The organism is Enterocloster aldenensis, from assembly GCF_003434055.1.
Taxonomy (GTDB): domain Bacteria; phylum Bacillota; class Clostridia; order Lachnospirales; family Lachnospiraceae; genus Enterocloster; species Enterocloster aldenensis.
In genome coordinates this window covers 57,672-275,262 of record NZ_QVEX01000007.1, presented here as the reverse complement: position 1 = coordinate 275,262, position 217,591 = coordinate 57,672, and the positions used below count along the sequence as shown (strand labels likewise).

General features: G+C 50.0%; 185 protein-coding genes, 2 pseudogenes and 1 riboswitch (1 of these 188 running past the window's edge). Of the genes and pseudogenes, 43 read left to right on the top strand and 144 right to left on the bottom strand.

The genetic code is table 11. From position 1 onward, the window contains the following. Positions 1-69: 69 nt before the first annotated feature. The 9 genes from DWX59_RS16385 to DWX59_RS16350 all read right to left on the bottom strand — a co-directional run bounded on the left by DWX59_RS16385 (position 70) and on the right by DWX59_RS16350 (position 9,997). On the bottom strand, positions 70-1,740 hold the full coding sequence (locus DWX59_RS16385; protein ID WP_117560275.1) for a Na/Pi cotransporter family protein: 1,671 nt from the start codon (positions 1,738-1,740) through the stop codon (positions 70-72). Between the two features lie 387 nt (positions 1,741-2,127). Further along, positions 2,128-3,327, bottom strand: coding sequence for an MFS transporter (locus DWX59_RS16380; protein ID WP_117560274.1), 1,200 nt, complete (start codon positions 3,325-3,327; stop codon positions 2,128-2,130). 50 nt (positions 3,328-3,377) lie between these two features. Then, a complete protein-coding gene (locus DWX59_RS28755; protein ID WP_165642132.1) occupies positions 3,378-3,527 on the bottom strand; it encodes a hypothetical protein in 150 nt (49 codons plus the stop codon). A gap of 56 nt (positions 3,528-3,583) precedes the next feature. Beyond that, positions 3,584-4,558 carry an ABC transporter permease gene (locus DWX59_RS16375; protein ID WP_008721570.1) on the bottom strand — a complete coding sequence of 325 codons (975 nt, stop codon included), beginning with the start codon at positions 4,556-4,558 and terminating at the stop codon, positions 3,584-3,586. 16 nt (positions 4,559-4,574) lie between these two features. Then, positions 4,575-6,083: a sugar ABC transporter ATP-binding protein gene (locus DWX59_RS16370; RefSeq protein WP_117560273.1), complete on the bottom strand. Its 1,509-nt coding sequence runs from the start codon at positions 6,081-6,083 to the stop codon at positions 4,575-4,577. 72 nt (positions 6,084-6,155) lie between these two features. Further along, entirely contained in the window at positions 6,156-7,292 is a 1,137-nt protein-coding gene (locus DWX59_RS16365; RefSeq protein ID WP_117560272.1) for a substrate-binding domain-containing protein, read from the bottom strand. A 55-nt stretch (positions 7,293-7,347) separates the two neighbouring features. After that, positions 7,348-7,791: an RbsD/FucU family protein gene (locus DWX59_RS16360; protein ID WP_117560271.1), complete on the bottom strand. Its 444-nt coding sequence runs from the start codon at positions 7,789-7,791 to the stop codon at positions 7,348-7,350. Positions 7,792-8,031: 240 nt separating this feature from the next. Beyond that, positions 8,032-8,952, bottom strand: a complete 921-nt coding sequence (gene rbsK / locus DWX59_RS16355) for a ribokinase (protein ID WP_117560270.1) — start codon at positions 8,950-8,952, stop codon at positions 8,032-8,034. Beyond that, the gene (locus DWX59_RS16350; RefSeq protein ID WP_117560269.1) at positions 8,945-9,997 is read right to left on the bottom strand and encodes a LacI family DNA-binding transcriptional regulator; all 1,053 of its coding nucleotides are present in this window, start codon (positions 9,995-9,997) and stop codon (positions 8,945-8,947) included. Before DWX59_RS16350 ends, rbsK begins: the two co-directional genes overlap by 8 nt. Before the next feature lie 281 nt (positions 9,998-10,278). Between DWX59_RS16350 and deoC the strand changes: the two genes are divergently transcribed. From deoC to DWX59_RS30025, 3 genes are all read left to right on the top strand, one after another. Next, entirely contained in the window at positions 10,279-10,914 is a 636-nt protein-coding gene (gene deoC, locus DWX59_RS16345; RefSeq protein ID WP_117560268.1) for a deoxyribose-phosphate aldolase, read from the top strand. Between the two features lie 273 nt (positions 10,915-11,187). Beyond that, entirely contained in the window at positions 11,188-12,291 is a 1,104-nt protein-coding gene (locus DWX59_RS16340) for a KamA family radical SAM protein (RefSeq protein WP_117560267.1), read from the top strand. A gap of 35 nt (positions 12,292-12,326) precedes the next feature. Then, on the top strand, positions 12,327-12,782 hold the full coding sequence (locus DWX59_RS30025; RefSeq protein WP_353626640.1) for a DUF6783 domain-containing protein: 456 nt from the start codon (positions 12,327-12,329) through the stop codon (positions 12,780-12,782). A 197-nt stretch (positions 12,783-12,979) separates the two neighbouring features. Here the strand turns inward: DWX59_RS30025 and DWX59_RS16335 are convergent, their stop codons facing one another. The 6 genes from DWX59_RS16335 to DWX59_RS16310 form a co-directional block, all read right to left on the bottom strand. After that, positions 12,980-13,780: a DUF7402 domain-containing protein gene (locus DWX59_RS16335; protein ID WP_117560266.1), complete on the bottom strand. Its 801-nt coding sequence runs from the start codon at positions 13,778-13,780 to the stop codon at positions 12,980-12,982. A gap of 267 nt (positions 13,781-14,047) precedes the next feature. After that, positions 14,048-15,196: a lactaldehyde reductase gene (gene fucO / locus DWX59_RS16330; RefSeq protein ID WP_117560265.1), complete on the bottom strand. Its 1,149-nt coding sequence runs from the start codon at positions 15,194-15,196 to the stop codon at positions 14,048-14,050. A gap of 229 nt (positions 15,197-15,425) precedes the next feature. After that, positions 15,426-15,941 carry a TetR/AcrR family transcriptional regulator C-terminal domain-containing protein gene (locus DWX59_RS16325; RefSeq protein ID WP_177316466.1) on the bottom strand — a complete coding sequence of 172 codons (516 nt, stop codon included), beginning with the start codon at positions 15,939-15,941 and terminating at the stop codon, positions 15,426-15,428. 103 nt (positions 15,942-16,044) lie between these two features. Next, complete coding sequence (locus DWX59_RS16320) at positions 16,045-18,855, bottom strand: dermokine domain-containing protein (RefSeq protein ID WP_117560263.1); 2,811 nt, start codon at positions 18,853-18,855, stop codon at positions 16,045-16,047. Continuing rightward, positions 18,845-21,115 carry an efflux RND transporter permease subunit gene (locus DWX59_RS16315; RefSeq protein ID WP_117560262.1) on the bottom strand — a complete coding sequence of 757 codons (2,271 nt, stop codon included), beginning with the start codon at positions 21,113-21,115 and terminating at the stop codon, positions 18,845-18,847. Before DWX59_RS16315 ends, DWX59_RS16320 begins: the two co-directional genes overlap by 11 nt. A gap of 17 nt (positions 21,116-21,132) precedes the next feature. After that, positions 21,133-22,143, bottom strand: coding sequence for a hypothetical protein (locus tag DWX59_RS16310; protein ID WP_235845082.1), 1,011 nt, complete (start codon positions 22,141-22,143; stop codon positions 21,133-21,135). Positions 22,144-22,452: 309 nt separating this feature from the next. Between DWX59_RS16310 and DWX59_RS16305 the strand changes: the two genes are divergently transcribed. Continuing rightward, the gene (locus DWX59_RS16305; protein ID WP_117560261.1) at positions 22,453-23,043 is read left to right on the top strand and encodes a TetR/AcrR family transcriptional regulator; all 591 of its coding nucleotides are present in this window, start codon (positions 22,453-22,455) and stop codon (positions 23,041-23,043) included. Positions 23,044-23,258: 215 nt separating this feature from the next. Continuing rightward, positions 23,259-24,491, top strand: a complete 1,233-nt coding sequence (locus DWX59_RS16300) for a class I SAM-dependent rRNA methyltransferase (RefSeq protein WP_117560260.1) — start codon at positions 23,259-23,261, stop codon at positions 24,489-24,491. 293 nt (positions 24,492-24,784) lie between these two features. On the opposite strand, the gene DWX59_RS16295 is transcribed toward DWX59_RS16300, so the two are convergent. Then, positions 24,785-26,119, bottom strand: coding sequence for a hypothetical protein (locus tag DWX59_RS16295; protein WP_147325825.1), 1,335 nt, complete (start codon positions 26,117-26,119; stop codon positions 24,785-24,787). Continuing rightward, a complete protein-coding gene (locus DWX59_RS16290) occupies positions 26,094-26,834 on the bottom strand; it encodes a hypothetical protein (RefSeq protein ID WP_117560258.1) in 741 nt (246 codons plus the stop codon). Before DWX59_RS16290 ends, DWX59_RS16295 begins: the two co-directional genes overlap by 26 nt. A gap of 107 nt (positions 26,835-26,941) precedes the next feature. On the opposite strand from DWX59_RS16290, the gene DWX59_RS16285 reads away from it, so the two are divergent. The 7 genes from DWX59_RS16285 (at position 26,942) to DWX59_RS16255 (ending at position 31,471) form a co-directional block, all read left to right on the top strand. Next, complete coding sequence (locus tag DWX59_RS16285) at positions 26,942-27,178, top strand: helix-turn-helix domain-containing protein (protein ID WP_117560257.1); 237 nt, start codon at positions 26,942-26,944, stop codon at positions 27,176-27,178. 195 nt (positions 27,179-27,373) lie between these two features. Further along, entirely contained in the window at positions 27,374-27,715 is a 342-nt protein-coding gene (locus DWX59_RS16280; protein ID WP_117560256.1) for a hypothetical protein, read from the top strand. After that, entirely contained in the window at positions 27,705-28,070 is a 366-nt protein-coding gene (locus tag DWX59_RS16275; protein ID WP_117560255.1) for a hypothetical protein, read from the top strand. Before DWX59_RS16280 ends, DWX59_RS16275 begins: the two co-directional genes overlap by 11 nt. Beyond that, the gene (locus DWX59_RS16270; protein ID WP_117560254.1) at positions 28,071-29,309 is read left to right on the top strand and encodes a helicase HerA domain-containing protein; all 1,239 of its coding nucleotides are present in this window, start codon (positions 28,071-28,073) and stop codon (positions 29,307-29,309) included. A 121-nt stretch (positions 29,310-29,430) separates the two neighbouring features. Then, a complete protein-coding gene (locus DWX59_RS16265; RefSeq protein ID WP_117560253.1) occupies positions 29,431-30,042 on the top strand; it encodes a replication protein in 612 nt (203 codons plus the stop codon). Next, entirely contained in the window at positions 30,008-30,235 is a 228-nt protein-coding gene (locus DWX59_RS16260) for a helix-turn-helix domain-containing protein (protein ID WP_235845080.1), read from the top strand. Before DWX59_RS16265 ends, DWX59_RS16260 begins: the two co-directional genes overlap by 35 nt. Positions 30,236-30,328: 93 nt before the next feature. After that, the gene (locus tag DWX59_RS16255; RefSeq protein ID WP_117560251.1) at positions 30,329-31,471 is read left to right on the top strand and encodes a site-specific integrase; all 1,143 of its coding nucleotides are present in this window, start codon (positions 30,329-30,331) and stop codon (positions 31,469-31,471) included. Positions 31,472-32,233: 762 nt separating this feature from the next. Here the strand turns inward: DWX59_RS16255 and DWX59_RS16245 are convergent. Further along, positions 32,234-32,728 (bottom strand): VanZ family protein, encoded by a 495-nt coding sequence (locus DWX59_RS16245; RefSeq protein WP_117560249.1) that lies wholly within the window; start codon positions 32,726-32,728, stop codon positions 32,234-32,236. 307 nt (positions 32,729-33,035) lie between these two features. Between DWX59_RS16245 and DWX59_RS16240 the strand changes: the two genes are divergently transcribed. Further along, complete coding sequence (locus tag DWX59_RS16240) at positions 33,036-34,415, top strand: P-loop NTPase (protein ID WP_117560248.1); 1,380 nt, start codon at positions 33,036-33,038, stop codon at positions 34,413-34,415. 505 nt (positions 34,416-34,920) lie between these two features. Here the strand turns inward: DWX59_RS16240 and DWX59_RS16235 are convergent. Beyond that, positions 34,921-35,577: pseudogene (locus DWX59_RS16235) on the bottom strand (IS256 family transposase); the annotation flags it as partial. 50 nt (positions 35,578-35,627) lie between these two features. Between DWX59_RS16235 and DWX59_RS29380 the strand changes: the two are divergent. Both DWX59_RS29380 and DWX59_RS16225 read left to right on the top strand, forming a co-directional pair. After that, positions 35,628-35,924: pseudogene (locus DWX59_RS29380) on the top strand (Mu transposase domain-containing protein); the annotation flags it as partial. Between the two features lie 117 nt (positions 35,925-36,041). Next, positions 36,042-36,287: a hypothetical protein gene (locus tag DWX59_RS16225; RefSeq protein WP_330665946.1), complete on the top strand. Its 246-nt coding sequence runs from the start codon at positions 36,042-36,044 to the stop codon at positions 36,285-36,287. Between the two features lie 199 nt (positions 36,288-36,486). Here DWX59_RS16225 and DWX59_RS16220 read toward each other — a convergent pair whose 3' ends face one another. From DWX59_RS16220 to DWX59_RS16100, 25 genes are all read right to left on the bottom strand, one after another. Next, complete coding sequence (locus DWX59_RS16220) at positions 36,487-37,863, bottom strand: MATE family efflux transporter (RefSeq protein ID WP_117560247.1); 1,377 nt, start codon at positions 37,861-37,863, stop codon at positions 36,487-36,489. An 11-nt stretch (positions 37,864-37,874) separates the two neighbouring features. Further along, positions 37,875-39,128 carry an O-antigen polymerase gene (locus DWX59_RS16215; RefSeq protein WP_166460243.1) on the bottom strand — a complete coding sequence of 418 codons (1,254 nt, stop codon included), beginning with the start codon at positions 39,126-39,128 and terminating at the stop codon, positions 37,875-37,877. A gap of 50 nt (positions 39,129-39,178) precedes the next feature. Further along, the gene (locus DWX59_RS16210; protein WP_207660436.1) at positions 39,179-40,150 is read right to left on the bottom strand and encodes a glycosyltransferase family 2 protein; all 972 of its coding nucleotides are present in this window, start codon (positions 40,148-40,150) and stop codon (positions 39,179-39,181) included. Between the two features lie 78 nt (positions 40,151-40,228). After that, the gene (locus tag DWX59_RS16205) at positions 40,229-41,383 is read right to left on the bottom strand and encodes a CDP-glycerol glycerophosphotransferase family protein (protein WP_166460242.1); all 1,155 of its coding nucleotides are present in this window, start codon (positions 41,381-41,383) and stop codon (positions 40,229-40,231) included. Then, on the bottom strand, positions 41,383-42,483 hold the full coding sequence (wecB, locus tag DWX59_RS16200; RefSeq protein WP_117560243.1) for a non-hydrolyzing UDP-N-acetylglucosamine 2-epimerase: 1,101 nt from the start codon (positions 42,481-42,483) through the stop codon (positions 41,383-41,385). The genes DWX59_RS16205 and wecB overlap by 1 nt, the downstream gene beginning before the upstream one ends. Beyond that, positions 42,480-43,280, bottom strand: a complete 801-nt coding sequence (locus tag DWX59_RS16195; RefSeq protein ID WP_235845079.1) for a WecB/TagA/CpsF family glycosyltransferase — start codon at positions 43,278-43,280, stop codon at positions 42,480-42,482. Before DWX59_RS16195 ends, wecB begins: the two co-directional genes overlap by 4 nt. Positions 43,281-43,370: 90 nt before the next feature. Beyond that, a complete protein-coding gene (locus tag DWX59_RS16190; RefSeq protein ID WP_117560242.1) occupies positions 43,371-44,801 on the bottom strand; it encodes a sugar transferase in 1,431 nt (476 codons plus the stop codon). A gap of 120 nt (positions 44,802-44,921) precedes the next feature. Continuing rightward, positions 44,922-45,617 (bottom strand): hypothetical protein, encoded by a 696-nt coding sequence (locus DWX59_RS16185; protein ID WP_117560241.1) that lies wholly within the window; start codon positions 45,615-45,617, stop codon positions 44,922-44,924. Positions 45,618-45,695: 78 nt separating this feature from the next. Then, positions 45,696-46,748 carry an LCP family protein gene (locus DWX59_RS16180; protein ID WP_117560240.1) on the bottom strand — a complete coding sequence of 351 codons (1,053 nt, stop codon included), beginning with the start codon at positions 46,746-46,748 and terminating at the stop codon, positions 45,696-45,698. Further along, positions 46,745-47,494, bottom strand: a complete 750-nt coding sequence (locus DWX59_RS16175) for a CpsD/CapB family tyrosine-protein kinase (RefSeq protein ID WP_117560239.1) — start codon at positions 47,492-47,494, stop codon at positions 46,745-46,747. Before DWX59_RS16175 ends, DWX59_RS16180 begins: the two co-directional genes overlap by 4 nt. Next, entirely contained in the window at positions 47,491-48,273 is a 783-nt protein-coding gene (locus tag DWX59_RS16170) for a YveK family protein (protein WP_117560238.1), read from the bottom strand. Before DWX59_RS16170 ends, DWX59_RS16175 begins: the two co-directional genes overlap by 4 nt. 8 nt (positions 48,274-48,281) lie before the next feature. Next, a complete protein-coding gene (locus tag DWX59_RS16165) occupies positions 48,282-49,004 on the bottom strand; it encodes a CpsB/CapC family capsule biosynthesis tyrosine phosphatase (RefSeq protein WP_117560237.1) in 723 nt (240 codons plus the stop codon). 1 nt (position 49,005) lies between these two features. After that, positions 49,006-49,482, bottom strand: coding sequence for an AfsR/SARP family transcriptional regulator (locus tag DWX59_RS16160; RefSeq protein WP_409337940.1), 477 nt, complete (start codon positions 49,480-49,482; stop codon positions 49,006-49,008). A gap of 248 nt (positions 49,483-49,730) precedes the next feature. Further along, entirely contained in the window at positions 49,731-50,183 is a 453-nt protein-coding gene (locus DWX59_RS16155) for a hypothetical protein (RefSeq protein WP_117560236.1), read from the bottom strand. 506 nt (positions 50,184-50,689) lie between these two features. Next, complete coding sequence (locus tag DWX59_RS16150; protein WP_117560235.1) at positions 50,690-51,526, bottom strand: tyrosine-type recombinase/integrase; 837 nt, start codon at positions 51,524-51,526, stop codon at positions 50,690-50,692. Positions 51,527-51,847: 321 nt separating this feature from the next. Further along, positions 51,848-52,333, bottom strand: coding sequence for a xanthine dehydrogenase subunit XdhC (gene xdhC / locus DWX59_RS16145; protein WP_117560234.1), 486 nt, complete (start codon positions 52,331-52,333; stop codon positions 51,848-51,850). Then, positions 52,326-53,213 carry a xanthine dehydrogenase subunit XdhB gene (gene xdhB / locus DWX59_RS16140; RefSeq protein ID WP_117560233.1) on the bottom strand — a complete coding sequence of 296 codons (888 nt, stop codon included), beginning with the start codon at positions 53,211-53,213 and terminating at the stop codon, positions 52,326-52,328. The genes xdhC and xdhB overlap by 8 nt, the downstream gene beginning before the upstream one ends. A 16-nt stretch (positions 53,214-53,229) precedes the next feature. Then, positions 53,230-55,518, bottom strand: a complete 2,289-nt coding sequence (gene xdhA / locus DWX59_RS16135) for a xanthine dehydrogenase subunit XdhA (protein WP_117560232.1) — start codon at positions 55,516-55,518, stop codon at positions 53,230-53,232. A gap of 79 nt (positions 55,519-55,597) precedes the next feature. After that, positions 55,598-56,992 (bottom strand): NCS2 family permease, encoded by a 1,395-nt coding sequence (locus DWX59_RS16130; protein ID WP_117560231.1) that lies wholly within the window; start codon positions 56,990-56,992, stop codon positions 55,598-55,600. Positions 56,993-57,099: 107 nt separating this feature from the next. Then, a complete protein-coding gene (locus tag DWX59_RS16125) occupies positions 57,100-58,374 on the bottom strand; it encodes an amidohydrolase family protein (protein WP_117560230.1) in 1,275 nt (424 codons plus the stop codon). A 107-nt stretch (positions 58,375-58,481) separates the two neighbouring features. Next, a riboswitch (purine riboswitch) is annotated at positions 58,482-58,577 on the bottom strand. 321 nt (positions 58,578-58,898) lie between these two features. Continuing rightward, positions 58,899-61,982: a beta-ketoacyl synthase N-terminal-like domain-containing protein gene (locus DWX59_RS16120; RefSeq protein WP_117560229.1), complete on the bottom strand. Its 3,084-nt coding sequence runs from the start codon at positions 61,980-61,982 to the stop codon at positions 58,899-58,901. Then, complete coding sequence (locus tag DWX59_RS29650) at positions 61,969-65,016, bottom strand: pentapeptide repeat-containing protein (protein WP_117560228.1); 3,048 nt, start codon at positions 65,014-65,016, stop codon at positions 61,969-61,971. Before DWX59_RS29650 ends, DWX59_RS16120 begins: the two co-directional genes overlap by 14 nt. Positions 65,017-65,031: 15 nt before the next feature. Next, complete coding sequence (locus DWX59_RS16110; protein WP_117560227.1) at positions 65,032-66,339, bottom strand: hypothetical protein; 1,308 nt, start codon at positions 66,337-66,339, stop codon at positions 65,032-65,034. 4 nt (positions 66,340-66,343) lie between these two features. Further along, the gene (locus DWX59_RS16105) at positions 66,344-66,523 is read right to left on the bottom strand and encodes a hypothetical protein (protein WP_117560226.1); all 180 of its coding nucleotides are present in this window, start codon (positions 66,521-66,523) and stop codon (positions 66,344-66,346) included. Then, positions 66,505-70,464, bottom strand: a complete 3,960-nt coding sequence (locus tag DWX59_RS16100) for an NHL repeat-containing protein (RefSeq protein ID WP_117560225.1) — start codon at positions 70,462-70,464, stop codon at positions 66,505-66,507. Before DWX59_RS16100 ends, DWX59_RS16105 begins: the two co-directional genes overlap by 19 nt. 205 nt (positions 70,465-70,669) lie before the next feature. Between DWX59_RS16100 and DWX59_RS16095 the strand changes: the two genes are divergently transcribed. Next, positions 70,670-71,095 (top strand): helix-turn-helix domain-containing protein, encoded by a 426-nt coding sequence (locus tag DWX59_RS16095; protein WP_117560224.1) that lies wholly within the window; start codon positions 70,670-70,672, stop codon positions 71,093-71,095. Positions 71,096-71,163: 68 nt separating this feature from the next. Next, positions 71,164-71,673, top strand: coding sequence for an ImmA/IrrE family metallo-endopeptidase (locus DWX59_RS16090; RefSeq protein ID WP_117560297.1), 510 nt, complete (start codon positions 71,164-71,166; stop codon positions 71,671-71,673). Here the strand turns inward: DWX59_RS16090 and DWX59_RS16085 are convergent. Together DWX59_RS16085 and DWX59_RS16080 are read right to left on the bottom strand one after the other, a co-directional pair. After that, a complete protein-coding gene (locus DWX59_RS16085) occupies positions 71,648-72,316 on the bottom strand; it encodes a potassium channel family protein (RefSeq protein ID WP_117560223.1) in 669 nt (222 codons plus the stop codon). The genes DWX59_RS16090 and DWX59_RS16085 overlap by 26 nt on opposite strands. Before the next feature lie 79 nt (positions 72,317-72,395). Continuing rightward, positions 72,396-73,688, bottom strand: a complete 1,293-nt coding sequence (locus DWX59_RS16080; RefSeq protein WP_117560296.1) for a TrkH family potassium uptake protein — start codon at positions 73,686-73,688, stop codon at positions 72,396-72,398. A gap of 200 nt (positions 73,689-73,888) precedes the next feature. Between DWX59_RS16080 and DWX59_RS16075 the strand changes: the two genes are divergently transcribed. The 5 genes from DWX59_RS16075 to DWX59_RS16055 all read left to right on the top strand — a co-directional run bounded on the left by DWX59_RS16075 (position 73,889) and on the right by DWX59_RS16055 (position 77,339). Continuing rightward, positions 73,889-75,421 carry an ATP-binding protein gene (locus tag DWX59_RS16075; RefSeq protein ID WP_117560222.1) on the top strand — a complete coding sequence of 511 codons (1,533 nt, stop codon included), beginning with the start codon at positions 73,889-73,891 and terminating at the stop codon, positions 75,419-75,421. Beyond that, on the top strand, positions 75,414-76,112 hold the full coding sequence (locus tag DWX59_RS16070; RefSeq protein ID WP_117560221.1) for a response regulator: 699 nt from the start codon (positions 75,414-75,416) through the stop codon (positions 76,110-76,112). The genes DWX59_RS16075 and DWX59_RS16070 overlap by 8 nt, the downstream gene beginning before the upstream one ends. 423 nt (positions 76,113-76,535) lie before the next feature. Continuing rightward, entirely contained in the window at positions 76,536-76,844 is a 309-nt protein-coding gene (locus tag DWX59_RS16065) for a DUF2178 domain-containing protein (RefSeq protein WP_117560220.1), read from the top strand. Positions 76,845-76,846: 2 nt separating this feature from the next. Next, positions 76,847-77,050: a helix-turn-helix transcriptional regulator gene (locus DWX59_RS16060; RefSeq protein ID WP_117560219.1), complete on the top strand. Its 204-nt coding sequence runs from the start codon at positions 76,847-76,849 to the stop codon at positions 77,048-77,050. After that, positions 77,016-77,339 carry an NUDIX hydrolase gene (locus tag DWX59_RS16055; RefSeq protein ID WP_207660435.1) on the top strand — a complete coding sequence of 108 codons (324 nt, stop codon included), beginning with the start codon at positions 77,016-77,018 and terminating at the stop codon, positions 77,337-77,339. Before DWX59_RS16060 ends, DWX59_RS16055 begins: the two co-directional genes overlap by 35 nt. 160 nt (positions 77,340-77,499) lie before the next feature. Here DWX59_RS16055 and DWX59_RS16050 read toward each other — a convergent pair whose 3' ends face one another. Then, a complete protein-coding gene (locus DWX59_RS16050; protein WP_117560218.1) occupies positions 77,500-78,024 on the bottom strand; it encodes a nitroreductase family protein in 525 nt (174 codons plus the stop codon). Positions 78,025-78,181: 157 nt separating this feature from the next. Here DWX59_RS16050 and DWX59_RS16045 point away from each other — a divergent pair, with 157 nt between their 5' ends. Beyond that, the gene (locus DWX59_RS16045) at positions 78,182-78,778 is read left to right on the top strand and encodes a TetR/AcrR family transcriptional regulator (protein WP_117560217.1); all 597 of its coding nucleotides are present in this window, start codon (positions 78,182-78,184) and stop codon (positions 78,776-78,778) included. 289 nt (positions 78,779-79,067) lie between these two features. Here DWX59_RS16045 and DWX59_RS16040 read toward each other — a convergent pair whose 3' ends face one another. From DWX59_RS16040 to argC, 10 genes are all read right to left on the bottom strand, one after another. After that, positions 79,068-80,330 (bottom strand): hypothetical protein, encoded by a 1,263-nt coding sequence (locus DWX59_RS16040; RefSeq protein WP_235845078.1) that lies wholly within the window; start codon positions 80,328-80,330, stop codon positions 79,068-79,070. Positions 80,331-80,334: 4 nt separating this feature from the next. Next, complete coding sequence (locus DWX59_RS16035) at positions 80,335-81,498, bottom strand: TolC family protein (protein WP_319638820.1); 1,164 nt, start codon at positions 81,496-81,498, stop codon at positions 80,335-80,337. A gap of 305 nt (positions 81,499-81,803) precedes the next feature. Next, the gene (locus DWX59_RS16030; RefSeq protein WP_117560216.1) at positions 81,804-83,018 is read right to left on the bottom strand and encodes an ABC transporter permease; all 1,215 of its coding nucleotides are present in this window, start codon (positions 83,016-83,018) and stop codon (positions 81,804-81,806) included. After that, positions 83,008-83,805, bottom strand: coding sequence for an ABC transporter ATP-binding protein (locus DWX59_RS16025; protein WP_117560293.1), 798 nt, complete (start codon positions 83,803-83,805; stop codon positions 83,008-83,010). The genes DWX59_RS16030 and DWX59_RS16025 overlap by 11 nt, the downstream gene beginning before the upstream one ends. A gap of 88 nt (positions 83,806-83,893) precedes the next feature. Continuing rightward, positions 83,894-85,306 carry an efflux RND transporter periplasmic adaptor subunit gene (locus DWX59_RS16020; protein WP_117560292.1) on the bottom strand — a complete coding sequence of 471 codons (1,413 nt, stop codon included), beginning with the start codon at positions 85,304-85,306 and terminating at the stop codon, positions 83,894-83,896. A gap of 532 nt (positions 85,307-85,838) precedes the next feature. Continuing rightward, positions 85,839-87,083: an aspartate aminotransferase family protein gene (locus DWX59_RS16015; RefSeq protein ID WP_117560215.1), complete on the bottom strand. Its 1,245-nt coding sequence runs from the start codon at positions 87,081-87,083 to the stop codon at positions 85,839-85,841. Then, complete coding sequence (gene argB, locus DWX59_RS16010) at positions 87,076-87,966, bottom strand: acetylglutamate kinase (RefSeq protein ID WP_117560214.1); 891 nt, start codon at positions 87,964-87,966, stop codon at positions 87,076-87,078. Before argB ends, DWX59_RS16015 begins: the two co-directional genes overlap by 8 nt. A 44-nt stretch (positions 87,967-88,010) precedes the next feature. Further along, on the bottom strand, positions 88,011-89,252 hold the full coding sequence (argJ, locus tag DWX59_RS16005) for a bifunctional glutamate N-acetyltransferase/amino-acid acetyltransferase ArgJ (protein WP_330668631.1): 1,242 nt from the start codon (positions 89,250-89,252) through the stop codon (positions 88,011-88,013). 107 nt (positions 89,253-89,359) lie between these two features. After that, complete coding sequence (locus DWX59_RS16000) at positions 89,360-89,824, bottom strand: GNAT family N-acetyltransferase (protein ID WP_117560212.1); 465 nt, start codon at positions 89,822-89,824, stop codon at positions 89,360-89,362. 29 nt (positions 89,825-89,853) lie between these two features. Further along, a complete protein-coding gene (gene argC, locus DWX59_RS15995; protein ID WP_117560211.1) occupies positions 89,854-90,894 on the bottom strand; it encodes an N-acetyl-gamma-glutamyl-phosphate reductase in 1,041 nt (346 codons plus the stop codon). A 273-nt stretch (positions 90,895-91,167) separates the two neighbouring features. Here argC and DWX59_RS15990 point away from each other — a divergent pair, with 273 nt between their 5' ends. After that, positions 91,168-92,400 (top strand): argininosuccinate synthase, encoded by a 1,233-nt coding sequence (locus tag DWX59_RS15990; RefSeq protein ID WP_008721409.1) that lies wholly within the window; start codon positions 91,168-91,170, stop codon positions 92,398-92,400. A gap of 128 nt (positions 92,401-92,528) precedes the next feature. Here DWX59_RS15990 and DWX59_RS15985 read toward each other — a convergent pair whose 3' ends face one another. The 4 genes from DWX59_RS15985 to tkt form a co-directional block, all read right to left on the bottom strand. After that, complete coding sequence (locus DWX59_RS15985) at positions 92,529-92,972, bottom strand: WapI family immunity protein (RefSeq protein WP_117560210.1); 444 nt, start codon at positions 92,970-92,972, stop codon at positions 92,529-92,531. A gap of 167 nt (positions 92,973-93,139) precedes the next feature. Further along, complete coding sequence (locus tag DWX59_RS15980) at positions 93,140-93,631, bottom strand: GNAT family N-acetyltransferase (protein ID WP_117560209.1); 492 nt, start codon at positions 93,629-93,631, stop codon at positions 93,140-93,142. A gap of 135 nt (positions 93,632-93,766) precedes the next feature. Further along, complete coding sequence (locus DWX59_RS15975) at positions 93,767-98,062, bottom strand: DEAD/DEAH box helicase (protein ID WP_117560208.1); 4,296 nt, start codon at positions 98,060-98,062, stop codon at positions 93,767-93,769. 241 nt (positions 98,063-98,303) lie between these two features. After that, positions 98,304-100,286, bottom strand: a complete 1,983-nt coding sequence (gene tkt, locus DWX59_RS15970; RefSeq protein WP_117560291.1) for a transketolase — start codon at positions 100,284-100,286, stop codon at positions 98,304-98,306. Between the two features lie 272 nt (positions 100,287-100,558). On the opposite strand from tkt, the gene DWX59_RS15965 reads away from it, so the two are divergent. From DWX59_RS15965 to DWX59_RS15950, 4 genes are all read left to right on the top strand, one after another. Continuing rightward, positions 100,559-101,689, top strand: a complete 1,131-nt coding sequence (locus DWX59_RS15965; RefSeq protein WP_117560207.1) for an ABC transporter ATP-binding protein — start codon at positions 100,559-100,561, stop codon at positions 101,687-101,689. Beyond that, positions 101,673-102,539 carry an ABC transporter permease subunit gene (locus DWX59_RS15960; protein WP_117560206.1) on the top strand — a complete coding sequence of 289 codons (867 nt, stop codon included), beginning with the start codon at positions 101,673-101,675 and terminating at the stop codon, positions 102,537-102,539. Before DWX59_RS15965 ends, DWX59_RS15960 begins: the two co-directional genes overlap by 17 nt. Positions 102,540-102,621: 82 nt before the next feature. Then, positions 102,622-104,013 carry a GldG family protein gene (locus tag DWX59_RS15955; protein WP_117560205.1) on the top strand — a complete coding sequence of 464 codons (1,392 nt, stop codon included), beginning with the start codon at positions 102,622-102,624 and terminating at the stop codon, positions 104,011-104,013. A gap of 13 nt (positions 104,014-104,026) precedes the next feature. Then, positions 104,027-105,040: a DUF4340 domain-containing protein gene (locus tag DWX59_RS15950; protein ID WP_117560204.1), complete on the top strand. Its 1,014-nt coding sequence runs from the start codon at positions 104,027-104,029 to the stop codon at positions 105,038-105,040. A gap of 61 nt (positions 105,041-105,101) precedes the next feature. On the opposite strand, the gene DWX59_RS15945 is transcribed toward DWX59_RS15950, so the two are convergent. The 8 genes from DWX59_RS15945 to DWX59_RS15905 form a co-directional block, all read right to left on the bottom strand. Continuing rightward, a complete protein-coding gene (locus tag DWX59_RS15945) occupies positions 105,102-105,287 on the bottom strand; it encodes a hypothetical protein (RefSeq protein WP_117560203.1) in 186 nt (61 codons plus the stop codon). An 80-nt stretch (positions 105,288-105,367) separates the two neighbouring features. After that, entirely contained in the window at positions 105,368-106,060 is a 693-nt protein-coding gene (locus DWX59_RS15940) for a Crp/Fnr family transcriptional regulator (protein WP_117560202.1), read from the bottom strand. 270 nt (positions 106,061-106,330) lie between these two features. Beyond that, positions 106,331-107,710 carry an argininosuccinate lyase gene (gene argH, locus DWX59_RS15930; RefSeq protein ID WP_117560200.1) on the bottom strand — a complete coding sequence of 460 codons (1,380 nt, stop codon included), beginning with the start codon at positions 107,708-107,710 and terminating at the stop codon, positions 106,331-106,333. A 5-nt stretch (positions 107,711-107,715) separates the two neighbouring features. Then, positions 107,716-110,865, bottom strand: coding sequence for a YfhO family protein (locus tag DWX59_RS15925; RefSeq protein ID WP_117560199.1), 3,150 nt, complete (start codon positions 110,863-110,865; stop codon positions 107,716-107,718). 15 nt (positions 110,866-110,880) lie between these two features. Next, positions 110,881-111,309 (bottom strand): GtrA family protein, encoded by a 429-nt coding sequence (locus DWX59_RS15920; protein WP_117560290.1) that lies wholly within the window; start codon positions 111,307-111,309, stop codon positions 110,881-110,883. Between the two features lie 174 nt (positions 111,310-111,483). Then, positions 111,484-112,509, bottom strand: a complete 1,026-nt coding sequence (locus DWX59_RS15915; RefSeq protein ID WP_180215661.1) for an FAD:protein FMN transferase — start codon at positions 112,507-112,509, stop codon at positions 111,484-111,486. A 115-nt stretch (positions 112,510-112,624) separates the two neighbouring features. Then, positions 112,625-113,473: a D-amino acid aminotransferase gene (locus DWX59_RS15910; RefSeq protein ID WP_117560198.1), complete on the bottom strand. Its 849-nt coding sequence runs from the start codon at positions 113,471-113,473 to the stop codon at positions 112,625-112,627. 28 nt (positions 113,474-113,501) lie between these two features. Next, a complete protein-coding gene (locus DWX59_RS15905; RefSeq protein WP_117560197.1) occupies positions 113,502-113,966 on the bottom strand; it encodes an Lrp/AsnC family transcriptional regulator in 465 nt (154 codons plus the stop codon). Between the two features lie 85 nt (positions 113,967-114,051). Between DWX59_RS15905 and DWX59_RS15900 the strand changes: the two genes are divergently transcribed. After that, the gene (locus DWX59_RS15900; RefSeq protein ID WP_117560196.1) at positions 114,052-114,981 is read left to right on the top strand and encodes a LysR family transcriptional regulator; all 930 of its coding nucleotides are present in this window, start codon (positions 114,052-114,054) and stop codon (positions 114,979-114,981) included. 8 nt (positions 114,982-114,989) lie between these two features. Here DWX59_RS15900 and DWX59_RS15895 read toward each other — a convergent pair whose 3' ends face one another. The 6 genes from DWX59_RS15895 to DWX59_RS15870 all read right to left on the bottom strand — a co-directional run bounded on the left by DWX59_RS15895 (position 114,990) and on the right by DWX59_RS15870 (position 121,442). After that, positions 114,990-115,526 (bottom strand): hypothetical protein, encoded by a 537-nt coding sequence (locus DWX59_RS15895; RefSeq protein ID WP_117560195.1) that lies wholly within the window; start codon positions 115,524-115,526, stop codon positions 114,990-114,992. A gap of 4 nt (positions 115,527-115,530) precedes the next feature. Then, positions 115,531-117,153: a medium-chain fatty-acid--CoA ligase gene (gene fadK, locus DWX59_RS15890; protein ID WP_180215662.1), complete on the bottom strand. Its 1,623-nt coding sequence runs from the start codon at positions 117,151-117,153 to the stop codon at positions 115,531-115,533. 8 nt (positions 117,154-117,161) lie between these two features. Further along, positions 117,162-118,163 carry an electron transfer flavoprotein subunit alpha/FixB family protein gene (locus DWX59_RS15885; protein WP_117560193.1) on the bottom strand — a complete coding sequence of 334 codons (1,002 nt, stop codon included), beginning with the start codon at positions 118,161-118,163 and terminating at the stop codon, positions 117,162-117,164. A gap of 15 nt (positions 118,164-118,178) precedes the next feature. Further along, the gene (locus DWX59_RS15880) at positions 118,179-118,967 is read right to left on the bottom strand and encodes an electron transfer flavoprotein subunit beta/FixA family protein (RefSeq protein ID WP_117560192.1); all 789 of its coding nucleotides are present in this window, start codon (positions 118,965-118,967) and stop codon (positions 118,179-118,181) included. A gap of 13 nt (positions 118,968-118,980) precedes the next feature. Next, on the bottom strand, positions 118,981-120,123 hold the full coding sequence (locus DWX59_RS15875) for an acyl-CoA dehydrogenase family protein (protein WP_117560191.1): 1,143 nt from the start codon (positions 120,121-120,123) through the stop codon (positions 118,981-118,983). Positions 120,124-120,257: 134 nt separating this feature from the next. Next, positions 120,258-121,442, bottom strand: coding sequence for an acyl-CoA dehydrogenase family protein (locus tag DWX59_RS15870; protein WP_117560190.1), 1,185 nt, complete (start codon positions 121,440-121,442; stop codon positions 120,258-120,260). 223 nt (positions 121,443-121,665) lie between these two features. Between DWX59_RS15870 and DWX59_RS29365 the strand changes: the two genes are divergently transcribed. Both DWX59_RS29365 and DWX59_RS29360 read left to right on the top strand, forming a co-directional pair. Beyond that, positions 121,666-121,824, top strand: a complete 159-nt coding sequence (locus DWX59_RS29365) for a hypothetical protein (RefSeq protein ID WP_235845077.1) — start codon at positions 121,666-121,668, stop codon at positions 121,822-121,824. Next, positions 121,821-122,063 (top strand): PaaI family thioesterase, encoded by a 243-nt coding sequence (locus DWX59_RS29360; protein ID WP_235845076.1) that lies wholly within the window; start codon positions 121,821-121,823, stop codon positions 122,061-122,063. The genes DWX59_RS29365 and DWX59_RS29360 overlap by 4 nt, the downstream gene beginning before the upstream one ends. Positions 122,064-122,110: 47 nt before the next feature. On the opposite strand, the gene DWX59_RS15860 is transcribed toward DWX59_RS29360, so the two are convergent. The 9 genes from DWX59_RS15860 to hflK all read right to left on the bottom strand — a co-directional run bounded on the left by DWX59_RS15860 (position 122,111) and on the right by hflK (position 132,570). After that, positions 122,111-123,013 (bottom strand): LysR family transcriptional regulator, encoded by a 903-nt coding sequence (locus DWX59_RS15860; protein ID WP_117560189.1) that lies wholly within the window; start codon positions 123,011-123,013, stop codon positions 122,111-122,113. 77 nt (positions 123,014-123,090) lie between these two features. Then, positions 123,091-124,380, bottom strand: coding sequence for a CaiB/BaiF CoA transferase family protein (locus DWX59_RS15855; protein WP_117560188.1), 1,290 nt, complete (start codon positions 124,378-124,380; stop codon positions 123,091-123,093). Further along, positions 124,377-125,765: a hypothetical protein gene (locus tag DWX59_RS15850; RefSeq protein ID WP_117560187.1), complete on the bottom strand. Its 1,389-nt coding sequence runs from the start codon at positions 125,763-125,765 to the stop codon at positions 124,377-124,379. Before DWX59_RS15850 ends, DWX59_RS15855 begins: the two co-directional genes overlap by 4 nt. A gap of 28 nt (positions 125,766-125,793) precedes the next feature. Then, the gene (locus DWX59_RS15845) at positions 125,794-126,846 is read right to left on the bottom strand and encodes a zinc-dependent alcohol dehydrogenase (protein ID WP_117560186.1); all 1,053 of its coding nucleotides are present in this window, start codon (positions 126,844-126,846) and stop codon (positions 125,794-125,796) included. 102 nt (positions 126,847-126,948) lie between these two features. Next, positions 126,949-127,734, bottom strand: a complete 786-nt coding sequence (locus DWX59_RS15840; protein ID WP_117560185.1) for an SDR family NAD(P)-dependent oxidoreductase — start codon at positions 127,732-127,734, stop codon at positions 126,949-126,951. Positions 127,735-127,739: 5 nt separating this feature from the next. Then, positions 127,740-128,933 carry a CaiB/BaiF CoA transferase family protein gene (locus DWX59_RS15835; protein ID WP_117560184.1) on the bottom strand — a complete coding sequence of 398 codons (1,194 nt, stop codon included), beginning with the start codon at positions 128,931-128,933 and terminating at the stop codon, positions 127,740-127,742. A gap of 12 nt (positions 128,934-128,945) precedes the next feature. Then, entirely contained in the window at positions 128,946-130,205 is a 1,260-nt protein-coding gene (locus DWX59_RS15830; RefSeq protein WP_117560183.1) for an MFS transporter, read from the bottom strand. 371 nt (positions 130,206-130,576) lie between these two features. Then, complete coding sequence (gene hflC, locus DWX59_RS15825) at positions 130,577-131,455, bottom strand: protease modulator HflC (protein ID WP_117560182.1); 879 nt, start codon at positions 131,453-131,455, stop codon at positions 130,577-130,579. Beyond that, complete coding sequence (hflK, locus tag DWX59_RS15820; protein ID WP_117560181.1) at positions 131,452-132,570, bottom strand: FtsH protease activity modulator HflK; 1,119 nt, start codon at positions 132,568-132,570, stop codon at positions 131,452-131,454. Before hflK ends, hflC begins: the two co-directional genes overlap by 4 nt. 223 nt (positions 132,571-132,793) lie before the next feature. Between hflK and DWX59_RS15815 the strand changes: the two genes are divergently transcribed. Further along, on the top strand, positions 132,794-133,981 hold the full coding sequence (locus DWX59_RS15815) for an iron-containing alcohol dehydrogenase (protein ID WP_117560180.1): 1,188 nt from the start codon (positions 132,794-132,796) through the stop codon (positions 133,979-133,981). 119 nt (positions 133,982-134,100) lie between these two features. On the opposite strand, the gene treC is transcribed toward DWX59_RS15815, so the two are convergent. From treC to aspS, 8 genes are all read right to left on the bottom strand, one after another. Then, positions 134,101-135,753: an alpha,alpha-phosphotrehalase gene (gene treC / locus DWX59_RS15810; protein ID WP_117560179.1), complete on the bottom strand. Its 1,653-nt coding sequence runs from the start codon at positions 135,751-135,753 to the stop codon at positions 134,101-134,103. A 74-nt stretch (positions 135,754-135,827) separates the two neighbouring features. Then, positions 135,828-137,819 (bottom strand): PTS system trehalose-specific EIIBC component, encoded by a 1,992-nt coding sequence (treP, locus tag DWX59_RS15805; protein ID WP_117560178.1) that lies wholly within the window; start codon positions 137,817-137,819, stop codon positions 135,828-135,830. Between the two features lie 398 nt (positions 137,820-138,217). Continuing rightward, positions 138,218-138,793: a hypothetical protein gene (locus tag DWX59_RS15800; protein WP_117560177.1), complete on the bottom strand. Its 576-nt coding sequence runs from the start codon at positions 138,791-138,793 to the stop codon at positions 138,218-138,220. 192 nt (positions 138,794-138,985) lie between these two features. Then, the gene (locus DWX59_RS15795; RefSeq protein WP_117560176.1) at positions 138,986-140,275 is read right to left on the bottom strand and encodes an aspartate aminotransferase type Ic; all 1,290 of its coding nucleotides are present in this window, start codon (positions 140,273-140,275) and stop codon (positions 138,986-138,988) included. Between the two features lie 231 nt (positions 140,276-140,506). Beyond that, the gene (gene gatB, locus DWX59_RS15790; RefSeq protein WP_117560175.1) at positions 140,507-141,946 is read right to left on the bottom strand and encodes an Asp-tRNA(Asn)/Glu-tRNA(Gln) amidotransferase subunit GatB; all 1,440 of its coding nucleotides are present in this window, start codon (positions 141,944-141,946) and stop codon (positions 140,507-140,509) included. After that, on the bottom strand, positions 141,943-143,439 hold the full coding sequence (gatA, locus tag DWX59_RS15785) for an Asp-tRNA(Asn)/Glu-tRNA(Gln) amidotransferase subunit GatA (protein WP_117560174.1): 1,497 nt from the start codon (positions 143,437-143,439) through the stop codon (positions 141,943-141,945). Before gatA ends, gatB begins: the two co-directional genes overlap by 4 nt. A gap of 26 nt (positions 143,440-143,465) precedes the next feature. Next, positions 143,466-143,756, bottom strand: coding sequence for an Asp-tRNA(Asn)/Glu-tRNA(Gln) amidotransferase subunit GatC (gene gatC / locus DWX59_RS15780; RefSeq protein ID WP_117560173.1), 291 nt, complete (start codon positions 143,754-143,756; stop codon positions 143,466-143,468). Between the two features lie 72 nt (positions 143,757-143,828). Further along, positions 143,829-145,160 carry an aspartate--tRNA(Asn) ligase gene (gene aspS / locus DWX59_RS15775; protein ID WP_117560172.1) on the bottom strand — a complete coding sequence of 444 codons (1,332 nt, stop codon included), beginning with the start codon at positions 145,158-145,160 and terminating at the stop codon, positions 143,829-143,831. A 653-nt stretch (positions 145,161-145,813) separates the two neighbouring features. On the opposite strand from aspS, the gene DWX59_RS15770 reads away from it, so the two are divergent. Continuing rightward, positions 145,814-146,326: a ferritin-like domain-containing protein gene (locus DWX59_RS15770; RefSeq protein ID WP_117560171.1), complete on the top strand. Its 513-nt coding sequence runs from the start codon at positions 145,814-145,816 to the stop codon at positions 146,324-146,326. 26 nt (positions 146,327-146,352) lie between these two features. On the opposite strand, the gene DWX59_RS15765 is transcribed toward DWX59_RS15770, so the two are convergent. Next, entirely contained in the window at positions 146,353-147,930 is a 1,578-nt protein-coding gene (locus DWX59_RS15765; protein ID WP_117560170.1) for a glutamate synthase-related protein, read from the bottom strand. A gap of 225 nt (positions 147,931-148,155) precedes the next feature. On the opposite strand from DWX59_RS15765, the gene DWX59_RS15760 reads away from it, so the two are divergent. Then, positions 148,156-149,508, top strand: a complete 1,353-nt coding sequence (locus DWX59_RS15760; RefSeq protein WP_117560169.1) for an MATE family efflux transporter — start codon at positions 148,156-148,158, stop codon at positions 149,506-149,508. A gap of 167 nt (positions 149,509-149,675) precedes the next feature. Here DWX59_RS15760 and DWX59_RS15755 read toward each other — a convergent pair whose 3' ends face one another. Further along, positions 149,676-150,425 (bottom strand): SIMPL domain-containing protein, encoded by a 750-nt coding sequence (locus tag DWX59_RS15755; protein WP_117560168.1) that lies wholly within the window; start codon positions 150,423-150,425, stop codon positions 149,676-149,678. A 182-nt stretch (positions 150,426-150,607) separates the two neighbouring features. On the opposite strand from DWX59_RS15755, the gene DWX59_RS15750 reads away from it, so the two are divergent. Continuing rightward, complete coding sequence (locus DWX59_RS15750; protein ID WP_117560167.1) at positions 150,608-153,448, top strand: ATP-binding protein; 2,841 nt, start codon at positions 150,608-150,610, stop codon at positions 153,446-153,448. A 22-nt stretch (positions 153,449-153,470) separates the two neighbouring features. Here the strand turns inward: DWX59_RS15750 and DWX59_RS15745 are convergent, their stop codons facing one another. Then, the gene (locus DWX59_RS15745; protein ID WP_117560288.1) at positions 153,471-154,787 is read right to left on the bottom strand and encodes a replication-associated recombination protein A; all 1,317 of its coding nucleotides are present in this window, start codon (positions 154,785-154,787) and stop codon (positions 153,471-153,473) included. 255 nt (positions 154,788-155,042) lie between these two features. Between DWX59_RS15745 and DWX59_RS15740 the strand changes: the two genes are divergently transcribed. The 3 genes from DWX59_RS15740 to DWX59_RS30015 are packed head-to-tail and all read left to right on the top strand — an operon-like array spanning position 155,043 to position 156,465. After that, the gene (locus DWX59_RS15740; RefSeq protein WP_117560166.1) at positions 155,043-155,888 is read left to right on the top strand and encodes an RNA polymerase sigma factor; all 846 of its coding nucleotides are present in this window, start codon (positions 155,043-155,045) and stop codon (positions 155,886-155,888) included. An 11-nt stretch (positions 155,889-155,899) separates the two neighbouring features. Continuing rightward, positions 155,900-156,256, top strand: coding sequence for a DUF2461 family protein (locus DWX59_RS30020; protein ID WP_353626769.1), 357 nt, complete (start codon positions 155,900-155,902; stop codon positions 156,254-156,256). Then, a complete protein-coding gene (locus DWX59_RS30015) occupies positions 156,148-156,465 on the top strand; it encodes a DUF2461 family protein (protein WP_330665918.1) in 318 nt (105 codons plus the stop codon). Before DWX59_RS30020 ends, DWX59_RS30015 begins: the two co-directional genes overlap by 109 nt. A 76-nt stretch (positions 156,466-156,541) precedes the next feature. Here the strand turns inward: DWX59_RS30015 and DWX59_RS15730 are convergent, their stop codons facing one another. From DWX59_RS15730 to DWX59_RS15710, 5 genes are all read right to left on the bottom strand, one after another. Next, positions 156,542-157,462 (bottom strand): patatin-like phospholipase family protein, encoded by a 921-nt coding sequence (locus DWX59_RS15730; RefSeq protein ID WP_117560165.1) that lies wholly within the window; start codon positions 157,460-157,462, stop codon positions 156,542-156,544. A gap of 80 nt (positions 157,463-157,542) precedes the next feature. Further along, positions 157,543-157,836, bottom strand: a complete 294-nt coding sequence (locus DWX59_RS15725; RefSeq protein ID WP_117560164.1) for a YciI family protein — start codon at positions 157,834-157,836, stop codon at positions 157,543-157,545. Positions 157,837-157,916: 80 nt separating this feature from the next. After that, positions 157,917-158,360, bottom strand: coding sequence for a prenylated flavin chaperone LpdD (gene lpdD / locus DWX59_RS15720; protein WP_227116720.1), 444 nt, complete (start codon positions 158,358-158,360; stop codon positions 157,917-157,919). Positions 158,361-158,365: 5 nt separating this feature from the next. Next, positions 158,366-158,926, bottom strand: coding sequence for a UbiX family flavin prenyltransferase (locus DWX59_RS15715; RefSeq protein ID WP_117560286.1), 561 nt, complete (start codon positions 158,924-158,926; stop codon positions 158,366-158,368). Then, on the bottom strand, positions 158,905-160,377 hold the full coding sequence (locus DWX59_RS15710; RefSeq protein WP_117560163.1) for a UbiD family decarboxylase: 1,473 nt from the start codon (positions 160,375-160,377) through the stop codon (positions 158,905-158,907). The genes DWX59_RS15715 and DWX59_RS15710 overlap by 22 nt, the downstream gene beginning before the upstream one ends. Before the next feature lie 127 nt (positions 160,378-160,504). Here DWX59_RS15710 and DWX59_RS15705 point away from each other — a divergent pair, with 127 nt between their 5' ends. Then, positions 160,505-161,383, top strand: a complete 879-nt coding sequence (locus tag DWX59_RS15705; RefSeq protein ID WP_117560162.1) for a LysR family transcriptional regulator — start codon at positions 160,505-160,507, stop codon at positions 161,381-161,383. Positions 161,384-161,497: 114 nt separating this feature from the next. Here DWX59_RS15705 and DWX59_RS15700 read toward each other — a convergent pair whose 3' ends face one another. The 4 genes from DWX59_RS15700 to DWX59_RS15685 form a co-directional block, all read right to left on the bottom strand. Beyond that, a complete protein-coding gene (locus tag DWX59_RS15700) occupies positions 161,498-162,865 on the bottom strand; it encodes a homoserine dehydrogenase (protein ID WP_117560161.1) in 1,368 nt (455 codons plus the stop codon). Positions 162,866-162,953: 88 nt separating this feature from the next. Further along, the gene (locus DWX59_RS15695) at positions 162,954-163,943 is read right to left on the bottom strand and encodes a zinc-dependent alcohol dehydrogenase (RefSeq protein ID WP_117560160.1); all 990 of its coding nucleotides are present in this window, start codon (positions 163,941-163,943) and stop codon (positions 162,954-162,956) included. A 76-nt stretch (positions 163,944-164,019) separates the two neighbouring features. Beyond that, positions 164,020-165,345 carry a GntP family permease gene (locus DWX59_RS15690; protein ID WP_117560159.1) on the bottom strand — a complete coding sequence of 442 codons (1,326 nt, stop codon included), beginning with the start codon at positions 165,343-165,345 and terminating at the stop codon, positions 164,020-164,022. A 359-nt stretch (positions 165,346-165,704) separates the two neighbouring features. Beyond that, entirely contained in the window at positions 165,705-167,627 is a 1,923-nt protein-coding gene (locus DWX59_RS15685; protein WP_117560158.1) for a sigma 54-interacting transcriptional regulator, read from the bottom strand. 229 nt (positions 167,628-167,856) lie between these two features. Between DWX59_RS15685 and otnK the strand changes: the two genes are divergently transcribed. Then, positions 167,857-169,173, top strand: coding sequence for a 3-oxo-tetronate kinase (otnK, locus tag DWX59_RS15680; RefSeq protein WP_235845075.1), 1,317 nt, complete (start codon positions 167,857-167,859; stop codon positions 169,171-169,173). A gap of 15 nt (positions 169,174-169,188) precedes the next feature. Continuing rightward, positions 169,189-169,788: a class II aldolase/adducin family protein gene (locus DWX59_RS29355; protein WP_235845074.1), complete on the top strand. Its 600-nt coding sequence runs from the start codon at positions 169,189-169,191 to the stop codon at positions 169,786-169,788. 257 nt (positions 169,789-170,045) lie between these two features. Here DWX59_RS29355 and DWX59_RS15675 read toward each other — a convergent pair whose 3' ends face one another. From DWX59_RS15675 to glpK, 34 genes are all read right to left on the bottom strand, one after another. Beyond that, positions 170,046-170,840, bottom strand: coding sequence for a hypothetical protein (locus DWX59_RS15675; RefSeq protein ID WP_117560157.1), 795 nt, complete (start codon positions 170,838-170,840; stop codon positions 170,046-170,048). Positions 170,841-170,924: 84 nt separating this feature from the next. Then, entirely contained in the window at positions 170,925-171,863 is a 939-nt protein-coding gene (locus DWX59_RS15670; RefSeq protein WP_117560156.1) for a transketolase family protein, read from the bottom strand. Next, positions 171,851-172,687, bottom strand: coding sequence for a transketolase (locus DWX59_RS15665; RefSeq protein ID WP_117560155.1), 837 nt, complete (start codon positions 172,685-172,687; stop codon positions 171,851-171,853). The genes DWX59_RS15670 and DWX59_RS15665 overlap by 13 nt, the downstream gene beginning before the upstream one ends. Positions 172,688-172,767: 80 nt before the next feature. After that, a complete protein-coding gene (locus DWX59_RS15660) occupies positions 172,768-174,261 on the bottom strand; it encodes a glycoside hydrolase family 32 protein (RefSeq protein WP_117560154.1) in 1,494 nt (497 codons plus the stop codon). An 8-nt stretch (positions 174,262-174,269) separates the two neighbouring features. Continuing rightward, complete coding sequence (locus DWX59_RS15655) at positions 174,270-175,103, bottom strand: carbohydrate ABC transporter permease (RefSeq protein ID WP_117560153.1); 834 nt, start codon at positions 175,101-175,103, stop codon at positions 174,270-174,272. A 10-nt stretch (positions 175,104-175,113) separates the two neighbouring features. Continuing rightward, the gene (locus tag DWX59_RS15650; protein WP_117560152.1) at positions 175,114-175,998 is read right to left on the bottom strand and encodes a carbohydrate ABC transporter permease; all 885 of its coding nucleotides are present in this window, start codon (positions 175,996-175,998) and stop codon (positions 175,114-175,116) included. Positions 175,999-176,045: 47 nt separating this feature from the next. After that, the gene (locus tag DWX59_RS15645) at positions 176,046-177,449 is read right to left on the bottom strand and encodes an ABC transporter substrate-binding protein (RefSeq protein WP_166460240.1); all 1,404 of its coding nucleotides are present in this window, start codon (positions 177,447-177,449) and stop codon (positions 176,046-176,048) included. Positions 177,450-177,508: 59 nt separating this feature from the next. Continuing rightward, positions 177,509-178,630, bottom strand: a complete 1,122-nt coding sequence (locus DWX59_RS15640) for an ROK family protein (RefSeq protein WP_166460239.1) — start codon at positions 178,628-178,630, stop codon at positions 177,509-177,511. A gap of 156 nt (positions 178,631-178,786) precedes the next feature. After that, a complete protein-coding gene (locus DWX59_RS15635; protein ID WP_117560149.1) occupies positions 178,787-180,451 on the bottom strand; it encodes a ribulokinase in 1,665 nt (554 codons plus the stop codon). Between the two features lie 308 nt (positions 180,452-180,759). Next, on the bottom strand, positions 180,760-181,887 hold the full coding sequence (locus tag DWX59_RS15630; RefSeq protein ID WP_117560148.1) for a glucuronyl esterase domain-containing protein: 1,128 nt from the start codon (positions 181,885-181,887) through the stop codon (positions 180,760-180,762). Continuing rightward, positions 181,865-182,674: a response regulator transcription factor gene (locus DWX59_RS15625; protein ID WP_117560147.1), complete on the bottom strand. Its 810-nt coding sequence runs from the start codon at positions 182,672-182,674 to the stop codon at positions 181,865-181,867. Before DWX59_RS15625 ends, DWX59_RS15630 begins: the two co-directional genes overlap by 23 nt. A 50-nt stretch (positions 182,675-182,724) precedes the next feature. Continuing rightward, positions 182,725-184,536, bottom strand: coding sequence for a cache domain-containing sensor histidine kinase (locus DWX59_RS15620; RefSeq protein ID WP_235845073.1), 1,812 nt, complete (start codon positions 184,534-184,536; stop codon positions 182,725-182,727). Between the two features lie 79 nt (positions 184,537-184,615). After that, positions 184,616-185,440, bottom strand: a complete 825-nt coding sequence (locus tag DWX59_RS15615) for a carbohydrate ABC transporter permease (protein ID WP_117560146.1) — start codon at positions 185,438-185,440, stop codon at positions 184,616-184,618. Beyond that, positions 185,440-186,294, bottom strand: a complete 855-nt coding sequence (locus DWX59_RS15610) for a carbohydrate ABC transporter permease (protein ID WP_235845072.1) — start codon at positions 186,292-186,294, stop codon at positions 185,440-185,442. Before DWX59_RS15610 ends, DWX59_RS15615 begins: the two co-directional genes overlap by 1 nt. 176 nt (positions 186,295-186,470) lie before the next feature. Further along, the gene (locus DWX59_RS15605; protein WP_227116715.1) at positions 186,471-187,844 is read right to left on the bottom strand and encodes an ABC transporter substrate-binding protein; all 1,374 of its coding nucleotides are present in this window, start codon (positions 187,842-187,844) and stop codon (positions 186,471-186,473) included. A gap of 315 nt (positions 187,845-188,159) precedes the next feature. Next, positions 188,160-189,245 (bottom strand): C45 family autoproteolytic acyltransferase/hydrolase, encoded by a 1,086-nt coding sequence (locus DWX59_RS15600; RefSeq protein WP_117560144.1) that lies wholly within the window; start codon positions 189,243-189,245, stop codon positions 188,160-188,162. Positions 189,246-189,292: 47 nt separating this feature from the next. Beyond that, positions 189,293-189,766: a hypothetical protein gene (locus DWX59_RS15595; protein ID WP_117560143.1), complete on the bottom strand. Its 474-nt coding sequence runs from the start codon at positions 189,764-189,766 to the stop codon at positions 189,293-189,295. A gap of 11 nt (positions 189,767-189,777) precedes the next feature. Continuing rightward, positions 189,778-190,566: a DUF3100 domain-containing protein gene (locus DWX59_RS15590; RefSeq protein WP_227116714.1), complete on the bottom strand. Its 789-nt coding sequence runs from the start codon at positions 190,564-190,566 to the stop codon at positions 189,778-189,780. Between the two features lie 28 nt (positions 190,567-190,594). Then, a complete protein-coding gene (locus DWX59_RS15585) occupies positions 190,595-191,659 on the bottom strand; it encodes a tartrate dehydrogenase (protein WP_117560141.1) in 1,065 nt (354 codons plus the stop codon). A 176-nt stretch (positions 191,660-191,835) separates the two neighbouring features. Continuing rightward, entirely contained in the window at positions 191,836-193,170 is a 1,335-nt protein-coding gene (locus DWX59_RS15580) for a sulfatase family protein (protein WP_117560140.1), read from the bottom strand. Positions 193,171-193,214: 44 nt separating this feature from the next. After that, positions 193,215-194,048, bottom strand: coding sequence for a carbohydrate ABC transporter permease (locus DWX59_RS15575; protein ID WP_117560139.1), 834 nt, complete (start codon positions 194,046-194,048; stop codon positions 193,215-193,217). A 12-nt stretch (positions 194,049-194,060) separates the two neighbouring features. Beyond that, positions 194,061-194,936: a carbohydrate ABC transporter permease gene (locus DWX59_RS15570; RefSeq protein WP_117560138.1), complete on the bottom strand. Its 876-nt coding sequence runs from the start codon at positions 194,934-194,936 to the stop codon at positions 194,061-194,063. Between the two features lie 124 nt (positions 194,937-195,060). Beyond that, a complete protein-coding gene (locus tag DWX59_RS15565) occupies positions 195,061-196,437 on the bottom strand; it encodes an ABC transporter substrate-binding protein (protein ID WP_117560137.1) in 1,377 nt (458 codons plus the stop codon). A gap of 170 nt (positions 196,438-196,607) precedes the next feature. Then, positions 196,608-197,330 (bottom strand): response regulator transcription factor, encoded by a 723-nt coding sequence (locus DWX59_RS15560; RefSeq protein WP_117560136.1) that lies wholly within the window; start codon positions 197,328-197,330, stop codon positions 196,608-196,610. Further along, positions 197,308-199,026, bottom strand: a complete 1,719-nt coding sequence (locus DWX59_RS15555) for a sensor histidine kinase (RefSeq protein ID WP_117560135.1) — start codon at positions 199,024-199,026, stop codon at positions 197,308-197,310. Before DWX59_RS15555 ends, DWX59_RS15560 begins: the two co-directional genes overlap by 23 nt. 52 nt (positions 199,027-199,078) lie before the next feature. After that, positions 199,079-199,960 (bottom strand): LysR family transcriptional regulator, encoded by an 882-nt coding sequence (locus tag DWX59_RS15550; protein WP_165640945.1) that lies wholly within the window; start codon positions 199,958-199,960, stop codon positions 199,079-199,081. A 16-nt stretch (positions 199,961-199,976) separates the two neighbouring features. Beyond that, positions 199,977-201,512, bottom strand: coding sequence for a diguanylate cyclase domain-containing protein (locus tag DWX59_RS15545; protein ID WP_235845071.1), 1,536 nt, complete (start codon positions 201,510-201,512; stop codon positions 199,977-199,979). A 430-nt stretch (positions 201,513-201,942) separates the two neighbouring features. Next, positions 201,943-202,098: a hypothetical protein gene (locus DWX59_RS28745; RefSeq protein WP_165640943.1), complete on the bottom strand. Its 156-nt coding sequence runs from the start codon at positions 202,096-202,098 to the stop codon at positions 201,943-201,945. Between the two features lie 172 nt (positions 202,099-202,270). Beyond that, positions 202,271-204,679: a DNA helicase RecQ gene (gene recQ / locus DWX59_RS15540; protein ID WP_117560132.1), complete on the bottom strand. Its 2,409-nt coding sequence runs from the start codon at positions 204,677-204,679 to the stop codon at positions 202,271-202,273. Between the two features lie 316 nt (positions 204,680-204,995). Further along, on the bottom strand, positions 204,996-206,102 hold the full coding sequence (locus tag DWX59_RS15535) for an ethanolamine utilization protein EutH (protein WP_117560131.1): 1,107 nt from the start codon (positions 206,100-206,102) through the stop codon (positions 204,996-204,998). A gap of 43 nt (positions 206,103-206,145) precedes the next feature. Continuing rightward, on the bottom strand, positions 206,146-206,550 hold the full coding sequence (locus DWX59_RS15530; protein WP_117560130.1) for a DUF1667 domain-containing protein: 405 nt from the start codon (positions 206,548-206,550) through the stop codon (positions 206,146-206,148). Positions 206,551-206,552: 2 nt separating this feature from the next. After that, complete coding sequence (locus tag DWX59_RS15525; protein WP_117560129.1) at positions 206,553-207,812, bottom strand: NAD(P)/FAD-dependent oxidoreductase; 1,260 nt, start codon at positions 207,810-207,812, stop codon at positions 206,553-206,555. Further along, a complete protein-coding gene (locus DWX59_RS15520; protein WP_235845070.1) occupies positions 207,805-209,274 on the bottom strand; it encodes an NAD(P)/FAD-dependent oxidoreductase in 1,470 nt (489 codons plus the stop codon). Before DWX59_RS15520 ends, DWX59_RS15525 begins: the two co-directional genes overlap by 8 nt. A 4-nt stretch (positions 209,275-209,278) precedes the next feature. Further along, the gene (glpK, locus tag DWX59_RS15515; protein ID WP_117560128.1) at positions 209,279-210,781 is read right to left on the bottom strand and encodes a glycerol kinase GlpK; all 1,503 of its coding nucleotides are present in this window, start codon (positions 210,779-210,781) and stop codon (positions 209,279-209,281) included. A gap of 286 nt (positions 210,782-211,067) precedes the next feature. Here glpK and DWX59_RS15510 point away from each other — a divergent pair, with 286 nt between their 5' ends. Next, the gene (locus DWX59_RS15510) at positions 211,068-211,835 is read left to right on the top strand and encodes a DeoR/GlpR family DNA-binding transcription regulator (protein ID WP_117560127.1); all 768 of its coding nucleotides are present in this window, start codon (positions 211,068-211,070) and stop codon (positions 211,833-211,835) included. A 76-nt stretch (positions 211,836-211,911) separates the two neighbouring features. On the opposite strand, the gene DWX59_RS15505 is transcribed toward DWX59_RS15510, so the two are convergent. The 6 genes from DWX59_RS15505 to DWX59_RS15480 all read right to left on the bottom strand — a co-directional run bounded on the left by DWX59_RS15505 (position 211,912) and on the right by DWX59_RS15480 (position 217,154). Continuing rightward, positions 211,912-212,214 (bottom strand): TIGR04076 family protein, encoded by a 303-nt coding sequence (locus DWX59_RS15505; protein WP_117560126.1) that lies wholly within the window; start codon positions 212,212-212,214, stop codon positions 211,912-211,914. 18 nt (positions 212,215-212,232) lie between these two features. Then, positions 212,233-212,583, bottom strand: coding sequence for a DUF1667 domain-containing protein (locus DWX59_RS15500; RefSeq protein ID WP_117560125.1), 351 nt, complete (start codon positions 212,581-212,583; stop codon positions 212,233-212,235). Positions 212,584-212,585: 2 nt separating this feature from the next. Next, positions 212,586-213,839, bottom strand: coding sequence for an NAD(P)/FAD-dependent oxidoreductase (locus DWX59_RS15495; protein WP_117560124.1), 1,254 nt, complete (start codon positions 213,837-213,839; stop codon positions 212,586-212,588). Positions 213,840-213,854: 15 nt separating this feature from the next. Beyond that, positions 213,855-215,309: an NAD(P)/FAD-dependent oxidoreductase gene (locus tag DWX59_RS15490; RefSeq protein ID WP_235845069.1), complete on the bottom strand. Its 1,455-nt coding sequence runs from the start codon at positions 215,307-215,309 to the stop codon at positions 213,855-213,857. Between the two features lie 254 nt (positions 215,310-215,563). Beyond that, entirely contained in the window at positions 215,564-216,328 is a 765-nt protein-coding gene (locus tag DWX59_RS15485; RefSeq protein WP_117560123.1) for a DeoR/GlpR family DNA-binding transcription regulator, read from the bottom strand. 49 nt (positions 216,329-216,377) lie between these two features. Beyond that, positions 216,378-217,154 carry a DeoR/GlpR family DNA-binding transcription regulator gene (locus DWX59_RS15480; RefSeq protein ID WP_117560122.1) on the bottom strand — a complete coding sequence of 259 codons (777 nt, stop codon included), beginning with the start codon at positions 217,152-217,154 and terminating at the stop codon, positions 216,378-216,380. Between the two features lie 260 nt (positions 217,155-217,414). Between DWX59_RS15480 and DWX59_RS15475 the strand changes: the two genes are divergently transcribed. Beyond that, a protein-coding gene (locus DWX59_RS15475; protein ID WP_117560121.1) for an MFS transporter crosses the window boundary here: on the top strand, positions 217,415-217,591 show its start. Its footprint extends 1,044 nt past the window's final position; the window shows 177 of its 1,221 coding nt (coding positions 1-177); the start codon lies at positions 217,415-217,417; its stop codon lies beyond the right edge, outside the window.

Genomic DNA, 217,591 nt, shown 5'->3' with positions numbered 1-217,591 from the left:
TGCTTTTCAGTACACCCCAACATTCAGTATAGAACCCTTTTATATTTCAGATATGCAGCCGCCATGTGCTTAAGCAATGGCGGCTGCGGCTGTCTGTCCCCTGTCCCCGGACCAGTCAATGGCAGCATAGGCCTGGGCAATGTTCAGCATATGGTCCCCAATCCTTTCATAATCCGTCAGCATTTCCGAATACAGGATGGAGGATTCCACATTACAGTTCCCATCCCTCATACGGTCAATCTGGTTCTGACGGAACTTCAGGGTGATATCGTCAATGCGCTGCTCAATCTCCTCAGCCATTGACAGTTTAAATTCCGGATTCCCCTCTGCGGCCTTGCGCAAAAGTTCCATGCCCTCCCTGCAGGTTTCCTCCATGACCTGGAACTCCTTCTTAGCATAACCGGAAAATGTCAGGTTCTTCTGTTCTATGGTCTCCGCGTACTCAGCCAGGTTCATGGCATGGTCCCCAATCCGTTCGATATTGCCCAGGATGGAATACATACGGTTTAATGTATCCACGTCCTTCGGCGTCTGGTCCAGTACCAGGATTTTAGATATTTTCTTGGAAATCCTTACATTGCTAAGGTCAATCTCTTCTTCCCTCTCCTCAATCCCCTGGATTCCCTCCTTGCCGGTACCATTGGCAACCGCCATGAAGCTTTCCGACACATTGGTGGCAGCCACATCCATCATTAGGGTAATCTCATCATGAATCTGGTTAATTGCAATGGTAGACACGCCCAGATGATGCTTGGAAGCCATAAGGTCCTCGAACCACCGGTCCGCATCCTTCACAGGAACCTGCCTGTCAGGCAGTATCGCAATGGCAATCCGCTCCAGCACGGTGCCAAAGGGCAGCAGGATTAATGTGGTGCTTACGTTGAAGATTGTATGGACATTGGCAATCTGCGCCACCGGGTTGCCCGGGGTCAGGCCTGCCACGAAATCCGTAAACGGAGTAAGGATACACAGGATTACAAACAGCGTGGTTCCAATCACATTGAACATCAGATGGATGACCGTTGTCCTCTTGGCATTCCTGCTTGTTCCCACACTTGCCAGAAGCGCCGTGATACAGGTACCGATGTTCTGTCCGAAGAGCACGAACACCGCGCTGTGGATATTAATCACCCCGCCCATGGCCAGCGCCTGGAGGATGCCCACGGACGCTGAGGAAGACTGGATCACGGCCGTAAATACAGCGCCTACCAGGATTCCAAGGATGGGATTGGAGAACTTGGTTACCATATGGATGAATGTCTGGGAATCGCGGAGCGGGACCATGGCATCGCTCATCATCCCCATTCCGATGAACAGCACGCCGATACCCGCAATGATGCCTCCCACATGCTGGATTTTTTTATTCTTCACAAAAATCAGAAGCATGACGCCCACAAATGCAATCAGCGGCGCAAGGGCCCCGATGTCCAGGGCAATCAGCTGGCCGGTAATGGTGGTACCCACGTTGGCGCCCATGATAATCCACACAGCCTGCTTCAATGTCATCAGACCGGAATTAACAAATCCCACCGTCATGACCGTGGTTGCCGATGAAGACTGGATTAAGGCCGTTATACCTGCCCCCACCAGCACACCCAAAAAGCGGTTGGCCGTGAGACGTTCCAATATCTGTTTCATCCGGTTGCCGGCAACCGCCTCCAGATTACTGCTCATCATCTGCATGCCGTACATAAACAGCGCCAGACCTCCAAGCAGGCTTAATACCAATTCTACTCCCATGTGTTTTCTCCTTTTGTCTGAGAGGATAGGAAAGCCCCTTTATTATCATTATATGGATAATGTCGAAGTGCCCACGGAAAAATGGCGTAAAAATAAGGCAGGGCCCGCCATCTTCGGTTAAAAGATCGCAGGTCATGCCTTCTATATCGCACTGTTGCAGCGTCCATTCAGGTGGGCGGATTTCATGATAATCTGTAGCCTCTTTTCCTGTTGTTTATCAAATCTTTACTTATTTTTAACACATACTCATTATACGGGATATTTCATATATCGTCAATATGGCTTCCCGCCTCCAATGTAAAGTCTATGTAAAGTATGTGTAAAATCTTAAGGAAGCATACAGTTATTTACAAATCGCCTCAAAAACCCCGCCATTATATTATCCATTTATTGATTATATCCTGTTTTACGCTCCCTGTACATGACCCAGCACAGCCCAAATACCAGTACAGCCGGAATCCAGGCAGCCGCAGCCAGTCCGGCTTTCATGCCGCCCTCTGCCGCCCTTGACACCAGGCCCACCAGGGCGGGACCGGCAGCGCACCCCAGGTCACCTGCCAGGGCCAGAAGTGCGAACATGGCAGTACCTCCCCTGGGACAGCCCGCAGATGCAAGGGAAAATGCACCCGGCCACAGGATTCCCACGGAAAGCCCGCACAGGCCGCAGCCCAAAAGCGCCAGCACCGGGTCAGGGCCATAGGCAGCCATCAGATAGCTGAACACGCACAGCAGGGCGCTGATTGTCATGAACACAGGAAGCCGGATTTTCTCACTGTACCTGGCATACAGCGCCCTGGATAAACCCATGAGCAAGGAAAACATACACGGCCCGGCCAAATCCCCCATTGTTTTGGAAACCTTAAGCCCTGACTCCGCAAAAGCGGACGCCCACTGGCTCATGGCCTGTTCCGAAGCCCCTGCGCAGACAAATATGAATGCAAACAGCCAGAACACACGGTTTCCTGCCAGTTCCCCGATGCTCATCCCACCCCCGTCCTCAACCAGGGAAAGAATGGGCACCCTGGCAAAAACCAGCGCATTGACAGCAGGGACAGCCGCCCACAAAAGCGCCAGTATCCGCCAGTTCCCCACTCCTGCAACGGTAAAGAACAGGGTGGATCCAAGAACCACCGAGGCCGCGCCCCAGCAGTAAAAGGAATGCAGAAGGCTCATGGCCGCGTCCTTCTTACTGGTGGGGCATGCCTCCACAATGGGGCTGATCAGCACTTCGATGATACCTCCCCCAACCGCATACAGGCACACGCATACCACAAGGCCCGCAAAATGCCCGGGCATCAGATCCGGGATAAAGGCCAGTCCCGCCAGTCCCGCTGCCGTAAAGACATGGGCCGCCACAATACAGGTGCGGTAACCAATCCGGTCCACGAACCTGGCTGACAGAAAATCCACCAGCAGCTGGATCCCAAAATTCACGGTCACCAGCATGGTAATCATACCCAGGGATATCCCGAATGTGTCCTGGAACGTAAGAAATAGCAGGGGCGCAAAATTATTTACAATGGCCTGCACCACATAACCGGCATAGCTGGCTTTCAGGGTACAGTTGTAGCTGCTGCTTAAAGACATATACGTCCTCCTCCAAATATCTCCTACTATACTTTGCCCGGAGTCGGACGTCAATGCTTTTTCATCTCTTTTTTCCATAAAAAGGTGCGGCCAAGTCCGGGAACCCCGCCAGACCATAACCGCACCAATATCATACGGGGATTGATTTCCTCACTGCCCCGCTCCCTGCCCAGGTGTGTTTGAAAATCCGTTCCCGCCATCTGCACGCCCTAAGCTTTCTGCTTTCCTACGCTTTCCTACGCTTTCCTACGCTTTCCTACGCCTTCTTCCGGTTCTTCACCATATCCATGGTAACCGCGAACACAATCAGCACACCGCTGGTAATCTCCAGCACATGGGTGTTCAGCCCGAACTGCACGCCGGCATTGTTAATCAGCACCATCAGGATGGTTCCAAGAAGGGTTCCGCTGACAGCACCACGCCCGCCTGAAAGGGATGCGCCTCCGATTACGGCTGCAGCGATGGCGTTCATGTCATATCCCTCGCCGCCGGTGGGAAGGGCGCTCTGTACGCGCGCGGCCAGCATGATACCGGCTATGCCGTAGAGCAGTCCTGCAAACGCGTACACGGAATAGAACATTTTCCTGACCTTGATACCGCTCAGCTTGGCAACCTCCACGCCGCTTCCGATTACATACAGGTTCCTTCCGAATACCGTGTAGCGCAGAATCAGGAACACTACCAGGGCCACCACTGCCCAGATAATGGCCAGGGCCGGCAACAGTCCGAAGAAACTGTTGTTGCCCATGTTGAGGATCCTCTCGTCCAGGCCGCTGACCGTCAGGGCTTTGCTTATAATCTTGATGATACCCCTGATGATGGTGGACATGCCCAGGGTTGCAATCATAGGGGGCACCTTGAAATCATAGACAATGATGCCGTTGGCAAAACCTGCCGCAATGGCAAACATGACAGCTATCAGCAGTGTCAGGTAGAAGTTCATGCCCGTGTCGCGCTGGAGCAATGCCAGGACCATACAGGACAGGCCCGTGATGGCGCCGCCGCTGATATCAATACCGCCGGTAGTGATGATCATGGTCTGGGCCACTGCCAGGACGCCGATGATGGCACACTGCTTCATCAGGTTTGTTATATTGTAAACACTAAAGAAATTATCCGTACAGACAGACGTTATCACAAATAAAGCCACAATAATGACTCCCAGCGTAAACTCCGTCTGCTGGAATACACTGGTAAGCGAACTGCCCTTTCCAACCTTTGACTTGCCCATACTATTCCTCCTATGACTAACCTTCCACCGATGCCCTGCGCAGGACATCCTCTTCTCTCAATGTCAACAATTCTTCTTTATTAAACTCCCCGGTAATCCTTCCCTGGGCCATGACAATCAGGCGGTCCGCCAGTCCCATGACCTCGGGCAGGTAGGAAGAGATAAGGATGATGCTCCTGCCCTGTCCGGTCAGTTTTTCCATCAGCTTATAGATTTCTTCCTTGGCTCCCACGTCCACGCCCACGGTAGGCTCATCGAAGATCAGCACATCCGGGTCGCGGCAGAGCAGCTTGGCGATTACCACTTTCTGCTGGTTTCCGCCGGAAAGGTTGCCCACCAGCTGCATGACATTGGGTGTCTTCACATTGACCCGTTTGGAGAAATCCTCTGCCCGTTCCTGCTCCTTTTTAAGGGAAATAATCCCGCGGGTGCTGATCATATCATAAGAGTTCATGTTTATGTTGGTCTTGATTGACAGCTGGAGGGCCAGCCCGTCCGCGCGCCTGTCCTCGGTCAAAAAGCAGATTCCATGCTGCATGGCATCGCTGGGATTCTTGATGTTCACCTTCTGTCCCTTGACATACACATTGCCGGTAAGCCTGCGCTCCACGCCGCACAAGGCCCGCATGATCTCACTGCGCCCTGCTCCCACCAGGCCCACAAAGCCCAGTATCTCGCCTTTATGCACGGAAAAATTAATGTCCTTAAAATGGCTGCTGTCGCTGAAATCCTCCACCCTCAGGACCTCTTCCCCCGGCTCCTGGCGTTTGATATTATAGATATCGGACATTTCCCGTCCAACCATCATCCGTATGAGGGAATCCTTGGTGACTTCGCCAATGGGTTTTGTATCCACATAGGTGCCATCCTTGAGCACGGTCACGCTGTCGCAGATATCCATGATTTCCTCCAGACGATGGGAAATATAGATGATACTGACGCCATTTTCCTTTAACTCCTTGATGAAGCGGAACAGCACCTCCACTTTTTCATTCTCAAGCAATGCCGTGGGCTCGTCAAATATCACGATCCGTATGTCATCATTGACTGAAATCTTGCTGATGGTCACCATGGCCTGCATGGCAATGGGCAGCTTCCTGATTTTGTCCTTGGGGTCCACGTTCATCTCAAATTTATCAATAATCTTCTTGCTGTCATCCGCCATTTTCCTCCAGTCAACAGCCCCCAGCTTTGTGCGCGGCTGCCGGCCCAGGTAATAGTTCTCAGCAATACTCAGGTCAGGTGCGATATTGACATGCTGGTAATTGGCGTAAACGCCATGGCTCTGGGCTTCCAGAGCATTTGTATTCACAATCCACCGGTCATCGTAGCGCATGGATATCTGTCCCTCATCCGGCCTCTCCACCCCCATGATACATTTAATCAGGGTGGACTTGCCGGCTCCGTTCTCGCCTACCAGCGCACGGACCTCGCCTTTTTTTATCTCGAAGCTGACATCATTTAGCGCCGTCACGCCGGGATAAAACTTACTGATATGTTCAATCTTTAAAATCGTATCCTGCATTGACTTATCCCCTTTTATAAAAAGGAGGCAGTCCTAAAACAGCCTCCTTTTAACAGTAACTCAACTCATCGATTACTTTTTGAGACGTGTTGGATCAAGGAGATCCTGCATATCCTTATCATTCATGTTGGCACTTGTGATAACAACAGGAGGACAGTTCACCTGTTTGGTGGATTCAGGATTTGACCCGTTAATTAACGTCTGAATGGCATTTTCCATGCACTTGTAGCCCTGTGCGTATGCATCCTGGACAATGATTGCATCCAGGGAACCATTTCCAAGCGCAGCAATCTCAGTGTCGTCTGAGTCAACCGCAACAGAAACAATCTTGTCGCCAATCCCGGCTGCCTGTACTGCCAGGCACACGCCGTCGCCGGTGATGTTGTTGCCGGAGTACATACCGATCAGCTCTGAACCAAAGGTGGAAATGATATTTTCAGCATTGGCCTGTGATGTCTCGACCACATTGCCGTTATAATATGTATCGGTGAGGGTAAGGTCAGGCGCATTGGCCGCCATGTAGTCGCGGAAGCTCTGGATACGGTGGTTTAATGCCTCGTTCTCAACGTTCATGTTAATGCCGATGGTTCCCTTTGTCTTGTCCATTCCCTTGGCATCCATTGCATCCAGGAACGCCTGGGCAGCCATCTCCCCGATAGTGTCATTGGAGCAGTAGTAGAACTGGTTGTAATCCTCCTCATGGGCCCCGTCGTCACCCACCCCAAGGCCGCAGTTGACGAAATTCAGCACGATGCCGTTCTGGGTTGCTTCTTTTGCCTTTGGAACCGTTGCGTCGATTGCAAGGGTAGCTGTCACGATTGCGTCCGGTTTCTTTGCAATACACTGTTCAAATGCAGTTACATAGTCTTCTGTCTGGCTTTCCTCAGCCGGTCCCACGGTAGAGAATTCAATCTTAACCCCTTCCTTCTCCTCCATGTCCTTCATGGCGTTCTCAATCCCAATGCCCACATAAGTCCAGAACTGGGACGCCGTGGACGGGGTCAGGTAGATGATACTGTAGGTCTTGCCCTCTGCTGCTTCCGGGGCCTTGGCATCATCCGCCTTAGCCTCTGCCTTGGTATCCTGGGCAGCCGGCGCAGCGGTGGATGCCGGCGCGTCCGCCTTCTTGCTTCCACACGCAGCCAATGAAAATACCATGGCCGATGCCAGCAGGACTGATGTTACTTTTTTTGCTAAACCTTTCTTCATAAGTTAATCCTCCTTCTCTAAATAAACGATTGTTCCCCAACAACCATTGGTTACATTACATGACACCCTTCTGTAAAATAAAGCATCCGTAAGGCTGGCGTTCGCTGGTGCACACGGTCACATAAGCCCTGCCCGCCTTCTCATAAAACTTACTGCGCTCAATCTCCCCGACGATTTTCGGCGCATACCCGTTCCTGACCACTGCTTCAATTGCGTCATCCCACACCTTGGGCCTGTCCATGGAAATGCCCGAATCCTTGTCAGGAACCATATATTCCACCGGATATTCGCAGTAGTCCACATCCAAAGGCATCAGCTTTAAGATGTCCTCAATCATATCAGCGGCGCTGTTGCCCTTGGCCTGTATGCTGACCCCGCCCGGTGTCTTGGTGATGGGCGGATAAAAATCATCGGCAATGATGAGCAGGTCCCCATGGCCCATGTCGGCCAGTGCCTTTAACAGGTCTGAACTGATTCTTGTCGGTATACCTTTTAACATAATCCTTACCTCCTACATTATGATTGAACGTCTGTGCTCCAGACGCCTAGTATGACCCATATTAAATGCCTTGCTGGTTCGGTGAGGATGATTTTTTGAGAGTGCAGGTGCAAAAACGGAGGCGTAGCGGGCCCTACGCTGAGTATTTTGCACCTGTGCTATCGAAAAATCAGACCAGCGAAACAGTAAGGTATTTAGTGTGGGGCATACTAGTTACCCAAAGGCCATGACCCCGGCCCCTTAGTGACTGCCTAAAAATGCATCGATATCCTCACGCACAGGCATGGACGGGGTGGTCCCCAGCTTCTGGACCGACAATGCGGCCAGCCCGTTTGCAAACCGCACTGCTTCCCATATATCCCTGCCTTCTGCAAGGGCTGCCAGGAGGCCTCCGTTAAAAGCGTCCCCGGCCCCGGTGGTGTCAATGGCATCCACCTTAAATGCAGGCACAATCTCTTCCCTGCCGTCCGATGAAACAAATACGCCCCTTGAGCCAAGGGTAATGATGACCTTCTTCACACCCTTGTCATAGAAAAACCCTGCCGCCTTCTTTGCGGACTCCAGATCCGATACCGGTATGCCGGTCAGTTCTTCTGCCTCCACCTCGTTGGGCGTCACCATATAAACCTTGGACAGGAACTCATCGGTTATGGCGGAATAGGGAGCCGTGTTCACAATCACCTTGCATCCATACCGGTTAGCCATGTCCACCACCATCTCATTGGCATCCTGGTTCACCTCCAGCTGAAGGAGGACATACTCGGATTCCTTGATGACGGATTCAATGCTCTCAATCTCCTCCTTGGTAATGGTATTGCAGGCGCCCGGCACAATTATAATCTCGTTCTGGCTGGTGTTTTCGTCTACCAGGATCAGGGCGATACCGGTTTCCTTGTCGTCCGAGAAAAAGATGTGGTCCTTGTCCATGCCCAGTTCCGTCATGGTATCCAGCGCAACATTGGCAAAGCTGTCCCTTCCAAGCTTTGTCATCATGATCACATCCGCGCCGGCCTTGTGGGCTGCAACGCACTGGTTAAATCCCTTTCCTCCCGGCCCCATCTTAAACATGGAACCTTTCACCGTCTCCCCCGGTACCGGAAGGTGGGGGCTCCTCGCCATCAAGTCAACTACAAAACTGCCAAATACAGCTACCTTACTCATCCTGTTTCTCCTCCTGAAATTCTTTATGTTTTTCCGAGCCGCGCTTAATCAGGCTCGTTTTTACCAGATTCCTCTGTATGATCAGCTTTTCCCCCATCATCTCCTCCCCGTCCTGGAACCGCCTCTCCAAAATCCGCATGGCCTCGCATCCCATCTCGTAGACCGGCCTGGTCACGGCAGTCAGATGTGTGTCCGTGTATTCCAGTTCCTTGATGTCGTCAAATCCCACCACCGATATATCCCTGCCCAGCTTCAGACGGCGCTCCTTCAGGCATCTTAAGCATCCCAGGGTAGTCATGTTATTAGATGAAAATACTGCTGTGGGCGGGTCATCCATGTCCAGAAGCTTCATCATGGCCTTATAAGAATCCTCTTCCATGAAATTCCCGCATATAATATAATCCTTGCTGACAGGTATCCCGTTATTCTCCAGCGCCTTCTTATATCCCTTCAGGCGCTCATGGCCCGGCCTTGAGGTGCTTGGGCCTGTGATGATGGCTATCTTCCTGTGGCCTTCCTGTATCAGGCACTCCACTGCCCCGGCAGCGCCCTCCGCGTCCTCGGAAAATACCCCGTCAAACCTTCCGTTCCTGATATCCCGGTCAATCAGCACCACCGGAACCCCCTGGGCCTCGAACTCCTCCAGCCTGGCCGCAGTCTCCTGGTCGCACTCAGACACGGGAATTATGATCAGACCTTTTATCATCTCAATCTTCAGGGAATCCAGTATCTTGTGTTCCCGCTGCGTATTCTCAGCCGTGCCGAACATGAATACGTTGTAATCATTGTCCATGGCCTTGTCGGATATCCCATGAAGTATCTTACTGAAAAACGGATTCTCAATATCCGGGACCATGAACGCTATGTTCCTGGATATGCCCACGCTCAGATTGCGCGCCACCATGTTGGGGGAATAATTCTTACCCTTGATGACTTCCAATATCTTATTCCTTGTCTCCTCTTTCACGTTCTTGTGGTTGTTCAGAACCCTGGAAACGGTGGCCGGAGAAACGCCAGCCTCTTTGGCAATATCATATATGTTCATACACTTTTCCCATACATCCTACATTTTTTGAAACCGCTTTCATCATTACATTTTTAAAATAGCATATTTTCTCCCCCTTGTCAACCTTAATTTACATTTTTATTGTGCAAATTACATCATTTTTTACAATTATTTATACTATTTTGTGCAATTATCACATCATATAAGATGGTTTTTCATTTCATAATTCGTGTAACCGATTTCACTTGAAAATATTTATGGTTTGTGCTATGCTTTTATTATCAAAAATCGGCTCTGCTGTAAAAAAAGGAGAGAAAATAATGGAAATTGCAAAAATGATTGACCACACCATGCTGAAGGCTGATGCCACGGCCGAAACCATCACACGCTACTGCGGGGAAGCCCGGGAACACGGATTTGCCTCCGTATGCGTCAACAGCTGTCACGTTCCCTTGGTTTCATCCCTGTTAAAGGGTTCTGAGGTCAAAACCTGCTGCGTGGTAGGTTTCCCGCTGGGAGCCATGCTCACCGGGGCCAAAGCATACGAGGCCAACCTGTCCGTGAAGGCAGGAGCCCAGGAAGTTGATATGGTCATCAATATCGGCGCTGTCAAAGACAAAAACTGGGATTTGGTAAGGGATGACATCAAGGCAGTGGTCGACGCTTCCAAGCCGGCCATTGTAAAAGTAATCATTGAGACATGCCTTCTGACAGACGAGGAAAAGGTAAAGGCCTGCCAGCTGTCCGAGGAAGCAGGGGCTGCCTTTGTAAAGACCTCCACCGGATTTTCCACCGGAGGAGCCACAATCCAGGACATTAAGCTCATGCGCAGGACCGTTGGGGACAGGCTCCAGGTAAAGGCCAGCGGCGGTATCCGCACACCTGAGTTCGCAAAGGAACTGGTGGAAGCCGGCGCAGACCGTATTGGTGCCGGGAACGGTATTGTCCTGTTATAAAGCCATTTATAAAGCCATATATGGCCCCATCCGTCCGCGGCTGCGCTGACAGCGCTGTTTCCGGCCGGATGGGGCATATATCCCCTTTTTAAGTGCCGCATGCAGCCATCCAGGCTGTGTGGGGCGCTTTTTATTGCCATCAATGGAACTACCATGCGGGCTACTTTATACTTTTTTATAAAAGTTTATACTTTGTTTATATTTTATTCATAGGTCCGTGTTTCTCCGTCTGTTATAATTTTATGTGAACTAAATAATGAAGGGGATGATTACATGAATTGGAAAGAAGAAGTGAGAACCAATATTACAAAAGCCAGCGGACTGAGGGAGTACATGAATCTGACGGATTCCCAGATTGAACATCTCGACAAAATACTCAGCCAGTTCCCCATGACCGTCACACGGTATTACCTTTCCCTGATTGACTGGGACAATCCATTCTGCGACCCGGTATTCAGGATGTGCATACCGTCCATTGAGGAAACGGATTTAAGCGGGGATTTTGATACCAGCGGGGAAGCAAACAACACAGTCATATCCGGCTTACAGCACAAATACGGCCAGACAGCGCTCATACTTTCCACCCACCGATGCGCAATGTACTGCAGGCATTGCTTCCGCAAGCGGCTGGTGGGTATCTCCGATGATGAAACTGCCGATAATATAGAAGAAATGGCTGCCTATGTAAGCCAGCACAGCGAAATCAGCAACATACTCATTTCCGGAGGCGATGCATTCCTAAACAGCAATCAGGTAATCAAACGGTACCTGGAACAATTCAGTTCCATTCCCCACCTGGACCTGATACGGTTCGGAACCCGCATCCCAGTGGTCCTTCCCATGAGAATCTATGATGACCCTGAACTTCTGGCCCTTCTTAAAACCTATACGCAGAAAAAGCAGATCTATGTGGTTACCCAGTTTAACCATCCAAATGAATTGACCGATGAAGCCAGAAAAGCCGTGAAGGCCCTGCTGGATTCAGGTATTGTTGTCAAAAACCAGACCGTCCTCCTAAAAGGGGTAAATGACAGTATTAAGACACTGGAATCTTTGTTAAAAGACCTGACACAATCCGGGGTCATTCCCTACTACATATTCCAGTGCCGCCCTGTATCCGGGGTCAAGAACCAGTTCCAGCTTCCCCTGAAGCAGGGATACGAAATCGTGGAAGGCGCCAAACATCTGCAGAACGGCCAGGGCAAATGCATCCGTTACGCCATGTCCCATGTGTCAGGAAAAATCGAAATACTAGGCCCCCTGCCGGACGGCCGTATGCTGTTCAAATACCATCAGGCCAAATACGACAGGGACAAAGGACGGATATTCGCAAAAGACCTGGCCCCAGACCAGGCCTGGTTAGACGGCGATATCTGAAGCCTGCCATACCAAACCCAGCCAGAACTTAAAGAATGGCAAAACCAATGCCATCACCTAATTTTTCCCCCGCCCCCACAACCACAAAAAAACCGCAGCCAAAGCCACTACCACCACAAAAAACCGGCGCCAGAACCCCATTTTTCCTACCCGGATACGTAAACGACACATATCACGTCCAGAATTCCCAGTCTGTGGAGCGGGCCAGGACAGGCCTTGTACCGGGGGCTGGCCGGCCGGGGACGGGGGCTGGCGGACCGGGGACGGGCGGGTTCCTCCGGGCGGCCCCGGATGGAATGCATCCGTGCAGGAGGGAGCAGCTTCTTAGGGTGTGTTTGAAAATTGCTTCCCGTCAGCTGTGCGTTCCACTTTGCGGGAGATTTGATTCCGATGAGGGAGACGCAGCGGGCTACATTGACCGAATTTGGTCCAAATATGCCGCGAAGTGGGGCGGGCTTTGCCCTAAGGGGTACCTATGGTGGATTCCTTAGGGCAGATGGCCGGATGGAGCACTAGGTTCTGGCAAGCAAAAAGACGGGGGATTCCTGCATCAAAGCAGGAATCCAAGGTGCCCTGAGCTGAGAAAGTCCTTCAGGATTTCTCAGCGAACAGCACCGATTCCCCGTCTTTTTGCTTGTCAGGGCCTTAGAAGCTGCCGCTCCGCGGACACAGCCCACCGCCCCATCCGTCAACCGCGCATCTGCATCTCCACCCCGTACACCTCAATCTGAGTCAGCGCCGGAAACGGTGACGGATCATCCGCCTTTATGAGCTTACCAAAGCTAAGCCAGGTAATCCCCTGCCGTTTCATAGGAATCACATGCGGCTCCACGCTCTTTTCCAAGCTGACCGTCTCTTCTGTCCCGTCAGAGAATGTGAATGTGACGCTTTCCCACCAGTTATCATGAGGGAAATCCGCCCTTGTATAAAGTACGATCTTATCAATGTCCACCGGGCGGCCAAAGTCCAGTGTCATCTGTGCATCATCCTGCTGGTTGATTCCCCATGACTCATAAGGCCATTTTCCATGGGACAGGTTAGCTGTCACACCGTCAATGGCGTTGCGGGCAGCGAATACGGCTTCCCCCCTGGTCTCCACATTGGCATAGGCATGGGGATAATATCCATGCTCCCCGTGCTGGTCCATCACATTCTTTGCCAGGTTTTTGTAAGATTTGATCTCATAGTCAGCAGCATACCGGATGGTCAGGTAATGGCGTTCCCCTGTAAAGGATTTTGGATTATAGGACGTCTTTTTTTCTGCAAATGGTATGTCATAGGTCAATACATCCTCGGTTGCATAGATAAAGGACTCGTCCATTGTATCGTCTACACGCACAATATAAAAGCGGTTCTTCCCAGGCAGGCCAAACTCAATCCTGTCCCCTTCCTCATACTCACCTTTCCAGGCCAGGACCGCCTGTGAAGCCCCCTCCATGGACGCCTTTATCTCATTATTTTTGTTTAGGACCGTGATTTTAAATTCCATATTTGCCTCCAGATATTTAGATTGTTTTATAGATTGTATCACATGGCCGGAGAAGTTGCCATGTACATTTTTCATTGATATATATAATATCTGTCTGTTTTAGGCAGGCAGATCCCCAAATCATGGATTCCAAAATAAAGCGGATACAGCGCCCTGTGATATGATACCCTCCGGCGATATATCCGCTTTATCATTATCTTGTTTTATCTGCTATCCTGATGCCTGTCCTGATACGGAACCTTCAGACCCTTGTTCCCTGTCCAGGTATTAGATCAGTGACAGATACAGGTTCTTGATGTCCTCCAGGGTCGGGTCTTTTGGATTGCCAGGACGGCATGCGTCGTCCATGGCTGACTGGGACAGGAAGTCCACGTCCTCCGGCTTAAGGATTTCCTTTAAGTCAGCAGGAATGCCAACATCTGCGGACAGTTTCTTCACCGCGTCCACAGCTGCCTTGCGGTACTCATCCTGGCTCATGTCCTCCACGCCAGTAACGCCCATTGCAATGGCAATGTCCCTGAACTTGGTCCCTGTACACGGCGCATTGTACTCCATGACAGTGGGAAGGATGATTGCATTGGCAACGCCATGAGGCGTATCATAAAGGGCGCCCAGTCCGTGGGCCATGGAATGGACGATTCCCAGGCCGCAGTTGGAAAATCCCATGCCGGTAAGGTACTGCCCAAGGGCCATGCCTTCCCTGCCCTCCGGCTTGTTCTCTACCGCGTCGCGCAGGCTGCGGGCAATGACCTCGATTGCCTTTAAGTTGAACATATCCGTCATTTCCCATGCGCCCTTGGTGGTGTAGCCTTCGATTGCGTGGGTCAGGGCATCCATTCCGGTTGCCGCGGTCAGGCCCTTTGGCATGGAGGACATCATTTCCGGGTCCACCACTGCAACAACAGGGATATCGTGTGTGTCCACACATACAAATTTGCGCTTTTTCTCAACATCCGTGATTACATAGTTGATGGTAACCTCTGCCGCGGTTCCGGCTGTGGTTGGAACTGCGATAATCGGGACACATGGGTTCTTGGTAGGTGCAACGCCCTCCAGGCTTCTCACATCCTCGAATTCAGGGTTGGTAATGATGACGCCGATGGCCTTGGATGTATCCATGGAAGAACCGCCGCCGATGGCAATGATATAGTCTGCTCCGGATGCCTTAAATGCAGCAACACCTGTCTGTACATTCTCAATGGTTGGATTGGGTTTAATGTTGGAATAAATCTCATATGCAAGACCAGCGTCCTCCAGCACTTTTGTCACCTTGCCGGTCACGTTGAACTTAATCAGGTCCGGGTCGGAACACACAAATGCTTTCTTGAATCCCCTTGCCTTTGCCTCATTGGCAATCTCCGCGATTGCGCCTGCGCCATGATAGGATGTCTCATTTAATACGATTCTGTTTGCCATGATTTACCTCTCCTTTTCTTATAAAATGCGTCCGGAAGTTTCCGCCGCAATGGCTTGTTTCCTTTGTTAATATTATAACAACGGCGGCATGAAAATAAAAGTGACAAACATCTCTGTCTGTCACTTTTTCTCTGTTTTTGTGCAGCTTTACTATTTTTATTGTGTACTATTACCAGTATGCTTCATTGACCGGTTTACGCTTTTTCCATGATTCCGGCACGCACCAAAATCACAGCAGTTTTAAACGTTCAAACACATTGGCCAGCTTGGGCGGCATGGCATCCACCAGTTTGGCGGACATGGCCTGGGGGGAATCCTTCATGCCTCCCAGGACCCATTTAACCGTCATGTAGACCGAACCCTGGCAGTACATTTCCAAAAGGAAATGCAGCTCCTGGTCCAGCGCCCGGCTGTCCTTCCTTGCCAGAAGGTCCGTATAAAACTGAAGGATCAGTTCAAAGTCATGCTCCTTCAGGGAGTTCCGGTCATCCGAGCGGAACGCTTCCGTGAAGAACACCTTTTCATTGACTATAAATTCAAACTTCTGGGTCAGGCTTTCCCCCACCGTGTGTCCCATTCCTATCTGTTCAAAGGATTGAAGCACCAGCTTATCAAAATACCAGTTTATCAGGTCGTATTTATCCAGGAAATTCCGGTAGAATGTCTGCCGGGTAACGCCGCAGCCCTCCACAATCTCCTTGACCGTAATCTTATCCACGGGAGCCGACTTCATGCATTCCTTCATGGAGGCTGCCAGCTTATATCTGGTTTTTTCCTGTTTATTCCTCTCATCCACGGTATCCCCTACCCCCTTTGGATACCATTATACTAGAAATCCCCTGTGCCTGCTACCTGTTTTTGAAAATGCTTACCATTGCCTTCCACATCTGGACCAGCACATTCCACATCCTGCGCAGCGGGCTTTCTTTTGCCTTTGCCACCTCTGCGTCCACTGTCTTGGCATCATCGTCATCCACGCTGATTTCATCGGTCCGCAGGACTATCTGCAGCGTCTTTGGCGGTCTGTTCTTATCTGATGTAAATGAAACCTTTTCCGCAGACGGGTCCATGAACAGGAACCGGTTATCCGTGTCAAATTTATCCAGCTCATTGTCAATGGTGTCCTTCATGGTGCGTCCGGCCTGGCGCATGGCAGTGGTACTGTCAAATATGCTCAGACTCTTGTCTAAAAGCTCCATGCTGCCCCGCAGGCTTTCACGTGCAGCCGCGTCAAAGTCATCGCTGCTGTCCTTTAAGGTGTTCTGGACAATGGTCATGGTGCTGATGCCGTTGTTGAGTGCTTCCGTTGTCCTGGCCACCAGTTCTTTGGAATCGTCCAGGGCATCCTGTAAATCCGGATAATAGGTGTCCAGCGAATCATGGAGCGCGGTCAGGTCCTCAATGAGGATATCCAGGTTATCCACGATTTCCGCACTGTATTTGGCGGAGTCTGAAGTGTCGTCCATAAGGTTGGACATGAGGCTGGATAAATCACTGCTCTTCTTGGATATATCCATCAGCATGGACTGTCTGCCTGCCAACAGTTCCATCAGCGTCTGCATATCCACCGGGACCTCTGGGGCGCTTACAAGAGGTACATTGTGCCTTTCAATGGACGCCGGTCTTCCTGGCTTTGATGTGCCGGAAAGCCCTGCTCTTGCAATGGAACCGGAGTCCGCACCGGCAGCTGCACTGACGGTTGCTGTAAGACTGACGCCCTGGCTGGCTTTTGCGGTTACACTGCCGCCCTGATTGGCTTTTGCCGTAACGCTGCCGCCCTGGCTGGCTTTTGCCGTAACGCTGCTGCCCTGGCTGGCATTGCCGTCCGCACTTCCGCTTCCCTGGCTGGCATTGCTATCCGCACTTCCACTTACCTGGCTGGTATTCCCATCCGCACTTCCGTTTCCCTGGTTGGCATTGCCGCCCGCACTTCCGCTTCCCTGGTTATCTTTCCCGTCTGTGCTTCCGCTTCCCTGGTTGTCTTTCCCGTCTGTGCTTCCGCTTCCCTGATTGTCTTTTCCGCCCGCACTTCCGCTTCCCTGGCTGGTATTCCCGTCCGCACTTCCGCTTCCCTGGTTGTCTTTTCCGTCTGTGCTTCCGCTTCCCTGGTTGTCTTTTCCATCTGTGCTTCCGCTTCCCTGGTTGTCTTTTCCGTCTGTGCTTCCACTTCCCTGGTTATCTTTCCCGTCCGTACTTCCGCTTCCCTGGTTATCCTTCCCGTCTGTTCCTGCGCTTCCCTGGCTGTTCCCATGGTCGGTCTTATTGTCTGTATTCCCGGCCCCATTTGAGCCCTGGCTGCCTTGATTGCCCTTGTCATTGGCGCTGTCTGCGCTGCCGGTATCCGCCCCACCTGAAGCAGTCTGGCCAGATCCGCTGCTCCCAGCCTTGTTCCCATGGGAGCGGTTTGCCTGTTCCTCCAGTTCTTCCTCATCCAGAAGGCTGATTCCTGAACCAGCGGTTGCAATTCCTGTTACATAAACCTGTTCACTTGCCTGCAGCTGGGCATCAAGGGCAATAATCTGCTGCATCAGGTCCATGAGTTCCGGGATATTTCCGGAAATCCCTTCCGCACTGCTCTTGATGTTATTCAGCCGGGTGTGCAGCTTCCTTAATGGGTCCTGCATCTCCCCCATGGTATTTACGATATCGCCCATGCTCTTGTGGATTACTTCCGCAGATTCCTTGGCTGTCTGAAGATGGGGTATCATGGTTTCCAGCTGCTGTGACACAGAGGTCAGGGAAGCCAGGGTCTGGTCATTCCCCGCCAGGATGCTGTCCTTGGAATTGCTCCATTTCTGCCTTGCGATTTCTGCTGAGTCCAGGCCTGTGCGCACCTGGCCCACGCCCTGGCGCATGTCTTCCACAGACCTGGCCATCTGTTCCAGGCTGTCATAAAGCTCATCCCCGGCATCCTGCCATGTATCCTTTGCTTCCTTTAAATCCTTGATATGCTCCAAGTCCTCCACCGTGCCCGGCATCATTGCCATGATGACCCCGGTGGTCTCAAAACTGTCCGTGCCGATACGCACCGTGTAGTCCCCATCCTCACCGGGCAGGGCCGTGAACACAACGGCGGTTGTCTCCCCCAGATTCTGGGTCTGGGAGCCTTCTGCTTCCACACTGTAGCATTTCCCCATGTCCACGGGCACAGCTACCATGAGCATCATGTTGTTGCGGTAATATTCCCCTGCATTGTCATTGGGCTCCGCCTTAATGTTAATCTCCACCAGGCCGGACGCTCCCGCCAGCTTATCGCCGTCCGTGGGGACGCCGTTCAGCTTATAGGACACATCAAAATCCCATGGCAGGGTTATCTGGCTTTTATCAAGGGCGCATTTGTAATAGAAACGCTCCTTCTGGGCCTGCGGGAAATTCCAGGTCACGGTCCCGTCCCCCAAATCAGGGACTGTCTGGTTGGACATATTGGTTACGTCCAGATAGGTGCCGTAGTCCGTAAATTCCGTCCTGCCATTAAGGTTTAAGCCTTTTACCACATTAATCTTATCCGGCCTTCCGTAATAGTCCAGGTTAATATACATGGTCTCATCCACATCCACAGCCGCCTCCGCGCCATATGCCGGCACGGCTCCGCCTGCATTGGTGCAAAGCAGGACCGCGGCCAGGCCTGCTGTCATGATTCTTTTATATCTATACCTCATCACTATCCACCTCCGCTGGTATATTCTTACTTCTGTTCCCCATGGACATCCTATTGGCAATGGTTCCCAGTCCTGCCTTTAACAGGGCCTTGCGCTTCTCATGCCGTTTCTTCAAATGCTTCTGCAGACGGTCCCACTCATTGCTGGTAATGATACGGTCAAAGAGCACTAGCAGGGCCGGCAGGACGGTCAGCACCAGAATCACGCTGAACAGACCGCCCCGTCCGATTAAATGGCCCAAATCCCCGATTGCAGCCGTGGTGGATATAAAATGTATGATATATCCGGCCAGGATGATGATGGTGCCCGATGTAAATATGGACGGGCAGGACAGCATCAGGGCTTCAATACACGCCTCCTTCTTGGGAAGGCTCTTGCGGGCAGACACATAGTTGTTGGTCAGCAGGATGGAATAATCCACCGTGGCTCCCAGCTGTATGCTGCTGACTATGATATATCCCATAAACACCATGGTGTCCCCCTGAAGATACGGCATTGCCATATTCAGGAAAATAGCAACCTCAATGGGTATCATGACTACCACCGGTATGATAAATGAACGGAAGCTGAACATGACGACCAGGAACACGCCCAACAGCGACAGCATATTTACCCTTGAATTATCCGAGGTAATGGTGGTCTTGATATCCTGTGTTGAGGGCGTCTCACCCACCAGATAGGAATCTTCCGGATAATAGCGCTTTATGATATCCTCGATTTCCCGGGTGCACCTGAACGCCTGGTCGCTTTCTGTCTTTGTCCTTATGTACACCAGCATCCTGCACGAATTCCCGGTATGAAGTTCGCTTGTGATGGAATAGGGCAGGAATTCCTCCGGTATTCCCTGGGGCAGTGTATTAGCCATGGACATCACGCTCTTTACATAAGGCAGATCCTCGATTTCATCGGACATTTCCTTTTCCAGCACCGGCGATGTGTTGGGGTACAGGGCCAGGAGCATGTTGCTCCGACCAAACATCCGGGATATTTCCTGATCATCCGCGTACACCTGCGTCCCTTCGCTGGCGCCAACCGCGCTGTTGCCATACAGGAAATCATTCATTCCCTGGGCCACGTATGCCGGAGGCGTAAGGAGCACCATGATGATAAGGGCGGCATACCGCATGCGGTACACCCATTCGCTGAACTTGCGGAAGCTTGGAAGGAAGGGGCGGTGCCTGGTCCTGTCATTCCACTGCGTAAACTTAAGTATCATGGCCGGCATGAAGAATACCACGGTAATCAGGCTGAAAATAATTCCCTTTGCCAATACCAGGCCCATGTCAAATCCAATGGTAAACTTCATGGACACCAGGGCCAGGAAGCCCACCACAGTTGTCAGGCTGCTGGCAAAAATGGAATTAATGGCAGCCTCGATGGCATTGACCATGGCTGTTTCTTCCGGCAGCCCTTTCTGCCTTTCCCTGGAAAATGCATCCAGCAGGAAAATGGAGTAGTCCATGGACGTTGCCAGCTGCAGCACCATTGCCACGTTATTGGTCAGGAATGACACGGTGCCTATGAAAATATTGGTGCCCCGGTTGAGAAGGATAGCCACGCCCATGACCAAAAGGAACAGGAAAGGCTCCGACCAGGCCGATGTGGTAAGGCACAGCACTGCGAAAATCATGATGACCGCCACCGTGAGGATCAGGTTCATCTCGCTTTCCACATTTTCCGTCAGGGACTTATTCTGGACCGCCATGCCCACATAATATCCCTTGCCGCCGGTGATGGCCTTCATCTCATCAATGGCCTGCGAAGTCTTCTTGGCCGTATCCCCTTCATCAAAGGTTATATCCATGACAGCGCATCCATCCTTATAGTAATCCTCGATATCCTTCTGGTTGATGAAGTCCTCTCCCGCATAGACATTAACCGTGCTGTCACACCACAGGATCTGGTCCACACCGTCCACGGCCTCCAGCTTATCCTTATACTGCTTTGCCTCGTACAGGCTTACATCCTTAATCATCAGCCGCGCCGTGCCGGGATATCCGAACTCCGCCTCCATCTGGTCCAGCCCGATGCAGGACTGGGCGGTTGCCGGGAGATACTCCGTCAAATCATAATTCACGTTCACAAAAAGCATGGCTATGAGGGAGAAAATGCACCCGGCCACAAATACGCTTTCAATCCATCCCTTTTTATGTATGATGAAACCGGCCAGACGGGCTGCCGGCGATACTGTCCCGGCTGCCTCCTGTCCCTTTACCCTGTGTAATCTGTTCTTAATCCTGTCAAACAGTCTCTGTCCCATGTTCCATGCTCCTTACATCACCGCATCAGTATTATCATGAAATAATGTGCCCCGTCCTTTTCCGCGTGTGCCATGCCCAGGCTGCGGTAATACTCCAGGGCGTATTTCCTGTCGCCCTTCCCGTCATACCGGTCCCCTGTCTTTGCCATCACCTTGGAAAATGCCTCCGCCCCGTCCTTACAGTTCCTAATATAAAGCTCCAGGCACGTGGCGTTCTTGCGGTAGGGAACCGTGGCCAGATAATCATTTACCGTTCCCTCGCCAGGTATCCTGTCATCCATATAACCGCCTGCCATGGCCGCGTGAAGCCGGTGGTCCGCTGCCTTGTTCAGGTTCATATCCATCTTAAAGCCCGCATAGCGGTCATACACCCGGTGCATATCCCCGTCGTATTCCTCTTCCCTGTAAGGATGTTCGTCAAAATAACGTTCCCTTTTCTCCTCATTCAGGTCGTCAAAAAGCGACTGGGTTTCCTCGTCATAACAACCTGCATCATATGCTCCGCCGCCCGAATTCTCCACCCACTGCGCAGATTCCAGGGCCCCGCCCTTAGAGAATCCATAAACCCCGTTGTCCAGGACCAGCTCCCCCAGGTTCATGCCTCCGTCCTCATGGAAGTAGTACCATTCCCCGTCCACTTCCCGCCATCCCCGGACCATTGCCCCGTTTTCATCCAGGTAGTAGGTCCGTCCGTCTGTCTGCAGCCATCCTTTCTGTAATGTGTGGTCGGCATCCATCCAGTACCAGTCTTCCCCTGATTGGTTCCATCCGGGAACCATGGAATAGGGCAGATTGGGCTGGGCTGCGGATGTGCTCTGGCCCGCGGATGTGTCCTGGCCTGCAGATATGCCCTGGCCCGCGGATTTGCCCTGGCCTGCAGATATGCCCTGGCCCGCGGATATGCCCTGGCCTGCGGATACACGTTCCTCTGCCTCGGCACAAACCGCTCCCAACCCAGGATATATTGCGAGTACCGTGACCGACAGCAGAAGCAAAAAGCATTTTCCAACATATTTATTGTAGTACATCCTGTCATTCCTCCCTCAATCCGGAATCTGAACAAGCTAGAATCTGGCAAAATCCGTATGTATCTATATAAATCTATTATACGTCTTTTGTTCCAATAAGCAACTTCCATTTTATTAATTGACATTTGTTTATTAATTGACTATAATGGATTATACTAAGTTATGGCAAAAATACAATGATTAATTTCAAGGTTTTTGACCATTAATAAACACTATTTCATTTTTTGTCCAGGAAAAATTTGTTAAAAATATGTAAACTCCAGGGAGCCAAGTGCTCCCTATCCCTGTACACCAAAGGAGGATAAAATCATGAGTACAGAATCCATGGACCGAAGGGTCCGGAAAACCAGAAGACAGCTGCGTGAATGTCTCATTTCATTATTAAAGGAAAAGAAGGTCCAGGATATAACGGTCCGGGAACTGACGGACATGGCTGATTTGAACCGGGGCACTTTTTATCTTCATTACAAGGATGTGTTCGACCTTCTGGAAAAGACCGAAACCGAACTTCAGGACGAATTTAACCAGCTGGTATTAAAGCACGATGCCGTGGATCTGAAGCAGAGGCCAGCCGTGATTTTCAATGAAATCTACACCCTTGTATATGAAAATGCCGACCTGATAGAAATCCTGCTGGGTGAAAACGGCGATTTGAACTTTGTGAACCGGCTGAAGCAGCTGATCCGTGAAAAATGCCTGAAGGACTGGATGGAAGTATTCCGCTCCGGCAACGCGGCTGCTTTCGACGCATTCTTTTCCTTTATCGTGTCCGGCTGCGTGGGCATTGTCCAGTACTGGCTGCAGACAGGGCTTAAGGAAACGCCCATGCAGATGGCCAGGCTGACGGAACAGATCATCACCCAGGGGATTGGGGTCCTGGAGATTGACCCTTATGCCTGACATATATCTATCAGACGGGTACCGGAGGATGACAGACAGTAATGCCGGAGCATTTTCAGCGCCAGGTAATACCAGACAGTAATGTCAGGGGAAGTTCAGACGAAAAATTGTCAAAGCAAGTTCAAGCAAGGCCAGATGAAAAATCCGGATGAATTTTCTTCCATGTTATGATATGATGGTAAACGTGTAAAATTCATTTATGACAGGAGTATTTCATGGAATCTAAGAATCTATATACAATAACAGCCACGGTCCGCATCAAAAAAGGCCAGGGACGCACGTTAAAGGCTGGCGGGGCGTGGATTTACGACAATGAGATTGATGCCATTACAGGGGAATTCCAGAACGGGGAACTTGTGTCCGTGGAAGACTTTGACGGTTTCTTCCTTGGACAGGGTTTCATTAATACCAACTCCAAGCTGACGGTGCGTATGCTGTCCAGGAAAAAGGGCACGGTCATAGACGATGCCTTTATTGAAATGCGGGTAAGGAATGCATGGGAATACAGGAAAGCCACCGTGGACACATCCAGCTGCCGGGTCATATTTGGCGAAGCCGACTTCCTTCCCGGCATTGTCATTGATAAATTCTCCGATGTGCTGGTTGTGGAATCACTGGCGCTGGGTATTGACAGGCTGAAACCCGTGATAGTGGACATGCTCAGGAAGGTCCTGTCCGAGGACGGCATAACCATCCGCGGCGTATATGAAAGAAGTGATGCCAAGGTACGGCTCCAGGAAGGCATGGAGCGGTACAAAGGATTTATCGGCGAACCATTTGACACCAAGGTGGAGATTGCGGAAAACGGCGTCCGCTACATGGTGGATGTGGAGGACGGCCAGAAGACAGGTTTCTTCCTGGACCAGAAGTATAACCGTCTGGCCGTGCAGAACCTGTGCAGGCGCATCCTGCCGGACAGGGTATTGGACTGCTTCACCCACACGGGTTCCTTTGCGCTGAACGCCGGACTGGCCGGTTCTAAGGAAGTACTCGGCGTGGACGCTTCCCAGCTGGCCGTGGACCAGGCCAGTGAGAACGCACGGCTCAACGGGATTGGGGACAGGGTGCATTTTGAATGTGCGGATGTGTTCGACCTGCTGCCCAAGCTGGAACAGGAAGGCCAGAAGTTCGATGTGGTAATCCTGGATCCCCCTGCATTCACAAAGTCCAGAAATTCCATTAAGAACGCGGTAAAGGGATACCGTGAAATCAACCTCCGCGGCATGAAGCTGGTAAAGGACGGCGGCTACCTGGCCACCTGCTCCTGCTCCCATTTCATGGACCCGGAACTGTTTACAAAGACCATCCGGGAAGCCGCGGGAAACGTCCATAAACGGCTGCGTCAGGTGGAATACCGGACCCAGGCCAGCGACCACCCAATCCTTTGGGCAGCAGATGAGAGTTATTATCTGAAATTCTATATTTTCCAGGTGTGTGAGGAAAAGTAGAGGGCAGGAATACCAAAAGTACTATATTTCATGCCGAAAAGCTCAAATCAGTCTTATAAGCAAAGTTATCGTAATTTATTGAAAAATGGTGTATTTTTATAGGCAAATGGTGTAGTAAATGGTGTATAAATCATAGGGAAAAAGTGATGTAGATATATTGGAAATAGCCTGTCAATCCCTTTACCGTAGGCACTCGTAGAGTGGGGATTTACAGGCGCAAGCAGAATTACCCATACCCCCCACAATAGAACAAGGGATATTCCAATTCACTATTTTGGAATATCCCTTGATTACTACTTGTTATCTGCTTTACTGTATCTGAATCTGTGATTATCGATAAATCCATTATCAAAGGCTATATTATAACTTATTAAAAGTTCTCCACCTGAAATGTTACTCAAATCAAAATTATACCAGACAAGCCGCACGTCATCACTCCAGTTAGAGCCCTCGCCTCCGTAACTGCCTCTTTTATAGGTATATACATCATAATCAAATTCATCAATGGAGGCTAAATCGTAAAAGAACACATTCTTAGTATAACTATTATCACCATGATATTCTCTACTCAAGCAAGGAACATTATCAACATATCGCAACGTTAACGTATGGTCAGTCAACTTCGCGTTTTCTCCCCTATATATATATTCTTCAAACTTCCATTCTCCTTTCAACATTGACCAAAGTTCATCAATCGATGCCGCGGTGTTGGAGCCAGAAGATTTAGAGGATTCAGGCGACACACTTGTATCTTCATCTGAAGCATACCCATCACTAAAACTGGCTATAATAGCTATCACCTCTTTTTCTTCCTGTTCTGTAAATTTCCCATTTGGAGAATCTGCAATTAAAGAGATATGACCAGCATACCAAAACGAAAACGTAGGCAATCCAACAATCATAGATTCGTATTGTTCACCCACCTCACTTTCCGGTAAAAGGGCATACCGCACAGGTCCGTTTTCGATATCAATAGATTCGCCGCCACTAAGCATATCGCACTCACTGGTGATTTTTAACTTGGCAACCATAAACTTGCCTAAATCAGAGTAGTCTGTTGCCTGTACGTAATTAGGAATAAAGCTTGCGTCTGCCACTCGTGTTACATCGACACCTCTGATATTACGTATCGCACCAGTCAAATCACGCATTTTACCAAAATGCCAATAAGTTATGCTGACACCTCTGCTGTTCGTCAATACTACTTGTTCTGAATATGGTGTAACTTCCTCACTTGTAACTGTCCAGCCATCAGGATAGTCAAAAGAAAACGCAGGATATGTGACAAGGTTCACTTCCTCAAACCGAGTAATATATGTGTGCTTGAGTTCTACACCTGATTCTTTAAGCGTGGTTATATCCGGTGTGTGTGCAACATTTTCGATATTTTCAGTGGCTTTTATAGCTTCTGTAGTTTCAATCGTTTGATTGGTTTCGTTGGTAATTGCTCGCTCTTGTTTTTTGTATGTACTTTTGCCACCACAACCAACTAATAATACGGTTAAAAGCACAAGAATAAGGAAAGAACTATAAGTATTTTTCATGTTTTTATAACTCCTTTTATTTGGCAAGATTTTCTTGTGATTATTAAAAAATATGGCGCTACCACCTCCCCATTCTTTTTTCACGTTCTATTTCAATTGAAAGCAGTCTTTCCGCAGCTTCTCTGGCTCTGCGCTGTTCTTCAAGACGCTCTTTTTCGGCTTTCTGCCGTTCTGTTTCCAGTCGCAACATATCCTGATTGTGTACTTCCTGCTGTCTGCGGAGAAGCACCAGCTCTCTATGCGTTGTATCAAGGGACAGCAAATACAAATTATCAATCGCGTCATAATAATCAATGGACGTTCTAATAAAACCATTTCCTAAGTTATTTAGCTTATTTGAAACTAATTCTATATAGCGTTTGTAACGTATACCATAACCATGTTTAATAATTTTAGTAATGATAAAAAATATTGGTACAACAAATACAGTTAGAAATGCTACCATCACCTCAAGCAGACCGACAAATAATGAAGTACGGAACCCTATCGGGAGATATTTAAAAGTAAGCATCTCGGCTACACAAACAGCTATAAGAAATATCTCGGCATATTTATATTTCTTCTCTATCTTTGCCCATTTTTCATACTGGCGATATTTTGATTCTTCGTTTTTTCGCTCTGGATTTACAATACTGGCTACATTTTCAAAATAGCGGTTCTTCTCTAATTCCAAACCTTGTAATTGTTCTTTTACTCCACTAATGCCAGCATTTGTATTCCCATATGTAACGGTTTTATTGTATTCGTTCATAAAATAAACTTTGTCTAAATCGTACCTTTCATACTTAGATTTTTTCATCTTGCGTCCTCTCTGAAAACTATTTGTTTATATGAGGAATATTCCTCATATCGATATGCCATAATTGTATGAGATAATCAAAAAAAAGTCAAGAGGGGCTTTTCCATATGATATCCTTTCAGCCATTTAGAGAGTTAATGAAATCAAAACAAGTCAGCACCTATTTTTTACGAAATAAATGTGAACCATATAACCTTGATAACAAGACAATTGAGCGTTTAATGCGTGATGAATCAGTTTCGACTAATACCATTGATGCTTTATGCCAGATATTCAAATGTAAGTTAGAGGATATTATGGAAGTCTTGCCAGACCAAACGGATACGGATAAAAACGATGCCTAAGATACACTACGGAAGTGATATCTTAGGCATTTTGATTTTTCTAAAATATAAATAGATAAGCTGACAAAAAATTACCAGGACAGGGAAAATTACAAAAAAGCAATTGACAACAAACGAACATTGCTATATACTTTTGTTGTTGGTATGTTGGTATGTTGGCATGTTGGTATAGTTTGAGAGGATAGGGAGGCTAATATGGAACAAGAAAAAATTATAATGATTACAATTAGACTTAAAAAGGAGGTGGCAATCGCTTATAAACAATATCTAATTGATAAGCATAAGTCCGTAACCGAAGATTTGACCGCCCATATTGAAAGACAATCTCAACATTACCAAGTCATTGACGACTATGAGCCAATGAAAACAACGTCTAAAGAATATACTAAGTTAGGCTTCCGTATAAATTCTAATACTTATTTGACTTATAAAAAGAAGCTTGTGGAAAAATCCACAAACACGACCGCAGATTGTACAAGGTATATTCTAAAAACTATTTATGATGAAAAAGGAAAGGAGAAATTTCATGAGTATTAAACTATCAGATTTAATCATCAACATTCCCGAAACCATCGGAGAGACAGTTTTACTGGTAGAAGAACCTCGTCCCTATTTTAACTATGTCGAGGGGGTCAAAGGTGCCGTTGCCGGAACCGTTTACACGGTACTCTCGCCATGCCTGAATTACGAAAAACAAACCATCAAGGTTCCTAACGAAATCACTCCCTCTGTGGAATACAAAGGAACCCCTGCTGATGTATCGTTCAGAGGCTTAACCGGAAAAGCCTATCAAGATTTTAACCATGGCGGTGCTATCAAGCTTTCTGTTACTGCGGACAGCATTTCTCTGGTTGAACAACCAAAGCTTAAATTGAAAGGAAGTGAAAGCTAAGTGAAATGGAAAAGAATGAAAGCAAATCAATATACGTGGCAAAAATGGCTGTACATCGCGAATCTTTGCCTTGTACATATTTGCATAATACTTAGAAAATTTAGATTTGATAACAGATTTCTTGTTATGGGGGTTACAATCACCAGTATTGGCGTACTCGCAGCGATTGCAACCACCCTGCTAACATTTAAGGCAAAACAAAAATCTAGCCTCATAGAAGATTTTATCAGAAAGAACAATTTATTTCAATCTCATTCTGTTCTCAAATATGGATTTCTGGGAGAAAAAGAAGTGGAAATAATAGACTATTATCCGCAAATAGATTATGCGGAAAATTCTAGTGATAACGTATTTTGCATTCGCTTTCGCTTAGACGGCAGTGCTATTGCTCAAAAATTCAGAAATTTAGAGCAGCCACTTGCAGACAAATTCTTCACCATATGTACTGACATCAAAGAGGAAAGAGGATATATTACATACTGCTTTGAACTGAATGAGCAGAAACAAACAAAAGTAGAATCCCCAAAGGATATTTTACCTGTTGGAGAAAATGAAATTGCTTTTTCTCATGATATCGTGTGGAATTGGAAAAAAACTCCCCATTTACTTCTCACCGGAAATACAGGGAGTGGAAAATCCCAACTAGCACAATATATTATCTCTTGCCTGCTTGAACAGGGTGTACGGGTGATTTACTGTGACCCGAAAAATGACGATGATATGAGAATGTTTTTGCAGAACAAATCTGTAGTATATGCTACTAAAGAAAATGATATCGCCAAAGTTATCCGTGAAACCGAAGAACAGGTACGTTTACGTGAAAAAGACTTGCAGAGTATTGGTTTTGACGAACTTGATTTCAACCCTATCTTTCTTCTATTTGATGAATTGATAGCATTTTCAAAAATTGCAGAAAAAAAGACGTTTACTGAAACCGCCCAACGATTAGGAGCGCTGATTGTCACCGGAAGAAGTAAACGTGTGTATGCTGGCTTGATTCTGCAACGACCTGATACAACCTTTGTAGAGGGAGCCATAAGAGACAACCTTTCATGTAAAATATGTATGGGGCAAATGAGCGAAGCCGCATATAAAATGTCATTCGGAACCGATTTCGCACATATAAGGAATTGCAGACATTCGATTGGTTCCGGATTGATTTACAGACAGGGGATTGACACCAAACCACGGGAATTTATTGCACCCTTTATTTGTAAAGGCGCATTGAATACGGCTTAATGGTTTGTGCAGGTGGCGGCATTTCGGAGAAATGGAGCGGAGCGTTGCCACCTGCTAAATCCACTAGGGTGCCACTACGACACACCCTAGTGTTAATTGTTCAATGTTCAAAAGGAGATAAATGGATAAGAAAAGGACTCGTAATTGGGCTACCGTAGTATATCCAGAGTCAGCACCCGAAAATTGGGAATCAGCTTTGCAAGAACTGTGCATACCTGCTTTTATTTCTCCGCTTCATGATAACGACCTAAATACAAATGGAGAACTTAAAAAAGGGCATTTCCACATAATGTTACTATTTGATGGCGTAAAGACACAAGAGCAGGTGCAGGAAATATTCACCCTTATTGGCGGTGTAGGCATAGAACCTGTAAATTGTGTAAGAGCCTATGCACGCTATCTATGCCACCTCGATAACCCTGAAAAGGCGCAATATGATATTAAAGATGTACTCTCCTATTCAGGAGCGGATTACAGCACCATAATAAGCCTTGCAAGCGATAAATACAGCGCAATAGGAGAAATGATAGAGTTCTGTATTCAAAACGGTATAGACAGCTATGCAGAGCTTCTCATGTACTCAAAAAACAATCGCTTTGACTGGTTCAAGGTACTATGTGACAATGGAACTGTTACAATCGTGCAATTTTTGAAATCAAGGTACTGGGAAGTCCACAAATATTTTAAGGAGAAATGGCATGAAGAACGAGATTCCAACATTGAGGAGAAATAATCTGACAATGAGGGAATCCAATGCAAATAAAAAACTTCTGACACTCAAAGAGGTCTGTGACTATTTGGGAATAGGTCAGACTAAAGCAAGAGAACTAGTCAGAGGGCATAATGGATTCGGAGTTCAGATAGGCAACCGCTGGTATGCTGACAAAAACAAATTAGACAGGTGGATTGATACGATGGCACTATAAATTGAAATAATGGGGTTTTAATGGTATACTATCAAAAAATATATCTATTACACAAATTCCCTGTGATTTACCGAAGAAAGGAAGAAGAAAATAATGGGTAAATCATTAAATGGGAAAGAATTAGGGCGCGGAATCACCCAGCGTAAAGACGGACTGTATCAGGCAAGATTTATCAATAGATTTGGCAAAAGACAGACCATTTACGCTAAAACATATAATGAAATCACAAAGAAATTAAGAGACGAGCAATATGAGGACGAAAAGCAACTAAATGTTGTTGATAGCAATATGACGCTGGACGAATGGTATGAGGTGTGGCTTGAAACCTGCAAGAAAAATTGCAGAAATACAACTAAGAGAACTTACTCAATCCAATATAACCGGCTTCGCAAAGATTTAGGTTGGCGAAAACTGACAAATCTTAACTTGGTTATTGTACAGAACGCATTTAATGATATGAAAAGCGATTCCTCTAGGAGAGACAGCAAAGCACTTTTAGTTGATATTCTTAATCGTGCTATGGAATCAGATTTAATAAACAAAAATATTGCATTGACTGTGAATACCAAAATTGAAAACAAAGAAAAGGTTGAAAAAAGGGTATTAACAGAAAAAGAGATTCAAGTCCTATATCACGCTTCAAGAGATGGTCGGTTATATCCGTTCTTTGTCGTGGCGCTAAATACGGGTATGAGAATGGGAGAAATCATTGGTCTAACATGGGATTGCATTGATTTTGAAAATGGCATTATTCGGGTAGAAAAAACATTATGTTATATGCCTAATAACGGGAATGCACTTTACGAGTTCCACCCACCAAAGAGTAAAGCAGGAAAGAGAAACATTCCCATGTCTAAGCTGGTAAAAGAAACACTACAGGAACAGAAAGCATGGCACGATGATGTAAACACCCGATTTGCTCCCCAAAAAGGCTTTGAGGACTTGGTATTTACCAGTAAAACAAATCGTCCGTTAAACGCTACCAACATAAAAGATTCTATCAATTATTTAGTTGCAAGAATTAACGCTGAACGTCCAAAAGAAAGATTTGAACATTTTACACCACATTGTCTTAGGCACACTTTTGCAACGAATTGTATCGCAAAAGGTATGCGTCCTAAAACATTACAGAAATTGCTGGGACACAATTCCTTGCAAATGACTATGGACTTATACTGTCATGTACTCGATGAAACACTGAAAGAGGAAATGTCAGCGATTGCCGAAATGGTGTAAAAGTGGTGTAGTAAAGGACTTAGAACCTGCTGGAAGCCTTGAAACAAGCGGTTCCTAGCACTAAGCCTTAAAATTTTATATTTTCCAGGTTTGTGATGAGAAGTGATCGGAAATGATAGAATCTGCATAATTCCACTGGGATATGCATAGTTTTATGGAATGTGGATAGATTATAGTAAGGGTATCAGGTCAGCGGGTTGTCTGCCGGCCTGGTACTTTTTTGGTGTATTTGATACTTTTTTTTTTAGGTTTTATTGTTTATAGATTCTAAAAGCCCTTTTTTGGGGGGACTTGTGGTGTATCGCAGGTGTATTTATGTTGCTCCATGCAGCATTTATACTGACCTATGAGGCATTTATATTGGCTTTTGCCGCATTTTATATTGCCCTTGGCCCCACTTATATTGCTATCATAATAGTCGCTTAACAGCTATATTCCTGAAATGGAGGTTATATGTTCTGGCTGATTATCATTATACTGTTTCTTATTCTTGTTGCATTTGCCCTATATTGCTGCGCCTGTAATACAACTCCATATGACCGTGAAGTGGACGATGAACAGCAAATGGAATATCTGCGCCAGTACAAAGAAAGTCATGGGACCCTTCGTAACAGAAAGGATAAACAGGTTTTTTGAATGGATGTTTTCATTCATTCGTTTTCCCGTCTCCATGGCGGATTCTCTTTAATCCGGCCAGTATTGTCATATGTTCAAAACCCATTAGTCATTTGCAAAATAATAATCCAGGCAGTATTTTAAACATTATCCATATTCATTTGATTTCCGGAACCGGAATAAACCAAACAAGGCCCCAACTCCTGCGCCTATGGTATTCATCAGAATATCATCCACCTGAAAATGCCCGCGCTGGGTCAGAAGCTGGGTTATCTCTATGGTAAGGCTGAGACAAAAACCAGCAAATACGCAGACCGGTATGCGTCTCAAACATTTCCACATCTTGGGAACCAGAAAACCAAAGGGGATGAACAGAAGGATATTCTCAATAACATAGGCATTGTCATGAGGTCCACCCAGGGTCTCAAACAGCGTCAGGCTGATTCCTGTCCTGGAGCCCGGTTCGCGCTCAAATATGGTTATGATGAATATCATGACAAAGTAGATGATGCAGAGAATGCTTAAAAAGGTCCTTCTCCTGTTCCGTGAAAAAACCAGCAGGACGCCGCCTATTAAAATACCTGCTGCAAGTGCAATGGGTAAATACTTTAATTCTATTAATATGTCTTTCAGGATGTACATCCAAGTCCGTTGAGATAAAAGGTTCAATCGTAACTCCTAACGAAAAAATCATATCATGAAAATGCATCCGCCCACGCTTCGTTTTCCTGTCAACATCATTGCAGGCCAATGCCTTTTACTTACTATAGTTCCTGGTACCAGATATGTCAAGAAAGTCCTGAGTTAAAACCTGGAATCCGGAACTAAAACCGTGACAAAAGACCATGATTAAAACTTACGTTAAACTTGATGTTTCCATGGTTTTTGGTAAAATGACAGGAGGGGGGACTTATTGTCCCATACAAATGATAGAGAGCGAGGTACCTCAATGCAGGATACAAATGATGAAATAGAAATCTATATACCTGACCTTCTCCATTCAATCTGGGACCTTCGCTGGATTATCTTATTCCTTATGGTGCTGGGAGCCCTGGCCGGCACTGCCCTTTCCCTGGACGGAGGGACTACTTATGAAACCAGGGCTTCCATGATTGTAAATGCCCGGAATACCAATGATGTCTATCAGAACGGGACCCCTGTCCCCAAAAATGAGGATATACAGCTTGCCAGGAACCTTGTGAAAACCGTACAGCTTCTGGCAACCAGCAACCGGGTGCTGGAATTAGTCCTGGACACGGATGAATATAGGGATATATCCCTGGAACAGTTAAAATCAGGCATTAACGTGACCATAGAGGATGACACGTCTTTTATGCAGCTTACCCTGCACTGGGAAAATCCACATGAGGCAGTGGACTTACTGAACCGTCTGATGAAGGTGCTTCCAGATGTCATGCTGGAGGTAATGGGTATCGGCTCTGTCAGCGTCATCGATACCCCGGGGCAGGCCACAGGCGTCCCATCCGCCTCATTCCGGAATACAGCAATCGGAACAGCTTCCGGGCTGCTTTTTGGCTGTGTACTGGGCACTGTTTACTACCTGTTCATCCCCAAAATCCGCAACAACAGTTCCCTGGAGGCCCTGGGCCTTGATATAATCGGGGAAATACCTTACATCGACTCCAAAAAGGAAACCGCCGATGGATATCTTGACAGCAAAAACCTGCCGCAGGAATATCAGGTGGCTTACGGACGCATGGCAGCAGTATTCCGCTATCTCACTGAAAAAGAAAACCAGCAGGTCATTGCCGTTACCTCCAGTGTCCCGGGAGAAGGCAAATCAACCGTTGCCTACAATCTGTCCCTGCGTCTGACCGAACTTGGATGTAAGGTGCTGCTTCTGGATTTTGATTTCAAAAAAGGCGTGCTTTACCAACTGGCCAGAAACCACAAACCCAAGGATGGTGACAAACGCACCCAGCCCCGGACAGGCGAAAACTTAAGGCAGCAGGTGGAGCGGATGTATAATGGGATTTATACCATACAGGGATTCAATCAGGAAAACATTTTCCATGCCGACAACCAGGTCTTCCCCACCATCCGCGCCATAAAGGATACCTATAATTATATCATCATCGATACCCCTCCGGTGGGTACCCTTTCTGACGTACAGCAGATGCGCGGTCTCATGGACTGCGTGCTTCTGGTGGTGCGGCAGGACTGTGTGTTGCGCAGCTCCGTGGAAGAATCCCTGGAATTTTTGAAGAAATCAGGGATTGCTGTGGCGGGTGGGATATTGAATTGTAAAACGGGGATTATGGGGGGTGGGTTGAAGCGCAGGAGGGGGAGAAATGGGCCGCCGCTTTAAATGGGGGATGGCTTTTTGGTTTTTCTTATAAAAGCAAAAACGGGAATTTTTTTGGTTGCGGGTAGGTGGGGGTGGATTTCTTAATGTCCATTGGGGTTAGCATAATTATGAAAATTATGATTATCTGGTGACTTATTTTTATAACAGTATTTATGAGTAATACATTTGGTTTTTATAATATGAAACATTTATTATTGGATAAAACCCGGAAAAAATATTTATATTCCAAATATTAGTTTCATTTTTTAATGTTTTTAATGTTTTTTAATCTTGGATGTTTTTGCGATAGAATTAATCGAATTTAATTCTTTACCTCGTAACTCCCCGGCCGAGACCGTTTCAAAGTTTGTGTAAACTCAAAAAACTGAAATAGGATAAGTTGATAGTTGCGAAGGGCAAAGCCATCTTTCTGGGTCTTTCCCTTTGTTTGTATTATAATACGGATTCTTGGTATGTCAAGCAGGGCGGCTCAGGCAACCCGTCAGCCGGCCCACACCGCTTATAATCAGGACAACCGTTCTTCAAAAAATATCTCCGGCTGCGAATGGATTTGCCCCCAATCCTATAAGGTACCCCGTCCATTTCTTCATAATATCCATCTTGTGAGATATAGCATTTTTAAAAGGCTGTCATCGGATGGGAATACCGTCTTGGATTTCGTCACCTTTCGCAGCTGACGGTTAAATCCTTCAATGGTATTTGTCGTATGGATTAGGCATCTGATTGTCTCTGGATACATAAAATAGGTGGATAGATATGTCCAGTTATCACGCCAGGACTAGGCGATTTTGGGATATTTCCCACTCCATTTTTCATCAAAACTGTCCCATTCCGATAAGGTGGTTTCCTCGGTCGGTGCCGCATACATTTTCTTCAAATCGGCCATCCGGGGTTTGATTTCTTTGTAGGAGACAAAACGGGTGGTATTGCGGATTTGATGGATGATGCACTGCTGGATTTCTGTCTGGGGATAAACGGCTTCTATCGCCTGTGGGAAACCAGAAAGCCCATCGATGCACGCAATCAGGATATCCTCTACACCCTGGTTCTTTAATCCGTTCAGAATAGAAAGCCAGAATTTGGCGCTTTCATTCTGCCCAATATACATACCAAGGACATCCTTCCTCCCGGACATATCAATCCCTATGGCGATATACACGGCCTACTTTACGATAGGCAGGAGAGGGTACCCGATATGGGATTTTCCGCGACAGGGAACTGCCATTACTGGCCAAGCTACCGGCTACCCCTCATGAACTGGCGGAATGGAAACAAGCCACCGTTCATTTCAATTATCACATATCCGTTGACGGGATGCCATACTCCGTCCCTTACGGATTCATCAAACGCAAGGTGGATGTCCGGATAACCGATACCGTTATTGGGATTTTTCACAATCACAACCGCATTGCCTCTCATTGCCGCTTATTTGGACGAAAGGGGCAGTACATCACCGTTACGGAACACATGCCGGACAATCATCAGGAATACCTGGAGTGGAACAGTGACTGATCCATAAATAGGCTGGGCAGGATAAAACGGAATGGAGACACAGGTCTCCGATGCTGTAGCAACTCATAACAAGTACGCCATCACCCACGCTGACTATTACAGGAGGTAAGAACCATGACCAACCAGGGCACGATTGACAAACTTATTGGAATGCGCCTGACTTCCATGTCAGATGGCTTTGTCACACAGATGAATGACATGAAGATGAAGAACGTCCCGTTCGAGGGCCGTTTTGGACCTCTAGTCGACATCGAATACAACAACCGCAAGAGCAACAGCCTGAAGCGCCTCATCAAAGGTGCCAGTTTTGACCAGCCAGAGGTACGATTCAGCACTGAGCGAATAAATGTAACCTATTAATTGGCGTCCCCATCCTGGAGATTCGCTTTTCCAGGATGGCGGCTCCGCCGCACATATATCGGTTTCCTTTTGCCCGGACTGACGGTTTCCAGTCCTCCGGACAGGCGGTTTCACCGCACTGGTATATCCACCGGGCTGGTGGTAAAAAACTGCCCGAAATACTCACATATCTCGATTTAAAGAAAAACACTCATAAACTTCATGTCTTTATCACACTTAATAGTCCAGATAACACATTATATTCATAGTTCCTATATGTAATAAATACTGATATTGTAATAATACATAAGTATGCCAATCCACCAATTACTGCATTTGGTATTAATAATCCACAGAACAAATAAGTTCCAACAGAAAAAAATATTAACAGATTCTCGGCAAGCTTACTTTTAATATCTTGATTCCTAAAAAAGCATATTATATACCATACCATTGCTGTACACAAAGTTGCAATCGCGAAAATCTCTATTGTTTTGGAGATAAAATAATAAGCTAACAAATCTGTAATTACTGCTATGCCTAGAATAAATAACATTTGATAAAAATAATATTTTTGTTCATGATTTGCTTTATATAAATTAACATATATGGCTTTTATTACAAAATAGAAGGCATGAGCAGCGATTAAGAAGAATAAGCTCACTATAGAATTTTCGTATTTGTTCAGCCATATTTGAATTATTAATTTTACAGGAAACGATATAGAAATTATATATATACTAATAATTATACAACTGGTTTTCATTTTTTTTATATTTAGTACATTCTTCTCTTTACATAAATAACTGTAGAAAGCTATTGTTATTGCAGAAACACAAATATTAAAAAGATTTTCAATACTCACAGCAAAGGAATAATATGAAAAATCTTTCAGTGTTAAAAATATTTGAATACACCATCGATCTATACTCACAATTAAAACTGATGCTAAATTACCTAGTAATAAAGAGATGCCCGTTTTTATATTTAACACTAAATTTTTAATATCTAAAATAGATAATTTTATACCACCAAATACCTTAATGCAATATATTTCCAGTGTCATAAATACCAATAAATTGGAAATTACTGTGACAAATATATAATAAACATAATTATCTGTCATAATAATTTTTAGTAATATAAAATCACCAATAAAGTTTAGCATAGGAAGCACCGATATAATATATCCATACTTTTTAAATTCTCCAGTAGCCTGAAAAATGTTTTTATAATATGCAATCATATTAATAGGCATTAAAGAACAAGCAAGAAGAATAATAATATAGTTTTTTACATAAATACCACCGGCTAAAATAATTGCAGAGATTATCAATTGCATATTTCTTAAAGTACATGAGTTAGTAAGAATATTCTCTTTCGTTATTTGATTGATTGTCATACCACCATAACGTAAAAAAATACCATCGGCATATCCCAGATGAAGTAACCCCGCATAGTTTATATAAAATTGAAATAATTTGTAATATCCGTAACTTTCTAATGTTAAATATTTAGGCAGTATAAAACCTATTGCAACACTCACAAGCATATTAATCATGTTAGAGCATAAAACCATTGTTATATTTTTTATCATACGATACTATCCTAATCTATTCTTTCAACATAATTTTTCTTAATAAAAATTCTATAAAGCAATAGAAGAAAAAACAAGTCATAAATTGTATTTATTCCTAGTAAATTACTTAAAAATAAATCGTCGATTATCATCATTGGAATTGGATAAATCCACATTGCATATAAAAAACAGTGTAAAGATAAATAAGTTTTTTTAGAAATCAAACCATAAAAAAATTCATATATGAAGCCTATACAGGAGACTATAATCATAGAAGCTATAATTCCATAATCATGAATATATCTACGCATGGCAGTATATACATTTCCCCAATTATCGCCAAACTGGACAAAGGGTAGGTGGCGGGTTAGAGGAACATCAATAATTCCTATCTTTCTTAATACCTGATAAATTCCAATTAGTGTCTCCTCACCCATGTAATCTGGTTTAGAAAAATTAAAGCTATTTACAAATTTGTTAAAAGAAATTAGAGGTCCCCCAATATAAACCGATAGTTGCACAAATATTGAGTGTGATGTATTTCTTCCTACCATATTTGCTAATACAGCAAATAATATAAAAAAGAAAAATAAAAAAATAGATATATATATTATAAACTTAATTATTTTCCGCAAAGAGAATCGCACATTCTTTTTGATTAATAAAAAAAATAACGTATAAACAAAAATAGCATAATAGATAAAATAAATGCGTCCAGACGTTAATAATGAAACTATTATATATATAGTTGGTACTAATAAATATACATATTTTTTTTCTTTAAAAGTAATTAAATTCCATATATATATGTATGAAAAAATATATGCCAATATTTTACTAATATTTAAAAGCTGCAAAGAAATGAAACTTATGGATATTTCATTATTTTTTAGCATAGGCCTTATGAGGGTCATATAACTGATAAATCCAGTATATGAAAGACCACTTTTTTGTAATAAATTAAAAAAGTAAATTATGCCAGAGAAAATAACAAAAATAAAAGATAAAGCAATAATATTCTTATTTATGATAATAGGATGATAATTGTAATAAAGTTTTCTTTTACGTTTTGGAAGTGAAGCAAACAGAAATTTTGCAGATATACTGCCTATCAAGAAAAATATTTCGGCTCCAAAAAACAACGTTACTGTTTTTAAGGAAAAGTCCTCTAATACATTCCAATTGTGATAATTCATAATGACAAATAAAGCGGAAATTATTGTTGATACAACTAATAAAAAAACTGGTTCGCAAAAATTAATTCCTTTTCTATTTGTTAACATATAAATTAGTAGTAAACAGATATTTAATCCCAATAGTAACCAAATCATCTTTATTGCCCTTTCAATAGGTTTTTCAATATCCGATACATCTTTAGTTTTAATAAAACCACTTTTAAAACATCTTTTTGATATAAATTGAAATTTAAAATTAATTCTTTTAAAGACAAACTAATGTTGATTTTTTCACGAAACTGGTTTATTAGCATTTTTGTGTTTTTTTCAGTAATATTTAAATTGCCAGTATTTACTGCAACAAAGAAACTCCTTATGTATTTACCCATCAATTGAATAGCTACTGAGGCATCTAGTTCATTTCCCAAAAAATCCCTTTCCAACTCAATTGATTTGTAAATAGAAAAAATTTTATTAATATCATATTTACGTGAAGTACTCTGCCCATAACGAATATAATGAGTGTATAAAACATCTTGAATCATAATAATCTTTTGATTTCTAACGATATAATTCAAGTTATAGATTACATCTTCCATTCCGTATCTAACACTTTCATCAAATGAAATACGCGCTTTTTTAATCGTTTCTAACTTATAAGCTCCATTCCATACGGTATAAACAAACTGATTAAATGCCTTATAGTCTTTTTTTAAATCTATAGAACTTAGTTCAAGATTATCACACTTAATTGTATACTCTTTTTGTACTTTATTCTTATAAATCACTTCGTTTTTATAAGAGTATTTCAATGCATCAAACAGACCATTTTTCAATTTGTCGTATAATATTTCTATTGCTTTTGGATGTAAAATATCATCATGATCACAAAAAACCACATATGTTCCTAAAGCATAACTTAAAGCAGTGTTTCTTGCATTGCAAATTCCTTTATTATCTTGTTTTATATATATAATATTATCATGTTCTGTCGAATATCTTTTACATATTTCCCCACTTCCATCGGTCGATCCATCATCAATAATAATAAGTTCAAAATTATTACAGCTTTGTAATATAATACTTTCCAGTGTCTTTTCAATATATTTAATAGCATTATATACAGGCAAAATTATTGTAAAAAAATATATTCTTTCCATAACAAATTAGATATATACAATTGTTGTACATATCGTTTCCCCCACTAATTATATTTCTTTGATTTTAAGAAAGGTTCTTTCGCAATTTTTCAAATCATGAAAAGTAAAAAAATCACTTTCTCTATTGGTATACTTTAATATTTCACATCGCTCCCCTTTAGCAAGGTAGTTAATTATCTCATCACTTCTTTTAAAAACAGGTCCGAACCCATCCGCCTGGAAATCAAAATACCCCTCTTGAAAATGTTTTTCTCGAAACTCTGTAGAATCAAATTGAAAATATATAACTTCTTTTTGCAAATATGCGAAATCAAAGGCGACACTTGAATAATCTGTTATAAATAGGTAACTGCTATTTATTAATTTAGAAAAAGAATAATCAGAAGTATCTACAACTTCAATATTAGTTTTGTCAAACCTAAAAAGACTTTCAAAGTCTCGCATACCTGGATGAAAACATATTAAAAACTTATAATGAGATAATCTTGTATCTAAACTAATCATTAATAAAAGATTGTATAGTTCTTTATAATATGTAGTATTAACAAATTGAGTTTTATCATGTTTTTTTAAATACTTTCTCCATGTCAGCATAATAAATATTTGATTTTTGTCAATATTCTCTTTGCTAAGTAAATCATATCGACAAAAGCCAGTTATATTTACAGCTTTTTTACTATAGCCTAATTTTTGCATGAAATCAGATTCCCTTTCAGAAACACAACTTAAAAAGGAAACTCTTGATGCGGGTTGCTCTAAATATAAAGAGCGATTTTGGGTTACGCCATGTTGTAAAAAACAAAACTTAACTTTACACCAACCTAATAACCAGGCATAATATAAAATACGATTAGGCATACCATTTGAATACTGAGAACTAATATATTTATTAGCAGCCCATGTATATACACAATGTTTAAAACCTCCAAATTCAATGATATTATTGCTTATTGCTTGTATTTTTTTATAGTCGTTACTTTTTTTATTAATAGCATAGTATATATTTTGATTATTTTCCCGTTTTATCACATAATCAAAAAAACAGAAACCATTATCTCTTGCTTCATCTTCTCGCTCTGTTACAATCCATATTTCTGATTTTAGCTTTTTTAACATCATACCTGGTATATAAGAAAAAATGGTATAGAACCCCCCTCTGATATCCGCACCTGATATTTTTTGGATAATTTTTAATAATTCCATCAATACCATATCCTTTCAATGATGTCTGCAATTCGTTGAGAAGCACAACCATCTCCATATGGATTGCTTGCCATACTCATTTTTTTGTATTCTGTATTATCTGATAGTAATAAGTTAAAAGCAGTATATATACTTTCCTCTTTTGTTCCCACAAGTTTTAAAGTTCCGGCTTTAATTCCTTCTGGCCGCTCGGTGGTATCTCTCATAACTAATACGGGTTTACCTAATGAGGGGGCTTCTTCCTGGATTCCTCCAGAATCAGTTAAAATCATGTAACTCCTATTTAGAAAATTATGAAAATCAATTACTTCTAAAGGATTAATTATATGAATCCGATTGTTCTCTTTAAAAAATTGTGAAGCTAATTCATGTATTAAAGGATTCATATGAATAGGATAGATTACTTTAACATCAGAATGTACTTCCACAACCCTGCGTATTGCTCTAAACATCTGCTCCATAGGTTTACCAAGGTTTTCACGACGGTGAGCAGTAATCATTATCAAACGACTTCCCTTTGCCCATTCCAATTCAGGATGCGTATAGTCATTTCGTACCGTTGTCTTTAATGCATCAATTGCCGTGTTACCTGTTACAAATATTGTTTCTTCTTTCTTTCCTTCGTAAATCAAGTTTTGTTTTGCTAAAGTTGTTGGTGCAAAATTATACTGACTTATTATACTCACAGCTTGCCTATTAAATTCTTCTGGGAAAGGAGAAAACACATTATATGTTCTTAGACCTGCCTCTACATGGCCAACGGGAATTTGTAGGTAAAAACACGCCAATGCTGTTACGAAAGTAGTAGATGTGTCTCCATGCACTAATACAAGATTAGGTTGTGCAGTTTCCAAAACTAATTTAATTTTTTCGAGAATTCTTACAGTCACATCAAAAAGTGTCTGTTTATCTTTCATGACAGATAAGTCATAATCAGGTATTACGTCAAACACTCTCAAAACTTGATCTAGCATTTGACGATGCTGTCCTGTAACACAAACTTTGGTATTAATATATTTCCTTTTTTTTAATTCTTTGACTAAAGGGCACATTTTAATAGCTTCTGGCCGTGTTCCAAATATAAGCATTACCGTTTTCACGATTTTTTCTCCCTATTAGATATTTTTTCCAATATAATGTCCTTTATAAATATTACATTACCAATAAAATATCGTTTAAATAATCGTCTAGGTTCTTGTATAACTCTGAAAAACCATTCTAAATTCATCTTTTGCATCCATAAAGGTGCCCTTGGAATTTTTCCTGAAATTACATCAAAACTTCCTCCGACCCCCATAAAGACACAGTTATTTCCAAATTCCTGAAAATACTTGACTAAATATTCCTTTAATGGCGAAGTTATTCCTACAAACACAAAATCAGGATTCTTTTCTTTTATTTCTGAAGCTATTCCATCCCAATCTTCTTTGGAAAAATAACCATTATGAATTCCTGAAATAATTAATCCTGGATAGATTCCTTTTAAAATTTTTTCTGTTTGTTCGACAATTTCCTGCTTAGCTCCTAATAGGTATATGCTATACTTTTTTTGAAAACTTAACTCAATCAGTTTTAACATTAAGTCAATCCCAGCTACTCGTTCTGGTAATGGCGTTCCTAAGAATTTGCTAGCAATGACTGTTGAAGCACCATCAGCATTAATGACACCACAGCTATTAACAATTTGTTTTAATCTTTCATTTCTATTTAGTTCATTAATTTTATCTGCATTAACACCAATTAAATGCAATGGTTCTTTGTTAATAACATATTTTTCCACTAAATTTATGGTATCTGTCATATTCAGTACATCAATTTGGGTATTTAGAATTGTTATCCTTGAATTATTACCTAATATTTTTTCTTGATGAACATGAAAAGAGGTATCCTCTACCATTTTTACTCCTTTAATTAAAATTTCTCTCAAATAATTGTTATTATTTGCACCAAACAAAAACCAAAAATACCAAGCGCATACTTCCTCTACCTACATCGCGCCACCCTTCCCCAACACCACCTGCACCGTCTTCATCAATATCCTCATATCCAACGCAGGCTTCCACTCCGTTATATACTCCCTATCCAACTTCACGACTTCCTCAAAATCCGTAATCTCACTTCTCCCGCTCACCTGCCACATACCGGTAATACCCGGCTTTATGCTCAGCCTGGCGCGGTGGTGCAGGTCGTACTTCTCCCACTCATCCACCGTAGGCGGCCTGGTGCCTACCAGGCTCATGTCACCCTTCAGCACATTCCAAAACTGCGGGAATTCATCAATGGAGTATTTCCGGATAAAGTTCCCAATTCCATTTGCGCCCCCAATAATCCGGGGGTCATTCTCTATCTTGAACATCATACCGCCCTGTACGCGGTTCTGACTCATTAATTCCTTTTTCCGTTCTTCCGCATCCATATACATGCTGCGGAATTTATATAATTTAAACCGTCTTCCATTCCTTCCGATACGGACCTGGGAAAAGAAGATTGGTCCTGGTGACTGTATGTAAATACAAGGGGCGACAATCATATACAGAAGCCCGGTCAATATGCAGCCCACGATTCCTCCGGCAATGTCCATGGCGCGTTTGAAGAACGCCTGGCGCCAGGAGGCCATGTTGATGCTGCTGGTCAGGACTGTATAGGTACCCATACGTTCCACATGCTGCACCTGGCCCTTCAGCCTTCCCATCTCAATCAGCTTCACATGTACGGTTACGCCCATATCAATGAAACTATCCATCAGTTCCTGCGGCAAAGGCATCTTCTTGGGAAGATTGATGAATACCTCGTCCACCCATTCCCGGCACACGTATTCTGCCACGGTGCCTTTGTCTGCCACGATATCTATCCCGTTTATATTCTGTCCAATCCGGTCATCATCCAGCAGAGCCACGCCCACAATCCTGAAACACTCATAATTATTATTGCGGATGTTTTCTATTGCTTCTTCCACCATATCCGATGAAGTCAGGATAAGGAGGGACCGGTTTCCCTTTCCGCCTTCTCCCCTGTTAAGAATGTATTTCTTCCAGAAAATCCTGCACACATAGGTAATTACCGCATATATGATACCGGTCATGACCAGGGTGAATCTTGAGTACTCTTCTCCCTGCTGGATTGCGAACAGGTAAAATGCCGCAATCAATATCACAAGGCTTACATGTTTTACGGTTGAAGTGAATTCTTTTAAATATCCTCGTTTCAGCACATTCTTGAAACTCTCCCCAAAGAATGTAACGAATACCTGTATCAGCACATATATCAATGCCATATTGCGGTATAAACGGCTTCCATACGGCCAGTGGACCCCATGGCGAACAAAGTAAGCTGCAATATAAGCTAATTGCAGGCACATTGCATCGATTAATGTGAAATCCAGATGCTTCATCCATCCTTTATCTGCTTTTCGATACATTTTTCCCCACCAGACTTTTTTTCATGATCTCCCGGGACAATTCCCCTGTAAAACCGGGGGCACGACACTTGTGCCACATGCCCCCGGCCGGCATTTTTCAATGCTGTCACTGCAATGTCATTAGTTCTTGTACACTACGGATAATGTACCTGATCCAGGAACATTGACAGCTACGGTCTTGGTAACCGGATCCACCTTAACGGCTGGAATCAGCTGCCACTGGCCGGTAGCGTTGTCGTAGAACAGTACCTGTACGTTAGCCAGGTTTTCAACCAGGTTAGGTACATACAGGGATACTTCTACAGCGCCTGTCTTCACAGCGCCTGTGTTGGCATCCATGGTAATGATTGCATGGGTACCGGTCAGGGCGTTGTAGCCAGTCAGGTCCAGGGTCTGAACAGCCTCAGTCAGTGGCTTTCCTGCGTTGATCTCATTGATTGCAGATACTACGTTCTCAGGAAGACCTGCTGTTGCTGCTACGCTTGGAGCAAATCCAACTGCTGTATCACCGATAACAGCCTGGCCTTTTGAGTTGGTTGTTACCTGCTGACCTGTGGTTGTCACAGTGTCTACAGCAACCCCGATTGTGCTTCCGCTTGGGCTTGCACTGGTTGTTGCGCCTGTGGTCTTTACACCGGTAGACGATACAGTTACTGTGGTGTTGGAGTTTGCACTTGTGTTGGTTGTGGTTGAGGAAGTGATTGAACCGCTTCCGTCACTGCCGCTGCTGGATGAGCTGCTGCTTGCAAACGCCCACATTGGCTGTACTGCCAGGGCTGCTGCCAACACTAAAGCTGCTGCGCATTTCTTTTTCATATCCTTCACCTCTCCTTTCTTTTCTCCTAAGAGTTTTATATTCAATAAACAGCATGTTTCCACGCCGGTTATTGCACCTTATTGAAGTTCCCGGTAAAACAGTTCCAGTATGACAGGCGTCAGGGCCTCCTGGTCCGCGTAGAACTCATCATATCTGGGAGTTACTACTCCCTCTCCGGGAACCGTGTAGAAATCCTCATTGCTGAGTTTTCCGCTTCCCACGGCATCCATGGCAATCTTAAGGTACTGGTCCTTGGCCATATTGGTCACCATGTATTCCTGGACCTTGTCGAACAGCCGCACCACCAGGCCGCTGTCATGGGCAGACCCCTTTTGTACTGCCTCAAAAAATGCCTTGATGTATTGCTGCTGCTGGTCCATCCGGAACAGGGCCGAATGCCCAATCTTTATATCCCTGAATCTGACAAATGTCTCTGCCTGTTTCCCCTTAAGTGTTACTGTTTCCCCTTTTACCAGAGCCGGGTCCCTCTGTTCCATGCCTTCTGTTTCAATGGTTACGGTCACGCCGCCCACCTCGTCGTTCAGCATGGGGATTGCGCTCATATCTGCCGCCAGATACCATTCTATCTTCAGTCCGCCTAACAGGCCGGACACCGCCTCCACCATGTATTCGCAGCTTTTCTCCCTGCCGTCGCCGTAGGCATAGGCCAGGTTCAGATGCTGCATGTCTTTTCCTAATACATTGCCGCTTAAATCTGTCAGCGTTATGTCCGTCATGGTGTCCCGGGGTATCATCAGTATTTTTATGGTATTGCGGACCGTATCCTGGGCAATGAGGAATATTCCGTCGGACTGTCCCCCAAAACCGGACGTGGTCTTTTCTGTCATTTCCCCTGCGCGGTCCACGCCCATGCACAGGATGGCTTTTACATAGCTATTGCGCCTGTATTTTTTTCCGTTGTACTCAACGATGTCCCCGCTGAACAGGTATGTATCGTTCTGCTGTCCGCCGGATTCTGCGGTGTAGTTCCTGGCCGCGATTTCTGCCTCGATGGCTTTTCTCTGCCTGTACAGGCCCGCGCCTGTCCATATGAAGCCAATCAGGGAAACAGCCGCTATTCCAATGCCGGCCCGGTATACTGTGTTTTTATGATTGCGCAGCCAGCTCATGCATTTGCCTTCTCGTATTTCTCATATTTTCCGTATTTGCCATACTTGCCGTATTTGGAGTATTTGCCGTATTTCCCGTAACGGCCATAGTACTTGCTGTAGTATCCGCTGCGTTCCATGCTCACCTTGTTGAGCACCACGCCCAGGATACGGCAGCCGCTCTTATCCAGCTGGCTTTTTACCCGCTGTTCCAGGCGGTAGCTTATGCATCCGCTTTCCACCACCATCACGGCGCCGTCACACTGTCTTGCCACAATGGCTCCGTCTATAAGGTTAGCCATGGGCGGCGTGTCTATAATCACATAGTCGTATTCATTCTTAAGCGTTTCAATCATTTTGCCGAACAGGTCCTCTTCCAGAAGTTCAGCTGGATTGGGGGAGTATGGACCGGCAAATACCATGCTCAGGTTCTCCACATTTGTATCATAGAGGACTTCCTCCAGGGTCTTTTGTCCGCTCAGGTACTGGGACAGGCCGTATACTTCCGTCTCCAGCTGATACCTGGACACCAGTACGGATTTACGTATGTCGGCGTCTATCATTACCACCTTTTTCCCAATCTGGGCCAGGGATGATGCCATGGCAAATGTAATGTCACTTTTTCCTTCATCGGGAAGGGAACTGGTCAGCATGATGGTCCGGATGCCGCTTCCGCAAAACTGTATGTTGGTCCTCAGGGTCTTGATGGCTTCGTTATAGTGGTAGTCATCCTTCATTTCCCTGTTTAGTGTGATTATCTGCTTCATGATGCACGGCCGCCTTTCTTTTTCCTGGATTTACCGGGCGCTGTCTTGGTTTTGGATTTGGAGGATATCATGGCTTCCTTGTCCTCCGGCTTTTCTCCCTCCCTGATTGGCACGGATGCCAGTACGGACAGTCCCAGGTATTTGGTAACGTCTTCTTCGGTACGGATTGTATCGTTCATCACAACCTGGACCGTGATTAAGCCGCATACTATCACCGCGCCCAGCAGCGCGCCGATAAGTGCGTTCTTCACATTGCTGGGGCTGGATTTCTGTATAGGGATCTCGCCTTCCTCAATCAGTTTGGGCGGCACCATTTCCATGATGTCCCCGATATAATCGGAAGAAACAGTGGCAATCTTGTCTGCAATCAGCTTTGCCATGTCCGGGGCCGGGTCTTCCACTGATATGGACAGGATTCGCGTATCCTGGGGATTGTCAATGGTAACCTTTTCCAATAGCTCTTTGTATGTAAGATTCAGCTTCATATCATCGATTACCTGGTTTAACACCCTTCTGCTGGTAACAATGATTTTATAGTCCTTTGTCAGCTGGCTTCCTATCTGCAGGTCTGCCAGTGAGGTCAGCGTGGTTTCCTTGGAGAGGATATAAACCATGGCAGTGGATTTGTACTGGGGCGTGAGGACAAATTTGCTGAATGCCCCGGCCACTCCGCCGAACAGGACGATTACTCCCAATATGATCCATATCTTGCGCCGGAACTCCCCCAGCAGTTCCAAGAGGTCTATCTCAATCTCGTCATCTTCAAATGTCTTTTCCATACGTCTCCCTATTCTCCTGTTTTTCCTTTTTGTAATATTTTGTCTGCATTGCTGCTAACCAGGGCTTTTAATGCCTGTTCCCCCACATGTTTTTCCAGCCATCCAAGGCTTGCCCGGACATCCGGCTTCCTGTAATCCATCCTGTGCATGTCCGTGCCCAGTATATGAATCCTTCCTTCCAGGACCTGCCTGCGGCACCACCGCACCTCCCGGTTCCATATACCATTCCCCTCCAGGCTGCTGTAGTTCATCTGAAGCCTGCAGCCGCATTGGACCAGTTCTTCCAGGTTCTTTCCTTCCCTCAGGCAGAAATACCGTTCCACATGGGCAATGACCGGTATGTACCTGGCCATGGTCATTTTCCTTACCGCCTGATACAGGCTGTGGTACGCCTCCTGGGGGTCGAACTCCACCAGCACGCAGCGTGTTCCTTCCAGGGTCAGGGCCTGTCCCTGCTTCAGGTTTTCCACCAGCCCTTCATGGTAATACGTTTCCTGCCCAAGACCGGTCTTAAAATCGGGCGCAATCTTTTTGGCCTCCTCGGTCAGTCTGGCAGACAGTTCGTATATCTCAGGACGGAGCCCTCTTCTGGAATAATGGGGCGTGGCCACAATATGGCGTATTCCCTGGCTGTAGGCCGTCTCCAGCATCCTCCTGCTTTCATCCCAATCCCTTGCCCCGTCGTCAATACCCGGAAGGATATGGGTGTGTACATCAATTATTCCTGTCATGTCATTTCAGCACTCCATTGTATTTTCGGTATAAATTCTTCAGATACGGCAATGTATCCTCTGCCCAGGAATATTCCGGCATATAACTCCCGGAAAACAAGGTTATATAATCAGGACTGCCCTCTATGAACTCATAGAAGTCACATAGGAACAGCTCCGTGTCCACGGCATAACTGCCCCGTTTTTTTATTAATATGTGCTCAATCCCATATTCCTCAAGATTTCTGCGTAAGCGGTAATAAATTACCCTCAGGTTGTTTTTTGCGGTTTTTTCTTCTATACTTTCATATAATAAATATGTCATCTGGGATAACGATACGCTGCTTCCTCGTTTTTCAACCAAAACCGCCAGCATCTCCTTAGCCTTGCTGCTGGGAAAATAAATTAACCTGCCATTCACATAGACATCAAAACCATCAAAGGTCTTTACGAATATCTTCGCATTTTTCACTACCGACATCAGCGTTGTTACTCCCATTAATTCCAGCCGCATAGTACTGTTCTTTGTAAGGATATACCACCCTATTGCTTTCAGATTCGTTACAAAACCGTTTCATTTCCATGCTGCAAGTAATTTTTTGTAGTTTTCTGGAAATATTGGTTACAATTTGTTATTTTTATACATATTAAAAAAGAAGCTATCTTATCAGATTGCTTCTTTTTCATTTACGGAAAACCTAATATATTGTCATTATTTGCTTTCCTAAGTATTTAATTCAGAATTTTCTAAAACTTTTCTTCAAAATAATCCCTCATGAGACTTGACAATGTTACCTCCGCCCAGCTGTATTCAGGCATGTATTCACCTGCAAAATAATTAGATGCGCCTTCTACCTGACGCACCATATCATAACTATCGCAGACAATCTGCTCCTTATTAATGGCGTATGTACCTCTTCCCTTAATGACGATTTTCTCAATTCCGTACTTTTTAAGAGTCTGCTTCAGCCTGTGCCATGCCAGGTGGACAGCCTGCTTGGCTGCCGCCTCATCCCGCTCTCCCTCTGATAAGATACTTGCCAGATGGGACAGCGTGACCGCCTTACCTCTCCAATCCACAAGAACTGCCAGTAATTCCTTGGCCTTACTGCTGGAAAAGTATATCAGCTCGCCTCTATAATACAGATCAAAGCCGCCAAAGGTTTTTACATATACTTTGTCCATATTAATATCAAACATGTTGCATACTCACCTTTATCCCGCATTTTCGGAACCCGCAGTTCCTTTCGTTCTCCGCCGGGGCTCATTGCCCCCTACCTATATGTTAACATAAACGGCCTTCTAATTCCAGTAATATAACCCCATTTCCCTCTAAATCCCCCTCCATATTTTACACAAAATTGTACTTTTTCATCAGTTTTGTGATGTTTGCCAAAAAATCCTTGAATCCCTGTCCCTTATGTCCGGCAGAAGGGATGCAACATAATAGCAATTATGTTGTCACACTTTTTCTGTATTGGGAAGAAACGTAACCGTATCTGTCCCGAAACCAGCAAAATGGTATGCAAAATAAACCGGTGAAAAAGAATCGCTTTCCCCGGTCTGTTCCTCATGCTGTTTTACTTCGGTTTTACTTTGTTTTTACAGCAATTCTTGCTTTTTTCCATGTGCCATGTTAAACTGTTTATGTACCATATTGATTTAAATCGCTCCTGGCGACAACATAATTGCTATTATGTTGCCGTTTATTTTTTTGCAAGGACAAGGCCGATGCGCTCTAATTGCCGGATATGGGATTTGCCGCTTTCCATTGTGTATATCCGCGTGGTGGTGACACTGGAATGTCCCAGCAGGTCGGCAAGCCTTGACAGGTCCTTTTCCAGCTTATAATAGGTCCGGGCAAACAAATGGCGCAGATTGTGGGGGAATACCTTTCCCGGTTCCACGCCAGCCCTGTTACAGAGCGCTTTCATATCCCTCCATATATTTGTCCGGTCAAGGGGCTTCCCGCCAGCGGTTTTAAAGACCGGCCCGCTGTCAATCCCATGCTTCCTGCAATACCTCTGCAGTGCCCGGCATAGTACTTTTGGCAGGAATACCACACGGTTCTTCCCTTTGCAGTCCACATTGGCCTGTCCAATCCCCACGGCTTCCACGGTTATGTGGCGCACCTCGGACACCCGGATACCGGTGGCGCAGATTGTCTGAAGCAGCATTGCAAGACGGTGGTTGTCTTTTTCCTCCGCTGCTTTTATCAGCCGCCAGTATTCCTCCTGGGTCAGTTCTTTTTCCGGCTTTGCAAAAAGACATTTTTGGATTTTCAGCGGCTTGACTTTCATCTGTGGCATGCCGGACCATTCCAAAAAGCCATTGACTGCGGCCAGCATGGAATTGACACTGGCCGGGGCATAGGATTCGGTCAGATATCCCTTAAAGCTGACTACTGCTTCCTTGCAAAGAGATTCATTTCCCATGAACGTGAAGAATACCCTTAAACCCCGGAGATACTTTGCTATGGTATTGGCGCTGCGTTCCTCGCTGCGCAGGTAGGTTTCATATCTGCTTAAATCCGTATCAATCATGATTTCAGCCCTCGCTTTTTCTCTAATGTCTTTTATTGTGCCACTTTTATGTTGTGCCAATCCGCTATTTTATAATGGATTGGTTTTCTTTACACTAGATTTTTTCAAACAAAAGCAGCGAGGCGCTTCCTGCAGGCACTCATCTCCCTATTCCCATGAGGCGCTTAGCCAGGCTTTTAATCATACCTGTAAATGAATTGGGCGCCGCATGACTGCAGCGCCCTCTCTTTTCACTATGGGTTATCCCAAACCCTTATATTTTAAGATGCCGGCCAGGACTTCCTCAGGGTCCTGGCCATACACCGCATCTCCCATGGTGTGTTATTTCCCGACCACCTTATATGTTTCCTCCACAATCCGTTCCATTGCATTGAGGATGTTCTCATATCCGGTGCACCTGCACAGATGGCCGGAAATCAGTTTGCGCAGTTCCTCCCGGTTGTACCGCTTTCCTGTGCCTACAATCTCCACCGCTGACATGATTAGTCCTGGTGTACAGAAACCGCACTGCACGGCAGCTTCCTCGATGAATGCTGTCTGAATGGGACTCAGCTCGCCATTTGGGCCCTTAAGGCCCTCCACCGTCATGATGCGGCGTCCCTCGGCCCACATGGTCAGATAAATGCAGCTGTCAATGGCCTCTCCGTCAACCAGTACGGTACATGCGCCGCACTCCCCAACCTCACAGCCCTTTTTCACGCTGGTCAGTCCAAGGCGGTTCCTCAGGGTGTCCAACAGGGATTCCCTTGGGTCCACGGCCAATTCCACATCTTTTCCATTGACCGTCATATGAACGATATTAAGCATCCCACTCACCTCCTGCGTTGATTGCTGCCTGTCTCACCGCCCTCTTGCCAAGTTCTTCCACCAGCTGCAGGCGGAACTCCTTTGACGCCCTCCAGCTGGAACGCGGATTCACTTCCAAGAGCGCTCCCCTTCCAACCTTCTCAGCCAGGGCCTCCCCAAGCTCCATGCCGATGACCGACTGTTCTGTCTCATGGCAGCGGATGGGCGTGGGCGCTGCCACTCCATATGCAAGGCGCAGGTCAGCTATATGCTTTTTGTCTTCGGACAGTTTTACGGTTACGGCACAGCCCAGGGTTGCTATCTCCATGGCTCCCCTTTTTCCATATTTAATGTAATGGCCGCTGTATCCTTCATAATCCTCTTTTTTAATCCGGATGGAAACCAGCACTTCCTCATGCTTCCTCACGGTCCTGCCAGGCCCGGTGTACCACTGGCTGATCGGCACTTCCCGTATGCCCTCTGGTCCTTTTAATACCAGGACGGCATTCAGACAGCAGAAACTGCTGGCGCTGTCCGCACTGGTAACGCCGTTGCATACATTACCGCCTACCGTGCCGATATTGCGAAGCTGGGGGCCGCCTGCCATGTCCACCGCATCCCCCAGGATTGGAATCAGGTCCTGTATTATCTGATTGTTTGTAATATGGGAAAATGTGGTGGCAGGGCCGATTGCAATGGTGCCGTCCTCCTCCACACGGATGCCTTCCAGTTCCTTAATCCCATGTATGCTTACCAGGGAACAGCCTGCCAGCTTTCCTTCCCTGATTTTAATCAGTACGTCGCTTCCCCCGGATATCACCACTGCCTCCGGGTCCTTTGAGAGGGCGCGCACCGCATCGTCTACATCAACTGCCTGGTAGTATTTGTCAATATCATACATGCTAACACCGCCCTTCCTATATAAGTCCTGCTGCTTTAAAATGTTCCACCAGTTTCTGCGGGTCCAGGGGCAGGGAATCCACCGCCACTCCTGTGGCATGCAGTACCGCGTTGCGCACGGCCGGCGCCACCGGAATGGCCGGCGGCTCTCCCAGGGCCTTGTTGCCAAACGGTCCTGTCGGGTCATCCAGTTCCACAAACAGCGCGTTAAGGTCCGGCGTGTCCATGGATGTGGGAAGCTTGTAATCCAGCAGGTTGTCATTTAACGGCCTTCCCTTTGCATCAAAGAGCAGCTGTTCGCTGAGCCCGTATCCAAGCCCCATGCTCATGCCGCCGTGTACCTGGGCAGCCGCCAGTTTGGGGTTAATCAGGTTCCCGCTGTCATGGACGTTTACAATATTGGTTACCTTTACCTTGCCCAGAGGCATATCTACCTCTACCTCGGCAAAACATACGCCGGTTGCAAAGGTGTTTGTCTTGCAGTGGCTGGTTGCCTCTGCCGTGATATGGACGGAACGGTCCAGGCTGTAAAATGCCGTGGTAGCCAGTTCTTCCATGGCAAGAAGCGGTTTCCTTGTGTCCTTATCCACCACGAAATTGTTCTCTATATCCAGTGTGTCCTGGCCGCGCTTAAGCATATAAGCGCCGTACTCCAGTATCTTTTCCTTAAATATGGCTCCGGTCTTCTTGACTGCCATGCCGCTTACATATGTCTGCCTGGATGCATAGGCCCCTGTGTCAAAGGGCGTTATATCCGTATCCTGCGTGGACAGGACATTGACCTTGTCTGCTGTTATCCCCGTCACCTCTGCCGCCATCTGGGTAAACACCGTGTCGGCACCCTGTCCGATTTCGGTTGCGCCCATGGAAAGCTGCATGGAGCCGTCCTGGTTCAGTACCATCCTGCAGGCCGCTGTTTCCAGGGAAATGGGATATACGCCTGTCTTGTAACAGAAAATGGCCATTCCGATTCCCTTTCTTATGGGACCTGTCTGGTTCTCATATTCCCTGCGCTTCTCGTCCCAGTGAATGAACCGGCGGCCCTTTTCCATACATTCCATAAGGCCGTAAGTGTTGCATTTCACATGGGTGTGGGGGTCCTCATATCCCGGCCGCATACAGTTCTTCCTGCGGAACTCCAGAGGATCCATATGAAGGGCCAGGGCCAGGTCATCCGCCATACACTCCGCTGCAAAGGCTGCCTGGGGGATCCCGTATCCTCTCATGGCGCCGCCTGTGGCAATATTGGTGTATACCGTATAGGCATCGGACTCCAGAACCTTTTCATCATGATATATCTGCTTGAACTCATTGGATGAGTTGGCTACAATGGCATGTGCATGGGACGCATAACCTCCCTGGTTAGAGTATGCCTCCAGCTTCCTGGCCACCAGGGTGCCGTCCTTTCTGGCAGCTGCCTTTACCTTAAGTTCAATGGCATGGCGCACGCGGGTACATCCAAGGGTTTCCTCCCTGGATATCTCCATCCTCACGCCGCGCCCGCCCACCTGGGTGGTAAGGAATGCATTCAGCGGTTCATAGAGCACATCCTGCTTGTTGCCAAAGCCGCCTCCGATATACGGCTTGATAACACGGATCCTGCCCATGGGCAGCCCCAAGGCCTGGCTGATGACGCGACGCACAATATGGGGAATCTGGGTGGATGTGGTGACAATGATGCGGTCCTTTTCCATATAGGCAAAGGATATCGGTGTCTCAATATGGCAGTGCTGCACGCTCTGGGTCCTGTAATCCCTGTCGATTACCACCAGCCCTTCCTCTTTCACCGCCTCCTCAAAGGTACCCTCTCCCACGGTAAAGGAAGAGTGTGCAATCACATTGCCTGGTTTTTCCTCATGAAGCCGTGTTGCCCCTTCTGCCATGGCTGCTTCCACGGTCAGCAAAGGTTCATACTCCTCATACTCCACCTTGACCAGGCGGGCCGCCCTGGCAGCGGCAATCTCATCCTCTGCAATCACGGCAGCGATGTCATCGCCGTATACCCTGACCCTGGTATTGAGCAGCTTCCTGTCAGCAATGTCCTGGTGGGCTGTCTCCACCGACCATGGATGGCCTGGAGTGGGGAATTGGATATCCGGCACATCAAAACATGTGACAATCTTCACAACCCCCGGGACAGCCAGTGCCTCGCTTAAATCAAAGCTTTTTACCACGCCGTTGGCAATGGTGCTGCGCACCACCTTGGCCGTCAGAAGGCCCTTCGGCTCTAAATCAGCCGTGTACCTGGCTTCTCCGGTCACTTTATCCTTTGCATCAACGCGGGTCATGTTTTTACCAATTCCCATTCTATCTCCCTCCTGCATTGAGCACTTAGCGCCTGTCTTTTAGGCGCTTAGTGCGAAAGCACTTCGTGTGCGAAAATAGCTAGATTAATACATATTTCAAAACAAACAGCACAGCCAGGATATACATTAACAGGCTGATTTTCTTATCCTTCGCATGGCCGGTCACAACATTGATTACCACGTAAGAGATGACGCCCATTGCAATACCTTCGGAAATACTGTACATAAAGGGCATTGCGATAATAGCGATGTAGCTTGGGATGGCTTCTGTAAAATCATTAAAGTCAATCTTCAGGACAGAGGATATCATCAGGAAACCAACGATGATCAGGGCCGGAGCCGTTGCAAAGGAAGGGATGGCCAGGAAAATCGGTGACAGGAACAGGGACAGTCCGAAGAAAATAGCTGCTACTACGGATGTAAGGCCTGTTCTTCCGCCTTCTGCAACACCGGATGCACTCTCTACAAACGTGGTGGTGGTGGATGTACCAAATACAGCGCCAAGGGAGGTACCGATAGCATCAGACAGCAGCGCGCCCCTGATTTTAGGAAGCTTTCCGTCCTTATCCAGCATATCGGCCTTGGATGCAACGCCAATCAGTGTTCCCAGCGTATCAAACATATCCACAAACAGGAATGCGAACATGATGGTCACGAAGTTCAGTGACAGGATACCGGAGAAGTCCATCTTGAAAAAGGTGGACGCCATGCTCGGGATACCCAAACCGCTTGAAAAATCCGGTAACACGCTGAACATGCCAAGCTCTGCATTGGGCTGGTACAATCCGGTTACTTCACAGATGATTCCTAAAACCCAGGTAATCAGGATTCCCCAGAGGATATTGCCCTTTACATTCCTCACAACCAGGATACCGGTAATCAGGACGCCTAACAGGGCCAGAAGCACCGTAATTCCAACGGAGTTAAAGGTACCTGCCTCCAAAGATCCCTTAAAGGAAAACACGGATACAAGGGTGGCGCTGTCCACTACAATCTTGGCATTCTGTAAACCGATGAATGCAATGAAAAGTCCGATACCGGCAGACACTGCATGTTTCAGGTTCATTGGTATGGCATTGAAGATGGCCTCACGTACATTGGTCAGTGACAGCAGGATGAAGATAACGCCTTCCACGAAAACGGCTGCCAATGCCATCTGCCATGTGTAACCCATCTGCAGTACAACGGTGTAAGCAAAGTAGGCGTTCAGTCCCATGCCGGGAGCCAGTACGAAGGGATAGTTTGCAAATGCCGCCATGAGCAGGGTTGCCACCAATGACGCAAGGGCGGTGGCTGTAAAAACAGCTCCCCGGTCCATGCCTGTGGCGCTTAGGATATTCGGGTTAACTGCAAGTATGTATGCCATGGTCATGAATGTTGTGATTCCCGCAATGATTTCTGTCTTCACGTCTGTGTGATGTTCTGATAAGTGAAATACTTTTTCAAAAAACCCCTGATTTGCTTTGTTTTCCATACTTCATACCTCCTTGGTTTTAAGTACATGTGGTTTTACTTCTATCATGAAAGAACGTTTACCCCATACCGCTCTTTCTCACATATTCAGTTTTTATTCCGGCCGTTTCAGAATACCTGCCTGCCGGCCACATACTTGGCATCTATATGACGTTCATCCGAAATATAGATGAAGCGCTCCAGCCTGTCTTTTACATCCAGCGGCTGGGGATGTCTGAGGCTTTCATCATTCAATACCACGGCATCCAGTTCATATCCTGTTTCAAAGCTTCCCACCTTCCCAAAGAAGGCTCCGCCGCCCTTGGTTCCCAGGTAAAATGCTTCTTCCACGGTCAGCGGCTTTTGCTCCTCATCCACCAGCCTCCAGCGCATCTTTGACATCTGGATGGCATCTGCCATGGCCCGGAATATGGATTCCCCAACGCCTCCTGCCACATCGGTTCCAAGTCCCACATGGATGCCCTCATCCAGATAGGTCCTCACCGGCGCGATTCCGGATGACAGGTTGGTGTTGGACTGGGGACAGTGGGCAACAAATACGCCGTTCTCCCGCATCCTGTGCACTTCCTCCTCAGGCGGCCATACGCAATGGGCCATGATGGTCCTCACGTCTTTGCCGAACAGTCCGAAATGGTCGTATGCATCCCCATAAAATCCGGCCCACGGACAAAGCTCCTTTACCCATGCAATCTCTCCCCGGTTCTCCGACAGATGGGACTGCATGGCCAGACCGTACCTGACCTGTATCTCCTTCAGCCGTTCCATCAGTCCGTCGGAACAGGTGGGGATGAACCGCGGTGTGAGGATCGGTTCCGTGTTCCTGTACCTGCCGCTTATCTCCTCCAGCCATCTCACTGTCTCTTTTGCAGACGCCTCTGCGCTGTCCTCAATCAGGAAATCGGGACAGTTCCTATCCATGTTCACCTTGCCGATCATGGTCTTTAATCCGCTTTCCTCCATCAGGTCCATCAGTACTTCGGTGGCTTCCCTGTGAAGGGTGGCAAATATACATGCTCTTGTGGTAGCGCTGCGTTTCATGTTATCCGCAAATATGGAATATGCCTTTTTCGCATACTCCGCGTCCCTGTATTTGGCTTCCTCCGGGAATGTCCGTGTATTCAGCCATTCCAGCAGCTCTAAGTCCATACCTAGTCCCCTGAATGAATACTGCGGCGCATGGATATGCAGATCCACAAGCCCCGGAACAATCATCCGGTCGCCATAATCCTTCAGTGGAAATGCTGCATACTCTTGAGGAAGTTCTCTGTACACTCCGGCCGACCTGCCCTCCAGGCATACCAGATAACCCTGTTCTACGGTTACAAGGGTCTGGGCATCCTGGCTGTAGCAGATGTTGCCTTTTAATACAAAATTCTCTGCCATATGCTCCTCCTGTCCGTATCCACCTGGACAGCGGCTGGCCCGGGCAAATAAAAAAACCACCGCTGTTCCTAAGGTTCCACAACTGTCTGTCCCCGGTGCCCCGGGCAGTACAGATTGTGAAAACTTATAGTCAACTATTACGGTAGTTGGTAGAAACGCTCAACCTATTTTGAGCATATATAAGTTTTGAATACTTATACTTTTATTTAGTTACGTCATCTACTGACAACTTGAGTCTATCACAATAGACAACTGTATGTCAATACATCACATATTTTTTGTGCATTTTCTACATTTTGAATAAATTTTCTGTTATTAATCAGAAGAAATCTAAAATTATTTGTAAGAAATCGATATTCTTTATTGAGCATAACGCATTGGGCATAACGTTTTTTGTCAGTATGGCACAGGGCAATCTGCTGACAATCCATGTGCGCTTTCCATACCTGTAAAACGGAAGTACCGCCTGGCGACATGGCATGGCACCCGTACTGTGTTCCATGTCGGGAGCGGCACTTCTGCTGTTAATCCCTGCTGTATCTATAATCCTTTAGAATCATATCCATCCATTCCCCCAAGGGTTGATTCCCCTGAAGTTCATCCAGGGACACATGTATTTTCAACATGTCTTCCAAATCAGCCTTGATTGCGTATATGGATAAGGAATCCGGCTCCATATCCCCAAGGGACTGTCCCTCATCCAGGGAATCCGCATCCAGGCTTAAGGCATCTGCAATTATATCCCGTATTTTATTTCTGACAGGAAGGATATCCACGGCCTGTCCGGGCATACATCCACCGGAGGACCGGAATCCGTCAGCTGATCCGGTCCCTCCGGCTGCACGGTCCTGTCCAACAACCGCGCCGGTCCTGACATATGGGCCAATCCCGCCAGCTGTGCCAACCTTTCCGCCAGCCGCGCCAATCCCGCCTGTTCCTTCCAAATCCGTTTCATTCCCAAGGTTTTCCTCTTTTCCAACCGGGATGTTGCCCTTATCCGGCGATTCCTTCCTAAAGCCTTCTATCCGGCCCAGACACTCCCCTGAGGCGGAATAGATAAAGGCATTGCCAACCGTAGAGATTCCGGTCCTGGATTCCAGTACGGCATAAACATAAATATACGGCCCCTTTTTCCGGCCCATGGCGCATCTGCGGATTCCCGACGGGATCTGGAAACCGGAACCCCCGTCTAAATCAGTTTCAAACTCCGCTGCCAGCAAAGCCTGGAAACAGCAGTCAATCTCCCAGGTACTCCATTCCCCGCTGTCTGCCACGGATATCCTGGCAAGGCAGGTGTCCGTGCCGCACCATGCTTCCTCAATGCCTTTAAAGTGCCCTTCATAGAGAAAGCCCCGTTCTTTCAGTTTTCCATAAACCTCCTCCTGGCCCATATGGACCAAAAGCCCGGATTTCAGATACTCCGGATTGCCGGGCAGCCAGCTGTCTGATTCAAAGTCCCCCCTGTATCCGGAGGCAAGGAGCAGGAAGCCTTCCTTACGGTGCCGGCCATATATCCTGCTGTTACCTGTCAGTTCATCTGTGAATACCTGAATCCGTGACCTTTCATTTCCCATGTACAGCGGGTACTGAAAACAGATATCATTTAGGCACCAGACGTTTTCCGATTGTGCCGGATACTGCCGGATTTTCTTATCCCGTTCCAGAATCCTGCCCGCATCTGCCATCGCGCATATATATCCTGCCCCTGGATAAAGCAGCCGTCCCTTCACTTTGTGACCGGACAGATACCGATGGCTTTCCAAGGATATCTCCTGTTCCCAGCCGTATCCCGCCACAGTCAGACGCCGTCCTAGCAACGGGCTGTCTGTCGGCCAAAGTCTGTAGGACCGGCTTTCCCTGCTCTCATTCCAGTAAGACTTTTTCTGAAAACAGCTGCCCGGCAATGCAGCCAGCTTCCCATCCGGATAGATGCGCTCCCATTCAAATTCCTCCCCGTCCAGATACGGCCGTACATACTGATATATTTCTTCCTGACCTGGTTTTCCCAGCTGCTGTTTAAGCCTGCCGGACATGATGAGCTGTCCCTGTGTTAAAGACCGTCCCCCACCTGTCTTTGTCCGTACCTCTGCCAGTATATCGTCCAGGTCTTCCCTGCCGGCAAATGCCAGTATGGCCCGGAAGGGATAGTGGCTCCTTCTTACCGCTGCCGTGTAACATATATCCCATAATGCATCCTGGCCAGACAATGCCCCTTCGTACCTGGCTGCCAGACCGTCAAGGGCAGCCTCGCTGGTTCCGGAAAGGGGCAGGAGGTAAATTTCCCTTGTATGTACCGTGCCGGTTTCAAGGGGTTCCTCCTTTTGCACAATCATATGGACATTCGTACCCCCATATCCAAAGGAGTTGACTGCCCCTGTCCTTTTTCCATGTTCCGGCACCCACTCCCTGTTTTCTGTCACCACCTCAACCCCTTTTTCTTTAAGGGACAATTCCATCCTTGGATGACTGCAGTGAAGGGTGGCCGGTATCTCCCCATGCTCCATGGCCAGAAGAAGTTTTATAAGCCCGGCTATCCCGGCAGCGGATTCGCCATGTCCGATATTTGTTTTGACGGAGCCGATATAGAGCGGATGCTCCTTTTCCCTTCCATATATCCTGGAAATGGACGCCGCCTCCACCTGGTCGCCTATTTTGGTGCCGGTTCCATGGGCTTCCACGTACTGTACATCTTCCGGCCGGATTCCCGCGCGGCTGCAGACAGTATCCATGAGACGTGCCTGTGCCTGTTCATCTGGCGCATATATGCCGCTGGTTTTCCCATCCTGGTTCATTCCGCTGGACAGGATGATTCCCCATATCCGGTCATGGTCACGGACAGCATCTTCCAGGCGTTTAAGCAATACCATCCCCGCCCCCTCGCCTCTTACATATCCATCTGCCTCCTCTGCAAATGCCCTGCACCTGCCGGTTGGGGAAAGAAAGCCGCTCTTGCTCTCCACAATAAAGGAATCCGGTGTCAGAAGGAGCTGCACCCCTGCCGCCAGGGCCATGTCACAATCCCCCTCCTCCAGGCTTAAGCATGCCTGATGGACGGCTGCCAGGGAAGAGGAGCATGCCGTGTCAATGGACATGGACGGACCCTTGAAATCATATAGGTAGGATATGCGGTTGGACAGCATGGTGGCTGAACTGCCGGCCGCGGAAAAACTGTTGACATCCCTTCCTCCCTGCTCCCTTCGCTGCATGATTAGGTAATCAGAACCAAAATTCCCTACAAATACCCCGGTGCGGCTTCCTCTCAGTTTCCGGGGTACATAACCGCCGTTCTCAAGGGTTTCCCAGGTCAGCTCCAGAAGGATCCGCTGCTGCGGATCCATATATTTTGCCTCTGTCTCAGATATGCCGAAAAAACCTGGGTCAAATAAATCCACACCTTCAATAAATCCTCCCCACTTGGAAATGCTTTTTCCAGGAGCCTCCCTGTCCTTGTCATAAAAATGTGTGATATCCCACCTGTCCTGCGGAATCTGGCTTATGGCATCTGTCCGGTTTTTAAGCATGGCCCAGAACTGCTCCGGCGTATCGGCTTTTCCCGGAAACCTGCAGCCCATTGCCACCACCGCTATCCTACGGTCATCTTTCTGCATATACACTTATATTACATCCCCTTTCCCGCGAACACCATGTCATGGGGCCGGGTATGCACTCCGGTTCCTTTGGCAGGCTCGCGGCCTTTAAAACCTGTTCCCAAGTCATGCGCACAGAGGGCCTTTTATCGGTAACCACTGATATGTTCTGTCCGTTAGGGCAGATGCTTTCACCCTTTAATAAGTCAGGTATCCATTTGGTGGCCGCCATCACATTCCGCTGCTGTTCATAGACATGTCCAGGCCCGATCCTCACGGTTCCAAATACTGTACCGTATACATCCAGGCTTACTCCCGGCTTACGTACAACATAAAATTCCAGGTAACCCTTTTTCAGTTTTGTCTGTTGGAGGGTTCCATTGTCAATGCTCCAGCACAATCCGGCTTTCACCGCATACACTGCCGCATCCTTGTCCAGCCCATATCCGCTGTCCTTGAAAATGCCCTGCAGCCCGGGCGGTATGACGCAGCGGTCCAGCTGGCGGACAAAATCCTCCCTGTCGCCCATAGACATAAGCGGGACACCGTCAATCCCTCCCCTTACCTGAAGCAGGCCGAATTCCATTATAATCTGGTAAACAGGCTCCCCTGTCCCAGACATAATCCTCCATTTATAATTATCTTCATCAACCTTTACATAGGCATTCTTTGCAAGATTGATTCCATGGGAAGAAAAAACCTCCCGCAATTCCTCAAACACCGGTTCGTTATCATGGTTGAGCATGTTCCGGTAATCTGCGGACGTTTTCCCGTCCAGGGAAAAATACCATTCCACGGGAACCGCTGCCGCGGCATTGGTGAATATGGCGTCTTCAATTTCACTGGCAAAGAAGTCTGCTCCCTGGACGGATGCGTCAGCAAATGAAACCCTCCTGCCGCCATCCCCGGGGCGCAGCACGGCTCCCCTGAAGTTTGTGCCTATCAGCACGGCCCGGTCAAATATGCAGCCTTTTAAATCAGCCTGGGCAAAATTCATGGTCCCCAGGTTGGCCCCTGTAAAATTAACATGATGCATATATGCTCCCGTGGCGCCTGCATGGGAGCCGTACCAGTTAACCCCGCTCATATTTACCCCGTTTAAGTCAGCCCGGTTAAACACTGCATCCGGCATATAGGCGTCTGTCAGGTCCGCTGCAAGGGAACTTGAATCCATGCTGCTTCCAAGGACAGCCCCTGTAAAGTCTGATTCCTGCAGGCAGGCATTGGCAAGACAGGCATTGACCAGACAGGCTCCCTGTGTAAAATGCGCCTTTTTCAGATTTGCATAGCTCAGGTCCGCTCCTGTCAGATCCGCCCCGTCAAAGTACGCCTCTTCCAGATCCGTACCCTTCATATGCAGCCCTTTCAGGCTCATCCTGCGGAAATTACACCGTGTCATCCTGGCTCCTTTAAACACAGTGGTGCAATCCAGGTGCGATTCTGTAAAGTCCGCCTCCCGGCAGGAAGTATCTGAAAAATCCACCCCCTGCAGAACAGCCCCGCGCAGGCTGGCCCGGTCCAGGCAGCTACCCCTGAGCACTGCCTGGGTGAATGTCCCTTTGGCCCCATTAAGGTCTTTAGCCTTACACTGTATGAGGGAAGCCTTTATGAAGCTGGCTCCCCTGCAGTCCATGTTCCCGAAATCACATTGGTTCATAAACGCCCGGTCAAAGATGGCACCGCAGGCATCCGCACATGCCAGTGTGGTTTTTATCATGGTACATTCCGTCATATCCACATTCCGCAGGACCGCATATCTTAAATCCGCCCATTCCAGGTCTGCCCCCCTGGCCCCGCCAAGCACCAGCCGGCTAAGGCTGCCGGTAACCGTCTCAACATGGAAGCAGGCTGTATCCGGCAATTCTTCCCCTTGACTGACGGATATCTCTGACAGATGACCGTCCTCCACATTCATGTAATATCTGTTTTTTTCTTTATCTTCCCGGTAAAAGGCCCACAGTTCCTCTGTTTTTTTAATCATCCGCAATACTTCTGCCGTTCCCTGATCCTGCTGGTCTGCCTGATAGCCGGACCCGGGTGTCCATGAAATGTACATCCCGTTCATTGCCTGGATTACTGCTTCATTTTTATGTATCCCATAAAGATTAAACCTGTCATCCGGATTGCTTTCGGATATTGGATTCCCTATGTCTTTATCTGACATAACATCAAGGCTTCCGTCTGCTTTTATTATCATCCTGCTTTTATCCCACGCAGCAAATCTGTACTTGCCCTGGAATACCATTCGCAGTCCTGCCATTCCTTCTTCCCCGTCTTTCGTTACCTGTTCCACTGATATCTGGCCCGGGCTTCCCGGATTTCCCGGTTCTCCCGGACTTCCGCACACACCGGGACAGCCGCCCTGGGCCCTGGATGATTTCCTGGGTCTGGCAATATAGCGTTTTTTCCGGAACAGCCCCGCCATTCCATGTTTCACGGCATTCCTGCCTATTCCTGCATCCTTTCCATTCATTCCGCCCGGACCTCCCGGGCCGCCGCAGCCGCCCGAACCAGGTTTCCCTCCCTTCCCGCCGTCGGCCCGGACTGTTATGGGTTCCGGAATCCGGGAGGTGCCAAAACGCACGGTTACATTGCCGCCGTTTCCGCCATTTCCTCCGGAACCGCCATTGCCCCCGCTGCCGCCGCGGCCTCCTATGCCGCCTTTCCGTGGCCCATATCGGCTGATGTATACTGCCAGCTGTTCACCTGCATCACCGCCCGCGCCTCCGCGTCCGCCTCTTCCGCCCTTCCCTCCGTTTCCTCCGGCTCCGCCGCCAGCCCATATGGATATGGGGCGGTCAACCGTGAATACCCGGCATTCCAGGAGCAGGCCGGGACAGTCCTGTCCCGCCGCTCCCCTCTCTCCGTTGAATCCATCCTGCATCTTTCCTGCGTCCCGGCCATTCCTGCCTGGCGTGGCCTGTATATAGCGCTTGTGCAGGAAGCCTTTTACCCGGCCCGGCTCCCCATTCCCGGCTTTCTCCAAAAGATCCGGACCGTCCCGGCCATCCTTTCCCCATGTGCCGGGCGCTGCCTCAATATAAATGTCTGCCATATATCCACCTCCTGGCTAACCAATGTATAAGCCGTTTACATAAACCTCCCCAGGAATACCTGGGGTACCTGGCGCCCCGTTTCCTCCTTCTCCCCCGTCGGGGCCGTCATACTTGGCTTCACTGGGCACGTAGTTTCCCTTATCATCTATGGTTTTCCCCCCTTTTCCCCCATGTCCTGCCTTACCGCCTTTTCCTGGCAGTCCTCCCCTTCCGCTGACACCTTTTAATTTCTCAGCCTCATCCGGGGAAAGAAGCTGAATCCGCGCATCCGGAGACTCTTCCTGGCTGAAGTAAATGACGACCTTTCCACCATTGCCTCCATTGCCGCCGGCTCCTCCATTGCCTCCGGCCCCGCCTTTCCCTCCGTATCCCGGATTGCCTTTTGCGCAATGGCCGGTGGGCTTGGCTGCGTCTCCTCCTTCCCCGCCGTTGCCGCCGTCCTTTCCATTTCCTCCGTTACCTCCGTTGCCCCCATAGCTGAATACATAGTGGGTGCCAATCATCTGCTTAACCTTGTACTCCACTCCTGCGCCATTTGTACCGGATGTTCCGTTCTGACCATTTTTTCCATTATCACCATTGGCTCCCCGGTCCGCATCCCGGGCTTTCACATCGCAGCCGTCCTTTGAATCCCGTCCCTGGCCTCCGTCATTTCCCTTGCTGCCATCCGCAGCCCTTCCAGTCTCATCCTCTGCGTTGGTTCCGTTCCTGCCAATACTGAAGGTGGCTCCGCTTTCAGACTCAAGCTTATCCGCAGTCACCTGGCATTCACCATGTGCAATAATCTCGGCCCCTTCCTCTACAATCAGCTCATTACAGTCCAGCACCGTACAGCTTGTCCCTTCATCTCCCAGAATCAGGGGATGGCCCTTTTTTACAACCACTTTTCCTGCACTGTACACAGGAATCATCATCGGCTCCTGAAAATACAGGCGGTTCAGTATATCCCTATAAGACTCAGCAAGCCTGGAATCCCCATATATGTACTGCTGAAACGCATGGCAGATATCCGCCCTTTCCAGCGGGCTAAGCTGCTGCTCCGTATATTCCCCGGACTTTTCCTTCCAGCCCTTGAGGCCCCAGTTCAGATCACCGCCGTTGTTCATGACGGCCAGCTGGTCCGGTACGCACATCTGCTTCAGCTCATCAATGTTCCTGAATAAAAGATAGGATGGCTGTATCCCGCTTTTTCCCTTTGGGTTCAGATGGAGCCCCTCCGGATAGTCCGATGTGAGGATGGGGGATTCCACCCTGTAATCCCCATCCCTGTGACACTTGAAATATTCCCTTTGCTCTTCAATTACCTGACTGATTATATCCATTATCTTATTCTCCTTTTTTTATGATTTCCCTTACCTGGATTACGGTCCTTTTAACATTCCCCGGTCTTGCCTGTATGCGTATCCGGCCTCCCGGCATCAGGGTGATGGTATCAAAGCCATATGTCCCTCCTGCGGCCAGTATGAGCGGGTTCCCTTCTGTGACCACTACCTGTTTCTTCTCCATGTATCCACCTCTTTCCTGAGAAGCATGTAGACATAGTACTCATCCACACAATAAATGATATCAAATACCACGGGTCTTACAGTTCCCTCCACTTCCTGGTCATCCTCAATCACATACCTGTCATCCTGCTTTACCAGTCTGGCCGAAGCCGTAAGCGTAATACCGTGGGGCTTAAAGCGCTCCCTGAGTTTTCCAAGGTTTCCGCCCTCCAGTTCCTGCTGCGCATCCTTTTCCAGGGTAAACAGGGGGGACGTAGGCACCCATCTGCTGACAGACGGTTCCGTCTTTCCATTACTGCCTGTAATTTTCTCAAAGTTCAGCGTGTACAGGTTCCTGAATTCATCTGATTCCAGCCTGCCTGCATTGATATATTGAGGCGCTTCCGGCTGCAGTCTGGAATCCGGCGTCCTCACCAGGAAGCTTCCGTCCGGATTATAAATATCTACATGGTAATCGGAAACCTGATTCCCGCTGCCATGGTAAGACAGTACGAACAGATACCCTTTCTCATCCGTACAGAAGTCCAGATACGTATCATCCTCCAGGCCGTTCCAAAGATTCATGTAGGACAGGTTCTCATAAAACACCGCCTTTTCCCTGTCAGTCCCATCCTGCTCAGCCACATAGGACCTGCCGCCCTGCAGGTCATCCAATATCCAGCGTCTGCCCTTATGGGCAACCGATACCGTCATCTGGGCCAGGCCGTCCCATACCAGCAGGCTTTCACCTGATTTCGTGACCACATATGATATATCCCTCTGTATCTCGCATATCTTCCACACGTTCCCAGGTTCCACTGTCCGGAGCCGGATGTTATCTTCATCACGGTAGATATAGACGCCTGCGTCTGAAAGCTCCTGTAAAAATGCATCCGACACAATACCTTCATCCAATTCACCTGAAAATTCCTGGTCTGTTATCCCACACAATCCGGTAAGGCCGGCATTGCGGTATGCCTCCTCCATCACATCCGTGAACCGTTCCCCATCCAGGTCATTCTTCACTGCCTGCAACGGCATCTCAAACAGACACCTTCCCAGGAAACCTGCCACCGGGTTCCCGTTCTCATCAAAGCCCTGTATACGCCTGTTGCCGGATTCCAGGATCAGGATCCTGCCGTCCGCCGCTATCTTCACAGCCCTTGGCCCATTAATCAGCCCTTCCCTGAACCCTTCTCCTGAGAGTATCTGCGACTGGGGCGCATCCGCGTCATGGCATCCCTCCTTTGGCAGCTTCAGGACCTCAATCTTATTGGTCTCCCAGTTAATGCCGACCACGGTTCCGCTGGGGTGGATTACCAGGTCATCCAGATGGGGCTGCATGAACCTGCCATAGCTGTAGGCTGGTTCTGACAGCCTGAATCCCTGCTGCCCGTCCATCAGATCCACCTTTCTTAAATGGCACTGGCTGTTTCTGGTATCCAGGATGAAGTTATCCTCCCCTGTCCCAAATTTGTCATAGACAATACAGGGTTCCTCCGTAAAACCGACTTCTGATTCCTTGAGACGTTTGTTGACTTCCTCATCCGACAGTGTGGAGATGTTCTGTATCATGAACGATATCCCGCCTGCCCGGTCCTTTGGCATCCCAGGCGCCTCACCGCCAGACTGAACCGGATGGGTCACGCCGGTCCCTGCACCGGTTACGGCGGCGCTCCATACATAGCCCGCCTGCTTATAAGCACTGTTGTATGTAATGCCGCCCAGGCGGTACAGGCATCCGCCTTCTGACGCGTGTCCCAGGTCAGCCACGGTTCCCGTTGGCAGACGGCCGGATTCCCACTTGTATGCGCCGTTTTCATAGGCCAGCTTTTCCTTGTGCTCATACTGTACATCCATTGTGAGGGGAATCAGGAACTCTTCAATGGCACCCTTTACTTCCATGCAGTCCTCACCCTCATCCGGCATCGCATCCTTCCAGCCGCTGTCCCATCTCCCGCAAATCCAGTCATTTTTTGTGAATACAGACAGGACCAGGCGCAGCGAACCTCCGGCAGGCACGTTGGTGAACGCCGCAGAAACCGGCTTCTTGGTACTTGTCTGCCCAAAAACGCCTGTTACGGTTTTGGTGGTTCCTCCCTTGTAGGACAGCATCAGCTGCCATTTGCAGGCTGTGGCGGGCCAGACCGCTGTATCCGGATGTCCTTTTTCACCATGTCTTGGATCGGGGCTTATCTCTGCCTTTAAATCCATGGATCTTGTAATCTGGGTGGTCATGACGGCTGGGGACGCACACACTTCAATGGTTGTCTCTAAAATCATGGCCGCATCAATGGCGACGTTGGCAATCCTCATGATCCATCCCGCAACCGGAATGCAGGCAGCAGCCTCCTGAAGCGTAATCTGTCCGATGATCCATACCAGGATTTTCTCAAACAGTTCCTTGACCAGGATGCCGCCAATGGTTTTGGCAGCCAGCTTAAGCCATCCGTAAACCATCTCTTCTGCGCTCTGGCTGCTGATGGGAGGCTGTATGATGGATATTATCAGCTTGGCCACGTCTTCCACAAACACACGGTCCTTAAGCGCATCGGTCAGTACCTTTGTATTTAAAAGGCCGGCATCCGCTGCCAGGAAAAAGGAGGGGATACCCAGCTGGAATATAGCTGTAAGTGCGATTCCCGTGGCACACAGTTCAGGATCATATGCCGAGGTCCCCAATCCTGCAAAGTACAGGTTCAGCCCTGACGCGTCCTTAGGAAGCGCTGTCTCAATGGTTGTTCCGCCAGCCGGGATCGGGATTCCCATAATGGTATCCACCGGACCTATGATACGGTTGTAAGACCTGCCTCCCATAGGCTTTCCTGTATCATCAAGATATTCCACATAGGCGGCCAGGGTACGCAGAAAACTGTTAAGCGCATCCACCTTCAGGGTATCGCCTGAAACCTTCAGGGTGTTATCCTTTATCTCCACCCCGCACATGGATGCTCCCTGACTGACGGTCCACTTTGCGCCTTTTCCCGCCTTCGGGGCAGCCATGGCCTTCTTCTGGTCCATCCACTGCCTTGTCTTAAACTCCTGGCACTGCGCGCCCTGTCCATGTTTCAGATGCCATGACTGGTTCTGCAGGCTTTTGTCCTGGCTTGCGGTTCTCAGCGCTCCCTTAAGGGGGTCCTTGGCATCCTTGAGCACGTCCTCGTTCAAATCGTAAATCTCTACCTTGTCCCCTGCCTTATGGCCCAACACATCGTACTCATATGTCATGGCTTCCTTTTTCTTTTCATCCCATGCATAGGTCCTGAAGGCCCAGCCCTCTTCACCCTTTGCCCCGATTGCCGTGGCAAAATCCAGAAGCTTCTGGTACTGTTCCCTGTCATAGGTAACCGGCGGCGCAATATGCCGGTTCATCACCACGGCTGCCGTGTATGGCTGCGCATTGGCCAGGTCCGGATGCTGGAACAGGAGTGACTTGGCAATATCCATGGGAGTCAGCACCAGGTCAATGTCCCTGTTAATCTGTGAAATCCGTTCCATTAGCTGTGGCTTCCCAAGCCCCTGCCCGCTTAACCTGGCGCATGCATCTGCATAATCCGCACCGTACATGCTCATCTTGGCATCCCAGAACACCCCATCCCCCGCCTGGTCAAGGGCCTCTTGTTCCAGGAAACGTTCCTTGTGGCAGGCTGGAATATAGAATGAGTGGTGATACATCTTCGGCAGGGTAAATCCATTCCCGTCCCTGCCGGCAGATACCACCTGAAGCCGGTGCAGCCTCCGGTCAAAACCATCCCCTCTCCCTAGCCCATCCTTCCTTACCTCTGCGTAGTACATCACATCCTTGAGCCTGTCCTGTGCCATGACCGCCAATGCAGCGTTTTTCTCCCTGGCCTTTTCCAAGGTTTCGGGGGTGTGCTTCATCACCTTGTGCCTTTGCCCATCCACCATAAGCACCAGTTCCTCCCCGTCCCTTACCCCGGGCAGCATTAATTGAAAATACATATATGTGTTCCTCCTTTTTTCTTTGTGTCTTTTTAAGACACTTTCAGGATACCACCCCTCTCACTGCCTGTCAAGCTTTTTATAATCTTTTTAAGACACTTTATGGGATTATTATTGATTTTGTATAAAGAATGTGATATTATTAAGACACTAATTACAGTTTTAGGGATACGACCCCTAAAACAAAAGGATAGGAGCACACATCATGGAGCTAGGTGAAAGAATACGCAGCCTCAGAAAACAAAAGGGCCTGACCCAGGAAGAGCTTGCGTCCAGGCTCGGCCTGCAGAAGTCAGCGGTTGCCAAATATGAGAATGGACGCGTGACAAACATCAAGCGTGCCACCCTCTTTAAGATGGCGGAAATCCTGGAAGTCAGTCCGGGTGAACTGATGTACGGCAAGGAGGATAAGGGCCAGGAAGACCACGGGTTCGCCGTGTTGTCCGGTTATTACGGGCTGCTGAACAAGGCCGGACGGACCAAGGTCCTGGAACATGTCCATGACCTTACACTGATTCCCGCATACCGTCTGGACCGCGGACTTTCCCTGATGCCCGTGGCTGCCCATAATGATAATGCCAAAGACGCGGAACAGCTGCGCCTGATGGAAGAGGACCTCGACAATATGTAGCCTGCAAAAGCATGTCCTGCACCATGCAGCAGGCGGTATTCTGGATTGCGTTTAAAGGAGGGAATGATTTGAATTCATTTGAACGGCTGCTGGAACATACAGATACGCAGCATATCCGAGTTCTGGAAAAACAGTTTAAATCCAATGCCAAAGGGCTGATAAAAGGAAATAAGATAGCAATACGGCAGGATATCCCCACTGTGGAAAAGGCATCCGTGCTGGCGGAGGAGCTGGGTCACTATTACACCACCGTGGGCAATATCCTGGACCAGGAGGATGCGGGCAACCGCAAGCAGGAGCACAAAGCCCGCACCTGGGCCTATAACAGGCTGATTGGCCTGTCAGGCCTGGTGCGGGCTTATGAAAAAGGATGTACTACTATTTATGAGATGGCGGAAGAGCTGGAGGTATGTGAGGATTTCCTCCGCTCCGCCCTGGATCATTATCATGACAAATACGGCTGCTGTACGGATTACAATGGCTACCGGATATCCTTTGAGCCTTCTTTTTCAATCACATCCCTGGAGGAGGAAGCACATCGTACCGTACCTCCTACAGGTCATCGGCCAGACGCTTGATTTTATCCCTATCCCCTATGACCACGATGGTATCATCCTGGTCCAGCACATACTCCGGCTTAATATCCGTGGTAAGCCATCCATTGCGGCTGATGGCTATGATGTTCACCCCGTAAAGGTTGCGCAGCTGCGCCTGGACAACGGTCTTGCCCGCTATCTTGGATGTCATCTTAAGCTCGGATATATCTATATTCTGCTCCAGTTCAAACAGGTTGAAAATCCGCTTTGATATCAGCCGTTTGGCCAGCCTGACAGCCATATCCTTTTCAGGATACACCACCTGGGCGCCTATCTTCTCCAGTATCTCCCCCTGCTCCGGGCTGTTGGCCTTGGCTATCACCTGGGGCACTCCCAGATTAATCACATTCAGGGTGGTAAGGATGCTGATATCCACCTTATCCCCTATGCACACCACCACGATGTCGCAGTTCTGGATTCCTGTTTCCCTCAGTGTCTCCTTCTGCAGATCCTTTACAACATATGCGTGTTCCGTGACCCCGCGTATCTGGCGGACCTTTTCTTCCGTGCAGTCCAGCACCATGATTTCCTTCCCGGCCTCTGCCAGGGTATATGCCAGGGCGCTTCCAAAACGTCCCAGTCCAATGATTCCATATGACAGGTCTTCCGATTGTTTTCGTGCCATCTTATACTTCCTCCTGTTTCCTATATCTGCCGCCTTTATCTGTTACCTTTATATAGTCTTGGCCCTCGTGTCCATGCCTCTATCCGATTGAAATGCTCCCCTCAGGAAAGGATACGGATGTGTCCGGTTTAAATATCCAGATTGTGACAATGGTCAGCGGGCCAAGCCTTCCAATGTACATGATTAGAATCTCAAGCAGTTTGCTCCATGGGCTTAAGCCGGGTGTGATTCCGGTGGACAGGCCCACGGTCCCAAAGGCCGAGGTGATTTCCAGCATGATGTCCCCAAAGGGGATTCCCGGCTCCAGTATGCACATGGCAAAGATTCCGGTGAATACCACCAGGGCCGACAGAGCAGTCACGATTGCAGCCTTGTAAAATGCTTCCTGGGGTATCTTATAATGGAACGCGTGGGGCTGTGTGTTGGTGGCGGCGCCCTTGATGGTGTGGAACAATGTAAACAGGGTGCTGGTCTTGATTCCCCCTCCGGTGGAACCAGGGGATGCACCGATAAACATAAGGATGGACACGGTCAGCAGGCCTGCCGATGTAAAGTCTCCCAGTGGAAATGTGCTGAATCCCGCGGTCCTGGCTGACACACTTGTGAAAAATGCTCCCAGCCAGGTAATGTCCTCCGTAAGCCGGATAAGCAGCGTGCCTGCTGCCAGAAGTATCAGCGTGGTCACGATTACTGCCTTGGAGTGGAGGCACAGCTTTTTAAAGGAGCGTTTCCTGAAGATATCCATGATCACAAGGAAACCAAGCCCGCCAAAAATTATGAGCCCTGCCGTGGTCAGGTTCAGGAGCACATCATCTTTGTATCCGGTCAGGTTCTTAAGGCCGCCAAGGATATCAAAGCCGGAGTTGTTAAATGCTGCCACGGAATGGAACAGGCTGATTCCCAGCGCCCTTACGGGCGGATAATCCCTGGAGAACACCAGATAGCTTAAAACCACTCCCGCGCCCTCAAAACACAGTGTCACCTTAAGTACATTCTTAACCAGGCACACAAGGCCTTTCCCTGAATCCAGGTTCAGGGCCTCTTTAATCAGCAGGCGCTCCTTTAAGTTTACCCTGCGTCCCAGGGCCAGGATAACGCCCACCCCAACAGAGGTAACCCCCAGTCCGCCTATCTGGATCAGCAGGGCCACCACGGTCTGTCCTATGGCCGTGAAGGTATCCGCAGTATCCACTGCAATCAGGCCTGTAACGCATACCGCGCTGGTGGATGTAAAAAGCGCGTCCACATAGTGAAGGTCCACTCCCGGCTTCACACATGCCGGAAGCATTAAGATAAAAGATCCTGTCAGGATGACAGCCAGAAAACCAAGTGCAATGATCCTGGCAGGCGATTGTTTTTCAATGGATTTCATATCATCTGATCCTCCTGTTGAGTAAAGGTTATCATGGTTTGCATAAAACAGGTATAACGGAAACAGCCTTGGTATAAAGATTATATAAAGATACATTCAATTTACTGTTGAATATGGGTGGATTATGTTATAATGACGTCAGGCGTCACGCGGCAGCTCCCTGCTGGGACCGCTGCTGCCGCACAAGGAGGATATAAATCATGAAGCATACCAAGCTTGCCGATACCCTGAAAACAGCCGCCGTCCTGGCGCTGACCACGGCCATCGGCTTTCTTTTGGAGGCAATGGGGCTTTCCCAGACCAATGTCATAACCGTATACATACTGGGTGTTCTTGTGGTTGCGGCCGTCACTTCCAGCAGATGGTACAGCACGGCAGCATCCCTGGCCAGCGTCCTGCTGTTCAACTATATTTTCACAGAGCCCATGTTCGTACTCAAGGCAGAGGACGCAGGCACCCAGCTCACACTTTTAATCACCTTCCTGGCAGCTGTCTTTACCAGCACCTATACGGTGCAGATAAAGGAAAAGGCACGGCTTTCCCAACAGGACGCCTACCTATCCGGCGTCATCCTTGACACCAGCCAGATACTTCAGAAAGCCGGGGAACCGGCCGGCATTCTTTTTGCCGCCGCAACCCAGCTGAACAAACTCCTGAAACGGGACATTGCATGTTTCCAGACAGATGAAAACGGCCTTCTTCCGCCGGTGAGCTTTACGGACCATTCCCCGCACCCAGGCAGCCGCGGGCCTTCCCCAGACACCCTGGAGGAAATGTCCGCTGCCAGGAGATGTTATATGGAAGGCCAGGAAACAGGCGCAGCCACTTCCATCCTGTCCACGGCTGCATTCCATTATCTGCCGGTCCAGAGCGCCGGCACGGTTTATGGGGTAATTGGAATACGGATGGGTGAGGTGAAACCGGATGACTTTGAAAACAGCCTTGCAATCGCCATCCTGAACCAATGCGCAACCTCCATGGAAAAAGAATTCATTTCCAGAAAGAGGGAGGAGGAAACAGCCATGGCCAAGGCGGAACAGCTTCGCAGCAACCTGCTGCGCTCCATGTCCCACGACCTGCGCACCCCCCTTACCAGCATTTCCGGCAACGCCGGCGTCCTGTTAAATGACACGGGTACGCTGGATGAATCACACAAGCGGCGCATTTACAGTGATATCTACGATGATTCCATGTGGCTGATTTCCCTGGTTGAGAACCTGCTCTCCATCACCAGGATGGAGGGCGGCGCAGTACAGCTGCACATGGAAACCGAGCTCCTTGAGGAGGTCATTGACGAGGCCATGCGTCATGTGAACCGAAGACACGAAAACCACTCCATCCAGGTAACGCAGGAAGGGGATTACATACTGGCAAGTGTGGATGCACAGCTGATTATTCAGGTCATCACAAACCTGGTGGACAATGCCATCAAGTACACGCCTGATGGTTCCAGGATTACCATAAAAAGTTATAAGGACAATGGAAATGCCGTCATAGAAGTCAGTGATAACGGTCCGGGAATCCCGGATGAATCAAAAGACAGGATTTTTCAGATGTTTTATACCACGGGCCACAAATCCGCGGACGGGAAACGCGGCATGGGCCTTGGGCTGCCCCTGTGCAGGGCAATCCTGAATGCACATAAAGGAACCATTGAAGTGTTGGATAACACACCGTCCGGAAGCATTTTCCGGCTCATATTACCCGCAGAGGAGGTATCTTTCCATGAATAAGGCAGGAATTTTAATCATCGAGGATGATAAGGCCATAAAGAATCTGATTGCAACCACGCTGGAGATGCATGATTACCATTACGTATGGGCTGATAAAGGGGAACAGGGTATCCTGACCGCTGCTTCCCAGCGGCCGGACATTGTCCTTCTGGACCTGGGCCTGCCTGACATGGATGGGGTGGATGTGATACGTAAGATCCGTTCCTGGTCCAACATGCCCATCATTGTCATCAGCGCCAGAAGCGGGGATGATGATAAGATTGCCGCCCTGGACGCTGGAGCGGATGATTATCTGACAAAACCGTTTTCCGTGGATGAACTGTTGGCCAGGCTCCGTTCCACCCAGCGGCGCTTAAACTACATGCAGTCCCTGGAAGACGTACAGTCCTCTGTATTTACCAATGGCGGGCTGACCATTGATTATGCGGCCGGGTATGCATCCCTGGACGGGGAGGAACTTCATCTGACGCCATATGAATATAAGCTTCTCTGCCTCCTGGCCCACAACGTGGGAAAGGTGCTGACCCATTCCTATATAACCCGGGAAATCTGGGGCGCTGCCTGGGAAGGCGACGTGGCTTCCCTGCGGGTATTCATGGCTTCCCTGCGCAAAAAGATTGAGAAGGAACCTTCCCAGCCACAGTATATACAGACACATGTGGGGGTGGGATATAGGATGCTGAGGATTTAAGGAGCGCGGAGGGGAAGGTGCATCCGCCTCCCCCATCCCCATTCCCATTCCACTCATCCGCTGCGTATTGTTGGCTCTGCTGCTCTTGAATCCAGGATGAAAGGAAATATTGCAGGCTGCTTTTTTTGAGGGGTGGTATATTTCTTACCCTCGGTTGGCTAAAGGTTGGTTTTGGGAGGTTTTCGGGTTGGTGGGGGGCGTTCTCTGATATTGTCTTCTTGTATTTCTGTCTGATTTTATTTTTTTCTAAGTAATCTCTTGTTTTCCAGTTTTTTGTATGTATTGTCTGGTGTCCCGTCTTGTTAACAGAGGGCTGAAAATGTCAAAAACTCTTGACATTTTTTTGTAATTTCTGTATACTTTAAGTGTCAAAAGTTTTTGACATTTCGTGATGGATGACGCTTGGTTGATTGGAGGTATGTTATGGGGATTAATTTGGAATTGGTTTTGGCTGTTGTTATTTTAGCAGGTTTTCTTGCTGTTAATGTTGTTATGTTTATTTCCCTTGGCAAGCAGGGGGATGAGAGAAGACGGCTGATTATTGAAAAGGCCAGCGCCGGGACGTTTGCTGTCATGGTGGTGTATATCTTATTCTGTGTGATTGAGGGTATTTATCATTCTGTTGCAAGGGGTGTTCCGACAGAGGGGATGAATCCGTTTATTACCCTGACCGTCAGTTCCATCATCTATTCTGCACATATGCTGTATTACAGAAGGAAATTCGGTGACTGAGCATGGATAATACCATTAGGCAGAGGCGAAAGGAACGGGGTATTTCCCAGGAAGAACTGGCCGTGAAGTGCGGCGTTTCCCGCCAGACAGTAAACGCCATAGAGAATAATAAGTATGACCCTACTTTGACTCTGGCATTCCATCTGGCCCAGGAACTTGGTACTACGGTTGATGAACTTTTCAAACCAGGATGGGGAGGAAAATGAGGCTATCCGTCACACCGCTGAACGGGAATTGTTTGAGGAAACAGGGGCCGTGGAGTTCACGATGTCACCTGTATGTGTATATTCTGTTACCGGAAAAAACAAGGTGAACGCCACGGGACAGGAAACCTTCGGCATGCTGTTTTATGCGGAAATATCCCGTTTTGGTGAGAAACCGGAGTCAGAGATAGAAGGAGTCCGCCTGCTTCCCGGGCTTCCCTCTGAATGGACCTATCCTCTAATACAGCCAAAACTTATAGAAAAAGTCGTGGCTTCCGGGTTCACCGGGTGAGACACAACTACGGCATGGGCTGCGGGACCAGCCACATGCCTGGTCATGTGCCATCGGAAGGCGCCATGCAATGCATGGCAGGTCTTAACGGTATCTGTATTTCGGTCAGGAACTGGTCCGGATGATTTTTTTATACTACAAGACTTCATTTCTTCTTTATCTATTCTGTATATGCTTCATAAAATACTGTCTTTTCCAATTTTTTCCTTTCCGTTTCATGACGCCGTGGGCTGGAAAAGCCTTTTGACGGATATCCCAGGAACAACAGCGCAACCGGTTCTATGTATTCAGGAAGCATGAATCCGCTTCTTATGACCGCGGGGTCAAACAGGCCCACCATGACACTGCCGATATCCAATTCCCTGGCCGCCAGCATCATATGGTCGCAGATGATTCCTATATCCAGATCCCCTGAACATTTCATGTCGTATGGACGTATAAGCTCATTTCTCCTGTCACGGCAGACAATGAGGATGCATGAGGACCCAAATGTCTGATAGGCCTTTTGGACTTTTTCAATGTTTTCAGTGCGCTTCACAACAATAATCCTCTGTGGCTGCTTATTACAGGCCGTTGGCGCAACCCTGCCGGCCGATAATATCCGCTCAAGATCTGTGTCAGGTATCTTTTCTCCGGTAAATCCCCGGGTTGTACAGCGTTTCTCTGCTAATGTCAAGAAATCCATTTTCATTCCTTCTTTCAGATGGTATAATAAACATGAATAAATCTTCATATTTATGATAGCAGTTCTGGTGTGATATGTCAACATAACATGAATAATAATTCATATTTTGTTGACCTTTTATCTGCCTTCCGGTATAATGGACAGGGAGGTGGACAGGATGAATGATACGCGGATACCGGTCCAAAAACGTTCCATAGAAAAAAGGAAACGGATTCTGGAGGCGGGGTTTCAGCTTTTTTGTGAAAAGGGCTACTATAAAACAAATACCATTGAAATTGCCAGACATGCAAAGGTATCGACCGGCACTGTATACAGCTATTTTAAAGATAAAAAAGAAATTTATATGGGGGCTTATGAAGCTTATCTTGATTCCATTTCCACCCAGCTGTTTGAAAGGCTGGATAAAGTACAGCCTTTTTGTCTGGAATACTTTGTGAACCATTGGATTAGCGCTTATCTTGAACTTTACTCTGGCGCAGGCCACGCTTTGGTCCAGCTGCGGATGATGATCATGGATGACGCGGAAATCAGCCAGCATTTTTCCGGCCTTGAAAATAAGTACTTTCTTAAAATAGGGGAAATCCTGGGCAGGAACGGAAATACACAGAACAATCGGTCCGAAAAGGTTTATATCAGCTGTGTCCTGGTTGATTCCCTGCGTCAGGAAAAGTCAGCATTTACACACAGCGGACTGGACTTCGAAGCCCTGAAACAGCAGGTGGCCAAAACAGTGGTCCGGCTGTTGTCTGAATGAGACAGCGGATTGCCGGGATTTGTTTGTAACCCCCTGACTAACAAGGGTAAACAAAAAAAGGGGGGTGAACCGCAGCCTTGATGCCTGGTACGGTTTCCCCTTTTTATATTTTTCAAATCCCATTTTTCTTTTATCTTATACTTCTTTTATCTTATAATCCTTTTATCCTATAATCCTTTATCCTATAATCCTTTTATCCTTCTAGCCCTTCTATCCTTCCATACATTCCAATCCTTCTTATCTATCATACGTCACCGCTTTTCCCGGCAGTTTGTCAGCTGGACAGATATCAGATTCCGGTCAATCCCTTCACAGCCCAGTCGTATGTATCCATTGCCTGCTGGAAGTTAACATCGGCCTGGGCCTTTGCGGCTGCCCCGTCAAGATACGCTGCCTTGGCCTCCATATATTCCTGCCGGGACAGCATGCCCAGTTCCATCTTATGGGATGCCGCCTTCCACTCTGCTTCCCTGGCCGCCTGGGCCGTGCAGGCGCCTTGCCATGCGGTCCGGCTGGCCAGTGCGTCCTGATACAGGGTTTCAATCTGGGCGTACAGGTTTTCTTCCCCCTGGTTGATGGCTCTCTGGCGCGCGTGAAGTTCCTTGTTGGTTCCGCCGGAAGCGCCGCCTCTCTGCTGCCTGAGCTCATAGTTATTGCCCAACGCCCTCCATTTGTCCACTTCCAGGGTGATATTGTCCACCCGTCCCTGCTCCGGTACCGGCATGAAGTCAATTACAGCATCCGAATCCGCCGGATATCCAATGACCATGAGAAGATTCTTTCTGACACGTCCCATGTCATCTGCAAGGGCCTGGGCCGTGTTCACAGCTGCCTGGGCCGCCTTTCCCGCTTCATCTGCATCAGCCTGGGCAATGGTCCCAAGGGCTGCCTGCCTTACTGCCTTCTCATATTTGCCCTGCATAAGCTCAGCGTTGGCAGCAGCACTCTCCTGCTCTGCCCGCAGGCTGTGATAGGTACCCATAAGGCTCTGGGCTGTCCATATCATGGTATCTTCCATCTTCCGCAGCGACATGGTGCTGGAGCTGCCTTTGGCAGACCGTATCTGCTTATCAATGTCCTTGGCTGCATCTTCCAGGATCTTTGCCTGGGCGCGGTAGCTTTTGGCGCCCTCGGTGTCTCCGTTTTCCTCCATATCGTCCGCCTCTTCCCTTAAGAGACGCCTTGTCTCCATGATATCTTCCCTGGCAGACTCGTACCGTCCCAGCCTGCCCTCATATTGGATGCGTTCCATCTCAACCTGGGGCGAATATGCTTTTACCAGTTCAGGAAGGTCGCTGTATCGGATGACCCCGGACACATCAGACCCCGCCGGAATTTCATCCGCCCACACCACGCCGGTTCCATCCTTTGCCGGGACTGCGCCGGTTCCAGCCAGCATTGCACTGGAAAGCATCAGGACCAGGAACCGGGCTAAACGTCTGGTCAGGAACCGGGCGGAACGTCTGGTCAGCACTCCGGCTGTACCTGCGGCCCTGCGCCGCGCCGGGCGTCCAGTGGTCAGTATGTGTTCCCTCTTATATCTGAATCCCATCCTGTCACGTCCCTTCTGTCTGCGCCAGCCCGTTCACGGCCCACCGGTAGTCCTCCATGGCCTGCCTGAATTTCAGTCCCGCAACATCCCTGGCCGACTCTTTGGATGCCAGGCCGCCCTGCTGCTGCAGGTATTCATTTCTGGAAATGGCCCCTAACTGGTAGCGGCGTTCTGCTGCCTGGGCGTTTCTGGCTTCTACCTGGTACTCTCCTTCTGCCTGTATATAGTCTGACTGGGCCTGCTTCAGCTGATTGTATCTGGCTTCCACATCTGCCTCTATCTGCTGCAACCCGCTTTCCACCTTGCGGACCATCACATCAAACTGGTTTCCATTGCCCGTGTGTTTCAGGCGGCGTTCATTGGCAGCCTGGCTGTAGTTGGTCTCCTGGGCCTTTTCCTTATCCGCAGCCAGGTCAATCCTGTCCGCTTCCTCAATCCCCGGTATGCTGATTTCCCGTATCTCAGGTTCAGCGTCATAACTCCATCCAGTCATTACACATAGTTCACGGCGCAAATCGTCCCGTTCCTTTTCATTGGCTTCAATGGCTGCCCTGGCCGCCTCTGCTTTTTCCTGGGCCCCAAGAAGTTCTGCCTGGGTTGCCATGCCCTGGGCTGCCTTTACGCCCATGGATTCATACTGGCTTTGGGCTGTCCGGGCCGCTTCCTCCAGTGCAGGCGTCTGTTTGACTTTCTGCCAGTAAGAGTTCATTTTGGTCTGGGCCTCCTTTACAAGGGATGCCTCCTGTCTGTCGTACTCCAGTTTCTTGACATAACCGTCTTCATTCATGGCATCGGCCGTGTCCTGGTTCTGTTCCGCCTGAACCCGTGAAAGGGCTGCGTTTGCAGCAACGCTTCCATATCCTGGCTGGTCCTCGTCCGTGGTATCCATCATCTTATCACTGGCATCATAGAGATGGTCGGCCACGTCCTGATATGCGTTCTTCAGGTCATCGTTGCTTTTGCCCCTGTATTCATCATACTCAAGCCTGTTGTTGATAATAGTTGCATTGTATTCATGAATCAGGTCCGCCAGTTCCTCATATTCCATCACATTATCCCTGAGGGACGCCCATTTTTCCGTGGAATAGGCAAACTCCGGGCTGGCCCATGCCGTCATTGGTAAGGATACGCTTAAAGACGCCGTCAGGCACAGCATGCCCAGGCGCATGCCTGGCTTCCGACCCGCGCCTGCGTCCTGTTTCCTGCCGGCTCTTTTGCCGGACGCCATCTGGCCGGCCCTTTTGATGCCGCATCCAATGGCCGTGTTTTTACAGACACCGCCAAATCCCCTCAGCTTATCTTCTGCCTTCCTTCTGTTCTCTGTCATCCACTACCTCTTTTCCAATCACGCCGGAAGATGATGAACTTCTGTCTTCCGGCACATACAAACCCTTTGACTTTATACTGCCGGTATGGTCATGCCGCCCTTACTGCCGTGGCTTCCCATACCGCAACGCCATCCATACCGCAACACTACTCATACCGCAGCGCATCAATGGGATCTGACTTGGCTGCCTTGGACGCCGGGTAGAGTCCGAAAAAGATTCCGACCACGGCTGAAAAGGATACGGCCACCAATATGACCCCCGGCTTTATGACGACCGGCATCCCAAGGAGGGCGCCTCCCAGGGACACAAGCCCAACACCCATGATTACCCCTATGATGCCTCCGCACGCCGACAATATGGCGGACTCTGTCAGGAACTGGATCAGCACATCCCGGGTCCTGGCGCCCAGGGCTTTCCTGATACCGATTTCCCGGGTCCTCTCGGTCACGGACACCAGCATGATATTCATGATGCCGATACCGCCAACCAGAAGGGATATGGCTGCAATCCCTCCCACTGCCATGGACAGGCCCCCCATCATGGAATCCACGGAGGTCATCTCCTGCATGGCCGTGTACATATAGATATCCTCGGGCTGCCTGCCGTGCATTTTCGCTACGTAGGATTTGAACTGGCTGAAAAACAGGTCCAGGTTCACATCATCTTTGGCATACACGTGCAGCTGGTAAAAATTATCATTGGGCCATGTCAGCAGGGTATAGGGGATGAATGCCGACCCCTTGTCGCTGTTGCTGCCTCCCATCATAAGGGCCTGGAAGGCATTCATGTTTTTCCGGTACACGCCCACCACCGTAAAATCATCGGTGGAGCCGTACAGGGTGGTCCTGAAAGTCTTGCCCACTGCATTTTCCACCCCAAAAAGCATTCTGGCGCTGTCCGTGTCCATGACCACGTTTTTCTTCCTGCCCAGGATATCCCCCTCATTCAGATAACGGCCATACACCATATCCACCGGCTGTACATCCTGGTAATTGTAATCAATGCCCTGGTACTCGAACTTGATTTTTGTCCGCTTATAGGAGGCTTCATCGCTGGTAAAGGCGCTGCTGTCAATATACGCAATCTGGTCGCTGAAGGCCTCCCTGGCCCGCTCCATCTCATCCAGGTTAAAATAGTCGCTCTGCCTTACGTCATCCACCCAGTATCCAATGGAAAAATAGGCCTGGGTAATTCCCACATCCTTATACAGATCCGCAAACAACCCCCTCATGGTATCGCCGATGGATACAATGGATATAACAGAACCAATGCCGATGATGATTCCCAGCATGGTCAGGGCGGAACGCATTTTATTGGCGCGGATGGCTGAAAATGCCATCTTCATATTCTCAATCAGCATCTTCTGCCTCCTCTTCCAGGATATCCTCCATACCGTCAACCGGCCCTTCGCCCGGGTGATGGGTATTCAGCGTATCACTTTGTACCTGCCCGTCGCTGAACCGGATGACCCGGTCCGCAAATGCAGCAATATCTTCCTCATGGGTTACCACCACAACCGTGGCGCCTTCCTTATGAAGCTGCCGGAACAGTTCCATGATTTCAATGGAGGAAGCCGTGTCCAGGTTACCGGTGGGCTCATCTGCCAGGATTAAAGGCGGCTGGTTGGCCAGCGCCCTGGCAATGGCGACCCTCTGGCGCTGCCCGCCAGAAAGCTCATTGGGCATATGGTCCTGCCTTGCGCCAAGTCCCACCCGTTCCAACAGCATATGTGCGCGCTCCACGCGTTTTGCCTTGGGAACCCTGGCATAGGTCATGGGAAGCTCCACATTCTTAAGGGCAGAGGTCCTGGATATCAGGTTAAAGGACTGGAACACAAACCCGATCTTCCGGTTCCTGATATCAGACAGCTCATCCGGCGTCATCTCTGCCACATCCACGCCGTCCAGATAATAATGTCCCAGGGTGGGACGGTCCAGACATCCCAGTATGTTCATCAGGGTGGATTTACCGGAACCTGAGTGACCCATGATTGCCACGAATTCCCCCCTGTCCACGGTCAGGTTTATCTTCTTAAGGCCCAGCACCTTGATGGCGCCTGTATCATATATCTTGACCAGGTTCTCAAGTTTCAGGAGGGGCCCGCTTCCTTCTGTCTCATGGACCGGCCTTTTTCTGCGAAGGACCATGTTGATGATTTCTTCTTTGGAAATCCGGCCAGGACCGCCTCCCCTTGCATCCATGGTTTTCTTACTTTTTATCATAAGGCGCCTCCCGCTACTGAGGACGCACAATAACATCTGTGCCATCCATAAGGTGGGGTCCCGGGCTCATGACAACCTGCATTCCTTCTTCCAGGACCGTGCCGTCTGCCGGGATTACCTCCACGGACACATCACCGTCCACCCCAAGGGTTACCGGTATCCGCTTTATCTTCATATCCTGGACGATTACGATATATGTAGTGTCCCCATCATCCAAAAGCGCGGTGGTTGGAACCACGAAAGCATCTTCCGATTCACGGATCAGGAGTTCGGCCCTGGCAGTAATGCCCGCAATCAGCTTGGTGCCCTGTCCGTCCACGCGGATGGTTGTGGGTATGACACGCTCTGTTGAGCCGCCGCCCTTTTCCTCGCCTGTGGGCGAAATCTTAACGACCTCCCCGTCCACGGTCTCCCCGTCCAGTATGTCCGCGCTGATGACTGCTTCCTGCCCTACCTTAACCTTGCCAATGGAAAATTCGCTGACCTTGATCTCCAGTTCCAGCTGCTCCAGATTCTCTATGCTGAATATGGGCTTGTCGTCCTCCACCTTATCGGCAAACTGGCCCACCTTGGAGTTCACCCTGACCACGGTTCCGTCAATGGTGCTTTTTATCTGTGTGTTCTCCAGCTCTTCCTTTTTCTTCTCCAGGTCAAACCTTGCATTCTCAATCTGTATGTCATAGGATTTATCCGCCCTGCCCCTGCCGTTTTCCACGGTATATCCTTCCATGGCACGTCTGGCATCGTTCAGTGCATTGGCGCTGGCCTCCATTTCCATCTGGGAAATATCGCCGCTTGCAAACAGCTGGCTGTTACGGCTGTGGTCCAGGCTGGCCTTCTGGAAATCCTGAACCGCCTTCTCATATCCCAGGGCTGCCTCCTTATCCTTTTCCTGCTTGTTGTTCACGGCAAGGTCATATGCGTTCTGGGCAATCTGCACTTCCCGCTCCAGGTCCGTGCTGTCCAGCACTGCCAGTACCTGGTCCTTTTTAACCTGGTCGCCTTCCTTTACGTTCATGGTCACGATTTCAGCATGAATGTTGGATACCACGTCCACGCTGTCGGTGCCGGACACAGGACCGCTGAGGGACAGCTTCTCCTGTATGGCCTGTTTTGTCAGAGGCGCCACATCCACCATGATTCCCGGGCTCTTGCCGCCGCCCCCAAGCTTTGAACCGGCCAGAAGGACAATGACCACCACACCGGCTGCAGTAAGGATTTTCCTCCTGCGGCTCCAGCCTTTGATGCGTTTAATAAGGCCCGTATTCTTTTCCCCGGCCTCTTTTCTCTTCTTTCTTTTTTTCTTCTTCCGGCCGTTCCCGTCATCCTCTTCCGGCGCCATCAATTCTTCTACCCTGCGGTCTATTGCTTCGGATTCCTTTTTCCCATCTTCCGTCATCCCATCCGGAGCAATCCTACGCTCCATGTCATCTGTCCTGTTCCCACTTTCCATGCTTCCCTCCTAAATCCATGTCTATACTGTATTAGTCAGATTAATACAGTTATATCATATATTGTCTTGTACTACAAGAAAAAATAAACATTACCCTTCAGATTGTTCATTTCATAAGGCAATTATAGATGGATACGATAAATATTTCACCCACTATTTACATAACATTTTATAAATGAAAACGAAAGAATTACTTAAGATTGCTGTCAATAGCCGTTTTTGCAGGGTTTTGGCATCGGTCTCAGGTCATATCCTCCTGGCTGCGGACAGGCGGAGGACTTATATTTTTCCAGGAATTCCCTATCTGTATGGTGTCTTTTCTGTATGGTATCCTATCTGTATAGAAAGAACAGAGCGTATCTCCTGTCCGGAAATACGCCCTACCCTTATCATGATGCATCCTTATGTATACCTATCCATACCATGATGCATCCTTATATGTACTTATCCATGCCATAATCCATTTCCATACATACCGATCCATGCCACGATATTCACCATAATCTCATCCACAAACCGCCTCTATGGCCGCCTCCAGCCGCTCTGCCATCTCATCCACATCCGCCTTCCCAATCACCAGCGGCGGCACGAACCGTATGATATTGGCTCCTGCGCTGATAAGCACCAGGTCCTGCTCCAGCAGCGCGTTTGACACCACCGGACCAACCGGACCAGTAAATTCCAGGCCCTGAATCAGGCCCATCCCACGGCGTTCCTTCACCACATCATACTTTTCCACAATCCCGTCCAGTTTCTCAGACAGATATGCACCGATTTCCTTTACATGGTCCACAATATGGCGCTCCTCAAAGATATCCAGAACAGCCTTTGCACCGGCTGTCACCAGCGGGTTGCCGCCATAGGTGGTTCCATGGTCCCCGGGAACCATGGCAGAGGCCGCCTTGCCGCAGGCAAGAAATGCGCCCACAGGGAGCCCGTTTCCAAGGGCCTTTGCCACGGTCATCACATCCGGCTTCACGCCGTAATGCTGCCATGCGAACATGTTCCCGGAACGCCCCATGCCGCACTGGATTTCATCCAGGATAAGAAGCAGGTCATGCTCATCACAGAGCCTGCGCACGCCTTTGATGAACTCTTCATCTGCAGGGTAGATGCCGCCCTCCCCTTGGATTGTCTCCATGATCACAGCGCAGGTTTTGTCATGAATCAATGCCTTCACGCTTTCCAGGTCATTGAAATCCGCAAAGCGGATTCCGGGCACCAGGGGCTTAAACGGCTCCTGATAATGGGCATTGCCTGTCACGGACAGGGCGCCCAGGCTGCGGCCGTGGAAGGAGTGGTTCATGGCTATGATTTCACCGGTCAGGTCCATTTCCACATCCTCACAGCCCTCAAAGCCATCTCCCATCATTGCGTGCAGCCTGTTATAATGATAACGCTTTGCAATCTTTAACGCGCCTTCAATGGCTTCGGTCCCGCTGTTTGTAAAGAACACCTTATCCATCCCGGAAACCTCTAACAGCTTCTCCCCGGCCTCAATGGAAGGCTGGTTGTAAAACAGGTTGGATACATGGGTCAGCTTATGAAGCTGCCCTTCCACTGCCTTTGTGTATGCCTCATCCCCATATCCAAGGCCCATGACGGCAATCCCAGCCCCGAAGTCCAGGTATTCCCTGCCTTGCGTGTCATAGAGCCTAACGCCTTTCCCGTGATCGAATACCACCGGAAAACGGTTATATGTCTTGTATAGGACGTGTTCCGCCCGTTCCATCAACTGACTGTCAGCCATGATAATACCTCTCATCTTCTTCTGAATTAAATATTGCGGTGCCGATACCTCTGTCCGTGAACACCTCCAGAAGGAGGCAGTGGGGGATGCGTCCATCCATGATATGCACCCGTGACACGCCGTTTTTCATGGCGTTGATGCAGTTCTGAAGCTTTGGGAGCATGCCGCCGCCCAGCATGCCGCTGTCCACAAAATCCTGTGCCTCTTCCACTGTCATCTCGGATATCAGGGATTCCTTGTCGTTAAAGTCCTTAAACACGCCCTCCACGTCCGTGAGGAATGCAAGCTTCTCAGCCTGGACCGCGGTGGCGATGGCGCAGGCCGCGTCATCTGCATTGATATTATAGCTGTAGAATTCCTCGTCAAAACCAATGGGACATATGATGGGAAGGAAATCCTTTTCCAGCAGGTCATAGATGATTTTTGGGTCAACCTCATCCACATCGCCCACAAATCCAATGTCCTCTCCTCCTGAAAGCTTCTTATGGCATTTTAACATCATTCCGTCCTTGCCGCTGATACCCACTGCCTTGATACCCAGCTCATTGACCAGCTGCACCAGGCTCTTGTTCACCTTGTTAAGCACCATCTCGGCAATCTCCATGGTTGGCTCATCCGTAACCCGCAGTCCGTTCTTAAACTCCGGCTCCATGCCCACCTTTCCTACCCATCTGCTGATTTCCTTGCCGCCCCCATGGACGATGATGGGCTTAAACCCAACCAGCTTAAGGAGCACCACGTCCTGGATGACCTTTTTCTTCAGTTCCTCATCCACCATGGCGCTTCCGCCGTATTTGACCACCACGATTTTCCTGTTAAACCGCTGGATATAGGGAAGCGCCTCTATCAGGACGGCTGCTTTCTGCATTGGTTCCAAATTCATCTCATTTTCCTCCTTATGGCTGCCTCACACGCATCTGTCAGGTCTTATGACCTGTAATCCGCATTAATCTTCACATAATCATAGGTGAGGTCGCAGCCCCAGGCCGTTGCCCGGGCATCCCCCATCTTGATGTCCGCAATGGCCGTGACCTCTGGCTCAGAAAGGATCTTCGTGGCTTCCTCCTCGCTGTAATCCACTGCCACGCCGTCCTTTATGATCTGCATGCGGCCGGCCGCGCTTTCAAAGAAAAGGTCCACCTTTTCCGGGTCAAAGTCAGCGCCTGAATAACCCATGGCGCAGAGGATCCTTCCCCAGTTGGCGTCGTGGCCGAATATGGCGGCCTTAGTCAGGCTGGAGGTAATGACGGATTTGGCCAGGACCTTGGCCTGGTCTTTTGTGGCAGCGCCCACAACCGTCACTTCAAACAGGGCGGTACAGCCCTCGCCGTCCCCGGCCATTTTCTTGGACAGGGTCTCATTGATATAGTTAAGCGCCTGACAAAAGGCCATGTAATCGCTGTTCTTTTCAGTGATTTCAGCGTTTCCCGCCAGGCCGTTGGCCAGCAGGAGCACGGTGTCGTTGGTGGAGGTGTCCCCGTCCACGGAAATCATGTTGTATGTATCCTTGATATCCTGGCTCAATGCCTCCTGAAGCAGTTCCTTGCTGATGGCCGCGTCCGTGGTCACAAAGCTGAGCATGGTGCACATGTTGGGATGGATCATGCCTGAACCTTTGCACATGCCCCCGATGGTCACCAGGACGCCGCCCAGTTCAAGCTGCACGGCCGCCTCCTTATTCTTCGTGTCTGTGGTCATGATGGCCTTGGAGGCAGCGGTGCCGCTCTCGGGACCAGCCTCAAGAAGAGGCGCCATGGCCTTAATCCCGGCCTCAATCCGGTCCATGGGAAGCTGTTTTCCAATCACGCCCGTGGACGCCACCAAAACGCCCTCCTGCGGTATCCCCAGGACCTGGGCCGCCGTTGCCGCTGTCCGGCTGCAGTACTCCATGCCTTCCTCACCGGTGCAGGCATTGGCAATCCCCGCATTGATGACCACTGCATGGGCCGCTGCACCGCCTGTCACCTGATTCTTATCCCACTTGACCGGAGCCGCCTTCACCACATTGGTGGTAAATGTACCAGCCGACCTGCAGGGGGCCTCGCTGTAAATCATGGCCATATCCTTCCGGTCCTTATATTTGATGCCTGCTGCGGTGGATGCTGCCTTAAATCCCTTTGCAGCCGTCACCCCACCGGATATTTTCTTTAATGCCGCTGTTCCGCTCATTTCCATTCCTCCGTCTGCCTATCCGCGCTATCCTTAATCCACATCCATCCTGAATCCTCATAGTTGTTATGGATGGCGGGAATGAATTTTCAAACACCCCCAGCCGGTCAGCGCACGAACCTGGTTATATTCTCTTCATTTAATATAAATTCATAGCTGTTCACATCTTCCCGCTCCCTCCATCCAATCCCCTTCCAGAAGGCATTGCCCACATCATTGCTTTTAAATGCAATCAGGCTGATCTTACTCACGCCCTCCTTCTGAAGGGCCTCCATGGCAGCGCGCACCATCCGGTAACCAATCCCATGCTTTCTGTAACCCGGAGCAACGCACACATGGTAAAAACATCCGGTCCTTCCATCGTGGCCGCACAGGATGTTGCCCACCACATGGCCGTTCTGGACAGCCACCACGCTGGTGGCAGGGTTCCTTTTAAGGAAACGCTCCACCCCTTCCTTTGAATCATCCAAGCTTCTGATGCCAAATCCCTTAATCTCCGTCCACAGGTCATATACCTGGCCGTAGTCTTCCATGGTCATCTCGCGGATGAGGATATCCATTGTTCCTGACATGTTCTGATAATTCCTTTCTTAAGGTAATCCTATGGAAATACCGGAATCTGCTTCAGTCCCGTATTCTCCGGAAGGCCGAACATCAGGTTCATGTTCTGGATGGCCTGGCCGGCCGCCCCCTTCACCATATTGTCAATGGCGCCCATCATCACAATCCGCCTGGTCCTTGGGTCTATCTTAAAGTTCACATCCGCAAAATTGCTGCCCTCCACCCAACGGGTCTGGGGCACCACGTCCTTTTCCAGGACACGGACAAAAAATTCATCCTTATAATACTTATCGTAAACAGCCCTTACCTCTTCATAGGTAACTTCCTTTGTAAGGGAACCATAGGCAGTCACCAGGATTCCCCGGTTCATGGGCACCAGATGGGGGGTGAAGCTGATGGTCACCGGCCTGCCCGCCGCATAGGACAGCTGCTCCTCAATCTCCGGCGTATGTCTGTGGGTTCCCACGCCGTATGCCTTGATATTCTCATTCACTTCACAGTACAGACTGTCCATCTTGGCGCCCCTGCCCGCGCCGGATGTGCCGGACTTGGCGTCAATGATGATTGTGTCAGGGTCTACCAGACCTTCCTTCACCAGGGGATATACGGATAAGAAGGAGCAGGTGGGGAAACAGCCCGGATTGGCAATGAGCCTGGCCTTCTTCACCCTTTCACGGTTGACCTCAGGAAGCCCGTATACCGCTTCCTCTAAGAACTGCGGGGAGGCATGGGTCAGTTTGTACCATTCCTCATATACGGATACATCCTTAATCCTGAAATCAGCGCTTAAATCAATGATCTTAACCTTGGACAGGATTTCCTCATCCACCAGGGATGCGCATAAGCCCTGGGGTGTTGCCGTGAACACCACATCCACCTGTCCGGCCAGTTCCTTCATATTATCATCCATGCATTCCTCATCCACGATTTTATACATATTCGGGTAAAGGGACGCGTATTTCTGTCCGATGTAGCTTCTGGAACCATACCACTTAATCTCTATGTCATCCCTTTGGAGCAGAAGCCTTGCCAGCTCCCCTCCCGCGTATCCTGTGGAACCGATAATACCAACCTTAATCATACTCAGTCTCCTTATCCATATTTATAATTATAATGTAATAATCTTCCTTCGCATTTTCATTATAGTTACTTTTCCTTTAAAAGAAAAGCTTGTTTTACGGTTTTTATGCGCCGTATTTCCTTACCTGCCCCTCGATTTTCATAATTATACATTATAAATGCATAATATGCAAGTTTTTTTAAATATTTTATTTTTATACTTGCATTTTTCTGCATAATGTTGTATATTTATGAAAGTTCAATGAGATATGATATTTTCAGGAGGATATAAAATATGAAAGAGAAAGTAATTTTAGCTTATTCCGGCGGACTGGATACAACCACAATCATCCCGTGGTTAAAAGAAAATTTTGGATATGAAGTAATCTGCTGCTGCATTGACTGCGGCCAGGGCAATGAGTTAGACGGACTTGACGAGAGGGCCAAATTATCCGGCGCCTCCAAATTATACATAGAAGACCTGGTGGATGATTTCTGCGACAACTACATCATGCCCTGCGTAAAGGCCAATGCGGTGTACGAGTACAAGTATCTTTTAGGCACGTCCATGGCACGTCCCGCCATTGCAAAATGCCTGGTTGACATTGCCCGCAAGGAAGGCGCCACCGCCATCTGCCACGGTGCAACCGGCAAAGGCAATGACCAGATCCGTTTTGAGCTGGGCATCAAGGCCCTGGCGCCTGACCTTAAGATCATCGCTCCATGGCGCATGACTGATGTATGGACCATCCAGTCACGTGAGGATGAGATTGAATACTGCAAGCAGCACGGCATCGACCTTCCGTTTTCAGCGGACAACAGCTACAGCCGCGACCGCAACCTCTGGCACATCAGCCATGAAGGCCTGGAGCTGGAGGATCCGTCAAAGGAGCCTAACTATGACCACCTGCTGATGTTAAGCGTAAGCCCTGAGAAAGCGCCTGATGAAGCCGAGTACGTTACCATGACCTTTGAAAAAGGCGTTCCCACCAGTGTTAACGGCGAGAAGATGAAGGTTTCCGACATCATCCGCAAGTTAAACGAACTGGGCGGCAAGCACGGCGTCGGCATTGTTGACATCGTGGAAAACCGTGTGGTGGGCATGAAATCCCACGGCGTGTATGAGACGCCAGGCGGAACCATCCTCATGGAAGCACACCAGCAGCTGGAGGAACTGGTATTAGACCGCGCCACCATGGAGGCCAAGAAGGACATGGGCAATAAGCTGGCCCAGATTGTATATGAAGGAAAATGGTTCACCCCTTTGCGCGAGGCGGTCCAGGCATTTGTTGAGTCCACCCAGGAATACGTTACAGGCGAAGTGAAATTCAAACTGTACAAGGGCAACATCATCAAAGCCGGAACCACATCCCCATACTCCTTATACAGCGAATCACTGGCTTCCTTCACAACCGGGGACCTGTATGACCACCATGACGCCGACGGCTTCATCACACTGTTCGGACTGCCATTAAAGGTCCGCGCCATGAAGATGGCCGAGGCAAAGGCAGCCAAGAAGGATAACTGATTCATAGGAAAATGCCCCGCAGCCAGGTTTACGGTACGTACCGTCCTGGTGCAGGGCATTTTTTTCCTGTGCTTTTTATGATTCTCTATGTTGTTCCGTAATTTTCTGCACATGCCAGATAGCATGGTTCATCTAACTCCCACATTACGTTCAGGATACTGCTCCAGCGCTTCCATGCAGAATTCCTTCAGCAGCTGAATGTCCCCGTTTGATGCCTCTTTATGAAATGCCTCTATCTCTCCCGGCATCTCCTCACCATCTTCAAGATAACAGAGGATATCCAGGGTACATACATCCTGCCTCCTTCGCATGGATATGGCCAGGTTGGGTTCCGTCCCTCCCCAGTCAAACCCATCCGACCTGCCGGATGAAAACTCCTCCAGAAGGCAATGCAGGCGCTTAAGCTCCACGGTAAGGAAACAGGCAAGACGATTGGCGGCCGTATATCCGCCAAATTTTTTCCCGCAGTAAAGCATCAGCCAGTTGTTATCCCAATAGCTCTTGGTAGGATGGGGATACTCATAGCCGGTTACCTTAAGTTCAATTTCCTGATTGTCACCTTTTAATATCATCGCTTCTCCTTCAATGCAATCTCTGCAGCCCCCATGGCCCAGACCGCAGCCCCCATGCTGTTCCAAAATCGACGGCTACGAAGTACTGCCTGTGAAGATACTGACACCGTCAGAACTGGCTAAACAGGACAGCGTCGGCCTAAGGGAACCGTAACAGAACATCCGTACTACAGCGCGATATAATGGGGAATGATGTCCTCAAAGCTGCCGTCCTTCATCAGGAATCCCCGTGGTATGACGCCAAGCCGGGTAAATCCCAGCTTTTGGTACAGATGAAGGGCGGCTTCATTGCTTTTGACCACCGCGTTAAACTGGAGGATACCATACCCCAGCGCCTTCCCCTGTTCCATACAGTGGCGTACCAGCTTTTCGCCAATCTGACAGCCCCGTAAGTCCCATCTGACCGCGTAACTGGCATTGCAGATATGTCCGCACCTTCCCACATGATTGGGATGCAGGATGTACAGTCCGGCAATCTCCCCACTGTCCACGTCAACCGCAATCCCGGTATAGGACTGTCCCAGGAAGAATTCCTCTCCCGTGGATTCTGTCAGGCAATCCATCTGCGGAAATGCATTCCCCTCTTCCACGATATGGTTCCATATCCGGATTGCCTCTTTTGTGTCTTCCTTTGTATATTCCCTTATCTGTATGTCCATGTGATATTCCTTCCTGTGGTATGTCTTGGTAAGTCATGATTTGCTTTCGTATGGCGCAATGCGTTTTCGTACATCGTTATGCGTGCCGTGATACATTAAGATATATAAAATCATGCAGCTATAGGCATGATATAGTCAGCGGTACAGCACGTAATCATTCATTTCCCTGGAAAACCCGGCTTTTTTCAGCAGTTCACCTGTCCCCTCGGGATATTCCCGGACAATCAGCCGTTTCAGTTCCGGAAACAGACGTTTCCCCTTGAAATCATTGATAAATATGGTAAGCGCCTGTTCCAGGCCATGGGGTTCAAACACCCGCAGGATCCTGCCCTGCCGCTCCAGGACAGCTGCCGCCCGCCCGCAGTGAAGGGCAGCCGCGGTGCCGGGTACATTGAGGAAATCCCTGTCCCCGGGCTGGGCCAGTGATTTCCCCCATATCTGGGCCGGGTCAGCGGCATTCAGCCAGATAATCCCATCCTCCGGGGCTTTCAATGCCGCCGTCACTCCTTCATACTCCTCTTTTCTGATAAACTGGGCGCCTGACATCCCTTCCACAAAGTATCCGCGGCGCACCTGGCCTGTGTACTCCCAGATGCGCAACAGTTCCATGGCGTCCTGGTAATTCAGGGCTGGCCGGCCGGTCCCGGCAGCTGCCCCCGTCTTTCCGGATTCCGGCAGATAAGGCGAACCTGCCAGACCAGAGGCAGCCCCTCGGAAGGTTTCCCTGCACATAACGGGCTGTTCCCTGAAAATAAGCTCCAGCCATTCTTCCATTTTCTTTGGCTTTGGCGGCCGCACGATGTCCCATCGGCCGGCGGAAAGGGCCATTACCCTGGCGCTCACCCGTTGTCTGGCCGTGGCCTTCTTTACTTTCTCCCGGTTCTGCCACTGTCTGACCGGGACAAAGCTGTCCGCACAGACCAACCCCTTTTCCGCCAGGCCAAGAAGCAGCTCCTGGGCGCTTTTTTCCTTCGGGATATCTGCCAGGAACTTTAAAAAGCAGGCCCCTCTTTTCTTCAGTTCCTCATAAATCCTCAGTTCCTCCCCTTGAAGGATTTCTTTTGTATCCGGCAGGGGCGCGTCCCAGTCAATGTCCTCGTACCGGCAAAAACAAAGGGAACCATCCGGGGACATTTTCCAGTAATAATCCCCTTCCCCAAGGATACGGTCCAGCATTCCTTCCGAATAATTACGGACGCGGCGGGGCAGCAGGACATTTTCCCAGAACCGGACAGGGAACATCCTTCCGCAATACAGATCAAGGGTCTTTTTCAGCTGTTCATCGGCCTGGGTATATGGCTTTGCCCGCTGGGCCAGCAGTGCGGCATAGTGGGCGCCCGGCTGGGTAGCTGTCTCATGGCGCAGGTTCTTAAGGGTGGACTGTCTGGCCCTGTCATAGAGCTTTTTGTGATAGAAAATCCCGTCCGCCTCCACGATTTCGCTGCGGCTGCACAATACATCCAGGATTGCCCCCACCCGTTCCCCGGGCAGGAAATACCGCTCTCCTATCTGCCCCGGCGTGTGCCCTCCCCGGTAACGCAGAAGGCGGCGCACAATAGCCGCGGCTTCCTCCGTCCCGTCCATGGAAAAAGCACGTTCATAATCCTCTTCCTGCTCCGCGGCAATCCACAGGCCCGGTTCAATATAGAGGGCCCGCCCCTGCGCGGCCAGGCTTGCCAGCCACTCCACAGGCACCTCAAGTTCCCCTGCCTCCAAATCCCCTTCTGTCATCAGCAGGGAATGCAGCTGCGCCTCATCCTGGGGAAGTTTTGTGCGTTCCAGCTGTTTCTCCAGGGCGGCAGGCGCGGGCCGGATTCCCTCCAGGTATTTAAGCTCATCATAGACAGCCTGACGGATACCGGGTGTGACGGGGGCATATTCGTACATTTCGGCGGCCTCCACCTGCCATTGCAGGGGCAGGGACATGGGGGAAGGCAGCTCTGTGTAAACCTCCCTGACATGAATCAGGCCGGCCCGTATCTCATGAAGGACCTGAATCACGCCTTCTATGTCCCACTGGTCTTCCAGACATTCGCGTTTTGTCTCCCGGATCAGGGGGTGGTCCTTTTCATCCATCAGCGAATCCAGCATTTCCGTGCTCTTTAAGCGCTGCATCCACAGCGGCTGCCGGCCATTCTGCTTCATTCCCATCATCAGCGCCCTGGCAGCGTTATAGCGGAAGGCCATGCCGAACAACGGGGTGAGTGGAAGCATGGACTCCAGGGTTTCCCTTACCTGGTCAGGTTCAAGCCGGTACAGCAGCCCCTCCGGCATGGCATGGCTGCCATATGGATACAGCAGGAAGCCGTCCTCCTCGTCCACACATCCAATGTCAAAGCCGCAGGCATTCCTGACCATATGCTGAAGCAGAAGGGACAACGGGCCGTTCACCCTGCGGCCAAGCAAGGCGTGGACCATCACCTGGCGGCACCCGGTATGGTCGGTAAAATGTTCCACTACAATGGTCCTATTGTCCGGGAGCCCGCCTGTTGACTGTATCTGGCGTTCCAGAAAACCGGAGGCATTGATAACCGCCGGCCCATCCATCCCCAGCGCGGCCAGCTCTTCCCGGAGCCGCCCCTGCTCATGGGCATTTTCCAGGACGGCCAGGATTTTCCCGAATTCCCGGCTGGTCTTTAAGGTACGCCCCCTGATTTCCCCTTTCCAGAAGGGCAGCCTGGCCCCCTCTGGGGCTGCCTGGGATACATAGACCGTGTCCTTGTCAATCCCGGTTATCTTCCAGCCAAATGACCCCAGCATGAACTTATCTCCCAATTGGGATTCATAGACAAATTCCTCATCCAGTTCCCCAAGCTTTACCCCGTCCTCTGTCTTAGCGGTGTAAAGGCCTTTGTCCGGTATGGTCCCGCCGGCCGCCGTGGCCAGCATGCGGCTGTAGGCATCTCCTTCCACCCTCCCATGGATCCGGTCATACAGCACCCTGGGACGGACCGGGATATCCCGCCTGTGTTCATAATCCCCGGCCAGCATGGACAGGACTGACTTTATGTCCTCACTGGTCACACCCCGGAAGGGATAGGCGCGCTCCAGGACAGACAGGACGTCCTCCACGCGGTAGCCTTTCCCGTTAGCCATGGAGACCAGATGCTGGGCCAGCACGTCCAGGCACAGTCTTGGGGGCTTTGTGTGCTCCACGCCGCCCTGTCTCGCCACCTGGGCCGTCATTCCGCAGTAAACGCTCTCCGAAGCCGTCCTGGGATACATATACATGACACTGACCCGGCCCGGTCCATGGCCAGCACGTCCCAGCCGCTGCATGGTGCTGGAAACCGTGCGCGGGCATCCTACCTGGATTACCAGGTCCAGTTCCCCCACATCGATTCCCAGCTCCATGGATGAGGTTGCGCACAGAAGGCGCAGCCTGCCATCCCTTAAGTCCTGCTCCGCCTCTGCCCGCTGCTCCTTGGACAGGCTTCCATGATGCACCCGGGCAAACCCGTCCCCGCCCAGAAGATTTACGTAGTAAGCCAGTTTCTCCGCATACCGCCGCCCCTCGGAAAAGGCAATGACGCTGCGGCAGGACAGGCACTGCCGGTACACGGCCTGTCCCAGTTCCTCCCACACAGGGTCCTTGCGCCTGCCCTGTGCCGGTGTGGTTCCAAGAATCTCTATCCGGATCTGTTTTTCCATGGACGGTGCGCAGATGACCGCTGGTTCCGGGGACAGGTACGCGGCTGCCAGTTCCAGGGGTTCTATGGTGGCAGACAGGCCAATACGCTGAAGCGGCCTCTCACAGAGGCGGTCCAGCCGTGCAATGGACAGCATGAGATGGGCTCCCCGCTTTGTGTCAATCAATGCGTGAAGTTCATCAATGATTACCGCCCTTGCTGTCCTTAACACCTTCTGCCCGGTCATGGAAGTGAGCATCAGGTACAGGGATTCCGGCGTGATGATCAGTATGTGGGGCGGATGCTTCACCATCCTCTGGCGGTCCTTCTGAGGTGTGTCCCCGGTGCGGATTCCCACCTGGATGTCCAGGCAGACGGATTCGGCCGGACAGGCGGTTTGGGGCGGCCTGGCGGATTCGGCCGCGCGGGCGGTTTGGGGCGGCCTGGCGGATCCGGCCATGTGGACAGCGCCCTCAAGGCGCTCCATCTCATGCCGTATCCCGTCCAAAGGCCGGTTCAGGTTTTCCCGTATATCCCCTGCCAGGGACTTTAACGGGGACACATAAATCAGATACAGTTCCTCCTTAAGCGTACCCTCCTGCGCCATGGCATACAGACGGTCTATGAAAACAAGGAATGCGGACAGCGTCTTACCAGTTCCGGTAGGCGCGCTGACCAGGACCGGATGGCCGGAGGCAATGGCCGGCCATGTGTCCTCCTGGACTTTTGTGGGCACGCCCAACTTGTCCTTAAACCACCTGGCGGTGGGTTGTGAAAATAGGTTTAATATATCTGTGGGCATATTTCCTCCATTTAGCTTGCATCTGTGAATCCTATCTCTTCTCATTCCTAAAACACGCTGGTGCTTACCAGATTATATCATTCCCACATTAATTATTCAATCCGCATCATCCGCGCAAAAAATCCCCGGTCAGCCGGAAGACCCAACTGTCTTCCGCCGCTGTCCGGGGACCATCATTGATAACACTATTATATGACTGTTTTATATACCTGGCTGATTGAGCTGATTAAACGAACCCGCATTACAGTGACTTTACAGCCTCCACCACGTTCTCAACCGTGAATCCGAACTTCTTAAACAGCAGTCCCGCAGGTGCGCTGGCACCAAAGCCCTTCATGGTAACGGCAGCGCCGTCCAGGCCGATATATCTGCCCCATCCAAAGTCTCCCAACGCTTCCACTGCAACCCTCTTCCTTACTGCCTTTGGAAGAACCTTTTCCTTGTATTCCTCAGACTGCTCCTCGAATACATCCATACACGGCATGCTGACAACACGCACATCCACGCCTTCCTTTGCCAGTTCAGCCTTTGCGCCTACTGCCAGATGGGCCTCAGAACCAGTAGCAATGATGATTGCATCCGGAACTTCCTTGGAAGAATCCTCCAGGATATACGCTCCCTTTAAGGCTTCCTTGCTGGAGCCGGCCAGCTGGGGCAGGTTCTGCCTTGTAAGCACAAGGGCGGTAGGTGTCTTCTGGGAAGATACCGCGCTGTACCAGGCCGCTGCTGTCTCTGTTGCGTCAGCCGGACGGAATACGTGGAAGTTCGGCATGGAGCGCAGCATGGCCAGCTGCTCAATGGGCTCATGGGTAGGTCCATCCTCGCCCACGCCAATGCTGTCATGGGTAAATACAAAGGTCAGCGGCACGCCCATCAGCGCGGACAGCCTTGCCATTGGCTTGGTGTAATCACTGAACACAAAGAAAGTGGAGACAAATGCCCGCAGTCCTCCGTGAAGCATCAGGCCGTTTCCAATGGCTGCCATGGCCAGTTCGCGCACACCGAAGTGCAGGTTGCGTCCGGCATAGTTATCCTTGGAGAAATCCCCCATATCCGCCATATAGGTCTTGGTGGACGGAGCCAGGTCGGCTGCGCCGCCAATGAGGTTAGGCATCAGGTTCTTAAGCTTCTGAAGCTGCTTGCCGGATAAGCTTCTGGTTGCATCCGGCTTCTCATCGTATGCCCAGTACTCCTCGCAGTCATATGCCGCCTTAGCCAGTTCCGGATTATGGAACTTGTCCCACATATCCTTCATTTCCGGATACTTCTGGCAGTATTCGTCAAATAAGGCATTCCACTTTTCCTCTGCCTTGGCACCCTTTTCAGCATGTGCCTCATAATTGGCATATACCTCATCCGGTACATAGAACGGTTCCATGGATGGCCAGTTCAGGTTCTCCTTCATGGCAGTTACATTATCATCACCCAGAGGCTCGCCGTGAGCGCTGGCCTTGCCCTGCTTAGCCGGGCAGCCGTAGCCGATCTGGGTCTTAACCGTAATAAAGGAAGGACGCGCGGTATCCGCCTTTGCCTCCTCGATGGCTCTGCCGATGGCATCCAGGTCATTGCCGTCCTCCACAGTCAGCAGCTGGAATCCAAACGCCTCCATGCGCTTTTGCACGTTCTCCGTAAATGCGATGTCCGTGCTTCCCTCAATGGAAATCTTATTGGAATCGTAGAACACGATCAGCTTGCTAAGGCCCAGGGTCCCTGCCAGGGAAAATGCCTCGGAGGAAATACCTTCCATCATGCAGCCGTCCCCGCCCAGCACGTAAGTATAATGGTCAACCACAGGGTATCCGTCCTTGTTAAACACGGCTGCCAGATGGGACTCAGCCATCGCCATGCCCACGGCCATGCCCATACCTGCGCCCAGGGGTCCTGTGGTGGCCTCAACGCCAACCGTATGTCCGTATTCCGGATGTCCCGGTGTCAGGGAATCCATCTGACGGAAATTCATCATGTCTTCCTTGGTCAGGCCATATCCAAACAGATGAAGCAGCGAGTAAAGAAGGGTTGATCCATGGCCTCCTGAAAGGATGAAGCGGTCCCTGTTCTTCCACTGGGGATTCTTAGGATTATGGTTCATATGGTTGGCCCAAAGCTCGTAAGCCATGGCTGCCGAACCCAGCGGAAGTCCCGGGTGGCCTGATTTTGCCTTCTGTACAGCGTCTGCTGCGAGAACGCGGATTGCGTTGACTGACATGGTATCAATCTGATTCATAGTTCCCTCCATTCCGATGCCCTGGGGCATCACAATACATCTCATTATGTTATTTTTTTACCAACTGTCCTATATTATACCAACTGATGCAATGCAGGGCAATACCCTTTCTTGCATTTTTCTGTGCAATATTTTGCGTCTTTGTGCGTGATTTTGCGAATATAAAACTATTATTATAAAAAAATAATATTTTCAACACAGTTTTATCACATTTTAAATTTAAAACTATTTGGTAAATATGCGTATAAATAACAGACGGGAGGAAACAACCAGTGATTGAAGTGAAAAATCTTGTAAAGGATTATGGCGGCCATCTGGCAGTGGATCATCTGAGCTTTACAGTGGAAGACGGTCAGATTTACGGCTTCCTTGGTCCCAACGGCGCCGGAAAATCCACCACCATGAACATCATGACCGGTTATCTGGGCGCCACAAAAGGAGAAGTATTAATCGATGGCCATAATATACTGGAGGAACCGGAACAGGCAAAAAAATGCATGGGTTATCTTCCTGAGGTACCGCCCCTGTATACGGATATGACCGTATATGAGTACCTTGTATTTGCCGCAAAGTTAAAAAAGCTTCCAAAAGACAGCATTAAGGCCTCCATCAGCGAGGTCATGGAACTGGTTAAAATCCAGGATGTGAAGGGGCGCCTGATACGCAACCTTTCCAAGGGCTACCGCCAGAGGGTGGGAATGGCCCAGGCCATCCTCGGCAAACCGGATGTAATCATCCTGGATGAGCCCACCGTGGGACTGGATCCCAAACAGATTATCGAGATTCGGGATATGATCCGCGAATTGGGCAGGAAGCATACTGTCATACTCAGCTCCCATATCCTCTCAGAGGTCAGCGCTGTCTGCGACCACATCATGATCATTTCCCATGGAAAGCTGATTGCCAGTGATACGCCGGAAAACCTGGAGCGCCAGCTGGAGGGGTCCGCGGGACTGGAACTGGACGTAAAGGGCTCCAGGGATGACATCATGAACCTGCTGATGCCCATTTCCGCCATCACTGTAAGCAGCGCGCTTCAGGAGGAAGGGAGTCCGGTCTGTCATCTGAGCCTCCAGACAGACAGAAACGCCCTGAACCAGACAGAAGATATCCGCGAGACCTTGTTCTATATGTTTGCGCAGAACCATATGCCCATCCTCTCCATGTCAACATCCAGGGCATCCCTGGAGGAGGTCTTCCTGGAACTGACGGAAGAAGATTCCATGAAAGACGGAGATTCCCTGAAGGACGGAGATTCCCTGAAAGACGGGGATTCCTTGAAGGACGGGGATTCCTTGAAGGACGGGGATTCCTTGAAGGACGGGGATTCCTTGAAGGACGAAACTCTCCCCAAAGAACAGCCTGACAAAGAGGAGGAGGAAAACAATGAAAGCGATTTATGAACGTGAACTGAAATCCTATTTCTATTCCATGACCGGTTATGTTTTCATAGCCTTTGTAACCATGTTCATAGGCATTTACTTCATGGTCTACAACATGATTAACGGGTACCCCTATTTTTCCTATACCCTTAGCTCCACCCTGATGATACTGATGATTGCAGTGCCCATACTGACCATGCGCAGCATGTCGGATGAACGCCGTTCCCGTACCGACCAGATGCTGCTTACGGCGCCCGTGTCTGTCTGGGACATTGTCCTGGGAAAATACCTTTCCATGGTCACCATCTTCGCAATCCCCATGGCCATTGCCTGCCTCTGTCCCTTAATCATCAAGGCAAACGGCACCGCATACCTGGCTGAGGATTACGCCTCCATACTGGCATTTTTCCTTATGGGCTGTGTATACATTGCCATCGGCCTTTTCATATCTTCCCTTACGGAAAGCCAGCTGATTGCGGCGGCAGGTACATTCGGAATCCTCTTGCTTTTAATCCTGTGGCCCGGGCTTTTAAATTTCCTGCCCACCACTGCCTATGGCTCCCTGGCCGGGCTTCTGATTCTCTGGAGTCTTGTATGCTTCATCCTGTACCGCCTTACGGGCCACATCCCCCTGTCCCTTGGACTGGAAATACTGGGGGCTGCCGGGCTTATCGGGACCTATCTGATAAACCAGCGCCTTCTGGAGCATGGGCTGAAAGACATCCTGGAGAAAATCGTCCTGACCGATGTATTTGATTCCATCGTCAACACCCATATCCTGGATATCGGGGGACTGGTGTACTATGTGAGCATGGCCGGCGTACTTCTGTTCCTCACGGTGCAGGCCACCCAGAAACGGAGATGGAGCTGACAGACCGGTCTGGCACTGCATTGCATAAGTTCCTGTGATAGAACGCCCGCCATATGCACACCCCAACAGCAAGGAGGAAGAAATGACAAGAAAACTAAAAAAGGGCAGCTACATGGCAGTCTTCACCATTGTGGTCATTGCTGCCATCATTATTGTGAATCTGATTATAGGAAAAATTCCGGCAAAATACATGAAGCACGATTTAAGTTCCAGCCAGATCCTTACCCTGGGGGACACAACCAAAGATCTTCTCAGTAATCTTGACAAGGACGTAACCATCCATATCGTGGCCAGCCCCGATACCGTGGATGAACGAATCACATCCTTTGTCAAGCTGTACGCGGACCAGTCCGGCCATATCAAGGTATCGGAGGATGACCCGGTACTGCACCCGGATATCCTGACCACCCTGGATACACAGACCAATCAGATCCTGGTCACCTGTGATGCCACCGGCAAAAAAACCGCCATCCCTTTCAGCGATATCATCCAGATTGATTTAATGGCCTATTACCAATACCAGCAGATACATGAGACAGCCTTTGACGGCGAGGGACAGATTACCAGCGCCATCAACTATGTGACAAATGAAAACAGGACCACCATCTATACCCTGTCCGGGCATCAGGAAGCAGCCCTGTCCCCCACGGTCACTGACGCCATGGATAAGTCAGGCATGGAAACCAAGGAGCTGAACCTGCTGACCGACAGCGCGGTCCCGGAAGACTGCAGCCTGCTGATCATCAACAATCCGCAAAAGGATATCAGCGAGGATGAGAAAACCACCCTTACCGATTACCTGAAAAACGGCGGACACCTGCTGCTGCTGGCAGGCACCACCCAGGACACGCTCACCAACCTGACCTCCCTGTGTTCCATGTACGGAATGGATTTAAGGAACGGTTTTGTGGCAGATCCGGCGCCCCAGCATTTTTACAGCAACAATCCTTTTAATGTGATTCCGGACTATGACTTCTCAAGCGGCCTCTTAACAGGCGTGGATTCCGGCCAGGCGGCCCTGGCAGTCCAGCCCTCCGGCATGACCATCCAGGAAAACCTGAGGGAGGGCCTGAGCGTTTCCCCGTTCCTTACCACCTCTGATTCCGGAATCCTGGTTGACCCTGTTACCCAGGAAAAAACAGAGGGCGCATATATACTTGGGGCCACCGCAGTGGAAACGGTCAATGAAGAAGAGGATACATCCTCTGTGTTCACGGTCATCGCGGCGCCGGCCTTCATTGACAATGATATCCTGATGCGTTTCCCGAACATTTCCAACCTGGCCATATTCATGAATGTGGTATCCTACAAGCTGCCGGGCATCACTAACCTGTCCATCCCCAGCAAGAGCCTGGATATTACCTATAATATGATAACATCGGGCGGGTTATGGAGCGCCCTGTTCATCATCGTCATTCCGGTCCTCTTCCTGATTGCTGGTTTTGTAATCTGGATGAAGCGCCGTAAACTGTAAGGAGGCAATCTGAATGAAAAAGAAAGTAAACGCCCTGGTCCCTGCCGCCGCTGTCCTGGTCATACTCTGCGCCGCTTACGGCCTCATAACATGGCACCAGCACAGGAAGGCGGATGAGCTGGCAGGGCAGGCAGAGGACAGCCAGATTTATGTGACCGACATCCAGGGGCTCACTTCCATCAGCTGGGAAAAAGACGGCCAGGGACTGGCTTTTAAAAAGGAAGGCGATACCTGGTATTACCAATCTGATAAGGACTGTCCCATCCGCCAGTACACGGTTACCACGCTGGCAGACACGCTGTCCCGTTTAACGGCTGAGCGGGAACTGGAAACACCTGACAGCCTGGATTCCTACGGGCTTAACCCTGATGCCGTCAAGTTTGTCATGACATCAGAAGACGGTACGTCCAGGACCCTGATGATTGGAAACCAGGTGGCGGGCACAGGTGACACAGCCGCCGGATACGCCAGCACTGCTGCTGAATATTATGCCTGTCTGGAAGGCAGCGGCCAGGTATATACCATAGGGAGCTACCTGGCCGAGACATCCGGCAAAGGCCTTTACGACTTTGTGGAGACAGAATCCCTCCCCTATGTAACCGGGTCCGACATAAAGGAAATCACGGTTACCAGGAATGGAACCACCTCCAGATTCTCCAAAAAGACAGTGGACGCGGATAATAATATTGCCTGGTACAAAGGCTCTGCTGATAATGAGGCGGACCGTCTCCCGGACAACGCCGCCCTCAACAACCTGGCGGAAGCCATCAGCGGGCTATCCATCCAGTCCTGTACCACCTACAAGGCAACGGATGAGGAGCTGGGAAGCTACGGTCTCTCCACTCCCGCAATGACGCTTTCATGGACCTATGAAAAAGGCGGGGATACAGGGACCGTCGCCCTTTCCATCGGAAGCCCGGATGATGAAGGGACCGGATATTATACCAGGTTGGATGATTCCCGGGCCATTAACCTGATTTCCAAGGACGCTGCTGAAAAATGCCTGAATGCCGTGTATCCGGAATAAGATATCCGATACAGAAGGACGCCAAAAGACGCTCATGCCGAATTGCTGAGCGTCTTTTCCTTCATCCATTCTTATATGATCCTTTTCCACCCTTCCCCCATATGTTTCTGCCCATGCGCCTTCCCGCCCTTTCCCCATCCGTTCCGGCCCATGCGTCTTTCCACTCTTCACCCATCCGCTCCGGCTCAAGCCCCTTCCCGTTCTCTTCCCATCCGCTCCGGCCCAAGCCCCTTCCCGTTCTTCCCATCCGTTCCGCCTCAAGCCCCTTCCCGCGCTTCCCATCCGTTCCGCCTCAAGCCCCTTCCCGCGCTTCCCATCCGTTCCGCCTCAAGCCCCTTCCCGCGCTTCCCCCTCATAACGGTCATGCAGCACAAAATGGTTTTTCTGGAAATCCAGGATTCCTTCGGTGCGCATCTTGCTCAGTTCATTGGACATGGCGCTCCGGTCCACGCACAGGTACTCTGCCAGTTCCTGCCGGTTATGGGGAATGTCAAAGGCCCTTCCGCCCTGGGAGATGGCCTGCTCCGACAGATAGGAGAGCAGCTTTTCCCTGGTGGACTTCCTGCATACATGCTCCAGTTTATTCTCCAGCTTCACATTGTGTTCCGACACAAGCCGCAGCATATTATGGATGAACCTGGTATGGAATTCGCAGGCCAGGGAACAGAAGGTAATCATCCTCTGATAGTTCAGGAACAATGCCTCACAGGGTCCCTCCGTCACCACGCTCACCGGAAGCACCGGCGTCCTTGCGCATGAATAGGACTCCCCGAACAGTTCCCCTTCCCTGATATGGTAAATCATCTCCTGCCGCCCCCAGAAATTCTCCTGTATCACGCGCGCCCTGCCTTTTAACAGGATCAGCACCTTATTGACCGACTCACCCATACGGAAGATATACTCCCCGTCCTCATAGGGAACCTGCTCCGCTGCGCAGCACTTTAAGAGCGTGTAAAGCTCGTTATCATTAATCCCATAGAATAATGGAGATTTTTTCACACGGTGAAGATATTCCTCCATACTCTCCCCTCTTTCTGTTGTTTTTACAACTGGCACGATGTAAATATTATATATTTAATTATAAAATACGTCAAGATATTGTTTTTGGCAGGCCTGTTACGGACGCCAAAGGGATAAAGCCCCCGGATTCCCCAAGCCATGGATCCAGGTCCTTTACCCCTTTGTCTTTTGTATCATCCCGCAGCCTTAAGCCTTTCTGCCCCTGCTGTTTGTTATATACATCTGTCCTTCCATTGGCCGATATGATGCCAATGCGCACGCCGGCGCATATTACTCCGCCAGCATTTTTTTATAGATTCCAATCACCTGCTTCATGGCCTCCTGGCCCGGAGCGCCTATGGTGATACGCTTTTCCACACAGGTCTTCATGCTGATGGCATCATATACATCCTCTTCGAAAACAGGGCTTATCTGCCTGTATTCCTCCAGGGAAAGGTCGTCCAGGGCAATACCTTTCTGAATGCACAGAAGAACCAGCTGGCCAACGATTCCGTGGGCGTCACGGAAGGGAACGCCTTTGCCCACCAGGTAGTCTGCCGCGTCCGTGGCATTGGTAAAGCCGTTCTTTGCGCTGGCCTCCATCACATCCCTGCGGAAACTCATGGTAGATATCATGCCTGTAAAAAGGGCCAGACAGCCTTTCACCGTATCAATGGCGTCAAAGGTGAGCTCCTTGTCCTCCTGCATGTCCTTGTTATAAGCCAGGGGAATGCCTTTCATGGTGGTCAGAAGGGAAACCAGGGCGCCGTAAACCCTTCCGGTCTTGCCGCGGATCAGCTCCGCAATGTCCGGGTTCTTCTTCTGGGGCATGATGGAGCTGCCTGTACTGTAGGAATCATCTATTTCCACAAAACGGTATTCATTGGTGTTCCAGATGATGATTTCCTCACAGAACCGGCTTAAATGCATGGCAATGGTGGACAGGGCGCTAAGCAGTTCAATCAGATAGTCCCTGTCAGCCACGGAATCCATGGAGTTTAACGTGGGTCCGTCAAACCCCAGAAGGCCGGCTGTATATTCCCGGTCCAAGGGATACGTGGTGCCTGCCAATGCGCCGGAACCCAGCGGACAGTAGTTCATGCGCCTGCGTATGTCCCAAAGCCTTGAACGGTCCCTTGAGAACATCTCGAAGTATGCTCCCATGTGGTGGGCCAGGGTGATTGGCTGGGCTTTCTGAAGATGGGTAAATCCCGGCATGAAAGTATCTATATTGGCTTCCATGATTACCAGAAGCTCCTTTAACAGGTCTTTTACCAGCTTCTCTATCTCATCAATCTCATCCCTTGTATAAAGCTTCATATCCAGTGCCACCTGGTCATTGCGGCTGCGCCCTGTGTGGAGGCGTTTGCCCGCATCCCCCACGCGCTCTGTCAAGGTTCCCTCCACAAAAGAGTGGATATCCTCATATCCGGAATCGGGGGATATAGTCAGCCGTCCGTTCTCCAGATCGGATAAAATGCTTTCCAATCCGCGGATAATATCATCCCTGTCCTGTACAGTGAGAATCCCCTGCTTTTCCAGCATCTTCACATGGGCAATGCTGCCCTCTATATCCTGGTGATAGAATTTCTGGTCAAAGGACAGGGACTCGTTAAAATTGTGTACCAGCTGGTCTGTTTCCTTGGTAAAACGTCCACCCCATAATTTCATGGCTGTTATCTCCTTACTTTTTCGTATTTTTTCTGCTCTTTGCGTTTGACTGTGTATCCAACCAGCACAATCATGCCCAGAACCGCGGCCGATGCCCCGGTAATCCACGCCCCGGTGCGAAGCCCCTCGGGCTCATATGTCATGCTGATTTCATGGGTTCCCCCGCTTAAGTCCACGGCCAGGAAGGTATCGAAAAGCTTTCTCGGCGTCACTTCTGCGCCGTCCACCGTTATGGTCCATCCCTTGTCATAAGGAATGCTGGTATACATGACGCCCGGATCCTCTGCCGTGATACTGCCCTTAAGGGATGTATCGGTCCAGCTGGTCAGTGTGATGGGGCTGGCGTTCATCTGTCCATAAACAGCCTTCAGCCCCTCTGGGTTGAACCTCCACACCTCGGCCTGCAGGGTAGGGTTCCCGTCATCCCGGGATTCCAGGTAAACCTGCTCATCCTTGGTAATGCGGCCCAGTTCAAGGAAATATCCCCTGTCCACATTATCAAAGCTGTCGGAATGTTCTCCCACGGTAACGGATACTTCCTTTACTTTTTTATTGGTCACATATACATAGTAATCCCCGGTTGCCTCTGCTGTAAATGACAGCTTCCTGCCTTCCGTGACGCTGTCATTGGGAATCAGCACGTGTTCGGTTCCCAGCACATCACACAGGTCATTCTGTACCAGGGCCGGATTGCCGGAATCCGTGATCCAGTTCGCCTCCACATCCTTCGGCAGCATGAAGGCAACCGGAAGCGTGTATGCATTTTCATAAAGCCATACGCCGCCCTTGCGCCCCGCCTGTTCCATCAGGATTCCTGTGGGCTGCTGGTCCGGGTAAAGCCCATACAGAACCGAGAACAGGCTGTCCACCAGCGGGGTGCTTCCTGTAATGCTGTATGCATTGGTGGAACTCTCACACCCCAGCACCCGGAAGAAATCGGACAGGGACGCATCTGCGGTGGAAGAAAACAGGGATACGGACGGGAAATTCATCCATGCGCCGTCATTCTTCGTCTTCCTGTCTGACTTTTCCACCCGGTAAAACGTATTCGGCTTCAGGTTCCAGATTAAATCCTGCACATCCTGGTTATCCTTCACATACGCGGTCCTGCTGGTAGTGGGCACGCTGGTAACCGCTGTATTGACAGCAGCCTCAATGGATACCACGGCCAGTGCGGTCAGTATGATGGCATCCAGGCTCCATCTTCCCTTTTTATATTGGTACACCAGCCCTGCGTACATGGCAATGAACAGGATGGCAACGTAAAACACGGAAAAATGATACTGTTCCGGGTTATCCACCAGCTTCTCTGCCAGAAGTATGAATATGACCGCCCCCCAGAAAGCAAGGCAGATATGTTTCCACGGCGTTTCCCGAAGGCCCGTATAGGCCTGATAACACATCACCAGCATCAATGCGATGTAGATGAAGGACTGTCTGCAGGGCAGGCTGTTGGGGAAATGGAAGCCATGCCATATAAAGTTCAGCATATTAACGGAAAAGCTGGCATAAAACAGCAGCAGCAGGCCGCAGTACACTGCCTTTTCCCTGAATGCAACCTTCCGGCTGCCCAGATACAGAAGGAAAAACATAAGCACGGCAACGCCGCAGTATAGATTGGGCCAGTGGTCCAGCCCGATTTCCGTGCCCACATTCCCTATATGTCTGGCAATCATATCAAAAATGGAGAAATAGGAGGAAACGGTCTTGGGGAAATCAAAATTCCCGGAAGCAGTTGCCTGAAGCGCGTATATCTCCGGCAGCAGCACAACCGCCGCCAGTCCCCCGGCCAAAAGGGAATATACAGCAAAGCGGACACCGGTCACCGCCAATCTCCCCAGTCCCTTCGGAGGGTTTATGATTACCTGGGCAATGACATAGATGACCATGAAAATACATATCATGATGGATATATAATAATTGGAAAGGATGGAAAGTCCCAGGGTAATACAGTATAGCAGACCACTCTTCCCCTTTACCAGCCGCTCAAGCCCAAGGAGGATCAGCGGGAACAACAGGATGCAGTCCAGCCACATGATGTTCCAGCTATAAGCCGCCATATAACCGCTCAGCGCATAAAAAATCCCAAAAAGCCCAACCCCAAAATCCCTGGTCCCAAAATGCTTTTTCAGATACCAGGCAAAGCTAAGCCCGGACAGTCCAATCTTCAGCACGATTACCAGTGTCATGAACTCTATGATGAACTGCTTGGGACAGAACATCAGAAGCCAGTTCACCGGACTGGCCAGATAATAGGCATAAAGGGCTGAAAAGTTCACGCCCATGCCAATATCCCAGCTGTACAGCAGGCTCCCCCCATGGGTCAGCTTATACTGGAACTCCGAAAAAAACGGGGCATACTGGTGATACATATCCGTCCTTAAAAAGCTTTCCTCCCCAAAGGGGAAAATGCCTCTCTGGGCAAATATGATGATCATAACAATGACCGGCACGAAAAATGCCGCAGCCAGGCCATCCGATGGCTTTAACAGGCGCAGGCTGCGTATGGGCCCGCCCTTTCTCCGGCCCGAAGGCCAGTCCTGTCCTGCATCCGGCTTCCACACGGCTTTTGTTTCCTGCCTGCGCCTGGGTTCTGCCTGTGGCTGCTGCTCCGGCCAGCCGCCCTGATCCCGCTCCGGCTGTCCGTCCCGGGGCCACTCCATTCCATCGTCCAAATCCCACTCAGCCTCAGGGTCCGGGCCATTGTCCTGCAGCCAGTCCGGTCCGCCGTCCAGGTCCACTGTCCCTTCCGGCTTCCCGCCCCTGGCCGGATTCCGAAGGCCGGATTTTTTCTCTTTCTCCGCTTTCCTAAAGGCTTGTTTCTGCCCTGCCTGTTTTTCCTTTTTTTCTTTCCGTGAATCCTTGGCAGCTTCCTCCGGCGCATGTTCCTGCGAAGGGGGCTGTTCCTCATTCTTTATCTCTTCTACACCGGGAGCCTTGTTCGGCATATTCTGTACTCCAATCTCTTCCTGCTCCCCGGAAAAAGCCCATTCCTCCCTGGCCATTTCCTTGAAGCCTTTTATCTTCTGTTCTTCTGCTGTCTCCTGGTCCGTATCCATCCCCGGAGTTTTATCCTGCATGGGCGCCTCCGGTTGAACCAGCTTTAAAATTGCATCCAGCTCACGTTCAACCCGCTCGATCTCATCACGTTCCATCACAGTCACCTTTCCCTACTCAGGCTTATTCTTAAATATCCACAGCTTGCTGAAAACATAATTCAACACCATGTTAAGCACAGAGGACGTGAATTTGCAGAATAATTCATATATGAATCCCCTGTCTCCCCCCAGCTTCACCATGACCACCATCAGGACCCATGTGACCACACCGGAAAATGCCCTGGCCGCCACAAACGCCCCTGCCTCCTTCACAAGGTAGGAGGAACTCATATTATAATTGCGGAAGACAATCAGCTTGTTCACCACATAGGCAAACAGAACGGCTGCCATCCAGGACAGGGCCTGGGATATCCCCACCCCTATATCCACATGTCTTAAAACCGTATATACGGCAAAGTCCACTGCTGTGGTGAGGAAACCACATATCAGGTAACTTACCGTTTCATAATTCACACATTTTTCCCATATCTTATGCAGCATGTTTGCTCCTTTGGAAATCAAGGTATCCTTTCCTTATTATATTCATGGAATCCAGCCTTCCTGAAACGGCCGCACATTCTTTTCCATCATACCATACCTTTTAACGCCTTTCAACAAAGAGGTGCGTTTTGATTGAGGATTGAATGTGTCAGGGCACTGATTTTATGGCGCGGCTCAGCGGGCCGCGGAATCCGGGGCCAGGAATCCCTCCGCGCCTTGGGTATAATGCAGGGTCCCGTCTTCCGTCATGAATACTGCGTATATTCCATCCATGCTTTCTATGAGCTCCATACCCTTCTCAAGCCCAAGGGCAAAGCAGGTGGTGCTTAAGCCATCGCCGTCCACGGAAAGAGGGGAAATGATTGAGACCTGAATCAGGCCGTTTTCATACGGATAACCCGTGGACGGGTCCAGTATATGGTGATAATTCACGCCGTCTTTTATGAAATGCCGCTCATAGACGCCGGATGATACCACGGACATGTCGGTAATATCCAGGGCAGCCACTGTTTCGGTATGGGTGGCATAGGGCTTCTGGAGCCCGATTTTAAAGGGACTGCCGTCAGGACGGCTGCCAACGCACAGTACGTTGCCTCCCAGATTGATTACAGCGCTGTTCACGCCCTTTCCTTTCAGATAAGCCTTCATCTCATCTGCAATGAAACCTTTTGCAATGGCCCCAAGGTCAATGGTGGTCCCATCATTTAAAAAGGTCATCTGATTCCCGTTCAGTATGACATTTTCATATCCCACCTTTTTCAGGTCCTTTTGGATTTCATCGGGCTGCGGGACCTGCGGGTCCTTGCCGGTAAAATCCCAGAGCGTGCTTAAGGGTTCTATGGTAATATCAAAGGCCCCCTCTGAAATACGGCTGTATTCCAGCCCTTTTTGCAGGACACGGGCTGTCCCATCGGATACCGTGAAGGTGCGCTCCCCTGGTTTTCTATGGTTCATCCGGTAAACCTCACTGCCTTCCAGGGTTTTGCTGAGAAGCTTCTCATAATCAGAGCACAGCTCCATACAGCCGTCCAGGATGGTTTCGTCCTGGGAGTCATAGAGGGTCACCGTGATGAACGTGTTCAACAAAAAAGACGACCGACTGACAGGATCTGCATTCTTCCTGCTGCATCCTGCCAGCCAAGCCGTACCTATTACGATTATACTGATGATGAACAATATCCTTACGCCTGTGTTTTTCATGCCTTTCATTCTATCACTGCACTTTGTAAAAGTCAAGACTGATGCCCCCTTGCCCAGGCTTTTTCCGCGCTGCCTTTTTCCATGCTTATTGCCTAAGGTATGTTTGAAAATACCTTCAGTCAGCCGTAGCGGTTTCCTCAAGGAATTCTGACTTCACTGCATCCTGTATCCTCTTAAGCAGTTCAGGCGCCTTTCCTCCCACGGGCCTGCCGTCTATTTCATCCGCCGACATGCACAATTTGGTGGAGGAAGTGACCAGCACCTCATCGGCATCCATCAGTTCCTTAAGGGTATAGGGAGTCTCGCTTACAGAAATTCCCAGTTTTTTACAATTTTGAATCAGATGGGACCTTGCAATGCCGGGAAGGATCAGGTTATCTGCCGGGGCAGTGTACAGGATTCCTTCCTTTATGATATGGCAGTTGCTGTGCGCACATTCCGTCACCCGGCCGTCCCGGTGGAAAACAGCTTCCTGGCACCCGGCCTCACTGGCTTTCTGGGCAGCCATGACGCTGGGAATCAGGTTCAGGGTCTTTATATTACAATGGAAGAAACGCGTGTCCTCCACGGTTATCAGCTTGATCTTCTCTGTCAGCTCCGGCGCTTTCTGGGGTTTTAACATAATCCAGAGATTGGCTGGGCAGTTTACCGGAAACTCATGGGAACGCACGGCCGTGCCTCTTGTCACCTGGTAATATACAAACAGACTGCCTGTGTCCATTTTCCTGACCAGGTCATTTAACAGGGCCTTAAGCTCCTCCTTGGTACAGGGCATCTGTATCTTCAGAAGTCCTGCGTTGTTGAAAAAGCGGTCCACATGCTCGTCCAGGGCAAATATATGATAGTTGCGGCAGGGACCCGCGTCATACACACCGTCCCCGAACCAGCATACCCGGTCATTCATGGGGATGGTCATATTATCAATCTCGTCATACCTTCCATTATAATAACCCAATGTCTTCATTTCTCATCGTCTCCAATCGTCCATGTGTTCAGAAGCGCTTTTTCTCCTCTTCCGGAATAGCGGAATAAACATTTTTGATTTCTTTTAATACAAAATGCGTCCTGGTGGCCGACACACCTGGTATGCTCTTGATGGTCCTGTGTATGCTTTCCAATTCATCTGAGGAGGAACAGGATATCTTCAGCACAAAATCATAATCCCCTGTCAGATAGTAACAGTCCAGTATATTGGGATGTTCCAGGATCACCTCGGTAAATGAGTCGTGGAACCTTGGATGTTCCAGGCTGATCTCCATCAGGGCCGTCACATCGTTGCCCAGGGCCTTTGCATCCACCCTGACCGTGTATCCCTTTATGATCCCGGCTTCCTCCATTTTCTTAATACGGTCCAGCACAGCCGACACAGACAGATGGATGGCCTTGCTGATGTCAGATGCTGTCTCCCGTCCATTCTCTTTTAGTATGTTCAGTATTCTGTAGTCCAGTTTATCCATGTTAACCCCCTGCTGTTTTCCTTTTCAAAATTCCGGTTCTGGTATATACTGGTATAGTATAACATAAAAATACCAGGAGTTGAATATGAATCTTTCTTATTTGAAGTACGCCGTTGAAGTGGAAAAAACCGGTTCCATCACAAAAGCAGCCCAGAATTTCTATATGAACCAGCCCCATCTGAGCAAGATCATCCGGGAACTGGAGCGGGATCTGGGATGCCCCATATTTGACCGCACCAGCCGCGGCATGGTGCCCACCAGGCGCGGGGAAGAATTCCTCCGGTATGCCAAGGCCATCCTGGCCCAGGAAGAACAGATCGAGGCCCTCTGCGTTAAAAACAGCGAACGGACCCTGGAGGTCAGCTTAAGCGTACCCAGGGCCACCTATATTTCCTATGCGTTTACAGATTACCTGAAGGACATGCGGGCATTTCCCAGCGTCAGCCTCAGCTATAAGGAGACCAACTCCAAGGATACCATACGCGGCGTGTCCTCCAAGGCCTTTGACCTGGGGATCATACGCTGCCAGGCCCTATACGAACATTATTACATGAAAATGCTTCAGGATGAGAATCTGGACTGGAAGGAGCTGTGGGAGTTTTCCTGCAACGTGCTCATGTCCCCCAGCCATCCCCTGGCAGACAGGGACAGCCTTACCTATCTGGATTTTACGGACTGCCTGGAGATTGTCCAGGGCGATATCCAGAACCCTTCCTTTACCTTTGAAGCGCAGGACGCCTCTGCCACAGGCGGAAATTCACGTAAAATCATTTCCATCTATGACAGAGGCAGTCAGTTTGAGATATTAAGACAAATTCCCGGTTCCTATATGTGGACCTCCCCGGTGCCCTACAGCTGCCTGGAAAGCACAGGCCTGATTCAAAAGCGCTGCAGCTATCCCGGCAATGTCCACAAGGATATTCTGGTTTACAGAAGCGGTTACTCCTTCTCCAAGGATGAGAACGAATTCCTTCAATGTCTGGCCAGGATGATCAGCCGCCTGTCGGAACGATAAGGCGGCTTTTATTTTGCCCCGGACTGCCAGTAAGGTGAAACCTGGTCCAGGGGCATTTCCACAAGCCCCAGCCCGCCCACATAACCGTAGACCACAAATCCCCGCTTACACCAGAACGTGCATTCCAGGCAAGGGTCTTCGTCACAATAGGAAAATGCATCCTCATCCGCCAGGGCAAACACACAGGGGGACCGCTTTCCAGGCCCTATATATTTTATGTAGCCCCCGGTAAAGGTTTTCAGATAGAGCCACTCCAGCTCATGGCCCTCTTCCATATGAAAGAATACCTGGACCGCGTTATCATTATAGCCGCCCACGATCTTATAACTCAGGGTGCCGCACCTTCCCATGACCTCGGGCCGCACAGGCGCCAGCGGCTCCATCCGGCTGCCGCAGCAGCTTATGTCCGGTTCTGTCTGGTTCCATCCGGTGCGCTGGTAAACGCTGCCACATGTATGGCAGCGGTAGAATACCACCCCAGGACACTGGATAAGAGGTTTTCTGGAGGCCCGGCTTCTTCTGGGGCCAAAAACCTGCTCTTTCACAGCCTCACCCCCTCTTCTTCAAATCTTCCAGAAGCAGGTATTTCTTCACCTTACCGCTTCCGGTTCTCGGGATTTCCTTTATTTGTTCCAGCCGTTCGGGCCAATACCGCTTGGGCACATGTTTTTCCTTCATATAGGACAGCACCTGGTCCAGGCCCACGCAGACCCCCTGTTCAGGGACCACGTACGCACATATACGCTCACCCAGACGTTCATCCGGCATTCCGATTACAGCATGGTCCGCCACGCCGGGGCACCCCTCCAGGGCCTCATCAATGTAGTTGGAATTCAGGTTTTCCCCGCCCCGGACAATCATGTCCTTCTTCCTGCCCACAATACGGATATTACCCGCTTCATCCATGACGCAGAGGTCACCGCTGTAAAACCAGCCGTCATCAGTCAGGACCCGGTCCGTTTCCTCCCGGTCCTTAAGATAGCCCACAAACACATTGGGTCCCCTGGATATTTCCTCACCCACAATCCCGGGAGGCACCTCCCTGCCCTGTTCATCCACGACCCGGACCTGGATTCCCTCAAGGGGACGGCCCGATGTCCTTTCTTTCTGGGTCAGGGTTTCCCATGGCCTGACAAACACGTGAGGCACACTTTCCGTGGACCCGTATACCTCGCACAGGCAGATACCAAAGGCCGATGCCCGCAGCACCATGTCCCCAGGCACGGGCGCGCCTCCGCACAGATAGAACTTCAGGCTCTCAAGGCTTCCCCCCTCTTTTTCCAGATACTTAAGTATATCGTAGATAAACGGGGTGGAACCCATGGAATACGTGCATTTTTCCCGGTTCATGATGTGGATTGCCTCCGGGCATTTAAACTTTTGCTGAAGCACCACCTTTGCCCCCAATAACATGGGGGCAATGATTCCATGGTGGAAACCAGTGGCATGGTTCAGGGGCGCAGGCATGAACATGATGTCATTTTCATCCAGGCCAAGCTCCAGGTTGAATTGTTCCTCGCTGAATATGATGTTGCTGTGGGTCAGCATCACGCCTTTATTACTTCCGGTTGTTCCCGATGTGCCCAGTATCAGCGCCACTTCCAGCCCGTCCATTAAGCCGTATTCCTCCCTTGGAAGCGGGTCATAGGTTTCAAGGATTTCCCTGTAGGTGGTGAATCCTCCCTTTACCGGGCCAAGACTGTCCAGGAATACCGCATGCTTAAGGCCCGCAACCCTGTCCATGACAGCCAGGAGCCTTGCCTCATAATCCTTGCCGCGAAACCAGGCAGTGCCGAAATATATCTTGGTATCGGCTTTGTTCATGGCATGAATCAGATCAGGCTCCTCGTAGCACATGGCAATGGGATGCATCACGGCCCCCGCCTTCAGGCAGCCCATGGCAATCACCGCGAATTCACTCCACACCGGCACCTGGAAGGACACGCAGTCCCCCGGCTTAATCCCCATATCCTTTAAATAGGAAGCAATCCTGGAGGAAAGCACATCCACCTGGCTGTAGGTATGACGGTTTCCCCTGTCATCCACCACATATTCCCTGTCCGGGAACCGCTCCACGGTGCGCAGGAAGCGGTCCAGAAGGGTTTCATGGCCCCAGTACCCTTGTTCCAGGTAATACTCCTTCTGCTTCTGGTTTACCTTCATTGTGTCCATCACGTTCCTCAGGCCTGCTTCCTGGCTTTTAACTCCTTAATCAGGGCAGGGACAATCTCAAACAGATCCCCTACCAGGCAGTAATCCGCCACCTCGAATATGGGGGCGGAGGCATCCTTGTTAATGGCCACAATGGTGCCTGACCCGCTCATACCCGCCACGTGCTGGACCGCGCCGGAAATCCCGCAGGCAATATATAATTTGGGTGTCACCGTGGAGCCGGTCTGTCCCACCTGCCTGGACTGGGGCATCCAGCCCGAATCCACGGCAGCCCTGGAGCAGCCCACCGTGCCGCCTAAGAGGCCGGCCAGTTCCTTGAGTATTTCAAAGTTTTCCGGGTTCTTCATGCCGCGTCCGCCGGACACAACCACATCCGCCTCACCCACCGGTATGGTGCCGTCCTCACAGGCCTTTATAAAATCCACCACCTGGGTACGGATGTCTTTTGCATGGATGTCCTCCCGTATGACCGCTGCATGGTTCCCCTCCACCGGAGCCGGCTTCTTAAATGCGCCGGGCCTTACGGTTCCCATCTGGGGACGTGTGTCGCTGCAGAGGATCTGTGCGTACAGGTTGCCGCCAAAGGCAGGCCGCTCCCATACCACATTGCCAGTCTCCTCCACACTGAGCGCCGTACAATCCGCGGTCAGGCCGGTATGAAGGCTTACCGCAAGCTTGGAACCCAGGTCCCTGCCGTTGATGGTTGCTCCCACCAGTATGGTATTGGGGCTGTATTTCCTGCAAAGCTGAAGGAAAGCGTATCCGTATCCGTCCGCGGAATAATGCTGGTACTCATCCCCCTGCACCACATAAATCTTGTCTGCTCCATGTTTTTCCGCTTCCCGGATGCCCTGCTCCACATCTTTTCCGATTACCACTGCGCACAGCTGCTGGCCCAGTCCCTCTGCCAGCTTCCTGCCCTGCCCCAAAAGCTCCAGTCCGACATTTTTGGGGGTTCCTTCAAAACATTCTATAAATACCCATACGTCCTTATATTGTTCATAACCCATGATACTTCCCCCTTTCTACAGTACCTTCGACTCTTTAAGACAGTCCAGGAGCGACGCCGCCATCTTCTGCGGGCCTCCCTCTATGCGTACCCCGGTGGCTGTGCGTTTTGGGGTAAAGGTTGCCTTCACCTTGGTGGGCGAGCCTTTTAATCCGATTTTCGTGGTGTCAATGATATCCTTCATATCTTCAAGGGTCAGTTCCGGTATCTCAGCCTTCAGGGATTCCAGTTTTCCCCGAATGGTTGCGTAACGCGGCTTATTGGTCTCCTTGGTGGCAGTGCACAGCACGGGAAGCCTTGCTTCAATGACCTCCACGCCCTCTTCCACCTGACGTTTCGCGATTACCTTATCCCCCTCTATTTCCATGGACATGATATAGGTGAGGCGTATCATATCCAGATGCTCCGCAATACTGGGTGCTGTCTGCCCCGTGTCCCCGTCAATGGCCTGCTTGCCTCCCAGAACCACGTCAAAGGGTCCCAGGTGCCTGATGGCGCTGGATAATATATAGCTGGTGGCATAGGTATCAGAGCCGCCGAACGCGCGGTCCGTAATCAGATAAGCACGGTCCGCGCCCATGGAAAGCGCTTCCCTCAGCACCGCCTTGGCCTGAGGCGGCCCCATGGACAGGACAGTCACGCTTGCGCCGTAGGTATCCTTAAGCTGAAGGGCTGTTTCCACCGCATTCCTGTCAAAGGGATTTAAAATGCTGGGAACGCCGGTGCGTATCAATGTATTCTTTACCGGATCAATCTTTATCTCTGTTGTATCCGGGACCTGTTTTACACATACAACAATCTTCATCATAATCCCCCTTCTATTTGTATTCCTTGTTCAGGACATTTGCTATGGTCATACGCTGGATCTGGTTGGTGCCTTCAAAAATCTGGAATACCTTCACATCCCGCATCAGCTTTTCAACCGGGTATTCCCGGCTGTATCCGTATCCGCCAAAGACCTGTACTGCGTTGGACGTGACTTCCTGGGCGCAGTCCGTGACAAAGGTCTTGGTAATGGAACCTTCCTTCTGGACCAGGCTGCCCGCATCCATCATCCTCATTGTATTGTTGACAAGGCATCTGGAAGCTTCAACCTTGATTGCCATGTCGGCCAACAGGGCCTGGACCATCTGGAAATTAATAATAGGGGTATTGAACTGCTTGCGCTCCTTTGCGTATTTGACGGCCTCATCCAGCGCCCTCTGCATGATTCCCACGGCCAGGGTGGCAACAAAGGCCCGGGACAGGTTAAGGGCATTCAATGCCAGTTTAAAGCCAGAGCCTTCCGGGCCCAGCATGCGGTCCTTGGGAACCCTTACATTTTCAAAAATCAGGTCCGTTGTATTGGAAAGCCTGAGCCCCATCTTGTTTTCATGGGCGCCCACCGATACCCCAGGCGTGTTCCTGTCAATGATAAAGGCTGAGATACCCTTGTGTCCTGCTTCCGGGCTGGTTTTAAAAAAGCCCACATAGATATCTGACAGGGCGCCGTTGGTAATGAATGTCTTGGTGGCATTGAGCACATACTCATCCCTGTCCAGCACAGCACTTCCCCGGATGCCTGCCGGGTCCGAGCCCGCGTTAGGCTCTGTCAGGGCAAATCCGGCAAAGCTTCCCCTGTTGATGATATCCGCAAAATACTGTGCCTGTTCCGGTGTCCCGGCCAGGATTACGTTGCGCAGCGCCACAAAGGTTGTCACAAAGGTGATTGCATAACCGGCGTCCACCTTTGCCAGTTCCTCAAAAATCATGGCCGTGGTCTCGTAGCTTAAGCCGGTCCCGCCATACTGGGCCGGTATTTCCAGCATGTGCAGGCCCATCTTAAACCCCCAGTCAAACAGTTCCCTGGGGCACTCTCCCTTTTCGTCCGCTTCCTGGACATAGGGCTTGATTTCATGTTCCGCCATATCCCGGACCAGGGCAATGAGTTCCTTTTGTTCCTCTGTATATAGTAATGCCATTTTCTTTCCCCTTCCCTCTCTTTATGATGAACCGCCTTCCCTCTCCCTGGCCGCCGGCCCTGCCGGAATATACATGGACAGGGCTGCCGGCCCTGTCCATGTGGGATGTAAGGCTATGTGTCCCGGCCGGATATTCAGATTACATACTCTACCTGACCGCCGAATTTAACCGCGCTCTTTGCAATGGTAATGCGCTGTACGGTGGGGGCGCCTTCCTCCAGCCACATGGCGCGGCAGTCCCGGTACATGCGCTCAACCGGACCATAAGGATTATCCTCAAAGTAACCAACGCCTCCGAAGATTTCCAGCATCTCATCGCTTACCAGCCTTACGGTATCAATGCTGAACAGTTTGCACATGGCAGCCTTTTCTTCTATGTACGTTCCGTCTGCCTTCACCTCATAATCCTTTGCAAAATCATATACCATACAGCGCAGGGCATGGATGTTCATCTGCATATTGGCAATCTTCATCTTTATCGCCTGGCGTGTGGCAATGGGTTTGCCAAAGGTCACGCGGTCAGCCGCATACTTTAAGGACATCTCAAGCATCCTCTGGGCCATCCCCAGATTGCTGGCAGCGATATGTGCCCTGGAAACAGATAAGGAATGGAGTGCAATTTCAAGCCCCTGTCCTTCCTGGCCCAGCAGGTATTTTTTATCAATGCGGCAGTTGGTGAACTTAAGGTCCCCATGGCCCGCTCCCCTGCATCCCATCATATGGGGCATGTTAATCACTTCAAAGCCCGGGGCGTCCATGGGAACAAAGAATGCGGATAAACGGTCGGCCTTATCCGAATCCGGATTAGTCACTGCGATTACATATGCAAATTCACAGCAGTCCGTATGGGAAATCAGGGTCTTCTCACCATTTAAGATGTAGCTGTCCCCGTCCCTTACCGCGGTTGTGTGCAGGTCTGCGCCGGTTCCTCCGGTGGCTTCTGTCAGTGCGAAACAGGTAAACACGGTCTTATCCTGGAATTTAGGCATGTACTCTGCCTTTAACTCTTCATTTCCATAATCGTCCAGGATCCTCCAGTTCAGATCCATTGCATAATGCAGATGCATCCTCATTCCGCCCGGTCCCCTGGAAAATTCCTCCTGTACCTGAAGGATTTCCAGCTCCGACAACCCATATCCGCCGTATTCTTCGGGAAGCGCGCAGCGGTATAAATCATTCTCAATGGCCAGGTCGTAAAACTCCTGGGGGAACTTGTTGGTAACTTCCACTTCTTTCTGGATTTCCTCCAAAGGGCCTTCTGCAAGCCTGCGGATCTGCATCAGATAATCCTTAAACTGCTGGGGTGATAATTTGCTCATAGGGTAATTCCTCCTTATTATATTTGTTTTAATCAATTTTTTAACAATCTCTTGATGATTCCATTATAATATATATTGTTTCACATATCCAATCGGCCTTTCCCCAAGTTTTGTGCACAATCTATAGATTATGCCTATGATTTCCATTTTCTATTGTGCACATCAACATTGTATGATATATTGTCCCCATCAGTAATCAATGAAAACAGGAGGTATTGATGACATGAGACAGGACATATTGGAAGGCATCCGCCGCCATATCCAGCCCCTGGCAGGAGTGGAGCATGCACAGATCCTGGAAATCGCACCGGGCCATGCCAAACTGGGCCTTGACATCCTTCCATGTTCCCTGAATCTTTACGGAAACCTTCATGGGGAGTGATTTTTACACTCTGCGACATGGCGGCCGGCATGGCCACCTATGCGTACGAAGTGTCCAATGTAACCCAGCAGGGCTGCATCCACTTTATTAAGAGCGTTGATTCAGGCAAACTGTACGTGCAGGCAGACGCGGTGCACAAGGGAAGCAAAACCGCAATCCATCATGTGGTGATTACCACCCCGGAGGGAAAGACCGTGGCGGACGCCACCTTTACCATGTTCCTGTTCGACCCCATCTGAATCCCGGTCAGGGGCCGGTCCCGCCATTGCCCTGCACCGCAGGAGCCTTAAGTGGGGACGCTGCCGAATTCCGGCCCCTTGTCCAGCACATGCTGGATATAATTTTTCACGGCCGGCGTCAGATAGTTGTTCCTGTGGTAAACCATATAAACCAGCCTGGCTTCCGCCTCCAGCTCCACCTTAAGGTGGACCAGGTTGTCAAACTGCTTAAGAAGCATCGTGTCGGCCACAATGGCAACCACCTGGTTGATGGCAGTATATCCTCCGATGGTGGTCTCGTCATAACCATAGTGGGTGGCCTTCAGGTTATGCTTCCTCAGTTCCTTTTTAATGATTCTGCCCACAGGGCTGTTTTCCGGATAAGTAAGGATTTCATAGGGCTCCAGGTCCTCCAGCTTCATGGGCTGGCCGGCAAGGGATGCCAGGGGATGCTTCTTATTGACAATGGTGGCATATTCCTGGGACAGGATCGGGGTGAAGCACAGGTCTGTCTCCCCTTCCGACATGGAGCAGAACCCCACATCGTATGCATCCGACCTGACCCCCTCCACAATGGCCGGCGTCATGCCGTTGAATACGTTGAACTTAACCGTGGGGTTGCATTCCTGCATATAGCTGTTAATGGAGCGGGGCAGGAAATCCCCGCACAGCGTGGGTATGCATGCCACATCAATCACGCCTCCTATGGTCCCGGAGTTTTCTTTTGCATTGTCAATCCCCACCTCCAGTTCAACCAGGGCCTTGCATACATGGACATAAAAATCACGTCCGTATTTGGTCAGCTTTACCCCCCGTCCTTCCCGCTGGAACAGGTCGATGCCCAGATCCCTTTCCAGGGACAGGATGGAAGCGCTGAGACTGGGCTGGGTGATGTAAAGTTCCTGGGCCGCCTTTGTATAATGCTGCACTTCAGCCAGTTTGCGGAAATAGTACAGCTGCGAAAGATTCATTTACAAAATACCTCCTTATCGAAGCACCTGCAGGGCTTTTGCCCCGCGCATCTTCCCGCGGGGCAAAAACCCTTTTATCAGTTTCCTGTTCCTTCAAAGCCAGGGCCATGGCTGAGCGCCGTCACACTGTCGGGCATGGGCGGGCCGTCATAGCATTTTACCGCCCCTTCCTGCTCCAGACGGGTAATCTCTTTGGGGCTGTATCCATATTCCTCCATCACCTTCCTGGTGTCAGCCCCGATGGGCCTGGACCGGAAGAGGACCGGATCACCTACGCTTCTTAGGCGGATAGGACTGGTAGGCACGCTGACCTCCCCCAGGGAATCATAGTGGATCTTCCTCAGGATATCGTTGGCATAAGCCTCCTCGTCATTCAGGATATCATCCATGGTAAAGCACTTCTGGAACGGGATGTCATTTTCCTTAAAGGCCTTTTCCCAGTACTCAAAATCCTTCTTTGCAAAGGCTTCCTCCATCCACGCAATCATCTGCACGTTGTTCCCTGTCTCGTTAAGCACCTCCAGGGTGTCATATTCCTTATTCCCAATCAGATGCTCCAGCCCTATGACCTTCATGACCAGTTCAAAATATTTGTTGTAATGGCCAAAACACATCAGGAACCAAATCCCGTCCCTGGAACGGTAGCAGTTGTTGGTGGGGCAGGGCACCTCTTTCCTTGAGCGCGGATACTCCCCTCCCTGCTGGGATACTGCCACGGCGCTTGACATCCCCCATATGGCGCAGTGGTAGAGGTTGACTACGACCTTGTCCCCCTTACCGCACCTGAGCCTGCGCACCAGGGCTGCCAGGATACCTGCCGTAAGGGCCACGGAGGCATTCCAGTCCCCAAACGCCACCGGCACATTGGCCGGCTCAAAATGCTCCCCCTTTTGCGGGAAGGCCATGACCAGGCCGCCCCTGGATGAATAGGAGGTGGCGTCAAATCCTTTGGAATCCCGCTCAGGCCCCCGTTCCCCATACCCCCGCATCTGTCCGAAGACAATGTGGGGGAACTTGCTGCTTAGGGTTTCATAGTCAAGGCCCAGCCGTTTAAGGGCAGGGTCCCTGAAGCTGGTAACCACGATATCCGAATCCCCTATGAGACGGTAAATGAACGCCTGTCCCTGGGCCGTCTTCAGGTTGATGCTGAGCCACTGCTTATTCATGGAGCTCAGATCATAAGCCTGGTCATCGAATTCCGTCTTGGACTTCATCCCCCAGCTGGCTCCCTGGGTACGCTGCTCATCCCCCACAAAGGGTTCCACCTTATACACGGTGGCGCCCATCTCACCTAAAATCCGCGGACATGCAGGCGCTGCCACATAGGCGGTCAGATCCACTACCTTTATTCCCTCTAATCCAATCATTGCAACACCTCATCCTCCTCTTTCTGTTTTTGCAGGTTGAACTGGTAATCCTGCCTGATTTTTTCCGGTCCGCACAAAAGGAAGTAAAGAAGGATTCCGATACCGATCCCCCATGCCCCTCCTCTGGCCACCATGACCCCTGACATCATACCGGCAATACCCAGGTCCGTCTTATCCCCTGCAAGGGAAACAGCTATCTGGGTGCACACATAACCCTGGATCATGACCAGAACCGCCAGGACTGCCCCTGAACCGGCCAGCGCCACCAGATAAAGCGGGTAGCAGAACAGGCCGATTACTGCCAGGATCATGTTGGTGCCATACCCGTCCCATATGCTGTCCATGCCTTCCCTGCCTGAGTTCTTATACCGCTGGAACGTGGAAACCGCGTACGGGGCGCTCATAGGCCCTCCCAAAGGAGGAAACGGGGTCAAAAGGCCCAGGAACAGGTTGCGCAGGCCGCATACAACATTGGTCCTGTTGGTGTTATAGTCCACCAGCTCATCCTCCCGGGCAGCGTCCATACCCAGCTGCTTAACCGTGATAAAATCCCCAAAGGCAATGATATACGCCACAAAAGCAATGGGAAGGGCCTGAAACCAGGTTGCGGCAGGAGCGAAGCCGATGTAAAAGGGCGACATGGAGCGGATTGCCCCCGCAAAATCAGGCGTGGCCAGAATCTGTGTGAAACTGACCATGGAATAATCAATCTCTCCGGTGACCGCCCCTACCAGGAGACATACGAACACGCCGCAGGCAAATGCAAACCGTCCCATGATACGGAACAAATGGATGCGCTCTGAATGCTTCTTAAAATAGGTGCTGAACATGAAGTAGAATACTACCATGGACCCGGCAAAGATGGTGATGGGATAGGTATATAACCCCGCCCCTTCCTTGAACTGGCTGAAAGCCGCGGTGACCGCGGTCCCCATGACAATACCTGCTTTGATGGAAGGCGGTACCATACCCGTAATCTTCCTGGCGCATCCGGTCACTCCCAGCACGATGAACAGGACCCCAAGCTCTATCTGAAGGGCGCCCATGGCCTGCATCCTGGGGATACCTTCCCCGTAACCGTTGAGAAATACAATTACCAGGGCAAGGGCCGGGGTAATCCATCCGCCAACCGTGGCATCCCCCAGCAGCCAGTGGAGGCAGTAGGCCAGGCAGCTGAATACAATCACTGCCCACGCCTGCCGGTTTTCAATTCCCAGTATCCCCACCAGGGTGGCAATGGCCGCCAGGGAGGTGACGCTGTTGCAGAGGCCGGTAATTGCTTCCGGCCCCGTAAATCGGAAATGGATGAAGGGCAGCCTTATCTTAAACATGCCGCATCCTATATAAGGCTGCTCTTTTCCATATTCTCTTTTTAACACTGACATATGTAACCCTCCAGTCCCCCGCTGCCCCCTATGGAACCAGGATAATCCTCAGTCCCTCTCTGTTATCCAGCATCTTCATGGCTTTCTCAAATTCTGAGAACGGAAGTGTGTGGCTTCCTATTTCCTTGATATCCAGGCCGTTTGCCATCATATCCAGGCCCTGGAACCAGGTCTTGCGCTCATATGCCCGGTTGCCGATGATGCTTAACTGACGCATGGAGATTGTGGTCATGTCCAGGGTGGACTTTTCTTTTGGAAGACCGGAAATACCGATTTTTCCGTTTTTAGCCAGCATCTGGACGCCCTGCTCCACGGCGCGGGCATTGCCTGCCGCATCAAAGGCCACCTGCACGCCCCGTCCGCCCGTAAGTTCCTTTACGCGCTCCACCGGGTCGCATTCTTCACAGTTAATGGGGATGGCTCCCATCTTTTCAGCCAGGGCCAGACGTTTCTTATCAACCCCAAGTCCGGTAATCATGACCTTTTCAATGCCAATATATTTTAAGACCTTGAGCATCAGCAGCCCAATGGCCCCGCAGCCCAGCACAACCGCACAGTCGCCCATCTGTGGGTTCACCCGGTCAACCGCATTGATGGCAACGCCAAGGGCTTCTAAGAGCGCGCCCTCTTCATAGGATACATTGTCAGGAAGAGGAATCAGGTTGGTGCCGCGGATGGCCACATACTCTGCAAATGCGCCCGGAAGGTCTGTTCCGTAGAACGGGCGGTTATCACATATGTTAATCTGTCCTTTGGCACAGTAAGAACAGACATTACAGAACAGAACCGGATTGACCACAACCCTGTCCCCAATCTTAAAATTCTTGGGGGCTGCCGGTCCGATTTCAGCCACTACCCCTGAAAACTCATGACCAAAGATTGCCGGGAACTGGATTTTGTAGTTCTTGGCAATTGCCTCATTCCATCCATACAGGGAATGGTCCGTCCCGCAGATACCGCAGGCCTTTACCTGTACCAGTATCTCATCCTCTTTAATCTCCGGCTTTGGAAAATCCGTTACATACTCCATACATCCTGGCTTTGGGGCTGTTTTGATGATTGCTGCCATTGTCTCACTCATAGTTCTATCTCCTCTCATTTTTCCCGGAGCGGACCGGGTTGGCCGGGCGCGCTCCATTTATTTGAATTGCTGTAACAGTATGGCCTTCTATCTGCGGACCGGTTACTGGCAGGACCAGCCTCCGTCCAGAATGGCTGTCTGTCCTGTTGTGTAGGATGACTGGGGCAGGCAGAAATATAAAACAGCGGCCGCCATCTCGTCCGTGGTGCCCATTTTCCCCAGCGGCGTCTTATCCAGCACGTTTTTAAGCCTTGCTTCGTCCGCCAAAAGTCCGGATACCATATCAGTCATCACGTAACCAGGGGCAACGCCGTTAACATTAATCTGGTACGGGGCCAGGTCGATGGCCAGCGCTTTTACCATGGCCATCACAGCGCCCTTGGTAATGCAGTACGGGGCAATGTTCTGCATGGCGGAGATACCTCTCTGGGAAGTCATGAACACAATCCTCCCTCCCCCTGTTTTGGCCATTTCCTTTCCGCATGCCTGGGCCAGGAAATACCCTGCGTCCAGATTCAGGTCAAAAATCCTGCGCCAGTCCTCCCTGGTAAAATCAAAGGTATGGCATCTTGGAAGGGCCATTCCCGCGTTAGATACAAGGATGTCAATCCTTCCGTACGTGGATATGGTTTCAGATACAATCTTGTCAATATCCTCCTGCTTTGTCACATCGGCTGAAACCGCAATGGCTTCTCCGCCCGCCTCCCTGATGGATGACACGGTTGATTCCAGTTTTTCTTTCCTTCTGGCCGCCACCACGATCTTGGCGCCTGCTGCCGCCAATGTCTCGGCGCATGCAGCCCCGATACCGGTGCCCCCGCCTGTGACAATGGCCACCTTGCCGTCCAGATGTTCCTTAGGATCCACACTAAACCAATTTTTACCCATATTCCTTATTCCTCCTTTATTGATACTTTTATAACCCCTTCTTGTGCCAGACTTTCTGCCTGTTCCCCGGTATATCCCAGCCTTAACAGCAGCTCCTTTGAGTGCTCGCCCAATGCGGGCGGCGGCAGGATATCCTTTAGGGACAGGGGAAGGTTGGACATTTTATGGGGGATATTTGTCTGAAGCACCTTCCCGGTCCCTGGGAAGGTATGATACTCAATCAGCCCATGTTCCTGCTGCAGTATGCCTGCAATGGCTTCGCCCTTACTGAGCACAGGCGCCATGCACAGGTCCTTGTCGCTGAGCCACTCCTTCCATTCTTCCAGTGACCTGGAAGCCATGATTCCTTCCATCCTGGAAAATGCTTCAGGCGCCTCATGTCTGCGGCACATCTGGACAGGCACCAGTTCAGGCGCCCCGGTCAGGCGGCAGAATTCCTTCCAGAACTTCTCCTCCACCATCCCAACCGCGATTTTCCCTCCGTCCTTTGTATCGTAGATGTTGTAGCACACAGCCGGATACTCCAGGTCCTTTGCATCAAGGCTGCCCCCGTAAAAGTAATAGCGGCTGTCCAGCATGCTGTTCCACCATACAAAGGAATCAAACATGGATATATCGATATAATTCCCTTTCCCGCTTACGCTCCTCTGATAAAGGGCTGCCAGCATGGCCTGGGCGGCCACCATGCCGCTGGCCAGGTCGCACAGATGCAGCGGGCTGGTCTTGCCCCCGTTTAAGGACAGGTACCCGGACTGGGCCTGCATGTTAATGTCGTGCAGTGCCTTCAGGCTGTTGGGATTCGATTGTCCGTAACCTGATAATGAACAATATATGATGTCCGGCTTTACAGCCTTTATCTGTTCGTAGTCAATGCCCAGGCGGGTCGTCACCCCTGGCCGGAAGCTTTCCAGTATGATATCCGACTTTGCCGCCAGCTTATGGAAGATTTCCTTTCCCTCCCGGGATTTCAGGTTCACGGACAGGCTTTTCTTATTCCTTGCAAGGGCTGTAAAATAATAGCTCTCCCCCTGCATCACCGGTTCATCGTGGCGGCAGAAATCCCCCCTGCCCGTATCCTCCACCTTGATGACCTCTGCTCCCATATCAGCCAGGACCTGTGTGGCGTATCCGCCCGGAAGATATCGGGACAGATCCAGCACGGTTAATCCTGAAAACTCATTTTTCCTTGTGCAATCCACCTTTTTCCTCCTTTATGCTGCCTTTACCTGATCTGCATAACGGCTTTTTACATACATGAGAAGCAGGCATACCACAATTCCTGCAACCCCCACCCCAATGGCAATACCGTAGGCATTGGCGTAGGAAGTGGCCATGACCGCGCCGTCCGGTCCCAGCATCTTTGTCTTGGCAGCTATCTGCGGGCCAAAGTAAGAGCCTGAGGCATAGCCAAGAAACATGATCCCATAATTCACCCCGCTGTTCTCCATCCCAAATACCTTCTGGGTAAACGGCGGGAAACATACAAGTACGCCTCCGAAGGCCGCGCCGATAAATATAAGGCAGGTAATGAAAAGCGGGATTGTAAATGCATTCTTCATAACGAAAAGGGACAATATGGTCACCACCAGTATGATCAGAACAGTCTTGGCCTCCCCCAGTCTGTCACAGACACGGCCAAATCCCATCCGTCCCACAAAATTGGCAAGGGCGCTGATCCCCACAATCCAGGATGCCGCCGCCGTACCAACCCCCAGCTGGGCCTGGGCAATGCCTGAAAGCGCGCCTACAAACATGATTCCCGTCATGCTGGCCAGACACATAAGCACAATCATCAGCCAGAAACGCAGTGTCTTCATCATTTCCAAGGGGCCATACTCCCTGTCCGCCTTCTCCAGGTTCGTAACCGAGGCAGGGATGGGAGGCGCCACCCAGTCCTTGCCGGGAACGGTCATGATCCAGCCCACGGCCCACACCAGGACAATATAAGCAGCTCCAATCACGGACAACCCTTTTGCCCCAAGGCCCAGGCCGTTACACAGGATCTCGCCGAACCTGGAGGTCAGGAATGGCCCGATGGACGCTGACATGAGCAAGAGCCCCGACATGGTCCCCTTTTTCTCCGGATACCATTTAAGGCCCGTGGCAACTGAGGAATTGTAGATAAGGCCGGAGCCGATTCCGTTGACCACCCCGAAAAACAGATAGAACATGGGTACCGACGTGGTGAGCCCTCCTACCAGCCATCCAAAGCCATAGAGGAAACCTCCCAGATAAATCACGATCCTGGGGCCAATCTTGTCAACCGCCCTTCCGGAAAAAATGCCAAGTGTGGCTGCAAACAGCTGCTGTATGGTATAAGCAATGGAAATCTGGCTGTCCGTCCCCCCCGTGGCCTCCATAATGGAAGCTTTAAACACAGAATAAGCTGAAATTCCCGCTGCCACGAAAATGACAATCCAGGATGCTGCAAATACCTTTTTCCTTAAGCTGTAATCTTGTGCAGTTGCCATGTAATACCCTCCTTCATTATTTTGTTATTTTTTTAACAATTATTGCGCAGATATCTCCCGGAGATTGCATCTTAGACCAGGGGGTGGTAAAAGTTTTGAATCAATCTTAGGTTATCTTTATTATATAGCCAATCATTATACATATCCAATTGAAAGCAATGTGCCTTTAGTGCACCTTTCATAGTCATTTTCTATGAGTCTGTTTTTTATATGTATGTTTTGCACTTTACAGCTTTTATAATCCGCGTTATCATCTGCTTATCATACAAAAATCAGGCGTATTGATCCATTTCCATCAATACGCCTGTCTTTCTTCCATATATAATATCAATATAAAATATGCATTTATAATATCAATTTATGGCCATGTCTTAATTACCGGATAGTATCCGCGCAATTTCACTGTCCTCATTCAGAATCACCGTCTTGTTGTCCCCCCTCAGGGAGGCCTTTATGGCATCCAGGGAACGTACATAATTATAGAAATCAGCCTTGGACTCATCATTATACGCTTCGCTCAGTATCTGCATATACCTTGCCTCGCCCTCGGCCTTGATTTTCTCAGCCTCTGCGTTGGCCTTGGCCACGGTTTCCTTCACTGTCTTGTCCGTCTCGTTCTTAATCAGGGAGGACTGGTATTCCCCGTCCGCAGTATACTGGGCCGCAATGTTATTGCGCTCGGAAATCATGCGCTGGTAAACCGATTCCTTGTTGGAATCCGGCAGGTCCAGCTTCTTTGTCTCCACTGCATAGATGTGGATGCCGTAGGAATCCATGGCAGTGCCGATATTGTCCGTGATTGTCTTTGCCAGGTCGCCGTCGCGCCCGGATATGATATCCGCCTGGTTGGTGGAGCTGAGCACGTTCTTGATTGAGTTGTACACAACATTGCCCAGCCTTACCTCAGCCTTTTCCTTGCTGGCGTTTAAGGAGGACAGGTACTTGACCGGGTCGTTGATGTCCCATATGACAAAGGAGTCCACTGTCATCACCTTCTTATCCTTGGTGGTCACATCGCTGGGGTACAGGTCCGATATCATCTTGTACCTGGGTATCTTCTGTACGGACTGGAGGAAGGGCACTTTTAAGGACGGACCGGCGCTGTCCTCTACGCGCACCACCTTTCCGAACTGTATGATCAGGCTGTATTCATTGGCCCTTGTGACCACCACCGGGTTAAAGATGGTGACGGCAATCAGTATGATTACGGCAATCCCTATATTCCTCATGAATTTTGTCAGCGTCCTCATTGCTGGGTACCTCCCTTCTGGCTGTCACTTACAAAAGAATCCAGGGGCAGCATGGTCTGGGTGCCGTCCGAACCGTTGACAATGACCTTCAGGCCCGGAAGCAGCTCCTCCATGGTCTCATAGAACATCCTCTTCTTGGTAATCAGCGGGTACTTGGCATACTCCTCATACATATCATTGAAGCGGGAAACCTGTCCCTCTGCCTCGCTGATACGCTGCTGCCTGTAGGCTTCCGCATCCCTTGCAGCCTTATCCGCCTTGGCATTGGCAGCCGGCAGCTGCTCTGACTGGTATTTCTTGGCCTCGTTTATCTTGGTGTCCATGCCCTGTTTGGCGTCCTCCACTGCCTTGAACGCATTGTTCACAGCCTCGGTGGGCGGCTCCGCATCCTGTATGGTCACATTGACAATGCCGATTCCTATATCCTCCTGTTCCAGGCGCTCGGAAAGCAGGGCCTTGACCTTGGCCTGTATCTCGGATTTGCCCGTGGTAATCACCTCGTCCACACTGTAGGAGCCCACCGTGTCCCTGATATAGGACTGGGCCAGGTTCTTAAGGATGGATATGGCATATTGGCTGTTGATATATGCCTTGATGGGGTCCACAATCTGATATTCGATATAGAAATCCACGTTCACAAAGTTGAAATCCTTGGTTATCATCTCTGATTCAGAAGGAATGGATACCGTGTTCTCCGGCGTCCCCTCCCCGTCATCCACCCTGCTGGACGCGTTTATGTGGCTGTTAAGCAACGGCGCGCCGGCTCCTGTCTGGGAGCTGTAATCCGGGTCATAGCCAATGGGCATGCCCCTGATTTCCTTGGACATCTTATACACCTTCTGTATGAAGGGGTATTTAAACTTAGGCCCTGAGGTCATGACGCTGGAGGGCCTGCCGAAGGTGGTGACCACAGCCATCTCATTCTCGGACAGCGTATAAAAGGAATCCAGGGCAGCTACCCCCACCAGCGCCAGGATGATCGCGAATTTAACAGGGCGCAGCATGCGTTTCATCTTCTTATTGTTATCCGCGCCATTGTCAATGACAACTTCCGGTCCGTCTTTCCCGCTTTTCCCGCCAGGACCGACAAACTTCTTACCCATAAAAAAATTCATTCAGGCTTTCCTCCTTTTGAATAATCATTATCAGTATATCACAGCTTATCCTGCCATAATAGTTCTTTTATCTTTATATTTATTACAAATTCCACGATATCCGTTTAGGAATACCGGTATGCCTTTTTCATACCTACCCATATATGGCAAACCATGCTATCATATAGTTGTTAAAGAAATAACAAATCAATTAAATTTTTAACATATACTGGGAGGTATTATCATGAGATTTACATTACCTAGGGATTTGTATCACGGCAAGGATGCAATTGAAGCATTAAAGACACTGACAGGAAAGAAAGCCTTTGTTGTTGTGGGCGGCGGTTCCATGAAGCGTTTCGGGTTCCTGGACAAGGTTGTGGACTACCTGAAGGAAGCAGGCATGGAAGTAGAGCTGTTCGAAGGCGTTGAGCCAGATCCTTCTGTTGAGACTGTCATGAAGGGCGCAAAAGCCATGGAGGCGTTCCAGCCTGACTGGATTGTTGCCATGGGCGGCGGTTCCCCCATTGATGCTGCCAAGGCCATGTGGGCATTCTATGAGTACCCGGATACGTCCTTTGACGATTTAATCATACCGTTTAACTTCCCAACCCTGCGCACCAAGGCAAAATTCTGTGCGATTCCTTCCACCTCCGGCACTGCCACGGAAGTGACCGCATTTTCCGTCATCACTGATTACAGCAAGGGAATCAAATATCCTCTTGCAGATTTCAACATCACGCCTGATGTGGCAATCGTTGACCCGGCCCTGGCTGAGACCATGCCGAAGAAGCTGACCGCCCACACGGGAATGGATGCCATGACACATGCCATCGAGGCATATGTGTCAACCCTTAACTGCGAGTATACGGACCCGTTAGCTCTCCATGCCATCGAGATGATTAACGAGTATCTGATACCATCTTATAACGGTGATATGGAAGCCCGTGATAAGATGCACGATGCACAGTGTCTGGCCGGAATGGCATTTTCCAATGCTTTGCTTGGAATCGTCCACTCCATGGCCCATAAGACCGGTGCAGCATATTCAGGCGGCCACATTGTTCACGGTTGTGCAAATGCAATGTACCTGCCAAAGGTTATTAAATATAACTCCAAAGAACCTGAGGCCGCTGCAAGATATGCTAAGATTGCCAGATTCATCAACCTGACCGGCAATACGGACGAGGAACTGACCGATGCCCTCATTGCACGTATCCGTGAAATGAACAAGGCCCTGGACATTCCTACCTGCATCAAGGACTATGAAGGCGGAATCATCGATGAGAAAGAATTCATGGATAAGCTGCCCACTGTTGCAGAACTGGCTGTAGGCGATGCCTGTACGGGCTCCAACCCAAGGGCCATCACTCCTGCTGAAATGGAACAGCTGCTGAAATGCTGCTTCTATGATGAGGAAGTCACATTCTAATGCCCCCTAACGTGTTAGAGATATCTCTAATACACTCCAAATAAACGGTTTGTTTTTACTGCCCGGAAAGGGAGTGCTGCCAAATGGCTGTTTCAGCCATGAAGCAGCGCTCCTTTTCCCTATTTGCTGATAAGAACCATGAACCCATATGGTTCCATTGTAAAGGTCCCTTCCTCCAGAACCATTTCCCGTCCTTCATAATTTTCCAATAAGACCTTAAAGTCCTTCCACTGTCCGGACGTCTTGATGGTCTGCCTCTTCCCATCCAGATTACAGAGCACCACAAGCTGCTGTTCCCCAAGAATCCTCTGGTAAGCCAGCACCATATCCGTTCCTGTCTCCAAAAACGAAATCCCGCCTTCTGCAATCACCGGATATGTTTTTCTCATGGCAATCAGCTTCTTATAAAAAGCAAGAATGGAATCCTTGTCCTTTTGCTGGGCTTCCACCGTAATCTCTTTTCTAAACCGGGCAGACATGGAAAGCCACGGCGCTGCTTCAGAAAATCCGCCATACCGTTCCCCGTTCCACTGCATGGGGGTCCTGCTGTTGTCCCGGGACCTGGCTGCTAAGGTTTCCAGCGCTTCTTTCTCCGTCTTTCCCTGATCCAGCAGAATCTGATAATAATTCAGGCTTTCTACATCCCGGTACTGCCCGATGGAGGGATAATGGGCATTCAGCATCCCAATCTCTTCCCCCTGATAGATATATGGGGTCCCGCGCATAAAATGAATCATGCCTGCCAGCATTTTTGCTGATTCCTTCCAATAAACGGTTTCATCCCCCAGCCTGCTTACAATCCTGGGCTGGTCGTGGTTACACCAAAACAGTGCGTTCCAACCATGCCCTTTTTGCATCTGCGTCTGCCATTCCACGAAAAGTTCCTTTAATTTCTTATAATCCGCAGGCATGAGCGCCCATTTATCCCCATCTTTATAATCCACTTTCAGATGGTGGAAATTAAAGCACATGGAGAGTTCTTTTTCTTCCGGCGCGGAATACCGGATACAGTGTTCAACGGATGTTGAGGACATCTCGCCCACGGTCATGAAATCCTCAATCCCAGCATCCCTTACCAATTCTTTCAGATACCCATGGATATGGGGACCGTCACTGTAGAACCTGCGTCCGTCCCCTTCAAGATCATCTTCCATGTGCTCTGGTTTGGAAACCAGATTAATCACATCAAAGCGGAACGCCTGAATGCCTTTCTTTTTCCAGAACCGAAGGATTTCCTTTAATTCTTCCCGGACTTCTGGATTATCCCAGTTTAAATCCGCCTGGGTCACATCGTATAACCGGAGATACCATTTTTTTAGGGATGGCACATATTCCCATGCCGGGCCGCCGAATTTTGACTGCCAGTTCGTGGGCGGGCAATCCGGCGCCCCATCTTTGAAAATATAATACTTCTGATACCGTTCATCCCCTGCCAGAGCCTTCTGGAACCATGCGTGTTCCGTGGAAGTATGGTTGAATACCATGTCAAGCATCAGACCGATTCCTCTGTCTTCCCCCTGCCTGATCAGCTCCTCCAAATCTTCCATGGTCCCAAACTTGGGGTCAACCGAACGGTAATCCGCCACATCATACCCGTTATCATGCTGGGGGGATGGAAAAAACGGTGTCAGCCACAGATAATCCACGCCTAAATCCTGCAGATAATCTAATTTTTCAATTACTCCGGGGATATCTCCAAATCCATCCCCGTTGGTATCCCGAAAAGATTTGGGATATATCTGATACACTACTTTATTACTAAAATCTGCCATTTTGAGCCTCCCTGTACATCATCTATCTGAACGTTGCCGCTGTATCATTTATCTGAACGTTGCCACTGTATCATTTATCTGAACGTTGCCACTGCGGTTTCATTTTCTTTTACACCCATTCCTGTATGGAACCGGATATCTTTGGCGTTTCCCATATTACTGATGATGCATACCGTAACATCCGGATGGCCTGCCGCCCTGATTTTTGCCCGGTCGAATTTAATCAGCGGCGTTCCCGCGCAGACCTTCTGTCCTTCCTGCACCAGATATTCAAATCCATCCCCATTCATGCCTACCGTGTCAATTCCAATATGCAGCAGGACTTCCATGCCGTTTTCCAGCTTTAATCCGCAGGCATGGCGTGAATCCGGCATCAAAGCCGCAACCTCTGCATCTGCCGGCGCATACAGTGTCCCGCTTTCCGGGATGATTGCCATGCCGTCACCCAGGATACCGGCTGAGAAAACGCCGTCTCCCACTTCGGCCAGGGGAATAGAGGTTCCGGACAAAAATGCGGTTAATTTTCCCGATGCATTGCCCTGTTCTTCCTGCGCTTCTTTTTCACGCAGCACCAAAGCCGCTGCACCTGCCGCTGCGCTTGTGCCTGGGGCCGCGGCAATTTCCGCCAGTTCTGCCGTCCCATTTACAGGAGCTGCCAGCAGGCGCTTCTTTCCCGCGGCCGCGGTCAATATGAATGGGACTGCAAATGCAATCACCATGCAGACTGCAAAGGATGCCATGAACTGAGGCTGGATGGACAGGATACCGGGAATCCCTCCTACGCCAATGGCATTGGCGGTTGTCCCTGTGGCTACGCAGACAACCGCCGCGATGCCGGAGCCGATCATTGCGCAGACAAACGGAAATCCCCGCTTTAAGTTCACACCGAAAATAGCCGGTTCCGTAACGCCAAGGTAACAGGATATACATGCCGGAATATTTACCTCCTGTGCTTCAGGATCCTTTCTCTGCAGCCAGATCATTCCAAGCACCGCGGAACCCTGGGCAATATTGGAGAGCGCAATCATGGGCCACAGCATGGTTCCCCCATAATCCGCAATCAGCTGCAGGTCAATGGCATTGGACATATGATGAAGTCCCGTGATTACCAGCGGCGCATAGATAACACCGAAAACAGCCGCAAATACAACCTTAAAGGTTCCGGTAATCCCGGCAAAAACAAGGGCGGAAACTGCCGCTCCAATCTTCCAGCCAATTGGACCCAGTACAAAATGCGCCGCTATTACCGACAATAACAAACTGCAGAACGGGACAACAATCATGGAGATTACCTGGGGCGTAATCTTCCGGAAGAATTTTTCCAGATATACCAGGGTAAATGCAGCCAGGATTGCAGGAATCACCTGTCCCTGATAACCAATCATATTTACCTGGAAGCCGCCAAAATCCCACCTTGGGATATCTGCTGCCGCTGTTCCCGCAACCGCATAGGCATTCAATAACTGACCGGATACCAGTGTAAGGCCAAGGACAATGCCAAGCATCTGCGTGGTACCCATCTTCCTTGTCACTGACCAGCAGATGCCGACCGGAAGCATATGGAATACCGCCTCGCCAATCAACCACAGAAAACTGTCAATGCCGGCCCAGAACTGGCTGATGTCGCATAAGGCCTTGGTCCCATTTTCAAACAGATAAAGGCTGTCAATGCAGTTTCTAAAGCCAAGGATTAAACCGCCTGTAATGATTGCCGGAATCAGCGGCGCAAAAATCTCTGCCAGCGCAGTGACCATCCGCTGCAGCACGTTCTGGTTTTTCTTTGCCGCCTGCTTCACCGCGTCCTTTGACACGCCTTCAATATCAGCCTCTTTTACAAAATCATTGTAAAAATCAGCTACCGTATTGCCGATGATTACCTGAAACTGCCCTGACTGTGTAAAGCTTCCTTTCACAACCTTCATTGCCTCGATTGCTTTCACATCCGCTTTTCCCGGCTCCGCCAAGGCGAAACGCATTCTTGTCATGCAATGTGAAACTGCCGCAATGTTCTCTCTTCCTCCTACCAGACGCAGCAGCTGTTTTGCGTCTTCCGCGTATTTACCCATACTTTGGTCCCTCCACCTGTTTCTGAACTTGTTTCCGCACTTATCTCTGTACTTATTTCTGTACTTGCCTCGTACTTGTTTAAACATGTTGCTTAATTATGTTATATCACTCTTGTTTAAACATGTCAATATCAATCTGGAATATTTGTTTAAACAAGTTTGTAAATTATATGAATTCTCTTCTATAATATATTGTAACAGTTCCGCCCCCGTTTTCACATCGGATTCATGAACCGTTACAATCAATCCATGGGCAGTCCATAAATGGTCACCATGCCCTGCGCAGGGCGGTCATCCATCTGGTTATACAGGCAGAAAAAAGGAGCTGCTGCTCCATAACCAAGTAAGCTACTCAGCTATTTCACAACAGCCCCTTTTTCACATCCCGGAATACTGTTTTACCGGCTTACCAGGAGCCGTTCCATATACCTCAGATATCCGCACAGCCCAATCACCAGGAATACTTCCAGGATGCTGGTGATAAAACCTGCCCGCAAAAGGAGCATACATGCGCATGCAGCCATAAGCCACATGACATTCCAGGCCTGCCTGTACCTTGGCCTGTCCCTGCTGCTGAGGAACCGCAGGAAGCTTACAATACCCAATGTCAGAAGGATGGGGGATAAGAATGCAAGCAGCACGTGCAAGTGGGCCTTTAAGGGATATTGTTCCGGGGTATAGGGAATCATAACCGCTGTAAGGAGAAATGCAGCCGCGGTGTACACCAGGCTTTTCCCGGCCGTGTTCCTGTATCTTCCTATATTAAAGAGGTAACGGACATAGATGCAGTAGTAAATCCCGGTAAAAATACCCCACACGGCAAACAGCAGCTTATGGCCTGACAGATTGCCAAGAACAGAAAGGTTTGTGTCGGTCCAGCTTCCAAGGGATGCCAACAGTACGGTTGCGCCCGGTACTAAATAGATGGTAAAGAGATCGTATTTACCTTTAAACCGTCCTGAAGCGCCTTTCATGGCCCTGGCCTCCTTTATCAGATGTCCCGCCGTATAAACGGCTTATGATTGAATCGGCATTCCCGGACAAAGCAGGTTCTGCCGCTAAAACGGAAACAGGGAGCAGGTCCTTTGTATGGAAGGACTGCTCCCTATCATTATCTGATAAAGATCCTGTTTTTACACTTGAATCATTTTCCTTAAAAGGGTACTTTAATCCATGCCCTTTAACAGCTTCTCCACGCTGGAAAGCTTCACGCACAGGGCAAACAGCTCGGATGCCGTGATTAAATCACCTAACGGAGGATAGGTGGGTGCAATGCGGATGTTGCTGTCCTGGGGATCTTTTCCATATGGATAGGTTGCCCCGGCAGGAGTCATCACAACGCCGGCCTTCTTGCATCTTGCCACGATATCCTTTGCACAGCCCTCCAGGGAATCAAAGGAAATAAAGTAACCGCCCTTTGGCTGGGTCCACTCCCCGATTCCAAGGCCGCCCAGTTCCCTTTCAAGGATTTCTTCTACCGCCTCAAATTTGGGACGGATGATGTCCGCGTGTTTTCTCATGTGCTCCACCATGCCGTGGATATCCCCAAAGAAGCGCACGTGCCTTAGCTGGTTTACCTTGTCATGGCCGATGGTCTGGTTCTTTAACTGTGCCTTGATGTCCTCCAGGTTGTTGTGGGATGTGGCAAGGGCCGCAACCCCGGAACCGGGAAAGCTGATTTTGGAGGTGGAGGCGAACTTGTATACCAAATCCGGATTGCCTGCACGCTTGCACTCTGCCAGGAGTTCAATCAGGTGGTCCTGGTCGTGGTCGTAGAGGTGGTGTACGCCATATGCGTTATCCCAGAAAATCCTGAAGTCAGGCGCTGCCGGCTCCAGCCTTGCAAAACGGCGCACCGTCTCATCGGAGTAGGAATAACCCTGTGGGTTGGAATACTTTGGAACACACCAGATGCCCTTGATGGAGTCATCCGACGCCACCAGCTCCTCCACCATATCCATATCAGGACCCTGGGGAGTCATGGGAACATTGATCATCTCAATTCCAAAATACTCAGTGATGGCAAAATGGCGGTCATATCCGGGAACGGGGCATAAGAACTTAACCTTATCCAGCTTGCACCAGGGAGTGTTGCCCATGATTCCATGGGTCATGGCGCGGGATACCGTATCATACATGACGTTCAGGCTGGAGTTGCCGTACAGGATAACCGTGGAAGGGTTCACTTCCATCATGTCGGCCAGCAGTTCCTTTGCCTCGTCAATCCCTGTCAGCACCCCGTAGTTGCGGCAGTCGGTTCCGTCCTCACAGGTCAGGTCGTCATTGCTGCTGAGAACATCCATGAGCCCCATGGAAAGGTCTAACTGCTCCACGCACGGCTTGCCCCTGGACATATCCAGCTTTAAATCCTTACCCTGCATTTCACGGTACTGTGCTTTCAGTTCCTTGCGTAGCGCAACAAGTTCTTCTTTGGTCATCTCTGCATATGGCTTCATAAATATCCTCCTTGATACCCTTCATTATTCTCTTCGCTCTATTGTAGCCAGCAGGCGTACATCTGTCAGCCACCGATTTACACTTTCGTGCATTGTACATAAGCATACACCAAGTGGGGCTTTCCGTCAATACAAAAATTTCTTATATTGGTGAAAGTTATGCTTATGTTTGGCTTTCCTTTTTGTGTCTTTACTTATAGACTTTCCCTTTGGGATTGTCCGGTTCATCCTTCAGCAGGACAGCAGTTCCTTCACAATCTGGTTCACCATGGCCGGGTCTGCCTTTCCCTTCATGGCCCGCATGGTCTGACCCACCAGATATCCCATGGCCCGTTCCTTGCCCCCATGATAATCTGCCACGGACTGGGGATTGGCTGCAAGCACACGTTCAATGGTACTGCGCAGGGCGCCTTCGTCATTTACCACCTTCAGCCCTTTTTCCTCCACAAAGGCCTCCGGCTCCACATCTTTATCAAAAATCTCCTCAAATACCGTCTTTGCAACCGTCCGGTTAATGTCCCCCTGTTCCACCATCCGGATCAGGGCCGCCAGGTTGGCTGGTGAAAACCGGATATGGTCCGCATCCATCTCATGTTCCTTGATAAGGCGCATGGCCTCCACCATAAGCCAGTTGGACACTTCCTTTGGTCTGCCGCACAGCCTGACCGTTTCCTCAAACAGGCCGGCCATGTGCTTGGAACTGGTAATCAGCCCCGCGTCATACCGGGGAAGCCCGTATTCTTCCATATAGCGGATGATTTTTTCCGTGTGCAGCTCCGGCTGCCTGGCCTTCACGGCCTCAATCCATTCATCGCTTATGACCAGCGGCACCAGGTCCGGATCCGGGAAATACCTGTAATCCTGGGCATCTTCCTTGGAACGCATGGCTTTTGAACTCTCCTTGTTATCATCCCAGCGCCGGGTTTCCTGGACCACCCTCTTCCCCTCCTCCAGAAGTTCAATCTGGCGTTTCCTCTCCCCCTCAATGGCCCTTGCAATGGCCTTAAAGGAGTTCAGGTTCTTCATCTCCGTCCTGGTGCCCAGTTCCAGTGCCCCCGCTTCGCGGACAGACAGGTTCACGTCCGCGCGCATGGAGCCTTCCTGCAGTTTACAGTCAGAGGCGCCCAGGTACTGGATGATCAGGCGCAGCTTCTCCAGGTATGCAATCACTTCCTCCGCATTCCTCATGTCTGGCTCGGATACGATTTCAATCAAAGGCACGCCGCTCCTGTTATAATCCACCAGGGAGCAGTCCTCCCACTCATCGTGGATCAGCTTGCCCGCATCCTCCTCCATGTGGATCTCGTGGATTCCCACCCGTTTCTTTCCCCCGGATACAGTCTCTATCTCCACCCATCCATCCCGGCATATGGGAAGGTACAGCTGGGAAATCTGATAGTTCTGCGGGTTATCCGGATAAAAATAGTTCTTTCTGTCAAACCTGCAGTACTGGTTAATCTGGCAGTTGGCCGCAAGGCCCACGGCCAGCGCATATTCCACCACCTGTTTATTCAGTACGGGAAGGGAGCCTGGCATGCCCGTGCACACAGGACATGTGTGAGTATTCGGCGCCCCGCCAAAGGCAGTGGGACAGGAACAGAAAATCTTGGTCTTGGTGGCCAGTTCCACATGGACCTCCAGGCCGATTACGGTTTCATACTGTCTGCTCATGATCTGGCCTCCTCTTTCCCGGAATGTAAGTCCGGATAGGACATATCCGGCATCTCCCGATTCCTTGTTCTTTCATATGCATAGGCTGCCCGGATGATATCTTTTTCCTTAAAACAGTCTCCAATCAGCTGCAGGCCGATGGGAAGTCCCCTTGAATCCCTGCCGCAGGGGACGCTTATCCCCGGCAGGCCTGCCAGGTTCACGGAAATGGTGTAAATGTCGCCCAGGTACATTTTTAAGGGATCCCTAAGGGACTCCCCAAGGCGCGGGGCCGTGTCCGGGGACGCAGGCGCCAGGATAACGTCATACCGCCCAAAGGCACGGTCAAATTCCTGTTTAATCAGCGCCTTGGTACGCAGCGCCTTCAGATAATATGCATCATAGTAACCGGAGCTTAACACAAAGGAGCCCAGCATGATACGCCGCTTCACCTCAGGCCCAAAGCCCTCGGACCTGCTTTTCTTATACATGCTGTGAAGGCCCTCATAGTCCGGCGTGCGGTACCCGTACTTCACGCCGTCAAAACGTGAAAGGTTGGAACTGGCTTCCGCGGATGCAATGACATAGTAGGCAGGGATGGCATAGTCTGTGAGCTTCAGGTCAAAGTACTCCACCACGGCGCCTTTTTCCTTTAACACCCGGGCCGCGTCCAGCACTGCTTCCCTTACCTCCAGGTCCAGTCCCTCCCCCAGATAACTTTGCGGGACGCCGATGCGCATCCCCTTCACGTCATCCACAAGGGCTGAGGTAAAGTCATAGCTGCTGCGCCTGACACTGGTGCTGTCTTTTGGATCCTGTCCTGCCAGCGTTTCCAGTATGGCCGCGCAGTCAGACACATCCTTTGCCACAGGTCCAATCTGGTCCAGGGATGAACCATAGGCAATCAGGCCATAACGGGACACGGTCCCGTAGGTGGGCTTGATTCCCGTGACGCCGCAAAAGGAACTGGGCTGGCGGATGGATCCGCCGGTATCCGATCCCAGGGCGTAAAAACATTCACCGGCAGCAACCGCGGCACAGGAACCGCCTGAGGAACCGCCCGGAACATGTTCCGTGTTCCAGGGATTCCTGGTAACGCCAAAGGCCGAGGTCTCGGTGGTGCTTCCCATGGCAAACTCATCCATGTTGGTCTTTCCCAGGATCACGGCTCCTGCCTGTTCCAGGTTAAGGACTGCCTGGGCCGTGTAGGTGGGTATGAAATTGTATAATATCCTGGAACTGCAGGTGGTCTTAAGTCCTTTTGTACACATATTGTCCTTCACGGCCATGGGCACCCCGGCCAGGGGGCCGGTAAGGGTTCCTGCCTCAATCTGTTTCTGGACCTGTGCCGCCCGTTTTAACGCTCCCTCCTCATCCACGGTCACATATGCGTGGATGGATGGCTCCAGGTCCTTTATCCGCTCCAGGGCTTCCCGGGCGGCCTCCACGGCCGTCACACGGCCCTCTTTTATCTGCCTGCCCAGTTCAAGGGCGGTTAATTCTGATAATCCCATTCTTCCTGTCCTCCTGATCTGACTCCCTATACGGTCTTTGGAACCTTGAACGCGCCGTCCTTTTGTTCCGGCGCATTGGCAAGGATATTGTCACGGTCATCCCCTCCGGCTGCAACGTCCTCCCGGAACACGTTGCTGACAGGGAATACATGGGTCATGGGTTCAACCCCTTCTGTATCCAGTTCATTCAGCTTGTCAATATAATCCAGCATGCGGCCCATATCCTTTTTGGCTTCCTGCTTCTCTTCCTCTGAAAGTTCCAGCTTGGCCAGGATACCCACATACTCAATGGTTTTGTCATCTATGATATTTGCCATGCTCCATACTCCTTTCTGCTGTGTCTCATGCCTAAGGCGTATCTGAAAAATCATTCCCGCCATCTGCACGCCCTAAGGCTCCAGCCTTGTCACATCACGCGGGAACATACAGGCTTCCCTTACATTCTGTTCATCCAGAAGCCGCATGGTCAGCCGCTCCAGTCCGATTCCAAGACCGCCGTGGGGCGGCATTCCATATTTAAATATCATCAGGTAGGATTCTATATCCTCCGGGTCCATGTCACGTTTCTTCATCTTTTCAATAATCCCATGGTAGTCATGGATCCGCTGTCCTCCCGTGGTAACCTCCAGTCCCTTGAACAGAAGGTCAAAGGTCAGGGTAAACCTAGAATCCTCCGGGTCATCCATTGCATAAAAGGGACGCTTTTTAGACGGATAATGGGTCACAAACACAAAATCGCTTCCATATTCCTCTTTGAAGTAACGGCCGATCAGCAGTTCCTCCTCGGGTTCCAGGTCATATGGGTTGCGTATCTTCCTGCTGTATTTTTCAGACACCAGCTTTTTTGCCTCGTCGAAACGTACCGCGGGAATCCGGCCCACATCCGGAAGTCCTGCCTTCAGTATATCCAGTTCTTTCCCGTACTCCCTGCTTAACAGCTCCATGACATACTGGAGCATGCCGGTCTCCATGTCCATCACGTCTTCAAATCCATCGATATAACCCATCTCAAAATCCAGGCTGGTGTATTCGTTCAGATGGCGGGTGGTGTTATGCTTTTCCGCCCGGAACACAGGAGCTGTCTCAAACACCCGGTCATAAACGCCCACCATGGTCTGCTTATAAAACTGCGGGCTTTGTCCCAGCTCTGCCTTTTTGTTGAAATAGTCCAACTTGAACACGTTGGAACCGCCTTCTGCCCCCCGGGCCACGATCTTGGGCGTGTGTATCTCCGTAAAGCCCTGGCTGAACAGGTAATCCCTGAACCCCCTTACGATTCCCTCCTGGATTTTGAATTTTGCCCGCTCCCTGATATTGCGCAGGGAAATGGGTCTGAAAGCCAGCTTTGTCTCCAGGGAGGTGTTAAGTTTCCATTTGTTCACCGGGATAGGCATGGCGTCCGCTGGGCGGGACAGGATTTTTATGTCCTCCACACGGATTTCAAATCCATGGGGCGCCCTTTCCTCCTTCCTCACGGTTCCCTTTACCTCTGCCGCGCACTCTTCCTTTAGTTCTTTTAGATCCAAGTGTCCCGAAGCGCCTTCACATACGCACTGCACCAGGCCCTCTGCTTTCCTGAGTATTACAAACGCCACCTCGCCCATATGGCGGATGGTGTGCACGGTTCCGTTCATGCGTACCGTCCTGCCCTCATAATCCCCACTGATTACTTCCTGGATTCCCAGGACTTCCTTTTCCCTTATTCCGCTGATAAATTCCATGGTATTCGCTCCTTTCGGAACGTACGGCAGGCAGATACGGATATGATTCCGCTCTACAGATAACCCATACCGGTACGTTCCGGACTGCAACCTGGCGCTGCATTAATCATATTATATTGCAGTGCGCCAGCGACATCCGGTTCCGGGACCTATAAGGATATTACCTGCAATAAAAAACGCCCCGGAACACAGTAACTGCATTCCGGGACGGGATTCCATCCATAAGACATTCCCGCGGTACCACCCGCATTGAGACCTTAACCTGTATGACAGCGCTGCACTGCGCAGATCAGCGCCACTTTTCATAAGGCTTCCGTTCTCCTCTCTTTGCACGTAACGTGTGCAACGGGTATACCTACTGTCAGCCCTGCCCGGGTATGGGCAAAACCGCTTCAATATACCAGCTCCGGAGTGTTCCCTTCGCCCAGTCCTGCGCGGCGGCGCTCTCAGTCGGTGACGCCCCCTTCCTGTTACATTCCTCAGGCAAGAGTCTCTTTCATTGCTTTTAATTATTTATCTACTAAAATAGTACATCAGCATGATAATGTCAAGAACTAAAATTTGTCACTTTTCATTTTTAGAAAATTTGTATATTCAGACGTCCTTTTTCATACATTGGACTATGGAATCTTAATATCATAAAGGAGCATAGCATGTTATCCATGGACGATTTACGGTACACTGCCGATCTTCCCTATCCGCCCATTAAGGTGGAAATGAAAAATCCCGCCTATGCTAAGGCCATGCTGGACAACATCGGAGGCCTTAACTCTGAAATGTCGGCCATCAGCCTGTATGTGTATAATAACCTGATCCTGGAGGAGAAAAAGGAGATTGCCGCCATCTTCCACAAGGTAAGCATAGTGGAAATGCACCACTTGGAAATATTTGGGAAATTAGCATTGCAGCTGGGGGAGGACCCAAGGATGTGGACCCATTATGGCTGCAAAAAGACCTACTGGTCCCCCAGCTACAACCAATATCCCTGTGAACTTCCTGCGCTGATGCACAATGCCATCAACAGCGAAAAGGCCGCCATCAGTAAATACCAGCATCAGATTGCCTACATACGGGACGAGAATATCACGGAAATCCTGCGCCGCATCATACTGGATGAACGGCTCCATGTAGAGATTTTTGAGCAGGTTTACAGGACATATTGCTAACAGCAAAGTTTCTTCATCCTGCCGGATCAGGCATGGCTTATATTGGTAAATTCAGAAATTTCCCGGTTAATGGTACACAGGTCGTCCACATCCATATCATGGATGTCATCGTGGCCCGTAATCCTTGCAAATGTCTTAATCTCATCCAGGGATACATGCAGGAAATTGGCAACCCTCATAGCGGCGGCCTCCTCCGGCAGGCGGCGGCGCAGGTTCCCGTCCTGGGTAGCCACACCCACCGGGCACATGCCGGTGCCGCAGATGCGGTACTGCTGGCAGGCAGCCGCAATCAGGGCCGCGGAGGCAATGGCAACCGCGTCCGCTCCCATGGCCAGGGCCTTGGCAAAATCAGAGGATACCCTGAGCCCTCCTGTAATCACAAGGTCAATGTCAGCCCCTGTTTCATCCAGATACTTCCTGGCGCGGTACAGGGCATATATGGTGGGGACACTGGCTGCATCCCGGATCAGTTTCGGGCTGGCTCCGGTGGCTCCCCCGCGCCCGTCAATGGTTATGAAATCCGGCTCCGCAAACACACAGTACTCCAGATCACGCTCAATCCGGCCCGCCGCAATCTTAATGCCTATGGGCCTTCCGTCCGATTCCTCACGCAGCTTTGCAACCAGCGCCTTTAAATCTTCCTTTGTATCAATCCCCGGAAAACGTGAGGGACTGATTACATCCTGTCCCAGAGGCTTGTTCCTGACCGCCGCTATCTCAGGCGTCACCTTATTCCCGGGCAGATGGCCCCCCATGCCAGGCTTTGTCCCCTGTCCGATTTTAATCTCTATGGCATCCGCCTTCTTTAAGTTCTCCTCTGTCACGCTGTAAAGGTTTGGTACATATTCAAAAATGTACCGGTATGCGGCATCCCTCTCTTCCGGAAGGATTCCTCCCTCACCCGAGCACATGGCTGTGTGCACTGCCGCGCTTCCCTTTGCCAAAGCTATCTTGGTCTCCTTTGACAGCGCGCCAAAGGACATGTGGGAAATATATACAGGATGTTCCAGTACCATGGGCTTTCTTGCATGTTTCCCGATAATGGTCTCTGTCTTAACCGGAGCATGCTCATCTAACGGCATGGGATTTAACTGGGCTCCTAAAAACAGGATGTCATCCCACCCCGGCATGGGCATCTGGGTACCCATGGCGGCAATGATGGATTGGCCTTTTACCGCCATCTCATGAATCTCATCCATATAACGGCTGTCCGTCCCCACCCTTGCATATTCCGGATCATAAGGAAGCGCCTCCCCAGGTACGCGGACCGCAGAAGCCGCGCCTGCCTGTACGGGCGGTGTACCATCCATGTTTGATGCCGCCGGTTCCATCCTGTGATTATGTTCTGCCGGGCCATGCTCTGGCTGAACATGCGCTGCCGGGCTATGCGCTGCCGGACCGGGCGCTGGCTGGACATGCTCTGCCGGGACAGGCCCGCCGGAGGTTCCCTCATCTGACGCAGTCTTCTTTGCCCCGCCGTCAGCCGGCACCATCTTATCAGAAGCCACCCTGCACACAGGACAGACCTTAAGTTCACTGACCTTTGTACCTTCTTTTTCCTCATCATACACTGAACCACAGAACCTGCAACGGTATACTGCCATAACCCTGCTCCTTTCTCAGACCAATCTTTTTAGATTAATAATAGTAATCATTACTATTTAATAGTATCACAGATACTCCATTATGTCCAGCATATATTAGGCAAATATGACCTGTTTTGCAGGCAGACAAAGAATACCTTAACAAGACCGGCCCATGCCATTGACTTTAGCACCTGGAAAATGCTACAATATCTTTCATGCACAAACGAGAAAGGATGTTATTACATGTCACAAGAAAATAAGATGGGCACCATGCCCGTTAAGAGGCTGTTGGTCACCATGTCCCTGCCAATGATCATCTCCATGCTGGTCCAGGCGCTGTACAACATCGTGGACAGCGTCTTTGTATCCATGATTAACCAGGCGGCCCTCACTGCTGTCTCCATGGCATTCCCCATCCAGAACCTGCTGATTGCAGTGTCCGCCGGAACCTGTGTGGGCGTCAATGCCCTTCTGTCCCGCTCCCTGGGGGAAAGGAATGCCAAAAATGCCAACCTGGCCGCTGTCAATGGACTGTTCCTGGCCTTTGTAAGCTTTCTGTTCTTTGCCCTGTTTGGGATTTTCGGGGCGCGTTTCTTCTTTGAAAGCCAGACAGACAACCCTGTTATCATTGAATATGGAATCCAGTACCTGCAGATTGTATGTATTTTCAGCTTTGGCCTGTTCGGTGAAATGATGTTCGAGCGGATTCTCCAGTCCACGGGCCAGACCTTCTATTGCATGATTACCCAGGGCACGGGTGCCATCATCAACATCATACTGGACCCAATCCTAATTTTCGGACTTCTCGGCGTTCCTGCCATGGGAATCCGTGGAGCTGCCGCAGCCACTGTATTTGGACAGATTGTCGCCATGGTCTTAGCCGCCATGCTGAACCACGCCAAAAATAAGGATGTGCGCATCAGCTTTAAAGGATTCTCACCCCACAAAAGGACCATTTCCATCATCTATCAGGTGGGTGTTCCTTCCATTATAATGCAGTCCATCAGTTCTGTGATGACCTTTGGGCTGAATAAAATCCTTATCAGCTTTTCAGAAACAGCCGTAGCCGTATTCGGTGTATACTTCAAGCTTCAGAGCTTTATCTTCATGCCCATATTCGGACTGAACAACGGTATGATACCTATTATTGCATACAATTACGGCGCCCGTAACAAAAAACGTATCATGGAGACGGTACGCCTGAGCATCGGTATCGCAGTGGGCATCATGCTCATCGGCCTGGCCGTATTCCAGCTGATGACACCCCAGCTGCTCATGCTGTTCCAGGCAGATGCGGACATGCTGTCCATCGGGGTACCGGCCCTCAGGATCATAAGCCTCAGCTTCCTGTTTGCAGGCTACTGCATCATCGTGGGCTCTGTCTTCCAGGCCATGGGAAACGGCGTGTACAGCCTGATCATATCCGTTGCCAGACAGCTGGTATGTATCCTTCCGCTGGCCTACTTCTTTGCCCAGGTCTTTGGATTACACGCCGTATGGTACTCCATTCCCCTGGCCGAGATTACCTCCGTGGTACTGAGTTCCATCCTGTTCAGGAAAATCTATGTGGAGAAGATAAAACCACTTGGTGAATAGTTTTGGGAAGAAATATCTTTAAGCTATACCTCATAAATGCCGGAACGCCTGTGAACCCAGGCCATTCCGGCATTTAAGCTTATCTAAACCATGGAAATATGACAAACCGTCATCCGGCCCGTGTCACTGGCCGCCGGCAGCATCCCAGCCAAATCCCGTGCCAATCCTCACTGGGCGCTGTAATTCAGCCGGACCGTAATCACCGCGGTCTTAAACCTTGAGCTGGTATCCAGCACCCCGTCGTAGCTGTATGACTCGGAACTGGAATTCTTTGCCGTAATCTGGAACACGCCCAGGTTGGCGCTCAGAAGCTTTCCGGGGGCTCCGCCTGTGCCTGCCGCCATGATATCAATCCGGTTCTTTGCATTGGCTGTTGCCTTCTCAATTAAATCCAGCTTCATCTCATCCAGCTTTGTGTAATAATACTCCGGCTGTTGGGATTCCAATTCCACCCCCGCCTCAATCAGCGTGGTGATATCCCTGGAGATTTCCTCCACCTTGTCTATGTCATGGGAAGTGACTGTCATGCCCTGTGTCAGGTCATAGCCATCCTGCTCCTCTCCCAGATATCTTCCTTCCTCATCATATCTGGATGTGTAGGTCTGGGAAATGTTGATGGAACTGAATACCATTTCGTCCCCGGCCACACCGTTTTCTTCCAGGTACTTCTTAACCAGTTCCGCATCTTCTTTTATGGTACTGTAAGCGTCCTTGGGCGTGTCTCCGTGGACAGAGAAGCTTCCCCTCCACACAATCAGGTCAGATTCAAAATCACAGCTTGCTGACCCGGTGGCCGTGATTCCGCTTCCCCCTCCTGTTTTCTTGTAGTCCAGCAGACCTCCTGTAAAAATGCTCACACAGGCAACCGCACTGACAGCCGCAATCAAGGCAATTACTAGGGATTTATATTCCCGCATCTGATGTTCTCCTCCTTTTCCATAATTTTCTATACCATGGTTTCAGTATAACATGGCTTTAGGCAAAAACAAGAACGGTTTTCTTAATTATTTCTGGCAAATAACCTACCATCTGGTTGCCTCCTGAACAGTAAATGTGATAGAATAGCCTAATAGTGTAGTCTATGGTATGAGGTGCTGACATGAAGAAATATCACCGCGGTGCGGGTTTCATTATATTAGTCATGGCTCTTGTCTTTTCCCTGTCGTCATTGCGGACAGGTATTATTCATGCATCCAATCCTTCCTCCGCCCCTGCGGCCTGCAATGATATGCCGGATGCAGAGGCGCGGACCCTTACAGTGGCATTTTCGCCAGTTCCCGGCATATGTGCCCCTGATGCATATGGCAGTCACAAGGGGCTTCTGGTTGATTATCTCAATGAAATCGCAAAATACAACAACTGGGATTATGAATACATAAGCGTGGACCCGGATCTTCTCCTGGATGAATTTCTCACGGGAAAATATGATTTATTGGGAGGCATCTTTTATCTAAAAAGCTATGAGTCCCGGATTGCATACCCCAAATACAGCATGGGCAACAGTAAGGCCGTGCTTCTCTGCCAAAAGGATGACCCCGACATAAAGAGCTACGAGCTTAACACCTTGAACGGCAAAATAATCGGCGTCTATGAACATGCCATTGAAAAGCGTCAGAGACTCCGTAATTTCCTCCAGCTCAATAACCTGCAATGCGGTATCCGCACCTATTCTTCTGAGGAGATTGAGGAGGACGGCAACATGTACCGCTTCCTGGAATCCGGGGAGGTGGACCTCCTTCTGGGCAATGAATCAGAAGCAGACAATTACCGGGTTGCCGCGGAATTCCCGGCACAGCCCTATTATGTCGTGACCCATGAGGGAAATGATGATATACTGGACGGCCTGAACCTGGGACTTGAGAAAATACTTAACTCCGACCCCAAATTCGCCGAGGAACATTATGAGAAGAACTTTAACAATATAAATAATTCCAAAATCCAGCTGAGCAGTGAAGAACAGGCCTATATTGCATCCAAACAGACCGTGACCGTTGCCGTGGTAAATGCCTGGCACCCGTTCTACTGCCTGGGGGATAAAACAGACCATCACAATGGGATTCTTCCTGACCTGCTTGAGAATATCTCGGATTACTCCGGCCTTGCCTTTGATTATGTGTTTACGGATACCTACGAGGAAGCGGTCCAGCTGGTAAAGGAACGAAAGGCTGATATACTGGGCTATTACCTGGATTCCCAGGAATCAGCCGCTGCTGACGGACTTGCGGTTTCCAAAGCTTATATAACCCTCAACAATATCATTGTCAAAAACAAGTCCGCCAACTATCCGTCCGATGGCCTGACAGCCGGCGTCATGGACGGGTGCCGTGTTCCCGATTCAATCGCGGCCGCCCATGTACGCTCCTTCGCCACGCCGCGTGATTACCTGGACGCCGTTAACCGGGGGGAGATTGATTTTGTGTATGGTATTTCCCCTGCAATTGAGCATGAGATGCAGGCGCACAGGTATACCAACATTGTACCGTTAAGCAGCATCAATAATAACATGGAAATCAGCTTTGCAATGGACCGCCCCATTAATCCGGACCTGATGACAATCCTGAACAAATCCATCTTCAGCCTGTCCGAGGAAGAAAGGAATACCATTTCCGACCGCAATCTGGTATCCATGGGTTACTCCACCATGACAATGGGGGAGCTGATTTATGCCAACCCGGTGGCTTTTATAGCTATCTTCAGTGCGTTTGTACTGCTGTCCGCCATATCCGTCCTGCTCATCATGAAGGCGCGGCTTCGGAACGCCATGATCCAGGGCGAACTTGAAAAAGCAGAGGCCCAAAGCAGGGCCAAAGGAGAGTTCCTGTCCAGGATGAGCCATGAAATCCGTACGCCCATGAACGCTATCATGGGGCTGGCAAACCTGACCTGTATGGAGGAGCGGCTGCCTGAACGTGTGGAAACAAATTTAAAAAAGATACTGTCCTCCTCCCAATACCTGCTGTCCCTCATCAATGATATCCTGGACATGTCCAGGATTGAGAACGGGAAAATGGAAATCATGGACGAGGTTTTCTCCCTCCGCCGCCTATTATCAGACCTGGAAGGGATGATGCGCAGCCAGGCTGAATCCAAAGGCATCCTGTTCACAGTGGACTTAGATATCACCCATTCCGATATCCAGGGAGACCCGGTGCGGCTGAGGCAGGTACTGGTGAACCTGCTGTCCAACGCAGTCAAATTCACGCCCGAGGGCGGTCAGATACGACTCCTTGTCCAGGAAACAGGATCTGATGAAACCAGGGCCGCATTCCTTTTCTCAGTAAAAGACAACGGCATTGGGATTGCGCAAGAACATCAGAAACGGATTTTCGATTCCTTTGAGCAGATCGGGTCTTCCAGCGCAAAGAGCGCCGGGACAGGCCTTGGCCTTCCCATCAGCAGCAGTATTGTAAATGCAATGGGCGGTGAACTGAAGGTAAGGAGTTCGCCTCACAAAGGGGCTGAGTTTTATTTCCAGGTCGTGTTTCAGCTGTCCGGCCATCCTGCGGAAACCGCGCCGTCGGTTCCGGAACCAAAGGTACCTGGGCCCGCCCCCCTGGACGGTGTGCGGATCCTGCTGGCAGAAGACAATGACCTGAACGCGGAGATTGCAACCGAACTGCTTCAGATGAACGGGGCCCACATAGAACGCGTATCCAATGGACTGGAAGCCCTGGAGTACTTTACCGGAAACCCGGCCGGCACGTATCATGTAATCCTAATGGATATCCGCATGCCGGTGATGGACGGCCTGGAGGCCACCAGGCGGATCCGGTCCAGCACGGATCCAGACGGCAGTTCCATTCCCATTGTTGCCATGACGGCCAATTCCTTTAAGGAGGATTCTGACGCGGCTGCCCAGGCCGGTATGACCGGATTTGTATCCAAACCAGTGGACATGGCATATCTGCTGGATGTATTGAAACAGAATCTATCTAAGTAAGGCATAAAGGGGATGTTCCTGTCTATTGTCCGGATTTCCACTGCCTTATCTGCTCCAGACGCCTTTTGATTCCCGGTTCTTCGCCCTGGCCGTCTGGATGGTAATACTGCCTGTCTGCCAGCGCATCCGGCAGGCACTGCATACGGGCCATCTTCTCTCCCGTGTCATGGGCATATACGTAGCCCTCCCCGTAATGCAGTTCCTCCATCAGTTTCGTGGGCGCGTTCCGTATATTTAACGGAACCGTCTCCGCCATGGTTGCCTGGGCATCCTCTTTTGCTGTCTCATAGGCCACATAGGCAGAATTGGACTTGGGGGCCATGGACAGGTAGATGACCGTATGGCTCAGATGCACATTACACTCAGGCATGCCCAGAAAATGACATGCCTGGTATGCGGCCACCGCAAGGGGAAGGGCCTGGCTGTCCGCCATCCCCACATCCTCACTGGCAAACCGGATTAACCGTCTTGCCACATACAGGGGATCCTCCCCTGCCTCCAGCATCCTTGCCAGCCAGTAAACCGCTGCGTCCGGATCCGAGTTGCGCATGGACTTGTGGAGCGCGGATATGATATTATAATGTTCCTCCCCCTTCTTATCATAGAGGAAGCTTTTCTTCCCAATGCACTGCTTCAGTACCTCCATGGTCACCGTGGTCTTATCCGCGCTGATTTCCCCGTTGGTCACAGCCATCTCCAAAGTATTAAGGGCTGTCCTGGCATCTCCTGCCGCAAACTGGGCTATCATATCCAGCATATGGTCATCCATATCCACATTCAGATAACCCAGCCCTTTTGGATGCTTAAGCGCCTTTTTTAAGAGGGCTGCCAAATCCTCCTGGGTCAGGGCCTGAAGCACAAATACCCTGCACCGTGAAAGAAGTGCGCCGTTGATTTCAAAAGAGGGGTTCTCCGTGGTGGCGCCAATCAGTATGATGCTGCCTTTTTCCACATAGGGAAGGAAGGCGTCCTGCTGGGCTTTATTAAAGCGGTGGATCTCGTCCACGAACACCACGGTCTTGATTCCCATCCTCCGGCTGTTCTCAGCCTGGGCCATCACCTCTTTAATCTCCTTTATGCCGCTGGTGACCGCGCTGAAATTAATGAATTCAGCATGGGTTTTGTGGGCAATGATACCTGCAAGCGTGGTTTTTCCCACACCTGGCGGCCCCCAGAATATCATGGACGGGATTTTGTCCTGCTCTATGAGCTGACGGAGTATCTTTCCCTTTCCCAGCAGATGTTCCTGCCCCACAAACCCGTCCAGGTCATCCGGCCTGAGCCGGCTGGCCAGGGGGTTATAGACCTGACGGTCATCAAACAATGACATCTGTTCCATCATCTTTATCACCTTCCCGTATACGTTCTATTATTTTCCGATAATCATGCGGTTATCGGCAGCTATATTAAATATAACATGAAAGGCACCGGCTTTCCAGATAATCCGTGTCACGCCGGGCGGGAATGCGGACTTTATCGGCACGGCGGCGGTCATGGAAAGCCTGATGCGGGATGCTGATTTACCGCAGAACATGATTTACCTGTCACACATCCCCCAATGCCTTGTCTAATTAATTAAAGGAGGTATAAGAGAATGAATAAAAACCAGAATGTATCAGAATTAATTGACATGGCAGCCGGCGGGGACAAGGAATCCCTTGAGGCGCTGATTGGCAGCATCCAGGACATGGTGTTCAATCTATCACTGCGGATGCTTGGAACATTTCCTGACGCCGAGGACGCGTCCCAGGATATCCTTTTAAAGGTGATGACCCATCTTTCCTCGTTTAAAAAGGAAAGCAGCTTCTCCACCTGGGTGTTCCGCATTGCCGCCAACCACCTGATTAACTACAAAAAGCATATGTTTGCCCAGGGTCCCCTGAATTTTGAATTCTATGGCAATGATATCCGCAGCGGGATGCCCCGGGACCTTCCTGACCTGACCCAGGACGTTGATAAGGAGCTTCTTGCAGAGGAGCTTAAAATGTCCTGCACCAATGTAATGCTCCAGTGTCTTGATATGGAAAGCCGCTGTATCTTCATCCTGGGCACCATGTTCAAATTAGACAGCACCGCAGCCGGGTCCATCCTTAATATGACGCCGGAAGCTTACCGCCAGCGTCTTTCCAGGATACGCAGGAAAATGGCTGATTTCCTCACCGCGTACTGCGGCGAATACGGTTCCGGAACATGCCGCTGCGCCAACCGGCTGAACTATGCCATCCAAAGCCGGAGGCTGAATCCCCAGGTCCTGGATTATACGTCTGCAAAGGAAATCGATCCTGAAACAACCGTAAGTTTTAAAAACGCCATGGAAGACATTGACGGCCTTGCTTCCTATTTTGCATTCTGCCGGATGTATGAATCACCGGAACGGACAAAACAGTTCCTTTCCAGTTTTTTAGAATCCCCCTCACTGTCATTGGTAAAGAACGCATAGGAGGACTGCCAATGAAGGACAGCATAATGCTAACATACCTGACTGATTTAAGCCATAACAATGACCGCCAATGGTATCACGCCCATAAAGAGGAATTCCTGGCAGCTAAGACTGAATTTGAAGGCCTGGTCCAGGAACTGATTTACAGGGTTGGGAAAACCGACAGCAGCATCCTGAACCAGAATCCCAGGGACCTGACCTTTAAGCTGGTAAGGAATACCCGTTTCAGTCATGACAAATCCCCTTACAACCCGGCTTTTTGCGCCCATATCTCCTCCAAAGGCAAGCTTCCCATCCCGGCCAGTGGGAACAGGTCATCCAGTCTCCTGATTTCAAGGAGACCTTCACGGTCCAGGGCATGGCATTGAAAAATGTCCCCCGCGGTTATGACAGGGAACATCCCATGGCAGACTATCTGAAATTCAAAAGCTGGTACCTGGAGTACCCGGTCAGCAATCCGGTTGTGGAGGATACGGAGCAGTTCCTGGAACTGGCCGTGGATATTTTCCTGAAAATGAAGCCCTTTAACGATTATCTGAACCAGGCCCTTGCAGGGTTTAAAATGCCTGAGAGATGAGGGGTACGGCCTGGCTGACCGGACCGGATGCCAGGCTAACCGGCCTGGATGCCAGGCTAACCGGACTGGATCCAGGCTAACTGGACTGGTTCCAGGACCGGGCAGCAGGATACGTTTGAGGGCCCGGACGTTTTTCCATGTCCAGTGCCTTCCTGATTGCGGGAATCATTTCCCTAATATACTGGTATCCTATCTCCATGCACGCCTCCATTTTGTCAAATGAGAGAAGTCCGGCATCCTTGGGGAGAGGCAGATGGAGCCGGAGCGCCTCGGACGGAGGGCGGCATTCTTCCAAAAGGCTGCCCATAATGGAAAATGAATGGGAAAGCACTTCAATCACGGAATCGTCATCCGGCGCCGAGTACGGCGCTCCAACGTCCACGGCAATGACAGGCCCGGCCCCGGCAGCCTTTAAAAGCCCGCCCGGCTGGTTGTGGGTAACGCCTCCGTCCACCAGAAGCCAGGACCCTATTTTTCTGGGGGCAAATATGCCAGGCACACTGGAGCTGGCCATCATGGCCTCACACAGATAGGCGTCCCAGGTCCATCTCACATGCATCTGCGCCCCGGCTGTTTCTGAATTGGTAAAACAAAGGGTCTGGCCGCTAATCAGGTCCACTGCCGGAATTACAAGCTTTACCACGGATTCATCCAGCTGCTTTCCTGCGGTAAGCTCACATAAATAGGACAGCAGCTTATCTCCTTTTATATATCCCTGGAGGCTGATTTTTCTCCCGGTGAGAAGCCTGGGCACAAACTCCATGATTCCGGAATAATCCGGGTCCAGGTAGTCATTTCCATGGGCAGCCAGCTGGCGTACTGCTTTCTCCATTTCACTGACCGGCATGCCGGAGGCATACAGCCCCGCCGCAATGCTGCCCGCGCTGGTGCCGGCCACTGCATCCGGCAGGAGCCGCGCTTCCTCCAGAGCCTTCAGTACACCCACATGGGCAGCCCCCCTGGTCCCGCCCCCTGACAATGCCAGTCCATAATGCATAAAGGTCCCCTCCGGATCCCACATCCTATGATATAGGATATGACGGAGAGGACTTGGGTGTGTTTTTATTTTCTTCCTTTTTATTCCATCCAGGTCCCGGCGGACGGATTTACATAGTGGGGGGTAAACTCCACCCATCTGTAGTCCTGGATGCCATGCAGTTTAAATGGTTCATGGTCAAGATACTCTTCCAGCTGGTCAGCGGTCCCTGTCCTTATAATAAAAACGCCTCCGCCCATATCTGCCTTTAATCCGGAAATCAAGATGCTTCCCTGGTCCATGGCTTTCTGTGTATAGGCCATGTGCTGTTTCATGATGGCGTCATCCATGTTTTCCGCTGCCCGGATGATTCCTTCTACTAAAAAATATCTCACAATCACCCCTCCTGTCAGTTATCCCCTGCGCTTTTGGCCGTGCCTCGAATTGCGTTTTCCATCTGCGGGTTCTTTTGGTATTATACCACGGATGTCCCATGGGATTCATATGTTTTGAAAAAATGGCAGGCTTCCTCCAGCATCTCCCCGCAGATCCGCACAACCAGCCCGATGCCATTGCCGGACAGGCTGTCAAAATGAATCCCGCACTCCACGCTGACCGGCTCCCCAAGGATACGGCAAAGGGTTTCTGACCACTGGCTGCTGATTACCCCGTCTTTGTGTCCCGGAAACTGGACAGTCGTTGTGTCCTGTCCCGGCCCGGTCCGGCTGAAAGCGCCCACATGGGTCCTTGAGCCGCCTATGATCAGGACGCCGGCCCCCTCGTCCAGACGGAACATATATGCCCTGATGCAGCCGGAGACCTCCGGCTCATCAATCCATCTTTCTATCATGGCAGGGCAGGGCGGCCTTTCCATACGGTTCTTTTCCATACGGTCCTTATCCATACGGTCCTTTTCCATATCCGTCAGCCTCCCCAACGCCTGAAGCCTTCATATTCCATGCCCAGCTGGTCCATTATCCTTCCCACCACATGACCGGTCATCTCCTCCAGTGTTTCCGGCTTATGATAATAGCTGAGGACCGGCGGAAGGATGACCGCGCCCATCTGGGACAATTCGTACATGTTGCGCAGATGAACCGGGCTCAGCGGGCATTCCCTGGCCACCAGCACCAGCCTGCGCCGCTCCTTCAAGGTCACATCCGCTGCCCTGAGGAGCAAGTTATCACTATATCCGCTGTGAATTCCCGCCAGGGTCTTCATGCTGCACGGGACCACGGCCATGCCCAGGGTCTTAAAGCTTCCGCTGGCCAGGGCCGCGCCCAGGTCCTGGTTGTCATAGACCACATCTGCCAGCTGCCCGATTTGTGCCGCGGACATCCCGGTTTCCTGTTCAATGGTCATGGCCCCGCCTTTTGAGATGACCAGGTGGGTCTGCACCCGCTCTTTTTTAAGCGCCTTTAAAAGGGCGGCCGCAATGGGCGCGCCCGAGGCGCCGCTGATTCCTATGACAATCCTGTCAGCCATTTTTCCGGATCCACCTCCATGAAACGCGCCCTGACAAACCGCTTCTTCTGGTCATAGGGCACGGTACAGTCAAAGATTGTCTTGCATGCAATGCCCTTCCCACGGATGCCCGTCGAACACTCCGGGGTATTGGACGGGTCCAAGGGATGGCAGCGCACGCCGGGAATCGTAATGATATCCGCATCTCCCTGGAACCTGGTATTCATGGCCCACAGTACATCGCCCATGTCAAAACAATCCACATCCTCATCCACCAGGAACACATGCTTTAACTCGCTGAATGCTGAAAATGCAAGCAGGGCCGCCTGGCGCTGCCGCCCCTCATCGCTTTCCGTCTTTTTTTGGAACTGCAGCACCGCCATGTATTTGCCCCCTCCTGCCGATGGACAGTATACATTCTTAAGCCGACCTGGCATGGCCTTTTCCACCATGCCGTAGATGCTGGCCTCTGTGGGGATTCCGGCCATGGACACATGTTCCTCGCTGGGACCGATACAGGTCTGCATGATGGGATTTTTCCTGTGGGTCACTGCCTTTACCCGGATGAGCCGGCACTGGCTGCTGGCAGGTCCTGTATAGCCCGGAAATTCCGGCATGGCGAATCCCGTATGGCTGTTCTTGTCCTCCTGGACCCGCGCGCCCGGAACCACTTCCCCTTCAATCACATACTCCGCATTGGCAATGGCCCTCTCCGCAACCGTAAGGCATCTGCACAGCTTCACCGGCTCTCCCCTGAGCGCGCCTGCAATGGACAATTCATCGTACCAAAGGGGGGTTGTGGGCGGCTCAAAGCAGGAACCGATTTCAATGGCAGGGTCCACGCCAATGCTGATGGATATGGGCAGGGTCTGTCCCAGTTCTTCCGCCCGTTCCGCCATGGCGCCTATATGCCGCGCCCCCGGGGTAAAGAAAATGGACAATTCATCCTTTCCCTGTATGCAGAGGCGGTGGATGGTCACATCACTGGCCCCTGTGTCGGGATGGCTGGCATAACACATTCCCAGGGTGATATATGGCCCCGCGTCATCCGGCGTATTGGTGGGCGCGGGCACCAGCCTGGCCAAATCGAATCCCGGTTCTTCTGCCAGATGCACCACTTCCTGACAGGCTGCCTTTTCCTCTGACACAACCGGATTAAGGGGGTGTGACGCACATTCCCACAGCTTTTTCCCCAGTTCCTCAGTCCGGCAGCCAAAAAGGGCGGCCACACGGGTCCTGCTTGAAAGGAGACCGATTGCCACCTTTGCGCCCGGGTGTCCTTTTATCCTGTTAAATACCATGGCAGGTCCTTCCTTTGTGGGGCGCATGACCGTACCTCCCGCGCCGATGTAACGGTATACGCCGGAAAGCTCCGCCCTGGGGTCCACCTCCACCTCTGTCTCTGCGTACTGGCCTGGCATTGATTTTAAAAGCTCCAGGGCAGAACGCAGGTCATTTACCTTTTGTCCCACCTGATATACCTCCTCTTCTTCATTTTTCCATAAAAAACTTCTATGTCCAGTTTATATTCTTTCACCTATGGAATCAATTCAAGTTGTGGTATAATTGTTTCCATAATGGAATTATTGGAGGCAGGCCATGACATTTGAACAATTACAATGCTTTATTGCATCCGTGGAGGAAAAGACCTTTTTAGATGCAGCCCATTCCCTTTATATCTCCCAGTCCTCCCTTTCCAAACAAATCATGAAACTGGAACAGGAGCTGGGGGTCATGCTTTGGGACAGAAGCAGGCGCAAGGCCGGACTGACAGAGGCCGGGAACATTTTTTACCAGGACGCCCTTATTCTGCTGAAACAGTACTCCCAGGCCAGGAACCGGCTGGACCGGTTCCGGACAGAGTCACAGCTGACACTGTCCGTGGGCACGCTGCCCATCCTAACCCAATACCAGCTCACGCCCGGATTCCGGGACTTCCAGGCAGCCCATCCCGGCATACGCCTGTCCCTTCATGAGGTGGAGGAGCCGGAACTGATGGAGGGGTTTGAAAAGGGGATTTATGACCTGGTAATCGGCCGGGAGGCTATGTTTTACGGGGCCAACTGCCAGACACAGCTCATTGCCGGCGACCAGCTGGCTGCCGTGCTGGATTCCAGCCACCCCCTGGCTTTTAGAAGCAGTCTTTGCCTGGAGGAACTGAAGGATGAGGATTTTATATTCATGAATCCTTACACCTCCATCTATAACCTGTGTGTAATCCGGTGCCGTGAGGCCGGTTTTTCCCCCAGGATCCTGCGCACCGCACGTGTTGAGTCCATACTGAGCGCAGTGCTCATCGGCGAGGGGATCAGCCTGCTGGCAGGGAACAGCGTGCGCATATTCAAACCGGAACACATTGCAGTCATTCCGCTGACGCCAAAAATCCCCCTCCCCGTGGTCCTTGCCAGGCATAAGGAACGCCCGGTCACCAGGGCAATGGAGCTGTTCTGGAACACGGCCTTTGCCGGTATGGCGTGAATAGCAGGCGCCTGTACAAAGACAGGGCGCCTCCGCGCAGCAATGGTCCTGTCTGCATTTAGGGGCGCCCTTAGGTTATGTTGTTTTATTTTATCATATCCGATGCCGTGCCGATCAGATTTCCAATCCCTTGGCGTACAGCTTATATGTTTCCAGATGGGTCAGTTCCACGTCTTCCAGCGTGACAGGGTCTCCCTTTTTCACATCCCGAAGCAGGGTTGTGCCGTTTAGCAGATAGAACGGCGCCAGGTGCCCGACAGACCTGCTCTCAAGAAGCTCAGGAATCAGTCCGTCTATGGAATGATGGTGGCCCTGCACCTTAAGCTCAGTGCCTTTTGACAGATCCCTCTCCGCCACACCGGCCAGGACCGATACCTGACGGCATTCCGGGTGTGTGCCGATTCCCATTAAGTCCCCTAACAGGATGGATACCGGGGTTTCAAGGCCCATATAGTGGTATGGGTAATAGATGCAGCAGTACTTGCCGTTTTTGCTCATCACATGGCCTTTGCCCTTTAGGATATCCCACATCTTTTCATTTTCACACCTGACAATGATGAATTCACCGCCGCAGAAAGAAGCCTCATCTGTTCCGCGCAGATTGTAGAACACGTCCACCACGCCTGTTTTCTTTAAGATACCGCCGTCTTCCTCCGGAATAAAAATGTCCGCAAGTTCGCTGGTCTTGGCAATGGGATAGCTTAAGAACGGCGAGGAAGGCACGAATCCGGTTATGTTGGAAACAAGGTTCATCTCGCACAGGTCGGCGGATATGACGCCGGTATATTTTTCCAGCATCTTACGGCGCGCCTCCAGCGTCTTTACGCCTTTGTAATACCAATGGTCCATCATTTCAGGCAAGGGCTGGGTTGTCTGGCTGCCGTCTGTCAGGGTAAATTCCCCTGTCTCCCTGTCCCAGACAAAGTCGTACTCGCTGGCCTTTCCCGCACACACCACATCAAGGCCCAGAAGCCTTGCCCATGAATAGAGGTCTAACAGGTTCCTTGGCTGGTCTCCGTTCACCAGGGAATATACCGCCCCGTTCTCAGCCGCCACCTGGTTCAACAGCGGGCCGCACACACTGTCCGTTTCCTTGGAAACCATGTAGACGTTAATTCCCCTGCCAAGGGCCAAAAGGGCTGCGTCAGAACTTACGGCCGTATTGCCGGTGCACTCCACAAGGGCCGTAACCCCGCATTCCACCACCAGCCGGTAATCGCTGACAATCAGGACCGCGTCCTCCGGCGCGCGGTCAATCTGCTCCTTATCCTGGCAGACCACAATGTGTTTTTCATCGTATCCGATTTCCTTCAGCACATCCAGGCACTCGTCCGTGTGCCTGGAGCTGATGACCCGCAGCTGCATGTGCTTTACCTTGGGAATCTGGGCAAGCAGGGTATAGCCGTAACCGCGGGTCGCGCCGATGATTCCCACTTTTGATATTTTTCCGCTGTTGTCATTTATTAAATTCGTATAATCCATATGTTTAATACTCCCCTTCATTGATTCATATGCTTGATTGATCTGTTGGATTGATCTGTCTGGTTCATCTGATTGTCCTGCCGCGGGTTCATGGCCGGAATACAATCTTGATTGCGGCATCGTCCTTGTCCGCCAGGTCAAAACCGGCCTTTATGTCAGCCAGCTTAAACTCATTGGTTATTAACGGCTTGATCCTGACCGTTCCCTGGATGATTGGGCGCAGGGTGTCGGGAACCCAGACATAGCGCTGCTGCCATGTGTGGTGTACCAGGCAGGTATTTACAAATTCCAGGCCGTCATCATGCCAGCGGCTGATATTCAGGGTCACCGGCGTGGTTACCCAGCTGTAGAACACAAATTTACCGTTGTGGCGTATCATTGCGCTGGCCGCGTTAAAGGATTCCGCTGTTCCGGCAGCCTCCACCACCACGTCCGCACCGCGTCCTCCGGTCAGCGCCTTTACCTTTGCAACCGGGTCCTCTTCTCTGGAGTTGACCACCACGTCTGCTCCCAGGGATTTCGCCAGGTCCAGCTTGCCCTCCAGCACATCCACCACGATTACCTGATAGGCGCCCTTTAATTTGGAGCACTGGGCAATGATCTGTCCGGCATAACCACCGCCCATGATGACCACCGTATCCCCCAGCTGCACGCCGGTATTGAGTCCGGAATACATGGCGCAGGCCGTGGGCTCGCCCAGGGCGGCTATATCCATATCCAGGCCGTCCGGAACCGGCTGGAGCTGAAATGCCTTGGATTTGAAGTAATCGGCAAAGTTATTGTTCCAGCCGAATGCCATTACCTTGTCGCCCACTTTATAGTCGCTGACACGGTCTCCCACCGCAACAACCGTTCCCCCGCTCTCATGCCCAAGGAGGAATGGGAATTCAGGCGGCTGGCGGAACTCCGCTGTCTGGGGCGGCATGGACCCCCTGTAAAAGCTTTTGTCCGATCCGCAGATTCCCATCATATGATTCCTGACAATGATGTCATCCTCCCCGCATTCCAATTCACGTTCAATTAACTCGATGTCATATGCTTTGTTCAGGCGCGCTGCCCGTGTTACAAATTTTTCCATTTATCAGTTTCCTTTCTTGTTTCTGTACTATCCGGCATCACGCCTGGTACATCCCTGCGCCAATACCGGTGAAGGGTTAAATCACATGCAGTGCAAACAGGATGCAGGTAAAAATGGCGCCGATGAACCCAGCCACCGTGGACGCGCCGCCAACCGCGCGGATACCCTGGTTCACGTCCATATTGGACATGGACACGGTTACCCAGAATCCGGAGGAATTGGCATGCTTGAACATCAGGGCGCCTGTTCCACAGGCCAGGAAGGCTGCGATTGGGGAAATGCCCAGGGTTGCCAGCATTGGCTCTACCAGCGCTGCCGCCGTCATGACCCCAAGGGCATTGGAGCCGGTTACCACATGGATGATGGCCGCGATGATGATGGGAATCAGGATGGCCGGGAAGGAGGACTGCACGATGATGTCCGCAATCTTCTCAGCAACGCCTGCGTTCTTTACAAAGGTTGCCAGGGCGCCGCCCATACCGGTAACAACAATTGGCATTGCAGCTGCAACGATTCCTTCATTTACCCAGTCGTTTAATACTTTTTTGCTCTTCCATTCCTTGCCTGTGAGAAGCAGGGAAAGGATACATCCTGTAAACAGGGCTGCCAGCGGGCTGCCGATGAAAGCAAAGAAGTTTGCCACCGGCGTCTCCGGCACCATGACAGATGCAACGGTGTTAGCCAGGATTAAGAACAGGGGGAACAGGATGGGAAGCAGGGACTTTGACAGGGACGGAAGTTCCATGTGTTCAGTCTCCTCTGCCGCCTTTAAGAATTCCTCCTTTGGAAGCACTGGTGTCTTTAACGTCATGCAATAGATGGTGGCGCCGATGACGCTTGGGATTGCGACAATGAGCCCCCACAGGATGGCCTGGCCCAGAGGTACGTTTAACAGGGCGGCAGCAGATACAGGACCGGGTGTGGGAGGTACCAGGGAAGCGGTTACCAGGGCGCCCAGATAAAGGGCCGCGCCGTAGCTCATCATGGACTTCTTGGTCTGCACTGCCAACAGTGATACGATGGGGATTAACAGGATGACCACGGTATCAGCAAAAATCGGTATGCCCAGGATAAAGGAACTGAGGGCAATGGCCCAGATCATGTTCTTCTCGCCAACCAGCTTAATGGCCCATTTAGTAATACGCACAGCCGCGCCTGTTTTCTCCAGGACAGTGCCCATGGTGCATCCAAGGAAGATGACGATTGCCACGCTTTTGATGGTTCCGGAGAAGCCGCTGTTTATGGTTCCCTCAATCTCAGCCCATGGGGTTCCCAGTGCAATTGCCAGTATCAGGGCAGCAATCAGAATTCCCATTGCCGCATTGACCTTGCATTTGGAGATGAGGAAAATCATTAACAGGATTACAAGTGCAAAAACAATAAGTACATATGATGTTGACATAAAACCAACCCTCCCAAATTTGTATTTTACCGTCGGATTTCTTTTAATCAGATAATCCTGACATAACTGATTGACCGAAACCGGTCGGTAAGTTTTGATGCCAGTTTATAGAGCAAACTTCATGCCAACTTTTTCTACGGAATTATAAACATTATATAAAATTAGGAAAAAAAGAATTCCCTGTTTGTGCAAACCCAATGGCCCGAAGAGGCAGAATGGGAAAAGTGATGCAGTGAATGCAACATTTATCAAAATATTGCAACACCATACATCACTTTTCCCACTTTAGCCCTATCCGCCCTCTTTGAGACCCTCTTTGAGACCATGTACCGCGGCTGTTTAAAAGCTGTCCTATACAGTTACATCTGGTATTTCTGCATTTTCCTCCATAAGGTTGACCGGTCCATGCCAAGAAGCCTGGCCGCCCTGGTGCGGTTGCCATTGCACTGTTCCAGGGCCTGCCGCAGCTTTTCCGGTTCGCTTACAGGCCCCCTGTCCGGCGTCCCTTCCCCGGCAGCCGCCATGAAGGCTGCACCTGACTCCGCAGCCATATCCAGATCCGGAGGATAAAGGGCATCCTGAAGGTTTTTCTTCGTAATGATGTCCCCGGTTTTCAGCACACCGGCCCGCTCTACCATATTCTTCAGCTCCCGGATATTACCAATGAATGGATATTGATGAAGAAGGGAAAGGGCGCCCGGCTCCAACCGCGGCAAAGGCGTCCTGGTCTCCCGGCACTGGGCCTGCAGAAGATGGAGGAACAGGAGCTCCACATCATTTTCCCGCTCCCTTAAAGGCGGCAGGAACAGACGCAGCACATCCAGACGGTACACCAGGTCCCGGCGGAACATTCCCTGGTCAGAGAGCTTTGATATACTCTTATTGGTTGCGGAAATAATGCGCACATTCACGTCAATCACCTTATTGTCGCCAATCCTGCGCACCTGGCGCTCCTGAAGCACACGCAGGAGCTTGCTCTGGATGGAAGTGGATATCTCGCCCACCTCATCCAGAAACAGGGTCCCGCCATGGGCCTGCTCAAAAAGCCCCATCTTCCCGCCTTTGCTGGTTCCGGTAAAGGCGCCTTCCACATAACCGAACAATTCGCTCTCCAGAAGGTTTTCCGGAAGGGCGGCACAGTTAATGGCCACAAACGGCCCATTTTTCCGGCTGCTGCTGTTATGTATGCTCTGGGCAAACAGTTCCTTGCCGGTCCCTGTTTCCCCCACAATGATCACATTGGAATCCGATGCAGCATACCGCCTGGCCGTCTCTATGGTCTGGTCAATGACCCGGCTCTGGTGGATGATATCCTGAAACGTATATTTTGCCTGGAATCCCCGCTCGCTGAGCTTGCGGCGTATCTGGCTTTCCAGGTTCTGGATCATTGTGATGTCGGACAGGAAGAACACCACCCCTGAAATTTCTTTGTTGGCAATGACTGGGGTGCAGCTGACAGACACCGTGACCCTGGTCCCGGGAATGGTAAGGATCCTGCCGCTCTCCTCCTGCCCGCTGGTAATCACACAACGGAACATTTTATACAGGTAGGGAAGGGCCTGCTTTAACGGGCGGTCCATCAGGCTGATATCCCCGTTCATCTGCCGGATGACCCGGTTGCGGACCTGGATGACCCCGGCTGCATCCACATAGAGCAGGCCGTCCTTGGAGGAATAAATGATGGTTTTATACATCTGGGAAATAATCCTCTGGTGGCGTATCTGGTCCACGGTATGGATTGCCTCATCCACTGCCTGGAGCACCGTGTCCTCGCCGGTCCGTATCACCACGGCCGGGAAATCCTTCTGGCGCGCCACGATATTGGCGGAATATCCCCCAATCAGCGCATCACAGCCAGCGGCAATGGCCTGGTCAAGCTTTGCCGGCAGTTCCTCATGGCGGACCGGCGCATGGACCTCCACATCGATTTTAAAAAAACGGCATATGTTCTTCACTTCATACATCTGACCGCCGAAACCAAGGACAGCTACCTTTTTTGGATGGTACATCTCGCAGCACTCAGAGATGGCCCTTACCATGTCATACCCGGATATGGACAGTCCGATGGTGGGGACCTGCTTGTATTTGGCCACTGTCTTCTGGGCCGTATATCCCCTGGCTATGATGGCATCATACTCATCTGCCGGGAAGTCGGGCGTATCCTCCACCGTCATTACCCGGATGTCTGCGTTAAGCCGCTTTTTCTCCGGGTGATGGGATATGACATGCTCTACCTTTTCTCTTAATTCAGGATACGGGACAATAAACAGAAGACGAATCATATATTACCTCCACCATGGGTTTATCAAAAGTGTTGCATCGATGTTGCATTTGCCTGATTATATAACAACCCAGGATTTAAAGTCAACCAAAAAACCATCGGATTCCAGCTCCGACAAGACAAAGACACGTATTTTTCCAATCCGCTGTGCCTGGCATGGAATTTGCTATATAATAACAGGGAAGTACCGTATCATATTTCAGAAAGACAGGTCAGAAGGAGGACTACAGATGGCGGTTTTAGGATGCATTGCCGATGATTTTACCGGAGCCAGCGATGCGGCTTCGTTCCTGGTAAAGGGAGGGATGAGTGTACGGCTTTATAACGGCATTCCGGATATACAGGCACAGGACAATGAAACAGGCAGACAGGAGGAAGAGGCCCAGGCCGTGGTAATCGCACTGAAATCCAGGACCCAGGAAACGGCCCGGGCCGTGGCCGACAGCCTTGCGGCGGCACGGTTCCTGATCAGCCAGGGAGTGAAACAGATTTATTTTAAATATTGCTCCACCTTTGATTCCACCCCCACAGGCAATATCGGGCCAGTGGCAGACGCCCTGATGGATTTTATGAAGGCACATTACACCATCCTTTGTCCCGCCCTTCCGGTCAATGGCCGGACAGTGGAGGACGGGCGGCTTATGGTGGACGGCATTCCCCTCCACCACAGCCACATGAAGAACCATCCGCTCACCCCCATGTGGGACAGCCGGATTGATAAGCTGATGGAACCACAAAGCCGTTATTCCTGCCGCTGCATGGGGGCGCGGGAACTGGATGATTTCGCAGCAGGGGTTGACTCCGGCAAAACCGGGGACAGATTGTCCGGGGGACCATTTTATATCATCCCGGATTACAGGAGCCAGGAGGACGGGGAAAGAATCGCATCCATGTTCGGTCATCTCCCCCTTCTTACAGGGGGCAGCGGCCTTTTGGAGCCCTTGGCCAGACAATGGACAGAAAAGCTTTCCTTCCAGGGAAGGATTCCGGATAACGCCACTGCTGGAATGGCCCTGCTCCTGGCAGGCAGCTGTTCCAAGGCCACCCTTTTACAGATTGCATGGTACCAGGGCCAGGGCGGCCCCTGCTACCAGCTGAACCCAAAGGAAATGCTGGAGGGCAGGCAGACCCTTGATGACGCATGGAGGTTTGTGGAGGAGCACGCAGGCGGAACCGCCGCCGTCCTTGTATACAGTTCCGACACCCCGGAAAAAGTAAGGGAATACCAGAAGCTGGGGGCGGAAAAGGTGGCTGCCGCACTGGAAGGCGCTGCCGCCGGGCTGGCTGTCCGCGCAGTAAAGGCCGGATATACCAGGATCATATCCGCAGGTGGAGAGACCTCCGGGGCAGTTACCAAAGGCCTGGGCTTTTCCTCCTACTGGATGGGCGGAAGCGTGGCTCCCGGGGTACCGATCATGGTACCGGCGGAAAGACCGGATATCCGCCTGATCCTTAAGAGCGGTAACTTTGGGCAGGAGGATTTCTTTGGACGCGCCCTGGCAATGACAGCAAAACCAAACACCCCGTCCCATAGGGCGGGTCAATAACCAAAAGGAGGAAACATGGAAGACTTACTATTAATAGAAAAACTGGAAGCAGCCGTATGGGCTGCCCACAGCCTGTTTGAACGCGGAAAGACCGCTGGTTCTTCCGCAAATATGAGTTTCAGGCACAATGACCTGGTTTATATCAGCGCCAGCGGTTCCTGTTTCGGCACCATGTGCAGGGAAGATTTCGCTGCAGTCAGGATGGACGGCACACCTGTATGGGACCAAAAGCCCAGCAAGGAGTGGCCCCTTCACCTGGCGCTCTATGGAAAATCCGCAGATATAGGGGCGGTCATCCACACCCACAGCACCTACTCCGTACTCTGGAGTTTTGTCCCTGCCCGGTCAGTGTCTGACTGCATACCGGACCACACACCTTATCTGAAAATGAAGCTGGGGACCGTGGGCCTGATTCCCTATGAAAAGCCTGGCTCCGAAGCCCTTTTCTCAGCATTCAGGGAACGGGTCGGTGACAGCAACGGATACCTGCTCAAAAACCACGGGCCGGTGGTACCGGGCAGATCCGTCATGGACGCTTTCTATTGTCTGGAAGAGCTGGAGGAAAGCGCGCGGATTGCCTGGGAACTGTACCGGGCCGGGCTTGGACAGGGCTGAGACAGTTCCCGGGACAGGGACTGCGGCCTTCCTGGGACAGGGACTGCGGCCTTCCTGGGACAGGGACTGTAGTCTTCCCGGGACAGGGACTGCGGTCTTCCCGGGACAAAGACTGCAGTCTTCTCTGCACAGAGACTGCAATCCATGATGGGGATTGGATATTACAGTAAATAAGGACTGGCGCAAAAAGACAGGCATCCTCCGGTTTTTTCCTCCGGCCCGCCAGTCTTTTTGCATCAGCCCCTTTATGGGTGTCCCTATTCCTGTCCTTCCGGCAGCGCCCCCTTGGCCTGTTCCTCCTCGTCTGCATGGCCGGCGCTCTCCTTGCTCTCCTTCAGTTCTTCCACAGAGTCCTTCAGTTCCTTACCCTGGCTTTCGGCCAGCTGGTCCGCCTGGTCCCTTAAGCCGGCAAGTTCCCTTTCCTTTCGTTCCAGGGCGCCCATTTCATTATCAATCATGTCCTTGACCGTAACGCCCTCCCCTTTGCTTGACAGCACATCCACATGAAGTTCCCCCATGCCAAGCTCGGCTTCCCTGACATGAATCTCTCCTTCCACACGGTCTTTCACCGAAGAAACCGTCTGCGCATGTTTAATGCCCTCAGACAGATTGGCCAGGTTGCTCAGATATTCTGTCTCAGCCTGTTCTTCCGTCCTGGCGGTATGGGACCTGCCTGACTTTTTCTTATCGTCCTGGCCAGCGGCCTCTTTGGCCTGCTGGGCATAGAGTCCTGCAATCTGCTTATCAATATCAGCCAGCTGCCTGCCGTAGTTTTTCAGCTGGTCCTTAATATCCTCCACCTTGCCGCCGTTTTTAAGCGTGTCCTCAATCAGGCTGTTTTTCCGGTCCATGATGGACTGTTTCTGCTTTGTCAGGTTGTCTATCATGCTCATCAGCTTCCCCTGGGGCGAAAGCGTCAGACGGTCCTTCCTGGCCCTGTTCCCCTGGCTTTCCCGGCTGCCGGCAGCCCCCCTTTTTGCAAAAGATGCATTGACCCTTGCAGCATTGATGACCGTATTGCGGGGCTGTCCCGCACTAAATTGAATCCTCATCCTGTATCCTCCCTCTTGGCCGATAGTAAATTTCTTTTTCTGTTACTTATATTATCGTACCATCAGGGAGGAAACTTTACGGTATTATAGGAATCCTTTCACCTGGCGGTAAATTCCTTCTGTATCTAGTCCGTAATAATGCAGCAGTTCTTCTGCCGGGCCGGACCGTCCATACACATCATTTATCCCGATACGCTTCACAGGTATCGGAAACAGTTCCGACAGCAGCTCTGATACAGCGCTTCCCAAGCCCCCAATCACAGAATGCTCTTCCAAAACCACAATCTTTCCTGTTTTTCCGGCCGCCTTGAGAATGATTTCACTATCCAGCGGCTTAATGGTATGGATATCGATTACACCCGCATGAATCCCGTCTGCCTCCAGGTACTTTACTGCCTCCAGTGCCTTTGCAACCATCAGGCCGGTAGCGACCAGGGTGACGTCCTCCCCCTCTGACAGCTGGATTCCTTTTCCAATCTCAAACTTATAATCCGGGTCAGAATGGATGACCGGCACAGGAAGCCTGCCAAACCGCAGATATACCGGTCCGTCATACATAGCAGCGGCACGGACTGCCGCCCTTGCCTCCACGTCATCGGCCGGATTGATTATCACCATGCCTGGAACCGTGCGCATTAATGCCACGTCTTCATTACATTGATGGGTAGCGCCGTCCTCTCCCACCGATATCCCTGCATGGGTTGCCCCTATTTTTACATTTAGATGAGGATATCCAACAGAATTACGTATCTGTTCATATGCCCTTCCTGCTGCAAACATAGCAAAACTGCTGATAAAAGGTATCATACCGGCTGTGGCAAGTCCTGCTGCAATTCCAACCATATTAGCTTCTGCAATGCCACAGTCAATGTGCCGATCAGGATACGCCTTTTTAAAGTAAGCCGTCCTGGTAGCCCCTGCCAGGTCTGCATCCAGGACCACAATCCTGTTATCTTCCTTTCCCAGTTCGACCAGGGTATTACCGTAGCTCTCCCTTGTAGCGGTCATTTTTACTCCCTGCATAATCCTGCCTCCAATTCCTCCAATTCCTTCATTGCCATCCGGTATTCCGCTTCATTGGGCGCTTTCCCATGCCATCCTGCCTGATGTTCCATAAAAGAAATGCCTTTTCCTTTTATGGTCTTCATGATAACGGCACTGGGCTTTCCCTTTATCTGCCTTGCCTCCAAAAAAGCACTTCTAAGTGCTGAAAAATCATGGCCGTCCACGCATATGGCATGAAACCCAAAGGACTGGAATTTATCCGCAATCGGATAAGGGTTGCAGACATCTTCAATCCTTCCATCAATCTGTAGTCCGTTATTATCCACAATCACGACCATATTATCCAGTTTTCTGAAAGCGGCAAACATGGCTGCTTCCCATACCTGTCCCTCCTGAATCTCACCATCCCCCACCAGCACATAGGTGCGGTAATCCCTTTTCTGCATTTTAGCTGCAAGAGCCATTCCCACTGCTGCAGATATCCCCTGTCCAAGGGAGCCTGTAGACATATCAATTCCCGGGGTATGCTTCATATCCGGATGTCCCTGCAGATAAGACCCAATGTGCCGGAGTGTCCTTAGGTCCTTCCTGGGAATATATCCCACTTCCGCCAGAACGGAATACAGACCAGGCGCCGTATGTCCTTTTGACAGCACGAATCGGTCCCTGTCCGCACTGTCGGCCAATGTCGGCGACACATTCATTTCCTCAAAATAAAGATATGTAAATAAATCAGCAGCTGAAAGCGAACCCCCCGGATGTCCTGAACCAGCCCCATAGATTGCTTCAAGCGCACCTTGGCGCACTTTTACTGCTTTCTTCCTAAGTTCCGTATCCTTCATTTTTCCCTCCAAAAAATAAGCGGCTGAATGAATCAATCCCTTTCATCCAGCCGCCTGCCATTATATTCTGCAATCATCCACTAGCGGAATAACTCCATTGAAAATAAATCCGCACAATGCAGATTATATGCATCTGCCTTAACTTCTGCCGGCCCGCCTTCGGCTACGACTTCCACAGTTCCCTTTGTAATGGCCTGAGGCAGCACGGATGTCAGGCATGTGCCGTCATCGAGGAACATCTCTATAACCGTCCTGTCCAGGAATATGGTCAGTTCATGTTCATCCTTTTTCTTCAAAGGAGCCTTTTTAGTACCGGCGCTTACAAAATCACTTCCTATCCTGATTTCCCCTGCCGGTCCCGGAGGCAGGATGAGTCTGACGGCGCTGCCTGGCCTGACCCAAAGCTTAATTTCTGCGGTGCCTTCCCTGATATCGAAAAGCTTTTGGCTCTTATCTCCCGTCACCACACCGGAAAATGCAGTATGATCATTCCTAAGGGATTCAAGTTCTTTTACCGGACCCTGCCACAGATGACCGTCCCGGGAAACAGAAAGCTGCCTCGGAAGGGATACGCACCCATTCCATCCTTTTGTATTGCAAAAGCCCTCTACTGCCCCCCACATGATTTTGCGTTCCCTGTCATCCTCAAGTACATTTGTTGCATAGAAATTTGTGCTAAAATCAACCATTCCACTGGATTCCACAGTAAACTGTGCATGTTCAAAATCCATATTCCCCACATAATATTCAACTGCGCCATGAGGGGATACCAGTATGACCCATTTATCCTGTATCTTCACAAGATTAGGACACTCACAGCTAGGGACCTCCCGGTTTTCCAAACTGAAAATGACACCTTTATAGGACCATTTCGTATATTCAGGATTCTGTGCTTCATATAAGGCAATGACTGCATCATTCTTTTCTTTCCCAACGCGTCTGGCTCCCAGAATCAGATAGCCTTTCCCATCATGCTTCACGACAAAGGGGTCCCTCCACTCTGTAAGCCGTTCATCCCCATGCAGATCATAATCCAATATAGGATTATCCTCAGCCGGTTTCCATTTTATCAAGTCATCGTCCCCAAACCACAGCCACTGGTCCGCCGTGTCCTCCGGCCGCTTGTCAAGACCGACACTGGTATAGACAGCAATTGGGGTTCCATTCTCATTTAACGCGGTTGTCCCAAACCAGATAAAATGCTCTCCCTTTTCAAGGACAGGGTAAAGGGCTATGGGCAGATGCTCCCAGTGCACCATATCCTTGCTGCGCGCATGCCCCCAAACCGTGATTCCGCCGGTCCAGTCCTCATGCCCAGGGTCCCACACCCGGTGGGCAGTCTTGTATACCATCCCTGCGCGATGCTTTGATGTATTGGGATTCAAGCTGTACATCATATGGTAGTACCCTTTATGATAAATAATACCGTTCGGGTCATCCATCCATTGGGACGGGGAATGGAAATGATACCTTGGCCTCATTGGATCTTTGTCAGCAATTTCCGCTGCAGCTTCAATATCACTGACCCCGTTTTTTAACAGTTCTTCTAATTGTTCCCGTGTCTCGAGCATCATACATCCTCCTAACCTTTAATACCAGACATTGCAATTCCTTCCACAAACAGGTCCTGCATGCACAGGAAAAGTATCAGTGCCGGGAGCAGGCTCAACGTACAGGTTGCCATCAGGACCGGCCAATTTGTTGAGTAGGTCCCCTGCATCAGGTAGATTCCCAATGTCAGCGTATTCTTCTTACTGTCACTTAAATAAATCAAAGGCTTTAAAAAGTCATTCCATGTAGCAATAAATATAAAAATAGATAGTGTTGCAACGGATGGTTTTGAAAGGGGAAGATATATCTTAGTGAAAATTCCCCAGGGTGTACACCCATCAATCTTGGCAGATTCTGCCAGTTCAATGGGAAGGTCCCCAAAAAACTGTCTCATCAGGAATACGCCAAAAGGAAGTGTAAGGACCGGCCAGATTAGCGACCACAGGGAGTTCAGCAGATTCATATTCTTCAGCAGTTCAAAAGTAGGAACCAGCATGACATGGAATGGAATCATCATGGAAATCAGATAAAACAAAAACAATATGTTCTTTCCCCTGAACTTCAGGCAGGCAAATGCATATCCCGCCATGGTACTTGTAATCAGTTCAGTCACCAATACCCCAATGGTCACCAGAAGGGTATTGGAAAACATGGGAAGGAAATCAAACCGCTGCAGTACCTCCACATAATTGGACCATTTTATGAATGAGCCAAAAAACTTGGGAGGATACACGAATACATCGCTTAAATCCTTAAAGGAAGTGGATACCATCCAGAAAAACGGAAGAAGCATCAGTGCTGAACCAGCCAACAGGATAACCATTGAAAAGGTCTTTACAAGCCGTTCTTTTGTTTTCTTTTTCATACCGCACCCCCTAACCGTCACTTCGCCCATTAACCACGAACATGATTAATGTGAGTATGAATATAATGGCAGCCAGTACCCATCCAAGGGCACAGGCATACCCCATGTTATAAAATTTGAATGCATTTTGGTAGATGTAATGTACAAGGACGGATGAATGTCTGGCTGGTCCGCCTCCTGTCATGATGACAACCTGGTCAAATACCTGAAAGGAGTTAATGATTGTAATAATCGTTACAAACAATGTAGTGGGTTTTAACAGCGGTACGGTTATGTACCTGAACTTCTGTAAGATGGTTATCTTCTCCAATTCCGCCACCTCATAATAATCCCCCGGTATATTCTGCAGCCCTGCCAGGAACAGCATCATATTATATCCCACATTTTTCCAAATGCTTGTAAACATGACCGCCGGAAGTGCATACGACTTATCCGTCAGCCAGTTAGGGCCGGGAATCCCCAGCAACCCCAGAATGTAGTTAACCATCCCAAAGTCCGCATTGAACATCCACTGCCAGATTAATGAAACCGATACCGTGGAGGCAATGACCGGAACAAAGTAGGCTGCCCTGAAAAACCGGATTCCTTTTATCTTCTGATTAAGTGCAACCGCCAGTACCAGCGGAACTATAATCAGGACAGGAACCGTAACTGCTGTATAGGCAAGGGTATTCTGCAGAACCCTTAAAAACTTTGTATCCGAAACCATCTTAACATAGTTTCCAGCACCTATGAAGTTAGCCTTATGCACAAAATCCCAATCCGTAAAACTCAGATATAATGATTTAAACAGCGGATAGATTGTGAATATCACCAGCCCAATCAGGCTGGGCAGCAGGAATATGCCTGCCCAGAAGGCATCATTGTACACAACTTTCTTTCGTCCCTTACCCATTGTACCCTCCACGTCCTGTCCTGTAAGTCAACTTGAAATCAAACTTTCTATTCTTCCAGAAGTGCATTTACCTCTTCCTGCCACTCCGGAAGTATGGAGTCCAAATCGCCGTCATTATAGAAATAATCCTCCATATAAACGGTACATGTATCATAAATCTCGTCCGTATTGCGCAGATGGTCAAATGGCCTCAGGGACGCCTCTGTCCACAGCCATGTCATATCCAGCCACCCTTGCGGATATACTTCAGGGTTATACCATTTATCCTGGTTCTCTTCCTTGTAAAGTGAAACCCGGTTAGGCATCCAAAGCCCTGTCTTATAAACATCTGAGCATACATCAACACTTGTCAGGTACTGCACCAGTTCAAATGCCTCTTCCGGATGCTTTGTATCCTTCCAGATACAGTCAAGGTTAGCTGAGCCGATTGGTTTTGTTCCTTCTGCCATCTTGGGAGGAAGTCCTGCACCAAGATTGATTCCTGATTGCGACAGTTCCTGGAGCGCATAAGAGCCTACAAAAATGGAGGCAACCTGTCCTGTCATGAACATCTGGGTCGGTGAATGGCTTGTGTCAACACCAACCGCCGTTGGGTTGGGGGCAACACCGTACACGGTCCTGAGTTCCTTAATTTTAGTCAGGGTGTCCCTGGTTGCTTCCGAATCAATCCCTACTGCCTGTGTATAATCATCATTAAACCATTTAGCGCCATTGGACCCTAACAGTTCCAGCGTTGTGTATAGGGAGAATTTTTCCTCAAAATTGCTGGTGCCGTACTGTACGGTCTTGCCATCTTCCACCTTAGTAAGTTTCTTCATGTTTTCCACAAACTCATCCCAGGTCCATTGATCTTCCTTCTTGGTAGGAATGTATTCCACTCCTGCTTCGTCAAACAAATCCTTATTATAGAAAATGACCGGTCCTACAATACAGCAGTCAACGCCATAAATATGCGTATCCCCATCCTCTCCCACATACTGCATTTTCTCAAGGGATGAGGGCAGATAATCCGATACATCCACACCCTTCTTATCCATAAGGTCCGTCAGGTCCATCAGCTGGTCACGGTCCACAAAGTCCCTCATATATTCCGGATTCACCCAGAATACATCCGGGGCATCACCGGCATTAATCTGTGTATTAAGCTTGGCATGATGCTCACTAAAGGAATTTACCGTATATTCCACGGATACATTGGGATGAGAATCCTCAAATCCGTCAATCGCGCGCTGGATGGCCTGACGTTCCAGGTCGCTGGCTTCCCATGTGGCAAATTTAAGGGTAATGTCCCCTCCTTCCTTAACCTCTGCTGCCGGTGATTCCTGTCCGGTTGTCTGAACCGTGCTGTCCGGCGCCCCGGTTGTCTTTTCCTCTGCCTTCTGGCCACACCCTGCCAGAAGGGACTGGCACATACAGATACTTAATACTGCTGCAACTAATTTCTTTCTCATAAATACCTCCTTAATACATTCCATTGTTTTTGCTATAAAAACAATCTCCCTTAAGGCGCTTACTCTCCCATACCATTCTCCACCGGCTCCAGGACCCTGCCGAAATCTCCCCCTGTGGCAAGGAACCGCTCCAATATAAAAGTAGCTGCTCCAATGGAAGCCATATTGCTGCTTCCTTTGCCAATAACGATTTCAAACTCATTGTCAATATATCCGGCATAGCGTTCATTCAGCGCCTGCTCAAACAGGCTCATGAATACATCCCCGGTCCTGCAGACCTTACCTTCAAATATAATCAGCTGGGGATCCATCAGGTTAATGACGCTGGAAACAGCCATTCCAAGATATTCCGCTGCATCCTTTAACACCTTAAGCGCCTGTCTGTCATTATTCCTGGCCGCTTCAAATACAGTATATACATCTATTTTTTCCACATCCCCAAAAACCAGGTCATAAATCAATGAATTATGGTCCCTCTGTATCATTTGCTTTGCATTCCTTGCTATGGCATTGCCGGAAGCATAAAGTTCCAGACATCCATGATTTCCGCAATTACAGGAAAAACCGTCCTTTTCCACTACCATATGGCCCAGCCTTCCTGAGGATTTGTTATTTCCATAATACAGGTTCCCATTCATTACAATGGCAGAACCGATACCTGAACTGATATTGACATACAGGAAATTCTTCACATTCTGTGCCCTGCCAATCCGCATCTCGGCAGATGCCATGGCACGGGTACGCTCTTCAATGACAATCCCGCCATCAAAATGTTTCCGGAATATTTCCTTCATCCTCACATCACGCCAGTTAAGTTCCGGCGAATAGGATATATATCCCTGTTTAGGATCAATCAGACCCGGTATGCCCATTCCAATGCCAAGAATCCTTCCTTCCTTGTCACTATTATGTTCCAGGATTGTATTTATTTCCTTTATGACCCGCTGGGTGACCGAGTCAACTGTATCTGTTACCCGTATATCCTGAATCCTTTTTTCTTCTATTTCCAGTAAAAGATTCACAAGAACAACTTCGGTCCAGGACTCATTGATGTCAACCCCGATAATGTAATATGCCGATTTACTGAACTCCAGCATCACAGGCGGTTTTCCTCCGCTTGAGACCCCTTTGCCAACTTCCTTTACCAGACCCCTGGCAGACAAATCATCTATGATTTTCATGACAGTAGGTATGGAGAGACTGGTACATCTTGCAATTTCAGCGCGATAGATTGATGGTTCTTTCCATAACAGATTGAGTACATTTACTTTATTGGTAAAATTGATTAAACTGTTGTCACCCTTTTGCATATGTATCCTTCTCTTTCCTCAAAAGGATTACATATCTCCCTGCATCTGTTCAATATGACGTCCTAATGATAGATATTTTTTATATAGAATATCATATTTCCCAAACATTTTCACATCAGGTGTGTAAATTCTTTCAAAACCTTCCACCATATGCTCCTGGGCTTCCAGTAAATCTGTATAAATGCCTGCTGCGGCAGCCGCGTACATGGCAGCGCCCTGGGCACAGGCCTGTTCGGACCTTGCCACTTTAATGGGCCTTTTCAACACATCAGCCATCATCTGCATCACCAGCGGGGAACGCTTGGCTATGCCGCCCACCGTTATCACCTCGTTAATCTTAATGCCCCGGGTGATGAATGAATCAAAAATACGTCTGGAACCAAATACAGTTGATAGGACAATGGCCCGGAACAATGACACTGCACTTGTCCCCAAGGTCAGCCCGCTGACCGCGCCCTTGACCGACTCATTAATCATGGGGTAGCGCCTGCCATTAAACCAATCCAGTACAATCAGGTCTTCGTCATCATCCAATTCCATGGCATCCTGGCAAAGCTTATTAATCAGTTCCTTCTGCATCATGGCTATGTATTGTTCCTTTTCCTTACCTGCCATCCCCATCTGGCACGCCAGTTCCTTTACCGGCCACATCAAAAGCCTGCGATACCATGAGTAAATATCGCCAAAAGCCGCCTGTCCTGCCTCCATCCCTATATACCCAGGGATAATGGAATCCTCAGCCTGCCCGCAGCAGTCCTTTAGGTCACTGCCCCGCAGGTCTTCCCTTGTGTTTACCAGCATGTCCACAGTAGAGGTCCCCACTACCTTGACCAGGATGCCCGGCTTGATTCCGGCGCCAACTGCTCCGGCATGGGCATCCAGGGAACTTCCGCCAATGACCACATCCTCATTCAGTCCTAACCGTCCGGCCCACTCCTTTGTTATTTTTCCCACCGGGTGTACCGAGGTCCTTGGCTCTGAAACATACCGCTTAATCACGGTCCCTAGATAGGGATCCACATTTCCCAGGCACTTTGCTGACGGAAGCCCGTCAAAATCACTGTGCCACAATGCCTTATGTCCTGCTGCGCAGCTGCACCTGTACATGGTGTCCGGTTCCATCTGACCGGTCAACATCCCGGGAATCCAGTCACAGTGTTCCACCCAGGAATAAGCCCTTTTCCTTACTTTTGCATCCGTCCTCACTCCATGCAGGATTTTTGCCCAATACCACTCTGAAGAGTATGTTCCCTGAAACCTAGTATAATCCTCCCCTTCAAAGTTACTAAGCGCTTCATTGATTTCTGCTGCTTCTGCAATTGCAGTGTGGTCCTTCCAAAGATAAAACATCGCATTGGGATTATCTGAAAATTCCGGAAGTAATGCCAGAGGTATCCCGTTCCCGTCAACCGGACATGGGGTAGAACCTGTCGTATCAACGGACAAGGCCCTTATTTTTTTCCCTGCATCCGGTCCCGCATCTTCCAGCGCTTCCCTCACACTTTGTTCCAATGCCTCTATATAATCCTTTGGATGCTGTCTGAACATTCCTCTGGAGGAATCACAGTACCTTCCTTCCATCCACCTGGGATATTCACAGATACCCTCCCCTTCCTTATGTCCATCCTTTGCATCAATCACAACTGCCCTGGCAGAGTCACTTCCGAAATCCACCCCTATTACCAAGTCCAAATTACCATCCCCCTTTACCTTATATTCAGAAGCTTTTCGGACTAACTTAATCCCCTTAAGTAACTCATATCTATTATTTACCACACTCTTTGTGCAAAGTCAATATTTTTTCAAAATTTCTACATATTTTTTATAAATTTTCACCTTTTTTTGTTCTTACCAATATCTTCCTTCGTTAAATCATACGAATCCATCACAAAATCCATCCTTATTTTGTTAAGAGGGTTAAGAAAGAAAAAATAAGCCTATAAAAAAACCGGCAGCAGGGATTCGGTTGCATTTAAACCAATCCCTGCTGCCAGCCTTCCTCACTTCATATGCCGGTCCGCAAAATCCATGAAACAATTCCAGTCATACTCATCCATATCATGGTTCCCGGTCTTATGGTGGTGCCCAATCCTGCCTTCATGCAGCGGATGCTCCGGCATGGGCTTTTCCCGCCAGGCCATCCCTGTCACGCCAAGAAGCCGGTAGACCGGATCTGCCTGTACACAGGATTCAAACTGGCCTTCCGGATCCGCCCAGCTGTCAAATGTTTTGGAGGTGGTATATACCAGCCTGGGGGCAATGAGGGCCAGCAGCATGTGCTGGTCAAAAGGAAGCGCTTCCTCATTGTCCTTATATTTCTGATAATTAGGACAGAACCAATAGGGGAACCGGTTAACAATGTCCTTTATCCGCTCTCCCCTGGACCCCCGTGCAATGGCGTCCCCGCTGTTTCCTGCGCAGCTGCTCACAGCCATGGCAAAACGCTGGTCCACCGCCGTACACCACAGGGCTGTCTTCCCGCCCCTGGAGTGCCCCACCACGGCCACCCTCTTCTCATCAATCAAAGGGTCTGTTTCAAAATAATCCATAATCCGGCTGGCAGCCCAGGCCCACACGGTTATGGCTCCCCAGGCATCGCCAGGCCGGTCCTCCCTGTATTCCGGGAACAGCTTGTGGAAACAGGTGCTAAATCCCTCGTCGTAATCCGGTGCAACCTCCTGGGTACGGAAGGCCGCGCAGGCATATCCTCTGGATATGATTGTCTCAGCCGGATAGAACGGGCTGAGGAAATGCCTGGCAGGATCGCTGTCCCTGATTCCCCGGTTGCAGATTGTTATGAATGCCGGTACCGGCCGGCTTTGTCCCACCGGGATGAACACGACAAAGTTAAAACTGAAATGTTTTCCTCCCCGGATGGCCTCCACTTCCACTGTCCGGCGCAGGGCCCGGCCCTCCATAATCTCCATTCCCTGCCTGGAATCCGCCACCCGGATTTTTATTTCCACATCCTTCATGTCAGGCAGACGTCCATACTCCTGACTCCGGAACAGTTCCAGGATTTCCGGCCTGCGTTTTTCATACCATATCCTGCTGTCACTCACATCCGTACCGTCCAGACAGGTGAGGACCGGCGGCACATTCCTTTTATTCTCCGGCATCTGAATCATTGTTCCTGGCCTCCTTTTTTACATTGAATTTTATATCGCTGGGCGCGTAGCCAAACTGCTTTTTAAAAACCTGGAAAAAATACGCGTAATCACTGTACCCAAGCATGCGGGCCACTTCATTGACCCTGTTCTTGGGGTTCCTTAACAGGATACGGGCATTTTCCATTTTCAACATGGTGACATAGGAGGAAAAACCTGCTCCTGTCTCCTTTTTGAAACATTTACTGAAGTGTGACATGGAAACCAGCAGCTCGTCGCACACATCACTAAGCGAGATATTGCGGTGGATATTCCGGTCCACATAGCTGATTGCCCGGGATACCATGGATGAGTAACCCGGCAGGCCGGAGCGGATTGCGTAAAGCCGGGCCTCCAGGCTGTCCATCCGGGCGGGCATGGACTCCGCCTCTTTTTTGCGCAGGGTGTCTGCCACATGTATAAGCGCCTGTTCCATCTCTTCCGTCATAATGGGCTTTAAAAGGTAATCGCATACCCCGTAACGTATGGCCTGCTGGGCATATTCAAACTGGCTGTAACCGGAAATGATGATGAACTGGACATCCTTCCTGGCGCCCTTTATTTTCTTTATCACATCCAGCCCGTTAAAGCCAGGCATCTGTATATCAATTATCACAATATCCGGCGCCGCATCGTGGATCAGCTCCAGTCCGGCAATCCCGTCGTATGCGGTACCGGCCACGCGGCAGCCGCATTTTTCCCAGTCCGTGGATTTGGAAATTGCCTCCACTGCTATCTTATTGTCGTCTATGATTACCACTGAATACATTCTTCATCCCTCCCTTTCCTGCCTCAGGATGTGCTGCCGGCAAAACCCGGTCATGATCCGCACTTCAGCGGCAGCGTAAGCCTGACTTCCGTATATTCGTGGTGTTCCGACCGGATGGAAAGCCCATATTCTTTTCCATAAAGCATCTGGATGCGGTCCTGCACATTCCGTATCCCTATATGTCTGGACTCACCCATTCCGTCCATCAGCTGTTTCAGCTTTTCAGGTGCGATTCCCCCGCCGTCATCCCATACAGAGATGACCAGGCAGCCTCCTTGCTCCCGGACCCGGATCCGGATGGTACAGGTCCCAATCATGGGTTCCATGCCATGGACCAGGGAGTTTTCAACAATGGGCTGCAATATGTAGGTAGGTATCCCCACATCCAGGAAGCGTTCATCCACATCCCATTCAATATTCAGCCTGTCAGGGTATATATCCTTATACAGCTCCAGATAGTTTTGGGAATATTCCAGTTCTTCCCTGAGCTGGCAGGAAACATTCCTCCGCTCCAGGTTTCCCCGGAAGAACTTGGACAGCATGCATATCAGCCTGCTGACCTGACTGTCCCCGTTAATCTGCGCAATCCCGTTAATGGACTGAAGGATATTAAACAGGAAATGGGGGTTGACCTGGGACTGGAGTTCATGATAGCGGAATTCCAGCAGCTGGTACTGGTTCTGCTGCTGTATCTCCTTATCGCGCACGACCTGGTCCATCAATGCCTTAATCCTGCCTGACATTTCCTGGATATTGAATGCAAGCACATCCATCTCATCCCCTTTGCGGAACAATGTGGGTTCCAGGTCAAAGTCGCCCTTGGATACCCGGTGTATGTTTTCCAGGAGTATTTTCAGGTTTTTTGCCATGTTCCCGAACATCAGCCACAGGGAAATGATGATTACCAGGAACACAAGCAACCCGATTCCCGATATAAGATATAAAAGGTCTGAGAACCGTTTATTCTTTTCCGCCATGTCTATGACATGGGCAATCTTAAGCTTCCCCCTGTTAATGGGGTATTCAGCGTAAAGAGAACCGCGCCGGTGTCCCCGGGAGGGCTGCCCTTCACTGCATGGTTCATTCCCTGATTGGGTTCCCTGCCCATAGGAGGAATCCGTGGAATATATGGGAACCCCATTCCTGTCATAGAGGGTAAAGCTTCCCACTTTGCTGCTGTCAATGTGCTCAAATATGGCTTTCAGGGATTTGTTTTTCACCTCCGCCACAATGTATCCGCAAAACTTCATGGTATTGGTGTCAAAAAGGCTGCGCATCAGCACAATCCCATCCTCATTGGCGCTTGTAAGCCATACAATGTTGCCGGGCCTGTCCGAAAGGTTTTCCTTGTTATCCATGTATAGGGAAAGAAGTTCGATGCTCCCCGGCACAGTGCCCTTAGGCCGGGAATCACGGTAGGCCATATAAACCTCGTTCCTCCTGTCAATCACCGCAATCCAGTTGATGTCATCATTCATGCTCAGCATTTCTTCCAGATGGTTCCGGATCCTCAGGCGCTGGAAAGGGATTTCCTTTCCCTTATCCTCCTCCCTCACCCCGCTGAGCAGAGAGCCGAACCGTTCATTGGTGGCTGTCAGCGGCACTGTCTTCTCCGCCAGCTCCTTTAAGGTAATATCCACGTTCTGGCAGATCTGCCCTGTCAGCGTATCCGAGTGGTATGTCAGCTCTTCCTCAAACCGGCTGCAGCTGGCTTTATAAATCCACAAAAGGGCAATGAAGAACGTGATACCCAGCAAAAGGGTGACCACAATCATTTTACAATATAATGTCTTCCTGAAATGTATCCTGTTCCCCGGCTGTTCCATCCCCCGTACCTCCGCCTTCGCGGGAACACCTGTCATGTCCCGCTCCTTTTTTTCCCAAATATAACAACTGGCCTTAATCATGTCAATGCGTGCGGGGGCTTTTATACAGGTATGCTCATCCTTTCACTGCCCCGGAAGTAATGCCGCCGATGATATATTTCTGCAGGCTCAGGTACAGGATCAGGATAGGAATCATGGACAGGATGAACAAGGCAAATGCCAGCCCCAGTTCAATACTGTTCTCGCCAAAAAAGAAATACTGGGTCAGGGGCACATTGCGGACCGCTTTCTTCTGAAGCAGGGTCAGGGACATCTGGAAATCATTCCACACATTCAGGGTGTTAAGTACCACGGATGTGAGGATGATGGGTTTCATCAGCGGGAACACGATCCTGAAAAATACGGAATACAGGCCGGCCCCGTCAATGGCCGCAGCCTCCTCCAGTTCCCTGGGAATACTCTTAACAAATCCCGACACCAGCAGCACTGTAAATGCAATCTGGAACCCTATCTTGGCCATGATGAACCCATGAAGCGTATTGAGCAGCCCCCATTTCGTCATATCAATGTACAGAGGCGTCATGATGGACTGGAAGGGAATGATCATGGCTCCCACAAAAATATAATAAATGGCATTGTATAACCGGTTATTCTTTCTTGCAATCATATACGCCGACATGGTGCAGATCAATGTGATGGCCAGCACGGCCGCCACCGTGGTCACAAGGCTGTTTTTCATGGCCAGCCCGAAGCCCGAGGTCTCAACGGCCCTTGTAAAATTGTCCCAGTGGATGATCTTGGGAAATGCCAGCCTGTTGCTTACCATCTCCGGCTTGGACTTTACCGAATAAATGACTGCAATATAAAACGGACTAATCACAAATAAGGTAACAGCCAGCTTAAACACCAGGAACAGTCTGTCTTTTACGGTCTGTTTCATTATATTTCCACCTCCCTGGCCCTCAAAGTCCTGGACACAATGGTACTCACGGCAAATATGGCAATGGTGAACACCACTGCAATGGCCTGGCCGTAGCCGGCCCGGAAATAGGTAAACAGATTATTATAAATCAGCATGGCCACTGTCTCCGAAGCCCGGCCCGGGCCGCCTGCCGTTGCCGCCATGGGATAATCAAACACCTTCATGCCCCAGGCAAGGAGCAAGGTAAAGTTGGTAGTGACTGCCGGGGCAATCATGGGAAATGTTATATCTTTAAATTTCTGCCAGCGTGTGGCGCCTTCCAAATCAGCTGCCTCATAGTAATCCGAAGACACGCCCTGTATGGCCGCAATGTACACCACCATGCAGTAACCGGCATCCCTCCACACGGATATCACGGCCAGGCCAAACATGACCCAGGTGGTGCTTCCCAGAGGGCTGGGCACTCCGAATATATCATAAAATACATCGCTGTACACATATCTCCATATGTAGGACGACAGTACCAGGCTGAGACAGTAGGGTACAAAGATGCAGGTCCTGAGCACATTATTAAGCTTTGATACCCTGGAAATCATCAGGGCGAACATAAGGCCCAGAAGATTGGAGCCTATCATGGTCACTGCTGTAAATACCAGGGTATTCTTTGTGGCATTGATTACATTTGCATCCTTAAAGATCCTCAGATAATTACTCATACCCACAAATGTCTTATCCGGGCTCATGCCATCCCATTTTGTAAACGATATGGGAAAGCCCTGTAAAAATGGATAGGCCACAAAAATGGAAAACATGATTAGGGCCGGCAATATGAATGTAAATTCCTGAAACCTTTTTTTCGTTTTATGGTTCATTCTCTCCTCCATTTCACTATGTGCACTCCCGGCGTCTCCCCTGCCCCCATCTTTGGGGCCGGAATCCGGGAGTCCACCGTCCATCAGGGAGGCCCGGCAACCGGACCTCCCTGACCTTCCGTACCGGTATGTCACCTTGTCATGGACAATCCACCGGTTTTTATGAAGTTGAAAAACTATTGCCGGATGGACCCTATCTCATCATCAATGTCTTTAAGCAGCTTTGTCACATCCCTCTGGCTGTCATCCAGTGTGACAAACTCCTGCAGCTTGGTGCGGAATGCAGTGGAGTACTCCGAGGTATAATCCGGAACCAGGCTCTTTGACACAATCATGTCATTGTCAATATAGGTCTTTATTTCCTTGATGAATGCATCGGCATCATCGGTTGGCACCGTGATGTTGCTGGTCATCAGCTTGGCAGTGCCCATCCATGTCTTGGAGCATTCCTCACCGGCAAAGAAATTAAGAAGTGTCATGACCTCGTCCTTGTGCTCGGTCTGCTGGGAAACAATAAACACGTCATCAATGCCGATCCAAAGCTTGTTTTGCTCCGGATCATCCGACCATGGCGTGGGGAACATACCGAAGTCCCCGTCCGGGGCAGCGGCAATCACATCCCCCATCAGCCATCCGCCGTTCATATACATGGGCCTCTGGCCTGCCGCAAAGTTCTGGATACCCTGGGTCTGGTCAACCGCCGTATCCCCGGCATCCTTATAGGAGGCAAACTTTGAGAACATCTCCATGGCTTCCACAACCACCGGGTTGCCGGATAAATCCTTTACGCCGTTCTGGGAATCCATCCATACATTTTCATTGCCCGTGCCCGCCGCCATGCTGGTAAAGAAGGAATCCAGTTCATGGAACACGCCGTGTATGAAGTTATAGGGATGGATCATGGGATAAATTCCCTTGTCCATGAACGTATCACATACCTTGAAGAAGTCGTCCTTGGTCTTGGGCACCTCCACCCCTGCCTCATCAAACATTTTCTTATTGTAAAAGGTTGCCTTTACCTGGGCATCAATGGGAAAACCATATACGCCGCCGTTCACCGTACACTCATCCACCAGCATGGGCAGCACATTGGTCATGCACGCTTCATCCTTAAGGTCCATGAAGTATCCGCCGTCCACAAACTCCTGCATGGTCTGTGGTTTTCCGAACATGATGTCCGGCGCCTCCCCGGCAGCAATATAGTTTTTATAGGTTGCAATATAGGATGAGGATGCAACCACTTCCACATCCACATGGATTTCAGGATGGGCCTCGTTAAATGCAGCCAGCATGGCATCCAGCGCGTCCCTCTTGGCCTGCTCGCCCATATAGTGTACCAGACGGATGGTAACCGGTTCCCCTGAACTTTCTGTTTCCCCCTTATCCCCATCTGCCTTGGCTTCCTCACCGGATGCAGCTTCCTGGGCCGTTGTGTCCGGCGCTGCCGCGGTCCGGCTGCCGCCTCCCGATGAACAGCCTGCTGCTGATGCTGCCATGAATGCAGCTAACGCCAGGGCCGATGTGCGTTTTACAAAATTTTTCCTCATCATACATCCTCCTCTTATCTGTAAATGGTTATAACAGAATTTTAGCAGACCAGGGCATTTACTTATATACGAATTTTTAGCTGTATTATTATATTTCTTGTTATTTTTTGACATAAATAGTGTATTATGCACAAATTATTACAAGATTTCTTATTTTAGGGTTTCTTCTATTGCCGTTTTTCCTTCATACGGATTTAAAAAAGGCTGCCCGGGAACGGGCAGCGCAGTCTGTCTTATTGAACCAAAATATCTTATTGGACCAAAATATCTTTTTTAACCAACCTATCTTAATTAACCAAAATTTCCATACCGTCCAATTCAAATCCCATACTCCTCATATCCCTGCTCACAAGGATTCCCCTTACAGAAATAAATCTTCCCCTGGGTCAGGTTCACCACCATGGAGAATACGGTCCCCATCCGTTTCCCCTTTGGCGCAGCCAAATCCTCGTGCCTGCAGATACTGGACGGATATTCCACGTGATCCCTGAGCACTTCCATGATATCCTTTTCCGAGATATCCCTGCCTTTCTTCCTCAGAAGCTTATCCGCCCTTCCCAGCCTTACAAAGGTATCCGGGAACTTCTGCTTGGACGTGTCCTTCCTGGGCAGGATAGGAAGGCGGGGACTGACAAAATGGTTGGTGTGGACCAGGATTCCGTCCCTTGGATATAACACATCAAAATCCCCGTTCTCTATCTCAATATCAGCGCACTCCCCGTTTTTGTGGCCAATCATAAAGTTGGCACAGCACCCCAGCGGGAACCTGGTGGCGGCGCCAATGGCCTCTGCCAGCGAACCGCAATCCAGGATTCCCCTCATGGCCAGGTGGAGCGGCAGCCCCTTTGGCGCCTGGTTGGTGGACAGGGCATTCAGGTACAGGCAGATTCCCGCGCTGTTAAAGCCGGTCTTGCCGATAATCCCTGCCTCAGTCACCATGAAGATATCCGGTTTCCCGTTCTTCTGCCTGATTTTCATCATGACCATGGACGCCCTCTGGCTGGTCTTCCAGTCCCAGTTATGGGCCAGGAAGGCATCGCCGCCCGCCCCGGCATCACTGCTGATTCCAATGGACGTACATCCGCCGTCTGCCTTATCCATCTCATTGCCCACGAATACCAGTTCACTCCGGCAGTTAAGGGCAAGGATATCCTCAAAGGAAAACCCGGAACCGGCTGCAACGCCTTTTATTTCCTCCAGATAATCCGGATTGTACTCATGAATGATATCCACGAACCGGGTGGAAAGTTCCTTTGCCCTCTCCCATTCCAAATCCGAATAATCCTTAAACATTTCCCGGTAGCATTGAATGGTCCCTGCTATCTTTTCCTTAAAAACCCCGCCGTGCTTATATCCGATTTCATAGGGTGTCCCCTCTATTTCTAACAATGGGAAATTCTCCATGTCCCCTCTCCTTTCCTCTGCATGACGCACAATCCCTGCCGGATCCGTCACATACCAAATATCCGTCCCATTATTTCTGCCATGCCGCCCGATACAAAGAACGTTCCCAGGATGACCAGCAGCGAGACAAGAATCCCCTTCCAGCCAATCTTCACAAACTCCCTCCAGTCACGGCCCACGATTACACCTGCATATGCAAGGATCGGGGTCACTACCGCCATCAGGGCCACCTTATTGGCCCAGTAGATGACAAACCCGGATATAGGTGAAAACGGCATTGCAACCAGCATACCGATCAGCGCTATGTAAGCAACCGCCGGAAGGTTCCCAGGAATAAAATGCTTTACCGTGAGCCCGGCCAGGCTGATGGCAGCAAAGATAAGCATCCCCGGTATGGATTCCAGAAGCATTCCTCCATAGCCAACCATGTTACAGGCAACTGACAGGATTGCCACGATAATAAATGTCATGACCCAGTCAAAAAACTCACTCCCAAAACTGACTCTGTTCTCCTTATCCATATGAAATCCCCCTATTTTCCTTTTTTCATGGCCTTATAGATAACGTTCCCCAGCGGCACTGTGATGAACAGTCCCAGATACACTGAAATCGATGATGAAATCACATTGCTGATGCTGGCAAATGCAGTCAGCACATCCGGATTGGCTGCGGGCGCGGCCTCCATGACACCAGCCAGACCCGCCGTCATCATGGACGCGCTGCCCGCCCCCACTGCCATGGCTGCTGATTCCGGCGAAAAGATGCCAAGGCTGACAAATATGGGCGGCACGATACTCATGAAAATGGTTCCAAAAATAGTTCCCACAATGTAACATGTCATGACTCCCTTAAATTCAGCGGAATCAGCCCCAAACATATCGGAAATCAGGGCCACGTTAGGCTCGCGGCTCATGGCATGGGTCATGCCCACTGCCTCACGCCCCATCCCAAGCAGAAGGGCAATGGGAAGCGCGACCAGCAGGGTGCCCACATTTCCCAGGTTTTGGAGAATCAGTACAGGGCCTGCACTGATTACATCCTTGATGGATGCGCCGCTGGTAATCCCCAGCTTTGCCATCAGGAACGCCACGCTCAATGTCAGAAGCGCGGATCCGATTTCTGCCTGCTTTTCCTTTACAAACCGGATTGGCTTAATCATATAAACAATCAGGACAAAAATCATGGAATAAAGCAGCGGAAGAAGTGTAACCGTAACCCCGCCAACCGGTATCTTGATAGGGCCAACGGCCTCTGCCAGGATACAGCAAACCAAAATCACCAAATGGAACTTATAATCTCCCCAGTTCTTGTCTCTCCACATATGCATCCTCCATACAATCGTTTTGCTTTTACTGCCTCAGCTTTGAAATAACTTCGTCCCCCACCTGACTTGTGGTTGCCGTGCCGTCAAGGTCAGGCGTAAGCACCTTTTTCTCCTTCAGGATTTCCTCAATGATATCAATCAGCTTTTCCCCCCACTGTCTGTATCCAAAGAAATCCAGCATCTGGCTTGCCGACCAGACCGTGGCTAAGGGATTGGCCTTTCCCTGTCCCGCAATATCCGGCGCAGAGCCATGGATGGGCTCGAACATGGACGGGAACTCCCTTTCCGGGTTCAGGTTTGCTCCTGCCGCCAGCCCCATGCCTCCGGCAATTGCAGCGCCCAGGTCAGTCAGGATATCCCCGAACAGGTTGGAGGTGACCACTATCTCAAACCGTGCAGGGTCCTTTACCATGAACATGCTGGCCGCGTCTACCAGATAGGAAAATGTCTTTACATCCGGATAATCCTCACCCACCTCCTTAAATATCTGGTCCCAGAAAACCATGGAATAATTCAGTGCATTCCCCTTGCTGATACTGGTCAGGGTCTTGCCCTTTTCCCTTGCCAGATCATAGGCATAACGGATGATGCGTTCACATCCATGCCTGGAAAACACACCTTCCTGAAGCACGACTTCATGAGGTTTTCCCTTAAACAGCCAGCTGCCGCTCCCCGCATACTCGCCCTCGCTGTTCTCCCTCACAAATATCATGTCAACGTCTTTTCTGTCCACATCCTTAAGTGGACAGGGCGCCCCCTCCAGCAGCCTTACCGGCCTGAGGTTCACGTACTGGTCAAAACTTTTGCGTATGTTCAGGAGCAGGTCCCACAGTGAAATATGGTCCGGCACACCAGGATATCCCACTGCCCCTAAAAAGATGGCATCATACTGCTTCAGCTTTTCAATCCCGTCCTCATCCATCATTTTCCCTGTCTTTAAATAGTACTCGCATCCCCACGGAAAAAATGTGAATTCAAACGAAAATCCTCCGTCGCATTCAGCCACCTGTTTTAAAACCCTGACCCCCTCAGCCAGTACTTCGGGCCCAATGCCATCACCTGCAATCACAGCAATCTTATGTTTCTTCAATGCCGTATCCCCCCTTGTTTTTTTGTATGCTTATATCGTAAACATTTATTTGTCATAAGTAAAATATTTTTTTCTGATGAAATCATCAGAAAATCTTATATCAAAAAACGGCAAAAAAAGAAAGGGCATGACCCTTCCACGGTATATTCCATACCTGAAACAGCCATACCCATTCTTTACACTACTGTAAACCGTTCCCCGGCCTTTAACCCCAGCTCCAAAAGCCGTTTCCGCAGACCTGCCTTTACCTCGGCATAGAGGGGATCCGCAATAAGGTTGTTCCTCTCCAGCGGGTCCTGCCCCAAATCAAACAGATACTTTTCCCGGTAGACATCACTGCCGCTCTGCGTCCAGGGATTGGCCTCAGGGGCATATACCACATATTTATACTGTCTGGTGCGCAACGCCCTGCCCACAAAGCTTTCGCTGATCTGTATATAGACCTCCTCCTTCCAGTCAGGCGCGTCCAGTTCCTGGAGCGGCCGCCCCTGAAGGTCCAGTTTCCCGGTTTCAATCCCGGCCGCTGTCAGGATGGTCCTTGGCAGGTCCAAAAGGCTAACCACCCGTTCCTCGTTTACGCCTTTCCCGAATCCATCCCCCTTAATCAGCATGGGGACATGGATGGTTCCCTCAAAGCTGTTGCGCTTATAGTCATCATATCCATGTTCCGCCACCTCATCTGTACGGGTGCGGAAATGGCAGCCGTGGTCACTGGCGTAAATCACCATGGTCCGGTCATAAATCCCCTTTTCCTTCAGCGCCTTAACCACCCGGCCGAAATTGGTGTCCAGGGCATGGCAGCAGCCCAGATAATCCGGGTAGAATTCTTCCCAGTCCCCTTTCCCGGGCTCCAGGTCCGGCGGCGGCACAAAGTCCCCGAACCGTTCCTTACTGCCCTCAGGTCCCTCATAGTCCCCCCTGTCATTCTGATGATGGGGCTCAATATGGGAAACCATGAGGAAAAACGGTTTTTCACTGTCATACTCCTCTATATAGCGGACCGCATGGCCGGTCAGGCAGTCAGTCCTGTATCCTGTGAATTCCAGTTTATTGCCATCCTTGTCATACACATAACCGCCGTATCCATGGGAGGTAAATTCCAGCACATCCGCCGCCATCCAGTAGTCATCATATCCGCCCCTGCGTTCCGGGGGAACCGGTATGGTTTCATAGTGGTTCCCATGCTCATCCGAAGCCAGATGCCATTTTCCCACATAAGCCACCTGGTACCCACCCTCTTTCAGGTAACGGGCCAGGGTTTTCTGCCCCAGCGGAAGGGAGACCGCGTTGCGGTAGCAGCCGGTCTGGGTCGGATACAGCCCGGTCTGGAGCATGGCCCGGGCCGGGCCGCACACCGGCTGTGGTGTGAACGCATTGGAAAAATTCACCGCGTCCTCACATGCGAACCGGTCCAGGCACGGTGTGACCGGCAGGGGCTGCCCGTTGCACCCCAGGGTGTCCGCCCGCTGCTGATCGGAAAAGAAAAAAACAATATTCTGCTTCTGTTTCATGACATCCTCCATTTCTCAAACCACAGTGCCATTCTTCAGGCACCCTATTCCTTGACCGCCCCGGCGGTAAGGCCTGCTATCATGTATTTCTGCAAAAAGATGAAGATGATCAGGATGGGGATGGCCGCGCCCACCGCTGCCGCCATAACCCGTCCCCAGTCATAATTGTACTCGCCCAGATAAGTCATGGCAATGCCCGAGGCAAGGGTGCGCATCCCGGTCTTGTTGACCAGGGTCAGGCCCCAGAGGAAATCCTCCCAGGAAATCAGGAAGGAATACAGCCCCACTGCCAGGATTCCCGGCTTAACCAGGGGCAGAATCACCTGTATGAGGGTCCTTCCCTTGGAGCAGCCGTCAATGTAGGCCGCCTCCTCCAGGGACTTTGATATGGTGTCAAAGAATCCTTTGAGGATCCACACCGACATGGGAAGCGCGTTGGTGGAACAGGCCAGCACCAAAGCCGTATACGTATTCAAAAGCCCCAGGCGGAAGTACATGTTGTAAAGGGCAATGAGAAGCGTCATGGCCGGGAACATCTGGGTGGACAAAAACAGCATCATCACAAATCTGCTGCCCTTGAAACGGTATCTGGAAAATGAATAGGCTGCCAATACCGCCAGGATAAGGGTCACCAGGGTGGTGACTCCCGATACAATCACATTGTTCCTGTAGAATATAAGGAACTTGCCGTCTGTCAGGATTCCCCTGTAATTGTCCATGGTGGCTGTAACCGGGACAAACTGGGGCGGAAGCTTTAAAATGGCTTCATTGGGCTTAATGGAAGTGAGCAGCATCCAGTATATGGGAAAAACAAAGCATATGGTAATGGCTGTTATGGACGCATATTTCAAAATGGACCGCCATGTTTTCTTTTTCATCCGCGCACCTCCTTAATATTCCACTTCTTTGGCGGAAAGGACCTTATTGTAAATTGTGGAGAAAATCATCAGGAACACCAGCCAGCACACGCCGATGGCAGCGCCCTTGCCCAGGTTAAAGCCCGAGAACGCGGTCTCATAAGTGTACAGAGGCAGTGTGGTCGTGGCCCTTACCGGGCCGCCGCCTGTCATGGTGAAGAACAGCACGAACATCTGGAAATTGGAGACAATGGAGGTAAGGGTCACTGTCTTTACAACCGGCATGATACAGGGAACCGTGATGCATAAAAATTTCTGCTGTCCGGTGGCCCCGTCTATCTCAGCCGCTTCCTTCAAATCCTCGGGCACGGTCTGAAGCCCGGATAAGAGCATGATCATCATAAGGGGCATCTGCTTCCAAACCGCGGATATGACCACGCCCACCATGGCTGTCTTCGGGCTGCCAAGCACACTGTAATCCCCCAGGTTCAGCAGATAGTTCACAATACCGTACTGGGGCTGGAAAATAAACATCCAGGTAACCGCCACCACCAGGGACGGAATGGTCCAGGGAAGGAATAAAAGGCTGCGGAACAGCTTTCTTCCCTTCAGGCTCCTGCTGTTTAGCAAAAGCGCCACGCCCAGCCCGATAAAAAACTGGGATACCACCGTGCCGCACACATAGATAAGGGTCCGCCCAAAGGTGCGGATGAATTCAGCGTCCTTGAACACTGCCCTGTAGTTGGCAAAATTGTTCCACGTTATGTTATTCATGTCCAACAGGTTATAGTGATAAAAACTCATTCCAATCACAACAAACACAGGTATGATGATGGTTACCGTAAGCATTGCCACCGCAGGCACCAGAAGCATCACCATAAACCAGTTGACTTTTTTCTTTGTTCCCATGCTAGCCCTCCCATTGATAAAAGCGGAGCGGATGCAGGATGATCTGCAGCCGCTCCTGATTCAGACTGATACTTCCCTGACTTCTGGATTATCTTTCTGCGCGCAGTGCTTTTACTGCATGCGCTTATTGTCCATACATCTCCCTGATGGTGGCGTTGGTCTCCTCCAGCACCGTGGTAATGTCCTCATTGTTCACAACAATACGCTCGATGGCCTTTGTCACCTCATTCATGGCATTGTCAAACATTGCATTGGTTGCCGGAAGGGGGCTGGCTGTTTCGGACTGCTTGTTAAATACTTCCATGAAGTAGTCCTCATTCATCTCAGGCAGGGTGGCTATGGATTTCCTTGCAGAGAGGACCGCATTGGATTTGTGGTATTTTAACATTGCATCCTTGCCGATGAGGTATTCTATCAGCCGGACCGCTGCTTCCTTGTGCTCCGATTTCTCAAACACAGCCAGCTGATGCTCCGTATAAACAGTCTCGCTTCTTCCTGTCTCTCCTGCCGGAATAATGGCAATGCCCATCTTCTTATCAAATTCCTCGCCGATGCCGCTGCTGGCGCGGAATGCGCCGCGGCCCATGTCGCCGTCAAATATGATGCCGATCTGCCCGGATGCAAACAGTCCGCGCAAATCCTTGATTTCCAGTCCGGCCGGAATCACCTTGGCATCTACCAGCTCCTTGGTCCAGGTAAGGGCTGCCACATTGCCTTCATTGTTCAGGTCCACATTACCGTCCCCATCCACAAAATGTCCGCCAAAGGCATAGAATATACCGTTAAAAACAGTTCCGGTGTGGGCCACCTTTCCGGTGGGAAGTCCCAGGCCATAGATGGTATTGCCGGAATCATCCTTGCCCAGGGCCGCCACTGCCTTGGCTGCCTCTGTCATCTCATCCCAGGTTGCCGGCACCTCCTCCGGATCCAGACCGGCCTTGGTAAATAAATCCTTGTTGTAATACATGGCAATCGGATGGGGCGCCCATGATAATGCCTTTACCTTGCCGCCATACGTGGTGCCGGACAGATAACCTGGATAGATGTCATCCAGCACATCCTTGGAAGCCAGGGAATCCAGTTCTGCTAGGATGCCTGCCCCGTTAAACGCGCTCATCATCTGTGAATTGCCCATGATCACGTCCGCCGCATTGCCCGATGTACCGGCTATCAGGACCTGGTCCTTGTACTGGTTGAATGGGATTGCCTGGGACTCAACCTTGATGTCCGGATTGGCAGCCATGAAATCATCCAGCAGTTCCTTAAAGATTGCCGATGTCGCCTCCTCTGCCTCCAGCCAGTTGCTGATGGTAATTGTAACCTGTTCTCCCGAAGCAGCCTCTGCTGCCTCGGGTTCTGCCGCCGCCTCTGTCTTGGCCGCCTCAGTTTTAGCAGCCTCAGTGGGCGCGGCTGTGGTGGACGTCTGCCCGCCTCCACATCCGCTGAGGGCCAATCCCCCAACCATCAGTGCCGACATCATGATTGCAAGTGTTTTTTTCATAAGAAACCTCCTCTTCTCTGCAGCAGTCAGTGCTGCGGTTTATATAACCCCGTTTCATATACTGTAATTAGATTATAAACAAAGTCCCTCCAAAGTTGAAGGGACATAAAATTTGGTTTTAGTGCTATTTTTATAGTTTATGTTGATAATATGTTATTTTTTTGTCTAAATCAACGGTCTGCATTGGGCGTGTTTCCAAATTTTTCCTTATAAATCCTTGTAAAATGCTTCGTGCTCCCATATCCCACCATCTCCGCAATGGCTCCGATCTTAAGGTCCGTGTTAAGGATCAGCTTGCGCGCCTTTTCCATGCGCAGGTCCGTCACATAATCAATGTATTTCTTTCCGGTCTGTTTCTTAAACAGCGTGGAAAAATAAGCCGTGTTCATATGGACTGCCTGGCTCACCTCCTCCAGGCTGATGCTCCTGTAGAAATTATGCTCTATGTACTGGATTGCCTTGCCAATGCTTCCCCCGTCTTCTGCCGCCTCCTCCTTTTCACCGTCCTCTGTCCGCATGGTTTCTGCCTTCATGTCCAGAAGACGCTCCAGGCAGGCCGCTACCTCAAACCGGTTCAGGGGCTTTAGGATATATTCCCGCACCCCGCACCGGATGGCTGTCCTGGCATATTCAAAATCCCGGTACGCGCTGATAATCACATAGCTGCACTGCGCCCCGTCGGCCTGGGCCTTCTCAATCATTGCAAGCCCGTCCATCACCGGCATACGGATATCTGTAATTACCACATGGGGATTCCACATTGCAATGGCTTTATAGCCCTCCAGCCCATTGTCGCACTCCTGCACCTGCACGTCCCTGCAGACACCCTCCACGATTTTACAGATACCTTTGCGGATTAAATCCTCATCTTCACAAACCAGAACCCGTTTCATTTTCCCCACCCCCCTTTTCCAATGGAATCCTCAGCGACACAATGGTGCCTGTCCCTGCGCCGGAACGCAGGGTCACCCGGCTTTTCTCCCCGAACAGCAGCCTAAGCCTCCTGCTTAAATTGCGCAGGGCATAACAGTCCATGGTATTCTCCTGGCAGTCCGGGTCCAGCAGGAACCGCACCCTGGCCAGCCGCTCATGGGAAACCGTGGCCCCGTCATTGAATATGCGAAGCTCCAGGAAACCCCTGCGCCTGCATATGGACACCAGGATCTGTTTGTGGTTGGGCGTGTCCTCAAACCCATGCCGGAAGGCGTTTTCCACCAGGGGCTGTATGGTGAGCCTGGGCAGCTTTTCCTCAAGACATGCCTCCTCCACCTGGTACTCCATCTGAAACCGGTCCGGGAAACGGATTTTCTGGATCGTCACATAATTCCTTACATTCTCCAGTTCCTCCCGGACCGTCACCAACGGGGACGGCTCCATGGAATAGCGCATCATCAGTGAAAATGCCTGTGTCATATCCACAATCTCATAGTGGTCCTTTACCAGGGCCATCATGGAAATACTCTCCAGTGTATTGTAAACAAAGTGCGGATTAATCTGGCTCTGAAGGGCGCGCAGGGTTGCCTGCTGGCTCTCAATCTTCACCAGGTATTCATTCTCAATCAGCTGTTTCATGTCCCTGGCCATGGTATTGAAGCTGCGGGCAAGCTCTCCAATCTCATCCTTCAGCCCGTCCTTAACCTCCACCTCCAGGTCCCCGGCAGCAATCCGCCTGGTTGCTTCCCCAAGCCGTATGATCCTTCCGGCCACCCAGTCGGCCAGCATCTTATCCATCAGATAAATCAGAATTATCAGCACCGCCATGCCCGCCATAAAGTAAATAAAAGCAGCTGTATACCCCTGCCGCAGTTCCTTCATCTGAAGCCTGTACTCCACCTGGCTGTCAAGCATCCTGGAGTAGGAATACAGGGATACATAATGCCCTTCCTTCCCCTCATTTGCCGAGATGATCCGGTTCCCCTCAAATACAATGGAGTCCCCGTCCCCTGCGGCCAGTTCATAAAAAGGCTGAACCATTGCCTGTTTGTCCAGCTCCATATAGACCAGCCCCAGCACCCCGCCGTTGCGCACGCTGATGATATTGGAGGCCAGGATCCATACCGGTCTCTGGTCCTGCACGGAAATCCCTTCTGTCTGCGCAAAGGATTCCTTTCCTGCCAGAAGATTCTCAAACCAGGGCTCCCCTCCGTATATCCCGGACAGCGGCTGGTCCGAAAAATCCCTGGAATATGTCCTGTCCGCTTCCTTGATATAGATGGATATGGCCGCGGTCCTTCTGCCCACCGTGGACACATTGGCAAGGCGGTTCCTTAAGAAATCCCTCAAATCAAGCTGCTCTTTATAGGTTCCGGACACATAATTATCAATGGCAGTCTGCATATTCATGTCCGTAACCATGAACGCCAGGCTTTCCTGGGCCTGGTTAAAATATCCGTCCATTTCCTCCACCGTCTTATCTAACAGCAGCTGCGCCTGACGCCTGGCGCTTTCCGCGCCGGTATTGACAAACACAAAGAAAACCACTGCAAATATAACCACAATCGGCACAATGGCCACCAGCCATGTGGACAGTATCAACTTCTTACGGATGGGCGCGTTTTTAAATGCCCCCAGCCCGAAAAGCTGTTTCATGCTTCCCATCCCCCTCTTTTGCCCCCAACATCAAACACAGCCTAAACCTGAGTCATGGATTGGATTTGATATACTTCTTCGTGAACTCCAGGAATCTGGCCGCATCGTGGAACATGTGCTGGTTCTTTTTCCAGACCAGGCCAATCCGGATATGCAGCGGGTCCTCCAGGGATATCCCCCTGATATCCGGCACGGTCTGCGCAATATCCCTGAACATGAATCCTCCGGCAATCCCATCGGAAATAAACTCCTTAATCGTATAAAACTGGCTGGAATAATGCAGGATATTTGGCCGGAGTCCTTCTTTCCCAAACCGCTCTTTTATGACCTCATTCTGATAAAACCCATCATTAAACATAATCAGCGGCTCCTCTTTTATCTCTTTGATTGACACGGTCCCCCTGTTTGCCAGGGGATGGTTTTTGGATACGCAGAACACGGTTTCCGTATCCGCCATCCTTAAGATATTATAAGCGTCCTCCGACAGCTGGTTGGTGGGCAGAATAGCAAAATCAAGGACGCTGTCATCCAGCATTTCCAGAAGATACCGGCTTCCTCCTTCCCTGGAATTAAGCATGACCTCCGGGAATGTCTTCCTGAATTCCTTATACATTTTAGGAAACAGGAAGGTTCCAATCATAGGCGGAATCCCCAGGTTAATCCGCTTTCTCTGATTCCCCATGTCGCACATCATCTGGTTCAGCTCATCTGCCTGTTCCAGCAGCACCGTGGCCCTTTCATAAAAATACGTGCCTTCCCTGGTTATCTCAAACCCCTTGTTGTTCCTTTGAAGAAGCAGGATCCCAAACTCATTTTCCAGTTCCCTGATTGCCATGGAGATAGAAGGCTGGGAGACATGAAGCTCTGCCGCAGCCCTTGTTATGTTGCCGTTTCTGCAGGCCGCGCAGAAATATTGTAATTGGTGCAGTTTCATAGACTCCTCCTCCCGGTCAGGATACAGCCGCGCCGGCAAACCCTCCATTGTGGGTTTCCTTGGCCCGGTACAGGGCGGCATCTGCCAGTTTAGCCAGCTCCGTATAGCTGTCGCCTCCATGTGCAATCACAGCGCCTGCGGATAATGTTATGGGCGGGATATTCCTCCTGGCCGCCTCTTCCGACAGGGTATGGTTGATATCCTCCACAATCCGCGCTGCAACCGAATAGTCATTTGTATTGGCCACAAATATGGAAAACTCATCCCCATGGAGCCGGGACGCCAAATCGATTGTCCTGATCCGCCCGATTATCATCTGGGCCGACAGTTTAATCACCTCATCACCGGCCAGATGCCCGTAATTATCATTAATCGATTTAAAATGGTCGCCGTCCAGCATGATGAGGATCCCGCTTTGACCTGTTTCCATGGATTCAATGCATTTTGATACATTTTCACGGAATGACTTGAAATTCATCAGGCCTGTCAGGTCATCAACCGCGGCAGCCCTCCGGGCCGCGTGCAGGGCAAGTTCCAGCCGCTTCTGCATCTGTCCCAGTTCCACATAAGCCGCGCGCAGCTCCCTGTTCTTCTGTTCCTTGCCCACACGCCCCGCCCCGTAGATCAGCAGCAGTTCCAGGAGCAGGAACGGGACAAGCCAGACCTGTACCGTGGCCTTCAGCATGGACCATACCGGCACCAGCAGGACCACATGGTACATGTCCCCGTGACGCAGGTAACCATAGTAATCCGTATCCCCAAGTTTTACACGCAGCGCCGTGCTCTCCTGCTCCAAAAGCCTTGGCAGGCCGCTGTTAAAGCTTTCGCAAAAGACCTGGAAGGAAGAGGCTGACCGGATCTGCCCGTCCATCTTCTCCCGCTGCTCCCCGGTCAGCTCCAGGGAAGCTTCAATGGAGGCAGCCAGTGCGGACCCAGCCTCCTTTGGGGACGTATAAAGGTTACCGCCCAGATAATCCTCATTCATGCTTCCGATGATCGTGCCGTTATTATCAAACAGCAGCATCTGTTCCCCGTCATATGCCTTCATTGAGGACACCAGCTTCTGTATGTCCCCCATGCGTATATCGTAGGCAAACACGGTTTCCCCATCCGGCTGCAGCTGGGAAATGGTGGAAAGTATGTAGTTATTTGCATAGCTCATATAAGGCGGCGTGAACACAATCTGTCCATTTCCCTTTACCGCGTCCGTATACCACGGACGTGATGTGGCCGCATACCCCGTATCCTCATACTCCGAATACGGTGTATCCCAGCTGTACAGGTACCGTCCTTTGTAATACATATAAAGCCCGTCAAATGTATCCCCCTCTATCTCCAGCATCCGGGAATCAATCTTCTTCAGATAATCCCAGATTTCATCCGGATCCGGATGTTCCTCAATCTCACGTGCCATGATATGGGCAAACAGCTGAAAGGAGTGTATGTAGTTCCCCATCACGTCCTCCACCCCATCCATGGAGGCTTCTGCATGCCCCGTCATGGCGGCATCCACAAATCCGGCCTCCCTTTTGCCCAGTATCAGAACAGCCAATACATTTACCAGCAGAAAAAAAATTGTATAATAAAACCTTCTATACCACTTTTTATTCTTTTGCATCCCCATATCCCCATTGGTTCCACTTTCTGCATTTTTCTGTTATTATATCATGGAAATGTAATAAAACAAAATAGTTGGATTATGTTAAGTTATTGACAATCCATCCTCCATTTCCATACTGTAATCACAAATTATATCTAATAATCCATGCTCCATACTATTTTGACTCAATTTTACCGGTTCAATATTATAAGCTAACGTAAGCAATTCCGTTAAGTAATCATCATCATATTTATTCGCCCTTTGTGTAGATATAAAATTAAGAAGCCAAATAATTTTTTCACCAAAAATCTTTCCAGCATGATTATTTTCCCCTCTTTAATATACATAGAATCAAAAAACTTCGTAAAAAATCTTACGAAGTTTAATCTAAAAAGTCCTCATTTTCATTTGTATCTAATTGAAATAAATCCTCATCTATATATTCTTCCAGCAATTCTTCCAGTTCCTCTTTAGTTAAAGATTTTATTGTCGATATATCTTCATTATAGTCCTCTACCAACACTTTTAATAATTCCACTCTAGTCATATATCGGTTAATCCTTTCCCTAAAGCATTTACTATTAAAACTCTATCACAACCAATCATTTAAATCAACTCAAACATTTTGATTTAAATTTCAATCTGTTTTATATAATTTTCAATGTGCTTATTATAACCATCATAATATTAAATCATATACAAAAATGTTTTTATAGTTTTTGCAACAGCCATTCCACAATGCCGTGCTGTGCCTCTTCCAAATAAAAGAACACATCATATTCATTTCCCTTGTCACTCAGTCTCTTCTCCGCCGTAATCCCAAACTCCTCCCCCTTTTCTGTCAGGCGTTTCCGGGGAGTCCCGTTCAAAAACCACACTTCAAAGTATCCTCTGTCCATCAGCCACTGCTCCACTGATTTTATGGTCAGCCGTTTCATGGCCTCCCCGTCACGCAAATCATTAATCTGTCCAATAAAGTCACTGAGCGTGACACGTTCTGAATAATGGATCTGCTCTGCCAATTCCTCTGTCATCGCAAACCCTGTCTTTGACTTCCTGCTTTTCCCTCTCTTAACCGCGCCCGTCTCCGCAGCCCCGCCTCCGGACGCATGCTTATGGCTTTCTGTCTCCCTGTCCTGGATTCCAGTATCCCAGGCATCCATGGCCGTCTCCAGGTTCCAGTCGTCAAATTCATCGCTGTCACTGCTGAAATATAAATCATCCCCATCATAACAGGAGGCATCCAAATTGGCTTCCTCAGCCTCCGGCCCTCCTGCGGCTGCTTTTACACAGTCCAGGAATCTCCCGCCGTATTTATCAAACTTAAATTCCCCAACCCCGGATACGGTCAGCATCTCTGCTTTTGTCCTTGGCTTCACCATGCACATGGAAACCAGCGTCTTATCGGAAAACACAATATAGGGCGGCACATTCTCTTCCTTTGCAATCTCTGTGCGCAGCGCCCGCAGCTTCTCAAATAAGCCCTCGTCCGTTTCAGACAGGGAAACACCCGGAACCCTGCCTTTCTTCCCCTTCTTCTCACTCTTCATCCTGGCCGGATGCTCCTGTTCCCTGGCCATCTTCATGAACACGGCCGCGCCTTCATGCAGCACATCCCCGGACTTCCCGGTCAGCCGTACAATGGCATACCCGTCATTGGTCACCCCCAGATACCCGTCAAGCATCAGATGGTTCATCACCTGGCGCAGCTTATATGTGGGCACCTTTGCCAGTTCTGCGTAATAGGGATTCTCATCCATCCTGTAATTGCGTATCTTAGCCGTGTTGGCCCCATGGACCGTATCAATGATCACATTGGTCCCATACCTCTGCCGGCAGCTCTCCACGCACCCAAGCAGCGCCCTTGCAATATCCGTCACGTCCACCTCCTCAAACTGGCTCAGGCAATTGGAGCAGTTCCCGCAGTAATTGCTGCCGTATTCCCCAAAGTAGCGCAGTATGTAATCCCTCAGGCACTCATTGGTAAAGCAGTAAAATGTCATCTTGCGCAGCCGTTCCCTGTCCCTCTCCATGACAATCTCACGGGTCATTGCATCCAATGCCTCGTTATCCTGGTTATGGTCAATAAAAAACTGGTTGGTCACCACATCCTGACCCCCGTACAAAAGGATACACTCCGCAGGTTCACCGTCACGGCCGGCCCTTCCTGCTTCCTGATAATAGGATTCCATATTCTTCGGCATATTATAATGCACCACAAACCTGACATTGGACTTGTCGATTCCCATGCCGAAAGCATTGGTTGCCACCATGATCTGGGCCCTGTCATAGATAAAGTCTTCCTGGTTCTGCTTACGCTCCCCATCGCTTAATCCGGCATGGTACCTGGTCATGGAAAAACCTTCCCTGATAAGCTGGCTGCAGACCTCCTCCACCACCTTCCTGGTCAGGCAGTAAATAATCCCGCTCTCCCCCTTGTGCCGTTCCAGATAATTCACCAGCGTGGCATACTTATCTTTGGGGTTCTGGACGGCAAAGTAAAGATTGGAACGGTCAAAACCCGTGGTCATCACCTTGGGGTCCCTGAGCATAAGGATGTCGATGATATCGTCCCTTACCTCGGCCGTGGCGGTTGCTGTAAACGCGCTTACAACAGGCCGCACCGGCAGCCGGTTTATAAAATCCACAATCTTCAGATAACTTGGCCTGAAGTCCTGTCCCCACTGGGACACACAGTGGGCCTCATCCACTGCCACCATGGATATCTTCACCTGCCCATCCAGGGCAAACCGCAGGAAATCCTCGGACACCAGCCGCTCCGGCGCCACATAGATAATGGGATACCTGCCTGCCCGCGCCAAATCAAGGACCTTATAATACTGGGCCGCGGTCAGGGAACTGTTAATATAGGCGGCCAGGATCCCCACCTGGTTTAAGTTGCTTACCTGGTCCTTCATCAGGGATATGAGAGGCGAGATGACCAGGGTAATCCCATCCATCATAAGGGCGGGAATCTGATAGCACAGGGACTTGCCCGCGCCCGTGGGCATGACTCCCAGCACATCCCTTCCCTCTAAAATGCTGTTAATCAACACATCCTGTCCGTCCCTGAATGTGTCGTATCCAAAGTATTGTTTTAATATTTCGTATTGTGTCATTTGCCATTCCTTCTGTGAAAATGTGTTTTGCTAATACCTTTCATTATATGGGAGTTTGATTTTGACTTCAAGTGATAATATTTTTTCTGATGGGGCTTATATGGATTCCGGGCAATATGCCGGCTGATAAAGATATGGATGCTACAGAACTGTTGCCTTAAGAAAACAAGGGCAGAATCATTATAACGGATGTACAGGCGGATTACAATAGTCGATAAAAAACGGTAAATGCGGTATGTGCCCCGGAAGACGGGACGCATACCGCATTACTATTTTTAATCACATAACCAGACAACTGCCATACCACATCCATTGCCTATTCCGCCGCCACAGCCGCTTTCTCCCCCTTCCACGACCGTGTCATGATACATGCAATCACAACCGCGCAGATACCGGCAGCAAGCTTGCCCACAATCATAGGTGTAATCATCTCCGGCTCAACGCCTGCGGTAAAGCCAAGATGGTCTCCCAGCGCAGCGGTTGCAGGGACAAGCCAGGCCACATTGATTACCTTCCCGCGGCGGCCCATTTTTTTAATCATGCCATACACAGGAACCGAATTAGCCAATGTGAATATCAGGCCCCCGGCGGATACGGCATCGATTCCCAGCAGCCTTCCGAACGCATTCAGCACTTTGTCCAGCGCCCGCGTCAGCAGTTCCAACACAGGCAGGATGCCGCACAGGACTATGACAATGCTGGCAACAATCTCCATACCTGACATGATTGTACCGGCATTGCCAAACAGCGGCACCGTGATACCTGTCAGATGCGTGAATGAACCAATGATTATCCCGATAATGGCAAGCCATCCAATAAAGGTCCCAAAGGCGCCGGCGCCCCTGTTCATTGCATTTGGCGCGAATTTCAGGCCAAGGGCCAGCAGCAGGGAAAATATCACAATGGGAATATTGTTAATCAGCACTTTCGTCACATCAAAACCAGCCGCAATCCCCCCAAGGATACTGCCCACGGGAATGGTTACCAGACCGATCAGCAGTCCCTGGAAAAAGTAAACCCGGTCCTCTTTTTCAATCAGGCCCAGCCCCACCGGAAGCGAGAAAACCAACGTGCATCCCAGCATGGACGCGGTAATACATCCGGACATCAGGCCGATTTCATAATCCTGGGCCAGGGAAACAGCCAGGGAATAACCGCCCATATCATTGGCGATAATGGAAGCAAACATGGACGGGTCCGCGTTCATCAGGCCAAAAAGCGGGATCAGCACCGGCTGCAGCCATCCAGACAGCACCGGGGCCAGGACCACGATACCGGCTACTGCAAGGGCCAGACCTCCCATGGACTGAAAGCCTTCCTCGAATTTCGCGCCGAGGCCGAACCTATTACCCATAAGCTTATCCGTACCTCCCAGAATGACACCAACCGCTACAATCAAAAGAATAACATCATTAAATGTCAAGGGCAATACCTCCTTTTAAAGCTGCCTATACCTGATTGGCAGGTTACGGTTTACATGGTTCATTGAGGGAAACTGCCGGACATATGCAATGGGTACTGTCCGTACAGGCAATGAGATTCACACCGGTTCCGGCCAGATCCTCAATCAGGACCTGATGGGTTTTCACAGGCGCGTGAAAAACCGCTCCCTGTATTACTTCCATGCATTCAAATAGCTTTGTTTTCGGTACCGGTTTTTCCGTCCTGACAGCAAGCAGCGGCTCTGCCGCATTCATAATCCGCACCGTGGTGGTCAGTGTACGCACAGGATGAATGAATTCAGCCCTGGCATACGCTTCCCCCCGCGGGCAGGTATGCCCCGTCACGCTCTGAATCACATCCGCTTCCCCCGCCACATGGATCTGGCACCCCATGGGACAGACCGTGCAGATAATGCTCTGTTGGTCCATGTTCACTCCACCTCCTCTGCTGTTACACAAATCCCTGTTCCCCCCAGATTGGCTGCGTTTAAATCCAGATGCTCCATTTCTCCCGGGCTGACCCTGGGCACGGTTCTGGATGCCAGCACGGTCTTGCCGCTGCGCGCAATCAGACGTGTCCCTGCTCCCGGCGCATTGACGCGGAAATACAGCCGCACAGGGCAATCCTCACTGTCTGCCAGGATATGCTGAGGACACACATATCTCACACCCGCGCCGGCAGTGCATGGGATATCCGTCCCATCCACCGGTATCTGGCCCGCGACATATTTTGCCGCTGCAATACCCGCGCGTTCACTCTCCACCGATACATTGTCCGCAAGGTCATTGACATGGACCACGTTTCCGCAGGCAAACACATCCGGCCGGGAAGTCTGCATATACTGGTTTACCACCGGTCCGTTGGTGACTGGTGAGATTTCAATTCCGGCAGCACGTGTCAGCTCATTTTCCGGCAGCAGCCCCACCGACAGAAGCAGTGTATCACAGGCAATGAATGTTTCCGTTGAAAGGATTGGCGTCCTGCTCCCATCAACCCTGGCAATCCACACACCGCTGACACGTTTTTCCCCTTCAATACGGGTCACTGTGTGGCCAAGCAGCAGGGGAATGGAAAAGTCATCCAGACACTGAACCTTATTCCGTGTCAGGCCTGCAAGATAATCCATGATTTCCACCACCGCCTCAACCCTGGCTCCCTCCAGCGTCATCCTGCGGGCCATGATCATCCCGATATCCCCTGAGCCAAGGATGACCACCCGTTTGCCAACCATATGGTTCTGGCGGTTAATCAGACGCTGGGCAGAACCAGCCGTATAGACACCGGCAGGCCGGGTACCGGGAATGCGGAGATTGAAACGGGTACGTTCCCGGCATCCCATGGCAAGCACCACGGCGCCCGCCCTGACACGTATCATGCCATGTTCCGGGTTGCTGCAGATAACGCCGCCCTCCTTAAGAATACTGAGCACCATACTGTCCGGCATCAGTTCCACACCGGCCGCCCTGGCATTTTCCACAAACCGGCCCGCATACTCCGGTCCGGTCAGTTCCTCATTAAAGTAGGAAAGTCCGAACCCGGCATGGATACACTGCTGGAGGATTCCTCCAGGTAACCTATCCCTCTCAATCATTATGACGCGGCCCGCCCCCTGCTTTTTTGCTGCCGCCGCTGCCGCAAGCCCCGCGGGCCCGGCACCGATTACCGCAATGTCACAACCACATTCACGCATCGCCGCACCTCTCTTCTTCTCTGATTTGACCAGTCAGCATATAAGACCCCATCAGGTTCTTCCTTACCTCTGCCGCCGGCAGCTTCAGCTCCCGCGCCAGGATTTCAATTACCTTTGGCCCGCAGAAGCCGCCCTGGCATCTGCCGGTCCCTGCACGGACACGTCGCTTTATTGCATCCACTGTCCTGGCGCCCACGGGCCTGTGGATAGCCTGGATGATTTCCGCCTCCGTAACCGTCTCACACCTGCACACAATGCGGCCGTACAATGGATTTTCCGCAATGAGCTGTGACCTGCGTTCATCGGAAGCATCACTGAAACGTTCAATGCCCTTCCGCCTGGGATTGAAACTGTAATCCCGCTCAAGGACCACGCCTGCGTCCTGGAACATCCTTACTACATATTTTGCAATGCCAAGGCTTGTGGAAACGCCGGTGGACCGTACACCGGAAATGCCGAAATATCCCCGGGTCCTTTCACCAAATCCAATGTGATAACCGGCCGGTATGCGGTTAGGACGCAGCCCGCAGTACTGGGTTATTGCATCCTTAACCTGTATGTTGGGAACCAGACGCCTGCAGTCCCGCCAGACCCCTTCCAGTTCATCGGCAGTCACACCGTGGTCCTCTTTATCCTCCAGGTCCTCGGCAGTGGGGCCCAGCAGCATGTTGCCATGCACGGTCTGCAGCAAAAGCTTTCCGCGTGTTTCCGGGGTTGGTATGGGATAGATGATATGTGATGTCCTGCATTCCGTATTCCTGTCCAGGATAAAGAACTGCCCTTTCCTGGGTTTTACCACAAAATCACCGCCTTCACCGGCCATCCCCGCAATCTCATCACAGAACAGGCCGGCTGCATTGATGACATAATTTGTGCGGATTGTCCCTCTGGTGGTCCCTACTGCGTAAATGCCGCCGTTTTCCGTCTTGATATCCGTGACAGCCGCGTCCAGCAGGAACTCCACACCGTTCTCACTTGCATTTTCAGCCTCTGCAACTACCAGTAAAAAAGGATCTATCACCGCGTCCCTGGGAATGTAAAGGCCGCCCAATACATCCGGCGAGACCTCTGGCTCCATCTCACGGATCTGCTCAGCGGATAAATATTCCACATCATACACATGGTTTTCAAACGCATCCCTGTAAATCTGCGGAAGTATATCCATCTGTTCCTGGGTTATTGCGGGCATAATGGCGCCGCAGACCCGAAAGGGTATATCCAGTTCCTCAGCAGTCCGGTCAAACATTGCCCGCGAAGCCACACACAGCTGTGACTCCAGCGTGCCCGGCGTACAGTCAAATCCGCTGCAGATAATGGAACTGTTGGATTTAGAGGCGTCTCCCCCCACATCATCCCGTTTATCCACAACCATGACCCGCACCTGGTATTTTGAAAATTCCCGTGCAATGGCAGTGCCCACGGCGCCTGCCCCGATAATTACGATATCAGACATATAGTCCATTTTCTCATCTCCTATTTGGAATTTCCCAGTTCTTGCATCGTTCCACCGCACGGTGCCATTGTTCCAGACGGAATTCCCGCTCCATCCGGCCCATCCCCGGCTCATACCGTTTTCCCAATTTCCAGCAGCCCCGCACGTCCTCAATGCTGTCAAATTCCCCCACTGCAAGGGCAGCTAAAAATGCAGCGCCGTAAGCAGTCATCTCTGTCACAACCGGCACATCAACAGCAGCGTCCAGGATATCTGCCTGGAACTGCATAAGGAACCGGTTAACCACCGGACCGCCGTCAGCTTTCATCACAGAAAAGCTGTAGCCTGAATCCTGCTCCATGACCTGTGCGTTATCATAAACCTGGAAAGCAATGCTCTCAAGCACTGCACGGACAATATGCTCGCGGCTTGTCCCGCCCGTAATCCCAATCATCATGCCTCTGGCATACTGGTCCCAGTGTGGCGCGGCCAGGCCGGAAAAGGCCGGGACAAAATACAGGCCGCCAGTGTCCTGGACAGATGAGGCAATGTTCTCTGTTTCCGCGGAATTCCAGATAATCCTCAGTTTGTCACGCAGCCACTGGACTGCTGCTCCCGCTATGTATACACCGCCGTCAAAGGCGTAATTAATCTTATTGTCAACCTGCCATGAGGAAACGGTAATCAGTCCATTCTGTGAATAGCGGACCGTATCCCCCAGATTGATGTACATGAAACAGCCGGTTCCATAGGTGGTCTTTATATCACCTTTATCCAGGCATCCCTGGGCCAGCATGGCTGCAAGCGCGTCCGTGATGCATGCTGCCACGGGTACACGGGCTCCAAAGAATGTCTCCGGCGTGGTATAGCCGTAAATCTGGCTGGAATTAGTGATTTCAGGCAGAATGCTGCGCGGGATGTCATAGATATCCAGAAGCTCCTGGTCCCACTGTCCCTTCTTCAAATCCATCATCATTGTCCTGGAAGCAGTGCTGGTATCTGTAATAAAAGCCTCACCGCCTGTAAAACGCCAAATCAGATAGGAGTCAAGGGTGCCGGCCATCAGTTCCCCCTTCTCCGCCCGCTCCCGGATTCCTTCCACATGATCCAGAATCCATTTGATTTTGGTTGCGGAGAAATACGCGTCAGGGCCAAGGCCTGTTTTTTCTGTTATCATTTTTCCGTATTTCCCATTCAGCTCATCCGCATATTCAGCTGTCCGTCTGTCCTGCCAGACCAATGCATTGTACACCGGAGCGCCTGTCTTCTTATCCCAGACCATACAGGTTTCACCCTGATTGTCAATGCCGATGGATACGATCTGTTCCGGTTCCGCCCCAACCTCCCTCAGCACGGAGGCTGCCGCTGTCTGTATTGCGTTCCAGATTTCCACCGGATCATGTTCCACCCATCCGGGTTTTGGATAAATCTGCATATGCTCAACATTCTTGGAGGCCACCACATCCCAGTTTTCGTCTATCAATAGCGCGGTACTCCCTGTCGTGCCCTGATCGATGCCGATAAAATAACGTTTCATCTCTGAACCCACTCCCTTCTTTTTGTGTAATTTAATAGTATTTTATGACAATATTATGACTATTTTTTGTATAACTAATTATATAAATTAGTCATTATATTGTCAATTGTATAATTTACAAGAATTAGTGACCATATTTTGTTGATAATGCATAAAACCCAGTCCGCTCATTTCCACCCTCCCCCGGCTGTCTGACCAGTTCTTGACTATTTCTGCAATTTCGTTATAATAATATCAAGGAAGTAAATTTTGGAAAATAATAGATTTCCGATTGATTGGAGGAACCATGAAAGATCAGCGGCAAAATGAAATCATCAAACTTCTCTCAGTGGAAAAGAGCGTTAAAACGGAAAGCCTGGCAGCCCATTTTAATGTCTCCATGGAAACCATCCGCCGGGATATCAATACACTGGAACGGGCAGGACTCATCCGAAAGGTTTATGGCGGTATCTGTCTTCCGTCTGACACCGTGCATCTGACCACTCTTGATAACTGGAACCAACGGCTGAACCAATGCCATGATGAGAAGGTCCGTATTGCAACCAAGGCATTGGAATTAATACCGGATTTTTCTGTCATTGCCCTGGACATAGGTACCACTTCATATGAATTAGCAAGGCTTCTGGGCCAGAAAAAGGGACTGTCCGTCATCACGAATTCACTGCTGATTGCGGGCGAGCTTGCAAGAAACACCAGCCACAAGGTGTACTGCATCGGCGGGATGGTTTCTCCGGATGAAATTGTTACCTGCGGCATCTATGCCCGGAACTTCTTAAGCAATTTTGCATCCATTAACCTGTTCATCGGAAGCGCCGACGGGATTACCCCCAAGGGTATCACGGAATTCAGCGAGGCCGTGGTGGATATCAAATGCCAGCTCATTGCCTGCTCGGACCGCAACATCGCGCTTGTGGACCACAGTAAATTTGGAAAGGAAGCCCTTTTTGTCTCCTGTCCCATGCAGAAGGTGGATACCCTTGTAACGGACGGAAACGCCCCCCAGAAGGAACTGGATATCATCCGCAGCATCGGGGTCGACGTTGTCGTGGCATAGGAATGCATTGAACAGCAAAAAGACCACAATCCCTAATCAAGATTGTGGCCTTTTATCCGTTCATCCATCCCGGTGGTTACCCTTCATAAGGCTCAATCAAAAACACCACGGGCCTGAAACCATCCGTACAGGACGCTACCTGGGATTTCTTCCCCTTGGTCCCGATGCACTCCATATGGTTCCTGACAAAAATAATATCCTTAAATATATCTGCCCAGGCCCATGTACAGAAGCCGTCCGGCACCTTCCTGCCATCCGTGATGAACACGGCGCCCTCTTCAAACTTACCGCAGGCAGGAATGGGCTTTTCCGCGTATTTCTCCACTATGTCATCCAATACCATCTTCTTTAAAACAGTGATTTTCACCAAGTCCGACATCTTTTACCCCTCCCGCCATCAGGCGCATCCTGTGGCCACGATATTGGCGCCGCATCCGCACACGTCCGGTATGATTATATCATATGTACTGACCGGCGCCTTAACCACGGTCCTGCGTATCACTGCCATGCAGTCCATTAACAATTCCTTGGGAATGGGCCTGTCGGACCTGACCGGCACCAGACGGTCCTCCCCATCCACTTTAACGGTACTGGTAAGGATCCTCACCGGGTGCAGGAACTCCCGGGTCCCGTACTCCTTTCCCCTGTTGCAGGTATATCCTTCAATGGAAGTGATTTCTTCCTTTGTTCCTTCTGCCAGGATGTGGCATCCAATGGGACACACGGTACAAATAATCTCTTTTCTCACGGTTATGCCTCCTTTATCACATCGACCACTATGTCGGAATCCACTTCAGACAGCGGGATTTTAATGCTGCACATTTCTCCCGGATTTACCCTGCGCTCTTTTTTGGATGCAATGACCTTTCCATTGCATCTTGCTTCTATCCTCACATCCATATCCGGTGCCAGGACACGGAAGAACAGCCTTGCCTGACCATCATCACATGGCATGAGGCGCTGGGGACAGATATATCTTACATTGGTCCCGGTCCTGGTCCTTACCTCCTGCTTCTGTTCCAGCTTCCCTGCCGCATAGAGCGCAGCATATTGACCGGCCAGCATGCTCTCCACGGTAACGTTATCCACCAGGTCATTGACATGGACCACGTTCCCGCAGGCAAATACAGAAGGAACCGAGGTCTGCATATACTGGTTCACTTCAGGCCCGCTGGTGATGTCCGAGATGGTTATGTCCGCCTTTCTGGTCAGTTCATTTTCAGGAATCAGTCCCACCGACAGCAGGAGCGTGTCGCACGCAATGTACTCTTCCGTCTCTTTCACAGGCTTTCTGTTTTCGTCCACCCGGGCCACGTAAACGCCTTCCACCCGCTGGTCTCCTGCAATCCTGGTAATGGTATGGCTCAGTTTCAGAGGTATATTAAAATCATCCAGGCACTGTACCTTGTTCCTGGTAAGGCCTGCAAGATAATCCATGATTTCAACCACAGCCAGTACCTTTGCGCCTTCCAGGCTCATCCTCCTGGCCATGATCATACCGATGTCGCCGGACCCCAGGATGACCACATTCCGGCCAACCATGGTATTCTGCCGGTTCACAAGCCGCTGTGCGGAACCGGCCGTGTAGATGCCCGCCGGCCTTGTTCCGGGTATCTGTATATTGGCCCTGGTCCTCTCCCTGCATCCCATGGCCAGTATGATGCTTTTGGCCGTTACCCTGGTCATGCCGCATTCCGTATTAATGCAGATGATTTCGCCTGTCTGGGCGCTTACCTCAAGCACCATGGAATTAAACAGCACCTCCACGCCCAGATCCAGCGCTTCTTTGGCAAACCTGCCCGCATATTCCGGCCCGGTCAGTTCCTGATTAAAGTAGGAGAGGCCAAATCCGGGATGGATACACTGCTGAAGGATTCCTCCGATACTTTCGTCGCGCTCAATGATCAGTACATTGCCAGCGCCTTCCTTCCTGGCCGCCACTGCTGCCGAAAGTCCTGCCGGTCCTCCGCCTATGATTGCTACATCACATCTCATTTCGTACATTTTGCTCTCTCCCTTCTATCTCATTTTCCCTGAAACCATATAAGAACCAGCCACATTCTTGTTGACTTGCTCCACCGGTATGTTCAGTTCTTTTGACAATATCTCAAGGACCTTTGGCCCGCAGAAGCCGCCCTGGCATCTTCCCATTCCCGCCCGTACCCTGCGCTTAACAGCGTCCATGCTTCTGGCTCCCAGGGGCCTGTGGATGGCATCCAGGATTTCGCCTTCCGTTATGGTTTCGCACCGGCAGATGATATTGCCATACCCAGGGTTCTCTTTGATGATTTCTTCCTGCTCGTCGGCAGTCATTTCATGGAAAATGCGGATGCCTTTTCTTGTCTTCTTAAAGTCCTCCTTATAGACAAGGTCACATCCATGTTCCTTCAGCAGCTGTGCCACATACACGCCCATGGAAACGGAAAGGGTGAGTCCGGTGGAACGGACCCCGGAGAGATTTACATAGCCTTCCAGGTCATCATACACATCCACATGCAGGCCTTCGGGATTTCGGTTGGGGCGCAGTCCGCTGTATTGGGTTATGGTATCCCGGATGTTCACATTGGGAATCAGCCTCTGCACATCCTTTACAATGCTTTCCAGTCCATCGGTTGTAACTGATTTGTCGGTCTTGTTGTCCAGGTCCTCAGCGGTCGGCCCTACCAGCATGTTGCCATGAATGGTCGGACACATAAGCTTGCCCTTGGTTATTTTTGTGGGGATGGGCAGGACGATATGCTCTACCTTACAGGAGGTATTCTTGTCAAGGATATAGAACTGCCCTCTTCTGGCAACCACCTTGTAATCGGCTTTGCCTACCATGGCTGCTATCTCATCACAGTACAGGGCTGCCGCATTAATGACATATCCGGTCTCTATGGTGCCTGCAGTTGTCTCCACCGCTTTTATTTTCCCGTTCTCTGTCTGAATGCCGGTGACTTTTGTATTTAACAGGAAATCAACGCCGTTTTCATTGGCATTTTCAGCCAGGGCCTGAACCAGTATGAATGGGTCGATGATGCTCTCCCTTGGTATATGAAGCCCGCCCTTTACCTCAGGGTTTATGTTGGGTTCCATGGCAATGATCTGCTCTTTGGTCAGATATTCAATATCATAGACCCTGTTCAAAAACGCCTTGGCCTTGATGGCCGGCAGCTGTTCGAACTGCTCCTGGGTAATGGCCGGAAGGATGGCCCCTATCTGCTTAAACGGGACATCCAATACCTTTACCAGCTCCGGATACATGGGATTTGCAGCCACTACCAGCTGGGATTCCAGGGTCCCCGGGGAGGCGTCATACCCGGTATGTATGATTGCACTGTTGGACTTGGATGCATCCCCGCCCACATCTTCATTTTTATCCACTACCATTACCTGAATCTGGTATTTTGATAATTCCCTGGCAATGGCACATCCGACTGCCCCGGCGCCAATAATAACTACATCTGTTTTGTAAATTCCATTGATAATCATCCTTGCCTCCTTAGGTTGCATTTTTGATAACATTGTATGTATTTATGTTGATATTGATTATAAACCATTAAAAACCTCACATCAATCCACATTATAGCAAATATTGCATCCACTTTTTTGTGTACTTTGACTATTTTTTCCCATATTATCCATAAATGATTTAATATTTTTATGTTTTATGGTCTTTACAGCACGAAAAAAAGCAGGCTACATTACTTCATAGCCTGCTGTCTGCCGTACAGTCCCCTTTATTACTATGCCTTTACCTGTATTACTTCAACATTGTTGTCCCTTAACCCCTCAACCACGAAGGATTCCACATTTGAATCAGTCACCAGGGTATCCACCTGGTCCAGCCCGCAGATTTTGTTCATGGCAACCGCTCCAATCTTACTGTAATCTGCAAGTGCTATGACTTTCTGTGTATTTTTAATCACTATCCTCCTGAGATTCGATTCCTCCAAATGATAATCCGTTATTCCCTTGGACAGGCTGAGACCGCCTACCCCAATGAAATACTTATCCGTGATGAAGTGACCCATATCATTATCCGCCAGGAAACCAGATACGGAAAACTCCCCCCTCCTCACCTCGCCGCCAACCATAAGTACACGGATATCAGCATCCTCAGATAAAACCATGGCTATCTTCATGGAGTTGGTAATGACCGTGACCCTCCTCTTCCCCACCAGCGCTTTGGCAAACTCCAGGGTGGTGGTTCCGATATCAACCGCAATCACATCCTCATCCTTAACCAGCTCCACTGCCCTTTCCCCGATAGCCTTCTTCTCTTTAAAATGCTTGATTTCCCTGGTTTGATAAGATGGCTCCGTGGCCCTTGGCTGAACAGGCACAGCGCCTCCATATACCCGCCCCAGCATGCCGTGTTCTTCCAGATACTCCAGATCCCTCCTGATTGTCTCTATGGACACATCAAAGAGCTTCATAAGCTCACTTACCTTTACAATCCCATCCTCACGCAATATCTCCATGATTTTATTACGCCGTTCCTGCAGCATGGCCCTTCCTCCGTATCATTCCCTGAATCCAACAAAATCCACATACCCATCATACATCTGCCAATATAAGCTCAATCCCTTTTTCCAGCAGATATTGTACATATTCTTTTGACAGTGTACTGTCAGATACTATGGTGTGGATACTATCCAAAGGACAGGTCACACTGAAAGAGTCCAAACCAAACTTTTTAGCATGAGCCACAAGTACGGTTTTCCTGGCACGGCTCAATATCGCCTTGTTCACCTGGGCAACCTCACAATTGTAATCAGAAACCCCATTTTCCTTGGTGATTCCTCCTGCACAGATAAAAGCAACATCCACACAGAAATGCTTTAATGCCTCCACAGGCAGATGCCCCTCCATATCATACTCACTGCTGTTCACACATCCACCCAATACAAATAACCTGACATCTGTATCAATCAGTTCATTCAAAACAAAAATCGAATTCGTCAGGACCGTTATGTGTTTAATATCCCTGATATGTTTCGCAATCTGCAATATGGTGGACCCCACCGACAGAAGGACCGTATCCCCCTCCTTTACCAGCTTTGCGGCCTCCCTTCCAATAGCCTCCCTTTCCAGTGAACTTGATTCGTCCACCATGCCGGACCTTTCCACCATTCCTAATGACGAGATGGCGGATTCCAATAAAACAGCCCCGCCGTAAACCCGCTTAATCAGTCCCTGTTCCTGAAGGACTTCCAAATCCCTCCTTGCTGTTTCGTGGGAAACTTGAAAGATTTTTACGATATCCGACATCTTTATTGCCTTTTTCTGTTGAATAATTGAAAATATCTCATCCTGGCGTTCCTTTGCAAGCATGTATTTACCTCACTTTACCAATTCTTGTTTTATTATATAACGAATCAAAACAACTGTCCACTGCAAGGCATTTGTGTATATTTAACATTAACAGGCCGTCTATTCCTATATTTTCGGTGATTTTTGTTGGTAAACTTGCAACAAGTTGCAACTAACTCCAACTAATATCACAATTTCTATTGACAAAATACAACAAAAATGGTTATTCTTAATATAAATAAGTTGCAACTTATCCCAAAAATTATATCAGGAGGTTACTAATGAGAAATTCCACAAACACAAAGGGAAAATATTCTGCCCTGGCAGGATGTACATTGATGTTGTCCATCGTTTATATGTCACTTACCTCATGGTCAATTGCTGTGAATGAACTTGCTGATGCCTTCAACCTGTCCACCTCCCTGATTCAAGCAGGATCCTCCATGTTAATTGCGGGT

What these genes read in the sequence shown, in the direction of transcription:
- DWX59_RS16305 (WP_117560261.1), top strand. Translation starts at nt 22,453, where the DNA reads ATGAGTACAGAATCCATGGACCGAAGGGTCCGGAAAACCAGAAGACAG.
- DWX59_RS15610 (WP_235845072.1), bottom strand. Translation starts at nt 186,294, where the DNA reads ATGAACCATAAAACGAAAAAAAGGTTTCAGGAATTTACATTCATATTG.
- DWX59_RS15705 (WP_117560162.1), top strand. Translation starts at nt 160,505, where the DNA reads ATGACATTTGAACAATTACAATGCTTTATTGCATCCGTGGAGGAAAAG.
- DWX59_RS16315 (WP_117560262.1), bottom strand. Translation starts at nt 21,115, where the DNA reads ATGGGACAGAGACTGTTTGACAGGATTAAGAACAGATTACACAGGGTA.
- DWX59_RS16375 (WP_008721570.1), bottom strand. Translation starts at nt 4,558, where the DNA reads ATGGGCAAGTCAAAGGTTGGAAAGGGCAGTTCGCTTACCAGTGTATTC.
- DWX59_RS15700 (WP_117560161.1), bottom strand. Translation starts at nt 162,865, where the DNA reads ATGGATTATACGAATTTAATAAATGACAACAGCGGAAAAATATCAAAA.
- DWX59_RS16030 (WP_117560216.1), bottom strand. Translation starts at nt 83,018, where the DNA reads ATGCTGATTGAGAATATGAAGATGGCATTTTCAGCCATCCGCGCCAAT.
- hflK (WP_117560181.1), bottom strand. Translation starts at nt 132,570, where the DNA reads ATGAATTTTTTTATGGGTAAGAAGTTTGTCGGTCCTGGCGGGAAAAGC.
- DWX59_RS16195 (WP_235845079.1), bottom strand. Translation starts at nt 43,280, where the DNA reads ATGGTAGAGGATACCTCTTTTCATGTTCATCAAGAAAAAATATTAGGT.
- DWX59_RS15915 (WP_180215661.1), bottom strand. Translation starts at nt 112,509, where the DNA reads ATGAAAAACACAGGCGTAAGGATATTGTTCATCATCAGTATAATCGTA.
- DWX59_RS15560 (WP_117560136.1), bottom strand. Translation starts at nt 197,330, where the DNA reads ATGAAACGGGTTCTGGTTTGTGAAGATGAGGATTTAATCCGCAAAGGT.
- DWX59_RS16125 (WP_117560230.1), bottom strand. Translation starts at nt 58,374, where the DNA reads ATGGCAGAGAATTTTGTATTAAAAGGCAACATCTGCTACAGCCAGGAT.
- DWX59_RS15555 (WP_117560135.1), bottom strand. Translation starts at nt 199,026, where the DNA reads ATGAAACAGCTTTTCGGGCTGGGGGCATTTAAAAACGCGCCCATCCGT.
- DWX59_RS16035 (WP_319638820.1), bottom strand. Translation starts at nt 81,498, where the DNA reads ATGCGCCTGGGCATGCTGTGCCTGACGGCGTCTTTAAGCGTATCCTTA.
- DWX59_RS15920 (WP_117560290.1), bottom strand. Translation starts at nt 111,309, where the DNA reads ATGCTGCATAAGATATGGGAAAAATGTGTGAATTATGAAACGGTAAGT.
- DWX59_RS15600 (WP_117560144.1), bottom strand. Translation starts at nt 189,245, where the DNA reads ATGGAGAATTTCCCATTGTTAGAAATAGAGGGGACACCCTATGAAATC.
- DWX59_RS15690 (WP_117560159.1), bottom strand. Translation starts at nt 165,345, where the DNA reads ATGTCAACATCATATGTACTTATTGTTTTTGCACTTGTAATCCTGTTA.
- DWX59_RS30025 (WP_353626640.1), top strand. Translation starts at nt 12,327, where the DNA reads ATGGCAAAACCAATGCCATCACCTAATTTTTCCCCCGCCCCCACAACC.
- xdhB (WP_117560233.1), bottom strand. Translation starts at nt 53,213, where the DNA reads ATGTATGATATTGACAAATACTACCAGGCAGTTGATGTAGACGATGCG.
- DWX59_RS16015 (WP_117560215.1), bottom strand. Translation starts at nt 87,083, where the DNA reads ATGGCTGACAGTCAGTTGATGGAACGGGCGGAACACGTCCTATACAAG.
- argJ (WP_330668631.1), bottom strand. Translation starts at nt 89,252, where the DNA reads ATGAGCGGAACAGCGGCATTAAAGAAAATATCCGGTGGGGTGACGGCT.
- DWX59_RS16190 (WP_117560242.1), bottom strand. Translation starts at nt 44,801, where the DNA reads ATGTATCGAAAAGCAGATAAAGGATGGATGAAGCATCTGGATTTCACA.
- DWX59_RS16110 (WP_117560227.1), bottom strand. Translation starts at nt 66,339, where the DNA reads ATGGATATAATCAGTCAGGTAATTGAAGAGCAAAGGGAATATTTCAAG.
- DWX59_RS15760 (WP_117560169.1), top strand. Translation starts at nt 148,156, where the DNA reads ATGTCACAAGAAAATAAGATGGGCACCATGCCCGTTAAGAGGCTGTTG.
- DWX59_RS15800 (WP_117560177.1), bottom strand. Translation starts at nt 138,793, where the DNA reads ATGAAAGGCGCTTCAGGACGGTTTAAAGGTAAATACGATCTCTTTACC.
- argB (WP_117560214.1), bottom strand. Translation starts at nt 87,966, where the DNA reads ATGAATTTGGAACCAATGCAGAAAGCAGCCGTCCTGATAGAGGCGCTT.
- DWX59_RS15955 (WP_117560205.1), top strand. Translation starts at nt 102,622, where the DNA reads ATGACAAGAAAACTAAAAAAGGGCAGCTACATGGCAGTCTTCACCATT.
- DWX59_RS15670 (WP_117560156.1), bottom strand. Translation starts at nt 171,863, where the DNA reads ATGCAGGGAGTAAAAATGACCGCTACAAGGGAGAGCTACGGTAATACC.
- DWX59_RS16365 (WP_117560272.1), bottom strand. Translation starts at nt 7,292, where the DNA reads ATGAAGAAAGGTTTAGCAAAAAAAGTAACATCAGTCCTGCTGGCATCG.
- DWX59_RS15660 (WP_117560154.1), bottom strand. Translation starts at nt 174,261, where the DNA reads ATGATGCTCGAGACACGGGAACAATTAGAAGAACTGTTAAAAAACGGG.
- DWX59_RS15580 (WP_117560140.1), bottom strand. Translation starts at nt 193,170, where the DNA reads ATGAAACAGAAGCAGAATATTGTTTTTTTCTTTTCCGATCAGCAGCGG.
- DWX59_RS16080 (WP_117560296.1), bottom strand. Translation starts at nt 73,688, where the DNA reads ATGAAATCCATTGAAAAACAATCGCCTGCCAGGATCATTGCACTTGGT.
- DWX59_RS15885 (WP_117560193.1), bottom strand. Translation starts at nt 118,163, where the DNA reads ATGGGTTATGAACAATATAAGGACGTATGGGTATTTATAGAATGTTTT.
- DWX59_RS15860 (WP_117560189.1), bottom strand. Translation starts at nt 123,013, where the DNA reads ATGAATCTTTCGCAGCTGTACTATTTCCGCAAACTGGCTGAAGTGCAG.
- DWX59_RS15665 (WP_117560155.1), bottom strand. Translation starts at nt 172,687, where the DNA reads ATGAAGGATACGGAACTTAGGAAGAAAGCAGTAAAAGTGCGCCAAGGT.
- DWX59_RS15755 (WP_117560168.1), bottom strand. Translation starts at nt 150,425, where the DNA reads ATGCGGGAATATAAATCCCTAGTAATTGCCTTGATTGCGGCTGTCAGT.
- DWX59_RS16095 (WP_117560224.1), top strand. Translation starts at nt 70,670, where the DNA reads ATGGAGCTAGGTGAAAGAATACGCAGCCTCAGAAAACAAAAGGGCCTG.
- tkt (WP_117560291.1), bottom strand. Translation starts at nt 100,286, where the DNA reads ATGAATCAGATTGATACCATGTCAGTCAACGCAATCCGCGTTCTCGCA.
- DWX59_RS16240 (WP_117560248.1), top strand. Translation starts at nt 33,036, where the DNA reads ATGCAGGATACAAATGATGAAATAGAAATCTATATACCTGACCTTCTC.
- DWX59_RS16165 (WP_117560237.1), bottom strand. Translation starts at nt 49,004, where the DNA reads ATGACAGGAATAATTGATGTACACACCCATATCCTTCCGGGTATTGAC.
- DWX59_RS15740 (WP_117560166.1), top strand. Translation starts at nt 155,043, where the DNA reads ATGAATAAAAACCAGAATGTATCAGAATTAATTGACATGGCAGCCGGC.
- DWX59_RS15910 (WP_117560198.1), bottom strand. Translation starts at nt 113,473, where the DNA reads ATGAAGACATTGGGTTATTATAATGGAAGGTATGACGAGATTGATAAT.
- DWX59_RS15745 (WP_117560288.1), bottom strand. Translation starts at nt 154,787, where the DNA reads ATGGAACAGATGTCATTGTTTGATGACCGTCAGGTCTATAACCCCCTG.
- DWX59_RS16105 (WP_117560226.1), bottom strand. Translation starts at nt 66,523, where the DNA reads ATGGAGAAGAAACAGGTAGTGGTCACAGAAGGGAACCCGCTCATACTG.
- DWX59_RS16060 (WP_117560219.1), top strand. Translation starts at nt 76,847, where the DNA reads ATGGATAATACCATTAGGCAGAGGCGAAAGGAACGGGGTATTTCCCAG.
- DWX59_RS16290 (WP_117560258.1), bottom strand. Translation starts at nt 26,834, where the DNA reads ATGAAAAAATCTAAGTATGAAAGGTACGATTTAGACAAAGTTTATTTT.
- otnK (WP_235845075.1), top strand. Translation starts at nt 167,857, where the DNA reads ATGGCGGTTTTAGGATGCATTGCCGATGATTTTACCGGAGCCAGCGAT.
- DWX59_RS29650 (WP_117560228.1), bottom strand. Translation starts at nt 65,016, where the DNA reads ATGGCAGACATTTATATTGAGGCAGCGCCCGGCACATGGGGAAAGGAT.
- xdhC (WP_117560234.1), bottom strand. Translation starts at nt 52,333, where the DNA reads ATGCTTAATATCGTTCATATGACGGTCAATGGAAAAGATGTGGAATTG.
- DWX59_RS16260 (WP_235845080.1), top strand. Translation starts at nt 30,008, where the DNA reads ATGAAGAACGAGATTCCAACATTGAGGAGAAATAATCTGACAATGAGG.
- DWX59_RS15985 (WP_117560210.1), bottom strand. Translation starts at nt 92,972, where the DNA reads ATGATATTAAAAGGTGACAATCAGGAAATTGAACTTAAGGTAACCGGC.
- DWX59_RS15795 (WP_117560176.1), bottom strand. Translation starts at nt 140,275, where the DNA reads ATGAAGCCATATGCAGAGATGACCAAAGAAGAACTTGTTGCGCTACGC.
- DWX59_RS15655 (WP_117560153.1), bottom strand. Translation starts at nt 175,103, where the DNA reads ATGAAAAAGAAAACAAAAGAACGGCTTGTAAAGACCTTTTCAATGGTT.
- DWX59_RS15945 (WP_117560203.1), bottom strand. Translation starts at nt 105,287, where the DNA reads ATGGGAAGAACGGGAAGGGGCTTGGGCCGGAGCGGATGGGAAGAGAAC.
- DWX59_RS16180 (WP_117560240.1), bottom strand. Translation starts at nt 46,748, where the DNA reads ATGAGCTGGCTGCGCAATCATAAAAACACAGTATACCGGGCCGGCATT.
- DWX59_RS15645 (WP_166460240.1), bottom strand. Translation starts at nt 177,449, where the DNA reads ATGAGAAAGAAATTAGTTGCAGCAGTATTAAGTATCTGTATGTGCCAG.
- DWX59_RS16380 (WP_117560274.1), bottom strand. Translation starts at nt 3,327, where the DNA reads ATGTCTTTAAGCAGCAGCTACAACTGTACCCTGAAAGCCAGCTATGCC.
- DWX59_RS15840 (WP_117560185.1), bottom strand. Translation starts at nt 127,734, where the DNA reads ATGGGTAAAAATTGGTTTAGTGTGGATCCTAAGGAACATCTGGACGGC.
- DWX59_RS16055 (WP_207660435.1), top strand. Translation starts at nt 77,016, where the DNA reads ATGAACTTTTCAAACCAGGATGGGGAGGAAAATGAGGCTATCCGTCAC.
- DWX59_RS15520 (WP_235845070.1), bottom strand. Translation starts at nt 209,274, where the DNA reads ATGGACTATATGTCTGATATCGTAATTATCGGGGCAGGCGCCGTGGGC.
- DWX59_RS15650 (WP_117560152.1), bottom strand. Translation starts at nt 175,998, where the DNA reads ATGGGTAAGGGACGAAAGAAAGTTGTGTACAATGATGCCTTCTGGGCA.
- argC (WP_117560211.1), bottom strand. Translation starts at nt 90,894, where the DNA reads ATGATTAAGGTTGGTATTATCGGTTCCACAGGATACGCGGGAGGGGAG.
- DWX59_RS16070 (WP_117560221.1), top strand. Translation starts at nt 75,414, where the DNA reads ATGAATAAGGCAGGAATTTTAATCATCGAGGATGATAAGGCCATAAAG.
- recQ (WP_117560132.1), bottom strand. Translation starts at nt 204,679, where the DNA reads ATGACACAATACGAAATATTAAAACAATACTTTGGATACGACACATTC.
- DWX59_RS15605 (WP_227116715.1), bottom strand. Translation starts at nt 187,844, where the DNA reads ATGATGAGGAAAAATTTTGTAAAACGCACATCGGCCCTGGCGTTAGCT.
- xdhA (WP_117560232.1), bottom strand. Translation starts at nt 55,518, where the DNA reads ATGGGAATTGGTAAAAACATGACCCGCGTTGATGCAAAGGATAAAGTG.
- DWX59_RS29355 (WP_235845074.1), top strand. Translation starts at nt 169,189, where the DNA reads ATGGAAGACTTACTATTAATAGAAAAACTGGAAGCAGCCGTATGGGCT.
- DWX59_RS15850 (WP_117560187.1), bottom strand. Translation starts at nt 125,765, where the DNA reads ATGTCAGTGTTAAAAAGAGAATATGGAAAAGAGCAGCCTTATATAGGA.
- DWX59_RS16340 (WP_117560267.1), top strand. Translation starts at nt 11,188, where the DNA reads ATGAATTGGAAAGAAGAAGTGAGAACCAATATTACAAAAGCCAGCGGA.
- DWX59_RS15830 (WP_117560183.1), bottom strand. Translation starts at nt 130,205, where the DNA reads ATGGCAACTGCACAAGATTACAGCTTAAGGAAAAAGGTATTTGCAGCA.
- DWX59_RS16385 (WP_117560275.1), bottom strand. Translation starts at nt 1,740, where the DNA reads ATGGGAGTAGAATTGGTATTAAGCCTGCTTGGAGGTCTGGCGCTGTTT.
- hflC (WP_117560182.1), bottom strand. Translation starts at nt 131,455, where the DNA reads ATGAGGACGCTGACAAAATTCATGAGGAATATAGGGATTGCCGTAATC.
- lpdD (WP_227116720.1), bottom strand. Translation starts at nt 158,360, where the DNA reads ATGGAAAAGGACCGTATGGATAAGGACCGTATGGAAAAGAACCGTATG.
- DWX59_RS16225 (WP_330665946.1), top strand. Translation starts at nt 36,042, where the DNA reads ATGACCAACCAGGGCACGATTGACAAACTTATTGGAATGCGCCTGACT.
- DWX59_RS16245 (WP_117560249.1), bottom strand. Translation starts at nt 32,728, where the DNA reads ATGTACATCCTGAAAGACATATTAATAGAATTAAAGTATTTACCCATT.
- DWX59_RS16220 (WP_117560247.1), bottom strand. Translation starts at nt 37,863, where the DNA reads ATGATAAAAAATATAACAATGGTTTTATGCTCTAACATGATTAATATG.
- DWX59_RS15750 (WP_117560167.1), top strand. Translation starts at nt 150,608, where the DNA reads ATGAAGAAATATCACCGCGGTGCGGGTTTCATTATATTAGTCATGGCT.
- treC (WP_117560179.1), bottom strand. Translation starts at nt 135,753, where the DNA reads ATGGCAGATTTTAGTAATAAAGTAGTGTATCAGATATATCCCAAATCT.
- DWX59_RS16075 (WP_117560222.1), top strand. Translation starts at nt 73,889, where the DNA reads ATGAAGCATACCAAGCTTGCCGATACCCTGAAAACAGCCGCCGTCCTG.
- DWX59_RS16170 (WP_117560238.1), bottom strand. Translation starts at nt 48,273, where the DNA reads ATGGAAAAGACATTTGAAGATGACGAGATTGAGATAGACCTCTTGGAA.
- DWX59_RS15620 (WP_235845073.1), bottom strand. Translation starts at nt 184,536, where the DNA reads ATGACAGGTGTTCCCGCGAAGGCGGAGGTACGGGGGATGGAACAGCCG.
- DWX59_RS16335 (WP_117560266.1), bottom strand. Translation starts at nt 13,780, where the DNA reads ATGGAATTTAAAATCACGGTCCTAAACAAAAATAATGAGATAAAGGCG.
- DWX59_RS15550 (WP_165640945.1), bottom strand. Translation starts at nt 199,960, where the DNA reads ATGAAACTGCACCAATTACAATATTTCTGCGCGGCCTGCAGAAACGGC.
- DWX59_RS15845 (WP_117560186.1), bottom strand. Translation starts at nt 126,846, where the DNA reads ATGAGTGAGACAATGGCAGCAATCATCAAAACAGCCCCAAAGCCAGGA.
- DWX59_RS28755 (WP_165642132.1), bottom strand. Translation starts at nt 3,527, where the DNA reads ATGGCGGGAACGGATTTTCAAACACACCTGGGCAGGGAGCGGGGCAGT.
- DWX59_RS29365 (WP_235845077.1), top strand. Translation starts at nt 121,666, where the DNA reads ATGAGACAGGACATATTGGAAGGCATCCGCCGCCATATCCAGCCCCTG.
- DWX59_RS15485 (WP_117560123.1), bottom strand. Translation starts at nt 216,328, where the DNA reads ATGCTGCAGGAACGGCGTAATAAAATCATGGAGATATTGCGTGAGGAT.
- DWX59_RS15480 (WP_117560122.1), bottom strand. Translation starts at nt 217,154, where the DNA reads ATGCTTGCAAAGGAACGCCAGGATGAGATATTTTCAATTATTCAACAG.
- DWX59_RS16325 (WP_177316466.1), bottom strand. Translation starts at nt 15,941, where the DNA reads ATGAAGGAATGCATGAAGTCGGCTCCCGTGGATAAGATTACGGTCAAG.
- DWX59_RS16085 (WP_117560223.1), bottom strand. Translation starts at nt 72,316, where the DNA reads ATGGCACGAAAACAATCGGAAGACCTGTCATATGGAATCATTGGACTG.
- DWX59_RS16040 (WP_235845078.1), bottom strand. Translation starts at nt 80,330, where the DNA reads ATGGGATTCAGATATAAGAGGGAACACATACTGACCACTGGACGCCCG.
- DWX59_RS16350 (WP_117560269.1), bottom strand. Translation starts at nt 9,997, where the DNA reads ATGAACATATATGATATTGCCAAAGAGGCTGGCGTTTCTCCGGCCACC.
- fadK (WP_180215662.1), bottom strand. Translation starts at nt 117,153, where the DNA reads ATGGACACAATGAAGGTAAACCAGAAGCAGAAGGAGTATTACCTGGAA.
- DWX59_RS16175 (WP_117560239.1), bottom strand. Translation starts at nt 47,494, where the DNA reads ATGAAGCAGATAATCACACTAAACAGGGAAATGAAGGATGACTACCAC.
- gatC (WP_117560173.1), bottom strand. Translation starts at nt 143,756, where the DNA reads ATGGCAAATATCATAGATGACAAAACCATTGAGTATGTGGGTATCCTG.
- DWX59_RS16100 (WP_117560225.1), bottom strand. Translation starts at nt 70,464, where the DNA reads ATGTATTTTCAATTAATGCTGCCCGGGGTAAGGGACGGGGAGGAACTG.
- DWX59_RS16285 (WP_117560257.1), top strand. Translation starts at nt 26,942, where the DNA reads ATGATATCCTTTCAGCCATTTAGAGAGTTAATGAAATCAAAACAAGTC.
- gatB (WP_117560175.1), bottom strand. Translation starts at nt 141,946, where the DNA reads ATGAGCAGACAGTATGAAACCGTAATCGGCCTGGAGGTCCATGTGGAA.
- DWX59_RS16255 (WP_117560251.1), top strand. Translation starts at nt 30,329, where the DNA reads ATGGGTAAATCATTAAATGGGAAAGAATTAGGGCGCGGAATCACCCAG.
- DWX59_RS16205 (WP_166460242.1), bottom strand. Translation starts at nt 41,383, where the DNA reads ATGGAATTATTAAAAATTATCCAAAAAATATCAGGTGCGGATATCAGA.
- DWX59_RS15640 (WP_166460239.1), bottom strand. Translation starts at nt 178,630, where the DNA reads ATGAAAATCATAGATGATTTGTCTGCCAGGGGTCTGGTAAAGGAAGTT.
- DWX59_RS15565 (WP_117560137.1), bottom strand. Translation starts at nt 196,437, where the DNA reads ATGAAAAAAACACTTGCAATCATGATGTCGGCACTGATGGTTGGGGGA.
- DWX59_RS15590 (WP_227116714.1), bottom strand. Translation starts at nt 190,566, where the DNA reads ATGTGGAGAGACAAGAACTGGGGAGATTATAAGTTCCATTTGGTGATT.
- DWX59_RS15510 (WP_117560127.1), top strand. Translation starts at nt 211,068, where the DNA reads ATGAAAGATCAGCGGCAAAATGAAATCATCAAACTTCTCTCAGTGGAA.
- DWX59_RS15900 (WP_117560196.1), top strand. Translation starts at nt 114,052, where the DNA reads ATGAATCTTTCTTATTTGAAGTACGCCGTTGAAGTGGAAAAAACCGGT.
- DWX59_RS15940 (WP_117560202.1), bottom strand. Translation starts at nt 106,060, where the DNA reads ATGGAGGAATATCTTCACCGTGTGAAAAAATCTCCATTATTCTATGGG.
- DWX59_RS16000 (WP_117560212.1), bottom strand. Translation starts at nt 89,824, where the DNA reads ATGTCAGGAACAATGGATATCCTCATCCGCGAGATGACCATGGAAGAC.
- DWX59_RS15990 (WP_008721409.1), top strand. Translation starts at nt 91,168, where the DNA reads ATGAAAGAGAAAGTAATTTTAGCTTATTCCGGCGGACTGGATACAACC.
- DWX59_RS15855 (WP_117560188.1), bottom strand. Translation starts at nt 124,380, where the DNA reads ATGATTGGATTAGAGGGAATAAAGGTAGTGGATCTGACCGCCTATGTG.
- DWX59_RS16280 (WP_117560256.1), top strand. Translation starts at nt 27,374, where the DNA reads ATGGAACAAGAAAAAATTATAATGATTACAATTAGACTTAAAAAGGAG.
- DWX59_RS16160 (WP_409337940.1), bottom strand. Translation starts at nt 49,482, where the DNA reads ATGGGAGTAACAACGCTGATGTCGGTAGTGAAAAATGCGAAGATATTC.
- DWX59_RS16275 (WP_117560255.1), top strand. Translation starts at nt 27,705, where the DNA reads ATGAGTATTAAACTATCAGATTTAATCATCAACATTCCCGAAACCATC.
- DWX59_RS16120 (WP_117560229.1), bottom strand. Translation starts at nt 61,982, where the DNA reads ATGCAGAAAGATGACCGTAGGATAGCGGTGGTGGCAATGGGCTGCAGG.
- DWX59_RS15765 (WP_117560170.1), bottom strand. Translation starts at nt 147,930, where the DNA reads ATGGCAGTATACCGTTGCAGGTTCTGTGGTTCAGTGTATGATGAGGAA.
- treP (WP_117560178.1), bottom strand. Translation starts at nt 137,819, where the DNA reads ATGGGTAAATACGCGGAAGACGCAAAACAGCTGCTGCGTCTGGTAGGA.
- DWX59_RS16050 (WP_117560218.1), bottom strand. Translation starts at nt 78,024, where the DNA reads ATGGATTTCTTGACATTAGCAGAGAAACGCTGTACAACCCGGGGATTT.
- DWX59_RS16130 (WP_117560231.1), bottom strand. Translation starts at nt 56,992, where the DNA reads ATGGAAAACAAAGCAAATCAGGGGTTTTTTGAAAAAGTATTTCACTTA.
- DWX59_RS15905 (WP_117560197.1), bottom strand. Translation starts at nt 113,966, where the DNA reads ATGGATAAACTGGACTACAGAATACTGAACATACTAAAAGAGAATGGA.
- DWX59_RS16020 (WP_117560292.1), bottom strand. Translation starts at nt 85,306, where the DNA reads ATGGAGCGTAGGATTGCTCCGGATGGGATGACGGAAGATGGGAAAAAG.
- DWX59_RS16360 (WP_117560271.1), bottom strand. Translation starts at nt 7,791, where the DNA reads ATGTTAAAAGGTATACCGACAAGAATCAGTTCAGACCTGTTAAAGGCA.
- rbsK (WP_117560270.1), bottom strand. Translation starts at nt 8,952, where the DNA reads ATGAGTAAGGTAGCTGTATTTGGCAGTTTTGTAGTTGACTTGATGGCG.
- DWX59_RS16155 (WP_117560236.1), bottom strand. Translation starts at nt 50,183, where the DNA reads ATGTTTGATATTAATATGGACAAAGTATATGTAAAAACCTTTGGCGGC.
- DWX59_RS15875 (WP_117560191.1), bottom strand. Translation starts at nt 120,123, where the DNA reads ATGGCATTACTATATACAGAGGAACAAAAGGAACTCATTGCCCTGGTC.
- aspS (WP_117560172.1), bottom strand. Translation starts at nt 145,160, where the DNA reads ATGGAATTTATCAGCGGAATAAGGGAAAAGGAAGTCCTGGGAATCCAG.
- DWX59_RS15870 (WP_117560190.1), bottom strand. Translation starts at nt 121,442, where the DNA reads ATGAGCAAATTATCACCCCAGCAGTTTAAGGATTATCTGATGCAGATC.
- DWX59_RS15595 (WP_117560143.1), bottom strand. Translation starts at nt 189,766, where the DNA reads ATGGATAAGGAGAACAGAGTCAGTTTTGGGAGTGAGTTTTTTGACTGG.
- deoC (WP_117560268.1), top strand. Translation starts at nt 10,279, where the DNA reads ATGGAAATTGCAAAAATGATTGACCACACCATGCTGAAGGCTGATGCC.
- glpK (WP_117560128.1), bottom strand. Translation starts at nt 210,781, where the DNA reads ATGAAACGTTATTTTATCGGCATCGATCAGGGCACGACAGGGAGTACC.
- DWX59_RS15975 (WP_117560208.1), bottom strand. Translation starts at nt 98,062, where the DNA reads ATGCCCACAGATATATTAAACCTATTTTCACAACCCACCGCCAGGTGG.
- DWX59_RS15950 (WP_117560204.1), top strand. Translation starts at nt 104,027, where the DNA reads ATGAAAAAGAAAGTAAACGCCCTGGTCCCTGCCGCCGCTGTCCTGGTC.
- DWX59_RS16370 (WP_117560273.1), bottom strand. Translation starts at nt 6,083, where the DNA reads ATGCAGGATACGATTTTAAAGATTGAACATATCAGTAAGTTTTATCCC.
- gatA (WP_117560174.1), bottom strand. Translation starts at nt 143,439, where the DNA reads ATGGGATTATCAGAATTAACCGCCCTTGAACTGGGCAGGCAGATAAAA.
- DWX59_RS15980 (WP_117560209.1), bottom strand. Translation starts at nt 93,631, where the DNA reads ATGGACATACAGATAAGGGAATATACAAAGGAAGACACAAAAGAGGCA.
- DWX59_RS15960 (WP_117560206.1), top strand. Translation starts at nt 101,673, where the DNA reads ATGAAAGCGATTTATGAACGTGAACTGAAATCCTATTTCTATTCCATG.
- argH (WP_117560200.1), bottom strand. Translation starts at nt 107,710, where the DNA reads ATGAAATTATGGGGTGGACGTTTTACCAAGGAAACAGACCAGCTGGTA.
- DWX59_RS15880 (WP_117560192.1), bottom strand. Translation starts at nt 118,967, where the DNA reads ATGAAGATTGTTGTATGTGTAAAACAGGTCCCGGATACAACAGAGATA.
- fucO (WP_117560265.1), bottom strand. Translation starts at nt 15,196, where the DNA reads ATGGCAAACAGAATCGTATTAAATGAGACATCCTATCATGGCGCAGGC.
- DWX59_RS16150 (WP_117560235.1), bottom strand. Translation starts at nt 51,526, where the DNA reads ATGATTGATACGGATTTAAGCAGATATGAAACCTACCTGCGCAGCGAG.
- DWX59_RS16215 (WP_166460243.1), bottom strand. Translation starts at nt 39,128, where the DNA reads ATGTTAACAAATAGAAAAGGAATTAATTTTTGCGAACCAGTTTTTTTA.
- DWX59_RS15575 (WP_117560139.1), bottom strand. Translation starts at nt 194,048, where the DNA reads ATGAAAAAGAAAACATGGCGGTCCATTTTGAAATATGCGTCCATAACA.
- DWX59_RS16045 (WP_117560217.1), top strand. Translation starts at nt 78,182, where the DNA reads ATGAATGATACGCGGATACCGGTCCAAAAACGTTCCATAGAAAAAAGG.
- DWX59_RS15815 (WP_117560180.1), top strand. Translation starts at nt 132,794, where the DNA reads ATGAGATTTACATTACCTAGGGATTTGTATCACGGCAAGGATGCAATT.
- DWX59_RS16310 (WP_235845082.1), bottom strand. Translation starts at nt 22,143, where the DNA reads ATGTACTACAATAAATATGTTGGAAAATGCTTTTTGCTTCTGCTGTCG.
- DWX59_RS30020 (WP_353626769.1), top strand. Translation starts at nt 155,900, where the DNA reads ATGAAGGACAGCATAATGCTAACATACCTGACTGATTTAAGCCATAAC.
- DWX59_RS15570 (WP_117560138.1), bottom strand. Translation starts at nt 194,936, where the DNA reads ATGGGAACAAAGAAAAAAGTCAACTGGTTTATGGTGATGCTTCTGGTG.
- DWX59_RS15625 (WP_117560147.1), bottom strand. Translation starts at nt 182,674, where the DNA reads ATGTATTCAGTGGTAATCATAGACGACAATAAGATAGCAGTGGAGGCA.
- DWX59_RS16265 (WP_117560253.1), top strand. Translation starts at nt 29,431, where the DNA reads ATGGATAAGAAAAGGACTCGTAATTGGGCTACCGTAGTATATCCAGAG.
- DWX59_RS16065 (WP_117560220.1), top strand. Translation starts at nt 76,536, where the DNA reads ATGGGGATTAATTTGGAATTGGTTTTGGCTGTTGTTATTTTAGCAGGT.
- DWX59_RS15695 (WP_117560160.1), bottom strand. Translation starts at nt 163,943, where the DNA reads ATGGAAAAATTTGTAACACGGGCAGCGCGCCTGAACAAAGCATATGAC.
- DWX59_RS16185 (WP_117560241.1), bottom strand. Translation starts at nt 45,617, where the DNA reads ATGAAAAAGAAATGCGCAGCAGCTTTAGTGTTGGCAGCAGCCCTGGCA.
- DWX59_RS15715 (WP_117560286.1), bottom strand. Translation starts at nt 158,926, where the DNA reads ATGGCTGACAGGATTGTCATAGGAATCAGCGGCGCCTCGGGCGCGCCC.
- DWX59_RS16025 (WP_117560293.1), bottom strand. Translation starts at nt 83,805, where the DNA reads ATGGTCCTTCGCAGAAAAAGGCCGGTCCATGAGACAGAAGGAAGCGGG.
- DWX59_RS15685 (WP_117560158.1), bottom strand. Translation starts at nt 167,627, where the DNA reads ATGATTCGTCTTCTGTTTATTGTCCCGTATCCTGAATTAAGAGAAAAG.
- DWX59_RS15525 (WP_117560129.1), bottom strand. Translation starts at nt 207,812, where the DNA reads ATGCGTGAATGTGGTTGTGACATTGCGGTAATCGGTGCCGGGCCCGCG.
- DWX59_RS15530 (WP_117560130.1), bottom strand. Translation starts at nt 206,550, where the DNA reads ATGGACCAACAGAGCATTATCTGCACGGTCTGTCCCATGGGGTGCCAG.
- DWX59_RS15730 (WP_117560165.1), bottom strand. Translation starts at nt 157,462, where the DNA reads ATGCATTATGGACTGGCATTGTCAGGGGGCGGGACCAGGGGGGCTGCC.
- DWX59_RS15925 (WP_117560199.1), bottom strand. Translation starts at nt 110,865, where the DNA reads ATGGAACGTGATGAGATCGAGCGGGTTGAACGTGAGCTGGATGCAATT.
- DWX59_RS15615 (WP_117560146.1), bottom strand. Translation starts at nt 185,440, where the DNA reads ATGAAACAGACCGTAAAAGACAGACTGTTCCTGGTGTTTAAGCTGGCT.
- DWX59_RS15505 (WP_117560126.1), bottom strand. Translation starts at nt 212,214, where the DNA reads ATGTCGGACTTGGTGAAAATCACTGTTTTAAAGAAGATGGTATTGGAT.
- DWX59_RS15770 (WP_117560171.1), top strand. Translation starts at nt 145,814, where the DNA reads ATGTTATCCATGGACGATTTACGGTACACTGCCGATCTTCCCTATCCG.
- DWX59_RS15675 (WP_117560157.1), bottom strand. Translation starts at nt 170,840, where the DNA reads ATGAGGATTCAATTTAGTGCGGGACAGCCCCGCAATACGGTCATCAAT.
- DWX59_RS15495 (WP_117560124.1), bottom strand. Translation starts at nt 213,839, where the DNA reads ATGTACGAAATGAGATGTGATGTAGCAATCATAGGCGGAGGACCGGCA.
- DWX59_RS16300 (WP_117560260.1), top strand. Translation starts at nt 23,259, where the DNA reads ATGGAATCTAAGAATCTATATACAATAACAGCCACGGTCCGCATCAAA.
- DWX59_RS15490 (WP_235845069.1), bottom strand. Translation starts at nt 215,309, where the DNA reads ATGATTATCAATGGAATTTACAAAACAGATGTAGTTATTATTGGCGCC.
- DWX59_RS15630 (WP_117560148.1), bottom strand. Translation starts at nt 181,887, where the DNA reads ATGATTCAGATGCCGGAGAATAAAAGGAATGTGCCGCCGGTCCTCACC.
- DWX59_RS16320 (WP_117560263.1), bottom strand. Translation starts at nt 18,855, where the DNA reads ATGAGGTATAGATATAAAAGAATCATGACAGCAGGCCTGGCCGCGGTC.